173 protein-coding genes, 1 tRNA gene and 1 other RNA gene (1 of these 175 only partly in view) are annotated in these 230,686 nt (G+C 64.8%); 86 read left to right on the top strand and 89 right to left on the bottom strand.

Features of this window, described 5'->3' with window-relative positions:
* A protein-coding gene (gene tsaE / locus KF838_14910; GenBank protein QYK48067.1) for a tRNA (adenosine(37)-N6)-threonylcarbamoyltransferase complex ATPase subunit type 1 TsaE crosses the window boundary here: on the bottom strand, positions 1–522 show its 5' portion. The gene continues 135 nt to the left of window position 1, outside the view; only the first 522 of its 657 coding nucleotides appear in the window; it begins with the start codon at positions 520–522; the stop codon falls past the left edge of the window.
* 31 nt (positions 523–553) lie between these two features.
* Complete coding sequence (locus KF838_14905) at positions 554–1,471, bottom strand: thiamine-monophosphate kinase (GenBank protein ID QYK48066.1); 918 nt, start codon at positions 1,469–1,471, stop codon at positions 554–556.
* A gap of 106 nt (positions 1,472–1,577) precedes the next feature.
* On the opposite strand from KF838_14905, the gene KF838_14900 reads away from it, so the two are divergent.
* Positions 1,578–2,384, top strand: a complete 807-nt coding sequence (locus KF838_14900) for a hypothetical protein (protein QYK48065.1) — start codon at positions 1,578–1,580, stop codon at positions 2,382–2,384.
* A gap of 1 nt (position 2,385) precedes the next feature.
* On the opposite strand, the gene KF838_14895 is transcribed toward KF838_14900, so the two are convergent.
* From KF838_14895 to KF838_14875, 5 genes are all read right to left on the bottom strand, one after another.
* The gene (locus tag KF838_14895; protein QYK48064.1) at positions 2,386–3,387 is read right to left on the bottom strand and encodes a hypothetical protein; all 1,002 of its coding nucleotides are present in this window, start codon (positions 3,385–3,387) and stop codon (positions 2,386–2,388) included.
* A gap of 59 nt (positions 3,388–3,446) precedes the next feature.
* Positions 3,447–4,433 carry an FAD-dependent oxidoreductase gene (locus KF838_14890; GenBank protein ID QYK48063.1) on the bottom strand — a complete coding sequence of 329 codons (987 nt, stop codon included), beginning with the start codon at positions 4,431–4,433 and terminating at the stop codon, positions 3,447–3,449.
* Positions 4,434–4,452: 19 nt separating this feature from the next.
* Positions 4,453–5,973, bottom strand: a complete 1,521-nt coding sequence (locus tag KF838_14885; GenBank protein QYK48062.1) for a hypothetical protein — start codon at positions 5,971–5,973, stop codon at positions 4,453–4,455.
* A gap of 95 nt (positions 5,974–6,068) precedes the next feature.
* On the bottom strand, positions 6,069–6,899 hold the full coding sequence (locus KF838_14880; GenBank protein ID QYK48061.1) for an FKBP-type peptidyl-prolyl cis-trans isomerase: 831 nt from the start codon (positions 6,897–6,899) through the stop codon (positions 6,069–6,071).
* Between the two features lie 308 nt (positions 6,900–7,207).
* Complete coding sequence (locus KF838_14875) at positions 7,208–8,242, bottom strand: M28 family peptidase (protein ID QYK48060.1); 1,035 nt, start codon at positions 8,240–8,242, stop codon at positions 7,208–7,210.
* 106 nt (positions 8,243–8,348) lie between these two features.
* Here KF838_14875 and KF838_14870 point away from each other — a divergent pair, with 106 nt between their 5' ends.
* The 3 genes from KF838_14870 to KF838_14860 are packed head-to-tail and all read left to right on the top strand — an operon-like array spanning position 8,349 to position 9,968.
* Entirely contained in the window at positions 8,349–9,056 is a 708-nt protein-coding gene (locus KF838_14870; protein QYK48059.1) for a MotA/TolQ/ExbB proton channel family protein, read from the top strand.
* A gap of 34 nt (positions 9,057–9,090) precedes the next feature.
* Positions 9,091–9,504 carry a biopolymer transporter ExbD gene (locus KF838_14865; protein QYK48058.1) on the top strand — a complete coding sequence of 138 codons (414 nt, stop codon included), beginning with the start codon at positions 9,091–9,093 and terminating at the stop codon, positions 9,502–9,504.
* On the top strand, positions 9,501–9,968 hold the full coding sequence (locus KF838_14860) for a biopolymer transporter ExbD (GenBank protein QYK48057.1): 468 nt from the start codon (positions 9,501–9,503) through the stop codon (positions 9,966–9,968). Before KF838_14865 ends, KF838_14860 begins: the two co-directional genes overlap by 4 nt.
* 10 nt (positions 9,969–9,978) lie before the next feature.
* Here the strand turns inward: KF838_14860 and KF838_14855 are convergent, their stop codons facing one another.
* Positions 9,979–10,833: an MBL fold metallo-hydrolase gene (locus KF838_14855; GenBank protein ID QYK48056.1), complete on the bottom strand. Its 855-nt coding sequence runs from the start codon at positions 10,831–10,833 to the stop codon at positions 9,979–9,981.
* 82 nt (positions 10,834–10,915) lie between these two features.
* Here KF838_14855 and KF838_14850 point away from each other — a divergent pair, with 82 nt between their 5' ends.
* Positions 10,916–12,796, top strand: coding sequence for a PLP-dependent transferase (locus tag KF838_14850; protein ID QYK48055.1), 1,881 nt, complete (start codon positions 10,916–10,918; stop codon positions 12,794–12,796).
* A 145-nt stretch (positions 12,797–12,941) separates the two neighbouring features.
* Here the strand turns inward: KF838_14850 and KF838_14845 are convergent, their stop codons facing one another.
* Entirely contained in the window at positions 12,942–15,017 is a 2,076-nt protein-coding gene (locus tag KF838_14845) for an elongation factor G (protein QYK48054.1), read from the bottom strand.
* Positions 15,018–15,299: 282 nt separating this feature from the next.
* Positions 15,300–15,842 carry a hypothetical protein gene (locus KF838_14840; protein QYK48053.1) on the bottom strand — a complete coding sequence of 181 codons (543 nt, stop codon included), beginning with the start codon at positions 15,840–15,842 and terminating at the stop codon, positions 15,300–15,302.
* 70 nt (positions 15,843–15,912) lie between these two features.
* Here KF838_14840 and KF838_14835 point away from each other — a divergent pair, with 70 nt between their 5' ends.
* Together KF838_14835 and KF838_14830 are read left to right on the top strand one after the other, a co-directional pair.
* Positions 15,913–16,494, top strand: a complete 582-nt coding sequence (locus KF838_14835) for a SocA family protein (GenBank protein QYK48052.1) — start codon at positions 15,913–15,915, stop codon at positions 16,492–16,494.
* Entirely contained in the window at positions 16,478–16,777 is a 300-nt protein-coding gene (locus KF838_14830; protein QYK48051.1) for a hypothetical protein, read from the top strand. Before KF838_14835 ends, KF838_14830 begins: the two co-directional genes overlap by 17 nt.
* A 4-nt stretch (positions 16,778–16,781) precedes the next feature.
* Here KF838_14830 and KF838_14825 read toward each other — a convergent pair whose 3' ends face one another.
* The 3 genes from KF838_14825 to KF838_14815 all read right to left on the bottom strand — a co-directional run bounded on the left by KF838_14825 (position 16,782) and on the right by KF838_14815 (position 19,266).
* Complete coding sequence (locus tag KF838_14825; GenBank protein QYK48050.1) at positions 16,782–17,249, bottom strand: hypothetical protein; 468 nt, start codon at positions 17,247–17,249, stop codon at positions 16,782–16,784.
* A gap of 128 nt (positions 17,250–17,377) precedes the next feature.
* Positions 17,378–18,274 (bottom strand): hypothetical protein, encoded by an 897-nt coding sequence (locus KF838_14820; GenBank protein ID QYK48049.1) that lies wholly within the window; start codon positions 18,272–18,274, stop codon positions 17,378–17,380.
* Between the two features lie 71 nt (positions 18,275–18,345).
* On the bottom strand, positions 18,346–19,266 hold the full coding sequence (locus KF838_14815) for a serine/threonine protein kinase (GenBank protein ID QYK48048.1): 921 nt from the start codon (positions 19,264–19,266) through the stop codon (positions 18,346–18,348).
* A 287-nt stretch (positions 19,267–19,553) separates the two neighbouring features.
* Here KF838_14815 and KF838_14810 point away from each other — a divergent pair, with 287 nt between their 5' ends.
* The 4 genes from KF838_14810 to KF838_14795 all read left to right on the top strand — a co-directional run bounded on the left by KF838_14810 (position 19,554) and on the right by KF838_14795 (position 26,088).
* On the top strand, positions 19,554–19,706 hold the full coding sequence (locus tag KF838_14810) for a hypothetical protein (protein ID QYK48047.1): 153 nt from the start codon (positions 19,554–19,556) through the stop codon (positions 19,704–19,706).
* 168 nt (positions 19,707–19,874) lie between these two features.
* Positions 19,875–22,562 carry a DNA gyrase subunit B gene (locus KF838_14805; GenBank protein QYK48046.1) on the top strand — a complete coding sequence of 896 codons (2,688 nt, stop codon included), beginning with the start codon at positions 19,875–19,877 and terminating at the stop codon, positions 22,560–22,562.
* Positions 22,563–22,710: 148 nt separating this feature from the next.
* A complete protein-coding gene (locus KF838_14800) occupies positions 22,711–23,886 on the top strand; it encodes a response regulator (protein ID QYK48045.1) in 1,176 nt (391 codons plus the stop codon).
* 156 nt (positions 23,887–24,042) lie between these two features.
* Positions 24,043–26,088, top strand: a complete 2,046-nt coding sequence (locus tag KF838_14795; protein ID QYK48044.1) for a response regulator — start codon at positions 24,043–24,045, stop codon at positions 26,086–26,088.
* A 50-nt stretch (positions 26,089–26,138) separates the two neighbouring features.
* Here KF838_14795 and KF838_14790 read toward each other — a convergent pair.
* Positions 26,139–26,211 (bottom strand) — tRNA-His (locus KF838_14790).
* 257 nt (positions 26,212–26,468) lie between these two features.
* Between KF838_14790 and pckA the strand changes: the two genes are divergently transcribed.
* A complete protein-coding gene (pckA, locus tag KF838_14785; protein ID QYK48043.1) occupies positions 26,469–28,064 on the top strand; it encodes a phosphoenolpyruvate carboxykinase (ATP) in 1,596 nt (531 codons plus the stop codon).
* Positions 28,065–28,151: 87 nt separating this feature from the next.
* Here pckA and KF838_14780 read toward each other — a convergent pair whose 3' ends face one another.
* The gene (locus KF838_14780; GenBank protein QYK48042.1) at positions 28,152–29,912 is read right to left on the bottom strand and encodes a tryptophan 7-halogenase; all 1,761 of its coding nucleotides are present in this window, start codon (positions 29,910–29,912) and stop codon (positions 28,152–28,154) included.
* A gap of 233 nt (positions 29,913–30,145) precedes the next feature.
* On the opposite strand from KF838_14780, the gene KF838_14775 reads away from it, so the two are divergent.
* From KF838_14775 to KF838_14765, 3 genes are all read left to right on the top strand, one after another.
* On the top strand, positions 30,146–30,541 hold the full coding sequence (locus KF838_14775) for a DUF393 domain-containing protein (protein ID QYK48041.1): 396 nt from the start codon (positions 30,146–30,148) through the stop codon (positions 30,539–30,541).
* A gap of 165 nt (positions 30,542–30,706) precedes the next feature.
* Entirely contained in the window at positions 30,707–32,263 is a 1,557-nt protein-coding gene (gndA, locus tag KF838_14770) for an NADP-dependent phosphogluconate dehydrogenase (protein QYK48040.1), read from the top strand.
* Entirely contained in the window at positions 32,260–32,949 is a 690-nt protein-coding gene (locus KF838_14765) for a GNAT family N-acetyltransferase (protein ID QYK48039.1), read from the top strand. Before gndA ends, KF838_14765 begins: the two co-directional genes overlap by 4 nt.
* Positions 32,950–32,967: 18 nt before the next feature.
* On the opposite strand, the gene KF838_14760 is transcribed toward KF838_14765, so the two are convergent.
* A complete protein-coding gene (locus KF838_14760) occupies positions 32,968–34,707 on the bottom strand; it encodes a TolC family protein (protein ID QYK48038.1) in 1,740 nt (579 codons plus the stop codon).
* Between the two features lie 374 nt (positions 34,708–35,081).
* Here KF838_14760 and KF838_14755 point away from each other — a divergent pair, with 374 nt between their 5' ends.
* Together KF838_14755 and KF838_14750 are read left to right on the top strand one after the other, a co-directional pair.
* The gene (locus KF838_14755) at positions 35,082–37,874 is read left to right on the top strand and encodes a beta-galactosidase (protein ID QYK48037.1); all 2,793 of its coding nucleotides are present in this window, start codon (positions 35,082–35,084) and stop codon (positions 37,872–37,874) included.
* A 38-nt stretch (positions 37,875–37,912) separates the two neighbouring features.
* On the top strand, positions 37,913–38,434 hold the full coding sequence (locus KF838_14750) for a bifunctional (p)ppGpp synthetase/guanosine-3',5'-bis(diphosphate) 3'-pyrophosphohydrolase (GenBank protein ID QYK48036.1): 522 nt from the start codon (positions 37,913–37,915) through the stop codon (positions 38,432–38,434).
* On the opposite strand, the gene KF838_14745 is transcribed toward KF838_14750, so the two are convergent.
* From KF838_14745 to glmS, 12 genes are all read right to left on the bottom strand, one after another.
* Positions 38,418–39,554 carry a PDZ domain-containing protein gene (locus KF838_14745; protein ID QYK48035.1) on the bottom strand — a complete coding sequence of 379 codons (1,137 nt, stop codon included), beginning with the start codon at positions 39,552–39,554 and terminating at the stop codon, positions 38,418–38,420. The two genes, KF838_14750 and KF838_14745, sit on opposite strands and share 17 nt — an antisense overlap.
* Positions 39,555–39,717: 163 nt before the next feature.
* The gene (locus KF838_14740) at positions 39,718–40,608 is read right to left on the bottom strand and encodes a YicC family protein (protein QYK48034.1); all 891 of its coding nucleotides are present in this window, start codon (positions 40,606–40,608) and stop codon (positions 39,718–39,720) included.
* A gap of 99 nt (positions 40,609–40,707) precedes the next feature.
* On the bottom strand, positions 40,708–41,208 hold the full coding sequence (secG, locus tag KF838_14735; protein ID QYK48033.1) for a preprotein translocase subunit SecG: 501 nt from the start codon (positions 41,206–41,208) through the stop codon (positions 40,708–40,710).
* Between the two features lie 114 nt (positions 41,209–41,322).
* Positions 41,323–42,078: a triose-phosphate isomerase gene (tpiA, locus tag KF838_14730; GenBank protein ID QYK48032.1), complete on the bottom strand. Its 756-nt coding sequence runs from the start codon at positions 42,076–42,078 to the stop codon at positions 41,323–41,325.
* Between the two features lie 152 nt (positions 42,079–42,230).
* On the bottom strand, positions 42,231–43,532 hold the full coding sequence (locus KF838_14725) for a hypothetical protein (protein ID QYK48031.1): 1,302 nt from the start codon (positions 43,530–43,532) through the stop codon (positions 42,231–42,233).
* Positions 43,533–43,660: 128 nt separating this feature from the next.
* Positions 43,661–45,913, bottom strand: a complete 2,253-nt coding sequence (locus KF838_14720) for a hypothetical protein (GenBank protein ID QYK48030.1) — start codon at positions 45,911–45,913, stop codon at positions 43,661–43,663.
* Positions 45,914–46,109: 196 nt separating this feature from the next.
* Positions 46,110–46,772 carry a type II secretion system protein gene (locus KF838_14715; protein ID QYK48029.1) on the bottom strand — a complete coding sequence of 221 codons (663 nt, stop codon included), beginning with the start codon at positions 46,770–46,772 and terminating at the stop codon, positions 46,110–46,112.
* Positions 46,769–47,380: a hypothetical protein gene (locus tag KF838_14710; GenBank protein ID QYK48028.1), complete on the bottom strand. Its 612-nt coding sequence runs from the start codon at positions 47,378–47,380 to the stop codon at positions 46,769–46,771. The genes KF838_14715 and KF838_14710 overlap by 4 nt, the downstream gene beginning before the upstream one ends.
* A gap of 71 nt (positions 47,381–47,451) precedes the next feature.
* Entirely contained in the window at positions 47,452–47,688 is a 237-nt protein-coding gene (locus KF838_14705; protein ID QYK48027.1) for a hypothetical protein, read from the bottom strand.
* Positions 47,689–47,995: 307 nt separating this feature from the next.
* The gene (locus KF838_14700) at positions 47,996–48,613 is read right to left on the bottom strand and encodes a hypothetical protein (protein QYK48026.1); all 618 of its coding nucleotides are present in this window, start codon (positions 48,611–48,613) and stop codon (positions 47,996–47,998) included.
* 34 nt (positions 48,614–48,647) lie between these two features.
* Positions 48,648–50,864, bottom strand: a complete 2,217-nt coding sequence (locus KF838_14695) for a hypothetical protein (protein ID QYK48025.1) — start codon at positions 50,862–50,864, stop codon at positions 48,648–48,650.
* Between the two features lie 289 nt (positions 50,865–51,153).
* The gene (gene glmS / locus KF838_14690; GenBank protein QYK48024.1) at positions 51,154–52,980 is read right to left on the bottom strand and encodes a glutamine--fructose-6-phosphate transaminase (isomerizing); all 1,827 of its coding nucleotides are present in this window, start codon (positions 52,978–52,980) and stop codon (positions 51,154–51,156) included.
* A 237-nt stretch (positions 52,981–53,217) separates the two neighbouring features.
* On the opposite strand from glmS, the gene KF838_14685 reads away from it, so the two are divergent.
* Both KF838_14685 and KF838_14680 read left to right on the top strand, forming a co-directional pair.
* Positions 53,218–54,405 (top strand): DUF1275 family protein, encoded by a 1,188-nt coding sequence (locus KF838_14685; protein ID QYK48023.1) that lies wholly within the window; start codon positions 53,218–53,220, stop codon positions 54,403–54,405.
* 147 nt (positions 54,406–54,552) lie between these two features.
* The gene (locus tag KF838_14680; protein ID QYK48022.1) at positions 54,553–55,389 is read left to right on the top strand and encodes a hypothetical protein; all 837 of its coding nucleotides are present in this window, start codon (positions 54,553–54,555) and stop codon (positions 55,387–55,389) included.
* A 24-nt stretch (positions 55,390–55,413) separates the two neighbouring features.
* Here the strand turns inward: KF838_14680 and KF838_14675 are convergent, their stop codons facing one another.
* The 3 genes from KF838_14675 to KF838_14665 are packed head-to-tail and all read right to left on the bottom strand — an operon-like array spanning position 55,414 to position 57,861.
* Complete coding sequence (locus KF838_14675; protein QYK48021.1) at positions 55,414–56,328, bottom strand: hypothetical protein; 915 nt, start codon at positions 56,326–56,328, stop codon at positions 55,414–55,416.
* 34 nt (positions 56,329–56,362) lie between these two features.
* Entirely contained in the window at positions 56,363–57,262 is a 900-nt protein-coding gene (locus tag KF838_14670) for a hypothetical protein (protein QYK48020.1), read from the bottom strand.
* Positions 57,259–57,861, bottom strand: coding sequence for an RNA polymerase sigma factor (locus KF838_14665; protein QYK48019.1), 603 nt, complete (start codon positions 57,859–57,861; stop codon positions 57,259–57,261). Before KF838_14665 ends, KF838_14670 begins: the two co-directional genes overlap by 4 nt.
* A 350-nt stretch (positions 57,862–58,211) precedes the next feature.
* Between KF838_14665 and carB the strand changes: the two genes are divergently transcribed.
* Together carB and KF838_14655 are read left to right on the top strand one after the other, a co-directional pair.
* Positions 58,212–62,213, top strand: a complete 4,002-nt coding sequence (gene carB, locus KF838_14660; GenBank protein QYK48018.1) for a carbamoyl-phosphate synthase large subunit — start codon at positions 58,212–58,214, stop codon at positions 62,211–62,213.
* Between the two features lie 225 nt (positions 62,214–62,438).
* Positions 62,439–63,803 (top strand): Fic family protein, encoded by a 1,365-nt coding sequence (locus tag KF838_14655; protein ID QYK48017.1) that lies wholly within the window; start codon positions 62,439–62,441, stop codon positions 63,801–63,803.
* A gap of 385 nt (positions 63,804–64,188) precedes the next feature.
* Here KF838_14655 and KF838_14650 read toward each other — a convergent pair whose 3' ends face one another.
* Complete coding sequence (locus KF838_14650) at positions 64,189–64,974, bottom strand: hypothetical protein (GenBank protein QYK48016.1); 786 nt, start codon at positions 64,972–64,974, stop codon at positions 64,189–64,191.
* Positions 64,971–65,774 carry a hypothetical protein gene (locus KF838_14645; GenBank protein ID QYK48015.1) on the bottom strand — a complete coding sequence of 268 codons (804 nt, stop codon included), beginning with the start codon at positions 65,772–65,774 and terminating at the stop codon, positions 64,971–64,973. Before KF838_14645 ends, KF838_14650 begins: the two co-directional genes overlap by 4 nt.
* An 83-nt stretch (positions 65,775–65,857) precedes the next feature.
* On the opposite strand from KF838_14645, the gene thrC reads away from it, so the two are divergent.
* Complete coding sequence (gene thrC, locus KF838_14640) at positions 65,858–67,336, top strand: threonine synthase (protein QYK48014.1); 1,479 nt, start codon at positions 65,858–65,860, stop codon at positions 67,334–67,336.
* Positions 67,337–67,990: 654 nt separating this feature from the next.
* Here the strand turns inward: thrC and tnpA (KF838_14635) are convergent.
* Together tnpA (KF838_14635) and ppdK are read right to left on the bottom strand one after the other, a co-directional pair.
* A complete protein-coding gene (gene tnpA / locus KF838_14635; GenBank protein ID QYK48013.1) occupies positions 67,991–68,443 on the bottom strand; it encodes an IS200/IS605 family transposase in 453 nt (150 codons plus the stop codon).
* A 259-nt stretch (positions 68,444–68,702) separates the two neighbouring features.
* Positions 68,703–71,333: a pyruvate, phosphate dikinase gene (gene ppdK, locus KF838_14630; GenBank protein ID QYK49844.1), complete on the bottom strand. Its 2,631-nt coding sequence runs from the start codon at positions 71,331–71,333 to the stop codon at positions 68,703–68,705.
* A gap of 347 nt (positions 71,334–71,680) precedes the next feature.
* On the opposite strand from ppdK, the gene KF838_14625 reads away from it, so the two are divergent.
* Together KF838_14625 and KF838_14620 are read left to right on the top strand one after the other, a co-directional pair.
* The gene (locus KF838_14625) at positions 71,681–73,024 is read left to right on the top strand and encodes an anthranilate synthase component I family protein (protein ID QYK48012.1); all 1,344 of its coding nucleotides are present in this window, start codon (positions 71,681–71,683) and stop codon (positions 73,022–73,024) included.
* Positions 73,025–73,103: 79 nt separating this feature from the next.
* Positions 73,104–73,682, top strand: a complete 579-nt coding sequence (locus tag KF838_14620; protein QYK48011.1) for an NUDIX domain-containing protein — start codon at positions 73,104–73,106, stop codon at positions 73,680–73,682.
* Between the two features lie 108 nt (positions 73,683–73,790).
* Here KF838_14620 and KF838_14615 read toward each other — a convergent pair whose 3' ends face one another.
* The 3 genes from KF838_14615 to KF838_14605 all read right to left on the bottom strand — a co-directional run bounded on the left by KF838_14615 (position 73,791) and on the right by KF838_14605 (position 76,860).
* Positions 73,791–73,943: a hypothetical protein gene (locus KF838_14615; protein ID QYK48010.1), complete on the bottom strand. Its 153-nt coding sequence runs from the start codon at positions 73,941–73,943 to the stop codon at positions 73,791–73,793.
* 75 nt (positions 73,944–74,018) lie between these two features.
* Positions 74,019–75,146: a glycosyltransferase gene (locus tag KF838_14610; GenBank protein ID QYK48009.1), complete on the bottom strand. Its 1,128-nt coding sequence runs from the start codon at positions 75,144–75,146 to the stop codon at positions 74,019–74,021.
* 58 nt (positions 75,147–75,204) lie between these two features.
* Complete coding sequence (locus KF838_14605; GenBank protein ID QYK48008.1) at positions 75,205–76,860, bottom strand: adenylyltransferase/cytidyltransferase family protein; 1,656 nt, start codon at positions 76,858–76,860, stop codon at positions 75,205–75,207.
* Positions 76,861–76,957: 97 nt separating this feature from the next.
* On the opposite strand from KF838_14605, the gene KF838_14600 reads away from it, so the two are divergent.
* The 3 genes from KF838_14600 to KF838_14590 are packed head-to-tail and all read left to right on the top strand — an operon-like array spanning position 76,958 to position 83,044.
* The gene (locus tag KF838_14600) at positions 76,958–80,230 is read left to right on the top strand and encodes a leucine--tRNA ligase (GenBank protein ID QYK48007.1); all 3,273 of its coding nucleotides are present in this window, start codon (positions 76,958–76,960) and stop codon (positions 80,228–80,230) included.
* Between the two features lie 45 nt (positions 80,231–80,275).
* Positions 80,276–81,799, top strand: a complete 1,524-nt coding sequence (gene asnS, locus KF838_14595; protein QYK48006.1) for an asparagine--tRNA ligase — start codon at positions 80,276–80,278, stop codon at positions 81,797–81,799.
* Between the two features lie 9 nt (positions 81,800–81,808).
* Positions 81,809–83,044, top strand: coding sequence for a hypothetical protein (locus KF838_14590; protein QYK48005.1), 1,236 nt, complete (start codon positions 81,809–81,811; stop codon positions 83,042–83,044).
* A gap of 452 nt (positions 83,045–83,496) precedes the next feature.
* Here the strand turns inward: KF838_14590 and tnpA (KF838_14585) are convergent, their stop codons facing one another.
* The gene (gene tnpA / locus KF838_14585; GenBank protein ID QYK48004.1) at positions 83,497–83,946 is read right to left on the bottom strand and encodes an IS200/IS605 family transposase; all 450 of its coding nucleotides are present in this window, start codon (positions 83,944–83,946) and stop codon (positions 83,497–83,499) included.
* Between the two features lie 232 nt (positions 83,947–84,178).
* Positions 84,179–85,522 carry a serine hydroxymethyltransferase gene (locus KF838_14580; protein QYK48003.1) on the bottom strand — a complete coding sequence of 448 codons (1,344 nt, stop codon included), beginning with the start codon at positions 85,520–85,522 and terminating at the stop codon, positions 84,179–84,181.
* 183 nt (positions 85,523–85,705) lie between these two features.
* Here KF838_14580 and KF838_14575 point away from each other — a divergent pair, with 183 nt between their 5' ends.
* Together KF838_14575 and KF838_14570 are read left to right on the top strand one after the other, a co-directional pair.
* A complete protein-coding gene (locus tag KF838_14575; GenBank protein QYK48002.1) occupies positions 85,706–87,223 on the top strand; it encodes an alpha/beta fold hydrolase in 1,518 nt (505 codons plus the stop codon).
* A gap of 171 nt (positions 87,224–87,394) precedes the next feature.
* Positions 87,395–88,639, top strand: a complete 1,245-nt coding sequence (locus KF838_14570; GenBank protein ID QYK48001.1) for an aminotransferase class I/II-fold pyridoxal phosphate-dependent enzyme — start codon at positions 87,395–87,397, stop codon at positions 88,637–88,639.
* 61 nt (positions 88,640–88,700) lie between these two features.
* Here the strand turns inward: KF838_14570 and KF838_14565 are convergent, their stop codons facing one another.
* The 3 genes from KF838_14565 to KF838_14555 all read right to left on the bottom strand — a co-directional run bounded on the left by KF838_14565 (position 88,701) and on the right by KF838_14555 (position 93,331).
* Positions 88,701–91,043, bottom strand: a complete 2,343-nt coding sequence (locus KF838_14565; GenBank protein QYK48000.1) for a protein kinase — start codon at positions 91,041–91,043, stop codon at positions 88,701–88,703.
* Between the two features lie 120 nt (positions 91,044–91,163).
* Entirely contained in the window at positions 91,164–91,988 is an 825-nt protein-coding gene (locus KF838_14560) for a hypothetical protein (protein QYK47999.1), read from the bottom strand.
* 155 nt (positions 91,989–92,143) lie between these two features.
* Entirely contained in the window at positions 92,144–93,331 is a 1,188-nt protein-coding gene (locus KF838_14555) for a hypothetical protein (protein QYK47998.1), read from the bottom strand.
* Between the two features lie 98 nt (positions 93,332–93,429).
* On the opposite strand from KF838_14555, the gene KF838_14550 reads away from it, so the two are divergent.
* From KF838_14550 to KF838_14530, 5 genes are all read left to right on the top strand, one after another.
* A complete protein-coding gene (locus KF838_14550; protein QYK47997.1) occupies positions 93,430–94,059 on the top strand; it encodes an HAD-IIIA family hydrolase in 630 nt (209 codons plus the stop codon).
* Positions 94,056–94,415: a hypothetical protein gene (locus KF838_14545; GenBank protein ID QYK47996.1), complete on the top strand. Its 360-nt coding sequence runs from the start codon at positions 94,056–94,058 to the stop codon at positions 94,413–94,415. Before KF838_14550 ends, KF838_14545 begins: the two co-directional genes overlap by 4 nt.
* 56 nt (positions 94,416–94,471) lie before the next feature.
* On the top strand, positions 94,472–95,581 hold the full coding sequence (locus KF838_14540; protein QYK47995.1) for a glycosyltransferase family 9 protein: 1,110 nt from the start codon (positions 94,472–94,474) through the stop codon (positions 95,579–95,581).
* A complete protein-coding gene (locus KF838_14535) occupies positions 95,578–95,964 on the top strand; it encodes a YbaB/EbfC family nucleoid-associated protein (protein ID QYK47994.1) in 387 nt (128 codons plus the stop codon). The genes KF838_14540 and KF838_14535 overlap by 4 nt, the downstream gene beginning before the upstream one ends.
* Before the next feature lie 115 nt (positions 95,965–96,079).
* Positions 96,080–96,850, top strand: a complete 771-nt coding sequence (locus KF838_14530; GenBank protein QYK47993.1) for an NUDIX domain-containing protein — start codon at positions 96,080–96,082, stop codon at positions 96,848–96,850.
* 118 nt (positions 96,851–96,968) lie between these two features.
* Here the strand turns inward: KF838_14530 and KF838_14525 are convergent, their stop codons facing one another.
* Both KF838_14525 and KF838_14520 read right to left on the bottom strand, forming a co-directional pair.
* The gene (locus KF838_14525) at positions 96,969–97,295 is read right to left on the bottom strand and encodes a helix-turn-helix domain-containing protein (GenBank protein ID QYK47992.1); all 327 of its coding nucleotides are present in this window, start codon (positions 97,293–97,295) and stop codon (positions 96,969–96,971) included.
* A 521-nt stretch (positions 97,296–97,816) separates the two neighbouring features.
* Positions 97,817–99,640: an ABC transporter ATP-binding protein gene (locus KF838_14520; GenBank protein QYK47991.1), complete on the bottom strand. Its 1,824-nt coding sequence runs from the start codon at positions 99,638–99,640 to the stop codon at positions 97,817–97,819.
* 155 nt (positions 99,641–99,795) lie between these two features.
* Here KF838_14520 and KF838_14515 point away from each other — a divergent pair, with 155 nt between their 5' ends.
* The 9 genes from KF838_14515 to KF838_14475 all read left to right on the top strand — a co-directional run bounded on the left by KF838_14515 (position 99,796) and on the right by KF838_14475 (position 111,433).
* A complete protein-coding gene (locus tag KF838_14515; GenBank protein ID QYK47990.1) occupies positions 99,796–101,142 on the top strand; it encodes a glycosyltransferase family 2 protein in 1,347 nt (448 codons plus the stop codon).
* Positions 101,139–103,595, top strand: a complete 2,457-nt coding sequence (locus tag KF838_14510) for a glycosyltransferase (GenBank protein QYK47989.1) — start codon at positions 101,139–101,141, stop codon at positions 103,593–103,595. Before KF838_14515 ends, KF838_14510 begins: the two co-directional genes overlap by 4 nt.
* A gap of 114 nt (positions 103,596–103,709) precedes the next feature.
* Complete coding sequence (locus KF838_14505) at positions 103,710–104,780, top strand: Gfo/Idh/MocA family oxidoreductase (GenBank protein ID QYK47988.1); 1,071 nt, start codon at positions 103,710–103,712, stop codon at positions 104,778–104,780.
* Between the two features lie 60 nt (positions 104,781–104,840).
* Entirely contained in the window at positions 104,841–106,307 is a 1,467-nt protein-coding gene (locus tag KF838_14500) for an MBL fold metallo-hydrolase (protein QYK47987.1), read from the top strand.
* 63 nt (positions 106,308–106,370) lie between these two features.
* Positions 106,371–107,138 carry a sulfite exporter TauE/SafE family protein gene (locus KF838_14495; protein ID QYK47986.1) on the top strand — a complete coding sequence of 256 codons (768 nt, stop codon included), beginning with the start codon at positions 106,371–106,373 and terminating at the stop codon, positions 107,136–107,138.
* Between the two features lie 27 nt (positions 107,139–107,165).
* Positions 107,166–107,963, top strand: coding sequence for a pyridoxine 5'-phosphate synthase (locus KF838_14490; GenBank protein QYK47985.1), 798 nt, complete (start codon positions 107,166–107,168; stop codon positions 107,961–107,963).
* A gap of 35 nt (positions 107,964–107,998) precedes the next feature.
* Positions 107,999–108,940: an FRG domain-containing protein gene (locus tag KF838_14485; GenBank protein ID QYK47984.1), complete on the top strand. Its 942-nt coding sequence runs from the start codon at positions 107,999–108,001 to the stop codon at positions 108,938–108,940.
* 539 nt (positions 108,941–109,479) lie between these two features.
* On the top strand, positions 109,480–110,766 hold the full coding sequence (locus tag KF838_14480; protein QYK47983.1) for a hypothetical protein: 1,287 nt from the start codon (positions 109,480–109,482) through the stop codon (positions 110,764–110,766).
* A gap of 109 nt (positions 110,767–110,875) precedes the next feature.
* Positions 110,876–111,433 carry a VOC family protein gene (locus tag KF838_14475; protein QYK47982.1) on the top strand — a complete coding sequence of 186 codons (558 nt, stop codon included), beginning with the start codon at positions 110,876–110,878 and terminating at the stop codon, positions 111,431–111,433.
* A 637-nt stretch (positions 111,434–112,070) separates the two neighbouring features.
* On the opposite strand, the gene KF838_14470 is transcribed toward KF838_14475, so the two are convergent.
* Entirely contained in the window at positions 112,071–112,472 is a 402-nt protein-coding gene (locus tag KF838_14470) for a hypothetical protein (protein ID QYK47981.1), read from the bottom strand.
* 160 nt (positions 112,473–112,632) lie between these two features.
* Here KF838_14470 and KF838_14465 point away from each other — a divergent pair, with 160 nt between their 5' ends.
* Both KF838_14465 and KF838_14460 read left to right on the top strand, forming a co-directional pair.
* Positions 112,633–112,926 carry a hypothetical protein gene (locus tag KF838_14465; protein QYK47980.1) on the top strand — a complete coding sequence of 98 codons (294 nt, stop codon included), beginning with the start codon at positions 112,633–112,635 and terminating at the stop codon, positions 112,924–112,926.
* Positions 112,927–112,932: 6 nt separating this feature from the next.
* Entirely contained in the window at positions 112,933–113,250 is a 318-nt protein-coding gene (locus KF838_14460) for a type II toxin-antitoxin system RelE/ParE family toxin (protein ID QYK47979.1), read from the top strand.
* A gap of 81 nt (positions 113,251–113,331) precedes the next feature.
* Here the strand turns inward: KF838_14460 and guaB are convergent, their stop codons facing one another.
* The 5 genes from guaB to KF838_14435 all read right to left on the bottom strand — a co-directional run bounded on the left by guaB (position 113,332) and on the right by KF838_14435 (position 116,383).
* Positions 113,332–115,011, bottom strand: a complete 1,680-nt coding sequence (gene guaB, locus KF838_14455; protein ID QYK47978.1) for an IMP dehydrogenase — start codon at positions 115,009–115,011, stop codon at positions 113,332–113,334.
* A 121-nt stretch (positions 115,012–115,132) separates the two neighbouring features.
* A complete protein-coding gene (locus tag KF838_14450; GenBank protein ID QYK47977.1) occupies positions 115,133–115,369 on the bottom strand; it encodes a hypothetical protein in 237 nt (78 codons plus the stop codon).
* A 34-nt stretch (positions 115,370–115,403) separates the two neighbouring features.
* A complete protein-coding gene (locus tag KF838_14445) occupies positions 115,404–115,643 on the bottom strand; it encodes a hypothetical protein (protein ID QYK47976.1) in 240 nt (79 codons plus the stop codon).
* Positions 115,644–115,696: 53 nt separating this feature from the next.
* Complete coding sequence (locus KF838_14440) at positions 115,697–116,104, bottom strand: hypothetical protein (GenBank protein ID QYK47975.1); 408 nt, start codon at positions 116,102–116,104, stop codon at positions 115,697–115,699.
* Between the two features lie 39 nt (positions 116,105–116,143).
* Positions 116,144–116,383, bottom strand: coding sequence for a hypothetical protein (locus tag KF838_14435; GenBank protein ID QYK47974.1), 240 nt, complete (start codon positions 116,381–116,383; stop codon positions 116,144–116,146).
* 107 nt (positions 116,384–116,490) lie between these two features.
* Between KF838_14435 and KF838_14430 the strand changes: the two genes are divergently transcribed.
* The gene (locus KF838_14430; protein QYK47973.1) at positions 116,491–118,131 is read left to right on the top strand and encodes a hypothetical protein; all 1,641 of its coding nucleotides are present in this window, start codon (positions 116,491–116,493) and stop codon (positions 118,129–118,131) included.
* 115 nt (positions 118,132–118,246) lie between these two features.
* Positions 118,247–119,692: a trypsin-like peptidase domain-containing protein gene (locus tag KF838_14425; protein QYK47972.1), complete on the top strand. Its 1,446-nt coding sequence runs from the start codon at positions 118,247–118,249 to the stop codon at positions 119,690–119,692.
* Positions 119,693–119,995: 303 nt separating this feature from the next.
* Here KF838_14425 and KF838_14420 read toward each other — a convergent pair whose 3' ends face one another.
* Both KF838_14420 and KF838_14415 read right to left on the bottom strand, forming a co-directional pair.
* Positions 119,996–120,154, bottom strand: a complete 159-nt coding sequence (locus KF838_14420) for a hypothetical protein (GenBank protein ID QYK47971.1) — start codon at positions 120,152–120,154, stop codon at positions 119,996–119,998.
* 216 nt (positions 120,155–120,370) lie between these two features.
* A complete protein-coding gene (locus KF838_14415) occupies positions 120,371–122,707 on the bottom strand; it encodes a right-handed parallel beta-helix repeat-containing protein (GenBank protein ID QYK47970.1) in 2,337 nt (778 codons plus the stop codon).
* A 145-nt stretch (positions 122,708–122,852) separates the two neighbouring features.
* On the opposite strand from KF838_14415, the gene KF838_14410 reads away from it, so the two are divergent.
* Positions 122,853–124,046, top strand: coding sequence for a hypothetical protein (locus tag KF838_14410; GenBank protein QYK47969.1), 1,194 nt, complete (start codon positions 122,853–122,855; stop codon positions 124,044–124,046).
* A gap of 84 nt (positions 124,047–124,130) precedes the next feature.
* Here KF838_14410 and KF838_14405 read toward each other — a convergent pair whose 3' ends face one another.
* The gene (locus KF838_14405; GenBank protein QYK47968.1) at positions 124,131–124,577 is read right to left on the bottom strand and encodes a hypothetical protein; all 447 of its coding nucleotides are present in this window, start codon (positions 124,575–124,577) and stop codon (positions 124,131–124,133) included.
* 36 nt (positions 124,578–124,613) lie between these two features.
* A complete protein-coding gene (locus tag KF838_14400) occupies positions 124,614–126,467 on the bottom strand; it encodes a hypothetical protein (protein QYK47967.1) in 1,854 nt (617 codons plus the stop codon).
* A 215-nt stretch (positions 126,468–126,682) separates the two neighbouring features.
* Here KF838_14400 and KF838_14395 point away from each other — a divergent pair, with 215 nt between their 5' ends.
* Genes KF838_14395 through dtd form a run of 3 tightly spaced genes read left to right on the top strand, consistent with a single transcriptional unit; the run spans position 126,683 to position 129,729 of the window.
* Positions 126,683–127,573 (top strand): menaquinone biosynthesis protein, encoded by an 891-nt coding sequence (locus tag KF838_14395; GenBank protein ID QYK47966.1) that lies wholly within the window; start codon positions 126,683–126,685, stop codon positions 127,571–127,573.
* Between the two features lie 3 nt (positions 127,574–127,576).
* Positions 127,577–129,295: a hypothetical protein gene (locus KF838_14390; GenBank protein ID QYK47965.1), complete on the top strand. Its 1,719-nt coding sequence runs from the start codon at positions 127,577–127,579 to the stop codon at positions 129,293–129,295.
* Positions 129,292–129,729, top strand: a complete 438-nt coding sequence (gene dtd, locus KF838_14385) for a D-tyrosyl-tRNA(Tyr) deacylase (protein QYK47964.1) — start codon at positions 129,292–129,294, stop codon at positions 129,727–129,729. Before KF838_14390 ends, dtd begins: the two co-directional genes overlap by 4 nt.
* Before the next feature lie 30 nt (positions 129,730–129,759).
* Here dtd and KF838_14380 read toward each other — a convergent pair whose 3' ends face one another.
* The gene (locus tag KF838_14380) at positions 129,760–131,526 is read right to left on the bottom strand and encodes a DUF885 family protein (GenBank protein ID QYK47963.1); all 1,767 of its coding nucleotides are present in this window, start codon (positions 131,524–131,526) and stop codon (positions 129,760–129,762) included.
* A 470-nt stretch (positions 131,527–131,996) separates the two neighbouring features.
* On the opposite strand from KF838_14380, the gene KF838_14375 reads away from it, so the two are divergent.
* Together KF838_14375 and KF838_14370 are read left to right on the top strand one after the other, a co-directional pair.
* On the top strand, positions 131,997–133,280 hold the full coding sequence (locus KF838_14375; protein QYK49843.1) for a UvrB/UvrC motif-containing protein: 1,284 nt from the start codon (positions 131,997–131,999) through the stop codon (positions 133,278–133,280).
* Positions 133,281–133,593: 313 nt separating this feature from the next.
* Positions 133,594–137,541 (top strand): LEPR-XLL domain-containing protein, encoded by a 3,948-nt coding sequence (locus KF838_14370; protein QYK47962.1) that lies wholly within the window; start codon positions 133,594–133,596, stop codon positions 137,539–137,541.
* Positions 137,542–137,556: 15 nt separating this feature from the next.
* Here the strand turns inward: KF838_14370 and KF838_14365 are convergent, their stop codons facing one another.
* The 7 genes from KF838_14365 to KF838_14335 form a co-directional block, all read right to left on the bottom strand.
* Positions 137,557–139,470, bottom strand: a complete 1,914-nt coding sequence (locus KF838_14365; GenBank protein QYK47961.1) for a response regulator — start codon at positions 139,468–139,470, stop codon at positions 137,557–137,559.
* Positions 139,467–140,111 carry a hypothetical protein gene (locus tag KF838_14360; protein ID QYK47960.1) on the bottom strand — a complete coding sequence of 215 codons (645 nt, stop codon included), beginning with the start codon at positions 140,109–140,111 and terminating at the stop codon, positions 139,467–139,469. Before KF838_14360 ends, KF838_14365 begins: the two co-directional genes overlap by 4 nt.
* Before the next feature lie 218 nt (positions 140,112–140,329).
* Positions 140,330–140,626, bottom strand: coding sequence for a hypothetical protein (locus KF838_14355; GenBank protein QYK47959.1), 297 nt, complete (start codon positions 140,624–140,626; stop codon positions 140,330–140,332).
* Between the two features lie 16 nt (positions 140,627–140,642).
* Entirely contained in the window at positions 140,643–141,443 is an 801-nt protein-coding gene (locus tag KF838_14350; protein QYK47958.1) for a 7-carboxy-7-deazaguanine synthase QueE, read from the bottom strand.
* The gene (gene queC / locus KF838_14345) at positions 141,440–142,150 is read right to left on the bottom strand and encodes a 7-cyano-7-deazaguanine synthase QueC (GenBank protein ID QYK47957.1); all 711 of its coding nucleotides are present in this window, start codon (positions 142,148–142,150) and stop codon (positions 141,440–141,442) included. The genes KF838_14350 and queC overlap by 4 nt, the downstream gene beginning before the upstream one ends.
* The gene (trmB, locus tag KF838_14340; GenBank protein QYK47956.1) at positions 142,147–142,935 is read right to left on the bottom strand and encodes a tRNA (guanosine(46)-N7)-methyltransferase TrmB; all 789 of its coding nucleotides are present in this window, start codon (positions 142,933–142,935) and stop codon (positions 142,147–142,149) included. Before trmB ends, queC begins: the two co-directional genes overlap by 4 nt.
* A 27-nt stretch (positions 142,936–142,962) precedes the next feature.
* Positions 142,963–143,100, bottom strand: coding sequence for a hypothetical protein (locus KF838_14335; GenBank protein ID QYK47955.1), 138 nt, complete (start codon positions 143,098–143,100; stop codon positions 142,963–142,965).
* 439 nt (positions 143,101–143,539) lie between these two features.
* On the opposite strand from KF838_14335, the gene KF838_14330 reads away from it, so the two are divergent.
* From KF838_14330 to KF838_14295, 8 genes are all read left to right on the top strand, one after another.
* A complete protein-coding gene (locus KF838_14330; protein ID QYK47954.1) occupies positions 143,540–145,633 on the top strand; it encodes a hypothetical protein in 2,094 nt (697 codons plus the stop codon).
* Positions 145,634–146,201: 568 nt separating this feature from the next.
* Positions 146,202–147,503 (top strand): efflux RND transporter periplasmic adaptor subunit, encoded by a 1,302-nt coding sequence (locus tag KF838_14325; GenBank protein QYK47953.1) that lies wholly within the window; start codon positions 146,202–146,204, stop codon positions 147,501–147,503.
* Positions 147,504–147,548: 45 nt separating this feature from the next.
* Positions 147,549–150,710, top strand: coding sequence for an efflux RND transporter permease subunit (locus KF838_14320; GenBank protein QYK47952.1), 3,162 nt, complete (start codon positions 147,549–147,551; stop codon positions 150,708–150,710).
* 189 nt (positions 150,711–150,899) lie between these two features.
* A complete protein-coding gene (locus KF838_14315; GenBank protein QYK47951.1) occupies positions 150,900–153,371 on the top strand; it encodes a hypothetical protein in 2,472 nt (823 codons plus the stop codon).
* Positions 153,372–153,522: 151 nt separating this feature from the next.
* Positions 153,523–155,055, top strand: coding sequence for an alkaline phosphatase family protein (locus tag KF838_14310; protein ID QYK47950.1), 1,533 nt, complete (start codon positions 153,523–153,525; stop codon positions 155,053–155,055).
* A 145-nt stretch (positions 155,056–155,200) separates the two neighbouring features.
* The gene (locus KF838_14305) at positions 155,201–156,631 is read left to right on the top strand and encodes a PQQ-like beta-propeller repeat protein (GenBank protein QYK47949.1); all 1,431 of its coding nucleotides are present in this window, start codon (positions 155,201–155,203) and stop codon (positions 156,629–156,631) included.
* Positions 156,632–156,778: 147 nt separating this feature from the next.
* The gene (locus KF838_14300) at positions 156,779–157,501 is read left to right on the top strand and encodes a hypothetical protein (GenBank protein ID QYK47948.1); all 723 of its coding nucleotides are present in this window, start codon (positions 156,779–156,781) and stop codon (positions 157,499–157,501) included.
* Positions 157,502–157,527: 26 nt separating this feature from the next.
* Positions 157,528–157,980 (top strand): SRPBCC family protein, encoded by a 453-nt coding sequence (locus KF838_14295; GenBank protein QYK47947.1) that lies wholly within the window; start codon positions 157,528–157,530, stop codon positions 157,978–157,980.
* 19 nt (positions 157,981–157,999) lie between these two features.
* Here KF838_14295 and KF838_14290 read toward each other — a convergent pair whose 3' ends face one another.
* Positions 158,000–159,385: an alpha/beta hydrolase gene (locus KF838_14290; protein QYK47946.1), complete on the bottom strand. Its 1,386-nt coding sequence runs from the start codon at positions 159,383–159,385 to the stop codon at positions 158,000–158,002.
* Between the two features lie 83 nt (positions 159,386–159,468).
* Between KF838_14290 and ssrA the strand changes: the two genes are divergently transcribed.
* Positions 159,469–159,817: a transfer-messenger RNA gene (gene ssrA, locus KF838_14285) on the top strand.
* A gap of 6 nt (positions 159,818–159,823) precedes the next feature.
* On the opposite strand, the gene KF838_14280 is transcribed toward ssrA, so the two are convergent.
* The 11 genes from KF838_14280 to KF838_14230 form a co-directional block, all read right to left on the bottom strand.
* On the bottom strand, positions 159,824–161,083 hold the full coding sequence (locus KF838_14280) for a tyrosine-type recombinase/integrase (protein ID QYK47945.1): 1,260 nt from the start codon (positions 161,081–161,083) through the stop codon (positions 159,824–159,826).
* 45 nt (positions 161,084–161,128) lie between these two features.
* Positions 161,129–163,462 carry a DUF3987 domain-containing protein gene (locus tag KF838_14275; protein ID QYK47944.1) on the bottom strand — a complete coding sequence of 778 codons (2,334 nt, stop codon included), beginning with the start codon at positions 163,460–163,462 and terminating at the stop codon, positions 161,129–161,131.
* 194 nt (positions 163,463–163,656) lie between these two features.
* Positions 163,657–163,890, bottom strand: coding sequence for a helix-turn-helix domain-containing protein (locus KF838_14270; protein QYK47943.1), 234 nt, complete (start codon positions 163,888–163,890; stop codon positions 163,657–163,659).
* Positions 163,887–164,150, bottom strand: coding sequence for a helix-turn-helix domain-containing protein (locus tag KF838_14265; GenBank protein QYK47942.1), 264 nt, complete (start codon positions 164,148–164,150; stop codon positions 163,887–163,889). The genes KF838_14270 and KF838_14265 overlap by 4 nt, the downstream gene beginning before the upstream one ends.
* Positions 164,151–164,508: 358 nt before the next feature.
* Complete coding sequence (locus KF838_14260) at positions 164,509–166,236, bottom strand: hypothetical protein (protein ID QYK47941.1); 1,728 nt, start codon at positions 166,234–166,236, stop codon at positions 164,509–164,511.
* 76 nt (positions 166,237–166,312) lie between these two features.
* The gene (locus KF838_14255; protein QYK47940.1) at positions 166,313–167,008 is read right to left on the bottom strand and encodes a M48 family metallopeptidase; all 696 of its coding nucleotides are present in this window, start codon (positions 167,006–167,008) and stop codon (positions 166,313–166,315) included.
* Complete coding sequence (locus KF838_14250) at positions 167,008–170,277, bottom strand: type I restriction endonuclease subunit R (GenBank protein ID QYK47939.1); 3,270 nt, start codon at positions 170,275–170,277, stop codon at positions 167,008–167,010. Before KF838_14250 ends, KF838_14255 begins: the two co-directional genes overlap by 1 nt.
* A 162-nt stretch (positions 170,278–170,439) precedes the next feature.
* Complete coding sequence (locus tag KF838_14245; protein QYK47938.1) at positions 170,440–171,678, bottom strand: hypothetical protein; 1,239 nt, start codon at positions 171,676–171,678, stop codon at positions 170,440–170,442.
* Between the two features lie 24 nt (positions 171,679–171,702).
* The gene (locus KF838_14240; GenBank protein ID QYK47937.1) at positions 171,703–173,019 is read right to left on the bottom strand and encodes a restriction endonuclease subunit S; all 1,317 of its coding nucleotides are present in this window, start codon (positions 173,017–173,019) and stop codon (positions 171,703–171,705) included.
* The gene (locus KF838_14235) at positions 172,958–175,561 is read right to left on the bottom strand and encodes an N-6 DNA methylase (GenBank protein QYK47936.1); all 2,604 of its coding nucleotides are present in this window, start codon (positions 175,559–175,561) and stop codon (positions 172,958–172,960) included. Before KF838_14235 ends, KF838_14240 begins: the two co-directional genes overlap by 62 nt.
* A gap of 722 nt (positions 175,562–176,283) precedes the next feature.
* Entirely contained in the window at positions 176,284–177,123 is an 840-nt protein-coding gene (locus KF838_14230) for a site-specific integrase (protein ID QYK47935.1), read from the bottom strand.
* Positions 177,124–177,489: 366 nt separating this feature from the next.
* Between KF838_14230 and KF838_14225 the strand changes: the two genes are divergently transcribed.
* The 6 genes from KF838_14225 (at position 177,490) to KF838_14200 (ending at position 186,937) form a co-directional block, all read left to right on the top strand.
* Entirely contained in the window at positions 177,490–178,077 is a 588-nt protein-coding gene (locus KF838_14225) for a hypothetical protein (GenBank protein QYK47934.1), read from the top strand.
* A 130-nt stretch (positions 178,078–178,207) separates the two neighbouring features.
* Positions 178,208–179,701, top strand: a complete 1,494-nt coding sequence (locus tag KF838_14220) for a TolC family protein (protein ID QYK47933.1) — start codon at positions 178,208–178,210, stop codon at positions 179,699–179,701.
* A 12-nt stretch (positions 179,702–179,713) separates the two neighbouring features.
* Positions 179,714–181,168 carry an efflux RND transporter periplasmic adaptor subunit gene (locus KF838_14215; protein ID QYK47932.1) on the top strand — a complete coding sequence of 485 codons (1,455 nt, stop codon included), beginning with the start codon at positions 179,714–179,716 and terminating at the stop codon, positions 181,166–181,168.
* A 22-nt stretch (positions 181,169–181,190) separates the two neighbouring features.
* Positions 181,191–184,508, top strand: a complete 3,318-nt coding sequence (locus KF838_14210; protein QYK47931.1) for an efflux RND transporter permease subunit — start codon at positions 181,191–181,193, stop codon at positions 184,506–184,508.
* A gap of 69 nt (positions 184,509–184,577) precedes the next feature.
* A complete protein-coding gene (locus tag KF838_14205; protein ID QYK47930.1) occupies positions 184,578–185,132 on the top strand; it encodes a hypothetical protein in 555 nt (184 codons plus the stop codon).
* Positions 185,133–185,959: 827 nt separating this feature from the next.
* Positions 185,960–186,937: an SUMF1/EgtB/PvdO family nonheme iron enzyme gene (locus KF838_14200; protein ID QYK47929.1), complete on the top strand. Its 978-nt coding sequence runs from the start codon at positions 185,960–185,962 to the stop codon at positions 186,935–186,937.
* Positions 186,938–187,053: 116 nt separating this feature from the next.
* On the opposite strand, the gene KF838_14195 is transcribed toward KF838_14200, so the two are convergent.
* Genes KF838_14195 through KF838_14185 form a run of 3 tightly spaced genes read right to left on the bottom strand, consistent with a single transcriptional unit; the run spans position 187,054 to position 188,157 of the window.
* Positions 187,054–187,449, bottom strand: a complete 396-nt coding sequence (locus tag KF838_14195) for a hypothetical protein (protein ID QYK47928.1) — start codon at positions 187,447–187,449, stop codon at positions 187,054–187,056.
* 16 nt (positions 187,450–187,465) lie between these two features.
* Entirely contained in the window at positions 187,466–187,726 is a 261-nt protein-coding gene (locus KF838_14190; GenBank protein QYK47927.1) for a hypothetical protein, read from the bottom strand.
* On the bottom strand, positions 187,717–188,157 hold the full coding sequence (locus tag KF838_14185; protein QYK47926.1) for a hypothetical protein: 441 nt from the start codon (positions 188,155–188,157) through the stop codon (positions 187,717–187,719). The genes KF838_14190 and KF838_14185 overlap by 10 nt, the downstream gene beginning before the upstream one ends.
* A gap of 268 nt (positions 188,158–188,425) precedes the next feature.
* Between KF838_14185 and KF838_14180 the strand changes: the two genes are divergently transcribed.
* The 5 genes from KF838_14180 to KF838_14160 all read left to right on the top strand — a co-directional run bounded on the left by KF838_14180 (position 188,426) and on the right by KF838_14160 (position 190,825).
* Positions 188,426–188,677: a hypothetical protein gene (locus KF838_14180; GenBank protein QYK47925.1), complete on the top strand. Its 252-nt coding sequence runs from the start codon at positions 188,426–188,428 to the stop codon at positions 188,675–188,677.
* A gap of 39 nt (positions 188,678–188,716) precedes the next feature.
* On the top strand, positions 188,717–189,067 hold the full coding sequence (locus tag KF838_14175) for a hypothetical protein (protein QYK47924.1): 351 nt from the start codon (positions 188,717–188,719) through the stop codon (positions 189,065–189,067).
* 87 nt (positions 189,068–189,154) lie between these two features.
* Positions 189,155–189,406, top strand: coding sequence for a hypothetical protein (locus KF838_14170; protein QYK47923.1), 252 nt, complete (start codon positions 189,155–189,157; stop codon positions 189,404–189,406).
* A gap of 102 nt (positions 189,407–189,508) precedes the next feature.
* A complete protein-coding gene (locus KF838_14165) occupies positions 189,509–190,069 on the top strand; it encodes a winged helix-turn-helix domain-containing protein (protein QYK47922.1) in 561 nt (186 codons plus the stop codon).
* 90 nt (positions 190,070–190,159) lie between these two features.
* On the top strand, positions 190,160–190,825 hold the full coding sequence (locus tag KF838_14160; GenBank protein ID QYK47921.1) for a hypothetical protein: 666 nt from the start codon (positions 190,160–190,162) through the stop codon (positions 190,823–190,825).
* Here KF838_14160 and KF838_14155 read toward each other — a convergent pair.
* Positions 190,794–192,176, bottom strand: coding sequence for a ParB N-terminal domain-containing protein (locus KF838_14155; GenBank protein QYK47920.1), 1,383 nt, complete (start codon positions 192,174–192,176; stop codon positions 190,794–190,796). The genes KF838_14160 and KF838_14155 overlap by 32 nt on opposite strands.
* Before the next feature lie 719 nt (positions 192,177–192,895).
* Here KF838_14155 and KF838_14150 point away from each other — a divergent pair.
* The 3 genes from KF838_14150 to KF838_14140 all read left to right on the top strand — a co-directional run bounded on the left by KF838_14150 (position 192,896) and on the right by KF838_14140 (position 195,851).
* Positions 192,896–194,350: a hypothetical protein gene (locus KF838_14150; protein ID QYK47919.1), complete on the top strand. Its 1,455-nt coding sequence runs from the start codon at positions 192,896–192,898 to the stop codon at positions 194,348–194,350.
* Between the two features lie 26 nt (positions 194,351–194,376).
* Positions 194,377–195,081: an NUDIX hydrolase gene (locus KF838_14145; GenBank protein QYK47918.1), complete on the top strand. Its 705-nt coding sequence runs from the start codon at positions 194,377–194,379 to the stop codon at positions 195,079–195,081.
* 191 nt (positions 195,082–195,272) lie between these two features.
* The gene (locus KF838_14140; protein QYK47917.1) at positions 195,273–195,851 is read left to right on the top strand and encodes a hypothetical protein; all 579 of its coding nucleotides are present in this window, start codon (positions 195,273–195,275) and stop codon (positions 195,849–195,851) included.
* A gap of 184 nt (positions 195,852–196,035) precedes the next feature.
* On the opposite strand, the gene KF838_14135 is transcribed toward KF838_14140, so the two are convergent.
* From KF838_14135 to KF838_14105, 7 genes are all read right to left on the bottom strand, one after another.
* Positions 196,036–198,777: a serine/threonine protein kinase gene (locus KF838_14135; protein QYK47916.1), complete on the bottom strand. Its 2,742-nt coding sequence runs from the start codon at positions 198,775–198,777 to the stop codon at positions 196,036–196,038.
* Between the two features lie 51 nt (positions 198,778–198,828).
* On the bottom strand, positions 198,829–199,485 hold the full coding sequence (locus KF838_14130) for a sigma-70 family RNA polymerase sigma factor (protein QYK47915.1): 657 nt from the start codon (positions 199,483–199,485) through the stop codon (positions 198,829–198,831).
* A 45-nt stretch (positions 199,486–199,530) separates the two neighbouring features.
* The gene (locus tag KF838_14125; GenBank protein QYK47914.1) at positions 199,531–201,024 is read right to left on the bottom strand and encodes an efflux transporter outer membrane subunit; all 1,494 of its coding nucleotides are present in this window, start codon (positions 201,022–201,024) and stop codon (positions 199,531–199,533) included.
* Between the two features lie 34 nt (positions 201,025–201,058).
* Positions 201,059–204,241, bottom strand: coding sequence for an efflux RND transporter permease subunit (locus tag KF838_14120; GenBank protein QYK47913.1), 3,183 nt, complete (start codon positions 204,239–204,241; stop codon positions 201,059–201,061).
* A gap of 92 nt (positions 204,242–204,333) precedes the next feature.
* Positions 204,334–205,605: an efflux RND transporter periplasmic adaptor subunit gene (locus tag KF838_14115; GenBank protein ID QYK47912.1), complete on the bottom strand. Its 1,272-nt coding sequence runs from the start codon at positions 205,603–205,605 to the stop codon at positions 204,334–204,336.
* Positions 205,602–206,207, bottom strand: a complete 606-nt coding sequence (locus tag KF838_14110) for a TetR/AcrR family transcriptional regulator (GenBank protein ID QYK47911.1) — start codon at positions 206,205–206,207, stop codon at positions 205,602–205,604. The genes KF838_14115 and KF838_14110 overlap by 4 nt, the downstream gene beginning before the upstream one ends.
* 210 nt (positions 206,208–206,417) lie before the next feature.
* A complete protein-coding gene (locus KF838_14105) occupies positions 206,418–207,164 on the bottom strand; it encodes a 1-acyl-sn-glycerol-3-phosphate acyltransferase (protein ID QYK47910.1) in 747 nt (248 codons plus the stop codon).
* Between the two features lie 134 nt (positions 207,165–207,298).
* On the opposite strand from KF838_14105, the gene KF838_14100 reads away from it, so the two are divergent.
* Positions 207,299–208,690, top strand: coding sequence for a replication-associated recombination protein A (locus KF838_14100; GenBank protein QYK47909.1), 1,392 nt, complete (start codon positions 207,299–207,301; stop codon positions 208,688–208,690).
* 36 nt (positions 208,691–208,726) lie between these two features.
* A complete protein-coding gene (locus KF838_14095) occupies positions 208,727–209,398 on the top strand; it encodes a hypothetical protein (GenBank protein QYK47908.1) in 672 nt (223 codons plus the stop codon).
* Between the two features lie 162 nt (positions 209,399–209,560).
* Here the strand turns inward: KF838_14095 and KF838_14090 are convergent, their stop codons facing one another.
* From KF838_14090 to KF838_14080, 3 genes are all read right to left on the bottom strand, one after another.
* Positions 209,561–211,399: a hypothetical protein gene (locus KF838_14090; protein ID QYK47907.1), complete on the bottom strand. Its 1,839-nt coding sequence runs from the start codon at positions 211,397–211,399 to the stop codon at positions 209,561–209,563.
* Positions 211,400–211,498: 99 nt separating this feature from the next.
* Complete coding sequence (locus KF838_14085) at positions 211,499–213,193, bottom strand: agmatine deiminase family protein (GenBank protein ID QYK47906.1); 1,695 nt, start codon at positions 213,191–213,193, stop codon at positions 211,499–211,501.
* A gap of 147 nt (positions 213,194–213,340) precedes the next feature.
* Entirely contained in the window at positions 213,341–215,266 is a 1,926-nt protein-coding gene (locus tag KF838_14080) for an NF038122 family metalloprotease (protein ID QYK47905.1), read from the bottom strand.
* A gap of 423 nt (positions 215,267–215,689) precedes the next feature.
* On the opposite strand from KF838_14080, the gene lpdA reads away from it, so the two are divergent.
* From lpdA to KF838_14040, 8 genes are all read left to right on the top strand, one after another.
* Positions 215,690–217,252: a dihydrolipoyl dehydrogenase gene (gene lpdA / locus KF838_14075; GenBank protein QYK47904.1), complete on the top strand. Its 1,563-nt coding sequence runs from the start codon at positions 215,690–215,692 to the stop codon at positions 217,250–217,252.
* Positions 217,253–217,626: 374 nt separating this feature from the next.
* Positions 217,627–218,874: a hypothetical protein gene (locus KF838_14070; protein QYK47903.1), complete on the top strand. Its 1,248-nt coding sequence runs from the start codon at positions 217,627–217,629 to the stop codon at positions 218,872–218,874.
* Between the two features lie 171 nt (positions 218,875–219,045).
* Positions 219,046–220,434, top strand: a complete 1,389-nt coding sequence (locus KF838_14065) for a hypothetical protein (GenBank protein ID QYK47902.1) — start codon at positions 219,046–219,048, stop codon at positions 220,432–220,434.
* A gap of 99 nt (positions 220,435–220,533) precedes the next feature.
* Positions 220,534–221,835, top strand: a complete 1,302-nt coding sequence (locus KF838_14060) for a hypothetical protein (protein QYK47901.1) — start codon at positions 220,534–220,536, stop codon at positions 221,833–221,835.
* A gap of 225 nt (positions 221,836–222,060) precedes the next feature.
* On the top strand, positions 222,061–223,464 hold the full coding sequence (locus KF838_14055; GenBank protein QYK47900.1) for a beta-lactamase family protein: 1,404 nt from the start codon (positions 222,061–222,063) through the stop codon (positions 223,462–223,464).
* 106 nt (positions 223,465–223,570) lie between these two features.
* Entirely contained in the window at positions 223,571–226,546 is a 2,976-nt protein-coding gene (locus KF838_14050; GenBank protein QYK47899.1) for a hypothetical protein, read from the top strand.
* 234 nt (positions 226,547–226,780) lie between these two features.
* Complete coding sequence (locus KF838_14045) at positions 226,781–229,114, top strand: hypothetical protein (protein ID QYK47898.1); 2,334 nt, start codon at positions 226,781–226,783, stop codon at positions 229,112–229,114.
* Between the two features lie 194 nt (positions 229,115–229,308).
* Positions 229,309–230,502 (top strand): prepilin-type N-terminal cleavage/methylation domain-containing protein, encoded by a 1,194-nt coding sequence (locus tag KF838_14040; GenBank protein QYK47897.1) that lies wholly within the window; start codon positions 229,309–229,311, stop codon positions 230,500–230,502.
* Positions 230,503–230,686 lie beyond the last annotated feature (184 nt).

The raw sequence follows: 230,686 nt of genomic DNA, 5'->3' as shown, positions 1-230,686 counted from the left end.
CACGGGACATCGCGTTCCCGCTCTCATCGCGCCAACGAGCGCGGGCAACTCCGGCCTCGTGACCCACGCGTCAGGTAGAGTCATCGCTATGTGCCGCGACTCCGCGCCATCTCGGATCGGGCCGTACTCAAGCCGGATCTCCATCGCGTCGCGCTCGATCGCGCCGCCACCGATCCCCCCGACACGATCCGGCCACTCGACAGCGACGATCCACGAACCGTCCGTCAGCAGATCCCAACCGATGGCATCAAGATCGTCCGCGCCAGACAACCGGTACGCATCGATATGGGCCATCTGCGGCCCGCGGGAATTCGGATACTGATTCGCAATCACATACGTCGGGCTGGAAACGAGCCCGGCATCGATCCCCAGCGCGCCCGCGAGGGCACGAACGAACGTCGTCTTCCCCGAACCAAGATCGCCCGAAAGAGCCAGCACATCACCAGCACGCAACACCGGCGCGAGCGCACCAGCGACCCGCTCCGTCTCCGCGTGCGACACCAGTGTGCGTTCGAGTCTCATGCCGGATTATTGGATCAAAGAGTCCCGTGCATCATGTGTGGTCCCATCCCATCTCGGAGGCGTCGATCACCGTGCCATCCGGCAAGTGCACGATGCACGCGCTGGTCGAACGGTCCGAACCCAGTGCAACCACACGTCCGATCCGTGTGAGGGGAGTTCCGTAGGGCGAGCGGGCGACGGATCCAAGCGATCGCCGAACCGTGAACAGCAGTTCATAGTCCTCGCCGTCGCCGATCGCGTGTTGCCATCCGCCAGTTCCGGCGTGAAGGGGGAGCGACGCGGCATCGACTTCGACGATCACTCCGGAGGCGACGGCTATGCGCGCTCCATCACGCCCCAAGCCGTCCGACAGATCTATCATCGATGTCAGGTCCGTGCCCAGCGTCGCACGAAGCCAGAGCGCGTCCTCCACCCGCGGCTCAAACACAAGGTGACGCCCCGACGCAAGCGACCCGCCCAGTGCGCCCGTCACATAGACATCGTCCCCCGGTCGCGCTCCCGCACGCGTGATCGGGGGCTCATCCTCGCGCAGTTCACCGAGCGCCGTGACCGTGAGCGAGAGCGGCGTTCCGGCGGGCGACGTGGCAATGTCGCCCCCGACAATCGGGCACGACCATCGATTCGCCCAGTGGTGCAATCGCTCGGTCAACTCCCGCGCGTGCCCATACCCCGAGGGGAGGAGGCCCGTCGCCAGCGCACAGACCGGGCGGCACGCCATCGCCGCCAGATCAGAGATCGAACGCGCAACCGCCTTCCGTGCTATCAGATCGATTGCCGTGCCGGGCGCGAAGTGCCGACCCTCGACAACCTGATCGACAGTCAGAACACTGCGCGAACCCGTTCGGACAACCGCGCAATCATCACCGGGACCCAGGAGCACGCGCGGGTATGAACCCGTCATCCCCGCTGCCAGGTCCCTGATGTGCGCATGTAACTCGGACTCACGCATGGATGAAGCGTAGGAACTCGTGCCTCCAGATCCGACGATACCCTCTCCCTTCCATTGCCCATTGCCCATTGCCCATTGCTCATTGCCCATTGCCCATTCCATTGCCATGCCAAAGCCCACCACCCCATCTTCCACTCCTCTCTCGCCCCGTAAGGGCGCACGCCGCATGGCGGATGTGGACGCCAAGACGCTGAAGGAACTGAACGCTGGCGAGATTGAGTCAGCAACCCTGGCGGAGATTCTGTCGGTTGACTTCGCGAAGTTGTGCCGCGTGGTCTCGCCGGAAGCCGCCAGGAACCTCCCCCGCACGCTCGCCGGAGGCGAAGGAGGGCTCGGCATCACCAAGCGCATGGAGATGGTCGCCAACGCGCTGCTCGACGCGCACGGGCAAGACGCGATCGACATGTGCATCGCCCACCCCTCCGATTCCGTCCGCGGCTGGGCGTGCTACGCGATCGGTGCCGCCGACGGCTTCGCCCTCAAGAAACGCCTCGCCCTCATCAAGCCCCTTGCCGATGATCCAAACTCTGGCGTCCGCGAGTGGGCATGGATCGGCCTTCGCCCCCGCATCGCCGAAGCACTCGACGAATCCTTCGACCTCCTCCTCCCCTGGACCACGTCAAAGTCCCCCAACATCCGGCGCTACGCCAGTGAGATCACCCGTCCCCGCGGCGTCTGGTGCGCCCACCTCGACACGCTCAAACGCAACCCCGCGCCCGGCCTCCCCATCCTGCAACCCCTGAACGCCGATCCCACCAAGTACGTGCAGGACTCCGTCGCCAACTGGCTCAATGACGCGTCCAAGTCCAACCCCGCATGGGTCAGGAAGGTCTGTGCCGCGTGGCTCAAGCAAAGCCCGACGCGCCAGACCGAGCGTATCTGCCGGCGAGCAATGAGAACGATGGGGACCTGAATCACTCGGGCTTCGTCGCGATCTTCACGATCTCCGCAACCAAGGCGGTGCTGTCGATCTCGCCCGCAACGTAGCGTTGAAACGCGGGGAGGACCGCCTCGCGGGCATCGGCAACCTTCGCGTAATACCCGCCGGTCTCGCCGTACGCGACGTGCGACGCATCAACACTGGTGCGCGTGACGTGCGCCGCGACAGCGAAGATCAGCGTGTGCGGCACATCCCGCATCAAGGGGTCGGTCTGGGCGACGCCCGCGTCCGCGAGCGCCTTGCGAAGCGACTGGAGCACGGAAGCGGGCTGCTGCTGGCGGGTGTGCGTGTCGAGAGCATGGATCGCCTCGTGGAGCGTCGCTTCCACCAGCGCCGAACCCTGATGCGCATCGATCGACACGATGCACACCGCGCCGAACTGAGGCGAAAGGGCCGTGAACCCGCCGGGCGGGGGCGCGGCAGCGACGAGATACACAGGGATCGCCTTGCCGGGATCCCTCATCCCCAGCAACTCGCAGATCCGGGCGATGCACGAAGGCCCATGCGCATCGAGCGCGACTTCCAGCCCAGCCCTCGCCTCCGCGATTCTCGCCTCGTGCGCCGGCCATACCTCGCCCCGAAACACAGGTTCCACCTGCGCCAGCGCGTCCACATACGCCAGCACCTTCGGACCGACATCCTCACGGAAGCGCCCGGCCATCGCGCCAAGGACCTCCCGCGCCGCCGCGGGACTCCCCGCCGTCGCAAACAACGCATCCGTCACCGCCCACTGCACCTCGTCTCCTGTCGCCTTCATCGCCTCAACGGCCGGCGCCACGCACGCGGGCACGTCCGCGCCCGCAGCGCCCGCCCTTACCAGCATGTGCAGTGACAGAAGCGGACTGGCGTGGATCTCGATGCGCGAAGCTGCCGAGAGTGGCGACGACTCGTTCGCCGAGGCTGGCGGAGCGTTCTGTGCGATCGCGGGCGCTGCGAGGGGAATGAGTGAGGCGGCGATGACCGCGGCTCGGATCATGGGGTTTGTTCCGGTGGTGTGACCGCAAGAAAGGTTGATGCAGACCACGCCGCTTCCCGTCAGGATTGATCCACGAGCAATGCCACTTCCTCCGCACACCCGCGCGCGATCGTGTACCCCGAGCCCCCGTGCCCATAGTTGTGGATGATCCGCGCATCCCCCGCATCACGCTCCACACGCACCGCGTCCCGATACGGCCGCAGACCCGCCACCACGCGCAGCACCTCTCGCGGCACCACCCCATACCGCGCCGCCCGCGCCAGCATCGCCTCCGTCAACGCAGGATCCGGCCCGGGCAACGTCCCGTCCGCGAACGCCTCCGACCACTCCGCCGTGCATCCGCCGATGATCACCTCATCCCGCCGCGGAATCACGTAGAACACCGACTTCGGATCGCGCTCGTCCGCCATCGCCCGACCCAGATCAAACCCCTCGGACGACGCGACCACGACCTGCCCGAAGAGCGGCCGGATCGTCCGATCCGCGCACAACGCCCGCGCCCCAAGCCCCGTGCAGTTCACCACAACATCCGGCCCGCGCCCCCTCGGCCCACCCTCAAAGCACGCCCCCAGCGACTCAACCCTCCCCACCTCAACCGGTCTCTCCATCCTCGATGTCAGCCACTTCATATGAAACCGCGGATCGACGCGCGGCGCCGTGAACCGCCACGCAAACGGCGCACCATTCCAGTGCCGCGCTGCCTCCCCCGCGCGCGCTGCCTCCACCAACTCCAGATCCTCGATCTCAGTCCCCCACCACGGCGTCTGGTCATTGTCATCAAGCTCGAGCATCCGCAGCACGTCAACGCCCGCGCTCGCATCGTTCCGCGAGAGATCGGTCAGCCAGCGTCGCGTGACCGAAGCCCATCGACTCACCCGTTCCCGCGGCTCGGCCCAGAACGGGAACCAGATCGCGCCCGCTACCGACGATGTCACCGACGCGCCGGTCGAGGCCGCGATCACTCGCACCCGATGCCCCCGCTCCTCGAGCGTGAGGGCCGTTGTCAGCCCGATCACGCCCGCGCCAAGTACGACCACGTCCGCCATGAACGCCCTTCCTCCGCGATCACTCCGCCCCCGGCGATGCCTCGCCAGCGGGGACCTGCTCGCGTTCCTGTTCGACGAGATGCACGAACATCCGGCGCACACCGTCCGGATAGACCGTGTGCCCCATCCCTTCGACGATCTTCACCTCGGCATCGCTCCCCAGCGCGCTCAGCGACTCGGCAAGCAACGCCACCGCGCCCTCAAGATAGAACGTGTCGACCGACCCCGCGTACACCCGCAATCTGCCCGCGAGCCCCGCGCCGACGCGCTCCCAGTTCCGCTCGAGAGAGAGCCGGATGTCATACGGCTCCCATGTGCGCGCAACCTCGTGATCAACCTCCCCCGTCTCCCTGTCGAACAGACGCCGAGGGCCACCATCCGCTCCCCGTGGCGAGAAGACCGCCTCAAACGACGCGATCTGCCCGCCCGGACCGAGCGCATCCTCCATCCTCACAAACGGCTCGTACTCCAGAATCACCTCGCCATTCCTTCTCGCCAGCGGCCTCGAGTTCCCCTCATGATCCCTGTACATGTTCGCGCCCGGCTCGTACAGGTTGATCCGCTGAAAGTCCCTGAAATCAACCGGGTCCGGACAGTGCGACCAGCACGACCCGAACGACTCCGGATACATCACCTGAAGCCACAACGCCGCCCACCCGCCGGAAGAGCCGCCCGTCACCGCGCGCCGATCCCTCTCGCCCGCACCACGAAACCGCGCCTCAACCTCAGGGATCAGTTCCTCCACCAATGCCCGTCCGCGAGGCCCGTTGGTCGCCGAATCCGCGAACACGCTGTGACCCCAGTAGCAACTCGCATCCGGCACCACGATCAGACACTCATCCGCTCCGGGCACGCGCGAGAGCATCCGATCCAAACCAATGATGCTCGTGTGATCGCCGCCGAACCCGGTGATCCAGTACACCGTCGGATATGTGCGGCTCCCATCGGGCACCCACTCCCGAGGCAATCGCACCCCCGCGCGCGTCACCACCTCACGCCCATGGAACGCGCTCAGCGACGGCGAGACCATCTCGATCAACCGAATCCGATCCGTCTCCTCAAACGGCTCTGGCTCAACCACACGATCCAGCACCAGCTCGATCGCTTCAACCGGATCCGAGTCCTCCTCCACCTTGAATCGCACCGCAGCGGAGTACGGATCTCCAACGCCGCGCCCCGGATCCGGCGAATCCTGATTCAGCCGCCCGAATGCTTGTGCGGCATACGCGCCCGCGCCGATCTCCCCACCCGGAAAGTTGATCTGGCTCCCATCGATCGACACCCACGCTCCCGGCGCGAGCCCTTCAACATCAACCGCGAGAATCCGAGGCGGCTCAAACCAGTTTCCCGCTTCAAGCCGCGGCTCTACAACCGCCGCCGGCGCGATCGCCACGTACAGACGCCCCGTGTACGGCGCGCCGTTGATCCCGGGATCGATCCTTACCCTGAACGGCACCTGCGCCGACGCACACACCGTGAAGAGCCCCGCGAGCATCGCCGCGAGAACCACTCCCACAAAGCCCGTCCCGACTCGACGCATGGCTGCTCCTCTCGACCGACGCGAAACGGGCGTCGCCGTCATTCAACGCCGACGCCCGCAGGATTGACTCAACACCGGCTCCCGACCACCGCGCATCACTGCTCGGGCATGCCCAGGTTCCGCACGGCCACAAGCTTCAGCTCGATCGTCAGCGGCACATTCTGGGGGATAGTCGATCCGAACTGCGCCGGAATGAACGCCATCTGCGACGGCACCTTCAGGATCCGCGTCCCGCCCACGCGCATCCCATCGACGCCGAACTGCAACGCGTTGAACTCGCCCGGAATCCAGATGTACGGGTTCTCCATCGTCGCCTGAGAGACCACCGCGCCCGAAGCGTCCTTCACGACGTGCGTCGTCACCGGCACGCAATCGAACGTCGCGGCCCCTCCCTCACCGATCTCCACATCCTCAACCTGCAGCGCGTCGACCATCTGGATCACGAAGACCAGGTCCGCGTTCGGCGGGATATCAGAGCCCGCGCCCTGCGCCCCGTACGCCAACGCGGACGGAATCGTCAGCCGACGCACGCCGCCGACCTTCATCCCCGGAACACCCTTCCCCCACCCCTGGATCACGCCGTTCAACGGGAACGCGACCGGCTCCCCCCGCTCGAACGACGAATCGAAAACGCTCCCGCCGTCCTTCAGCGTGCCGTGGTAGTGCGCCACCACAACCCCGCCCGGCTTGATCTCAAAGCCCTCGCCGATCTTGATGTCCTCGACGATCAACCCGCCCTCAAGCTCCTGACGATTCACAACCTCGCCCTCCGGCACCGGGATCGGCTGCGGACGCTGCTGGGCCATCGCGGCCTCGATCAACTGGCGAAGCTGCTCCTCCGACATCTCCGGCTGGGCCTCCTGAGCGAATGCCGGAGCCCCGAGAAAGAGAGCAAGGGCGGGAATAATTGCGAACGTGATGCGCATGAGAGTCCTCGTGGTTGCGGGCCCATACGCGGACCCGCCAGTGCTGGAATGTGTGCCGCCGTGAAATCGAACGGAAAGCGTAGGTAACCCGCCCGTGACGAGCCCGGCCCGCCTCCTACGAGCCGCCAGGGGCGACTTCGATACGCTCAGTGTCGAGGTGCCACCGACGAGATCGCGTCAACACCGCCGGGACTGTCTCATCGCTCGCACAGTGCTGCCCGCGGCACTTCAGACTGGCACACTCCCTATACCTAACGCACCCTCACCGCCTCCGCCTTCTCCCCGCCAGCACCGCGAATGACAATCTATCACGGCCTCAGTGCCCCATCCCGCATCATCCCGATCAGCCCCTCCACCACCCGCGCCATCGACTCATAATCCAACTTGTCCGGCGTGTCGGTCGCCTTGTGATAGTGCTGATACCGCAGCGGCGCGGTGTCCGTCACCATGAACGCCGCATACCCATGCTCGTCGTACCCGCGATGGTCCGACCACATCGCCATCTGGATCGCCGGCGGCACCGACGCCGCCAAGAGCGGAAACGCACCCGTCCGCTCAAACGCCTCCGCGCACGCCCTCACCGCCGGCTTGCTCTTCTCCATCCCCACAAACGCGATGAAATCACCCGTCGAGGGCAGCACCGCCGCCAGCACATCGTTCGGCCACGTCTGCGACTTCTTCTCCGCGCTGTAACACCCGATCGTCTCCAGGCAGAACATGGCCCGGATGTTCATCCCCGCCTTCATGCACGACGCGGCGTCGATCTGGCTCCCCATCCCGTTGAAGTTGAAGTGTGGCGGCTCCTCATTGGCATACAGCATGAACCGGATCGTGTACGCGTGAGGCGTCGCGCGCAGCGCGCGGGCCATCGCCAAGACGCCCGCCACGCCGCTCGCGTTGTCGTTCGCCGCCGGGCACCCCTCCACGCTGTCGTAGTGCGCCCCGATCACGATCACCCGCTCCGGATGCTCCGTACCCGGCAAAATCGCCTCGATGTTGAAGGACGGCCCTAGGTGGCACTCGACCTCGATCTTTTTCGGCTCATACCCCGCCTTCGTCAGCGATGCCATGAGAAAGTCCGCCGCGAGCGCGTACCGCTCCGGCGCGAACGTCCCGCGAGGGCCGATGTGCGTCGCCAGGATCTCAACATCGCGGCGTAGCTCCGCCGCGAGCGCGCGCGTGTCGTCCGACAGGGCACCCAGCTCAGGCCGTGCGAGCTTCAGATAGGGAATACCCGGAAGTCCCGCCTCGTCCTCCATCGCCACAAGCCCCGCACCCTCCTGCGCGCACGCGCCCGCAGAGCCAAAGAGGCAGATTATCGCCACCACCGCGATACGCACCATACACCACATCGAAAGCCAGTGTTCGGACACGGCCCGCCCCTCTTTCACCCGTGCCGCCACCCTTGCCCGTGCGGCTCGCCCCCATTCCCCGTACCATGACCCGCGCATGGACGCATCATCAATCGCACCCGGTCTCTCGCCCGCGCTCACACTCGCCCAGTCCCCCGCCGCGGATTCCGGCTCCATCGTCATGGGCCTCTGGCCCCTTTTCGTCCAGTCCTTTGATCTCTTCAGCATCGTACTCATCCTCGGCTCGGTCGCGGCGGTCGCCATCATCGTCCGCAATCTCTTCGATGTCCGCGCCGCGGTCATCGCACCGAAGAAATCACTGGACCGCATCGCCGATCTTTGCCGCACAGGTCGCCTCGCCGAACTCGAGCACGCCATCGCCGACGACAAGTCCTTCATCGGCGACACCCTGCGCCCCGCGCTCGGCGCGAAACAGGCGGGTCGCGACGCCATGCACGAAGCCGCCAACCTCGGCGCGTCCGAGGCCCACGCCCACTGGTCGCGCCGCGTCGAGCCGCTCGCGATCATCGGCAACCTCGCGCCGCTGGTCGGGCTGGCCGGAACCGTCTGGGGCATGATCCTTGCGTTCGCGTCACTCTCTGCCGCCGGTGGACGCGCCTCGCCCACCGAACTCTCGCTCGGCATCTCCAAGGCCCTGATGCACACGCTGCTGGGCCTGATGCTCGCTATTCCCGCGCTCGCGTTCGCGGCGTTCTTCCGCGCCCGCATCGAGCGCGCCGTCGGGCGCGCCGTCGTCGTCTGCGCCGAAGCCGTCGATCGCCTCGCATCCGGCCCGAAACCCTGACGAGTCCCCGTCCAACGCCGCCACCGAGACTCTCTTGAAACCCCTCGCAACCAGCACGATTCGCGCGGAGGAGCGTCACATCAACGTGACGCCGCTCATCGATGTCGTGATGGTGATGATCATCTTCTTCCTCATCGTCGGGAAGCTCGCCTCCGACCAGATCAGCCACCTCGACCTCCCTCCCGCCGTCGCGTCTCCTCCCGCCCCCGAACCCGGCATCCTCATCGTCAATATCCCTGCGGATGGCTCGGTCGTCGTCTTCGGCGAGTCGCTCACCACCGAAGGCCTTCGGACCCGCCTTCGCGAAGCCCTCGCGACCACGCCCGACCTCATTGTGCAGATCCGCGCGGATCGCTCCCTCACCTACGCGAGCATTGCACCCATCATCGAATCCTGCCGCGCCGAGAGTGTCTCGCGCGTTCGCCTTTCGACGGAGGGCGCGCAGTGAGACCAATCCGTGCGACATCATCCGGCTCCCGCTACGGCGGCCGCCCCTCGCGATCTGCGAGCACCGCGCCCGACTCACTCCCCGACATGACGCCGATGGTCGATGTCGTGATGGTCATACTGATTTTCTTCATGGCTTCGACCGCTCTTGTCGGCCCCGAACTCGTGCTCCGAGCCCGTATCGCTACGGATGATGCGCCCGCCGCCGCCGCGCCACTCATTGCGCCGGCCTCGCTCGCGATCCGGTTGCGCACGGACGCTCGGGCTACACTCGCCACCGGGCTCGGACTCACGGACGCGCCGATCGAATCCCTGATTGCTCACATCCAGGCCCGCACGCCCATGCTCCGGGCCGCATCCATCCCCATCATCATCGACGCGGCACCCACCGTCCCCTACCAGTCCGTGGTTGACACCATCGATGCGCTCGAACGAGCCGGCGTCCGCGACATCGCCCTCCGCTGACCTCTCAGCTTTACGCCCTCAATGTCAGCCCATCGTGCGCGAGCGCGGCTCGCGCTGCGTGCCCCGACTCCTCCAGGCGCGCCATCGTCTCGGCGTGACCAAGATCATGCGACATGTGGACGAAGTACGTCCGGCGTGCATCCACCCGCTCGGCGATCGAGAGCGCCTGATCCAGCGTCAGATGCGTCGGATGCCGCCGGTCGCGCAGCGCATCCAGCACCAGTGTCTCCAAACCCTTCAACATCCCCCAGGACTCGGGCGGGATCGCGGAGACATCCGTGCAATACGCGAGCGGCAACGGCCCACTCCCGACCCCAATCACATCTCCGCCCTCCGCCTCCAGCCGATACCCCAGCACCTGCAACTTCCCGTGCATCAGAGGCACCGGCGTCACCCGCATCCCGTGCACCGTGAACGCCCGCCCGGGCTCCACCCGATGCCCGATCAGCGTCGCCACGAACGAGTCGTTGACGTTCCGATCCCGATCGAAGATGTGCGTGTACACACGCCTCAGGTGGGCATCCGTGTGGGAGTCGGCGTAGACCTCGATCGGCCCGTCCTGGATCGCATTGAACCGGCGAACCTCATCCAGCCCCCACGTGTGATCGACGTGATTGTGGGTGAAGAGGATCGCATCCAGCCGCTTCATCCCATGGCGGAGGGCCTGCTCGCGGAGGTCCGGCCCCGCATCGATCAACACAGCGCGGGGCATCCCTTTCCCATCCGTGAACTCGATCAGCGAACTCGTCCGCAGCCGCCGATCCCGGGGGTCCGCGCTCGTGCACACCGCGCAGTCGCACCCGATCGCTGGAACCCCCGCGCTCGTGCCCGTGCCCAGAAACGTGAATCGAACGTCGGAGATCACGGAGGAGGGTATGGGAGACAAGATGGGACAAAGGGATGAAGACCATAGAAGTCGAGCAGGTCATTTCCGCTATCATCCGACCATGAGCACTCAGAGCAGCCACTCCCCCCACGCCCCCCATACCGCTTCCCTCAAGTCCGTCTCCAAGGAGTTCGACTCCGCCCGCGAGATCAGCCCACGCCGGAAGTCAACCGAGGCCTCTACGATCGACGGTCTGGTCGCGGAGCAGCTCGCCCACTTCGGCATCGACCCGGGCTCTGACTACGGCCAGCACCTCGCCCGCTTCGCCGGCCATCTCTACGCCGGACACGCCGACCTTCACGCCATGTGGAAGGACACCGTCCGCGAGCTCTCCACGCTCAGCCGCCAGGATCGCATCGAGCGTTTCGCGGCACAGAAGTTCCTCTGCTTCCAGATCGCCAAGATCCTCGACACCCTGCAGCACCCGATGCGCCGGACTTACCAGAGCATCGTGGATCAGGCCGGCCAACGCAGCCGCAAGGGCCCCTACCCGATCTTCGACAACGTCACCGCGCTCTTCTCCGCCAAGCCGGTGATCACGCGTACCGCCACCTACGTGTACGCCTGCGCTGAATGGGTGGACGACGCCTTTCAGGGCAAGGAGCTGATGCTCGAGGTCTACTCTCGCCTGCTCAACCCCACCAGCGTCTCGCTCGCGAACCACATCGTCGATGTCGAGGCCGGCCCGCTGGCGCACGAGTACTTCGCATGGAACTTCAACTCAGGCATGGCCGCCGTCGATGCCGTCCTCTCCCACCTCGTCGGATACCAGGACATCCTGCTCACCAGCCGCAACGTCTACGGCGGCACCTACCAGCTCATGCACGACTGGTACGGCAAGGTCAGCAACCTGGATGTCTCGGTCAACTTCTTCGATGGCTACTCCGCCGAGGCCTTCGTCAAGGCGCTCGACGCGGTGATGGTGAAGGAGAAGGCACGGCTCGCCGCGGGCAAGCAGATCTATGTCTACATCGAGTCTCCCTGCAACCCGCACGGGTATGTGCTCGATGTTCCCGCGATCTGCGCCGAGGCCCACAGGCGCGGCCTGACCGTCATCTGCGACTCCACCGTCGGCACGCCCTTCCTGCACAGGCCGCTGCGCAGGCAAGACCCGATGGAGCGCCCCGACTTCATCATCCACTCATACACGAAAGACCTCGCGGGCCACGGTGGAACGACCGCGGGCTGCGTGATCGGGCGCAACGAGCGCATGTTCATGGGCAAGCACGAGTCCGCGCAGGGCACCGGCCCTGACGGCAAGCCCCGCACCTACTCGTGGGACGAGACCCTCTTCTGGAACGTCTACTACGTCAAGGGGGCGTTCCTGGACGCCGACAAGGCGTTCGAGGTTCTCAACGGGATCCACACGCTCGAAATCCGTCTGCTCCAGAAGGTCGCGAACACGCTTACGCTGGCGGAGGTGCTCGGCTCACACCCCGACATCAACGTCAAGTGTTGTGCCGCGCCTGGAGACGAGAATTCGGCGATCCGAGAGAAGTGCATGCACATGGGGTTCCCGCCGCCACTCTTCACCTTCGACTTCGAAGGAAAGGGAGATGTACCTGCCCTCGACCGCGAGGCCTTCAAACGATTCTTCGACATGCTCGACCCCGTCTTCGGCCACCAGGTCTCACTCGGCCAGCCCAACACCGTTGTCCTCTGTCCTGCGATCACGAGCCACTCGGAGATGTCGGCCCAGGCCCTGAAGGACGCGGGCATCTCGCTCACCACGACGCGCGTCGCGGTCGGCACCGAAGACCCACGCACGCTCATCACCCACCTGATCAAAGCCGCGGCGTCCTGCATCGAGCCCGCCCGCCCCGGCTTCGTCGCAAAGTTCCTCTCAACCGAGAAGATCGACGCGATCTACAAGAAGCACTACATCGACGTGCACACCCGCTACGTCAACGCGCAGCCGCCCATGAGCGAATTGATGAAGTAACGCGCGCCGAGCCGCACCGGCATCCAAATGAAAGCCCCGATCGCGACATCGCGCGGCACTACCACCACGCGCATCGCTCCCGGCGTGTCAGCAGCCATTGATGCGGACAGAACAGAGTTGTCGCGGTTCCGGCTTGGTGACGATGTCAGTCCTCTTCATGCTGGGGCTTGAACGCCGCGACCAGTTGCTGCTGGATGTTCCCCGGCGTCGCCTCGTCGTGGCTGTATTCCATCGCGTAAGTGCCGCTCCCCGCGGTCATGGACTTGAGTTCGTTCGAGTAGTTCTGGAGTTCGCCGAGCGGCGCAACAGCCGTCACGATGCAGATGTCGCCAGACGTCATCTGCGTGTCCTGCACGCGTCCACGCTTCGTCGAGAGGTGGCCCGCGATGTCGCCCATGTACTTCGAGGGGACTGTGATCTCGACCTTGGCATACGGCTCCAGCAGCTTGGGCTTGGCCTTGCCGACCGCCTCGATAAACGCCTTCTTTCCCGCGGTGATGAACGCGATCTCCTTCGAGTCCACATCGTGGTACTTGCCGTCGTACAGCACGCAGCGGATGCCCGTCATCGGATATCCGGCCACCGCGCCGCCCGCCAGCACCTGGCGCACGCCCTTCTCGACCGCCGGCCAATACTGCCGGGGCACCGTGCCGCCCACGACCTCCGACGCAAACTCGAACCCCTCCGGGTGGTCCGCCGGCAGCGGCTCAACGCGCAGGTAGACCTCCCCGAACTGCCCGCTGCCGCCCGTCTGCTTCTTGTGGCGACAGTGGCCGTCGGCCCTCGCGCCGATGGTCTCCTTGTACGCGACCTTCGGCGTCGACGTCGTCACCACCACGCCGTACCCCTGGTGCAGTTTCTCGAGCACCACGCGCAGGTGCAACTCTCCAAGCCCGCGCAGCACTGTCTGGTGCGTCGCCGCGATCCGGTCGCAGACGAGCGAAGGATCCTCGGCCGTGAGTTTCGCGATCGCAGCAGAGAACTTCGCCTCATCCGCGTGGTTCTTGAGCTCGACCGCCAGCCCGTACATCGGGCGCGGCAGTGGAAGCGGCTTCAGGCGGATGTGGTCCAGCTCGTGCGTGTCGTGCAGCACAGCGTTGAAGCGGACCTCCTCGATCTTTGCGACCATGCCCAGATCCCCGGGTCCAACCGCCTCGACCTCCGACGCGTCCTTGCCCTGGCGCTGCATCACGTGGCCAATGCGGATCGGCTTCTTGTCCGCATCGATGAACAACTCGCTCTTTGCCTTCAGGGTGCCCTGGTGGACCCTGAAGATCCCGAGCTTGCCGACATGCTTATCCGACGACACCTTGAAGATATGGGCCAGCAGCGGCGCGTTGGCATCGGGACGCGGGTGGTACGCACGCTCGGCGGAGTCCTCGGCCTCGCGCAGCAGGAACGTCCGCGGGTTGCCCTCGAGTGGGCTCGGCAGCAGCGAAGCGATGACGTGCATGAGGTCCGCGGCGCCCGCGCCCGTCCGGGCCGAGCAGAAGCAGATCGGGATGAGGTGGGCCTCGCGCAGGGCCTTCTCGAACGCGTCGTGCAGCTTGTCGGGATCGAAGCCCTCGCCCTTCTCCAGATACTGCAGCGTCAGCTCTTCATCGACCTCGATCACCTGCTCCACGATCTGCTTGTGCGCCTCGTGGACAGAGGAGAAGTCGGTCGTGTCTCCCGCGGCGTCGTTCCCGTCGTGCTCGAAGACGTTGATCACGTCCGCGCCGTTCCCGGTCGGCAGATTCACCGGCAGGCACACAGAGCCGAACGTCTCGCGGATGTTCTGCGTCAGCGTCTCGAGATCGATGTCCGCGTGGTCGATCTTCGTGACCACGATCATGCGGGGCAGGTTGCGCTCTTCGGCAATCTGCATCAGCCGGCGCGTCGTGGGCTCGATGCCCCGTGCTGCATCGACGCAGACCACCACCGTCTCGACGGCGGGGAAGCAGGCGACGGCGTGCCCGAGAAAGTCGGCGAGCCCCGGCGTGTCGATCACGTTGACGTAGTGCCCGTCGTGCTCGAAGTGGACGAGCGTGGGCTGGAGGGAGTGCTTGTGGTGCTTCTCTTCATCGGTCCAGTCAGAGACCGTGTTCCCCTCTTCGACCGTGCCCATGCGCTTCACGACACCCGCCGCGAAGAGCAGCCGCTCGACCAGTGTCGTCTTGCCGCACCCGCCATGCCCCGTGAGGACGATGTTGCGGATGTCGGCCGGGTTTCGGATTGCCATGGGGGGCCTCTGCGGGCTTCTGGCCCGCGAGGGCGGGGTATGTCAGCGGCGGCGTCCCGCGTCGGCCCGAACAGACGTGCCGGCGTGAGGCGGCGTCGGCCCGCGCGCCCCACCAAGACGCGCGGACGCCCCATTGTAAAGCATTCGTCAAGCCCGGCAAACCTATTCACCAACTCTCCACGCCACAAGTACTTGCGCCCCGTGCCATCGAGATCGGCGGACTTGCTCGTGGGGAGCGACTTCGATTCGTCCGGTCAGCCGCCCATTCAGTACCGAAGGGCTCTATCGCGAAGTCTGAGTTTCGATCGGTGTGTGTAGCACGCTCTCGTTCCCGCACTCAGGACAGACCGCCGTCGGCAACCCCGACATGTCGTAGCCGCAGAAAAAACAGACGCCGGATGCCAAGCGGCGCAGCTCCGCTTCCCCCGCACCCAGGAAACCCACCCGCGCGCCGGCTCGCCTCAGAGTTCTCGTTACGCTCCCGTTCACAGCGGCACAGTCCGCGAGCAGCACGGGCAGCACGCCGATCAGGATGGGCCAGAGATGTCCGAGGACAGCGCTCCACGCGCCAAGCCCTGCGAGTATCACGCCTGGCCACGCGATCATCATCCAAGGTGCCCGCACCTTGACCTGCAGAGCGACGTTGACCACCCCCATCGCGACCAGCGAGAGCAACGCCGCGGGGATCGCGATGTACATGACCCAGTCCCAACTCTGACGGAGCGTCCACACGAGCACGGTCAACGAGAGAACGAACACGCCCGCGATTCGCAGCATGGTCCGCTGCAACCGCGCCGCCTCGATGATCCGCTCGCGATCGTTCAACTCGCACCTTCCATCGCCTCATTCCAGTTGATCGGCACTCAGGATCTGTTAGGATACTCCCGGTGTTCTCATGATGACGTCTGAATCCGCCGCACGCCACCTGCTCCACCTCGCCAGCGCGGGCGACGAGCCGGTGCCCGTGACCCACATGCAACTCCAGAAACTCGCGTACTACGCCCAAGGGTGGTCGCTCGCGCTCCGCGCCGCGCCGCTTTTCGCATCACGCATCGAGGCGTGGCCCCACGGCCCGGTTGTCACAGACCTGTACCGCGTGTTCGCACCATTCCGCGCGAGTGCCATTGATCCCGCCGAAGGACGCGGGGCACACAACGCCGCCGAAGGCGAGATCCGACTCCTCGAATCCATCTGGCGTGGCTACGGCCGCTTCTCCGGCTCGTACCTCCGCGAACTCACGCACGCGGAAGCACCTTGGCTCGATGCGCGACGTGGACTCTCCGAAGATGCGCCATCCAACGCCGAGATCACGCACGAATCCCTGCGTACATTCTTCCAAGGACTGGACAGCCGCGCGTGCGACCGCTTCGGCATCACGCGAAAGGAACTCGACGTCGCGATCGCCGACGCACGTTCCGGCCCTTGCATTCCGTGGTCCGACTTCAAGCGGGGCCTCTCCGGTGCAATGGCGGATTGACGTCGCGCCGCGCGCCGCCGAGGCCATCCGCGCGTTGGATCCGGCCCTGCGCGACGAGTTCATCGCCAGAATCGACGCGATCGCCACGGACCCGCTCTCGCAAGTCCGCCGCTCGCTGCCGCCATTCGAGCCGGTCGGCGCGTGGGTACTTGAATACATGTCCGAAATCGATCGCGAGCTGCGTGTCGTAGTCATCGTCACCGAGCCGGATGCGGACCAGGCGGCGATCACCCTTGCGCTGGTCAAGCTGGTATCTGATGAGATCGACGAGCCCCCCGTCTAGCACCCTACAGGATGATGGCCGGAACAAGCAGAAGCAGGGCGAAGATGAGCGAGATCAACGTCCCGAGAAACCACCACCATATCGCGCACGCGATCTTGCCAACTCGCGTCAATCCGATCGGACGATTGATCTTGGGCGCGAGAAGGAGTGCGAAGATGAGCGACGGCGCGACCACGCATGCGATCAAGGCAATCAGCGCCCCCTCGGGGCTACGCACCATCCAAAAGATAGTCGCAAAGGCGACTGCGCCGCCGATGATCCATACGAGCATAGTACTCGCGATGATGTCGAACCGGGAGTAAACAGAGAACGCATCAGGATTGAGCCGCTGCCCCAAACCGCACTCCGGGCATCGCGCCTCGCCACCCTCGGCACCAAGCCCTTCGAGTGCGTATGAGCAATGCGCGCACGTGAACCTTGGGCCACCTGCTCTCAGCTCTACCTCTGCTGCGGGCGGCATCTCGTCGTTCACGTCCGCGCTCCGAACTTTCACCCCGACTCGCTCCCCCGATCCGTCACGCCCGCCCCGCTCGCTTCACCCCCAACCCCGCATCGCATTCTGCCATCTGGCCATTTGCCATTTGCTCTTTGCCATCTGGCCTAAGCCAACCCCACCACCATCCCCACCGCCTCCGCGGCTCGCGGCGGGTTCTCAAGATCCAAGGGCAAATACACCCCCCGCTCGTGATCGCTGTTCAGCACAATCACATTCGGCGGCACGAACTTCACGCCGTTCTCCGCCTTCTCGTGCCCCAGGATGAACAGATTCACGCCCCAGCGTTCGACCAGATCCTCCAACTGCTCCGCGTCGTAGCCGCGCCCCCAGACCATAAGATGCGCGCTCCCACGCCTGGGCTCATAGTCCTCCGGCGTGAGTGGACGTGTGAGAATGGTCGGGTCGAACCTGCCCATCATGCCGATGCCCGGGAGGGAGTGTGCGCAGAGGATGTCGCCCTTGGGCGTGACGCAGCGGAGCGCGAGGGGCATCGCCTTCACGAACTCATCGATCGCGGTCTCGATCGCCTCGGCACGGTCGCCGAAGGCGAACTCGACGCCCGCATCGAACGCCTCGACCACGCGCACGCCGTCTTTGACGATCCCGGCTCCGGCGACCTGCGAGAGCTCGTGGTTGGCGAGCAACAGGTGCACGCGCTCCGGGTACGCCGCCTTGAGAGCCGCCGCCCGGGCTAGTGCGCGATACGACATGTCCATGCCGTTCATCAGGCGATCCGAATGAATCAGCTCGTGCAGCGTTAGATGCGGCCCGTTCGCGCCCGAATCCCCCGACGACCCCGCGCCCATCCCCGCGGCCTCCACCACGCGCCCCATGTGCACGGGGTTGTCGTGAAGGTCGCCCGTCGCGATGAGCTTCCCCGGCGGCTCGATGATGTCGATTGATCCCTTTCGGCACCGCGCATCCAAGCTCGCCGCGGCACCCTCGCGGAAGAGGCGCATCACAAGATCGGGGTCACGCAGATCGAGTTGGGAGAGGTCCATCGCGCCCCCTTCCGAGCCCCGTTTCAGAGTCCCACAGGGCTCGCACTCGAACCAGCGGGACGGGGCGCGATCTATTGGTCGGTGTCGGTCCGCTCCGACTGATCCATCGAACGGACGACATCCTCGGCTTTGGCCCGGAGAATCCCGAGGATCAACGACAGCCGGTCGGCGACGAGAGCCATTGTCTCGGGGCGATTGTCTGCATCAACCTCGACGCACGACATGATCAGCTCGCTGAGTTTCGGGTGGACCCTGGGATTGAGTTCCACAACCGGCTTGGGCTTCTGGATGAGACTGTCGTCGAGCGAGTTGACGAGTGAGTCGCCCTTGGCGAGTGCGGTCGGAATGTGCTGCCGGGTGAAGACCCAGTACATAGTCGCGCCGAGGTTGTAGATGTCGGTCTTCGGCGTGATCGGGCGGCGATGGACCTGCTCCGGGGCGATGTAGTCGGGCGTCCCCTGGATGCGGGGCTTGACCGTGCCGATCTTGCACCCCTGGCCGAGGTCGATGATCTTCACAACGCCGCCGTCAGCGACGACGATGTTGTTCGGCTTCATGTCGGCGTGGACATAGCCGCGCTTGTGCATGTGGTGCATCGCGTCGGCGACCTGTTGGAAGATGTCCACGGCCTGCTCGAAGTTCTTGGGGGGGGCCTTGTCGAGCGAGACACCGTCGACGAGTTCCATGACCAGGTAGAGCTCCTTGGTGGTCAGGAGCGTGCCCTTCTTGAACATTCGGGTGATCTTCCGGATGGCGGGGTGGTTGAGTTCCTGAGCGATGCGGTACTCGCTCTCGGCCTGGTCAAGGAATCGGGCATCCTTGGCGTCGCCGCGATCGACGTGCTTGAGGGCCCAGACCTGCTTGGACTTGACGTCCTGGACGACGTAAATGATGGAGGCCGCTCCCCGCCCGATCTCGGACAGGATCTTGTACCCCTCAACGGAGTCGCCTCGTTTCTTTGGTTCAATCGCCGTCACAGTCCAAACATCCATGAAACGCCCGGGGTCTGATCCGGAGCGCACGATACCCTTGATCCTTGACGCAACCCAACCGGGCGTTGCGCGAGTCGATGGTAGCCCATCAGTATGCCCGTTCGCGAGGGTTCCTGCAATCCCCGTGATGAGCCATCACTGGGCAGCGGGGTGCCCCCCCGGGGGGTGCCTCGACTATTCGATCGTGTCTCGATGACCATGCCAGAGATGAGAGCGGCATCCGCGTCGACGGGTCCAACATGTGCTATGCATCACAGACGCAACGTGGCATACATGGAGACCTGATCATGCCGACGGAATGCGTGTTTCGCGGTGCGAGAATCGATCGGAAAGAAGCCCCTGCGGGGCTGTATTGTGCCTGCGACGGACCTGAAAAATCGACGGTGAAAGACGCTCGAATCGGCGTCGAAACCGAGGCGTTCTCGGGGGCGTTCGCCTAGAATCTCATGTCCTTGGGAACCCCTGCGTGCAAGCGGCTTGTTCGCCTCTTGGACGGATCGCATAACCGCGGCCTCGTTTCCAGTTTTGAGACGTGTGTGTGCGGTGTCGCGGGGGTCTTCAAGTCCTGACGTCAGCGATTCCTCAGTGCTCGTGTGAGCGAGGCGTGCATGCCAGACAACGTTGCAACGACGGGAGCCGACGCGGGATCGGCATCAAAGAGTCAATCGCCGACCTCGGCTGCTGAGCCCAAGGGCTCCGCGGCGTCCGAGCCGGTCGCGACGAACCCCGCCGCGACGAATGGGGCGTATGGCGCGGAACAGATCCAGGTGCTTGAGGGCTTGGAAGCGGTTCGCAAGCGTCCGGGCATGTACATCGGCGGCACGGGGATCAACGCCCTGCACCACCTCGTGTACGAGGTCGTGGACAACTCGGTTGATGAGGCAATGGCCGGGCACGCGACGACGATTCGTGTGTCGGTTCTGGCCGACGGCTCCTGCTGCGTGACCGACGACGGGCGAGGGATCCCGACGGGTCCGATGAAGCACGAGGACCCGAACCTGAACGGGAAGTCGGCGATCGAGATCGTGCTGACGAAGCTGCACGCGGGCGGCAAGTTCGGCCAGGAGGGCTCTGCTTACAAGGTCTCCGGCGGCTTGCACGGCGTCGGCGTCTCGTGCGTGAACGCGCTCTCGGAGTGGCTCGAGGCGGAGGTGGTGCGCGACGGGCAGATCCACGCGATCGTCTTCGAGCGGGGCAGGGTTCGAACGCCGCTCCACACCGTCGGGCCCATCCCTGCGGGAAGCACCCGGAAGAGCGGCACGCGAGTGACGTTCCTGCCGGACGCGACGATCTTTCCCGTAACGGACTTCAGCTACGAGACGCTGGCGAATCGCCTGCGGGAACTCTCGTTCCTCAATCCCGGCGTGACGATCCATCTCGACGACGAGCGGGTCGGCCCTGATGGGAAACCACGGGCCGACGTCTTCCGCGCCGAGAACGGGTTGCTTGAGTATGTCGAGCACCTGATGATCGGCAAAACGGCGATCTCGTCTCCGGTGCATCTGCGCCGGGACGATGAGGCACAGTCGCTGGTGTGCGAGGTCGCGCTCCAGTACCACGACGGCTACACCGAGTCGGTGCTCTCGTTCGCGAACAACATCAACAACGTGGACGGCGGCACGCACGCACAGGGCTTCAGGGTCGCGCTGACGCGAACGCTCAACGCGTACGCGCGAAAGTCGGGGATCATCAAGGAGAAGGATCCCGTACCGACGGGCGAGGACCTGCGAGAGGGGCTTGTCTGCATCGTGAGCGTGAAGCTCCCGAACCCGACCTTCAACAACCAGCCGAAGGAGAAGCTCCTTAACCCGGAGATCGAAGGGTTTGTCGCCGGCGCGGTCTCGGAGGCGCTCGAAACCTGGATGGAGGAGCACCCGGCTGAGGCGAAGAAACTCTGCCTGAAGGGGATCGTCGCTGCTCAGGCGAGAGAAGCGGCCCGCAAGGCCCGTGAGCTGACGAGGCGGAAGAGCGCGCTCGACTCCGGCTCGATGCCCCACAAGCTGCGCGACTGCAAGACGCGCAACGTCGATGAGAGCGAGCTCTTCATCGTCGAGGGCGATTCCGCGGGCGGATCGGCGACACAGGGAAGGAACGTCGAGACGCAGGCGATCCTGCCGCTGAAGGGCAAGATTCTGAATGTCGAGAAGGCGCGCATCGACAAGATGCTGGCGTTCGAGGAGATCCGGACGCTGATCGCCGCGTTGCGCGTCGGCATTGCGAACGAGATCGATCTCTCGAAGCTTCGGTACGGCAAGATCGTGATCATGACGGACGCCGACGTTGACGGCAGCCACATCCGGACGCTGCTGCTGACGTTCTTCTTCCGCCAGATGAGGCCTCTGATCGAGCGGGGCCACATCTACATCGCGCAGCCCCCGCTGTATCTCCTCTCGCGCGGACGCCAGAAGCGATACGTGCTGAACGAGCGTGTGCTTCAGGACTCGCTGACCGAGATGGGGCTGGAGACGTCTTCGCTCATCGTGCGCGACATCGCGGGCGTGCCCGCCGGGGCCGAGCCCCGTGAGGTCACACGCCTTGAGGGGACGGAGCTTCGGCGCGCGGTGAAGCTGCTCAGGCGGCTTGAGGAACTCGTTGAGATCAGCGAGCGCCGGGGCACGAAGTTCATCGACACGCTGTCGCACCGGCGCGACGGGCGACTGCCCACGCACAAGGTGGATAGCGGCTCGGATGCCGCGCTCGCGTGGGACGAGCACGAGGCCCTTGAAATCGCCACCCGGAAGGGTTGGGCGAACGCGACGATCCGCGAGCTTCACGAGAACCGCGAGTTGGAGCGGATCATCGCCGACCTGCACACGCTCGGGCTCTTCATCGACGAGTACGGTCTCGTGCGGGAGGAGTCGGTGACGGGCGAGAAGCTCCACGCGAGGTTTGCGTGGGTCACTTCTTCCGCCGAGGCGCACACCGACTCCGGGAGTGCGCAGCGTGACGACGATTCCGACGACACACAGGACGAGCCGGGAGTTCGCGCCCGGTCGGGCTCGAGCCGTTCCGGAAAGGTCGTCGAGGCGGGGAGTCTCCGCGAGGTGCTCGGCTCGCTCCACGAGATCGGGCGGCGCGGGCTTGAGATCAAGCGCTTCAAGGGACTGGGCGAGATGGACGCCGAGCAGCTCTGGGAAACCACGATGGACCCGACGAAGCGTTCGCTGCTGAGGGTCACGATGGACATGGCGACGGAAGCGGACTCGCTCTTCTCGATCCTGATGGGCGAAGAGGTCGAACCGCGTCGCAAGTTCATCGAGGATCACGCCCTGGAAGTGAAGAACCTGGACGTCTGATCGGAGTGAGATTGTGACGTTTGTGCGGGCTGGAGCGTCCCCCCGTTGCGCCAGTCGTGCGCGTTCGCCACTGGGTGCCGCATCGGCACCGGATCATCGCCGATCTTGAGCGACAGCCGGGCATTCCGCCCGCGAGGGCGATGGGCACATGAGCATCCGACGTTACAACGCCAACGCGATTCCGAGCAAGGCCGGCAGGCCGAACACCGTGAACCTTGAGCAGCGCGCGCTGGAGGAACTGCTCGACGAGCTCGATGAACGGTCGGGCGCGGCGGATGCATCGAAGAAGCGCGATTTCGTCCGCTGGCCGTTCCGCCAGACAAGCATCCGCATGCACATCACGCAGGCGCGGGGCATGTCCTCGGATCTTGAGGTGGCATGCCGCAATCTTTCGTGCGGCGGCGCGAGCGTGCTGCACAGCTCCTACGTCCATCTCGGCTCGAAGGTCCGACTCGTGCTGCCGAATCCTGCTGGCGGCACGAACTCGATCGAGGGAACGGTCTGCCGGTGCCAGCACGTTCGAGGTGTGATCCACGAGATCGGTATCAAGTTCGCGAAGCGGATCGAGGCGCGTGACTATCTCCGCGCCGACGGCCAGAGCAACAGGTTCTCGCTGGAGCGCGTCGATCCGGATCGTCTCCAGGGGACGGTCGTTCACATCGACGACTCTCCTATGGATCGTCGTCTGGTTCAACACTACCTGCGCGGGACGCAGCTGCGTCTTCGTCAGACCGACGATGCGGACGAGGCCCTGCGCTGGCTCAACGAGGGATGCGACCTTGCGCTCGTCGACGCGGACCTCGGTCCTGGTCGCCCGGATGGCATCGCCTTTCTCAAGCGAGCGAGAGCGACAGGTTTCACGTCTCCGATGGTGCTGCTGGCGGCGGATATCGACGCCTCGCTCCTCTGCTCCGGCGATCCGCAGGCAGAGGCAACCCTCGGCAAGCCCTTGGAGCAGGACGTGCTGCTTCGCGCCATCGCCGAGTACCTTCTGCTGGGCGGGGGCGCCGGTCCGATGTATCCGTCTCTGCCGAACGATCACCCGAACCTCGCGCTGATCGACGGGTTTCTCGGTGACCTGAGGACGACAGCAGCCGCGCTGCAAGCGACGATCGATCAGAACGACTTCAGCCGCGCAAAATCGCTCTGTTCGAGCATCATGGGAACGGCCCCAGCGATGGGGTACGCTGGGCTTGCGGCGTCGGCCGAACAGGCCGCTCTCGCCCTCACGAAGACGGGGAGCGTTCGGGAGGCACAGCCGATGATCCGGTCTCTGATCGCGGCGTGCGATCGGGTGCGTCCTCCCCAGCAGCACGCGGCGTGATTGAACGTCCGAGAACACGCGAAATGCTGGTGGTTCGATGAGCGAAACCCCAGTTGGGGAATCGGCGTCAACCGGGGCTTCTCCGAGGCCGATCTCAGTACTCCGGGTGGTCACTCGGCTGCGGGGACGACCAGACTCGGCCGGAGAGCATCTGCATTGATCGACGCCGGTCGTCAATCGCGAGGATCGACCGAGGCGGAATCGGCTCCGCCGATCCGTCCCGCGCTCGAAGGCCTTTGCACCGGAGCAGCGGTGCTCGGGGCTTCGGTCATCGCGATCATCGGGCTCTGGACTGCGTCAACGGTCGCGTACAAGAACGAATTGAAGCAGAGTCTGATGCGGATCGCAGAGAGCGCGGCGTCGCTGGTTGACCCTGCGCTGCACTCAACCATTCGGAGCCCCGACCAGATCGACACGGCCGAGTACGACCTGGCGATCACACCGCTTCGCGCGATGCAGTCTCGGGCGAGGGGTGTGCAGTACATCTACACCTTTGTCCAGGACGGCGTAGATATCCGATTCATTCTCGACGCCGCGAAACCGGGCGACCACGACGGCGATGGTGTGGAGGATCGTGCGGGTGTGTGGGAGTTGTACGAGGACGCGGACCCGGCGACGTTCGTTGTGCTTGCGTCTCAGCCGGGCACGCCGCTGTGCTCGGCCTCTGATGAGCCCTACACCGACAAATGGGGAACGTTCATGACGGGCTTCGCCCCGATCCTCGACTCGAGAGGAAAGGCGGTCGGCGGTGTCGGCGTGGACATGAACGCGGCCGAGTATCTGGACCAAGTTGCTGCTATGCGACGCGCCGCGCTGTATGGTCTGCTTCCTGCACTGGGGGCCAGTGCGTGCGTCGGACTGATCGTGTGGGATCAGCGTCGGCGGGTGATGGCAGCACAGGCCGCGATGCGCCAGCAGACGATCGAGCTTGAGCAGAAATCGGCGACGCTCGAGCAGCAGGCCGTTGAGTTGCAGGCCGAGCGTGAGAAGGCGGAGATGGCCAATCGTGCCAAGGGCGCGTTTGTCGCGAACATGACACACGAGCTGCGAACACCCATGACCGCGATCCTGGGGTACGCGGAGTTGCTGGAACGTGAGCGTCAGTTTGATGAGGAGGCGGCGGTCTGGCTGCGCACGGTCAAGCGGAGCGGCGAGCATCTGTTGACGCTGATCAACGATGTGCTCGACTATTCCAAGGTTGAAGCAGGGAAGATGCGCGTCGAGCTGATGGAGTGTGATCCCGGCGCGTTGCTCGAGGACGTGCGGATGCTGATGCTCGAGAACGCGTCAGCGAAAGGTCTGAAGCTCGTCGTCGAGTGGGCGGGTGCGGCACCGACTCGTGTGCGCACCGATCCGACACGCCTGAGGCAGATTCTGTTCAATCTAGTGGGCAACGCGATCAAGTTCACTGCGTCTGGATCCGTGCGTATCGAAGCCGGCGTGAAGGCCGATCCTCTCCGGGACTGGCGTCTCCGCGTTCGCGTGATCGACTCGGGTATCGGGATGACCGACGAGGTGCTCGCCAGACTCTTCAAGCCGTTCACGCAGGCGGACGCCTCGATGTCGCGCCGATTTGGCGGCACCGGGCTTGGCCTGAGCATCTCACGCGAGCTCGCCCGCATGCTCGGCGGAGACATCGTGGTGGACAGTTGCCCTGGTGTCGGCAGCACGTTCACGCTGGATATCGAGGTGGGGATTGTCAGCCAGACGCTCGCCGACGATGAAGTGAAATCGCTCGCGGGCTCTGCGCAGGGGGCAACGGGCACTGCCCATGCCGAGAGTCCGCTGAGGAATCGGCGCGTCCTCCTCGTTGAGGATGGACCCGATAACCAACGGCTCGCGAAGCACCACCTCAGCAAGGGCGGCGCGGAGGTTGTGGTCGCGGGTGATGGAAAGACGGCCATCGAGATCATCGAATCCGGCACATTCGACATCGTGCTGATGGACATGCAGATGCCGGTGATGGACGGGTACGAGGCGACCAAGGCGTTGCGTCGGCGCGGATTCAAGACGCCGATCATCGCGATCACCGCGAACGCTCGCGTGGAGGACAGCAATCTCTGTCTGGCGGCGGGGTGCGACGACTTCATCGCCAAGCCGTTCACACGCCAGTCCTTGCTGGATGCGTGCTCCAAGTGGCTCGGACGATCGTCTGACAAATGTGTCGCGGCGGGCTCGGGGCACTCGTCTCGCGCGGCGTGATGGTTCCGCACGCCTGCGCCAAAGTTGCCTCGCGCGGACTCGTCTGCAAGGGTGACCAACGGGACTCGAACCCGCGACACCCGGGATCACAACCCGGTGCTCTGCCAACTGAGCTATGGCCACCATCTGCGTCGGGAGGAACCCAACGGGAGAGAAGGATAGGACGCGGCACCGCTCCCGGAAACTATCGGGTTCGAGCGGGTCGGGCCGATGCCTGTTCGTGAGGGATACGGGGGAGACTCTCCACCCCCCTCCCCCTCGACGCCTCCACGCCCACCCGTTGCCGCCGGTTCAGTGAGCGACAATCCAGTAGCCGGAGGCGGGCACTCGGGGCTAACCTTCCCTTCCACCCGGAAATGTCCAGAAATGGAGTATGCACAATGACGACCGCTTCGTTGCCGTCGCTGGATCTCGCGCCACATCGGACGCTGAGCAACCTGTCCGCCGCGGAGCTGGTGGAACGGGCTCTGGTCGCGGGAGAGGGGAAGCTCGCATCCAACGGCGCGTTGATGTGCCTGACCGGTGATCGCACCGGCCGCAGCCCGAAGGACAAGTATCTCGAGGACACCCCGGACATCCACGGGAAGATCTGGTGGGGGAACGTCAACCAGCCGATCCGCCCGGACCTCTTCGACGCGGCGTACGCCATCGCCGTCCAGCACCTGAACTCTCGTCCCAAGGTCTACACCTTCGACGGCTTCGCAGGCGCGGATCCGAAGTATCGGCTGGGCGTGCGGGTCGCGACCGAGCAGGCGTGGCACTCGCTCTTTGCGAGCACCCTCTTCATCAAGCCGGGAAGCCCCGCAGCGGGCGGGAGCACGAACTGGAAGCAGGACTGGCTGATCATCAACGCCGGACGTCGACGTCTGACCGCGGAGGAGCAGCAGAAGTTCGGCGTGAAGGGCCCCGTGCTGATCGCGCAGTCCCTCTCGAAGAAGATCGTTGTGATCCTCGGCACCGAGTACGCGGGCGAGATGAAGAAGAGCATCTTCTACGCGATGAACTACGACATGCCGGAGGTCGGGGTCTTCCCGATGCATTGCTCGTCGAACGTGGCGAAGAAGGACCCGTCGAACGTCGCGCTGTTCTTCGGGCTCTCGGGCACTGGCAAGACCACGCTCTCTGCGGACCCGGAGCGTGCGCTGATCGGCGATGACGAGCACGGCTGGTCGCCGTCGGGTGTTTTCAACTTCGAGGGCGGGTGCTACGCCAAGTGCATCAAGCTCTCGAAGGAGGGCGAGCCGCAGATCTGGGACGCGGTCCGCTTCGGATCGGTCCTTGAGAACACGCCGATCGACGAGAAGTCCCGCGTGCCGGACTACGACACGCCGAAGTACACCGAGAACACCCGCGTGACATACCCCGTCGATTTCATCGACGGCGCGGTCATCCCCTCAGTCGGCTTGCACCCGAAGAACGTGATCTTCCTGACTGCGGACGCCTTCGGCGTTATCCCGCCGGTCGCGAGGTTGTCTCCCGAGCAGGCGGCGTACTACTTCATCAACGGCTACACCTCGAAGCTCGCTGGCACCGAGGCGGGGGTGACGGAGCCCCAGCCCAACTTCAGCCCCTGCTTCGGCGGGCCGTTCCTTCCTCGCCAACCGGCCGAGTACGCGAAGATGCTCTCTGAACGGATCGCGAAGCACGGCGCGAACGTGTGGCTGCTCAATACGGGCTGGACGGGCGGTGCCTACGGCACCGGCAGCCGCTTCAAGCTCTCGTACACCCGCGCCATGGTCACGGCGATCATGAACGGCTCGCTCGCGAACGCTTCGTTCACGCCGGACCCGATCTTCGGGCTCCCGCTGCCGAGCACAGTCCCCGGGGTGCCCGCCGAGGTCCTGAACCCGCGCAACACGTGGAAGGACGGCGCGGCCTATGACGCGCAGGCGAAGAAGCTGGCCAAGCTCTTCCGTGAGAACGATGCGAAGTTCGAGATGTCAGATTCGGTGCGAAACGCGGGGCCGCGGGGCTGATCAAGCGTTGAACAAGCTGGCGTAAGAACGACCGAGGGCCGAACAATCGTTCGGCCCTCGTTGCTTGAATGAACTCCCGCTTTCGCGTCAAGCCCCCCGCTTCTGCCTTGCCTTCTCGAGCGCCTTCGTTCCTTCGTCGTTGGAACGAATCAGTCGCCCACCGCCCGACTGGGACAAGTTGAGTGTGGGCTTTTTCGGGTTGAGTTTCCCGGTGACCCAGCCGTCGAGGAGCATCGCCTCCAGTGCCTGGAAGTGAGCGAAGATCTCGCTCGCGCGTCCGCCCTGTGGGACCAGAGCGCACCTCGCTTCGACCGCATGCAGGACGTCCTTCACGTCCGCGTGCTTCTTCAGAATGTCAACCATCGCCTGGTAGTACCCGACGGAAGGCAGGATGTTGACGCCCCTCTGTAGACACTTCACGCGATGGATTCGCCCGTCCTTGAGGTCACCGAGGTAGGTCTCTTTCGCGCCGATCAGATTGAGCTTGTACTGGTTGTATTTGCCGAACTCGAACTCTGCGGCGACGCCGCTGAAGCGCTCCATGACCTGCTTGCTCGAGCCGATGTCGAACGAGCCGAAGCTGGCACGATCGATGAATTCCGTCGCGAACCCGCCCTGCGCGAGCCATCGCCACGCCTCCGTTGGCTTGAGCTTGAATCCCGCGTCCTTGGCGATCTGCGTGCAGTGGGCCTGGAGATCGGTGAAGCACGAGTTCGCGGCGTACCAGTACTGCGCGAACCGGATGTGCTGCTGGATGTTCAGCCGGTTCTTCTCGTCGTAGCGGGTCCGAAGCCACTTCTGATCGAGCTCGCCCCGCTCCATCTCGAGGATCGAGTACGCCACGTCGCGCGCGGAGGTGTGAGCCAGGGTCATGCCCGCGGCGAGGATCGGATCTGCGAAGCCCGCGCTCTCGCCGCACAGCCACCAGTTCTCGCCAGCGAGGCGCTCGGAGAGGTTCGACCAGTTCTTGGTTGTCCGGACGTCCTCGCCCGTGGTGCTCACCGCGTTCTTCAACAGTGCTGCGATCTCTGACTGCTCCGCGAGTGCCTTGTGCAGGAGCTCTTTGGGCGTGAGCCCGCTCTGCTTGTAGTAGGTCGAGGGGCAGACCAGCCCGACGGAGGACTTGGTCGGCCCCATCGGGATGAACCAGATCCAGCCGTACGGCAGCGAGCGGACCTGCACTCGTGTGCCGCCCACGCCGATCTTCACCTTCCACTCGGCGTTGTCGTAGTAGTCCCAGACGGCGATGTTCATGAGATCGGGCGGCACCTGGTTCTCGACGCCCATGGCACGCCGAATGAGGCCGACGTGGCCGCTCGCATCCACGTACCACCGAGCCGTGACGATCTCGCCGGAATCCAGTTGCAACCCGGTCACGCGATCCCCATCACGGAGGACCTCGCGAACCTGCGTCTCTTCGCGGACCATCGCGCCATGAGACTCCGCGTGTCGCAGAAGGATCTCGTCGTAGATCGCTCGCTCGACCTGAAACGCCGTGAAGAGTCGCTGGCCCTCGAACTTCGCGGGCCGGGCTTCGTCCACGAACTCCTCGGCCGGGTAGAAATCAAAGTCCCAGATATCACCGATCTTGCCCCATGTGTACGAAGCGCCGATCTTGATCGGGAAGTTGGCGGCCTCGACCTTGTCCCACACGCCCATCTCATGGAGGATGCCGCTGATCCCGGGCAACTGGCTCTCACCGATGTGCTCGCGCGGGAACTTCTCCTTCTCGAGGATCAGTACCGAAAGGTTCGGGTTGTACTTGCGGAGGAGAGACGCGACGGTCGTGCCGGCAGGACCGCCCCCGATCACGACGACGTCATACGCATCGACTCTGGCCGAAATCATGCTGGAACCCCGGACGAGTGGAACCCACGAACGAGCGCTTGCGAGCACCCTGCGACCAATATACATCGGTTCCGGCTGAAGTATGCTCGATCAATCGCAAGAACTTGCTCTCCGACTACGCCCCTCCGGGGGGGCCAGGGGTGGGGTCAGAGCTGCGGCCCGGCTCGACGGTGTCCGAGAACCGCGGCGGTTCCGTCTGTCCGACCCTCATCGGGAACTACGATCCGGTATCGATGCACGATTCGGGTCCGATCCTGTTCTACGACGGCGACTGCGGGCTCTGTAACCGCTCGGTTCGCTGGGTCATCCGCCGCGACCGGAGCGGGAGCATCCGCTACGCGCCGCTGCAGGGTGAGACATATCGAGACCTCGAACTTCCCGGGAAGCCCCAAGACCTCTCATCGATGGTGTACCTCGATCGCGGGGTGCTTTCCACGCGAAGCGATGCCACAGTGCGTGTGTTGGGCACGCTCGGGGGTGGGTGGGCTGTGGTTGGCGGGACTCTCCGGTTGATCCCGCGCCCGATCAGGGATTGGGCCTACCTCTGGTTTGCCAAGCGTCGCCACAGGTTTACGCCCGGGGCTTGCCCGATGCCGGATCCGACACTCCTCAGCCGCACACTGCCCTGAGCAGTTTCGACGCTGGCTCAGGCGGGGGCATAGCTTGGGGCCAATGATCGAGCGAGGTCCGTATAACCTATGCGGCCCGATCTGAAGTCTCAGAACTCGTCGCACGTCCCAGAATCCGGTGCTGGGCGGCGGGTTCGGCCGATACACACCCTTGGAGATCTCTCTATGGCGTCCTTTCCTACGCCCGCTCCCAACTCGGCCGATGTCGGACTTGTCGGCCTGGCAGTCATGGGCACGAATCTCGCCTTGAACATGGCCGACCACGGCTTCAAGGTCGCCGTCTACAACCGAACCCCCACCGTCACCGAGCAGGTTCTCGCCGAGAACCCGCCCGCCGTCTTCGGGACGACGGGTGGCGGCCTGGTCCCCGCGGCGGAACTCAAGGACTTTGTCGGCTCCATCAAGAGACCGCGGCGGATCGTCATTCTGGTCAAGGCGGGGGGCCCGACCGACGCCGTGATCGATTCGCTCTCGCCCCTTCTTGAGAGGGGTGACCTGATCATCGACGGGGGCAACGCGGAATGGCAGGACACCATCAGGCGCGAGAAGGCACTGAATGACAAGGGACTTCTCTTCGTTGGTTCCGGCGTTTCCGGCGGAGAGCTTGGAGCTCGCTTCGGTCCCTCGCTGATGCCCGGCGGCAAGGCAGAGGCGTGGGCATTGCTCAGGCCGGTGTGGGAGGCGATCGCCGCGAAGGTTGACGCGAAGACCGGCAAGCCGATCGACGGCGCATCTCCCGGCAAGCCGGTGAGCGCGCCGGGCGCTGTGCCGTGCACGACGTACATCGGTCCGGGCGGATCCGGCCACTTCGTCAAGATGGTGCACAACGGCATCGAGTACGGCGACATGCAGCTCATCTGCGAGGCGTATCACTTCATGCGTGACGTGCTCGCCTTGCCCACATCCGAGATGTCGCGGATCTTCGCCGAGTGGAACGCGGGCAACCTCGACTCCTTCCTGATCGAGATCACCGCGGACATCCTCCGCGAAACGGACAAGGCCACAGGCAAGCCCTTCGTCGATATCGTCCTGGATGCGGCCGGCCAGAAGGGCACCGGGAAGTGGACGATCAACGCCGCACTCGACATGGGTGTGCCGGCACCGACCATGGCCGAGGCAGTCTTTGCGAGGAACATCAGTTCGCTGAAGGAAGAGCGTGTGGCGGCGGCGGCCATCCTGAAAGGACCCGAGATCGGCGCGCACGCCCATTCTGTCGGCTCGGGCGATTACAACTGGGTCGAGGCCGTGCGCGATGCGCTCTACTGCTCGAAGATCTGCTCGTACGCGCAGGGGTTTGCGCTGATGAACGCAGCGGGAAGGGCGAACAACTGGGGCTTGAACCTCGGCGAGATCGCGTCGATTTTCAGGGGTGGGTGCATCATTCGTGCACGCTTCCTGCAGAAGATCACCGAGGCGTACGCGCGTCGCCCCGACCTGCCCAATCTGCTCCTTGATCAGTATTTCGCTTCGGTCATCGACCGCGCCCAGCGGCACTGGCGGGCCGTCGTTGCCCGTGCCGCGGTGCAGGGCGTGCCAGTTCCGGCGTTTGCATCCGCGCTTTCTTACTTTGATGCGTATCGCACGGAGCGTCTCCCCGCGAACCTGCTGCAGGCCCAACGAGACTACTTCGGCGCACACACCTATGAGCGCGTCGATCAACCACGAGGCACCTTCTTCCATCTCGACTGGCCCCATCCGGAGCGCCCGCAGGTTCAAGCATGACGATGCACAACCCGAGCAAGTCCGTTTCGACCACTTCCGGCACGCATCCCGCGCCGGTGACGCCCAGGCGATTGCTCGCCCGCATCGCGCCCGAGCGCGCGGTCGAGGTCGTCGCCCCGCGCGGCGTCGCGGCCGGCAGGATGACGCTCCGGCCGCTCATTGAATCGGATCGTGAACCGTTTCTTGCGACGATCAACGGCAGCCGCGCACACCTCGAACGGTGGATCCCGCTCAACAACCCGGGCGAATCCGACGACGCGTTCTTCGAGCGTCAGTTGCAGCTGGCGTCCACCGGGGACTCGCAGGGCACGGCCTGGCGTCGCATCGGTGTGCTTCCGAGCGGCGAGATCGTGGGCGGATTCAACCTGAACGCGATCGCACGCGGGCTCCAGTCGTCCGCTGATATGAACTGGTGGATCGCGTCGGGCCATACCAGGCAAGGGCTCGCACGCGAGGGGATCTTGTCCACCTTACGACACGCCTTTGCGGACCTTCCTGCGGGGCTGGGGTTACACACGATCCACGCGGGCATAGCGCCGGAGAACGATGCGAGCATCCGCCTTGCCCTTTCGCTCGGATTCAGCCACGAACGCGGCGTGCAGTCGTATCTGCGTGTCGGCGAGCGATGGGAGCTGCACGATATCTATGCCATGACTGTGCTCGATGCGCACGCGTTGGCTGGTTGACACAATTCGCGAACACGCTCATTCGTCCCGTGGCTCGTCGCCGTCAGGTTCAATCTCGCCGCCACCCGGCAGCTCTGCGGGCTTCGGCCCCTCTGCTCCCGGTGTTGGTCTGATCTCGTCCGGCTGGGGGATCGGCACTACACCGGCCGGTGTTTCGAGCATCATGCCCGGAACGGGCTGGAACTCGCCTCCCGGGGCAACGCGCATCTGGCCGGTCACGACGAGGTAGTTCAGGATCGCGTTGCGAAGGTCCGTCTTGGCGCGATCTCGGTCGTTCTCTGAACGGAGGAGGTCGTTCTCTGAGTCGACGATCGACTGGGGATCGACAATGTCCTCCTTGAGTTTCTGTTCGCGGAGACGCTCGCGGTTGATCGAGACCTGTCGCTCGGCGAGTGTCAGCGAGAACCTCGCCCGATCGATCTGTCGCACCGCGCTCCGTGACGTGACGACGACATCGTCTCTGGCTCGCTCGTAGTTACGGATCTGGCGTTCGAGCTGCACCATTGTCCGCTTGAGACCGAGTTGCTCGATCTTTCTATCGAGGGGAAGAGAAAGATCCACGCCCGCGCTGTAGCGCGTGTAATCAAAGTCGAAATCGACCCCGCCCTCTCGTGTGCCCGGATCGGTGGGCACGCCGACCTGCCCCCTGATGTCAAGGTCAGGTAGCACGTTGTTCTTTGCATTGGCGACGGCACGTCTCGCGTCCGTCACGCGGTCGCGCTGGTTCTGAAGGTCGAGCCGGTACTCGAGCGCGTACTGGGCGGCGACATACTCGTCGATCTCCGGCTCTGCGAGCTCGAACTCCAGCGCGGCGATCTCGATCGGCTCCTTCGGGTCGAGCCCGAGCCGAACCTTGAAACGGTCCAACTGCAGGATGTACTGCTCACGGAGCGAAGCGAGCGACGCCACGCCCGAGAGCAACTGGTTCTCGACGATCGCGACACGGAACCGGCTCTCACGCCCCGCATCGACGCGGGCCTGGGTCGCCTCATTCAGACGCCGGAGCGACTCGATCTGACGCTCCTGGTTTGCGATCTGCGAGCGGGTCTGGAGGAGGGCGAAGTAATCATCCGCGATGTCCGCGAGGAACGAGCGTCGGAACTCCTCGAACGAACGGGCGGCGTAGATGATGTCACGCTCGGCCTGGATGATGCTCTCGCGAGCCGTGACGCCTCCCCCACGCAGGAGCGGGATGCTGCCGCCGAGGATGAGTTCCGATGACTGGCGATACTGCCCGCTCACGGAACTGCGGAGCTGCTCCGTCGCCCGCCACACCCAGCGTGCTTCCACCTCGCCGCCGTAGGGCAGACGCTGTGTCGCGCGAAGCGAGTTGACGACGTTGATCGCGTGGTCGAACGAGCCGCTGTCACCAGAGGCGCCGACGGTGACCGCCGTGTCGTTGAAGAGGCGCGGACCCCAGCGATGCTGCTCGATCAGCAGCGAGATCGCGGCTATGAGATAGTCTTCCTCGGCGTTGAGATACTCACGTCCCGTGCGCTGGACGATGCGGAAGACATCCGTGATCGTGAGGGTCCGAACCTCCTGCCCTGCGCCGCTGGCCCGCCTTGCGTAGGACTCGAGACGAGCCGCCACGTCTCTGGCTTCGTCCGCAGGAACGAACGTCAGTTCGTTGACATCTGGGTTTGTTGTGTCGGGATTGATCGAGTTCTGGTACGGCCGCCTGACAGAGTTTGGGTCTAGTGACTCTCGGATCGGCGCGGTGGGACCCGCACCGATGGTGTCGGTTCGTGCCGCCATGAGCCGGTTGGTGACGCGATCAATGTCCGATAACCCTCGAGAACATCCGCCAAGAGCGAGCACGCCGGCCGTCAGCAAGACGCCGAAGATCATTGAAGAGGTGCACAATCTGGGCACTCGAAAGTCCTTTGTTCGTAAACGTATAGGAAAATGGGAAGCGTCTGTCATGCTCATCTTGCGACGAGTGGCCCAACTGTACCACTTTCCGGCCCCTCTCGTTGCGAGCGGGTCCATTCGGTCCTATCCTTCGGGTTCCCCCCAGCCGCCGGGCGGGCCGTCCACGTGGGCGGTAGACGGTCGGTATTCCCAACCTCGTCGGGCGGCCCCAGACGACCTCCTCCATTCACTCTTGGAGGCACGGAGCGATCCAACGCATGGCCTCTGTGACCTACGACGGCCGCAGCTTCATGCTCGACGGTCGAAGAATCTGGCTCGTTTCCGGCTCGATCCCCTATTTCCGGGTTCCTCGCGCGAGCTGGGCGGATCGCATCCACGGCGCGAAGTGCGCCGGGCTGAATGCCATTGATGTGCCGATCGCCTGGCAGCGCCATGAGGCGCGGGCCGGACAGTTCGACTTCAAGGGCGAGAATGACATCCGCCACTTCGTCGAGCTGATCGGCAAGGCCGGCATGATGGCGATCCTGCGCGTCGGTCCGTACATCGGGCAAGATCTGGACATGGGCGGGCTCCCCGCCTGGCTCTCGGCGATGCCCAACATCTCGATGCGCACCAACTCGGGTGCGTTCCTTGAGGCGTGCTCGCGCTATCTCTCCGCGGTTGCCGACGAGGTCCGTGATCTTCAGGTCACCGCGCCCGGCGTGGGCGGACCGATCGTGCTCGTGCAGAACGAGTTCTCATGGACGTGCGGCGACGACACGCTCGCCAACGCGTATCTCGGCGAATTGATCCGCTATCTGCGCGAAGGGGGCATCAATGTCCCCATCGTCAACGCCAACAACCTCTGGCAGGGTGTTGAGGGTGAGATCGACGGGTGGTGCGGCTCAGAGCAGATGATCTCGACGCTCCGGCAGCTCGCCACCGTTCGCCCCGATCAGCCCCGCTTCGTCATCGACTTCAACCTCGGCGCGTCCTCCACGTGGGGCTCCGAGCCAAAGCCGCAGGTTGAGCCGCTCGTCGTGCAGCGGCGTCTGGCGGAAGTTCTCGCAGCGGGTGGCCAGTTCAATCTGCAGCCCTTCTTCGGCGGCACCACGTTCGGCTTCGCCGGTGGGCGTGAGCACGAGGGTTCGGAAGGATTCTTCTGCGCATCCAACGACCGCGGTGCGCCGCTGGACGAGGCCGGACGCCCCACCGAGTCGTACAAGGCGATCCGTCGTGTCTGCCACTTCGCGTCGCAGTTCGGGCGCGTGCTTTCCAATCTTGACACCTCGTACCAGCCGGTGATGCTCGACGTTGCGCAGCATGTCGGATCACGCTCCGTTGCGCGCCCCGCGAAGGGTGAGACCCAAGCGGGCGGGTTTGTCGTCGCCCATGCGAACGGCGGGCAGGGCGGGGTCGCGTTCATCTTCCGCGATCAGCAGACCAAGACGCCCGCCGCGGCAACACTGCTCCTCGCGGACGGATCGAACGTCTCCGTGCCGATCGGCCAGCAGCACGTTGCGTGGTGCCTCATCGACGTGCATCTCGGCGGGCGCTCGCGGATCGACTACAGCGCGTTCAACGCGTTCGCGATGGTCGGCAAGGTCTTCGTCTGTTACGGGCCGTCCGGCTCGCGGGGCGTTGTCTCGATCAATGGTGCCCCGATCGAGCTCGAGGCCCCGTCCGGGAAGAAGCCGACCGTCGTCGCGCACGAGGGGATTCACATCGTCCTCTGCAGCGAGAGCCAGATCGACTCGGCATTCGTCACCGAACGCACCGTGATCGTCGGCGCCTCGGCGATCAGCGCGTCCGGCGAGCCCATTGTGGACGACGCGTCAGAGCAACGCCAGGTCACGGTCATCGACTCGGAGGGCGTGGTGAAGTCGGGCGGCGCGAAGGTTCGCCCCGCGCCCAAGTCCGCCCCGAAAGCAATGCTCAGCGCGATGACGCCCGTCGAGTCTGCCGACTACATCTCCGGCCAGAGCGCACGCTTCGCGACCATCGCGGGGCCTGCGGATCTTGTCGCGCTCGGTTGTCCGTGGGGCTACGGGTGGTATCGACTGGGCATCAAGTCGGGTTCCGCCAAGCGGGTGAAGGTTGCCGCGCCGCACGGGGCAGATCGCCTGCACACGTTCCTGGACGGTGAGTTCCTGGGTGTGCTGGGCGTCGGTCCGGGCGCGAATGACCACATCACGCTCTCGCTCAAGAAGGGCTCGCACAATCTGGTGATGCTCGCGGAGAATCTCGGGCGTCGCAGCGGCGGCGTCTCGCTCGCCGAAAAGAAGGGGCTGCACGGCCACCTTCAGGTCGTGCAGGCGATCAAGGGCGTGAAGAGCAAGGTTGTGATCGCGGAGCCACTCGACCTGCTCAAGTTCCAGTCTCCTTTGTGGGAGGTCCGAACGGGTGACACCACGGTCCCTGAGCGCCTCACGCTGACGTTCTCTCACCGGAAGTCGACGCCGGTCCTTATCAAGGTCCAGAACTCGCGCGCCCGAGCGGTGCTCGTTGCGAACGGGACACCGATCAAGTTCCTCGAGCGCGGCGCGACCGTTTCCGTTCTGCTCGACGCGCCTGTGCTGCACAAGGGAAACAACGCGATCCAAGTCGCGCTGGTCGGCGAGGGGCTGACGCTCACACCCGAGCAGGCCTTCAAGGACGTGAAGATCCAGATCGAGGAATGCGTCGACAACCTCACCGCCAAGGCCGACTGGGCCTTCGCCAAGTGGGAGCAGCCCAACGGCGCGGCGTTCAGGGCGTCCAAGTCGGGTTCACACAACGGTCCCACGTGGTGGCGGGGCTCCTTCACGGCCAACAGCAACGAGTCGCCGCTGTTCATCGATCTCTCCGGCATGACCAAGGGCCAGATCTACATCGACGACAAGCACCTTGGGCGCTACTTCGTCTCTATGCCGGGGGCGGGCGCGGTCGGGCCGCAGACCTCGCACCTCATCCCGAGCGCGTGGATCACGCCCGGCCAGACGCATGAGATCGTAATCTTCGACGAGCACGGCGGAAACCCTTCGAAGTGTCGCCTTGTGTACGCAGCGGGAGCGCACGCCATCCGAGTCTGACTCTGGGCGCGACGGCCCTGTGCCGCAGGAGTCTCCCGATGTCCTCACCGATGTGGATCGAAGCGGTCTCGTACGCTGCCCGGGCCCATCGTCACGGCATGCGCAAGGACGGGCGCACGCCGTACGTCGCGCACGTCTTTCGCGTGGCGATGACCGTCCGCGACACCTTCGGCTGCGACGATCCGATCGCTATCACAGCGGCCCTGCTCCACGACACCATCGAGGACACCTCCACCGACTACGACGATATCGAGGAGACCTTCGGCCATGATGTGGCCGAGTGTGTGTCAGCACTGACGAAGAACGCCGCGTTGCCTGAGCACGAGCGCGAGTCAGACTATGACCGTCGTCTCTCGCTGGGTCCGTGGCAGGCGCGGCTGATCAAACTCGCCGACACGCACGACAACTACCTCGACATGTCGACCAACGCGCGTCCATCAATCGAGAAGGCGCGGGCACGCTGCGAGCGTGCGATCCTGCTCGCTCGCCCCGATGTCAACGACCATCCGGAGGTCGCGTGGGCGATAGAGATCGTCGGGCAGCTTATTGCCGACGGTTGAGAGCCCCGCGGAGATCTGTCATCTGCCGCTCGAGGGGGAGCAGCTCTTGAGCGAGCCGCTCGTTCTCGTTCAGCAGTTTCGCTCGCTCATTCGGGGAGAGGGACGGGTTCTGGAGTGCCGCGAGATTGGCCCGCTGTGCGCTCCGCATCGCCTCCATCTGGAGCTGCAGCACCTGGAGGCGTTCGAGCAGGACGAGGCGCTGGGCATCGACCTCCATGCGGTTCGGATCTCGGCCGTTGACCTGCATCGAGAACGACTCGCTGCCGGAATCGTGCCACTCGGAACGGGACTCGCCGGCCACACCTGCTCTGGGCGAGCGTGCCGTGCCCGGCCCCGTGTCGGAATCGGCCCATCTGGCGAGTGCCTGCGCGCACGCGAGCCACGCGTCCCGATCGACCGCGACGCCGATCACACCTTCGGCCCCCGCGCTGATGATGCCCGCCCTGGACATGCGGATGCGCCACGCTTCCTCGAGCGTCTGGCTGTCGAGGAACCCGCCACCGCGCAGCCGGTTGAAGGAGCCGAGCGCAACGCGCACGTCGATCGACTCTGCTCGTCCTTCCGAGTCCAGACGCCTCACACGCAACGACATGGATTCGCCGGGATCGTGCGAGACGATCACGGCCCGGAGCCGATTCTGCGAGAGGGGCTCGCCGTTGGCCGCCTCGATGACATCGCCCGGACGCAGGTGCCGGGCCGCGTCGAATCCTTCGATCAACGTAGCGACGGCCACGCCGTTCTCGACTGTGCCCCCGAACTGGATCCCCATGGCGGCACGCGGAGAGTTCTTGAACATCGCCCTGCCGAGATCGATAAGACGGGCACGCTGCTCGGGCGTGAGCCCTTGAACATCCCTGAGGATCGCGAGCACCTCTCGCGCCGTGATCGCGGGGTTTGCGCCGAGTTGCTCGACGGCGCGATCCCGCTCGTCGAGCGATGACGAATCAAGCGCACGGATCAGCGGCGTGAGGTCGAGCGTTCTGTGCGGCGCGTCCGAGCTGCCGGGCTGCGCCAACGCCCTGCCCGCAACGGCGAGTCCAAGCCCGCAGATCGCGGCATGGATGGCCAACGCGCGAGCCGCAGATCGGAAGACTCTGGATTGTGCAGCGGCGCTCCGCACCGGAACCTCCAATGAGGGATTCTACGCGCCAGGCCTTATGCACGTTGCACCCCCCCCACCAACCCCCCACCAACCCCCCACCATCGCCCCCTTCACGACCCCCATATACAAAGTCCAAGAAGCCAGGTCAGCACCGAAAGACAACCCTCGGCCTAGGCCGGGATCACTCGACGTTCTGGACCTGTTCTTTAATGCGGTCGATCGCGCCCTTGACCTCGACGATCAGACGCGAGATCTCCGAATCGGGCGACTTGCTTGCGATCGTGTTCGCCTCGCGGAGCATTTCCTGTGAGAGAAACTCGAGCGTGCGGCCGAGGGGATTGCCATCGCCGTTTGTAAGCAGTTGCTGGAACTGCTCGATGTGGCCGGTGAGACGGTGGATCTCTTCGGCGATGTCCGACTTCTCGGCGTAGATCGCGATCTCGCGGATCAGGTCGGCAGGGTTCACCACGACCTCGGTCCCCTTGACCATCATCTCGATGCGGGACCTGAGTCGAGTCTCGTACTCACTCACGACCGTGGGCGCACGCTCGGAGATACGGGAGAGCCGTCCCGCGATCTGCGTCCGGTGGGAGAGGAGTTCGTCGGCGAGCAGGCGGCCCTCACGCTCGCGCATGCCGAGCAGTCCCTCGCACGCGCGATGGAGGAGGGGGAGCATCGCGCGGCGGGCCCTGTCGAGCCGATCCTCGCTGTCTACAGGGGCTGTGAGCACCCCCGGGAGCGTCAACAGTCCGGAGACATCGACGCGCACGGTGCCGTCAGCGATCATGGGGGCGCGCCGGATCTGCTCGATGTAGTGCTCGAGCGCCTCGTGATTCACGGTGTGTGCGCCGCCGACTCCTGAGTCGGTGCACGAGGCGGTCATCGTGATGCTGCCCCTCGAAATCCTGCGGCGCAGCTCGGACTCGAACTCGGCCTCAAGTGACTGCAACTGATCCGGCAGGCGTATCACGGCCTTGAAGTACTTGTTGTTGAGAGACCGGACCTCGACGTGATAGTGAACGCCGTCGATCTGCGCTGAGGCCTCGCCAAATCCGGTCATGCTGCGAATCACGAATATCTCCACGACACGAGCACGCCCGATCGCGTGCCGTGGCAGTCTAGCGAATCCTCGATTGCGGGTCACACCGCCCGGGCGGGAGTTGCAGACAGATCAGCGGCCGCCGTCCGGATCGGCCTCGCCCGCTTGGCCACCTTCCCCATCACCCGAGGTATCCGGCACAGCATCTGCGGGGGGAACAGACACTGGCGCGTCGGTTGCGGGCATCTCGGGGAGACGGGCGGGATCCATCGACCCTGCGGCGGGCGGCACCGCGCCATCACCCTCGGGCATTGTCGCTCCGGCGGGGGTCTGGTTCTGCGGAGCACCTGGCGTGGGCCTCGGGCTCTTTGTCGCGTAGACGAGCCCCATCGAGACGAGCAGCCAGAAAATAAAGACCACGATCGTCATGATCGTGAGCGCATCGCCCGTCTTGGCACCGAAGGCCGTCTGCCCAGAGCCGGCACCCGCGCCGCCGAAAGCCGCGGCAAGCCCGCCGCCCTGCGGACGTTGGATCAGAATGGTGAGGATCATCAGCACCGAAGCGACGATGCCCAGAACCACCAGACCGCCGACAAGCCACTGATTCGCGGCCAGTGTGACAAGTGGAGACATTCGAGCGAACTCCAGAAGATGCGTTTGACAGGTCGTATTGACAACCCTGACAAACACCGAAGTGCAAGCGACACCAGAGACAGGGCAGAATGGTAGGCCGCAGGCGGGTGGTGCTCAGGGTGAAGCGGCGGCGACGATCTGCGCGAAGTCGGCGGGTTTGAGGGACGCGCCGCCGATCAAGCCCCCGTCGATGTCGGGCTGAGAGAAGAGTTCTTTCGCGTTGGCCGCGGTCACGGAGCCGCCGTATTGGATGCGCATCGCCTCGGCGTGATCGGCCCCGTACATGGAGCGAAGCACCTTGCGGATGTGGGCGTGGGCCGCCTGGGCATCGGCGGGGCTTGCGGTCTTGCCGGTACCGATCGCCCAGACCGGCTCATAGGCAATGACCACGTGAGCGAGCGAGGCGGGCTCCACCCCGGCCAGCCCGGCACGCAACTGGGTCTCGTTGACAATGTCTGTCTCGCCCCGCTCGCGTTGATCGAGCTTCTCACCGATGCAGAGGATGACGCCCAGGCCCGCTGCGAGTGCGGCTCTGGCTTTGGCGTTGACGATCACGTCGCTCTCACCGATGACGTGGCGACGCTCCGAGTGGCCCGCAAGCACCCAGGTCGCACCGCAGTCTCTGAGCATGGCGCATGAGACCTCGCCTGTGAACGCGCCGTCCGCGCGGTCGGAGACGTCTTGCGCGCCCAGCATGACGCGCGAGCCCTTGAGGGTGTCGGCGATGGTAAGGAGATAGGGGAAGGGCGGGAAGACGACGACCTGTGCTTGCGTCCCGGCTGACGAAGCAGCCACCGCACGGGCAAGCTCGACGCCCGAGGCACGATTCGTGTTCATCTTCCAGTTGCCGCCGACGATGGGTTGACGCATGGGCGTGTGTCTCCGGCGCTCAGAAGGCGCACGAAGAGACTAGGTCGCCGCGAACCACGAGGGAAAGGCACAACAGAGCCAGACCTTTACGATCAGCACCATCGCCTGGGGATATGCCGTCGGCCACCGACCAGGAGCGGGACGCGAGGGTGTCAGCACCCGCTCCCGAACGCGTCCATGAAGTCCAGGAAGTCGATGATGTCGATGATCGTGTCACCGTTGAGATCGGCGTCGAAGCCGCCCGAACCGGCACAAGGCGAGGGCTGACCATCGCACGAGCCGAAGGCGTCCATGAAGTCGAGGAAGTCGAGAATGTCGACTTCGCCATCGCAGTTGACGTTCGCGATGCAGGCGCGGACGTAGCTCAATGCCGATTCCACGCCCGCGGGTGCGGCCGTGTCGAAGAGGATGCACGAGTACTCACCCTCGTCCGCATCGCCGAAGTTCGAGATCGAAACGCTCGGCATGTTTGCGCCTGAAATGATGGAGCCGGTGCCGGTCGGGCCATCGGCGAGGGGCATCCACACGCCACCCACTCGCTTCCGCCAGAGATGCGACGGCGAGCCGCCCGTCGACTCAAGCGTCAGCGTCGCTGTTCCGCCCTTGCATGTGATGGTGTCGGCGAGTGGCTGCACCTGGATCCGAGGCGGCAGCGTCACGATCGCGAGTGCGGTCGTGCTGAACCCGCCCGCGAAGATCGGACCGAGGACGTAGGTGTTACCCACCAGTTCGGCGATTCGGTTCAGACTCGCTCCGTGGATCATATAGATACGCCCGTTGTCGGGGTGGATCGCAGCATCACCGAACTGGGCGAGACTTGGCGGGGATGCGAAGTTCGAGAACGTCGGTGCCGGGAACGGTGTCGCAAGCTGCACCACGCGGTTCGTCGATGTCCGATTCGGATCGAAGAAGATGTCACGGGTCGCATCGCATGCCACAAAGTCAAGATCGGCCTGACTCGGCGAGGAAGCAGCGGTCGCGAGCACCGTGCCCGTTTCATCCATGAGCGCGATGGACGTCGTGCCGAAATTGCCGAGGTTCGCGTACGAAACGATGATGGCGTTGTGGCGCGGCGACCACTCGAACGCCTCGCAGTATCGGGCGTTCAATGGAGCGCCTGCCACGATGTCTGTCACCGAACCCGTCAATGGATCAACAATCATGGCGCGAAGCGGCGTGCTGGAATCCTTGAAAATCGAGAACGCCAGCCGATTGCCCGGGAGCGTTGTCGCGGACCTCACATACGAGAACCCGGCAGGAAATGGAACGCTCATGTACGGTTTGTGCGTTCCTGTCGCCATGTCGATGATGCGGATCTGGAACATGCCGCCTGACGGATCGGACGCCCCGATCGTATCGAAGAGCTGCACACCGCGATCGCCCTCTGCCCACGCGCATCCCGCGATCGCAACGAGCATGGACGCCGCACCCAGAATGTGATTGGCCTTCCGCATCTCAAACCTCCGATTCTCAATACGCCTTGCAGCACGACCGAGAGAGCGGGCCGGAGGGATTCCGGCGCGCTCTGAGAACAAAATTCGGTGGCAATCGCGGAGAGGGACTCTCGCTCCGTTCGTGCCGCTCAGCACCCGATCCCGAACGAATCCATGAAATCGAGGAAATCGAGAATATCGACGAGCGTGTCACCGTTGAGGTCCGCATCGAAGCCGCCCGAACCGGCGCAGGGCGCTGGCTGACCACCGCACGAGCCGAAGGCGTCCATGTAATCGAGGAAGTCGAGCACGTCCGCGATGCCGTCCATGTTGAAGTCCGCGGCACAGCCCGCGAGCGTAAACGAGCCGGAGACGTTGAAGAAGATCCTGCCGACGCCACGGACACGGATCCGCGCCCCTGGTGTGGAGACAGCGGGAAGATCAACGGTCGCGCTGCCGTTGTTCGGGAAGGTGCCGAGCGAGATCGGGAACGAGAGCCCGTCGTCGGTCGAGAGGTCGATCGCGACCTGCGAGCAGGAGATCGGCGAGAGATTGGTGTTGCCGACGGTCCATGCCACGGCCGCGGCTCCTGCGCCCAACGCGTTGCCTGTTGCGGGCGCGACCACCATGAACGGTGATGCACTAGAGGGAATGAAGAGGTCTGCTGTCCCGGAGATCGCGACGCCGCCCGCGCCGGGGCTGTTGTCTCGAACGATCACCCGGAACCTGCGCGTCGCGTTGGTCGCCGTCGGGAGCTTCTCTCCCGGTGTGGAGACACCGGACAGAATGTCTGACCACTGAGGGAAAGTTCGGGTGCCATCCAGCACCGGCGGGAAGATGCGGAAGAGTGCGCCTTGCCCGTTATCTTCCGAGCCCTCGCCCGTGAGCGGCCTGCGGACCCCGTCGTCGCGTTGTTCCCATGAATACGTCAACGTGTCGTTGTCGGCGTCGATGGCGGTCGCGCTCAGCACAAACGGTGTGCCGGGCGGGATCGCTGTGTCGGCCGTGCGGAACGTGATCTCGGGGATGTTGTTCGTTGTGGCGACAGGTGACATGCAAGACGCCGTGCCGCTGTCCAGAAATGCCCGCATCTCGAGCACGCTGCCGTGGTGGAACCAGGGATCGGCGAACTGCACGATGTTGTCGCTGGGCGGCTCGTCACCGACAGGACAGCCGCCGGCATAGCCCATCGGCGAAGATCCTGTTCCCGCTTCCCACGCGGTCGCGAGGTTGGCGTTGTTGCCGCACCGCCCGCGTGTGCCGCTGAAGGTGTGGTTGGCTCCGAACTGGTGCCCGAACTCGTGGATGACGACGAGCGCGGAGAACGGGTCGGCATCGCCGCCCCGGGGAATGCCCGAGATGCCGCCGGCCTTGTTGCTCGTGCAGACGCTGCGGAGATACGCGACCCCCCCGGCGATGCGCGTCACGCAGTGGCCGAGGTCAAAGTTCGCGCTCCCGATCACTTCTGGCACGTGTGTGCGATTCACCGAGAGCACGGGGCTCGAACAGTCGCTGCCGCCCAGGCCGTCGCAGGTGTCCGGATATGGATCCGTCGCGGGATCGAAGTAGACAATCAGGTCGTTGTTCGCGACAAGATCGAAGTGGACACCCAGGTCCATCTCGAAGACGACGTTCGATCTGGAGACGATCGTCACGATCGCGGCCATCGGATCCGCGGCGTTTGGCTCGTTCCCCTGGATCGTGCTGTGGTGGAGCCCGTACTCGCCCGTACAGGCGATCGCGGTCCGCACGTTCCGGCGCGCCTGGAGTGCTCGTGACGCGCCGTCGCCACCCGCGCCACCCCGAATCGGAGCGGGTTCAACGATGTCGCCTCCGAGCCCCGCGTGGGTGTGGCAGGTCCAGTCGGTCGCGCCGTGCAAGTCGCGGAGCCAGTAGGCCACAACGTTCGAGTCATCGCCGGAACGCCAGAGGTCGATCATCCACGTGCCGCCGCCCTGGCCGAGGTCCGCCGGCTCGCGCAGCATGCCTGTCAGACCGCGCTGCGTGAGCTCGATGCGCCCGCTGGCAAAGCCATCAGCGGATTGAACGAGATACGTGCGCATCATGGGGAACTTCGCTGCCAGCGCGGGCTCCATCACCGATGAGAGCGCGACATAGCACGGCATCAGCACACCCGACGGATGCGGCAGGTGGACGAGCATGCCGTACGTCGCGAGGGGCGTGCCCACGCTCTCCAGCGGCGCATCGGAGAGCAGCACTCGCAATGCCGCAGTGTCAACCGTCGCGTGAACCGCGGAGACCGGGCGCGGACCGGGGACGCTCCACGCCGGGCCGAGGTCCGAGGGTGGCCCAGGGAGGAGGGTGATCTCAGGCGCGGCCGCGGCAGACGCGAACCCGAGCGATGCGCCCAGAACGATCATGGCGAAGGAGAGGCGTCCCACGGCTCAAGCCCTTTCTCATGTCCCGCGAGGCATGCAAAGTAGCCGATCATGGCACCCTGACGCAAGACGAATTGAGAGAGATTGACAGCAGCATCGCTTCTGATGGAAGCGTTGCCACCACCTCATCACCCATATCGAAGCCCAACAAAGGGAGATCAGGGTGGCGGCTTGGTGCTCGCGATGCGTTCCCTTCGCTTCAGTACTCGATATGTACAGGAACCCGGGACCAGTCCGCGCTGGTGTCGAAGTAGACCGCGTTGATGCCCTGGGTTCCGGACGGTGCCGAGCGGTGGTATGGACCGATATCGTCGAAGAGGCGCGGCAATCTCGGCGAAGCCGTTCGCGAGGCGATGCGCTCACCATCCATATAGAAGGTTGTGACACGGCGCGCCATCGCGGGTGTCACACGCATGGTCAGCGGCTCTTCCATGTGGAGCCCCGCGTGATAATCGTAACTGAAACCGATCTTGGTCGCGTATGTCTGATCCGACGGGCAGGCGTGGGGAAGCTTCCGAACGAAACCGCCCGCGCCATCCGGCAACGATGGGCCGCCGATGTAGTCGGCGAGTTGGTCGAGCAACAGTTCCCCGCGATACGCCCTCATGCGCTCGTCAGGGCGTGCCGCGTAAACGCTCGGGCTCGCGGGGAGCACACCCCGATTCTCGATATCCATGTAGAGATGCGTCGCGCCAGCGAGTTGGCGGAGATTGGACAGGCAGACCGTTCGCTGGGCCGTCGCCCGCGCATCTGCGATGACCGGGGCCGCGATCGTGATCAGCATAAAGACCAGTGACACGACAACCATCGCCTCGACGAGCGTGAACCCGCGGCCGCGATGGAGTGTGGCACGATGCATCATTTCTGCTCTGAGGAGAGCGGGGGATCGCCGGGCAACCGCACATACGAGGCGCGCGCCGCCACTTCCGGACGCTCGTCGTCACGCATCTCACGGATACGGGCCGCGACATCCTCGCGAGCGGTGAGCCCGCTCTCCTCCGATGTTGCGAGCCCGGTGCGGCGCACGCGCCAGTTGTCGTGATAGAGCGCGTCGATGATCACTCGCTCCATCGTGGCACGTGCGTTCTCGTCGCAGCGATTCGTCGCGAGCCGGTCTGACGCGAGCGCGATCGCCCAACGCTGAACGAAGACATCATCAGTTCCGTGGGCGCACTCGTGGAGAAACTCCGCATCCTCCAGCGTCGCCCTGGCTCGACCGGCGATCTCGTTCTCCATCTGCGCCATGCGTACCGCGGCATCTCCGCTCAACCCCGCGGCAGCCGCGATCGACGACTCTCCCTCGCCGGATCCGCACCCGTTGCAGCCGCCGCTCGCTTTCGTCGTCGTCTGGGCCGCGGGCGAGATCGCCGGAGGCGAGACCGCGCGCGAAATACTGAAGGCGGCGGCTACACCTGAGATCGCCACAGCAAGCATGGCGATTCCAACACCCTTCATCGATTGTGCCGTCATGTCTGGACCTCCCCAGAAGAAAGACGCGGCTCGATTCTCATCGAGCCGCGTGCGGCCACACTCCAGTCAAGTCACGGATTGGAGGGATCTCCCGCGGGGAAGAGTTTGTTGTCGCACCAATCCTGGCACCCCGTCGCGTCCGTGCAGTTCGTCACGCAGCACGCGTAGCAACTCCGAATCGTCAATGTCGAGCCGCAGTTCGTCTTGCCGCACTGAGCGCCATCGCCCGTTGATGCAAGAACGACCGAGAACGTTGAGAGACAGCAGACCAACCCGAACGCAGCGGTCACGAATCGATTCTGTCGCATAGCAGTACCTCCTTGCAGGTTGCGCGCAGAATACTTGAACTGGGGGATCACATCAACCTTGCATGGCCAATCATGGCCAAGATTCGCGGGAATCCACCGCAGTTGGACTCGGAATCATCAACGGAAGGGCCGATAACAAATTCATTGTAAGTTGATGCAAGCGAATGGTTTATCGCCGAGATGCTTGTCATGTGGCTCGAAGCACGACTCGCATGCTGAGTGGATACCGTGCGTTATCCACAACGCACTCCACGGCGTCGGAAACCTCGCGTCGTCCCGAATGTGGAACGCAAAACAAGGCGCGAACTCACTCGATCGCGATCAGCCAGGGTTCAGCGCGTTCAAGGCTTTTGAGCGGCTCGGGGAGCGAGTCGAGGTAGGCGTGGATCTCATTCGCGTCGTGCGAGCCCTTGAGGAGCATGGCATTGTCGCCCGCGACGATGGCGACGCCGGAAATGTCGGCGAGGCCGAGGTCGATCGGCTGCCGCCACTTGTCGCGGCGGGTGCCCTGATCCCACTGGACGCGGCAGGAGACAACGGCGACGTCGTTCATCGGGTATTCGGCGTATCGCGCATGGATGCCGCGGCGGCGGACCCACTTCACGGTGCCGGAGAGGGCATCGAGAGTCACCATGTCGCTCGCTCTCCACTGGATCAGCGCATAGACGAGCATGACGACGAGAGCACCGGCGATGTACAGATCCATGTGGGCGGGTAACTTCGACGGCGGCGAGACAATGAAGAGGACGAGCGCGATGAGTGCGCTGAGGATGGGCATCGAGGCACGGCGAGCGTAGCGCCAGCCGCGGTCGGAGAGGACGATCGAGTCGTCGGCCTGGATGCGCGGCCGGATGGTGACAATGACGCCGCGTGGCGCGCGGGCGGCGTTGGACTTGGTGGGGGAAATGGTGGAGAGAGACATCATCTGAGTCCCGTAGAGTGGGACGCCGTTGGCCGAGTCAGAAGCGGGGCTTGTCGCCGCCGGGCTGGGGCGGGCATTCAGTGAGTTTGCGGATTCGTCCGTTGGAGAACTGGACCTGTCCTGCGCCGACGGGGAGGATGCCGCCGATGGCGAGGCCGTTTCCTGCGGACCATGCGTCGTCAACGGGCAGTGGTCCGTCGAGGATCTCCTGGCCGTTGACGGTAAAGATGATGCGATCGTCGTAGCGGACGACGCGGACGTGTGCGCGGGTGTCGATGGGCACGGCGTGGCGGGGCTTGCGTGCCCAGCCCAAGGCGACATCGGCGCGCTGTGCTCCCGGGAGAACGCACGCGCCGACCCAGCGGGCGTTCTTTGAGCTCATCCATTCATAGCCGATTGCGAAGCCGACGCTCACGCCTTGCGCGACGTGTAGCGCGCTGAAATCGATGTCGATCTGGGCTTCGTACCTGGCGCCGACATCGTCCAGGAGGCGGAAGAGGCAGAACTCGCTCTTTGAGGTGCTCACGCGCACCGCGCCATGATCAACGGTGATCCACGCGCCGCCGTTGGAATCCCATGATGCGAAGGCGCCGAGCTCGAGGTCTGCCCAGTCACCCGCGTGGTAGTCACGAAGCAGGCGGGTGCGCTTCACGGCGAGGTCCGCGATGGGGATGTCTTGCTTGCGGGCCTCATCGGTGGATGCGCGGGCCTCCACGGCGATCGCGTGTGCGCCGTCGAAGTCGTTGTTCTGGATTGAATCCCACATGCGGTCGTAGGCGGCTGCGTTTGCCGTCATGGCGAGGAAGGCCTCGGCGCGGAGGTTGCCGTCCGGGACGCGGAAGCGCGTGAGGGTCGCGGTGTCGAGGTTCCGGCGCGTGTCGTTGTAGATCCGTGCCAGGGTTTCGCGCCGACCGGTGTGCCATGCGGCGATCGCCTGAACGGTGCGGAGCTGGCGGAGGCGCGCCTCACCGGCGGGGGGATCGGCGACCGAATAGGCCTGCGCGAGTTCTTCGATGGTCTCGTAGACGCCGGGGACGCGCATGATGGTGCGGGTGTCGTCCACTTCATCGACGAGGTCGTCGAGGATCTCGAGGTACTGGAGGGGGACTTCGGTGTCGAAGCGCCCGCTCTTGACGCACCATGTGGCGAACGAGATCATCATGGCGTACGACCCGCCCCAGCGCGGGCGCAGGTGCCAGCGGAGGGTCCGGTAAGCCCAGATGTGATCGAACTCGGCATCGGTGGCGGCGCGGAACCAGTAGACGGGGTCATCGGGGCGCGAGCCGAAGCCCATGTTGGAGAGGGAGATCATGCTCGAGGCGGCTTCGGGACGATCGGGCGCGAGCGCGTGGGCGGCCTCGTAGCGCTTGGCGGCGAGCGGCATCAGCTTGTCGTAGCCCTTCCAACCCTCCTGGGTGACGGTGTTGGTGAAGCCGCCGCCGCGACGACGCCAACCAATGCTCTCATGCAGACTTGCCCAGAGCATGTTGCTGAGCCATTGATCGTCGGTGGCTTGCTCGAAGCGATTGCAGAAATCGGCGGCGGCGGTCTCGTCCAGTGTGTGTGTGACGAATCCGCGGAGTCGTGAGTAGAAGTAGCGGGAGGGGATGCGCGGCGCGTTTCGATCGGCGGCGAGAGCGAGAAAGGCGTCCGCTGCGATGGAGGCCTGGAGCGCTGCCTCGTCCGGTCGCTTGGCGTTGGCGAGGGCTTCGGCGAGTTTCCATTCCACCCACGCCTTGCGGCTGAGCGAGTGGTTTGACGCGCGGAGGGCTTCGGCGGCTTGCGAGACTTCCGCAACAGGGTTCTTCGCGTCGTTGAAGGCGACCCGCACCTGCGCGACGAGTGCGTTCACGAGGGGATCAGAACATCCGGTTTCTCGCAGGCGCGCGGCGTAGCCCCGAAGGCGCGGACGATCGGTGAGCGTCAGCCGCTGATCGGCAGATGCCTGGGCATATTCCTCAAGGAAATCGCGGGCGACGGCGTCCCATTTGGAGTTGCGATCACCCAGACGTTCATACTCGGCACCGAGGGTGGCGCGTTCGAACGCGAGATTCTCTTCTACCGTGGCCTGATAGACGGGTGTGGCGCGGACGCTCTCGGCCGTGGCGAGCGTGGGGTTGGTCGCGGGAGCTGTTTCGGGGACAGCGGTCGCGTCAGGGGAGACCTCGCGATCGGGGGGCGGGGGAGGCGCATCCTGCGCGGCAGAGGCACACGCCAGTGTGGCGGCAAGACACATCGCCCGGATCGACGGCATACGACACTCCTTCAGATCGCGGCAGCGAGAGGCGAGCCGCGGATAGAGCGGAGTGTACCAAATGGGGTCGGCGAGGAAAGGAACCGGGAGGAGAGTTGGAGCATGGCAAGAAACGAAGTCCAATTGGCTCCGCTGGCGCAGGAGAAACGCTCGCGCTGTGCGCGGCGAAGAGCACCAGTTCCGTCACCAAGCGACAGGAACTGGCGGCACCCGACTGGCGCACACCAGCGTCTCGGATTGCAATGTTCATCGCACTGGCTGGCAGGCAACCAGTGGCACTCACTCAAGCTCACTCGACCGTGACGGACTTGGCGAGGTTGCGGGGCTTGTCGACGTCGTGGCCTCGGATCACCGCGGCGTGGTAGGCCATGAGTTGCAACGGGATCACGGTAAGCATCGGGCTGAGGGGCTCGATGATCTCCGGCACGTAGAGGACCTCCTCGACATGGCGCTTGATCTCTTCATCGCCTTCGGTGGCGACGGCGATGACGTGGCCCCCTCGGGCGCGGACCTCGGCGATGTTGGACATGACCTTGTCGTACTGGCGTCCCTTGTTGGCGATGAAGACGGCGGGCATGCCCTCGTTGATGAGCGCGATGGGTCCATGCTTCATCTCGGCCGCGGGCATGCCCTCAGCGTGGATGTAGGAGATTTCTTTGAGCTTGAGCGCGCCTTCGAGGGCCGTGGGATAGTTGTAGCCGCGGCCCAGGAAGAGCCAGTTCTCGCGGTCGCAGTAACGCTCGGTGACCTTCCTGATGCGCTCGGATTGCTCCAGCACGCGCTCAACCTTGTCGGGGATCGACTGGAGCTGTTCGAGCCAGCGGGCGCACTGGTCGGCGGACATGACGCGCCTGCGGGCCATGAAGAGCGTGATGAGAGAGAGCACGGCGACCTGTCCGACGAATGCCTTGGTGGAGGCGACGCCGATCTCAGGGCCGACGCGGAGGTAGACGCCCGCATCGGTCTGGCGCGAGATGGTGGAGCCGACGACGTTCACGACGCCGAGCGAGAGCGCGCCGCGATCCTTGGCCTCTTCGAGCGCGGCCAGCGTGTCGGCGGTCTCGCCTGATTGGCTCACCGCGATGACGACGGTGCCGTCTTCGATGATCGGGTTGCGGTAGCGGAACTCGCTGGCGTACTCGGCGCAGGCGGGGATCTTGGCGAGATCCTCCAGCATGTACTCGCCGATCATCGCGGCGTGGAGGGCCGTGCCCTGCCCGGTCAGAATCACACGCCCCGCACGGACCAGTTCCTTCGCGTAGGTGCTCAGACCGCCGAGCACGACTTTTCCATCTTCTATCGCGATACGACCACGGAAGCAGTTGCGGAGAGCCGCGGGCTGCTCGTAGATCTCCTTCTGCATGTAGTGCTCGAAGCGACCGAGTTCGATCTGCTCAAGGTCGAGTTCGAGTTGCATCACCTTCGGCGAGACCTCCACGTCGTGAATGTCCGACGAGCGGAAGCCATCTCGCGTGATCCGCACGACGTTGTAGTCGTCGAGCGGCATGGCCTGTGTCGTGTGGGCGACGATGGCGGAGGCGTCGGAGGCGATGATGTACTCGCCGTTGCCGATCCCCACCAAGAGGGGCGAACCCTTGCGCGCGCACACCAGCACGCCCGGCTCTCTTTCGCAAATGACGGCGATCGCGTACGCGCCCGTCACCTCGCGGAGCGCGGCCTGCACGGCCTTCTCAAGATCGCCCTCATAGAGCTCGCCTATAAGCATCGCGAGGACCTCGGTATCGGTCTCGCTCGTGAAGACGTGCCCCTTCTCCTGCAGGTAGGCCTTCAGAACCGAGTAGTTCTCGATGATGCCGTTGTGAACGAGGCAGATCCCGCTCTTGTCATCGCGGTGTGGATGTGCGTTCGGCTCGGTCACGCCGCCGTGCGTGGCCCAGCGGGTGTGCGCGAGGCCCACGGTGCCGTGATAGCCCCCGATCTGCTCGAGCTTGTCCTCAAGATTCGCAACCCTGCCAACAGCGCGGCAGACGTGCAGCCCGCCATTCAGGATCGCCACTCCCGCAGAGTCGTACCCGCGATACTCGAGCCGCTTCAGGCCCTCGATCAGGATCTGTTGCGCCGGCTTCGAACCGATATAACCAACAATACCGCACATAGACCGACCTCTCTCCTGTATGCCGCCGCGGGAAGGATCCTGACGCGGGGCGTGAGACGGCGAAACTCCAAAGATCGGCCAGCGGCACCGACTCGGTCAATGGTACTTGCCCGCGCGCGCGAAAGTTCGCCCCGGGACTCCGAGTGGGTCCAGATAAACACCGGCCCCGAACAGGCCGATCCCCGTATCATCGCAGATTGGCAACGGAGCGTGCCCTGACGCTCCCCGGAACGCTTCGTGTTCGTCGCCCAGGCACATTCATTCGTCCAGCAGGCGCGGCTGGCGATCACCCTCGCATGGGTCGCCGGGTACACCAACATCATCACCTTTCTGGTCTGCGGCACCGTCACCTCGCATGTCAGCGGCACCACCTCAAACCTCGGACGCGACATCGTCGAGGGCATCCGCGGCACGGCGGGCGCGTGGACCCTCGCTGGCTATGCGATGTTCCTGCTGGTGACGTTTCTTGGGGGCGCGTTCCTCTCGGGGATCACCACCGAGATCGGCCGACGTCGGGGATGGGACTCGATCTATGTGCTGCCGATGGCGCTCCAAGCGCTCTTTCTGACGCTCTTCATGCTCGCGCTGCGGGTGACGCACACCAATGAGCCACCTGATGATCAACTCGTCTGGATCAGCGGCATCGCCTCTTTCGCGATGGGCCTTCAGAACGCGACCATCACGCGGATCTCCAACGGGGTCGTGCGAACGACGCACGTGACAGGCGTGCTGACGGACCTCGGGATCGAATTGGCGCACCTCTGGCTCTGGGTCCGCGACCGCGACCTCTCGAAGCTGGACCCCGGCGTGCGGGCTCGGGTGGCGCACACGCTCTCACAGCCGGTGATCCGGCGTGTCGCTCTGCTCGCGTCGATCCTCGGGTCTTTCGCGCTCGGCGCGGGGCTTGGGACGGTGGCGTTCGACTATTCGAGGCCATACGCGATGGTGCCCCCTGTCGCGTTCCTGCTCTGGATCGTCCTGATCGATGCGATGCGTCCTATCGCTGCGATCGAGCCGTCGGACCTTGTCGCCAACGGCGCGGGCGAGGGACTGCCCCAGGCAATCCGCGTCTATCACATCCGCCAGGACCAATCGCGTCGCAAAGGCCGGCGCGCGAAGTTGCACAGTCTGCCAAATATGACCGCGTGGGCCGAGCGTCTCGGGGATGAGGTCCGCGTAGTCATCCTCGATCTTGCCGACGTGACCCAGCTCGACGGAGACGCGGCGTTCGAGTTGCGATCGTTGCTCGCGCTGTTCAAGGCCCAGGACCGGCACCTCGTGCTCGCGGGCGTCTCGCATGAGCAATACGATCAACTGCGTCGGGCCGGAGCCGGCGAGATGCTCGAGCCGATGAGCGCGTGCCCGGACTTTGAGCTCGCCGTCGCGCGGGGACTGGCCATCCTTCAAGAACACGGCCTGGCCTGACCCATCGCCGCACTCCTGCTCACGCACCATACACACGCACGAAGACCCATCCGAGAAAGTCCGACGAGACAATCACGAATCAGAACCGGACAGCCCGACAGCCAACGCGAGTTCTCCCGAGATGTCGAACAGCCAGGAGCGACACCGATGCAACGCACGGCCATGACCTCGCTTGTGATGGCGCTGCTTCTCGCGCCCAGTCCAGCATCTCCAGCCCTTGCCCAGAACCCACCGACGGATGACAGTCCAACGCTCGCCGGGCCGGTTCCCACGCGTCCCGCGGCTCCCACGCTCGTGGATCTTCGCTACGACGGATCGCTGCGCGAACTCGACGCCTCGCCGGAAGAAGCCGCGATCTCGCACATGAACCTCTCGTCCGACACGCGACAACGCGTCGACGCCGTGATCGCGGCCCGTCAGGCCTTCTTCGATCGCGTGCTGTCGCGGAACCTGATGCTGCTGCTGGAGATCGACGCCGCACAGAAGGCCGAGGACAAGCTCACCGTCGGGCGGCTGAGTTTCGATCTGATCGCCCACTTCGAGCCCCTTCGTCACGAACCCACCTTACGCAAGCAGATCCGCGATGTGCTCTCGCCGAGTGAGCAGGAGAGCTTCGACGCGATGCTCGACGCATACACCCGCGCGTTCGACGCCGATCTCCGGGCCAAGGCCGAACGCGAGGGCGGACGCATCGGCACGCTTCAGGTCGCGGCCACTTATGCGGGCGCTCTCTTTACACGCGACATCGAACGCTCGATCAATCGCCTTGAGAACTCGGGTCACATCGCGTTCGAGTACGTGCTCGCACAACTGCAACTGAGCCAGGAAGACGCGGAGCGTGTCCGCAAAGCCGCGGCACCGTTCCTCGGCGTCAACCCCGGAGGCATGACGGAGAAGGACTACGGGCTTGCGTTCCTCGCCGCGGCAGCGCACCTTCCGGAGCGTCAACGCCTGAAACTCGCCGAGATCCTGGCGGGGTTCTGAGGCGGGCCGAATTCGGTTTTGGGATTACTTCCGATCCACCGGCACCGCGATCCCGGTCACGACGATGATGGTGTTCGGCTCGAATCCGTTGACGGCTGCGAGCACAACTCTCTCTCCGATCGGCGCGTTAACGGAGGTCTGGATGCCTCGTTCCTGTCGCCTCACGACGCCGAATGAGAACGTGTCGCCGGCGATCGTCATCGCATTGTTCTGCACCTCGGAATCAAGAAGCCAACCAGCGAGTTGGATCGAGACATGCCCTTCTGACGCGTCGACCGAACCGACGAGAAGCGTGCCGACGAATCCGTCTTCGGCGGTCGCGAACTGGGCCTGATACCCCACGGCTTGTGTTCCGACGACTGGGATCCAACCACTGACATATTGCTCTGATGTCGTCGACTGGACGACCGACTCCGTCTGCGCGGTGACAGTCTGGGATGAACGCATCAGACGAACGTCCGTCGTGACCGGTGCCGGCACGCCCGGGGTCGGCAGTGAGTCCGAGACCATCTGCACCGCCTCAACGTTCACAATGTAGCGCGCGCCGCCGACGCCACGGTACGCGCCCAACGCGTTCTCAAGTTGCTGGTGCGCCTCTGGAGAGCCGCTCGCGACGTAGATCCCATCGCGTATGCGTGAGACATACAGGCCTGTCGCCGTCCCGATCTCGAGGAGGAGATCCTTGTCCTGAGCACGCTCGATGTGTGGAACGATCTCGATGAACGGCGACACACCGCTGCCTTCTCCCATACCACCGCCACCGCTCACACGAGCCGCGAGGTGGAGCATCTGGCCAGTGTTCTCTCCGCGTATGATGTCTCGGGCGTCATAGATCCTCAGCACGCGGATCGGATCCTCCTGAGCCAGAGCCGTCGGAGCCAGGGCCGCGGCTCCGACGAGTGCGAGCGCGATACGAGCCAGCGTCAGTCTTCGATCCATGTTCTTACTCCTTTTTGCTCAACCAACATGTGAGTCACTGTTCAGTCGGGTATGAGGTGCGAAGGCCGTGGCTTCGCGCCCATGCCAGCAGGGCCTTGTCTTCGCTCATCTCCGAAGCGATGCGGGCGCACTCGCCCGCGAGTGCCGGATCGTTCTGAAGCCGCGCCAGACGCTCGAACGCCACGGGACGCAGCGAGGGCTCGCGCGCCCACACGCGGCAGGCCTCCAGCTGCTCGGAAGCGGACATCGCGTCCAGCGTCTGCCTCGCCAGCTCAGCCGATCGCAGCGTCCGGCCCAGCGCGATGTACCTGCGTGCACGCTCAGCGTCTCTCACGCTCTCGCTCGCCACGTCACTCGCGACGGACTCGTGCCGAACCCGCGTTGCCTCCGCCTTCATCGTGGTCGCGGCTGATGCACGTTCGATCTCAACCATCGAGGCCGCGGCAACGGGCGCCTCGAAGAGCGTGCGCACCCTCGGGCGGGCTTCCGACACCACGCGAGGCCCTTCATCCGCCGGTATCGGCTCGGTCTGTATCAGAGTTCCCACGTCGGCGACTCGTCCCTCGATCACCGGCGATCCGGGTGAGCCGCCCGCAAGAGACCGCCCGAGCAGAAACGACCCGCCGACAAGCAGAGCCACGCACGCCGCGCCCGCGAGAATGCGCCGTGCCGCTCGACGCTGGTAGATCGCGAAGACCTCGGCAACGTGATCCATACGGCCCTCAAGAATCCCGTCGAGCACGTGCGCCGCGAGCGCGTCGGTCCGACGGATCTCCGCTATCTCCTGGCGTGCCGCAGGGCTTCGGCGGAGTTCCTCTCGCAGCGCCGCGGCCATCTCTTCGGTCAGTTCGCCGTCGATCAGCCGCTCCAGCATCTCGTCGTTCCAGACGCTTCCCTGATCACCCTCGTTGCCGCCTCGCTCGTGGTGGTTCATGGTTCGATCCCCCGTTGCGTCAGTTCCTTACGCAGGCGCGCCCGTGCCTCGTGCAGCGATGCCCGTGCCGCTTCCTCTGTGCATCCGATCGCCTCCGCAATCGAGGCATACCCGAGCCCCTCAACCAGACGGAGCACAAGCGCAGCGCGCTGCTTGGGAGGAAGTAATCGGATCGCATTGAACACAATGGCGCTGCGTGCATCGTCCGAGATGTAGATCGAAGCGGGGCTGCTCACCGCGCTGGCCGCGAAGCGCCGGAGCCGTCTCGCCCGCGCCCGGAGCGTTCGCTGCCGATCAAGCCAGAGCCGCGTCAGGGTCTGGGTCGCGTAGCCGATGTGCCCCTGTTTCTCCGGAGCTCTTGCGAGTATTCTGGCGATCGTCTCTTGTGCCAGATCCTCTGCCTCGTGGCTGTCCGCGCCGAGCGCGACCGCGCGAGACCGCAAGATGTCCCCGAATGCCGCTGCATCGACCCGCCGCGCCCCCACTGCGTGCCGTTCTCCCTCGGTATGGGTGTCGTCCGGGTCGATCGCGAGAGGCGCGACCACTCTCTCTCCCAGATCCGGGTTCGTGCCCTGCGCGCCTTGGTCGGACTCGCTCACCTGTCTGAGCCCCAAGGGTGTGCGTTGATCGATCGAAGTCGGGATGGCAAGTACTTGGACCACACAAGAAAGGACGGTCTCCTCTCGTTTGTGTGAGATCGCTGGCGCATCATCGCAAAGTTCATCGCGGCCCGCCAGAGGAACCAACCCCGTCGCGCCACGCGAGGATCGTGCCGCCCGAGCCCGGAAATCGCGTGAATCGCCCTCAGGAACCGCTGCCGAAAGTGGTCGATCAGCGGGTGAGCGTCTATTCTGTCCCAGTTTGCGCCGAGCGGGAACGGGCGTCCCGCGGAGCGGGTCCCTTTCGCCACTTTGGACGCCGACGCCGGGCGTTCGGGCCGCAACACACGATGCCAAAGCGCACGGATATCAGGACGATTCTCGTCATCGGCTCCGGCCCGATCGTCATCGGCCAGGGGTGCGAGTTCGACTACTCCGGGGCGCAGGCGTGCAAGACGCTGCGGGCCGAGGGGTATCGGATCGTGCTCGTGAACTCCAACCCGGCGACGATCATGACCGATCCGTCGCTGTCGGACCGGACGTACATCGAACCGATCACACCCGAGGCGGTCCGCAAGGTCATCCAGCGCGAGTTCGAGCAGTCCGAAGGGAAGAGCGCGGCCTCTCAGGACTCGCCGGTCGGCAAGATCGACGTGATCCTTCCGACGCTGGGCGGGCAGACGGCGCTCAACTGCGCGTGCAAGCTCTTCGACGACGGGACGCTCGCCGAGTTCGGGGTCGAGATGATCGGCGCGGATCGGAAGATCATCCATCGCGCGGAGGACCGCCAGCAGTTCAAGGACATCTGCGAGGGGATCGGGCTGTCGCTGCCCAAGGCCAAGACCGTCACGACGATGGAGGATGCGCTGGCGTTCCTGGATGAGATCGGGCTGCCGGCGATCATCCGGCCCGCGTTCACGCTCGGCGGCTCCGGCGGCGGCATCGCCTACAACCGCGATGAGTTCCGCGACATCGTCGCACGCGGACTCGCGGCGTCGATGATCACCCAGGTCCAGATCGACCAGTCGATCATCGGGTGGAAGGAGTACGAGCTCGAGGTCGTCCGTGACAAGAAAGACAACTGCATCATCGTCTGCGGCATCGAGAACATCGATGCCATGGGCGTCCATACCGGCGACTCCGTCACCGTCGCCCCGATCCTGACGCTGACCGACAAGGAATACCAGGCGATGCGGGACGCCGCGATCGCGATCATGCGGGCGGTGGGCGTCGAGACGGGCGGCAGCAACGTGCAGTTTGCGGTGAATCCGAACCCGCCGCTGAACGAGAACGGGAAGCCCAAGTTCCAGATGATGGTGGTCGAGATGAACCCGCGCGTCTCGCGGAGTTCCGCGCTTGCATCGAAGGCGACGGGCTTCCCGATCGCGAAGATCGCCGCGAAGCTCGCCGTCGGGTACACGCTCGATGAGCTGCGCAACGACATCACGGGTACCACGAGCGCGTGCTTCGAACCGGCGATCGATTATGTCGTAACGAAGATGCCGCGCTGGACGTTCGAGAAGTTCCCGGAGGCGGACGAGACGCTGACGACGCAGATGAAGTCCGTCGGCGAGGCGATGGCCATCGGTCGCACCTTCAAGGAGTCGTTCCAGAAGGTCGTGCGCTCGATGGACGTGAAGCGATTCGGGCTGGGGCTGGACAAGAACGACAAGTGGCTGACGGCGATGCGGGCGGTCGAGCATGACCAGCTCGTCCTCGACCTCACGCCTCGCATGGGCGGGAGCACGGGCCTCCGCACCGCCGACGGCGCGCCGATCGAGTGGCCGATCCCGCTGGACAAGCTGCATCGCAAGCTGGCGGTGCCGAGCCAAGGTCGGCTGTACTACGTGCGGTACGCGTTCAAGATGGGGTGGACGATCCCGCAGGTGCACGAGCTCACGAAGATCGACCCCTTCTTCCTCGATCAGTTCAAGCAGATGGTCGAGTTCGAGGATGTGCTGTGCGGGTATCGCACGCTGGAGGAGCTACCCCGCGAGGTGCTGCTCCTGGCCAAGCAGTGGGGTTACTCAGACGCGCAGCTCGCGAACCTGTATTTCGGGAACATCTCGAGCGAGAACATCCTGAAGGTGCGGGCGCATCGGAAGTCGCTGGGGATCGAGCCGACGTACCGGCTGGTGGACACGTGCGCTGCCGAGTTCGAGGCGATCACGCCGTACTACTACAGCACGTACGAGAACGAGTACGAGGTGATCGGCGCGGACGGCAAGGGGGTCGTCCAGCGCGACGATGAGATCCGCGTCACCGACAAGAAGAAGGTCGTCATCCTCGGCGGCGGGCCCAACCGCATCGGGCAGGGGATCGAGTTTGACTACTGCTGCGTTCACGCGGCGTACGCGGCCCGCGACCTGGGCTTTGAGTCGGTGATGATCAACTCGAACCCGGAAACGGTGTCGACGGACTACGACACGTCGGATCTCTTGTTCTTTGAGCCGCTGACGCTTGAGGATGTGCTGAACATTGTGGAGAGGTTGGATGGAAGCACCGCGGCTTCTGCGACGCGCGTGGTCGACCTGCTCACAGATGCTGAAATGGCGGCCGTCGGCGCGATGCCACATCAGCCATTTGGCAAGGGCGGAGCGAGCGAGATCCCGGGCCTCACCGATCTGTCGCTTCCATCCGATCTAAGCGACCAACTTGATCGGGTTCGCTCGGCACAGAACGTCTCGCATCTCGCAATCATCAGCGCGGGCCGCACGTGGCTGCCAGACCTGGAAGCGAACGTGATCTCGGTCGGAGTTCTCACTTCTGATGGCACCGTTGGCCACGCATACTTCTCGCCTGATGGCCAACTGTTGAAAACGGATTGGCTATCGCACTGGACGGAGTGGTATGACGAGGAAACGGAAACTGAGGACCGTGCTCGTGCACAGCAGTGGCTTGCATCACTTCCAAGTTCCGTCACTCCGTCACTGGTTCATGGCCTGATCGTCCAGTTCGGAGGCCAGACGCCCCTGAACCTCGCCAAGGGGCTTGCGCTCGCGGGCGCGCCGCTGATCGGCACGACGCTGGACTCCATCGATCTGGCGGAGGATCGCAAGCGGTTCGATGCGTTGCTGGAGAAGTTGAAGCTGGAGAGGCCTGCAGCGGGGATCGCAAGGTCCCTGGATGAGGCGGTCACGGTCGCGAGCTCGCTCGGGTATCCGGTTTTGGTGCGTCCGTCGTACGTGCTGGGCGGGCGGGGCATGGAGATCTGCCCGGACGAGAAGGCGCTGCGGCACTTCATCACGAACGCGCTGCGTTCGAGCGATCTTGAGGATGCACCGGTCTTGATCGACCGTTTCCTGGATGCGGCGACCGAGGTCGATGTTGACGTTGTCGCCGATTTCGGGTCTGGCGGGTCAGGCGGCACCGCTCTCGTCTGCGGCGTGATGGAGCACATCGAGCAGGCGGGGATTCACTCGGGCGATTCGGCGTGCACGCTGCCACCGTGGTCGCTGCCGCGGCACATCGTGGAGCGGATCCGCCAGATCTCGCGGGATCTGGCGCGTGAACTGAAGGTCTGCGGATTGATGAACGTGCAGCTCGCGGTGAAGGACGAGCATATTTACATCATCGAGGTGAACCCCCGCGCCAGCCGCACGGTGCCGTTCGTCGCCAAGGCCAAGCACGTCCCCTGGCCGCGCATCGCCGCGATGGCGATGATGGGCAGGTCGCTGGCGGAGATGGGCGTGAAGGAGGTTCCGGACACGGGCGCGTACGCCGTGAAGATGCCGGTCTTCCCGTTCAACCGATTCCCCGGCGTGGATGTTGTGCTGGGTCCGGAGATGCGTTCAACGGGCGAAGTCATGGGGATGGATGTGTCGCTGCCGCTGGCGTTCCTGAAGGCGCTGCTCGGCGCGGGGACCACCCTGCCCAAGTCCGGCGGCGTCTTCATCTCCGTCCGCGAGCAGGACCGCAAGGAGATCGTCGGCCCCGCGCGCACGCTCATGGCCATGGGCTACACCGTGTACGCCACCAAGGGCACGGGCGACTTCCTGCGGCGTCACGGGCTGCGCCCCGTCGTGCTCGAGAAGATCGGCGCGGCAATCCGCCCCAACGTCCTGGACCTCATGTCCGACGGCAAGATCCAACTCGTCCTCAACACGCCCACACGCACCGGCTGGCAGACCGACGAGGGGCGTATCCGCTCCACCGCCGTCCGCCTCGGTATCCCCATGATCACCACCAACACGGGCGCCAACGCCGCCGTCAGGGCGATCGAGGCGCTGCGGGCCGGCGACTGGGACACCGTGGCGATGCAGGAGTACAAGGCGCTGGCGGCGTCGGCGGGGGCGTCGATTGAGCCGGTTGTGGTGAGCAAGCCCGGAACCATGGCGAGTGCTGCGAGGTAGGGCTCCTGAGGTCGCGCGTGACGCGCTTCTTGCCCGCAACTTCACCATCGGGGTTCGTGAACCCTTCTCCAGATCATGAACTCAACGCGAAGGCGGACAGGACACCACGCCGGGCGAAAGAGCGCAAGTGTCAACAACTATCAATATTCTGATTATTGACATGTGTTGCACGTCACGATACGCTATCCATCTGTCGATGTTATCGTTCTTGACACATGGTGCCACATGCGAGACGAACAGCCGCCTGCCACTTTTATGGATTTGTTCGCCGAACATGCTCTGCCAGAATTGATCCTCATCAACAACCCCCAGGTCAGGGAGATCGCGGAGCGATATGACGCTTGGCGCAAACTCCGCTACGTTGCCCGAGAGAACGGACTCAATCCGGAAGCCACATGGAGTGCTCTGAAGTTCATACGCCTCATGAAGTGGCGCCCGTTTGACGGACTTCTTCGTCATGAGGGTGGTCAGGCGTTTGGCCTGTCCGAGGGCTCCCACCTGCTCGAGCCATTGCACCGGATCGATCGCGCAACCGGCGGGGGCGGACCCGCCGCGCTCTCTCCGGACGGGGGCGTGCTCGGCGATGAGACGCTCAGAACTCGCTTCCGCATACGCACGCTGATCGATGAGGCCGCGGAGAGTTCGATCATAGAAGGCGCGGCCAAAACACACAAGGATGCTGTCGACCTGCTTCGATCGGGACGGTCGCCCAAGGACAAGGGCGAGCGGATGATCATCAACAACTACCTGGCCATGCAGCAACTCAAAGGATGTCTCGAGAAGGAGCTTTCCGTCTCGTTGCTCAAGGACATGCAACGGACCCTTACGGAAGGCACGCTGGATGATCCATCCGATGCCGGCCGGTTCCGTCGGGCGGACGAGAACGTGCGGGTGGTTGACGAACGCGACGGATCAACCATCTTCGTGCCGCCACCCGCCGAACAGATCGACGCGCGGCTCAAACGGCTGTGCATGTTTGCGAACCATCGGCATGAGGGCAAGGATTTCCTTCATCCGGTCGTCAAGGCGTGCATCCTGCACTTCATGCTCGGATATGAGCACCCCTTCGTCGATGGCAACGGTCGCACAGCGCGAGCGCTCTTTTATTGGTTCGCTCTCAAGCACGGGTACGGCATCTTTGAGTACCTCACCATCTCCGAGATCATCCGCAAGGGCTACGCACGCTACCCACAGGCATACATAGACACCGAGACCGACGATGGCGATCTCACCTACTTCGTCCTCTACCACCTCGACGTGATCGAGCAGGCCCTCGATCGCCTCGCCGTGCACCTCAAGACCGAGGAGCATCGCATCGAAAGCAGCCGACAGTTCCTGATTCTCGCCCGGGATCTCAACCTGCGTCAGCGCCTGCTGCTCGAGCACTCACTCCGTCATCCTCACACGCAGTACACGGTCAAGTCCCACATGAACTCGAACGGGATCTCGGTCAACACGGCCCGATCTGATCTCGAAGATCTTGTCCGTCGCCGACTGATGGTCACCAGCAAGCGCGTTCGCGAGGTCATCTATCTCGTCGTGCCCGATCTGAGCCAGCGGCTCGCCAGAAAACGCCGCTCCAACGGCTGAGGTTTCTTATCAACAGGTCGATGAACAACGATCGCTTCGCGCTGGTCTGTGCGAGAGGATTCTATCAGCGGGGAGAAAAGTGAGTGCGGACGCCCGAGAAAGCGCCCGCACCCTCAGCGCTCATCTGGCAGTCTTGGACTGTTGCACCGCCAGATGCGTCCTCAGTTCGATCCGTTGACACGACCCCGTCACGGGTCGCGTCTCCAACTCTGCCGACCACGATCGAGCGACAGCCCGGGCTGCACAGCAGCCCGATTCGCGGCTCAGCCGATGTCCTTCCTCACGCTCCCGGTCGTCGGTCCCGGGCCATCGCTCGTCGTGCTTCCCTGACCGCTCGGGATAGACACAACGCCGCGTTCCCGGCGCGCCTCAGTAAAGTTTTTTCTTATGCCCGGCCGTCCGATGCCGGCCCGCCCTTCCACGCGCTGCCACACTCCGAGCACTGCGTGACGGTCAGGTTTCCCGAGAGGTCATAGCCGCATTCGGCACAGTGTGACTGGTACCACGGCTCGCGAGCGATGGCGAGTTCTTTCAGATAGAGATAGCAGCCGAGAGCGACAAGACCAACTGACACGATCGGCGGCGAGGTGAGAAGCATCACGAACTGAAAGGTGCCTGGGTCGGGGGCCGCCGCCGCCGCGAAGAATGCGAACAAGACGCACACGCCGAAACAGGCAATGCTCCATATCCCTAGCCGGCGTGCGGCGTCAAGATATCTGCTCTCACGTGGAGCTGCGCGTGCCTGCATCTCGATCCACACCGTTCCGAGCACCAGCATCACGATCATGCCGCCACATCCTAGACCGAACACGGCAAGCGCCACGTTCCCCACTAGGCGTGAAAGCAGCGGGATGAGGAAGAGCCACATCGGGACCGCGCCTGCGATCATCACGCACACGCCGAACGCGAGAGACGAAGTCCACCTACGGAATACACCGATCGTGCGCGTGCCGCCGAGCTTGTTCGCATCGCACACAAAGAGCGCTTGCATCGCCATGGTGATCATGGAGAGGATCGTGGCCGGTACGACGCAGAAGAGCGAGCCCCCACCCCCGAAGAACACTTCGCCTGCCACGATCACAAAGAGCAGCAAGCCGATCGTCTGGATGAGCCAGAATCCGGCTATCTCGCGTCCTGCGTTGGCGACTTGGTATGGACTGTGGCCACTCATGCTCCACCATCGCTCAATGCGTTACCGGTTCTCCACCCCGTCCCGCACTCCGGGCATCGCTCCGCGTTCGGCGTGCCGCTCATGTCATAACCACACACCTCGCAGTGCCCGCCGTACCACCGCTTGCGCCGCTTCATCAGGATCGGCAGATAGATCGCCGGCCCGAGCGCGAACAACCCCACTCCGCCGCAGATCGCAAGCGCCCAGAACGTCCCCGCGGCACAGTAACAATCGTGCTTCCGCCGGATCATCACATCGAGCGGCACGATCGCAACGACCTCAACGATCGTGCCCGTCAACAGGCGCGCCGACCAGCGCGCCAGCGTCCCCTCCTGCCTCTCACGCCTCGAGAACGCCACGAGCAGGGGCGTCGCCGTCGCCCAGCCGACGGCCTGCAGCGCGACCAGCCCCCAGAACACCGTCTTCCACTCCAGTATCTCGGGCATATTGAAGAGCGTGAGCGCGATCTCGATCCCCGTAGCGATCAGCGCGATCACCAGCGCAACCCCCGCGAACGACGCCAACCCAAGCGTGGTCCACGCCGACCGGCCCGTCCGCTTCAATCCCGGCTTCCGCACAGGCCAGAGGAAGATCGACTGCAACGCCGCCAGCGACGCCCCCACGATCAGCGCGAACGACACCGACTCGCGGCTGAAGAGATAGTCCCAGGCGTCGCCCCACTGCTGCATCACCACCAGCGGCAACACCCACGCCAGAAACGTCTGTGCCAGCCACATCAGCAGCATCACCCGCCAACTGACGTTCATCTCTCGCCCGTCTTTGTGGCGTCGCTGGTCCATAGAGATCAGCGTACCACCACCCCGTCCACGCTGCCGTTGAATCTCGCTTCTACGGCCGTGGGCCCCCCTTCTACCATCCATCCATGACCACCGCCTACCAGCGTTGCATCAACCCCGACTGCGGAGCCGAGTACCCCGTCGATCGCATCCTTGTCGCCTGCGAGCGCTGCGCCGAGCTTCTCGATGTCGATTACGACTGGTCGAAGTTCCCGCATCGCGATTGGTCTTGGTTCGAGCTGCGCTCGAGCACGCGCGGCCCGCGCGGTGCCGCCGGCACCGGCCTCTCCGGCAAGGGCCTCGCCACGGCCTCCGCACTCGACTTCTCCGGGGTCTGGCGCTTCAGAGACCTGCTCCCCTTCTGGCGCGATGAATCACAGATCGTCACCATCGGCGAGGGACGCACCAACCTCCAGCGCGCCGACCAGATCGCACGCGAGATCGGCATGGACCTCGGGCCCGACGGCTCCAACCTCTACCTCCAGTATGAGGGCTTCAACCCCTCCGGCTCATTCAAGGACAACGGCATGACCGCCGCCTTCACCCACGCGCGCATGGTCAACGCCAAGCGCGTCGCCTGCGCCTCGACGGGCAACACGTCGGCATCGCTCGCGGTCTACGGCGCACTCAGCGGCATGAAGTGCTTCGTCTTCATCGGCGATGGAAAGATCGCCTACGGCAAGTTGTCGCAGGCGCTGGAGTACGGCGCGACGACGCTGCAGGTCGCGGGCGACTTTGACGCCTGCCTCGCTCGCATCCGCCACATCGCGGAGAAGATGCCGGAGACGGGCGTCTATCTCATGAACTCCGTCAACCCCTTCCGGCTCGAAGGACAGAAGGCCATCATGTACCGGGTGCTGGAGGGGCTGGACTGGCAGGTCCCCGACTGGATCGTCGTCCCCGGCGGCAACCTCGGCAACTGCTCCTCCTTCGGCAAGGCCTTCATCGAGCTCCAACGGCTCGGACTCATCAACAGGATGCCCCGCCTCGCAATCATCAACGCCAAGGGCGCCAGCACCCTCGATCGCATCTACAACGGGCTCGGCGTCCGCTGGAATGGCGGCCGCTACGACCGCGCCAAGGTCAAGGCCGAGTACGACCGCATGGACAGCGCGGGCGAACGCGCCAGCACGGTGGCGACGGCGATCGAGATCAACCGCCCCGTGAACCTCCCCAAAGCCCTCCGCGCGCTGGAAGCGATGAACGGCGTGGTTCGCGTCGCGGACGACCGCTGCATCGTCGAGCACAAGGCCCTCGTCGGACGCTACGGCTTCGGCTGCGAGCCCGCGAGCGCCGCGAGCGTTGCCGGCGCTCGCATGCTCGTAAAGGAGGGCGTCATCAAGCCCCACGAAACGGTCGTCTGCATCCTGACGGGGCACGTCTTGAAGGACCCCGACGTGACGGTTGAGTATCACACGGGGATCAGTGCGAAGAAGTCCGCGGACGGCGCGGGATCCTCGAAGACCGAGCCGCGCGAAGTCCACATCCCGATCGGACGAAACGCCAACCCGCCCATCAAAGTCGCCGACGATCTCGACGCCATCCTCAAGGCAATGGGGGCGTGAGCCTCTGTGAAATGGCAAACCTCATGCCAAAGCGCAAACCCAATCCGCAGCCGAAGTCAAAGCGTGCATCGGCTCGTCCCACCCTCAAGAGTTTGGACGCTGTCGCACGATGGGTAAAGGATGAGATCACACAGGTGCTGAGCTCCCCATCCGGAATGGAGGGTGCTAGCCGATATCGGCTGTTCCAACTGCCCGATGCGTGTGCTCGTCTGTCATATCGAATCGATTCGCGTCTCGGCGTGCCCAATCGCGTAAACCCAGAACCACGCGTACGCCCTCCGAGAACTTCTAAGAACGACGAGACCGAGCGCGTCTCTGCCGTCCGTGCAAGAGCCCCACTCCACGCTCGCATTAACGATGCTGAGGGTCAAACAAAGAAAGCGGGAAGCCGTTCGTCAAGCAAGCATGGCCGATGAGTTCCGACTTTGGATTGTAATTTGTAACGTGTTGGAATCATGATGCCCCCGCAGGGGGCATAGTTGACAGCCGTGGGTCAAGGGAGCGAAGCGACCGCGACCCACGGAAGGCGACGCGCGCGAATGCGACTGTCTTCTTCACTCGACCCCACAGGGGTCGGAGTCTCCTGATTGGACCGACGGCACGCGGAAGTCGCCATCAGCTGGCGTCCACTCTGCAAGATACACAACCCTCGCTTCACGTCCAGATATGCTCCGGGTCGTACTCCACGCCGTAGCGCTCAAGAAGCGCGACAAGCTCTTCCTTGAATGTACGAGTCTTGTGGTGTTCCTTCTGCGTCGCGATGTACCGCAGAATATCATTCCGCTGCGACTCACCTATCGAAAAAGCCCCGTAGCCGTCCTGCCAATGGAACCCGCTGAACTCGCGTCCCCGTGTCTTGATCCACTTTGAAGAGTCCTTCTTTACCTCCATCATCAGATCGCTCATCGAGATCTTCCGACCCAGCACGACAAGCATGTGGACGTGGTCCGGCATTCCTCCCATCGAGAGCAATGGAGAGTCGTGCGCCCGGCAGATGCCGCCCATGTACGCGTACAGGTCAGATTCAATATCGGGAGTGATGAGCGATTCACGATTCCGCGTCGAGAAGACGTAATGAATCAGCACGCGAGACAGCGTTTGCGACATGGCATCCTCCGACCCCTGCGGGGTCGACACCAATATACCGCATGTACCGTGGGTGGCGGTCGGTCGCCAGAGGCGACCTCCCTTACCCACGGCTGTCTACTCGCGTCCCTGCGGGCCGCTCAGAGCAGTGCGCCGTGGTTCGCACTCGCTGTAGCGACGCGGTTCATTCGCACGGAAATCGGTGGCATGAATTGAAAGAGCCCGGCACAGGGCCGGGCTCTTTGGGGTCAACGGATGACATGAAGGCGATCGGAGGGGTTTACTTCCCGCCCATGATCGCCGCCTGCGCCGCCGCGAGACGCGCGATCGGCACACGGAACGGCGAACACGACACATAGTCCATGCCGACCTTGTGGCAGAAGTGGACGGAGGACGGATCGCCGCCGTGCTCGCCGCAGATGCCGATCTTCAGGCCCTTGGATGCCTTGCGGCCCTTCTCGATGCCCATCTGCACCAACTGCCCCACGCCCGTCTGATCCAGCGACTGGAACGGATCCTTCTCGAGGATGTCGCGATTCAGGTAGTCGGGCAGGAACGAGTTGATGTCGTCGCGGCTGAACCCATAGGTCAACTGCGTCAGGTCGTTGGTGCCGAACGAGAAGAAGTCCGCGTGCTGCGCGATCTCGTCCGCTGTCAGTGCCGCACGGGGAATCTCGATCATCGTTCCGATCTTGATGTCCAGGCGGGCCGTGAAGTCCTCGTCCGCCTTCACCTTCGCGATCGTCTTCTCGACCTGCTCACGCAGCAGAGACAACTCGCGCTTCGTGCCGACGAGCGGGATCATGATCTCCGGAAGTGCCTTCACGTTCTCCCGCACGCACTCGATCGCCGCCTCCACGATCGCCCGCACCTGCATCACCAGGATCTCGGGATAGGTCACGCACAGGCGGCACCCGCGATGCCCTAGCATCGGGTTCATCTCGTGCAACTGGGCCACGCGCTGCTTCACCTTCTCAAGCGGCACGCCGATCGACTGGGCCATCTCCTTCTGGGCCTCGGGCTCGTGGGGCAGGAACTCGTGCAGGGGAGGATCGATCAGGCGGATCGTCACGGGCAGCCCGTCCATCGCGCGGAAGATCCCGATGAAGTCGTCCCGCTGATAGGGAAGCAGCTTCGCCAGGGCCCGCTCGCGCGTCTCGACGACCTCGGCGAGGATCATCTCGCGCATCGCCTTGATGCGATCGCCCTCGAAGAACATGTGCTCCGTGCGCGTCAGGCCGATTCCCTCGGCTCCGAAGTCGCGCCCGCGCTTCGCGTCCGCCGGCGTGTCCGCGTTGGTGCGGACGCCGATGGTCCGGTACTTGTCCGCCCACTTCATGATCTTGGCAAAGTCGCCGGAGAGCGTCGGCTCCACCCGGGGCACCGCGCCCGAGATCACCTCGCCCGTCGAGCCGTCGATCGAGATCACGTCCTCGCGCCCGTACGACTTCCCGCCGACCGTGAACTCACCCTTGGTGGCGTCGATGTGGATGTCGCCCGCGCCCGCCACGCAGCACTTGCCCCAGCCGCGCGCGACCACCGCCGCGTGGCTCGTCATGCCGCCCGTGCTCGTGAGGATCCCGGCCGCGGAGTGCATGCCCTCGACATCCTCCGGGCTTGTCTCCTTCCGCACCAGAATGACGCTCTCGCCCGCCTGCTTGCGACGCACGGCTTCCTCAGCGGTGAACGCCGGCTTGCCGACCGCCGCGCCCGGCGACGCCGGAAGCCCCTTGGCCAGCACCTTCGCGATCGACTTCTTGGTCGGGTCGAACGACGGGAGCAGCAGCTGCGTCAGGTCTCCCGCAGGAATGCGGAGCAGCGCGGTCTTCTCATCGATGAGTTTCTCCTTGACCATGTCGCAGGCGATCTTCACCGCCGCCGCTCCGGTCCTCTTGCCGGTTCTGGTCTGCAGCATGAAGAGCGTGCCGCGCTCGATGGTGAACTCGATGTCCTGCATCTCCTTGTAGTGCTTCTCGAGTGTCTGCTTGATCTTCAGGAGCTGCTGGTGAACTCGCTTGTTCCACGCGGGCATCTCGTCAACCGGCTTGGGCGTGCGGATTCCCGCGACCACATCCTCGCCCTGCGCGTTGATCAGGAACTCGCCGTAGAAGGTGTTGTCCCCGGTGGAGGGGTTGCGCGTGAACGCGACGCCCGTCCCTGAGTCCTCGCCCATGTTGCCGTAGACCATCGACTGCACGTTGACGGCCGTGCCGTTCAGGCCGCTGATCCCCGCCAGGCGCCGGTACGAGATCGCCCGATCTGCGTTCCACGACTTGAACACGGCCTCGATCGCCAGCTCGAGCTGCTTGAACGGATTCTGCGGGAACTCATCCCCGACATACTTCCGGTACACGTCCTTGTACGCCTGGCACAACTCACGCAGGCCCGCCGCGGGCACGTCCGTGTCCGCCTCGGCGCGATGCTTCCGCTTGATCTCGTCGAACGCGTGCTCGAAGTGCTCGTGATCAACGCCCATCACGACGTCGCCGAACATGTTGATCAGACGCCGGTACGCATCGAATGCGAACCGCTCGTTCTTCGTCGCCTTCGCAAGGCCCTCGACCGCAGCGTCCGTCAGGCCGAGATTCAGGATCGTGTCCATCATCCCCGGCATCGAGACCGCCGCGCCCGAACGCACCGACACGAGCAGCGGATTGTCAACCGATCCGAAGACCTTGCCGAGCTCCTTCTCAAGCAGCGCGATGTTCTTGTGAACCTCGTTCATCAGCCCCGTCGGCAGGCGCTTCCCCGCGTCGTAGTACTTCGCGCAGGTATCCGTCGTGATCGTGAACCCGGGAGGAACCGGCAGACCGATCGACGTCATATCCGCGAGGTTCGCCCCCTTGCCGCCCAGCAGCATCTTCAATGACGGGCCGCCCTCGGTCCGTGTCTTGCCGAAGTAGTACACCATCTTCCCGCCCTTGGGCGTCGGACCGCTCGGCGCACTTCCCGCCTTGCGAGCAACCTTCTTGCTCACTGGCTTCGTCCGCCGAGCATTCGCTGCATGGGTCTTCTTCGATCCGGACTTCGTGACTCGCTTGGCCATAGACACCTGCCTGGGGGGTGATCTCACGCCCGTTGACGGACGCGAAGGGTGGCGACAGAACCCGCGCGGCACGCGGCCGCCCGTGGGACGCAGAGTTTAGAAACCCCCTCCCCCGCTTTCGACTTTCCCCCGGAATCTCGCCTCAAACACCCGTCAGGCCCCGGCGAAACCCGCCGCTCAAGCACCCCGCCCGAGGACTAAACTCGCCACGCGTGCCCACCTCCGACCCGACTTCACCTCCGAACCCCCACGCGCCGCACACCCTCCCCACGCTCTCACCTCTCGAAGCCATCGACGCCTGGCCCCAATCCGACCCACTTGTCGCCCTCTATTCCGGCATCGGATCCCACGACCGCTCACGCTGGTCGCTTCTCGCAAATCCGTCGCAAGTGTCTGTCATTGATGGTGATGTGAAAGCGTCACTCGCCACGATCCTCGTTTCGTCCTGCCCTCGATCCCGCCCGGCAGAACCGGAACACACCTCAACCGCCCCATTCGGCCCGGGCTGGTTGATCGCGATCTCCTACGAAGCCGCGGCCTCTCTTGAGCCCGCCGTCCAGCCACGTCCCGAATCGGCCAACACCCCCGCCGCCATCGTGGCCCGCATCTCCCGGGGCTGGATCCATGATGGACACTCCAACTCCTGGTCCCCCTTTGGGGAGAACCCGCCACAACTCCCGGCCCCTGCGCGGCACGCACGCCCCGGCTTCGAAATCGGCCCCATCACCAGCGCAACCGGGCACGCGCGATTCGTCCGCACGGTCGAGCATGCCAAAACCTACATCCGAGATGGTGACGTGTATCAGGTCAATCTCAGCCATCCCTTGCGATCTCACTTCCGGGGCTCTTCGCGCGGCCTCTTCACCGCGCTCGCGTCCGCCGCCCGACCCTGGCACGGCGCATACCTCGAATGGACCGAGGGCGACCGAGCCCGCACGCACGCGCTCGCCTCCGTCAGCCCGGAACTCTTCCTCGACTTCGATCCGCACACCCGCATCGTCCGGGCCCGACCGATGAAGGGCACACGCAACTCCGGCGATGCCCACCCGAACGAACTCGATCGCTCCGAGAAAGACCGCGCCGAACTCAACATGATCATCGACCTCATGCGCAACGACATCGGGAAGTCCTGCGTGCTCGGTTCGGTTCGGGTCGAGCAGCCCCGCACCATCGAGATTCACACCGACAGCACCGGGCGAGGTCTTCTCCAGGCGACCGGCACGGTCTCCGGCATCCTCCGGCACGACCGCTCGCCCCTCGACCTCCTCTGGAACGCCCTGCCCCCGGGGAGCGTCACAGGCGCGCCCAAGATCCGCGCCATGCAGATCATCCGCGAACTCGAGGCCCACCCCCGACGCTTCTACTGCGGCTGCATCGGGTACCTCGGCGACGATGGACGCCTGGCCCTCAACGTCGCTATCCGCACCGCCGCGATCTCCGAAGATGCCATCGAGTACGCCGTGGGTGCTGGAATCGTCGCCGACTCCGATCCCGAATCCGAGTGGAGCGAGACGCTCGCGAAGGCGTGGCCCATCATGGGGCTCGCCCCCGGATGAAACACCGCTGATCCGCTCTCGGTGACTCTCCATCCCGTCGGGCGGCATCTCCGCGCTCTCTCGCCCTACGCTCGCACCTATGACATCCGACCCATCGAACGCAGGCCCGCGCATCATCTCCGACGTCGTTGACGTCTTCATCTTCCGCCGCCGCCCATCCCGCGCCCGGATCGATCCCTCCGGAGAGTCCATCGGGGGTGAGGATGTCGTCGAGGTCATGCAACTGCGTCGCGCCGCCAGCCCCGAGCACGGCGGCTCTCTCGCCGGAACCTGGCAGCCACTCATGGGACACATCGAAGCCGGCGAGACGGCGACCGACTGCGCCTGGCGCGAGTTGAAAGAAGAGGTCGGGCTCGAACAGCACTCGCCCGAACTGCTCGGCCTCTGGTCGCTGGAGCAGGTGCACCCCTACTTCCTCGCGTCGAAGAACGCCATCATGCTCTCGCCACGCTTCGCGGCCGAGGTCGTCACAGACTGGCACGCCGAACTCAACGATGAGCACGACGCCGTGCGCTGGGTCCGCGCATCGGATGCAGAGAAGTCCTTCATGTGGCCCGGTCAGCGCGGCGCGATCCGCGAGATCAGGCAAGAGATCCTCAAACCCGGCTCCCTCTCAGAGCCGTGGCTGCGTGTGTGGCCCGAGCGTGCTGAGTGCTGAGTGCTGGGTGCTGGGTGCTGGGTGCTGGGTGCTGGGTGCCACCAGTTCCCGGCGCGCTTCGCGACGGAACTGGTGCATCGCCATACGACGCCGCAGTTGCGCTCTTGCCTACGTCGGCTTCGCCGCGCGCAGCCCCGCGAAGAAAAGCCACTGCGTGCCAAAGACGCAGAACAGAACGACCGCGGCATAGATCACCAGCACACGGTGCTCGTACAGGAACGAGCCGACCCACGAGAGGATCGCAAGCAGAAGCCGTGACATCACGCTATGCTAGCATACACTAACGGTGATCGCAAGGCCGCGTCGCGCTCATTTAAGAGATTTCCCAGAAAGCACTTACGCCGCGAGGCCGGGCACCCGCCGCACACCCGCGCCGAGCCACGGCGTCAGCACACGCCTCTCCGGGAACTCACGAAACGCCCGCACCGCCGCGTCGATCATCGGACCCGGCGACATCGTGCCGATCACCAGAGCGTCCGCCTCCGAGGGATCGCACGCGATACTGACGCCACTCTCGAAGAGCGCACGCTCAACCGCCCAGTCGTTCTTGCCGCGACAGATGATCGCCGCGGTTCGGAACGCTCGCTCCCACATCGCGTGGCGCACCGCCTCCAGCGCCTGCGCTGCGCCCGTGAACCTGTCGTGCAGCGACACCGGCATCGCTCGCCGAGTCTGCCCACGGATCGTCCGACGCAGCTCAACCAGCCCCGCGCCGTATCCCTCGGTCGCCCGCTCCTTGATCGCGATGGCGCGATACCGCTGGCGCAGGTTCCTGAGCTCCGCGCGCCTCCGCTCTTCGGGCGCGTACCGCTGCGTCACCCAGCCGTTGTTGCGGATCAGCCGACCGAGGATCACGCCCTTGTCGCGCCCCGCCGTCACCTTGTGGTGATGCACCACGAACCGATGCTCAAACACCACGCGCCCGCCCATCAGCATCAGCCGCGCCGCAAGGTCATATTCCTCCGCGTAGTAGTTGAACGAGTGGTCGTACCCGCCCGAGGCGAGGAAGGCGTCACGGCGCACCGCCACGCCGCACCCGATGAACACCTCGGGCAACCCTCCATCCTCGCGTCGTCGCTCCGCGGGCAGATGGATGTCCGCGCTCACCGCCAGCACATCGCCGGCCATCCCCCCGAGCACGCCCACAAAGTCGGTCGAGATCGGGTGCGAATCATCGTCCAGCATCACGATCCATGCTGCGCTCGGGTCCGAGGCGTGCACGCCCACGTTCCGCGCCGCGGCTCCCGCGTTCTCATCCATCCGGATCAGACGCACAGGGATCCCGTTCGCCAGCTCGCGCGCCACCTGCGGCACACGGTCGCTGTCATTATCAACAATGATCACTTCCGCATCGTGGCGCGGCAGAGCCCCGAGCGCAGCGAGCGTGCGGGCCAGAACCTCGGGCCGGTTACGCGTGGGCAGGACGTAGGCGAGTGACGGAGTGACAGAGTGACGCAGTGACACAGCAATTACCCTCGTTGATCGGTTCTTACTCCGTCACTGTGTCACTCCGTCACAGCTCTTACGATGCGCGCAGCGCCGCCCGCGCCGGTGAGTGGATCACCTCGGGCGTCGCATAGGTCAGGTGCGCGTTGTGCACACGCACCACGGTCTGACGCACATCGGTCGCGCCGATCGGCACGTTCCCGATCCGCTGCGCCTGGCAGCTCGCGGCACACGCCCCGAGGAACGCCGAAGCAAGCAGCGAGCCCCCCGACGCCAGCGAAAGCGTCGCCATCGTCAGCAGCGCGTCCCCGCACCCCAGAGGATCAATGGCGTATGGGGTCATCGACGGCACGTGCTCCGCCTTCAATCGGTTCGCCCATCCCTCGCCCGTATCCCCCGGACGCGCCAGCCGATCGAACGCGATCAGGCCTTCCGGACCCATCGTCACGATCGCGGCCCGCGACGCAGTCTCCTCAAGCAGACGCCACGTCACCATCGGCAGCCCCTCCGAGTGCAGACGGAACGCCTCACGCGCCTCCGACTCGCTCGGACACAACAGATCCATCGAACGCATCGAAGACAGCGAACTCCGACGCCCGCTCACATCACCGGAGAGCGTGCCGACGTGCGGGCGCAGCCCGCGGCACATCCGCCCCAGCGTCGCCGGTGTCATCAAACCAAGACCGAAGTCCGCGACAATCGCCGCGTCGCACCCGCCGCCCGACCGCGCCGCGTCCGATGCAAGACGCAGCAGCAGGTCGTGCTCCGACTCGTCGAGCACGTACGGCTCCACAAGGTCGAGCTTCATCACCTTCTGTGCGCCGACCAGGAACCTCTGCTTCTCCGGCATCGACGTGCGGCTCAGGATCGATCGCACCTCGACGCCATCCGCGACCATCCGCGCCCTGAACGCCCTCGACTGCTCCGAATCGTCCAGCGCGGTGATCAGGATCGGGCGAGCCCCGAGCGAGGCAGCATGCCTCGCGATGATCGCCGCGCCACCGTCATAATGCCTGTTCTCCAGCGGCCTCAGCGTCATGACCGGGCTCTCGCCGGCAACGTCGGGACGATCGCAGAGCACATACGTGTCCAGGATCGTTTCCCCCACCACCACGACACGCTTGCCCCGTATCCGACCCAGCAACGTGAACAACTCCGCGCCCTGCAGCTCGGTCGTCCCCATCAGTTGCGTCAGCCGCTGATGGAACGGATCGACAGACTGCTCCATCGCGTTGATCAGAGCAGTCGAAGAGAAAACGACATCGCCGGAAGAGAACACCACACGCCCGCCGTGGCGCTCCACCGCCTCGCGCTCCCGACGGAAGCGAGGATCGCTGTTGTGCTCATACTCGCGCCCCTTCACATAGACATCGGGTCGCACCTCGTCGAGCAACTCGTAAGCCGTCGGTCGGTGCTCGATGTGAACCCAGTCCACGAAGTCAAGAGCCGCGAGGTTCTCCGCCCGGAGCTCCTCCGGAATCAGCGGCCTCCCCGTTCCCTTGTTGATCCCCTGATCCCCCGTGATCGACACCAGAAGGATCTCACCCATCGCCTTGGCCTGGCGAAGATGCCTGACATGCCCGGGATGCACAATATCGAAGCACCCGTGGCAGTGGACCACCCGCCGCCCCGCTCCCCGGGCCAGGTCGCGGCGCTCCAGGAGCGCGGCCTTGCTCAGGATCTTCGCGCCGGGGTCGTTGGGGATGGAAGAGGCCGGTGGGGTCGAAGACATGCCAGTGTTATCGGCCGAGCCCGGCCAGATTGTGAACCGAGTTGGCCGCCCGGCGACCGATATCCCATGTTCGGGTATCGCTAGACTCTGGGCCTCTATGAGCGACGCCGCGACTCCATCTCCCTCCCGCACACCGGACTCCGGCCCGGCCCACCGATACACCGCCGCGCTCGCCGAGGCGATCGAGACCCGCTGGCAGACCTGGTGGGACGAGAACCGCACGTTCGTGCAGCCCAACCCCGGCGACCCCGGCTTCGACGGCTCACGCCCCAAGTTCTACTGCCTCGACATGTTCCCCTACCCCTCCGGCGCGGGGCTCCACGTCGGACACCCCGAGGGGTACACCGCAACCGACATCATCTGTCGCTACCGAAGGATGAAGGGCTTCAACGTCCTCCATCCCATGGGATGGGACGCCTACGGCCTTCCCGCCGAGCAGTACGCGATCCAGACCGGCGTCCACCCCGCCATCACCACGCGCCGCGCCATCGACACCTTCCGCCGCCAGTTGAAACGCTTCGGCTTCTCCTACGACTGGACCCGCGAGTTCGCCACCATCGACGAGGACTACTACCGCTGGACGCAGTGGATCTTCCTGCGTCTCTACAACGCCTGGTACGACGAAGAGCTGCGCACCGCGCGCTCCATCGACGACCTCATCGCCGAGTTCCGCGCCGGCACCCGCCCTCTTCGATACAACCCCAAGGCCGCCGAGTACGCCCACGCCCCAGGCGTCACCGCCAACACCATCGCCGGACCGTGGGACAGCGTCGACTACGAGACACGCCGCTCCATCGTTGACAGCTACCGGCTGGCCTATGTCTCCGAGCAGCTCGTCAACTGGTGCCCCAAACTCGGCACCGCCCTCGCCAACGAGGAAGTCATCGATGGCCGCTCCGAACGAGGCGGCTACCCCGTCGTCCGTAAGCCCCTCCGCCAGTGGATGATGCGGATCACCGCCTACGCCGACCGCCTCATCGACGATCTCACGGGGCTCGACTGGCCCGATTCCACCCGCACGCAGCAGGCCGAATGGATCGGTCGCTCAGAGGGCGCGGAGATCGACTTCCCACTCCTCGACCCCGACAAGTCCATCACACGCACGCTCCGCGTCTACACCACCCGCCCCGACACCATCTTCGGCGCGACCTACATGGTCATCGCCCCCGAACACCCGCTCGTCGCCTCCGCGCTCGAAGAGTGTCGCCCGGAGACCGACATCCCAGCGGTCGAGGCCTACATCGCCCGCGCCAAGGCACGCACCGACGTCGATCGCCAGGCGGACACAAAGACCAAAACCGGCGTGTTCAGCGGCATCATGGCCGTCAACCCCGCCACCGGCAAAGAGATCCCCGTCTGGATCGCCGACTACGTCCTCATGGGATACGGGCACGGCGCGATCATGGCCGTCCCCGCGCACGACGAGCGCGACTTCGAGTTCGCACGTCAGTTCAACCTCCCCATCCGCGATGTTGTCCTCTCCCGCATCCACTGGGCCATGGCCTACTTCGCGAACAACGCCACCGACGACGAACGCAATGGCGACACCTGGTCCACACACCTGGCCGACTTCCTCGGACTCGTCACCAGCACCAACGCCGAGCCCGATCACATGCCCGCGCTCCTCGCTCGCGTCCGTGCGGCTCGCCCGGCTGTGGGCGCAGCTGGGGGGGCAGGTGGCGAGGCGGCGAGCGGCGACGCCGGCGTCGGCAAACGCGGCTCCACCCAGGGCGAATGGCTCGAGACCATCGCCTCCATGGGCTTCGCCTCGTTCGACGATCTCCGCACCGCATTCGCCGAGGGCACCATCGTCGAACGCTTCGGCATCGCATACTCAGGCGCGGGCCACGCCATCAACTCCGCCAACGCCGAGGTCTCGCTCGACGGGCTCTCCACACCCGACGCCAAACAGCGCATCATCGCATGGCTCGATTCCAAAGGAATCGGACGCAAGAAGATCAACTACAAACTCCGCGACTGGCTCTTCAGCCGGCAGCGGTACTGGGGCGAGCCCTTCCCCATCGTCTACGACGAGCGCGGCTTCCACTTCCCCGTCGACGAGTCCAAGCTCCCCGTCACGCTCCCACCCCTCGAAGACTTCAAGCCCGAAGAATCCGAAGATCCACAACCCCTCCTGGCCAAAGCGAAGGAGTGGATGCGCGCCACGGCGAAGGATGTCGGCGTCAAGGACCTCCCCGCCGATGCGATCGTCAGGCGTGAGACCAACACCATGCCCGGCTGGGCCGGCTCATGCTGGTACTACCTCCGCTACTGCGACGCAAAGAACGACAAACGCCTCATCGGCAAGCCCGCAGAGTCCTATTGGATGACCGGACGCGTCGCAACCTCCGATGACACGCCCATCCCCAGGCCCATCGGCGGCGTCGATCTCTACATCGGAGGCAACGAGCACGCCGTCCTCCACCTGCTCTACGCGCGATTCTGGCACAAGGTCTTGTTCGACCTCGGCGAAGTCTCCACACCCGAACCGTTCCAGAAGCTGTTCCATCAAGGGCTGATCACGAGCTACGCATATCAGCGGGCTGACAAGGGCCTTGTTGCCGTCGATATGGTCGACAACAAAGGCACCGAAGAGAAGCCGCGCTACATCGCACGCGACACCGGCGAAGAAGTCACCCAGATCACCGCCAAGATGTCCAAGTCGCTGAAGAACGTTGTCAATCCCGACGACGTGATCGCCGACTACGGCGCAGACACTTTCCGGCTGTACGAGATGTACATGGGCCCGCTGGAGGCCTCAAAGCCCTGGAACACACGCGACATCACGGGGCTCTTCCGCTTCCTCCAGCGGCTCTGGCGCCTCACGGTCAATGAAGAGACCGGCGACCTGCGCCTCGCGCCGGACACATCGGCTGGCTCCGACGCCCACAAGTCCATCGAGAAGCTTCTCCATCGCACCACCGTCAAGGTTGAGCAGGCGATCGAGAAACTCTCCTTCAACACCGGGATTGCCGCGTTGATCGAATTCGTGAACGCCGCGACATCCTCCGTCGGCGCGGAGAACGGGCCGGGTCTGACCCGCCCGCAGCTTGAGCGACTCGCGCTCATCCTCTGCCCCTTCGCGCCGCACATCGCCGAAGAACTCTGGTCGAAACTCGGGCACACCAGCGCCTGCTCGCTCGCCCCGTGGCCCGCCGTTGACGAGTCCATGCTGCGCGACTCCGAGGTCGAACTCCCCGTGCAGGTCCAGGGCAAGGTCCGCGCCCGCATCACCGTGCCCGCAGACGCGGACGATGCCTCCGTCACCGCCGTCGCCCTCGCCGAGCCCAAGGTCGCGGAGCTGCTTTCGGGCAAGCCGCCGAAGAAGGTCATCGTCGTCAAGGGACGCATGGTCAACGTCGTCGTCTGATCCCTTCCCCCTACCATCACCTCCCCTTCCCCACAGGAGTCCCCCATGCCCTGGCTCAAGGTTGTTGATGCGCTCAAAGCACCCGTCGGAACCACCCTCACCGTCAAGGGCTGGGTCCGCACCCGCCGCGACTCCAAGGCCGACGGCGGCCTCTCCTTCGTCGCCATCCACGACGGCACCTGCTTCGACGCCATCCAGGCCGTTTGCAAGGGCTCGCTCCCCAACTACGCCGACCAGATCGCCAAGCTCACCACCCACTGCGCCGTCGAAGTGACCGGCGTCGCCTCCCAGACGCCCAAGGGAGGCATCGAGCTCCAGGTCGATCCCGCCTCCGGCGGCAGCGTCACCGTCCACGGCCTCGTTGACAACCCCGATGGCTACCCCATCCAGCCCAAGCAGCACACCATGGAGTTCCTGCGCGAGAACGCGCACCTCCGCGTCCGCACCAACACCTTCGGCGCTGTCGCCCGCGTCCGCTCCACGCTCAGCATGGCCATCCACCGCTTCTTCCACGAGCGGACCTTCTTCTACGTCCACACGCCGATCATCACGGCGTCGGACTGCGAGGGCGCGGGCCAGATGTTCCGCGTCAGCACCCTCGACCTCGCCAATCCGCCGCGGGTCGGATCGAATGAGGCCCGAAGCGCAAGCGAGGGCGTTTCTGCCGCTTCCTCTGCGCCTTCCTCTTCGTGCCTTGGTGCCTCCGTGCCTTCGTCCCTTCCTGTCGACTTCTCCCACGACTTCTTCGGCAAGGAATCCCACCTCACCGTCAGCGGCCAGCTCAACGTCGAGACCTACTGCTGCGCCCTCTCACGCGTCTACACCTTCGGCCCCACCTTCCGCGCCGAGAACTCCAACACCTCGCGCCACCTCGCCGAGTTCTGGATGATCGAGCCAGAGATCGCCTTCGCGACCTTGAAGGAAGACGCCGACCTCGCCGAGGAGTTCATCAAGTATCTCATCAAAGCCGTCCTCACCGAGCGCGCCGACGACATGAAGTTCTTCGATGAACGCATCGAGAAGGGCCTCATCGCGCGCCTCACCCACGTCCTCGAAACCCCCTTCCGCCGGCTGCCGTACACCGAAGCCATCAAGATCCTCGAAGCCGCGATCGCCGGAGGAAAGAAGTTCGAGTTCCCCATCAAGTGGGGCGCGGACCTCCAGTCCGAGCACGAGCGCTTCCTCACCGAAGAACACTTCAAGCAGCCCGTGATCCTCATGAACTACCCCAAAGAGATCAAGGCCTTCTACATGCGCCTCAACGACCCCGGCACCGACGGCGCGCCCGGTGATACGGTCGCCGCGATGGACGTGCTCGTCCCCGGCATCGGCGAGATCATCGGAGGCAGCCAACGCGAGGAACGCCTCGACATCCTCGACCGACGCATCACCGAGATGGGCCTGCCGATCAAGGAATACTGGTGGTACCGCGACCTCCGGCGTTACGGCACCGTCCCCCACGCCGGCTTCGGCCTCGGCTTCGAACGCCTCATCCTCTTCGTCACCGGCATGCAGAACATCCGCGACGTGATCCCGTTCCCCCGCGCGCCGAAGCAGGCGGAGTTTTAGGCGACCGACATGGCGTCGTATCGTGAAATCACCCCGGAGATCATGGCCCCGCTGCTTGGCAAGCCGGAGTTGCGGTTTCTGGCGCACGCGATCAACTCCCTCGGCTCGTGCCTGATGCAAGAGGAGCCGTATGTTGTTCACGTGCATGCATCTGACGCACCAAGCGTCCGTCTTCGATACAAGAAGAGCAGCCACGAAATTGCATCAGTCGAGGTGAAGTCATCAAGTGATATGGAGGCTAATGAGTATGTCCGCCGTATACATGAAGAGCTAGTCACGGACCGCTCGGAGGGAATCTACGCATTCACCGCATTTGCTTCGAAGCAGATTGGCGGGCAGTTTATTGACAGCAAGCTTCGAATGCAGGTGCGGCCCGCACCGCCCAAGGATCCGAGGCCGCCCTTTCTGATGGGCGAGCATCCATGTGTCGTAAGCTTGAAGTACTTGCGATTCCCGAATAGTTCGCAGCTTGATCGAATCTCTCGGGAACAGGAGGGCAGGCGATGGTTGCTTCTGCTGAATGCCTTTACAATTGGCGTGCGAGCACGACATCCTTATGGCATGCACGACTATGCAATAATCAAGCGTAACGGTACTCCTCAATGTGAGTATGTGCAACTAGATTACTGGCCCACGCACATCACTCCTGATTCAGTTTGTCTGTTGGATAAATGTGGTCTGATCCCGGCCATTCCTGAATCGCAGTACTTCTCTGTTTCCCTTCCTGCGATCTCTCCATGGCTTCGAGATGACTTCAGTATTCCAGATACGCTAACGTCGCTCTTGACGTTGCACGACCAAGCTGAACGAGATGTCCAGGAGCGGTTCCTGAGAGCGTGTCATTGGCTTCATACATCATCTCTCGTGAATACTGGACACGAAGAAGTGCGGCTGATGTGTCTCGCAGCGGCTGTCGAATCATTACTGCCGGTGGTGCCGTCATCGCCTTGCCAATCGTGCAAGAGGCCCACGGGTCCCGGGCCGACACGGCTGTTTCGTGACTTCGTGGATTCGTACATGCTCGAAATCGCATCCAGTCGCCAGTTCGCCGGATTGATATACGATCTTCGTTCCAAGATCGTACATGGTACACACATGTTGGGCGACGGCCTGCCTTGGCTTGCTCCATTCGGTGGGCGTCTGTATGCTGACGAGGGCCTGATTCGGGATTTTTCTCGCGGTCTGCGCATGGCGTTCATTCGATGGCTTAGAGGGCACACAGTTGGCGACAAGGATTCCCAATGAATGCTCGGGAACCCGTGAAGAGCGGACTCCCCTCTTCTCCGTCCCTTCTTCCCGACCCGTGGCGTGTAGCCCCGACCTTCCTTGCGCCGTGCCACCGCAGATCGGCCGGCCCACAAGGAGAGCCAACCGCCGATCTCGGTGTACCCCCCTCTTCGCCGCTTCGGCGCACGGCTGGTTGCCCGTGGGGAGGCGACACCGGCTTCAACCGGTGCATCGCGGCCCACCCACCCTCTCTTCCGCTCTCCTACCCCGCCCTGTGCCCACAACGCATTCCTCTTCGCGGCCCACCGGGCCGCCGGGATGTAGCCACGTGGCGCAGCGAACGCCGAAGGCGTGAGCCAGCCCGTGGAAAGCGACACATCACACGCTCGTTCCACCTTCGCACGCTGCCCCGGCGGGGCAGAGGAACGCCATCGACCATCCCTCTCAACGCGCTCACCGCGCCGACCTCCTCACTCAAACACATATCTCTCATCAAACTCCACCTCGTGCGCCCGCAGCAACCGCAGCAACTCCGACTTGAAGTCCTCCTTCGCGTGGTGCTCTCGCTGCCCGAGGATGTACCGCTTCACATGCTCTTCCTGCGACTTGCTCACCGAGAGCACCGAGTATCCCTCCTGCCAGGCGAACTCGCGCAGGCCAATCTCTTCGTGCACCCACTTTGATGATCGCGACTTCACGGTTCGCATGAGGCCCGCGATGCTCTCGTCCGTGCGCCACCGGAGATACAAGTGAACGTGATCCGCGATGCCACCGATCTCGTACATCACGCCCTTCTCTGCACGGATGATCCCTCCTATGTATGCATACAGGCGTGGCGCGAGACCGGTATCGATCAACGGCCGGCGCTCCTTCGTGCTGAACACGACGTGCAGAAGAATCTGTGAATAGGTTCCGGGCATGGTTCCTCCCACGCCCCTGCCGGGGCGATGTACCTGTGCCAGCTTACCACGGGCTGGCTTGTCCCTTCGGGACTGCGCTGCGCCCGCGGCTACACACACCGGCTCCTTCGGAGCCAAAGGCGATAGACCGGCGCGCGACGGCTTCCCGTGCACGAAGGGCGTTCCCTCGTGGATACTGGTCGCACCAAGATCCTCCCTTGCCGTGCCACCATGATCGACGTCTTCGCTCCGATCATCCCAGCGGAAAGCGCTTGCAGAGCGTGCGCACATCCTCGCGCACCGACGCCGTCGTCGATGCGAGCGCATCACCCCCCTGCACGCCCGCGCTGAGCACACGATCGAAGAGTGCGGCAACAACTCGCATCTCGGCCTCGCCGAAGCCGCGCGTCGTCAACGCCGGCGTTCCCAGCCGCAGCCCGCTCGTCACACGAGGCGGCCGCGGATCATCGGGGATGCCGTTCTTGTTCGTGATGATGCCCGCGGCTTCCAGCCACTTCTCCGCGTCCGCACCGGTCAACTGGTCGCTCTTGCCGCGCAGGTCAACCAGCATCAGGTGGTTGTCCGTGCCCCCGGTCGTGATGCGATACCCCTTCGCGACCAACTCCGAAGCAAGTGTCGCGGCGTTGCGCACGACTCGCTCGCAATAGGTCCGGAACTCAGGGCGCAGGGCCTCGCCGAACGCCACGGCCTTCGCCGCGATGATGTGCATCAGCGGCCCCCCCTGCACGCCCGGGAAGAGCGCCTTGTCGATCTTCTTGGCCAGTTCCTCGTCGTTGGTCAGGATCAGCCCGCCCCGCGGCCCGCGCAGCGTCTTGTGCGTCGTCGTCGTCACCACGTGCGCGTGCGGGAACGGCGACGGATGCACGCCGGACGCCACCAGCCCCGCGATGTGCGCGATGTCCGCCATGAGCAGCGCACCGCAGGCATCGGCGATCTCTCGGAACTTCGCGAAGTCGATCACGCGGGGATAGGCCGAATAGCCGCACATCAGCAGTTTCGGCTTGTGCTCCATGCAGACCGCGCGAACGGCGTCGTAGTCGATCCGCTCATGCTCGGGGTGGGCCTTGTCATAGTGCAGGGGGTAGTGGACGGGCCGGTAGAACGTGCCCGAGAAGTTGATCTTCATCCCGTGCGACAGGTGCCCGCCATCCTTCAGCACCAGCGAGCAGAACGTGTCGCCGGGCTGCAACAGCGCCATAAACGCCGCGGTGTTGGCCTGAGCCCCCGAGTGCGGCTGCACATTCGCGTACTTGGCCCCAAACAACTTCTTCGCCCGCTCGCGCGCGAGATCCTCGATCTGATCGTGGAACTCGCACCCGCCGTAGTACCGCGCACCCGGATACCCCTCGGCGTACTTGTTGGTGAGACACGTCCCCATGGCGTGCATCACCTCCGGAGAGACGTGGTTCTCGCTGGCGATGAGCTCCAGCGTCGTCTCCTGGCGCTCACGCTCCTTGGCGATCAACGCCGCCGCTTCAGGGTCGGCACGCCCGATGAGCGACAAGACCTGATCGGTGATGGGGTCGGCGTGGTGTGCGTTCGACGGAGCGCGCGACGTGTGGGGTTGGGTGGCCATGGGTTTTGAAGGATATCGGGCGGCCGGCCCGGTGTGCTGGGCCGAGGCCGGAAGTGATTTTTCTGGGAATGGTCGAGAATCCCGCGCCGGTCGGGGGCGTGACTCACGCTGGAGCGTGTGGAGTCAGTCGTTTCCCCCTCACCACCACCACAGAACCAGAACCGTTCCAAAGGAGTCCAAGCCATGAAAGCCACACGCTCCATCGTTCAGAGCCGCGCCACGCTGATCGCGATCCTCGCGGGGTTGGCCGCCGTCGGCCTGCCCGCGCACGCCGCGCCAGCCAAGCCCGCCGACCCGCCCAAGGGCAAGATCGGCAAGTACGACAACAACGCGGCCCTGACCCAACGGGCCAACGGTGAGAAGACACTGGTCGTCATGATCCACGGATTCGACGACACGCCCGCGATGTGGGGCAACCTTCACGCGTCCATGAACAGGAGACTTCCCAACGGAATCAACATTCTCCCCGCGGGGACTGCGGTCTGGGAGTATGACTGGCGGACGGATGCCGCGGGCACGTTCGGCCCCGGTCTCCTGAACAAGCCGGCGAACTTCGTTGACGCCATCGGGACAACCGGTGGTCAGGCCGACAATCTCCTGCACCAGATCATCACGAAGGGGCGTATCGGCGGCGAGGGGCAATGGGACCACGTCCACCTGATCTCGCACAGTCTGGGCGCGCCGATCAACGAGTTAGCGGCTCGCGGGCTGAAGAAGTACGGCGTGAAGACGGTCCAGCAGACCTTCCTTGATCCCGCGATCGACCCTGATGGTGCGATGGGCAAGTGGTTCGGTGGCACGGCGGATGTTGCGGAGAACTACTTCGCGCCAGGCGGCGCCCTCGGCTATGTGGGCTTCACGGGGCACACGTTCAAGTCCGCCGTCAACGTCAATGTCGCGGCGACCACGCGGTACATCCCCGCGGTCCAGCCCAACGAGCACCACAAGTGGCCGGTCGAGTGGTACGACGAGGGCATCCGCGGCTCCGGCGTCGTGGACCTCGGGCCGGTGCCCAAGTCGGGGTACGGCAGGTTCGGATGGGGGTACTCCTACGAGCGAGCGATGGAGCGCGACAACGCATGGCCCGTGGTGGACGCCTCGAAGCACAATCGCGGCCGGCTGATCACGATCGGCAATCAGGGATGGCTCGACTCAAACGACAAACTCAGCGTTCTGCCCGAGCAGGAAAGGACGCCGGGCGTCACGGTCGACTCGAGCGCGGGAATGGCGACAGTGCGCACGACGGGAGATCGCATCACGGGGCTCGACCTCGAAGCGATGGGGGCGGCGCCGTCCTGGATGGTCCTGAACGTCGACACTCGGAACAACGGTCCCGTGGATGCCATGACGTTCTCGTATTCGTTCGCGGACAGCGGTCCGAGCCAGCGCGACGGGATGTTCTCAGTGCTTGTCGCCTACGAGTTTGAGGGCGCGTTCCAGTGGCTGGAGATCTTCTCCGCACGCCAGTCCTTCAATCTTGCCGGCTCTGAGGATCAGTCCAGCGGGCCGGTGTCGCTCTGGCAGACGTTCGAGAGCGGCGAGTACGCCGTCGCGTTCGTCTTCGAGTCGCTGGATGGCCAGCTGTCGGGCGTCTCGGTCAATGACATCACGTTCTGGAACTACAACGCGGTCCCCGCTCCCGGCGCGACCGCGCTCGTCGGCATGGGGTGCCTCGTCGCGAGCCGCCGTCGCAGGGTGTGAACATCGCGAAGGTGCGGAGTCTCGGTCCTGGAGTGGGATGGCGGGCGGCCCCCCGAGTGGCATGGGGGCCGCTTCGCTGCGCGCTGGAAGAACCCGCGTTCCCTACACTCTTGCCCCTTCCCGTAGATGTTCCCGCCGGTCAGAGTTCCCCGCTCCACAGAGGTTCCGGGCATGCCCACACCATTCGACGTTCGTGCCGCCGCCACCCTCCATGCTCTCCGCGACGGAGGGCAGTACAAGCACCTCCAGACCATCGACGGACCCATGGACGCGGTGGTTCGTCTGAAACAGCCGGACGGCTCCTTCCGCGACACCCTCTGCTTCTGCTCGAACAACTACCTTGGCCTCGCGAACCACCCGGAGGTTGTCGAGGCCGGCGTCAAGGCCCTGAAAGACTACGGCGCTGGCACCGCATCCGTCCGCTTCATCTGCGGCACATTCGGCCCGCACCACGATCTCGAGCAGCTCATCGCTCGCATGATGGGAACCGAAGCGTCATACACCTTCGTCTCCGCGTGGACCGCGAACGAGGCGATCTTCCCGACGCTCTGCGAGCCGGGCGACATCATCATCTCGGACGAACTCAACCACGCCTGCATCATCGATTCCATCCGCCTCGCGACGACCATCAAGAAGGGCGTTCACAAGGCCGTCTACAAGAACAACGTGCTGACGGGCGAGAACTCACTCGAGCAGCGCCTCGCCGAGGCCGCGGCAAACCCCGCCGTCACCGGCCAGATCTGGGTCGTGACAGACGGCGTCTTCTCGATGGAGGGCTCCATCGCCGACCTGCCGACCATGCGCGTCCTCTGCGATAAGCACAACGCCATCCTCGTCGTCGACGACTCGCACGGGCACGGCGTCATGGGACGCACCGGACGCGGCACACACGAACACTGGGGAATGATCGACGCCGCACACGCCGCGCCGACCCGCACCAACCGCGTCGATATGTTCAGCGGCACGCTCGGCAAGGCCCTGGGAGGCGGCGCAGGAGGTTTCGTCGCCGGAACACGCGACGCGATCGACATGCTGATCCAGCGCGGCAGGCCGACACTCTTCTCGAACGCGCTCCCGGTGACGGTCGCGGCGTCGGCGCGGAAGGCGATCGAAATCATGCTCACGGAGCCGCAGCGCGTCGAGCGCCTTCGTTCCAACGTCGCCTACGCACGCCAGAAGATCAAGCAGGCAGGGTTCGACGTGCTCGAATCACCGACCGCGATCTGTCCGATCATCGTCCACGACACGGCCAAGGCGATCGCCATGTCCAAGCGCCTGCTTGAAATGGGCGTCTTCGTCATCGGCTTCGGCTACCCGGTCGTGCCCGAGGGCCACGCCCGGCTGCGCTGCCAGATCTCCGCAGCGCACACGACCGAGCATATCGACACCCTGGTGGATGCACTCCGCCGCCTGTGACTTCATTCCTTCATGCCTTCATGCCTTCATGCCTTCATGCCTTCGTGCCTTTCCCTTCCCCTCAGTCCACTCGCCCGAGCCCCTTGGCCTCCATCTGGCGCTCGACTTCCTGCTCGTACGGCGTGCCTCGGAGAGCGTCTGCCCATGTGCGCATCGCCCCGTGATCGTCACGCTGCTCGGCAACATCCCACATGAGCCCGATCGCCTTCGTCGTCTCGATGTGGTCCTGCCCGAACATGGCAAGCACGCGCGGGTAAAGATCCCTCGCGATCGCCTCTCCCTCGTCGATGCTCCCCGCCAGCAACAGGATGTTCGCGAGGAACCCCTGGGCCTCGAACGTCTGGCGATGGTCCCTCCCGAAGCGCAGAAGCCGACGCTCGTACAACTGACGTGCCTCCGGGATCAGCTCGGCCGGCGGCGCGACAGTCGCCTTGAGCATGAGCTTGTTGCGAAGATAGAGCAGCGTGCTCGGATGGCTCTCGCCGTGGACTCGGGAGGCACGCCGCTCGAGTTCGGTGATCATGCCGAGCGCGACATCGGTATTCCCCATGTTCGCCTCGACCGTGATCACGTTGTTCTCGGCGATCATCGTGTCCGGATGATCGAGGCCGAGGGTCTGGATACGCGTGGCATGCACTTCCCGCAGGATCGGCGCGGCCTCCGCCACACGCCCCATCTGCTCAAGCGTGACAGCCATATTCATCGCCATCTGCTGCGTGAGCGGGTGCGTCTTCCCGCGGCTGCGCTCTGATCGCTCGAATGCCCTTTGCTCCCATTCGAGCATCTCATCCCACGCCTCGGGACGGGCGTACCCGATCGCATACCCGATCGAATGGCAGAGATCGATCGCGGCCGCTGAATCAACCCCGAGCGACCGCTCGGCCCGCTCGAGCCCGTCGCGCGCGATGCGCTCGGCCTCCTCGCCCCGGTCCTGCTCGGCGACGGCGATCGACAAGGCAGCGATCTCGCGAATCGCCTCGAACGAATCGCGCCCCCGCTCCTTCTCGTAGATCTCGATGGCGCGCCGCCTCTGCCGCTCCGAGATCGCGTACTCGCCCAGGTTGCCGTAGACCTCGGAGAGGATCCGACGCGTGTCCGCTTCAACCAGCGGCTCGATGCCGCCGATCCGCTCCTCCAGCTCGCGCGCCGCAGTGTCAACCATCTCCCGCAGCGTCAGCGTCAGCCCGCCCGTTCCGTGGGGCGTCGCCAGGCGAAGCATCCGCTCCAGCAACTCGCGGGTCTGCGTCGCCCGCATGGCCTCCTGGCGGGCGCGATCACGCTCCCTCGTCGCCTCGAAGGCCTGCCACGCAGTCGCGGAAACGCCGATCGCGATCACGCCCACGATGATCGAAGCCGCAGCGACCATGCCGCGGTGCCGACGCGCGAACCGCCCCAACTGGTAGAACGTCGTCAGCGGCCGGGCCGTCACCGGCTCACTCGACATCGAGCGACGGATATCTGCCGCGAGTTCCGCCGCAGACGAGTACCGCCGATCGGGATCACGCTCCATCGCCTTGGCAACAATCGCCTCGATGTCGCCACGCAGCGCGGGATCGACACGCCCCAGTGTCGGCGGCTCGACAGACCGCATGACCTCGAGCGCCTGCACGACGGACTTCCCCCGGATATCAAACGCCGCACGCCCCGCGAGGATCTCATACAGCACGACCCCGAGCGCAAAGACATCGACGCGTGTGTCGATCGCACGCGGATCGCCCGACAGTTGCTCCGGGCTCATGTAGCCGACGGTGCCGACCAGCTCCCCCTGCCCGGTCGCCGCGGTCATCGCGGTGTCCGGCGCGACAAGCCGAGCCAGGCCGAAATCGAGCACCTTCGGGCCGCTCCCGGGGACAACGACGATGTTGCCCGGCTTCAGATCTCGATGAATCACGCCTCGACGATGCGCGTGCTCGACCGCCTCGCAGACGCTGACGATCAGCGAGAGGCGTGACGCAACGTTGAGTCCCTCTTCCCGGCAGTGGGTCGTGATCGGCTTGCCGATCGCCAGCTCCATCGCGAGGAACGGCACCTTGCCGCGCGGGGTCTCCGCGAAACCCGCCTCGTACAACTGCGCGATGCCGGGGTGCTGGAGCATCGCGAGCGCCTCGGCCTCGTGCGCGAATCGCCGCATCATCGTCGGCGAGGGCGATGCCCCGCGAACAACCTTGAGCGCGACACGCCGCGAGGGAAACTCCTGCGACGCCTCATAGACCACGCCCATCCCGCCGGAGCCGAGTTCCTTGATGATCGTGTACTTCCCGATCGACGCGGGCAGGGGCTCCCGCGCCGCGCTCTCCCACATATCACCGGAGTTGATCGCGGAGAAATCGTTCGCGGACGCTCCGCCCGGGCCGGATCGTGCAGCGTCGTCGTCTCGATCTTGTCCTGGGGTTTGCTGGCTCATGTCCGCACGGGCACCATGGGTTGACGCAGTGCACAGAGTATCGCATAGATACACGAAAATGAAAGTGCCCCGGAACAGAGTGCCGGGGCAGCATCGCACGAAAATCAGACTCTCGACCGCTTATCGGCTCTCAAGCCATGCGCGTGCCTGTGCTGCGGATCCGTCGCGATCCCCCCAGGCCCGTCCAGCGTCCAGCGCAGCCGTGCCTCCCACGCGGTCTCCGAGCAGTCCACGCAGCACCGCGAGCACGAAATATGTGTCGGCGTTCGGCTCCTCCAGTTCACACCGCCTGGCGTACGCGCCCTCCAGACGCTCCAGCATCGGCCGAGAGAGCACAAGCCCGGCAGGAGGCGTCGCATAGATCCGGAAATAGGCACGCATCAACTCGACCGCGCGCCGATCCTCACCCTGATTCGCCGCGGCAAGAGCCCGCGTCAGATCTTCTGCCGCCGAAGAGACCGGCGCAGCGGGCACCACACCTGTCGCGAGCGTCGCGGGCGCGGGCGCAAGCACGGGCGCTTGGTACGTCGGCTGGTAAGAGACCTGCTGGACCGCCGGCTGGTACACGGCCTGCTGCACAACCGGCTGCACGACCCGCACGGGCTCAACCACAACCGGAGCCGCGTACACGACCGGCTGTGTGTACACCACGGGCCGACTCACGACGACCGGAGGAGGACACACATAAACAGGTCGGTGGTACACCGGCCTGGAGTACACCGGCCTGGAGTAGACCGGCCGAGGCCCGCAATCGTTCCAACCCGAACTGATCGAGACACTGAACCCCGAGCCGCGCGAGCCGCCCCACGATGAGACGGAGAACCCGTCGCTGCACGAGCGGCTCCAGCCGCGCCCACCGCCGGCCATCGCCGGGGTCGCCGCGAGACCGCAGACCGCCAGAGCGACCAGTCCCATTCGCATGTTGCTCTTCCTCAAACGGACCATCGTGTGGCTCCCATGTGAAACGGCATTCGGGCCACGCCCGAGGCCGCGACTCTACTTGTTCATCCACTCCCGCACCCGGGATGCACTCGCCCGGTGCGTCGTTACACAATGCCCGTCACGCCGCCCCTTTCGGGCCATTCATCACACACCATGGATCACGGTCCCCTGAACCACGCAAGCATCCGCTGGGTCGAAGGATCGGGATCTCCCCACGCCAACGCGGCCTCGAACGCCGCAACCGCCATCTCGGTATCCCCCCTCAGGGCGCGGCACGCCCCGAGCATGAAGTACGTGTCGGCGTTCGCCCCGGGAGTCAGAGCCGCACGCTCATATGTCCTCCAGACGCTCTCAAGGGCGGCACGCGCCGCAGGGCCGAGTTCGGCGTACTCGGGCAGGCGACCATGCTGTCCCGCATACGCACGCATCAGCGCGATCGCTCTGGGGTGCGCACCGGCGTCCGCCGCCAGGATCGCGTTGGAAACATCGGTCGTCGCGTAGACCACCACCGGTTGCTGAACGATGTACACGGGCTGAGCCGAGGAGGGTGGCACGACAACGACTGGCTCAACCACCACCGGCTCCACAACCAATGGCGCGACATAAGCCGTGCTCCACGGGTCGATCCAACCGCCGGAAGAGGACGCCCTCGAATACACGACCGAGACGCCCGACCATCCCGAGCAGGACGAACAGCCGCTGCAGCGGTAGGCGTTCACGCCGCACGTGTTGGCCGAGGAGCTTCGATACCCGCGATACCCATGCGAGACGTGAGAGCACGAAGATCCGCATCCCGAGGAGCAGCTCGACGATGAAGAGCCGCGCCGATCGCGATCTTTGCTGTTCCAGTTATTGGCGGAGTTCCAATCGCCTCTGTTGTCGCGATCGCGCGACGAGCCGGGGTTGCGCATCCCGATGCCATCGCCATCCGGATCGATCGCCGAACGCCCGGTGCCGGTCCACGTGATGCGATCGTTGCCGGAACGCGCACTGCTGCGCGACGAGTTGGATGCGCGATCCCGGTACGAAGCGTCCGGAGAAGTACGGTTGAAACTCGGGGCTCGATCAACAGTGGTCGGGCGGCTGATTGTCCGCGAGTTCGCGAACGCATCGATACTGCTCGTATTGCGCCCCGACGCACGGTCGGAGCCGCGCCCCGCACCCGCATCGCGCGGCGCGGCACCCCGCGACTCGTTCACACGCCCGACGGAAGGGTCGCCGAACCTGAACTGGTCCTGAGCGGAAGCCGAGCATGCTCCCGCCAGGAGCGCGATCGAAAGAGCCGCACGCTTCAAGAGATCGCCAGAAGTTGTGGCCGAGCCGGTGTTCGCAAGGCGGATCGTCATGACCCACCCCCTTTCTCCGTCTGTGTTATACGTCCTGACACCGGGTTCGTTCCGATTCCATGGCCCGCAAGCCCGAATCCGTGACGCAGGGGTGACCAATGGCCGCTCGGATGTTGGTTGGGGTGTGGGGCGCAGAGGCGTCGGATCATGCCCATAATCCGGGTGTGCGACCAGCCGTCTTCCTTGATCGCGATGACACACTGATCGAGAACCGGGAACTCCCTTGGTCCGAGATCGGCACCCCACGCGGCGACCTCTGCGATCCGGCGTATGTGCGCCTCCTGCCGGGCGTGCGGGAGGCATGCGAACGCATGGTGAACGCGGACTTCGTGCTCGTCGTGGTCAGCAATCAGGGGCTTGTCGCGCGCGGTGTCGGCACCCTCGCGGATGTCGCCCGCACCAACGAGCGACTGCTCGAATTGCTCACCTCTGAACCAACAGGCCGCCCCCTGATCGAACGCGTCTACGTCTGCCCATATCACCCCAACGGCACGGTCCCCCCCTACAACGTGGAACATCCGCTGAGAAAGCCCGCGCCGGGGATGATCCTGCAGGCAACACAGGAACTAGATCTGCATCTCGCCCGCTCGTGGCTGGTTGGCGATGCACCACGGGATATCGAGGCCGGGCAGGCGGCGGGAATCGACCCCGCGAGGTGCCTGCTGGTCGGACCGGGCAGAGAACTGCCCGATCTTCATGCCGCCACACGGGTTATCCTCGGAGCGTGACAGTGCCACCCCATCGCGATCGACCGGAGTGGAACCGCGTGCGCCTGAACGCGGCTTCAGAGGGCGCGCTCGCAGAGAGCGCGGTGCACGACATGGTGGTCGCGAGCGCGGAAGGAATCGCCGAACGCACCGGCGTCCGCCTCGTCTCGATCGAAGCGGATGAGTCCGGCATCACCGCCATCGTCGAGGGCGATCGGCTTGCAGCGCTCGGGCTCGCAGCAGAACTCAGGCGCCTCACCGGCGCGTGGTACGCGCGTCGCCATCCGGGCGAGCGACTCTGGCATGAGCCCCCGCAAACCGAAGACGAGACCGACACACCCCCCGATACACCCCACGACGGGCCAGATACGGTGTGAGGCGGCTGCGAACAATCAGACCCTCCTCCCCCGCCCAAACGATCCGACACCCCACCATGCCACCCGTAAAGCCCAACCCGAGCAAGACGCTGCGACTCCTGGTTGTGTGCCCATCATGGGTTGGCGATGCGGTCATGGCCACGCCCTCGCTCCGGATGATCCGCAGGAGCATGCCCGGCATCTTCATCGGCCTTCTCTGCAAGCCGGGTATCGACGAGGTCCTCGCGGGGCTCGACACCCACGATGAGATCCACGTCGCCCGGAGCTCCGGCGTCATGGGGCCGAAGTTCATCGCCGCAAAGGTACGCCCCCGCCGCTACGACACCGCCCTGCTGCTCACCAACTCCTTCTCAACCGCGCTCATCGCACGAATCGCTGGCATCCCGCGCCGCATCGGGTACGACCGCGATGCACGAGGCATGCTGCTGACCGATCGCCTCCACGCGCCAAAGCGTCCCGATGGTTCGTGGGCGCCGATCCCCGCCTGCCTCTACTACCACCGGGCGGCGTGCGCGCTGCTCGGCATCGATGGGCACGACGCCGAGTATCTACCCGCCGATGCGCAGCTCGAACTCGCCGTCACGCCGGAACAGCATCAAGCAGCCGAGGAGATACTCGCAAGCGCGGGGGTCGAGCCCGGCGGACGTGTCGCGCTCCTGAACCCGGGCGGGAACAACCCCGCCAAGCGCTGGCCCCCCGATCGGTTCGCTCGTGTCGCCGAGCGATTGATCGAACAGCACGGCATGCGCGTGCTCGTCAACGGCGCACCCGGCGAGCGCGACGTCATCAGCACCGTGATCAACGACGTGCGCGAGCCCCTTCGGGATCGCTGCGCCGCGTTGTGCGACATGGGCGTGAATCTCGGCTCGCTCAAGGGGATCGTCCGCCGGTCCTCGATCATGGTGACGAACGACACCGGGCCTCGCCACATCGCCGGCGCGTTCGGCGTGAAACTCGTCACGCTCTTCGGCCCGACGGACCACCGCTGGACCACGATCCCGACGCGCCCCGGGGGCGAAGAACTTGTGCTCGTCGCCGATCCGTCGCTCCCCGCGGCGGAACTGGCCAACGACCATCCGGAACGCTGCCGCATCGAGCGGATCACGACCGACTCAGTCATCGCGGGTCTGGACGCGCTCCTCGCGGCACGAGACGGAGGAACATGATGTTCGACAACCTCAAAGCGTTGGGCGCGCTCTCGGCCCTGATGAAGAACAAGGACAAACTCGCCGAGTCCGCGCAGCGTGTGCGCCTCGAGCTGGAGCACACGCGCGTCGCCGGTGAGGCCGGAGGCGGGCTCGTCCGAGCCGTCGCCAGCGGCGATCTCCGCCTCATCTCCATCGACATCGCTCCCACGCTCGGCGCGGGAATCGCCGCGAGCGAGAACGACCGCGCCATGGCCCACTCCCTCATCGCCGAGGCCGTCAACGATGCACTGACAAAGGCCCGTGCCAAAGCACAGGAGGTCGTCAAGCGAGAGGCCGACGCCCTCGGACTGCCCGATCTGTCGGGCGAGTTAGGCGCGTCGCTGGGCGGCCTGCTCCGATAATCATCTCGTGCGCGGGTCTGTGCGGGATCGCACCCCCGCCCCTTCTCGCACCGGCCCACGAGATCCACCCCGATCACCGATACTGACTCGCGTGATCGAACCAGCCGGAGAATTCATGCACGATCGGGCTTCGACATGCCGCGCATGGACGCTCGGGCCCGGCACAGGGCTGAGATTCCGTCTCCTGCGCTCCTCCTCGCCGGGATCAGAGGCGATCGATCAAGCATGGAAAGAGATGTGCGCTGACAACGACCGCCTCTTCGACGGCTGGTTTCTCAGCGTCGAAGACTGGTCACCACCGGAAGCGGCGAACGGGCGCCCCGGAACCGCACAAGCCGCAGCGTCTGGCCTCTTCTCGTGCCGCGTCGAACGCTACCGACGCCTGGCCGTCGCGGGCATCGTCCCCGAGTGCGCAAGCGTGCGATTGCTCGCACTCACCGGCGTCGTCACCGCCCGCGACCGGGGCGGCGTCGACCACGTCCTCTTGGGCCTCCGCGCCGCAAAAACACGCATGTACGGCGGGCTCTGGGAGTTCGCGCCCGCAGGAGGCGTCGATCCCCCCGGCGAGGGTCAGACGTTCGACTCGCTCCTCCTCCGCCGCGTGCTCGTCCGCGAACTCGAAGAAGAAGTCGGCCTCCCCGCCGAGGCCCTCGGCGCATGCGACCCGGTGATGGTCGTCCTCAACGAAGAGGCCCGCTCCTACGACGTGGTCATGCGCACAAAGCTCGTCATAGGCCTCGAAGAGGCCCGCCGCCGCATCTCGGGCGGCTCCTGGGAATATGAACGCGTCGAGTGGGTCCCCGTCGCCGATGTGCACGCCTTCGTCCGCGACCACCAGCTCGTCCCGCAGGGCAGAGAGATGGTGCGCATGCTGGAGAGTGAGTGATGGAGGCCTCTGGGTAGATCGGCGCTTCCCGCCGATTCGGAGCGGGGTGCCACCAGTTCCCGTCGAGCCCGCCCGGCGGGCGAGACAGAACTGGTGCCGCCAGGAGACTGGTCCAGGCCTATCTCGCCCACAATCGGCGTGGCGATCCCGCGAGCATCTCCCCGTACGTCAACTCAATCATCTCTTGGTACGTGGCTTGATCGACCGCGGCATCCTCGAGCGCACAGGTTCCCTGCACGAGTCTCGCGACCTGCTCGGCCTTAATTCGGGCCTGACGCTCGCACGTCGTCTGCACTGGAACGGAACCGCCATCGGGCAGAATGCCCAGCGCGTCGGCAACAGCGATCACTCGCGGATCGGACGGGTCGGCCAGGCGACCGCCCAGGATGCGCCGAACGGTTGACAGAGCAACGCCGCTGCGCCTGCCAAGTACAGTGAATGACATCCGCAGCTCTTCTCGGCGCTGACTGAGAGCATTCCGAGATGTCTTGTTGCTCAGCATGTCATTCACCGGCTTCGACTTCTTCCGAGTCCTCGACAGGCATGGCTTGCACACGCACGAGGTACTTCGTGGGGCCGGGCTGAAAGGGGGCTCCATGCTCGTTTGGGAGAGTACTTCGAAGCGTGTGCCAATCGGAGTTCGTGTTCGACCGGAAGATGTGCTTATGTGTCACTTCGTCGGCATCCACGATCGTGATGTAGCCACTCCCGCCATCTCGAACTCGGACGATACCCGTGCCATCTTCGGAAAGTGTGACCTTGCCGGGCCATCTTGTGGCTGGAAACTTCGCCCTAGTGCCGTATCTCACAACTGTGCCACCCAATGGCTCTCTCGTCTTTGCATCCTGCACGGTGATCAAGTAAGACGTCCGCGCACAACTCGCGAGCGAGAGCAAGGCGAGCAACACAACGCCGCACAGAGCACGTGGCATAAGCAGTGCCTCCCAACCCAATGATTGCATCGCCCTACGCCGGCACCAGCTGCTTCCGCGCGATCAACTGGTACACCTCGCACCGGTCCAGCAGCTCATCGTGGCGCCCCACATCCACGACCTTCCCTCCATCCATCACCACGATGCGGTCCGCGTTCACCACCGTTGACAGCCGGTGGGCCACGATCAGGCACGTCCGCCCGTTCGAGAACTCCGCCACGGCCTCGGCGATCTTCGCCTCCGAGTCCGCATCGATCATGCTCGTCGCCTCATCAAGGATCAGGATCGCCGGATCGCGCAGAATCGCCCGCGCGATCGCGATCCGCTGCCGCTGCCCGCCCGAGAGCGTCAGCCCCTGCTCGCCCACCGGCGTGTCATACCCGCGAGGCAACCTCGAAATGAAATCATCCGCACGCGCCCGCCTCGACGCGTCCAGAATCCGCTCCTCCGTCGCATTCTCCGCCCCATACGCGATGTTGGACCGGATCGTCCCGCGAAAAAGCACCGTCTCCTGCGTCACCACGCCGATCTGACGGCGCAGCGAGCGGATCGACACCGACGCGATGTCGTGCCCGTCGATCTCGATGCGCCCTTCCTGCGGCTCAAACAACCGAGGCACAAGCGCAAGCAGCGACGTCTTCCCGCATCCGTTCGGACCGACCACCGCGATGGTCTCACCATGCTCGATGCGCAGCGTGACACCGTCGATCGCCGGCCGAAGCGCGTTCGGATACGAGAACCGAACATCCTTGAACTCGATCGACCGCGCGTGACGAGAAAGCCGCGTGAGCGATGGGTCGTGCCCCTGCTCGGGCGCTGCCTGAAGAAGCGCCATGACCCGATCCGCCGCGGCATAAGACTGCTGGATGTCATTCGACAGCCCCGTCAACGGCTTGATCGACGCCCCCGCCGCCCCGAGCGCGATGAAAACGCCCAGAAAGTCCGAAGCGTTGAGCTTCCCGTCGAGAATCGCCTTGAACGCGACCAGCGCAAGACCACCGAGAACCACGATCGTCAGCACCTCCACCAGCGGACTCGCCAGAGCCCGCGCCGTGCGCACACGCATCGCCTGCTTCATCGCCTCCTTGTTGATGCGATGGAATCGCCCCGACTCGTAACGCTCCGTCGTGTGAACCTTCACCACACGCAGCCCCTGAAGGGCCTCGGCCGTCGCGGCATAGAGCCCCGACTGCTGCTCCAACGCCGCCCGAGACGCCCGCCGAATGCGCTTCCCGAGCTTCCGAATAACGGTGTACAGCAGCGGCGCAACGACGAGCGAGACCAGCGTCAGCCGCCAATCGAGAATAAGCGCCGCGAGAAACGCCGCGATTCCCTTGGTCACCTGCGACAGGGCCTTGGAGACCAGAGCCGTCAGCCCACCCCCCACCGCCGCCGTGTCGTTGACGATGCGGCTGATCGTGTCGCTCGGACCGTCGGTCACGATGTCCTTGAGCGGAAGCCGGATGACCTTATGAAAGAGATCGCGACGCATGCGCGTGATGGTGCGTTGGACAACCGTCAGAGAAAGGAACTGGTGAAGAAAGTTGGCCGTGCCGCCGACGACCGTGAGAACGCCAAGCCCGGCGATGATCAGCACCAACCCCTGGAACGGGTCGGTCGGAATGGCATCGAGGATCGATTCCGGGATGCGGCCCTTCAGCGGCCCTTTGGCCGCCTGCTCCCGCGCGAGGTCCTGAAGCGACCGGCCCCCCGGCTCGAGCAACGTCTTCAGCACCGGGGCGATCGCAACAAGCCCGCCACCCATGCTCCCGGCCGAAATGAAGGCGAACGCGACCGAGCCGATGAGTGCGGCACGGTCGCGGAACATGCCCTTTGCGAAGATCCAGAAGGGAGACATGGGAGGGGGATCATAAAGCGGCTGGAGCACCGCGTGTGTAGCGGGACTTGTTCGGGCGTTCTGGCGGGGGGTGTGGGCGGGAACTAGGATGGTTCACACGATCCTGAACTGTCCGTGGCCCGTGCCGAAGTGCCGCACGCCCACCCGGAGAAAAGATGCCCGAACCCCGGGTCACGTTCGTCATCCCCTGTTTCAACCACGGGCGATTTGTCGCCGCCGCGGTCGAGTCGTGCCTGCGCCAACGCGATGCCGACGTCCGCGTCGTCATCGTCGATGACGGCTCGACCGACGGCTCAACCCCCGACGCATGCGATGCCCTCGCATCAGATCGCGTCCACGTGATGCACCAGGTGAACAGGGGCCTTCCCGCGGCTCGCAACGCGGGAATCGCGCGAGCACGCGAACTCGGACGCGACTGGCACGCCGAGTATCTGGCCTTTCTCGACGCCGACGACTTCATCGAAGAGACATTCGCAAAGGAACTCGCCGACGCGCTCGGCGACGCCCCGTCCGACGTCTCGCACGCCTATTGCCAGGAACGCCTCGTCGAACTCGGCCACGGCACCTGGAAAGTCCCCGAGTGGGACCCCGACCTCCTGCTCATCACCAACCTCCACCCCGTCACGTGCCTCGTCCGCTGGGGCGCGATCGACACGCTCTCCGCAGGCGATGCCGCCCGGCCGCGCGCCCCCTTCGACGAGACAATGCGCCTGGGATACGAGGACTGGGAGCTGTGGATCGCACTCGCGTCGCGCGGATTCCGCGGCGTGCGCGTCCCCAAGGTGCTCTTCAACTGGCGACGCCACAGCAACGACACGATGATCTTCGACGCCGTGCGGCGCCACGACGAGCTCTACGCCCACATCATCCGAGCCCATCCTGAGATGTACGGGCCTCGCCTCGAAACGCTCCTGCGCCGAACCAACAACATGCTCCGCGCGTGGAACATGAACTGGCTCGACGAGTCGGGCGAGCCGATCCCGCTCATCAACCTCAAGCGCGCCAGAGACGAGCTCGTTCGCCTCCGCGAGCACCACCATCGGCTCGGCGCAGATGTCGGCACGCTCAAGGCCCGTGCCGAGCAGGCCGAGCGTGAGGCGCTGACACTCGCAGCAGAACGCGATGTCGCTCGCGACGAGGCCGCACGCCTCCGCGCATCGAACGCAAGGATCGCGAACGAGTACGAGCGCATGGGCGCGGTGCGCCTGCACCACGCGTCCCATCGCCTCCTCGCCTCGCTCCCCTCCTTCCTCTCGCGCCCGCTCAAGCGAGCCGCCGGACTCACAACGCGCCTCATCGCCTCCGCGATCGGTGCCGGACGAGATCAGAGCCGCGATCGGGCCCAAGCCCCGCCGGAGATGCAGCAGGAAGCACAGAGAAACACCCTCCCGGCCGGTGTCGTTCCCCCCGACCCTCTCGCCCCGTGCGCGCCAGGAGGGTCAACCATCGAGCACGCGCCGGATCCCACACGCCGGCACACGCCCGGAGCGCGCACACCATGACGACCGCGCCCGGCTCGCTCCTTTCCGCTCCCGTCGAGGTTCGCGTGCAAGACGTGACGCATGCGCCCCGCGCCGACACCCAAACCCAGCCGACCCCCGCGCCAGGCCTCCGCCGGATTCGCTGCGTGGTGCCCTGTTTCAACAGGCGCGCGGACCTTGAGCTTCTCTTCCAGGATCTTGCCGCCATCCGGCTCGACGGACCGCTGACGCCCGGTCGGCACGGAGCATGGCACGCTGCCATCAAGGTGCTGGTCATCGACAACGCGAGCACAAAGCCCCTCTCAGAGGCAGCAGTCCCGACCGGCCTGCGCGTCGAGTTCCTGCGATCCGAACTGAACACAGGCGGATCAGGCGGATTCAATCTCGGGCTGTCGCGTGCGCTCGCCGATCGCCGCGACGGATCGGTCCCGTGCGAACTCATCTGGATGCTCGACTCGGACGCACGCGTCGAGCGCGAAGCCCTCGTCGCGCTCGTCGACTGCTTCGATGAAGACCCGGAACGCGTCGGCGTCGGATCCGCACTGAAGGATCCAGCCACCGGCAAAATCTACGAGATCGGCGGCAAGGTCTTCAAGGGAAGCGGCGGCTTCGGCCCCATGCACGCAGGCGAGAACGACAAACGCCCCGGCGTCGTCTCGCCCCTGAAATCAGACTACGTCGCCGCTTGCTCCTTCATGGTTCGACCCGGCGCGATCGAGGCCTCGGGGCTCCTCCCCGATGTCTTCATCAAGGCCGATGATGTCGAGTGGGGCGTGCGCCTCGCCCTCGCAACCGGCGGACAGATCGTCGCGGCCCCCAAGTCAATCGCAATCCACCCCTGTTTCGACAGGTTCGAAACCTGGGTGCGCTACTACTACGCCCGCAACGTCTTCGTTCCCATGGCGACAGTCGGCCAGGGACGCCTCACACGCTTCAGAAAGGCGATGCGCGAGACACTCCGCGGGGCCTGCCAGTCGATGATGCAGCGACCAGATCTCGCCGGAATGCACATCTCGGGGCTGCGCGACGCCGCGCGAGGCGTCACGAACGGAAAGGCGCCCGACGAGATCACCCGCTTCGAGCCCTTCACCCCGATCGACGCGCTCCGCGAAACGCTCCAGAAGCACCTCGCGGGCGCGGGCAAGCCCCTCAGAGGACGCAGCGTCTACATCCATCCGTACCTGAACGTGCCGCCGGCTGTCAGAGATCGAATCCGCACGCAACTCAGCGCGGCGGGCGCCATCGTCGTTGAGCCGCGCCCTCCGAGCCCGGACACGCGAAAGGGACGCGCAGGCCTGAACTCGCGCATGCCGATCTATCGCTCACTCCCCGGCGCGGCGTGGCGACTGCTCACAGGCGTGCCCCGCTCGATCTCGATCGTGCCCACACGAGGCCGCCCCGAGTCGTGGATGGTCGGACGCACACAGGTCCAGCTCGCGCCCGAGGGGTTTGTGATCCGAGAACCCCACCGCCGCGCGCAACTCCGGGACACGCTCGCGACCCTCGCCGCAGGAACGCGAGAATCGGTGCGGCTGGCGCTCAACCCTCTCAGGGTCGAGCCGTGGCCGGACGCGATCCCGACGACGCCCCCCGCTCGATCCACGCTCTCGATCGTTGTCCTGAGCCACAATCGCCGCGAGACACTGCTGCAGACGCTCGAAGCCCTGGGGAGCGACGAGGCGACGGCCGGAGCAGAGCTGATCGTCGTTGACAACGCATCGAACGATGCGAGCGCCGAGGCCGTGCGCGAACGATTCCCGCATGTCCGGGTCGTCGCGCTCAGGCGGAACATCGGCGTGGGCGCTTTCAACAGAGGCGTCGCCGAGGCGACCGGGGATGTCGTCCTCGTGCTAGACGACGACGCGATCCCGGAACCGGGCGCGGTCGCCGCGGCACTGCGCATGCTCGACGAGCGACCCAACGCATGGGCCGTCACACTCCACCCACGCCACCCGAGCAACGACCGCAGCGAGTGGCCATTCGCGGGCGAAGCGATCAGCGACGACTGGCCCGTCATGGGGTGCGCAAACCTTGTCAGAAGGTGGGCGTGGGCCCGCGCGGGCGGCTACGACCCCGCGTTCTTCCTCTATCGCAACGACACCGACCTCGCACTCAAGATCCGACGCCTGGGCGGGCGAGTCCTCTTCGACCCGACACTCGTCGTCAAGCACCACAGCCCCATCGCGACTCGCAAGAGCAACCGCTGGCTCCGCTGCGCAACCCGCAACTGGATCTGGCTCGCCAAACGCCACGGCGTCGGAACGGATCGCCTGCGCGCAGCAGTGCTCGGCTGGCTGTGGGCCCACAAACTCGCGGGGATCAGCCCCCTGCGACACGCTCGCGTGCTGCTCGGCGCGATGCAGGGGATCTTCCTCCCCGCTCCCGCGCTCCCGCTCACCGTTCAGGCAGCCCCGAAGCAGCCGGGACAGGGCATCGCTCGCCTCCTCGCCGCACGCCTGAAGAAGCACGCGTGACATCCGACCCGTCGCTACGCTGATTCTTCTGAGCAGCCGGATCATCCGGGCCGGGCAGTCGAACCCGACACCGGCCCCGTTGAGTGTCCCGAATCTGGATTGCGGAGCGTGAGCATGCCTGAACGTGCCGTTCGCGTTGGAATCATCGGTCTCGGGTTCATGGGGCGCACGCACCTGCGCGCGTACACGGCCGCCGCCGCGGACGGAATGCCGTGCGAGGTCGTCGCCTGCTGCGCCACGCGCCCCGAAGACTGGAAGGAACTCATCTCCGGCACCAGCAGCATCGCCGGCAACATCGAGCAGGCGGGCTCCACCGCCGCTTCCATCGATCCCGCCCGCGTCCGCTTCATGACCGACTGGCGCGCCATGGCCGCCGATCCCGACATCGACCTTGTCAGCGTCTGCACACCCACCGACACGCACGCCGAGATCGCCATCCACATGCTCCGCGCCGGTAAGCACACCCTCATCGAGAAACCCGTCGCCCTCTCGAGCGCCAAGGCCCGCGAGGTCGCGGCAGCCGCGGTAGAAGCCGAACGCCAGCATGTCCTCTGCATGCCCGCCCATTGCATGCGATTCTGGAGCGGCTGGGACTGGCTGAAGGCCCGAGTTTACGATTGGTCGCTCGGACCTCTCCGCGCCCTCACGCTCCAGCGGATGGGCAGCCGCCCCGGCTGGTCGCGAGACTATTACAACGATCCCTCTCGCTGCGGTGGAGCCCTCTTCGACCTCCATATCCACGATGCCGACATCGTCCTCTGGCTCTTCGGCCCGCCCGCATCCGTCTCCAGCGCGGGCCACGTCGATCACATCGTCACGCGTTATCACTACACGCATCGCGACGCACCAGATATCGTCATCGCCGAGGGCGCGTGGGTTGCCGACGGCTTCCCCTTCCGCATGCGCTACACCGCGGAGTTTGAGCGAGGCGTCGCCGATTGGGACCTCGCGAGGCCCGAGCCCCTGCAACTCAGCGTCGGGGGCGAATGCCGCACTGTTGCGATGCCCCCCGTCAGCGGCTACGACGGCGAGGTCCGTCACTTCGTCGAGTACGTCGCTCGGAGGTATTCGACCCGTAATCCGACACGGAACCTTCGCGTCACAGCCCATGACGCCGTGCTGGTCTGCCGGTTGCTGGAACTCGAACTGGAGAGCGCTCGGAGCGGACGTCCAATGGAATGGTGACAACTCTTCTAAGATGGTGTCATGAGCGCGGCTGCCACGCCGCGAGAATCTGGAGGTCGTGTGTTCTTTCGACAAATCTACGACGAGACGCTCGCACAAGGCGCATACCTCATCGGCTGCCAGAAAACCGGCGAGGCCATCATCATCGACCCCGAGCGCGATGTCGACCGCTACCAGGCAATCGCCCGCAAGGAAGGGCTGCGCATCGTCGCCGTCGCCGAGACTCACATCCACGCCGACTACCTCTCCGGCGCGCGCGAACTCGCCGAGCAGGGCGCGAAGCTCTATATCTCCGGCATGGGTGCGCCTGAGTGGAACTACCGCTGGCTCGACAAGAAGTCGGGCTCGACCCCGGAACAACCGGTCTGGTACGACCACGTCGAACTCAAGGACGGCACAACGTTCAGCGTCGGCAACATCCAGTTCAAAGCCATCCACACGCCCGGCCACACACCCGAGCACATCTGCTTCCTCGTGACCGACCTCGGTGCCGGCGCGTCCGAGCCCATGGGCATCGCCACCGGTGACTTCGTCTTCGTCGGCGATGTGGGCCGCCCCGACCTCCTCGAATCCGCCGCGGGAATCGAGGGCATGGCCGCCTCGTCGGCTGCCCTCCTCCATCGCAGCACGGCGAAGTTCATGGACCTCCCCGACTACCTCCAGGTCTGGCCCGCGCACGGATCCGGCTCCGCGTGCGGCAAGGCCCTCGGCGCTGTCCCCCAGACCACCGTCGGCTACGAGAAACGCTTCAACCCCGCCCTCAAGGCCGCAACAACCGAACACGCCTTCACCGACTACGTCCTCAGCGACCAGCCCGATCCGCCCTCGTACTTCGCACGCATGAAGTTCGAGAACCGCGACGGCCCGGCGATTCTCGGCTCGCTTCCGAAGCCACTGAAGATCGACGCCAAGGCCGTCGCCGCACTCGACACACAGAAAGTCGCCCTCGTCGACACCCGCCCGTGGGATCAGTTCGCCAGCGGCCACATCAAGGGCTCGCTCTCCCTCCTCGTCAACAACCAGTTCCCCACCGAGGCGGGCTCGCTGATCGACCCGTCTGAGGATGTCTATCTGATCATCGAGCCCGCCAAGCTCGACGAAGCCATCCGCGACCTCGTCCGCGTCGGCATCGACCGCATCGTCGGCTGGGCAACGCCCGACACGGTTGTCGAAGCCGCGGCCTCCGGCGTGAACCTCGCCACCATCGCCGAGATCTCCGCTGCCGATGCCAAGGCCCGCATCGCTTCGGGCAAGACCTTTGTCCTCGACGTCCGCAAGCTCGGCGAGCACACCGAAGCACGCGTCGCCGACCACCCCGCGGGCCTTATGAACGTCTCGCACACGCGCCTGGCCACCGCCCTCGACCAGATTCCCAAAGATGCCGACATCCTCGTCCACTGCCGCGGAGGCGTGCGCTCCGCACGGGCCTGCGCGTATCTCCAACGACGCGGCCACACCGTGACGAACATGGCCGGCGGCTTCATGGCGTGGGAAAAGGCGGGCGGCTCGGTCGAACGCGGCTCATAGTCCTCTCTCACACGCTTTCGCTCTCCCGCTCCCGGCTCTACCGTGTATCCTCACGGTTCTCCCATGATCACCGCCTGGATCGGCGCCATCCTCATCGGCCTCTCCCTCGGCCTGCTCGGCTCGGGCGGCTCCATCCTCACCGTCCCCATCCTCGTCTACCTCGTCAAACACCCTGAAAAACAGGCCATCGCCGAGTCCCTCGCCATCGTCGGCGCCATCGCCTGCTTCGGCGCGATCCGCGAAGCCATCAAGCGCCACGTCGTCTGGCGCGCCGTCGCGTGGTTCGGCATCCCCGGCATCGGCGGCTCGCTGCTCGGCGCATACCTGGCCCGCTTCATCCCCGGCGAGGTCCAGCTCGTGATGCTCGGGGCGATCATGCTGGTCGCCGCGGCACGGATGGCGGGGACTTCGCGTGCCAAGCAGACCATCGGCGACCGCACCTCAACCGCCCCCTCCTGGCTCCTCGTTCTCATCGGCTTCGGGCTCGGACTCATCACCGGCCTGGTCGGCATCGGCGGCGGCTTCCTCATCGTCCCCGCCCTCGTCCTGCTCGCGGGCGTCCCCATGAAGCACGCCGTCGGAACCTCGCTCACGCTCATCGTCGTCAACTGCGTCGTCGGCTTCGCCAAGTACCAGGTCACGCTCGCAACGTTCGGCATGGGAATCGACTGGAACACCATCCTCGTCTTCTCGCTGCTCGGCATGCTCGGCTCGTTCGCAGGCGCGGCCATCGGCTCGAAGCTCAACCAGCGCGTGCTGCGACAGGTCTTCGCCGCCTTACTCCTCGCCATGGCCGTCTTCATCATCTGGCGGCAGATGGGCAAACTCTGATAGGCGGGCGGCGTCGTACCATTCGACATGCCAGCACTCGGCGTCAACATCGATCACGTCGCCACCATCCGCCAGGCCCGCTATCGCCACGGCGCGGTCGGCGTCGTCGAGGGCACCGAAGAGCCCGACCCCATCCTCGCGGCTCACGAAGCCACGCTCGGCGGGGCGGATGTCCTCACGATCCATCTCCGCGAAGACCGCCGACACGTCAACGACAGAGATCTTGACCTGCTCTGCCGCGTCGCGCGGGTAAAGGTGAACCTTGAGATGGCCGCCACCGACGAGATGGTCGCGATCGCGCTGAAGCATCGCGCCGCGAGCATGAACGGCGGCCGCCCGCAGATGGTCACGCTCGTCCCCGAGGGGCGCCAGGAAGTCACGACCGAGGGCGGGCTCGATGTTGCGGGCCAGCACGTGCGGATGAAGAGCGTTGTCGCAAAGCTGAAGGACGCGGGCATTGTCGTCTCTGCGTTCATCGATGCGGATGCGGCCCAGGTCGAAGCCGCGGCAAAGGCCGGGTTCGACTGCTGCGAGATCCACACCGGCCCCTACGCCTCGGCGTTCGCAACAGCGGGTGGCGACTTCCGCATCGGTGTGCTCGCGGGTGCGCTGGAGCGCGTGAGCGATGCGGGCGAGCGGATCGCCGGGCTGGGGATGCGCTTCAACGCCGGTCACGCGCTCAACTATGCGAACGTGAAGCCGATCGCGGAGTTGATGGAGATAGAGGAGCTGCACATCGGGCACGCGATTGTCAGCCGCGCGGTCTTTACGGGCATGCGACAGGCCGTGGCTGAGATGAAGGGTTTGTTGGTGAGTGCGGTGTGAGGTGGGCAGCGTTCAAATGCATGTAAGAGGGCAGGATGGCCATTCATGTAGAGAAGTTCGATGATGCGGAGAAGTTCCTGCACGAGCTGCGGATGTCGTCGCCGCGTTGGGGGAACTGCAACGGGTACGTTTCGGACTGGGTGTTTCGCGGCCAAGGTGACGCAGCATGGCCATTGCTTCCGAGCCTGTGGCGGTGCCGGGATGACCGAGACAAGAACCCCTTCTGGCGGCAATCAGAGCTTGAGGCCACTTCGTTGGTGGACAAGAGCAGAATCGTTGATGCGATTAAGCGACCACGTTGGATAGAGATCTTTCGTGCGAGGCTCGCCGAGGCATGGGCAGTGTGGTCTTTTTGGCGACTGGCAGACGCACTGGGGTTGGAAGCGGACAAGCCGCCGGACCTCATTGGAGCCGACAAGGATGTCCCGAAGTCATGGTTAGTTGGAGAGTTCACGACTTTCCAGCTGGAGCCTAGCTCGACGACCGCGCTTGCACAGCACCACGGAATCCAAACTCGATTGCTCGATTGCGCACGGCATTCGTACGTAGCGGCCTACTTCGCAGCGTCAACAATGCCGCTCGGCGCGACTCGCTTGGCAGTGTGGGCGATCCGTGAGTCGCGTCTTGCGGCCATGGACAAGCGACTCCAAGTCCTGTCTTATCCGAGATCTCGCAACAGGTACTTGCATGCCCAGTCGGGCGTGTTTCTGTTTCATCGGGATTCAGAAAGTACATTCGCAGCCCGAGGCACATGGCCTTGCATCGGAGACTCCATCGAGTCTAGCTGCGGTGAACGATCGATCATTCGACTCGAGCTCGAGGCCGGGCAAGCGCCACGACTGCTCCAGTTGCTCATGGCGGAACAGTTCAGCCACGCTCACTTGATGCCCTCTCTCGACAATGTGGCGACGACCGTCAAGGCGATCGCGAACACGCAGGAAGTCGATGTGATCAGCAAGAGTACTGGCGGCGGATAGGGATTCGTACTCTGATGAAACGGAGCAGCGCGGAGGGAACACCCCTCCGCACCTCCCCGCAAACGACAAACAGTCCGAGCGCGAGCATCGGCGTTGCTGACCGCGAATATCCAACAAGAGTCTCCAACTTCGAAGCTGGCGATGGGGCTTCCTTGAAACACCTTTGAGTCGCCGAAGGCGACCGGCTTGAGCGTCCCGCAAGGGACGCAGGTATGTAGCCGCCAGTGGAGCGATAGTCGCCGAAGGCGACCGAGCGGAACTGGCGGAAAGCACGCCGCGCAGCGGCTTCCTTGGTGGAGCGGGGCGGACGCCCCCGACTCCCTCCCCTCAGTCCTCGCCCGACCCACCGGCACCATTCACCAGTCTGCCATCTGGTCCTTTGCGATCTGCTATTTTCCCCCCTTGACTCCACCTCACTGACATGCTGTTGTCAGTGACACCGCGCGCACTCATGCCATTTGCGCGCCCAAACACCCACACTCCGAGATTTCTTCGCAACACGCTCTTGCATCACGATCGCCGCGCTGTATCGTCGTCGCATGGTCGCACACGCCGCGGCAACCTGCCTTGGTGGCACCGCTCTCCAGAGCGGTGATTCCGCCCGCATCACTGACCCGCTTCGGGTCAGTGCTCCCCCTCCCTCTGCCCCTCAGTCCCTATGCCCCTCTGCCCCTTCCCCATCCCCCTCCTCCCTCATCCCCGCCCACCTCCACAGCCCGATCCTCTCCGCGCTCTGCCACCCCGGCTCATCGCTCTGTTCCGTCGCGCGCGACTTCCGCATCGCCGTCGACATCCTCGCCATGTGGCTCACCGAGCCCGACACGCGCGAACGGATGCTCGCCATCGAGAAAGGCGGCTGCGCCCACACCCGCATGGCCGCCTCCGTCTCTCTCGCCTCCACCGTCGGCGTCCTGCAAACCATCATCGACGACTACACCGAGGCCCGTGCCCACGCCCGCGAGCTCCGCGCCCAGCACGAACACCTCGCGCCCGCTGCCTCACGCCACGACCCGCTCCCACCCTCGCACCTCAACGCCGCGCCCCACCGCGCCTTCCTCCCCGGTGAAGCGATCCTCGCCGACACATCGCTGCAAGCCCAGCGCCTCGAACTCCGCAGAGCCGAGGGCGCACGCCGCGCCTGCCATCACCTCTACCGCCTCTCCCGCATCCTCCCCATCGACGACTCCACACTCACGCTCGCCCGCTCGGTTCGGGTGCCACACGTTGCTCGTGTGCCACAGGATGTCGGGGTGCCACAGATTGCTGGGGTGCCACTGGTTCCCGCCGAGCCCAGCGAGGCGGAACCAGTGCTCCAGCCACAGGTTGTTCCGGTGCCACAGGATCTTCGGGTGCCACAGGATGTTCGGGTGCCACTGGTTCCCGCCGAGCCCAGCGAGGCGGAACCAGTGCTCCAGCCACAGGTTGTTCCGGTGCCACAGGATGTTCGGGTGCCACTGGTTCCCGCCAAGCGCAGCGAGACGGAACCAGTGCTCCAGCCACAGGTTGTTCCGGTGCCACAGGATGTTCGGGTGCCACTGGTTCCCGCCGAGCCCAGCGAGGCGGAACCAGTGCTCCAGCCACAGGTTGTTCCGGTGCCACAGGATGTTCGGGTGCCACTGGTTCCCGCCAAGCGCAGCGAGGCGGAACCAGTGCTCCAGTCCGAGGCATCCGACTCGAACCGAACCGCAAACGTCAGCGAGCAGACCCCAGCCCCTCAGTCCCTATGCCCCTCCGCCCCTTCCGCATCATCGCTTCCTCCGAGTTCCTCCAAAGCCCTGCGCGTTGAACCAGCATGTTCCGCGTATTCGAACCGCGCACCCCCGTAGCCCAAGCTGGCCCATCTGGACCGCTCCAACGAACGACTCGCTGCTTGGGCGAACGGCTCACCTCGTTTGGTACACTTTGTCATCCAAAGCGCACCACCGGAGTAGCCCCATGTCCCGCACAATTCCCGCAGCGTTCCTCTCCTTCTTTGTTGGCATCGGCGGCATGCACGGCGCGTCGCTGGTGGCGACGCGCAACGGCCCGCCGCCGGATACGAAAAGCACCGAAAACACAAAGAATAAGGAGCAGAAGATGAAGGAAGAGGCGAAGAACGGCGACGGGCTGCGGCTCGGCAACTTCTCCGTAAGTCTGACCGTGAAGGACATCGCGGCATCGCGTGCGTTCTATGAGAAGCTCGGCTTCAAGGCGATGGGCGGGGATCAGGCCCAGGGCTGGCTCGTGATGCAGAACGATTCGGCCACAATCGGCATCTTCCAGGGGATGTTCCCGCGAAACATGCTGACGTTCAATCCGGGGTGGGACAGGAGTGCGCAGCCGCTCACCGAGTTTGACGATGTACGCGAGATCCAGAGGATGCTGCGGGCACAGGGAATCGAACCCGAGCCTGCGGCGGATGAGTCAAGCACGGGCACAGCGTACATCATGATCACCGATCCGGATGGGAACCCGATCCTGATCGATCAGCATGTGCCGAAGCCGGGTGCGTGATGTCGGCATGGTGCGCGGAGATGCGCTCGCACGCTATGGCGGGGCGCGGGAGGGGCGTGGAGAGGGCAATGGGCAATGGGCAATAGGCAATGGGGAAGAAGGGGAAGGGGAAGAGGACTCACCACTGAGGGCCACGGAGGAGAAGATGAGGGGGATGCAGAAGGGGCAGAGGAGCAAAGGGACTGAGGGGCAGAGGGAGGGGGCGGGCGGGTGTGAGGGATCTTGATTGGAAGCCCCAAGCGGGCGGGCCAGGCGGAGCCCGGGGCAAGCGCAGCCGCGGAGCGGCAAGCGTCGCCCCGGGTGTGCGGTGATGTGGTGATGAGCCCTGTAGGGGCGGCAGAGTGTGTTGGTGCTGTGCGTGAGTGTTGAGCGGTGCGGGGAGAGATTCGGGTCTCCGTTGGGGACCCTCCACTGAGGAAGCCGCGGCGCGGGGACTTGACCGGTGGCTGGCTTGTCGCCCCCCCACATTGCGCGACAGCGCTGCGCCCCCCCACGAGTGGCTATAAGCCCGGCGTCCCTTACGGGACGCTCGGAGCAAGACGGATTCAAGGGAGGACCGATCTCCGCCGCGGCGGCGAAGATGCGGTGGCACGGGGCAAAGAAGGTTGGGGCCACCCGCCCCATGCAAGAGAGCACCTCATGAGTTGTTCCACTTGTCCTCCCACCTGCGCCGGCGTTCTGCATAGGCCGATGACATCGCGTCGATCAAGCGATGATCTTGGCCAATCAAGTAGAAGATTGTCGGAAGATGTTCGATCGCATAATCGACCTGAACTTCGAGCGGCAATGCGAGCATGTCATCACCGTGTCCGCGCGCTTGTCGGAGCAAACAGAGGTCGTGCCATTCGTCCGCTCCAAATGAGCATTCGACGCGCCACTCGCCCCGGTCACGAACAATCCGCACCCGATAGATGCCGACCTGATAATCAAACAACATATTGTCGAACGACTCACCGGATCGGACTTCCAATGGAACGCCTGTCAGCGAGCGTTCGATGAAGTCTTGGAGACGGACAATGGCAGGAGGAACTTCGATCATGCTCGCCACTCTAAGGCCTCACACGCGAGGTGGTGTACCAAGCGATCCAAGAGAGCACGGCTCCGCAAATATCGGACGTGACCCGCTCGCAGCCCTCTTGAATCCAGCTCACCGACTATGTATCATGGAATAGTCTGATTATTCTTTGATGGAGCGACCCGTGGTCAAACTGACGGACATCCACCCGCTGACAGGGTTTCTCCGCGACCACAAGGAGCACATGGAGCGGCTGGCCGCGACCGGTCGCCCGGAGGTGCTCACGGTCAATGGCAAGGCCAGAATAGTGGTTCAGGACGCCGAGGCGTATCAGAAGATGGTTGAGGCGCTCGACGCGGTTGAGACCGAGCGTATCGTTCGCGACCGCCTGGCATCCGTCGACCGTAAGGAGCCGGGCATCCCGGCGGACCAGGTCCTCACCGATGTACGCAAACGCCTCGGCACGAAGCGGAAGTGATCACGCATGCGCTACACGGTTCTCTTTCGCGCCAAAGCGCGCGACGAGGCGCTCGACGCGGCCGACTACATCGCCAGGACTGGGTCTCCCGAGGCGGCGCAGCGATGGTATGAAGGACTCGAGACCGCGGTCCGCTCGCTGGAGTCAATGCCCGCACGATGCGGGCTTGCGAGAGAGAATGAGTCCATTCCGGGCATCGAACTCCGCCAGCTCATGTATGCGTCCCATCGTCTCATTTTCATCATCCGTGATCGCACGGTGCATGTGCTTCACCTTCGGCACGCCGCGCAGGCGAATGCGGATTCCATGCCGGAGACTCATTGAGTTTGCGATCTCAGACTCTGGTCCGTTCTTCTCGCTGCCGCCGGGCACACTGCACTTTCATTGCCAGAGGCGGGCCATCACTCACACCTTCGCCGCGTGCTCGACCGTGTAGTTGGGCGATTCCTTGGTGATGCGGATGTCGTGCGGGTGGTTCTCGACGACCGTCGCGCCGGAGACGCGGCAGAAGCGGGACTCGGCGCGGAACTGTTCGATGGTGCGGCAGCCGCAGTAGCCCATGGCGGAGCGGAGCCCGCCGACAAGCTGGTAGACGAACTCGGCGAGTGTGCCGCGGTAGGCGACGAGGCCCTCGACGCCCTCGGGGACGAACTTCATCTGCGGCTTGCCATCGGCGCCGACCTTGTCGGCCTGGCGGTAGCGATCGGCGGAGCCCGCGGCCATGGCTCCCTCGGAGCCCATGCCTCGGTAGGTCTTGTAGCGGCGGCCACCGGAGATGACGAGTTCGCCCGGGGATTCGTCGAGACCGGCGAAGAGGGAGCCCATCATGACGGAGGATGCGCCGGCGGCGATTGCTTTGGCGATGTCGCCGGAGAGGCGGATGCCGCCGTCGGCGATGACGGGAACGTCGGTGCCGCGTGCGCCCTCGACGGCGGACATGATGGCGGTGATCTGGGGGACGCCGACGCCGGTGACGACGCGGGTGGTGCAGATGGAGCCGGGGCCGATGCCGACCTTGATGGCGTCCGCGCCGGCCTTGATGAGGTCTCGCGCGGCGTCGGCGGTGGCGATGTTGCCGGCGATGACCTGGAGGTTGTGCTTGGCCTTGATGGCCTTGACGGTGCGGATGACGTTGGCGGAGTGGCCGTGCGCGGTGTCGACGGTGATGACGTCGACGTCGGCGGCGAGGAGGGCCTCGACGCGGTCGTACTGGTCGACGCCGACGGCGGCTCCGCACATGAGGCGGCCTCGGGCGTCGCGGCTGGCGCGGGGGAACTGGCTCTGGCGCTCGACATCGCGCATGGTGATGAGACCGGCGAGGTTGAACGACTTGTCAACGAGGAGGAGCTTCTCGACCTTGGCGTGGTTGAGGATGGTCTCGGCCTCGGCGAGCGTGGTGCCCGCGTGCGAGGTGATGAGATTGTCCTTGGTCATGAGGTCGCGGACGAGGGTGGTGTCGTGGTCGGCGAACTTGAGGTCGCGGCGGGTGAGGATGCCGACGAGCTTGCCCTTGGAGCGGAGGTCCTTGGAGCCGTCTTCGGTGACGGGGAAGCCGCTGACGTTGTGCTGGCGCATCAACTGCTTGGCGTGGCCGACGGTGTCGCCGGGGCCGAGCGTGATGGGGTCGGCGATGATGCCGTTGGCGGAGCGTTTGACCTTGGCGACCTCGCGGGCCTGGGCCTCGACGGAGAGGTTCTTGTGGATGATGCCGATGCCGCCTTCTTGCGCGAGGGCGATGGCGAGGGCGGACTCCGTCACGGTGTCCATCGGCGCGGAGAGGAGCGGGATGTTGAGGGTGATGGCGCGGGTGAGTTTCGTCGAGGTGTCGGCATCACCGGGCATGACGTCGCTGAAGCGCGGGATGAGCAGGACGTCGTCAAAGGTCACACCCTCGGCAACGATCTTGGGGTGTGATGGCCAAGAGATGAGGGGCGCGCCGGAGGAGATGGGCGTGTGCGCGGCGTCGGGATGCGCGGGGGCTGGTTGCGCAGGGGTTGCGTGTGCCGCGTGAGGATCGTGGGGGGCGGCAGCGGACGCGGGTGTTTGATGTGAGGTGGAGCCGGACCGAGTTGAGAGGGTCGCCATAGATGAGAGTAGAGGCGAGCGAGTGGAGGTCAAGGAGGAGAGGCAAATGGCCAAAGGAGAAGAGGGCAACCCAGACGGAGATCGAACGGGGTGCGCGCGGCGTGTGATGGCGGCTTCGGGTTTATTCGTCGGGTGGAGGGTTGCCGGCCTTGATGAGTCGTTCGCCTTCTTCGGCGGTCATGGTGCCTTCGGCGACGTATGCGGCGATCTCGCGGCGTGAGCGTTCGCGGGCGGTACCGAGGACCATAGAGCGGACGAAGCTGAAGACGATGGCGACGAGCGCGATGACGACGCCGCCGATGAGGACAATTTCTGAACCGTCGGATGCGGCGAGTGTGAGGAGGGCGTGGTGGTTCATGGGTTGCGGGCTCGGCGAGTGTGTGGTCGAGAGGTCAGCAGCCGCCTTGGCGTGCGGCGGCGGGTCCGGCCTTCAAGAGGCGTTCGGCTTCGTCGGGGGAGATGGAGCCCTCGGCGACGTAGGCGGCGAGTTCGCGGCGGGACTGTTCGATGGCTCGGGTGGTGATGACGCGTCGGATGTTGGAGAGGATGATGGAGATGACGGCGATGAAGATGCCGCCGCTGATGGCGACGATGGTGATGACTTCACCCTGGATTTCTGCGAGCGTGAGCATGTGCTGGTCTCTCGGTGGCGTCGGGTGTTGGGCGGAGCGTTGGGGCGATGTATCTATGCGTTGTGTACGGCGGCGTCGGGGGAAGAGGTTCGTGAGGAGCGCGGCAAGTTGGTGTGGACGGAGAGGGTGACGCCGTCGCCCATGATTTTTTCGGCGGTCTCGGTGTCGATCCACTGCTCGGCGACGAGTTCGGCGAGCCGTTCGCGGAGTTTGGCGCGGTTCTGTGATTCGAGCATGTGCCCGGCGTCTGCTGCGGAGATGGAGCCCTCTGCGACGTACGCGGCGATCTCGCGGGCGGTGCGCTCGCGCTGGTTGGTCTTGTGGATGGAGTCGATGGTGGCGAGGAGGATCCAGAAGGCGAAGAAGGAGCCGATGATCAGGAGGATCGTGACGGCGTTTGTCTCGACTGTGACGGTCTTTGTCTGAGCTGTAGCGGCGGCGAGCGTGAGCGTTGCGAGCATGTATCACCTCCATCTATCGACTGCGTCCGCGGCGCGATATCAGCAGCAGCGGTCGGGGTTTTTGGCCTTGAGGATTCGTTCGGCCTGCTCGGCGGTGAGAGAGCCCTCGGCGAGGTAGGCGGCGATTTCGCGGCGGGTGCGTTCGCGCGCGACGGACTTGATGGCGGAGGAGAGCGTGCCGCAGACGATGGCGGTGATCCCGACCAGGCACATCATGCATGGGACAAGGATTTCTTCGTCCAAGAGACGGTCGAGGATGTCGGAGAGGGTGGGATCCATAGGGGGCTCCGGGCGTGACTGGTGCGATCGGACGGATGCGCCGTTGGGCACCAGTCTACTTCTGTTGGGAGTCTTGGCGAAGCGGTTTCGTCGCTACGCTGAGGATCATGGCGAACACCGAACAAGCAACGGATCGAGGGGGCGGGGTGCCACATATGTCTCCGGAGCAGTTCCGGGCCCTGGGGGCGCGGATGCTGGAGGCGATCACAGGGTATTGGCGGGACCTGGATGGTGCGGATTCGCCGCCCGTGATGTGCGACAAGGGGCCGGGGTGGGTGCTCGGGCAGTTGCCGGAGCGTGCGCCGGAGGTGCCGGGGGGCGCGGGGGAGTGGGATGCGATCTTCGCGGATGTTGAGAGGGTCATTGTGCCCGCGCTCACGCACTGGCAGAGCCCGAACTTTTATTCGTTCTTCCCGTGCAACGGGAGTTATCCGGCGATTCTCGGGGAACTGCTGAGTGCGGGTCTTGGTGTGAACGGGATGCTGTGGGCGACAAGTCCGGCTGTGACGGAGCTCGAGACGCGGCTGCTCGATTGGATCGCGGGGGCGATGGGGTTGTCGAAGGAGTTTCTGTCGACGAGCGCGAACGGTGGCGGGTGTATCCAGGCGACGGCCAGTGAGTCCACGCTCGCGGCATTGCTGGCGGCGAGGCAGAGAGCGCGGGCAAAGGCGGAAGAGAAGAACTCACCACGGAGGGCCACGGAGGGCCACGGAGAGAGGAAGGGATTGGGAGGAGAGGACAGACATGGAAGAGGGATATTGGAGTACGTTGTGTATGCATCGACGCAGGCACATTCGTCGGTGGCGAAGGCCGCGATGATCGCGGGTATCGCGGAGGGGCCGGAGGATCCGCACATCAGGTTGGTGCCGGTGGATGCATCGGGCGCGATGCGCGAGGATGAACTCGCGCGGATGGTGCGGGAGGATGCGACGGCGGGGCGCGTGCCGCTGATGGTGTGCGCAACGGTGGGGACGACGGGGATCACGGCGATTGATCGCGTGGATGGGATCGCGGCTGCGCTGGAGGGTGTGCCGGGGTGGCGCGGGGCGGAGGGCTCGGCGCGCGGGTGGCTGCACGTGGATGCGGCGCACGCGGGGGCGTTGTGGTTGTGCGAGGAGTTCGCGCACCTGCGCGCGGGGCTGGAGCGCGTGGATTCAATCTGTTTCAACCCGCATAAGTGGATGCTGACGACGTTTGATTGCGACCTCTTCTGGACACGGGATCGGCGGTCGCTGATCACGTCCATGTCGATCAACCCGGCGTACCTGAAGAATGAGGCGTCGGAGTCGGGGGCGGTGTTTGATTATCGCGATTGGCACGTGCCGCTGGGGAGACGGTTCCGCGCGCTGAAACTCTGGTTCGTGCTCCGGCACTACGGGCTCAAGGGGATTCGGGCGTACCTGCGCAAGCATGTTCGCCTGGCGATGCTGCTTGAGCGGTGGGTGGCGGAGGATGGGGCGTTTGAGGTGTGTGCCGAGCGGACGATGAACCTGGTGGTGTTCAGGCCGCGGGGGAGGAAGGATGAGGATGGCGCGGCACAGGATGCGCGGACGAAGCACCTGATGGATGCGGTGAATCGGGGTGGGCGGTTGTTTGTGTCGCCGGTGGTGCTTCCTCGTGAGTGGAAGGGGACGGAGCGGGACCATCTGGCGGGTCGGCTGGCGATCCGGATGTGCGTGGGGGCGACGCTGGTGGAGGAGCGGCACGTGCGGGGGGCGTGGGAGGAGATCCAGGGGTGGCGCGCGTAGGTGCCTATGGCGACAGGAGTTACCTATCTGTGTATGTAGCCCCTGCCGGGAGATCGCTCAACACTGGACCAGAATTCTGGTTGCATCTGTGCTGGAACATCAGTACGATTAGTTCATGCTGCACATTGTACTACTTATCGTTGCCATCGTGCTATCCGGTGCGTCTGGGGCGCATGCTCAGCCGCAGCCTGAGACTCATGCTGATCTCGTTAATCTCTTGAAAGAGAATGTCTTTGAAGTAAGGGTACGTAATGATCGCAATGAGCTGATAAGTAAGGGTTCCGGGTTTTACGTATCGCCCGAAGGTCTTGCCATAACAAATGTTCATGTGCTTTACGGTGCACGATCAGCTACAGCCGTCCGACTTAGTGACGGACGCGAGTTCCGACTTTCTTTGCTTGCGGCACTGCCGGGATTCGATCAAGCGTTGATGCGAGCGGATCTTTCTGATTCCGGCTTTACACCCCGCGGCTTGGCGGTATCAAATGAGCCGCCGTTGGAAGGCACAACCATCTGGGCAGTAGGTTACCCATCGCCATCGAACGGCTTCACGATGACACGTGGCGTAGTCAGTGGAATCCGCCGTGGCGACGAGGCCTTTCGAGCAGGCGAGAGGTCCGCTTATGATCCGAGATGCTTGTGGCTACAGACCGACGCAGCCATCAACGCTGGGAACTCGGGTGGACCATTGATAAACAGTTCTGGCGAGGTCGTAGGAATCAACACATGGAAGTACGCACAAAGTATCGGGCACAGCTTGTTTTTTGCATCTTCATCGTCACATATTGCTGAGTTACGTGCACTAGCCGGCACTTCCGATCTACCCTTTCCTGACGCGCCAAGTCAACGCTCCCGTAATACTGAAACGGACGATTCGTTCCGATTGGCCAAGTTGACGCGAGATAGGTCAACAGGAGACATACTCTCCATCGCAAAGGAACTCCGACTCAAACTTCGATGCTCACGATGCGCTGGTGCCGGGTACACGACATCGCACCAACGGACCGGGTCTCGTAACATCAACGGACTCTCAGTTCCTGTATTCAACGATGTAAAGTCTACGTGCAGCCCGTGTAGGGGGCTTCGATTTGACGATGGCGCCCGAACCGCTAGGGCGATGGAGCACTTCTGCAAACTTCTCTCTCGCATGAAGAGCGATGTGGATGACGGAAGAGATTTTAAGCGGATCCAGCTGATTCGCGATGAAGTTCGAAAGGCAGTGTTCGAGGAGCATCTTGTCCATCCTGCATTCAACGAGCACGCCGACACAACATTGTCGCGGGCGACGCTCGCTGCTCCGCTACCCGTGTGGTTCCACGGCGTCATCGTGGGTCGATCAGAACTGACGGTCGCTGGATACTCAACTCAAGCTGTGCCAATCATAGAGGTCGTTTTAGTCGCGGACAGCGTTGTTCGGAGAGTGTTCGTTATAGACCCAATCATGCAAGAGGGACATGTTCGCGACGACGTCGTAGTCCTCGGGCTTTGCGTTGGCCGATATCGAATGGACAGTTCACTTGAAATACCAGTGATTCAGGCCGCTATGGTGCTGGTCAGATGAGGCCATCGGTGCATCACAAGGTGTATTACGGATTCCCGCCCCACATCGGACTATTTTCACATTGTAAGCGTAGTTAACATTGTGGTTCAGAATCTGAGCCTCTCCCGCGCCTGATCGCAGATCCGTATGAGTTGACGTACGGGGAGATGCTCGCGGGATCTCCGCGCCGATTGTGGGCGAGATCGGCCTGGACCTGTCTCCTAGCGGCACCAGTTCTGTCTCGCCCGCCGCGCGGGCTCGACGGGAACTGGTGGCACCCCGCTCCGAATCGGGGCGGAGCGCCGATCTACCCAGAGGCCTGCATCACTCACTCGCCAGCACGCGCACCATCTCTCTGCCCTGCGGGACGAGTTGGTGATCGCGGACGAAGGCGTGCACATCGGCGACGAGGACCCACTCGACGCGTTCATATTCCCAGGAGCCGCCCGAGATGCGGCGGAGGGAAAGTCCGCTGGTTTCCAAGCAAATGCACCGCCGTGGTCGTTGGGGATGGCCTTCTCAACAATCGCACCCGGTACGTCCGGTCCCGAGGCATTCCAATTGTCCTGTTCCATACATACTTCCCGAGGCGCTGTGTTCCCCCTGCAGCCCCTCCCTCGTGTGGCATGGATCACGAAGGCGCCCCGAATCGTGTTCCTTGCCGGTGCTGCGACTGCTGAATGCCTACGGCATGATCGCTCAGCAGCCGGTGCCGAAGGCGTCGAAGAAATCGAGGAAGTCGAGGATGTCGATGGTAGTGTCGCCGTTGAAGTCGGGGTTGCCGTTTGAGCCGCAGGGCGCGGGCTGTCCGTCGCAGTTGCCGAAGTCGTCGAAGAAGTCGAGGAAGTCGAGGATGTCTGCTTCGGTGTCGCCGTTGTAGTCGGCGAGGCACGCGCCGGAGCCCTGGAACTCGTACGCACCGCGATCGGCGATGATGGCTCCACCCGCGCCGCCTGCGACGCCGGTGTTGGAAGTGGCGGTGTCGTCGACAAAGCGGGGGTTGCCGTCGAGGTCGAACTGGGCATCGGAGGGGAGAGCGGTGTTGTTGGCGCTGTCGATGGCGGGTGAGCCGGGGAGGAGTCGGTAGTCGCCGTTGGGGGCGTCGACGAAGAGGGGATCGGCGGAGGCGTTTCCGGCGCCGGGCCAGCCACCCTGGACGATGGAGTAGGTCACGGGGATGGTGCCGGAGACGCCCGCGGCGAGTTGGGGCCTCAGGAGATTTCCCCAGATGATGGAGTTGACGATGGGGCTTGTGGTGCTGCCTTCGTGGTAGACGCCGCCGTTGACGTTCTCGACGATGGTGGAGTTGGTGATGGTGATGGGGCGTGCGTCGGCGACGTAGATGCCGCCTCCGTTGGGGTTCGTGGCGGTGTTGCGTGCGATGAGTGAGTTTCGGACGATGACGGAACCGGTGGCTCTGCTGTAGATCGCGCCGCCGGACTTTGCGGTGCCGTTGGTGAATGTGCAGCGATCGATGGTGAGTACGCCGAAGCTTCGATTCCAGATGTGTCCGCCCTCACCCCATGCCGAGTTGTTGTCGAACGCACACTCGATGAAGGTCGGGCTCGCGCCGTCGATGTTGCTGACGGCCCCGCCGTTGACGAAGGGGGATGAGTTGACCTGTTGGACGTAGTTGTTGGTGAAGATGCAGCGGAGGAAGGTGGGGTTGGTCGGGTTTGTGGAGCTGCTGCTCTCGTTGAAGACCGCGCCGCCCTGCTGGCTGACGGCGAAGTTTGAGTCGAAGAGGCAGTCTTCGAAGAGGGCGCGTGTGCGGTAGTTGCTGACGGCGCCGGCTTCTCCTGCGTCGAGCAGGACGGCGTTATCGATGAAGCGACATCGTGTGTATCGGGTGCCGTTGGCTGTCTGCTGGTTTCTGACGGCGCCTGCGCCGCCGCCGACGCTGCCGGCGCCGGTGGCTCGGTTCCCTTGGAAGAGGCAGTCTTCCATGATGATGAGTCCGCGGGCAAGGACTGCGCCGGCTGCGGAGGCGGTGTTGTTGATGAACTGGCATCGCTCGAAGGAGTTGGGGACGGAGCCGGACGCGGCGGAGAAAGCGACTGCGCCGCCTGAGCCCCCGGTGCCGAGTCCCGCGTCGTTGTTCTCGAAGATGGTGTCGCGCACGGTGATGCCGGGCGCGCCGATGGAGAGGGAGAGGCCGCCGCCGCCGCTGGTGCGGTTGGCGATGAAGCGTGAGTTCTCGATGAGGACGGGGCCCGTGAGCGAGATGGTGCGGACGGTGCCGCTGCCTCTTGTGGCGAGGTTGTCTTCAAAGAGTGTGTTGTTGATGGTGAGGGATGTGGCATCGCGGACGAGGATTGCGCCGCCACCGCCGAAGGTGAGACTTGTTCCGAAGACCAGCACGGATGACGCGGCGTTGCTGAGGAAGGTACACGAGTCGATGGTGACCGCGCTGTTGCCGTAGGCGCCGAGCGCGGCGCCGCCGATCTCGAACGAGAGGTTGGACGTGAAGTGGGTCTGGGAGACGCTGAGGGTTGAGTTCGAGACGGAGATTGCTCCGCCGGCAACGGTGGTCTGCTCGAAGAGCGAGGCCTGGTTCTCCAGCACCTCGCAGGATTCGAGGGAGATGGTTGATCCGGAGGCGTAGAGGGCGGCTCCCGTTGCATCGCCGCTCTCGTTTGAGAGAAGGATGCAGGAGATCAGGCGCAGGTTGGCGTTGGTGGCGAGGATTCCCGCTCCGGAGCCGGTGCTGATGCCATCGCGGATCGTGAGCCCGTCGAGGGTTGCCTGTCCGACGGTGTCGGAGAGTGAGATCACGGAGCCGCCCACGAAGGGGTAGAGGAGGGTGTCTGAGGGGTCGGAGGTAGATCTGAGGGTGACGCCCTTGGAGCCGAGGTTGATGTTCTCGTAGTAGGAGCCGGGTGCGATGAGGATGGTGTCGCTGTGGAGTGCGGCATCGACTGCGGCCTGGATCGTGGGGTATTGGGCGGGTACGTGGAGGTCTGCGGCGGAGGCAGTCAGGTGAGCCGCGAGGAGCAATACAAGAGGGATCCTGCGTGACGTGTGGGCTTTCAGCATGGAAGAGGGCTCCTGATTGAGGGGTGTGCATGCCCAATCTACAAGGGTATCATTCTGTGTCAAGACTTGTGTTTGAACATTTTTCTGGAAGAACTGTCGGTCGTTTGGCATAATGTGGAAGTGACCAGCGGCGGAGTCGATCACGATGGCTGTTTCAGTCCAAGAGCATGGGTTTGAGGCCGAGGCAACGATCGTTCTGCGTGATCTGCGGCGATGTGTTGCGCGGGTGTTAGGGGATCTGCGTCCGTGCGTGAGGGCGTCGGCGTTGGCGACTGAGCTGGGGCTGGACCGATCGCTGGGGTGGAAGATCTGGACCTTGGCGCAGGGTGCTTCGACGAACCCATCGCCGAAGCATGTGCCGGGTCGGGCGGGGTTTCAGACATTTCTGGACGCGGCGAGTCGTGCGGGGGCATCGGAGCCGCACGTGGATGAGGCGCGTCAGGCGTTTGCGCGGTTCGAGGAGCTCTCGAAATCGCACGCTCGCGATCGCGCCTCGGCGGAGATCATGCTTGGGGCGTTGACATCCGAGGGGCGCGGGCGGCTTGAGTTGTCGCTGAGGCGGAACGCGTTCCGGGCGAATGCGCACTTTCTGGGTGTGCAGTGCGACACGCTGTTTCAGGCGGACGTGGTTGCGCCTGGTGTTCGCGGCGGCATGCCTCGTGTGGCTCGAGTGAGGGGACACTACGGGCTGACGCGCATGCGAGCGGGCGTGTCATGGGTTCTGTCGCGTTCGACGATGGTGACGCCGGATGGGAAGACGAGCGCGTACACGCGGCGACCCTTGGGTGATGCCGAGTGCGCAGCGGGGTGTGCGCCGGTTGCTGCTGCGTTCAGCACATCGCCGTTGCCGGTTGTCGCGAGGCGTCTGATGGACGGTGTTGTGTACCAGGACGAGTTAGAGGCGGGGCCTGTCGGGCTTTCTCGGGCGGTTGACGTTGTGATCGGCGAGGTTGTCGAGAACATTCCTTCTCACGGCGATGAGGAGGACGCGGTGACGGCGAGGATCTCGACGCCGTGCGAGCGGTTCTGCTACGACGTGATGCTGCACGAATCGATTGCGAGCCGGGGACAGCCGCGGATCGAGGTGTTCACGACGATTCACTCGGATCTGCCGTATGTGAGCGGTACTCGGGACCGGATCCCTGTCACGGAGGAATTGGAGTTGATAGGTACGGTGGATGAGGCGACACCGGCGGCGGAGGTGCCGCGGCACGCGGACCTGGTGTCGTGGATGCTTGGTTCGATCGGCGAGCGTGCGGATTCGTATCGTCTGTACCGGCTGCGGATGCGGTTTCCTCCGCTGCCGACGGTGGCGGCGGCGACGTACCGGCTTCGATAGCGTGATGTGGAAAGCGTGATGTGGAAAGAAAGTGTGCCGGAGCGATGACGCCCCGGCACACGGTATTGGTGGGCGTTGTGGAATTCAGCAGCCGCTGCCGAAGGCGTCCATGAAGTCGAGGAAGTCGAGGATGTCCACGATGGTGTCGCCTGTGAGATCGGCGTCGAAGGTTTCGCCGCACGGTGCGGGCTGTCCGTTGCAGGTTCCGAAGTCGTTCATGAAGTCGAGGAAGTCGAGGATGTCGACCTCTCCGTCGAGGTTGTAGTCGGCGAGGCACTGGATGGGACCTGGGCCGGGCCAGAATCCGGATTGGACGGAGTATGGGCCGCCGGTCATGGGGCCTGAGACCGGACCTGCGAGGGCCTGTCCGATGGTGCCCGTGACGACGTAGGCGCCGCCGACGGAGCGGCGGCCGCCTCCGGCGATGACGTGGCGGAGGATGTTGGGCGATGCGGCTGAGGCGACAGCGGCGAGTGCTGCCAGCGCGATTGCGGCGATGGCGAAGCGTCTGTGTGAGATTCGTGGGATCATGTTCATCTCCTGATGCGCGGGTGATGTGATTCGCGCTCAGCGTTGTTCGTTCGCGGCTTCCTGTGCGGGGGCTTGCGCGACGGGGGTGATGTTTGGAGTGTTGATGATCGCTGGCGCCTTGACGGCGTCCTGCTTCTTGGCCTTGACGTTCGGGTTCTGGAGCATCATGGCCCGGAGCTCGGCCATTTCGCGGCGCATCTGGGCGAGTTCGCCCTGGACACGGGCGAGGTCGTCGGCACGGGACTGGTTGCGTTCGGCGGCGATCTCAGCGGCGGTCTGGGGCATGCGGGTGGGGCCGTTGTTGCCGAGGAAGGGCGAGCCGCGGAAGTCGTCGCCGGTGATGGAGGGGTTGACGGTGCCGTAGGCGGTGGGGAAGTAGATGACGGTGAACTGGACGTCGAAGAGGGTGGCGGTGCCTCCGAAGCGAACCATGTTGAGGTGGTAGGTGTACGTTCCAGCAGACGGAACGGAGTAGACGGCGTGCGCTCCTGCGCCCGAGTCATAGGTGCCGGAGGGGGCGCCTGAGGGGATCTGGAAGAGCATGTCATCGAAAGCAGATCCGAGCCCGCCCGCTGTGTCGTCGATGTTCCACTCGACATATGACAAGCTGCCTGTCACGTGATTGATCGCTAAGTCGCCGTTGACGAGGACGAGGACGTATCCTGGGGCTGGAACGGTGATGGACCGCGAGATGACGGAGGTTCTCGTCGTGGTGATCGTGATGTTTCCGGCCTGGTTGTGGGCGAGTCCGGGTTCGTTGAGGATCTCGGTGGAGTTGATGGCGTTGACGGGGAGTGCGACGCTGTCATCGCCGGTGTTTCCGGTCGTGAGGGCCATCGCTGAGCTTGCTCCCGCCATCAGCAACTGCGCGGAGTTCTGTGCCCCGTCGTTGCTTTCCATGATGATGTACGAATTGAAGGTCGGGTTGACAAGACTGAAGTAGCCGCCACCACCGGCGGAAAAGTCCGGCTCCAGGGAGATATGAGCATGCCCTGACTGGTTCAGGGATCGTATAGCACCGCCATCGACATTAAGTTCGTTTTCGCCGAGTATCTGGATCGACGTTGCACCGGTGCCGGAGTCGAAGAGTCGGAGGTCGGCGCCCGCATCGTTGACACCGCCGCGCAGTTGGTAGGTCAGACGGCCAGTGTTGTTTGTGGACTGGTAGATGCCTCCCTGGTTTCCCGGCGAGGAGCTGGAGAGTCTGATGAGTCCGGACTGGGCGAAATCGAATGATTCGGATTCGATGAGAACGTTCAGGTGTCCGCTGCTTGCACGGAGTTCGATGAAGCCGGAGGTGTCAGTTGAGTGTCCGGCGTACATCACCGGGACGCCGGTGGCGTTGTTGGCGAAGAAGACCGATCCGTTGGAGTTGTTGAAGACACCGCCGGTCGGGTTGCCGGCGGCGGACGAGAGTTCGATCTGGTAGAAACTCTCTGGATAGAACCGGATCTTCGCATCGTTCGTGGATGAATGGACGACGAAGGGGGATGCGCCGCCGAGTGCGGTGGTGGCGAACGGCGTTGCGGAGAGGGGCTGGCGTGCTGGGAGGGTGACGAAAGCGCCGCTGCCTGCGGGGCTGCGGAGCTCTATCTGGAGATAGCGTTCCTGGCCGGTCTTGAGGGCGTCGATGCCGAAGTCGAGGGAGACGGTGAAGACGCCCCCGGAAACGGCGACGTTGTTGCGGTTGATCTGAGAGCCGATCTGGTTGCCGCCCGAGACGGCGTCCCAGAGGGTGAAACGGAGGTCTGCGTTCCCGGTGACGGGCGAGCCGGACTTCTGGATCTCGCCCTGGTAGGTGAATGCCGAGGTGACGGGCGCCGCGGGCGCGGCAGGGGCAACGGCCAGACCGGCAACGACAACGATCGCGGCGAGCAGGCGACGGGGCATCGTGGGTATCTCCATGGTTGTGGACAGGACTCTCTCTCGAACAGCCGGGCTCTTGGTCTCGGCGCTGAATGTACAACGAGGCCGCCCGAGACGGAACTGCTTTCAAGGTAGCAGATACCGGCGTTCTCTGGCGCGTGGGAAACGTAACTTTTCCGAACTCGGCGCGAAGCTGGGAAACCCTCGGCGGGCGGGCGTGGAGTCGCGAACAATGGACCATGTTGCCCATTCGCATTGCCTGCGTTCGGTATCTGAATACTTCGGTGCTTGTCGAGGGGCTTTCTGCGCTGGACGAGGTGCGGTTGATCCCGACGGTTCCTTCGCGGATTGCGGAGATGGTGCTGGGGGGCGAGGCGGATATCGGACTTGTCTCGCTCGCGGATGCGCTGCGGGGCGGGGGGGGCGGGGGCGAGGGCGGATCGGATTCGTCCGGTTTGACGCTTTTGCCTGTGGGGATGATCGGGTGTGATGGACCGACGCTGACGGTGCGGGTCTTTTCGCGTGTGCCGCTGGATGAGATCACGGAGATCCACGCGGACACGGACAGCCACACGTCGGTGGCGTTGGCGCAGGTGGTGTTGCATGCGCGGCACGGGCGGATGGTGGGTGTGAAGCCGTTTGATGCGCGTGAGCACATGCCGGTGTGGCTGAGCGGGGGTTCGGAGGAGGGTGCGTGGCCGGAGGCGATGCTGCTGATCGGGGACAAGGTTGTGACGGATTCGCCGCCGGCGGTGCGGTATCCGTATCAGGTGGATCTGGGCGAGGCGTGGCATGGGCTGACGGGTCTTCCGTTTGTGTACGCGGTGTGGGCGTGCCGCACGGGTGAGGAGGGGAGCGAGGGTGTGCGTCGCGGGTGCGAGATTCTGGATCGGACGCTTCGTCACAACATGACGCGGATCGACTGGATCATCACGCGGCGAGCGGGTGAGCATCGCTGGCCGCTCGATCTGGCGCGGATGTATCTGGGGTCTCTGCTGCGGTTCGGGATCGGTGAGCGTGAGCGTCGTGGGGCATCAGAGTTCGCGAAGCGTGCGCACGGGTTGGGGATCGTTGACCAGGGAACGTTGAGGTGGTTCGATGGGGCGGGCGCACCTTCGGCGTGTGTGTGAGCGATGCCCCCACTTCCACGCATTTCGGTCGGGGCACTCGCGCGGCTGGCGGAGGAGTTGCGGTTCGCGCCGCGTGATGCGCTGGAGCGCGATGTGGAGCGGATCGAGCGGCTGGCGCACGAGATCGACCCGGAGGCCCGGTATCCGGCGGAGTGGGTGGTGTTCCGCGTGACGGGCTTTCGGAGCGGGGGCGAGGACTCGCTGATGGTGACCGGATCGGAGCTGCTGAGGGATCTGTCTGCGCTGGCGGAGCGGCTGAGCGCGGTCGGCGGGCTTCGGGCGTCTGAGGGTGCGTACACGCTGGATGAGCTGGCGTCGAGATGGGGCGTGAGCACGAAGACGATCGAGCGGCTGCGGCGGCGCGGGCTGATCGCGCGGCGCGTGATGGGCGCGACGGGGCGTTCGCGGCTGTCGTTCTCGCGCGAGCCGACGGAGCGGTTCTTCGAGTTGAATCGCGGGATCGTCGAGCGTGCGGCGGGATATTCGAGAACGGACGATCGGATCCGGCAGCGTGTGATCCGCTGCGCGGGGCTGTATCGAGAGGCGGGATTGACGCTGAACCAGGCGGCGGGGCGGATCGCGCTTCGGTACAACCGGAGCAAGGAGGCGATCCGGAAGCAACTGATCAGGCACGACGAGATGTGCGAGGCGTCGGGGCGTGCGCCGTTGTTCGGGTGGCGTGCGCCGGTGCGGAGTTCGAGGTCGAGGCGGGCGCTTGAGGAGGTTTCGCGTGGGCGTGAGCCGCGGGCGATTGCTCGGGAGGCGGGGCGTTCGCCTGCGGCGGTGAGGCGCGCGGTGAATGTGCTGCGGGCGGAGCGACTGCGGGCGGAGTTTGAGGGGGTTCTGGAGCGGAGTGCGCGGGGCGAGCCCGCGCCGGAGACGTTGTCGGGTGGTGCGCTGGATGCGCCGGGTGTGGCCGAGGGGATCGGGTTGCCGGGGGAGACGGATCTCTTGGGGTTCGTGCGGGGAGCGCGGGAGCGGCGCGTGCCGATCGGCGCGCTCGAGCGTGCGCAGGCCGCGGCGGCGAGGGAGCTCGTGGTGCGGGCGGCGGCGTGGTCGCGCGCGATCGATCCGTTGTGGCCGTCGCCGGTGGTTCTGGATCGGACGGAGACCGCGCTGCGATGGGCGGCGCGATTGAGGAGCGAGTTGCTGCGCGCGAATCTCGCGCTGGTCATCGAGACGATCGAGGCGCGTGCGGGGCTGCGTCTTGAGGAGCAGCGCGCGGGGCGGGCGCGGGAGCTGGTGGAGATTGCGATGGAAGCCGCGGGGAGCGCGATGGAATCGTTCGATCCATCGAAGGGGGGTCGGCTTGCGGCACCGATCACGATGATGGTGACACGTGCGACGGCGCGATGGATGCGGGGTGAATCGGCGGCGATGCAGGAGCCGGCGGGGCGGGCGAGCCCTCGGCTGTCGGCGGGGGTTGTGATTCCGGACTGGACGCGTCGCGTTGCATCATGGCAGGCGTGGCTGGAGCCGGACGCGCGGGTGCGGGGCTCGATCGATGCGGTTTCGGGCGTGCATCCCTTGGCGTGCGCGGTGATGGGGATGCGTCACGGGTGGAGGGAGTGGTGCGAGCGTGCGGGGCTTGGGGCGTGCCGCCCTTCGACGTGCGCAGAGGTCGGGGCGCGGCTCGGCGTGTCGGCGACGAAGTGTGCGCGGCTCGAGCGGCTGTCACTACGAGCCGCGCTGGGCGGTCACGAGGGAGGGCAGGAGCGATGAGGTCGGTGGTGCAACGTGTGGCCGGCGCGTCTGTCTCGTGCAACGGGGAGACCCGATCGATCGGACGCGGGCTTGTCGTGCTTGTCGGGATCTATGAGAGCGATACGGAGCATGATCGGGCGTGGATGGCGGAGAAGGTGGTGAACCTTCGGATCTTCGAGGACGGTGCCGGGAAGATGAACCTCTCGACGATTGATGTGGGCGGCGCGGTGCTGCTTGTGCCGAACTTCACGATTGCGGGTGATGCGAGGAAGGGGAGGCGGCCGTCGTTCGATGCGGCGATGAGGCCGGAGCGGGCGGGGCCGGAGTTCGAGCGGCTGTGCGAGGATGTGCGCGCGCGGGGTGTGGATGTCGAGCGTGGCTTTTTCGGGGGGGAGATGATGGTCGAGATCCGGAACGACGGGCCGATCACGATCGTGCTGGACTCGCGCTGATCGTGGGCGGGGGAGCCGGCGAGCGAGGGACTACCTGTCCCACTTCCAACCGGGGCGGGCCTCGGGCCCGACCTTGTGGTTGAGGAGTTCCATGCGGATGAGTTCAACGGGGATCGCGCCGCACTTCAGGATCGCGTCGTGGAACTCTTTCTCGGTCATGAGCCCGGAATCGACGCATTCCTTTCGGAGGGTGCGGAACTGGAGGCCGCCGATCATGTAGGCGATCTGGTAGAGGGGGCCGTAGTCGCCGGCGATGAAGCGTCGGACCTCGCTGGTTGCGGTGAGGCGTTCGTGTCCGACGCGATCGACGAGGAAGTCGATCATCTCGGGGGGCTGCATCTGTCCGAGCTGAAACTTCATGGAGACGATGATGCGGGCGGCGCGGTGCATGCGCCAGAAGAGCATGCCGATGCGCTGCTCGGGGGTTGAGCCGTAGCCGACATCCCAGAGGAGCATCTCCCAGTAGAGGGCCCAGCCCTCGACGAGGAAGGGGGTTGAGAAGGCGCGGCGGTAGGGGCGTTCGCGCTGGGCGAAGAAGGCCTGGAGGTGGTGGCCGGGGATGAGCTCGTGGGGAGCGACGATGCGCATGAAGTAGCGGTTGTTGCCGCGCATCGACATCAGTTTGTCGTCGTGGGCCATGGCGCTTGTGGGGTATGCGATGAGGAATGCCTGGGGTCCGTAGGCGGCGAAGGGGAGGGTGCGCTGTCCCTCGGCGGAGAGCATGGTCTGGCGCCAGATCTCGTTGGCGAGTTCGGGGACGGTGAGCATGTCGCGGGAGGTGACGAAGTCGATGGCCTCGCGGGTGAGTTCGGTGGTGAGGGCGGCCTGCTCGCCGGGTCCGACGTGCTGCTTCTTGACGTGCTCGAGTCCATCGCGCCAGTTCTCGAAGCCGAGCTGGGTGGCGGCCTTTTTCATCTCCTGCTCGCACCAGGCGAACTCGCGCTCGCCGATCGCGAGGATCTCTTCGGGCGTGTAGTCGATCCACTCGGTGGCGAGATCCTGGACGAGTTTCTCGCGGCCGATGGGGTCGCCGACGAGGGGGTCGTCGGGCTCGCCCTTGATGCCGGCGATGTTCTCGCGGAGGAACCTGGCGTATTGGTCGAGCTCGCGCTGGGCCTCGTTGTACGGCGCGCTGACCCACCAGTCGAACTCGGGTGTGTACTGGGCGAAGTAGTCGTTCCACTGGCGGAGGGTCCAGCGGAGCTCGTCGATGGCGCGGGCGGCGCGGCGGGCGACGACGGGGGAGACTTCGAGGGGGGCCTGACCCTCGGCGTGGGTGGCGTTGCGCTGGTCGGCGGGTTTCTTGCCCTCTTCGATGCGCTGCCGGGCGGCCTTGATGCGCTGCTTGAAGGTGGCGAGGGTGGCGGCGGCCTGTTCGGCGTTGACGCCTTCGAGCCGGGAGCGTTGCTCTTCGAGGGCGACGATGTCGTCCTTGAAGGGGAGGATCTGGCGCATCTCCTCCCACTGGCGGCGTTTCTGCTGGATCTCGTTGTGGTCGGCTTCGAGTTTCGTGCGCATGAGGAGGTAGTCGACGCGGGCGCTGCGTCCGAGCTCGCAGTGGTTGACGGCCTTCAGGCGTTTGAGTCCGTCGGCGATGAGGGCCTCGCGCCGGGCGAGGGCGGCTTCGGACCACGCGGCGTCGTAGAAGATGGCGATGGAGCGTTCGTCGGCGTTGTACTGCTCGATGAGGGTGTGGAGGGAGTCGGTGTCGTCGAAGACAGGGGGTGCGGCGAGGGCGGGAAGCGCAGAGAGGAAGAGTGCGGCGAGAGGGGCGAGGGTGTGTAACCGGCGGGGCATCGATCGACTCCTGGGTGCTCGGCTGGACTTGCCACGCACAAGATACCGGCGAGTGGTGCCGGGCGTCGCGGAGCTGCTGGTTGCAGTTGCTCGCTCACTTCGCGGGAGCGGGAGACGATGGCGAGGGGCGTGCGTGTGACCTGCACCCCTGCGGGGTGCGATCGCCTCGTGGTGCGCTTTCCGTGGGTTGCGGCCGCCTTCGGCGACCTGACCCACGGCTGTCCACTCTCAGGCCTTCGGCCTGGAAGATTGTGTTCGCCCGCGTTGCGGCGAGGGGGCGTCGTCGCGCCGGGCGGGTTTCACGCGAACAATGGGGTGTGCCCGACGATCCCATCCCAGCCCCAACCGATGCCGACGGCTTCCTCCCGTCGGATACGCCGCCCCCGTGGGGGAGCGAGACGCGTGAGGATCGGCTGTCGCGCTTGTTGAAGAAGGCGCGGGCGTTGCCGGAGGTTCCGGGCGTGTATCTGATGAAGGACCACGCGGGTGTGGTTCTGTATGTGGGGAAGGCGTCGCGGCTGCCGGACCGGGTGTCGTCGTACTTCGTGCCGTCGGCGGACCTGGGGTTCAAGAAGCACCCGATGCTCGACCTGGTACACGACTTTGAGGTCCTGCCGTGCGAGGGGGAGTGGGAGGCGTTGCTGGCGGAGAACCGGCTGATCAAGGACATCCAGCCCCGGTTCAACGAGCGGCTGACGGACGACAAGACGTTTCCGTACCTGGTGGTGACGCAGCGGGAGGACTTTCCGCGGGTGTTCGTGACGCGGAATCCGGGAGGGATCGAGGAGGACGGGTCGGTCGCGCCGGAGATGAAGGGCGCGAGGATCTATGGGCCGTTCACGAATGTGGGGGCGCTGCGTGAGGCGGTGCAGATCCTGCAGCGGGTCTTCAAGTTCAGGACGTGCAAGCTGGACATCGTTGATGGAGACGAGAAGAACAGGTATTTCAGGCCGTGTCTTCTGTACGCGATCAACCAGTGTACTGCGCCGTGTGCCGCGAAGATCGGGAGGGAGCTGTATCGCATCGACGTGGAGCACTTCGTGCGGTTTCTGGGGTCGAAGCGGAGCGTGATGCTGCGGGAGATGCGTCAGGAGATGGAGCGGGAGGCGGCGGGGTTGAACTTTGAGCGAGCGGCGGTGCTGCGGGACCAGGTGCGGGCGATCGAGAAACTGGATGAGCGTGCGGATCGCTCGGAGGGGTGGCAGCCGGAGGCGGAGTTGGAGCGGCTGGACCCGAAGAAGGCGCTGGCGTCGCTGCAGCGGACGCTGGGGATGGAAGAGCCGATCCGGTGTGTCGAGGGGATCGACATCGCGCACCTTCAGGGCGGGGAGACTGTCGGCTCGAAGGTGTGCTTCGTGGACGGGCGGCCGTTGAAGAGCCAGTACCGGAGGTTCCGGATCAAGTCGGTGACGAACGATGACTATGCGTCGATCCGCGAGGTGGTGAGCCGCCGGTATCGGGAGGCGGGGGCGGGGCAGGAGTTGTATCCGGAGGTGATCCTGATCGACGGGGGATTGGGGCAGTTGCACGCGGCGATGGGCGCGTTCGAGCAGCTGGATGTGAAGCCGCCGATGGTGATCTCGCTGGCGAAGAAGGAGGAGTTGATCTATATCCAGGCGCGTTCGGAGCCGGTGCGCCTGGGTCGGGAGAACCTCGGGCTTCGGTTGTGCCAGCAGGTGCGTGACGAGGCGCATCGGTTTGCGCAGCACTATCACCACGTGCTGAGGCGGAAGAAGACGCTGGACGAGGAGTGAGGGGCAGAGCCGGGCGCAGGATGTTCTTGCATCCGGATCGTGGCCCGAGAACCGGAGTGCACTCTATTTAGCGGTTATTCGGGCGTTGTCCGGTCCATTTTGGCGCGCCGATCCGGTAAAGTCCGTTCTCCTTACGAGGGACGCGGGCGAGTGCTGCGTTCTCGGGTTGAGACGGTGCTTCGATCGATAGACGTGGGTGGTTTCTGCGGCGTGCGGCGGTGCAAACGCACATCGCGATCAGATTTTCGGCCGGCCCGCCTTGCGGATCGCGCCGACGTTGGAGATCGGGGCCAGACCCCGAGGGGAGCCGACGATGCGAGGACGTACTGCGAGAGGCGCCGAGGGCGGCGATCTGAATGGTGCGGCGGGTTGGTCCGGCGGGGCGGGCGCGGTGATTGACACGCTTGAGCCGCGGGTGCTGCTGGCGGCGGACCCGATCACGACCGACCATCCGCTGTGGGTGATGCAGCGTGCATCGGGCGCGATCGTCGTGGATGGGAACCTGAACGACCCGGCGTGGCAGAACGCGGTGCCGATCACGCGTGCACAGGCGTATCGGGAGAACAGCAGCGCGACGATCCGGATGCTGTACGACAGCGCGGGGGTGTATCTCTCGGCCGAGGTCGCGGACGAGTGGATCTGGATCGACGGACGGGGCTCGGGCGAGGGGCGTTACTGGGAGATCGAGCAGGACGATTCGGTGTCGTTCTATTTCGACATGAACAACTCGCGCGATCCGTTCTTCATGGAGAGCGACCGGATGATCGGCGTGGGGCTCGGCCCGCAGGGGGGCCCTGAGAACGGGTCGATCGTCACGAGGTACAAGTGGATCAAGGGAGACGGGCTCGGCTCGGGCGTGGGCGTGAACTTCGGCGCGTTGCTGGATGACGGCATCGTGTACGCGTCGGCGTATGTCGGCACGCCGAACAACAACGCGGACAAGGACAAGGGGTGGTCGACGGAGATCTTTGTGCCGTGGTCGTCGCTGGGCCGGACGAGCGCGCCGACGCACGGCTTCACGTTCGGGATGAACTTTGATGTGATCTTCGACAATGATGGCGGGCTGCGCGACCTGAACGTGAATCGGCGGGGCGTGAACAAGTGGACGTTGCCGGGGATCATCGACGACCATCTGCAGGGGGTTCACTCGTCGTCGTCATCGACGCTGGCGGGGCTGCGCGGCCCGATCAACTACGCGGAGGTGATGATCGTTGATCCGGCGGTTGATACGAGGCCGCGGGGGGTGTCGGATCTCGCTGTCGCGCTGACGACGGGATATGGCGCGAACCTGTCTTTCACCGCGCCGACCGGAACGTCGGGTGGCGCGGGGCATGTGGTGGGCTATCAGATTCGGTACGCCACGACGCCGATCACGAGCGAGGCGGCGTGGGACCGGGCGACGGTGTTTGAGAACGTGTATGTGCCGCGGCTTGCGGGAGGGGCGGAGGATCTTCGCCTCATCGGTCTCTCGCCGAGCACGGGGTATCACGTGGCGGTTCGGGGTGTGGACGCGATGGGGAATCCCGGGCCGCTCACGCCGAGCGTCGCGTTCACGACGCGGAGCGTGGTGCAGGACCCGAGCGGCGGGAACCGGATCGTTCCCTCGCCGACCGGTCCGACGCTGGTGCACGAGAACGGCACGCCGTTCGTGATGGTCGGCGACCACTTGGGTTCGTCGTGGAAGTACTGGCGGTCGTTGTTCCCCGGGGATGTGTGGGACCGGACGAATCTGATTTTCCAGAACTTCTACGAGAACACACCGGTGGAGGGGACGGCGGACGCTTACTTCCAGGAATTGAAGGACAAGGGGGTCAACACCTTGCGTCTGTACCTGGACTTTGTGTCGGACATCCATAACGAGAACAACCCGGACGGCCCGAACGGGTGGTACTGGCTGGAGTATCCGCGCGGGGTGTTCAACCCGGATATGCGTGACCACATGCTGCTCGCGCTGCAGAAGGCCGAGCAGTATGACATGCAGATCATTCTGTCGCCGTTCGGCTCGTACTTCTGGCCGGGCGTGTTCGAGACGATGACGCCGTGGCACACGAGCGCGGGCGGGCCGCTGACGGACCTGAACAACTTCTATCAGACGCCTCAGACGCTGGCGATGGCCAAGACGCGGATGAACACGGTGATCGACTGGCTGAAGTCGAGCCCGCACGCGCACCGTGCGATCGGTTGGGAGGTGATGAGCGAGTGGGACGCGATGTGGACGAAGAACACCGAGGGCGACTCGGTGCCGTCGCGGGACCCCGAGATGCAGCGTCGGGCGGTGTGGATCGGGGAGCTGGCGACGCACATCCGCGAGCGTGATCCGCTGCGTCTGGTGATCCAGTCGACGATCGCGCCCGATCCGCGCGGGCCGGTGGCGCGTCTGGCGTTCACGCACCGGGCGTTCGATCTCGCCACGCCCCACCTCTACACCATGGGGAACGAGGAGGGCGTGAACAACCCGCACACGGACATCCTGGTGAAGCCGGCGTTCGACAACGCGAATCTGTCTGCGTACTGGATGTCGAGCGACCACTTGAAGCGTCCGATGGTCAACGGCGAGTGGGGCCCGACGCGCGAGGTGTGGCCGGGGGGCGTGCCGACATACTCGCCGGGTTTCACGGCGGATGACGACAACGGTGTCTTCCGCGTGATGATGTGGTCGGGGCTTGCGTCGGGACAGATCGGCACGGGCCTGCGGATGCCGTCGGCGACGCTCGCGGGCAACGGCTTCCTGCTGTCGGACGTGATGCGCGGGGTGCAGACGACGGTCAGGGCCTTTGTCGATCCGTCGTACACGGGGGGCGCGAGCGGCGTCTGGATCGACTGGAGCCGCTTCAACTTCGGGACGCTCGCCGGGCGTTTGTCGGCTTCGAGCGCGTCGGGGAAGGGGCTGCACGCGTGGGGGATCTCCGACGGGTCGCAGGGCATCGTGTATGTGATGCACGATCGCAACGTCTCTTCGGGTTCCGTGTCGGACGGAACGCTGGTCGTCTCGGGGCTCGGGCGCGACATGGTGGTGGATGTTGAGATCTGGTCGCCGGGCCCTGACCAGTTGGGGCCGATCGCGACGGTCGAGGCGGCGTATGTGGGGATCGGGAATCTGTCGGTCACGCTTCCGACGTTCACGGATGACGTGGTGCTGAAGTTCAGGGCGCGTGCGAAGTCGCCGGAGCAGCCGCAGGTCGTGGTGGGCTTGCGCGCGGGGCCCCGGCAGTTGACGTTCGCGCTGGACGCTGCGGGTCGTCCGTTTGCGACGCAGGTCCACAACACGACGGGCGTGACGACGGAGATTCCGATCGCGCGTCTGACGCGGTTCGTGGGGCGGATCACGGACATGACGGCGTATGTGCGGGGCACGAACACGAACGTGGCGTATCTCGCGGCGACGGATGAGAACCGGAACCTGTGGCTCTTCACGGGCAACCTGCTGAACGGCGTCTGGACCGCGCGGAACCTGACGGTTGAGCGGAACTTCCCCGGCGTGACGGGGGATCTGACGACGTACCAGCCGAAGTGGGGCTCGATCCACATCGGCGGGGTTGACGCGAAGGGGAACGCCGTGAACTACTGGTTCACGGGTGGGCTTCCCGATTGGCAGTTCGCGAACCTGACGCGCCGGATCAACGGCCCGGTGCTTGTCGGGGGTCTGACCTCGTATGTGACGAGCTGGAACGGGCTCAACCTCGCGGGCGTGAACAGCAACGGGGACGTGATCGTGTACTGGTGGTCCCCCGCGCTCGGGGACGGGAACTGGACGTTCCTGAACATGACGCGGCGGTTCGACCTGCCCGCGCTGGTCGGACAGATCGATGCGTTCGTTTCGGCGGGAGGCGGGCTGAACATCGTCGGCGTCGATCCGAGCGGTCACCTTCAGCAGTACTGGTGGAAGCCGGGGCTCTCGCCCGAGCCGAACCGCTGGCGCGTGCGCGATCTGACGGCCGAGTCCTCTGGTCCGACGCTCAGGCCGGGGGCGCAGGGGTTTGTTTCGGCGGACGGGAACATCTACGTGTTCGCGACGACGGTGGATGATGAGCTGATCTCGACGCGGTATCGCCCCTCGAGCAACTCGTGGCTCTCGACCAACGTGACGCAGACGACCGCTTCGAGCGATGTGGGATTCCCGATCGGCGGCTCGATCTGGGGCTCGATTCTGCGCGTGGGCGCGAGGGCGAGATCCGATGATCCGACGCTGATCCTGTTCCGGTTCGATCCGACGGGGAGCGTGTGGACGGCGTTGGACACGGGGCGTGTGATCGCGGTGTGAGGGCGGTCGGCGGGGTCACGCGGCGTTGGCTTCGGGGGAGCCCCGGCGTTCGGTCGTCGGCGACTGATCGCGCTCGATGTGCCGGGCGATGCATGCGAGCAGCGCGGGAGCGTTGATGGGCTTGGTCTGGTAGTCGGTACACCCGGCATCGAGGCAGCGTTCGCGATCGCCCTGCATGGCGTGTGCGGTCAGCGCGATGATGGGGAGCGTGCGGCCGCTCGCTCGCAGCGCGCGGGTGGCGTCGTACCCGTCCAACTTCGGCATCTGCATGTCCATGAGGATCGCGCTGAACGGCTTTCCGTCTTGTTCTGCTCGCTCGACGGCCCTGATCGCTTCCTCGCCGTTGGGCACGATCTCGATGTCCGCTCCGGCTTTGCGAAGGTGGAATGCGATGAGGCGTTGATTGTCGGGTCCGTCCTCGGCGAGCAGGATGCGGCCCTCGATGCGCGCGGGCCGGTTGGCGATCCGTGCGGCGTCGGGCGCGGCGATGTGCGCGACGGGCTCGTGGTGGATCGCGACGCCCGAGAGGTCTCCGGTGGGGATGGCGAGGGTGAAGGTGCTGCCCGCGCCGGGGCTGCTGCGGACGGAGAGAGAGCCGCCCATGAGCTCGGCGATGCGTCTTGATATCGCGAGGCCGAGTCCGCTTCCGCCGAACCGGCGGGTTGGTGAGGTGTCGACCTGTGTGAATGGCGTGAAGAGACGCGCGACCGCCTCCTTTGACATGCCGATGCCGGTGTCGGTGACATCGACGCGGAGCATCGGCTCGGCGTCGGAGCCGCGCACGGCGTGCACCACGACGGTGATGGAGCCGGACTCGGTGAACTTCACGGCGTTTCCAACGAGGTTCATGAGGATCTGGCGGAGACGGAGCGGGTCTGTGGTGATGGAAACGGGCTGGGGATACTCGAATCTTGATTCGAGCGTGACGCCCTTCTCGGCGGCGCGGATGCGCATCAGCGATTCGATCTCGGTGACGATGGTTCGGACGCAGCAGCGTTCGGGCGAGAGGTCCATGCGCCTTGCCTCGATCTTCGAGAGATCGAGGACGTCGTTGATGATCCCGAGCAGGTGCTCGCCGTTGCGCCGGATGGTCAGGATGTGGGCGTTGCGCTGCTCGGGCGAGAGCGAGGGATCCTGGATGAGGTCCGCGAAGCCGAGGACGGCCGTCATCGGGGTTCGGATCTCGTGGCTCATGTTCGCGAGGAAGGTGCTCTTGGCGCGGCTGGCGGCCTCCGCTTCTGCCTTTGCGTCTTCGAGCTGCAGGGTTCGTGCCTCGACGAGCGCGCCGACAATCTCGGCGCGCTGCTCCGCCTCGGCGCGGCCGAGCGCGACGCCCCGCGCATCGCGCAGGCCGCGGGAGATCGCGAGGAGGAGAACCGAAACCTCGAAGAGCACCCATGCCGCGTGCTCGATCCACCGCCAACCCGAGCTTGCGGTGGTGCCGAAGACGGACATCGGCCACCAGAGACCCCTGGCCCAGTGATCGGCGGCGACGATGACGGTGGCGGTCACGAGCACCTTCCAGTCGCGATAGACGGCGAGGAAGGCGAGCGAGCCGAAGATATGGAAGTGCGTCTCGATTCTGCCGCCGCTGAGGTGGATGAGGAGCATGGAGAAGGCCATCTGCGCCGTGGCGACGCAGTAGCGTGTGACTGCGCGTCCGGGGAGGAGTATGGCGAGCGCGATGGGGAGGGACGCGATGACGCCGCCCAGAATGGCCGCGACCCAGACGTGGATGTGAAGTGTGCTGGTCTCTCCGATCCATGTTCTGGGTGAGATGAGCAGCGAGGCGAGGACGGCCCCGATCCACTGCAGGAGCATGAGACCCGCGAACATGCGGTCGGTAGAGGCGCGGCTGCGTTGCAGCCCGTCGCGATAGATCTGATCGGCCCTGGCGTGGAGAGCGGTGTCCGCCTGCGACGCGTTCATCGCTTCGCCCCCGGGGCGCAGTCTCGCTCATGCGTGATCTGGCAGCCGAAGACGGGGCTTGCCTCTGGTGTGACGCGTGCGAGGGTGAGCGTGTCGTCGGAATCGCGTTGGGCACGGAGAAGGGGAAGCACGCGTTCGTGCGCGGGGCTGTGTCCTTGCTGGCCCCGGGAGCGTGTGATGCCGCCCGAGAAGGCGACCGAGCCGGCGGCTGTCCGGACCACGAGGTGGCCTGATGTCAGGGCTCCATCGGCGTGGGCGCGGGCTGCTTCGGGATCGATGAGAACGCGGGCGCGCGGGATCTGTTCTGCGATACGCCAGGCGCGGCCCTTCGCCCAGTCGTCGGGGGCATCGGCGGGGCGGTAGACATGGATCTCGACGTCGGCTTCGACACCGGGTGAGGACATGAGAGCGGCGAGTTCGAGCAACGAGGCCCGAGAGCATGGGCATCGGGGGTGGACGTACATGCGGGCGAGGGGGCGGGGGGCTTGTTCTCGGGCAGCAGACTCATGGCCAGCGGGCTCAGGACCGATCGGGCCGGGCCGATTCGCGTAGTGCTCGATGAAGCCGATGCCGATGCCGAGCGTGCCGAGCCAGAGGCACACGATCGCTGCGAGAGAGCGGGTTGCGAGGAAGGCCTTCATGGAGGACTCAGAGCTGGGAGACACCGAGAGGGAGAGATGAGCGATTCGCCGTCAATGCATCGACAACGCCTGAGCGGGCGTTCAGCGATGGGCACCGGATCGACGCGCAAAGCGACCCTGGTACCCGGCAATAGGTGGGCGAACCGGGCGAGTATCAGTAGTTTTACCCATGCCCTTGCCGAGGCCGGGCGAGTGATGCGGCGCGAGAGCGAGCAGGGTCACTGAGTCGCTATACGGCGGAAGCGCCAGATTCCGTATCCTGCGTCAATCAAGAAGAGTGCCGCGACCGCGATTACAGCCGAGACATCGAATCCCGTAGGAATGCTGTGTTTTATTATTAGCAGTGCGTATATGAGAGAACCAACTCCGGCGAGGAGCATGGCCAGGAGACAGGCGCCGATGACAAGGTTTGAGTAGTCGTGTGTGCCGTGCGCTCGTCGGTCGATGACGATCTCCACAACAGTGCATCCCACAAGTGCCGCAATGTACAGGGTGATGATCGCGATCTGGTGCATCTGCATCCCGTTTCGTTCACGTGCCGCGGACGTTGCCGAAGAGTTCGATGTGCAGGCGGCTGCAGTAGCGCCAGCCGCGTGAGAGGCAGGCGTTGAGAACCCAGGCCTTGTGCTCGGGCGTCGGGGGCTTGACGCCCTCGGGCATGAGCATGATGTCGCTGGGCGCGAGGTTGGTGAGCTGCGCGAGGAGGGCGTCGATCTCGGCGAGGTCGGCGGGTTCTGAGTTCTGGGCGACGACGAACTTGAGTTGGCGATCGGGATAGGCGTCGATCAGTTGCTGGATGATGGGGATGTTGAGGCGGCGTTCCTCGTGGCGGGTTGCCCATGCGCCCGTGGGATCGCGCGGGTCGAGCGAGCCGCCGGGGCCGCGCGGCGTGGAGTTGGAGAGCTTGGGGCTCATGCTCATGAGCGCGCAGCCGGTTTCGGAGGGTGGACGGAAGATGGTGGCGGCGGTCTCGTAGGTGACGTGCATGCCGCGTGAGGCGAGCTCGCGACCGAGGGCGGCCATGGCATCGAAGAGCATGGGCTCGCCACCTGTGAGCACGGCGTGGCGGACTCCCCCGCCCCCCCCGCCCCCCCCACTTTCTGATCGCATGTGCGCAGCGGCCTCGGTGATGAGGTCATCGACGGTGCGTGTCGGGCCTTCGGGGTTCCAACTGGCATAGGGGGTGTCGCACCAGGCGCAGCGGAGGTTGCAGCCGCTCACGCGGCAGAACCAACTGGGGACGCCGGTGAGTTTGCCCTCGCCCTGCACGGAGACGAAGGTCTCCGCGATGCGGACGCGCGAGGCGTCGGGGTGTGCGAGTGGAAGGGTCATGTGTGAGGGGTGGCGTAGCGCGTGGGATCGGGGATGTCGGCGTCGGCGAAGCCCTTGATGCGGATGCGGCAGGAGTCGCACGAGCGACAGGAGAAGCCGCGGGGATCGGGGTCGTAGCAGGATGTGGTGAGTGAGAGGTCGACGCCGAGTTCGTGGCCGCGTCGGATGATGTCGGCTTTGGTGAGATCGATGAGGGGTGCGCGGACGCGGAATGGGCGACCCTCGACGCCGTCCTTGGTGGCGAGGTTGGCGGTGCGTTCGAAGGACTCGATGAACGCGGGGCGGCAGTCGGGGTAGCCGGAGTAATCAACGGCGTTGGCACCGATGAAGATGTCGCGGGCGCCGACGACTTCGGCGAGGCCGAGCGCGATGGAGAGGAAGACGAGGTTGCGGGCGGGGACGTAGGTGATGGGGATGGAGGAGGCGGGCGTGGCGTGCTTCGGCACGTCGATGTCGGCGGTGAGGGCCGAGCCGCCGACGAGCCGGAGATCGAGCGGGATGATGCGGTGATCGGCGGCGTGGAGGTGGGCGGCGATCTTGCGGGCGGCGTCGAGTTCGATGCGGTGGCGCTGGCCGTAGTCGAAGGAGATGGCGTGGCAGGTGAGGCCCTGGGATTGGGCGACGGCGAGCGTGACCGCGCTGTCGAGGCCACCTGAGAGGAGGACGACGGCGCGTCGTTGTGAGGAGGTTGATGAGAGGTCGGTCACGTCGCTTGGTGCGACCCCGAGCTTGCGCTCGGGGCTCCCTCAGAGCACTTTCTCAATGTACACGAGTGGAAGGGCCTTCCCTCGCGCCGGTACTTGCGTTCGAAGTTGGTGCCGACGAGCTCGCCCTCTCCCGCTGCGGAGGTCTTTGTGTACTCAAGCCGCTCAAAGGGAGGGAGGGGAATGTCAGCGGGGATCTGCGCGGGGCGCTCGGTGTGGGGTGCGGTCCAGCGGGTGAAGCGTTCTTCCATCCATGTCCAGTAGTCGGCGTGGTCGGTGACGATGCGGAGTTCGCCGCCGGGGATGAGGGCTCGCCACGCATCGGCGAGGAATCGGTCCTGCACCACGCGGTTCTTGTGGTGCTTGCTCTTGGGCCACGGGTCGCTGAAGTAGAGGTGGATGACGCGGACGATCCCGGGGGGCATGCGCCAGCGGAGGAACTCGGTGGCATCGGCGCGGAGCATGCGGGCGTTGGTGGCGTTGACGCGGCGGAGGCGGTCGGCGGAGTAGGCGTAGTACTCACCCTCCCACTCGATGCCGAGGAAGTTGGTATCGGGGCGGGCGCGGGACTCTTCGAGGATGAAGGTGCCCTTGCCGCACCCGATCTCGAGCTCGAAGGGGAGAGCGGGGTTCTTGAACCAGTTGCGCGGGTCGAGGCGGCCGCTGTCGGGGTCGGTGAGGATGGAGTCGGGGAGGGGTGGGAGTTCGGTTGGCGCGATACCGATGACGCCGGGGGCGTCGTCGAATTTCGTGCCGTGAAGGGGTGGGGCGGCCCCGGGGTCGTGCATCGGGGATGTTATGTGCCCGGCGGTCGCTCAGAGGAGGTGCAGGAACCAGCGGATGGCCCACGCGGCCTCGAAAGTGGCGAGCCACGCCAGGAACGCCCAATGGAGATTGGTGAAGAGCGGCCCGCGGATCGAGCGGAGAGTGATGGGCTTCGCCTCGGCGCGCATCGGGTGTGGATCGGTTGCGTGTGCGGCTCTGGCAAGCGATGCGTGCTTGATGGCGGTCCGGTGGAGGGGTGTGTGCGGGCTGTGCGACTGCGTGCGGAGTCCGTGGGGTGTCGCGCGTCGAGGGGGTGGGATTCCACACGCGGCCCACATCGGTTGTGGTGGGCGGTTGCGCCGATTGTGCGCCGATGCGGATTCGTGGCGCGGAACTGCGATCCAAGGGCGAGGTCGGACGTATAACAGTTCGGATGACAATTCGAGCCCGGGATTGACGCGGGGGGCGCGTCGGGCCGATAGCAAGTGCGAAGCGGCGCAGGATCGCGCTCCTCCCCCGGTTGACGGCGATGTGCTCGCCGCATGAAGCGGCGGGGCTTCTCCCGACAGCCAGAGCGAGCGTCCTTCCGGGTGCCAGTGCACGCCGCGTCCCTGGAGGGAACTCGCTATGGCCGACCTTGTGAAACTGATTGAGTCCCGCCTTGATCGTCAGCGCTTCCAGGAGCACCACTGGACGGGGACGTTCTCGGAGTATCTGGATATCGTCGCGAAGAATCCGTCGGTGGCGCGGAACGCGTACCAACGGCTCTATGACGCGATCATGGCGCATGGGTTTGAGCATTATCGCGTCTTCAAGAAGGATTGTGTGCGCTACCACTTCTTCTCTGACCCGATCGACAACGGAGCGGACGGGATCTTCGGGCTGGACTTTGCGCTGATGCAGCTGGTGGACTTCATGCGGTCCGCGGCCGAGGGGTACGGCACGGACAAGCGCGTGCTGCTGCTGCACGGGCCGGTGGGGTCGAGCAAGAGCACGATCGCGCGCCTGCTGAAGAAGGGGCTGGAGCACTATTCACGGACGCCGGAGGGCGCGCTCTACTCGTTCAGTTGGATGCTGGATGAGAAGTGCGAGGTCTCTCCATCGGCGCACGACGCGCGGATCGCGGCGGCGACACACGAGTTCGCCTGCCCCATGCACGAGGACCCGCTGATCCTGATTCCGAAGGAAGCGCGGGGCGATCTCCTGATGCAGGTGAACGAGGCGTACAAGCCGGAGCACCACGGGGGGAAGATCCGGTTGTACGGGGAGCCCGATCCCTTCTGCCGCAAGGTGTTTGAGGACCTGATGCGGTTCTACCAGGGCGACTGGCGGAAGGTGATGGACCACGTGAAGGTGCGCCGGATCGTGCTGAGTGAGAAGGATCGCGTGGGTGTCGGCACGTTCCAGCCCAAGGACGAGAAGAACCAGGACTCGACGGAACTCACGGGCGACATCAACTACCGGAAGATCGCGCAGTACGGCAGCGACTCGGATCCCCGGGCGTTCAACTTCGATGGTGAGCTGAACATCGCCAACCGGGGCATCTGCGAGTTCATTGAGCTCTTGAAGCTGGATGTGGCGTTCCTGTACGACCTTCTGGGCGCGACGCAGGAGCACACGATCAAGCCCAAGAAGTTCGCGCAGACGTACATCGACGAGGTGATCCTCGGGCACACGAACGAGCCGGAGTACAAGCGGCTGCAATCCAACGAGATGATGGAGGCGTTCCGCGATCGCACGATCAAGATCGACGTCCCTTACAACATCCGCCTGGATGATGAGATCCGGATCTACCAGAAGGATTTTTCCGCGCAGCGGATCAAGGGGATCCACATCGCGCCGCACACGCTGGAGGTCGCTGCGATGTGGGCGGTGCTGACGCGCCTGGCCGAGCCGAAGAAGGCGGGCCTGACGCTGATGCAGAAGCTGAAGCTCTACAACGGGAAGAGCATCCCCGGCTTCACCGAGGACTCGGTGAAGGAACTGAAGGAAGAGGCGCCGCGCGAGGGGATGGATGGGATCAGCCCGCGTTACATCCAGGACAAGATCTCGAACACGCTGGTCAGCCGCCAGGCGATCGAGGAGAAGACGATCAACCCATTCATGGTGATCAACGAGCTGGAGAGCGGCTTGTCGCACCACTCGCTGATCAACGACGAGGAGACGAAGAAGCAGTACCGAGAGCTGCTCGCCGTCGTGAAGGAGGAGTACGAGGACATCATCAAGGGCGAGGTGCAGCGGGCGATCAGCGCGGACGAGGATGCGATCCGGCGGCTGTGCGCCAACTACATCGAGAATGTGCGGGCGTACACGCAGAAGGAACGCGTCAAGAACCGCTACACGGGGCGCGACGATGAGCCGGATGATCGCCTGATGCGCTCGATTGAAGAGAAGATCGATATCCCCGAGAGTCGCAAGGACGACTTCCGGCAGGAGATCATGAACTACATCGGTGCGCTCGCGCTGGATGGGAAGAAGTTCGAGTACAACACCAACGCACGGCTGTACAAGGCCCTGGAACTCAAGCTGTTCGAGGATCAGCGCGACACGATCAAGCTGAAGAACCTGGTCTCCAGCGTTGTGGACGACGAGACCCAGCAGAAGATCGACATCGTGAAGCAGCGGCTGATCAAGCAGTTCGGGTACAACGACGTCTCGGCGACGGATGTCCTGAACTATGTGGCGTCGATCTTCGCAAGGGGGGATGTGAAGTCGAAGTGAGAGAAGAGAACGCGGAGTGACGCAGAGGGAAGGGGGAAAGGGACGAGGAAGAGGTTGAACGCGAAGATCTCGCCCCCCACAAGGACGCGAAGAAGAGGACTCAACGCGGAGGGCCGCCGAGGGCCGCGGAGAGGAATCGGAAGAAGTGCTGAACGTGGAGTACGCGGAGGAACGCGGAGAAGAGGGGAACGGGGGAAGGCCGGAAGAGTCTCGTCACGGAGCGTGACCGTCGCTATGAAGTCCGAAGCGGACTGCGTAGGCACGGGGAGCGTGTCGCCGTTGGCGACCAGCAGAGCTTGCATCTCGTTCATGCCTGCACTTTGAGAAGGCATGGCACCCCCCACCCATTGGCACACCCGCTGGACACATGGCGGCCGCTGGCCCCGTAGGATCACGCATTCTCGTCTGGTCCTGCATCCGGTCGGACACCTTTGATCGATTCGCCTGTTGAAACGGACACGGCGCACCCGGATCGAGATCCCCGGATGTGGGAGCCGGTGGCTTGGTCAGCATGCATGGTTCCTGGGGCCTTGGAGGTTGTGGTCTGAAGACTCTCAGAGGACATCGCGTGAGTCGTCTTTCTTCGCTTCACGTGGGCGTTGTTCTGGGGGCGTGCGTGCTTGCGTGCGTGGGGGCGTGCGTGGGTGCGGCGGGGTGCAAGCGAGCCCCAAGCAACGAGGCGGCCCGGGCAGAGCCGCAGTCGTTTGAGTTGGAGGTGACGACCCCGACACGGGCGATGCTTCCTCGGACGGTGCGTGTCACGGGGACGCTGTTTGGGGAGGAAGAGGCGACGATCGCCTCGAAGGTGAGCGGGCGTGTGGTGGAGATCCTGGCGGATCTTGGTGACTCTGTCGAACCGGGAGCTCCGCTCGTCCGCATCGACCCGACGGACTATGTGCTGGTGCGTGACGAGCGGGCGCGGGCGATGGTCGAGACGCTTGCTTCGATCGGCCTCAACGGGCTACCGGATGTGGATGAGGAGTTCTCGATCGACGAGGTGCCGACGGTGGCGCGGGCGATTGTTGAAGCCGAGAACGCGAGCGTGCGATTCGAGCGGGCCCGCCAGTTGGCCGAGCGCGAGCAGCCGCTGATGGGCCCCCAGGAGTTCAGCGATATCCGCACGGCGTACGACGTGGCGCGGGCGAATGTGACGGTGCAGCGGCTCGAGGCGAGGACGATCCTGGCGCGGGCACGGACGCTCGAGGCCCAGGTGCGGATCGCGGCCCAGCGGATCGACGATTCGACGGCTCGCGCGCCGGAGTCGGGCGAGGGTGGGGACCGGCTGTACAGGATCGCATCGCGGGGCGTCTCTGTCGGCGACTTCGTGCAGGTCGGCCAGGCGTTGATGCGTGTGGTCGATTCTGATCCGATCAAGCTGCGGCTCAACGTGCCGGAGCGGCGTTTCTCCGAGATCGCGCCGGGCCAGCGCGCCTCGGTGGTTGCCGACGCGGTCGATCCGCGGAACACAGATCCGGTTGTCGGCGTGGTCTCGCGGCTTGCGCCCTCGCTCGATGTCTCGACGCGGACGCTGCCGATCGAGGTGCTGATCCCGAACAGCAGCGGCGGGCTGAAGCCGGGCGGGTTCGCGACGGCGGAGATCGCCGTGGGCGAGGAGGACGCGCTGGTGGTTCCGGCGAGTGCGATCCTGACCTTCGCGGGCGTTCACAAGGTGATCATCGTGGCCGATGGATCGGCCCAGGAGCGGCGTGTGCAGATCGGCGCGCGTGCGGGCGATCTCGTTCAGATCCTGAGCGGACTGAAGGGTGATGAGACGATCGCGCGTTCGCCGCCGAATTCGGTGACGACAGGATCTCGTGTCCGCATCGTCGCGGAGACCGGCGTGGCGGGCGGGGGGGTCGGGGAGCGGTGAGCGTTCGGGGCGTGCTGATTCACTTCGCGGATTCGAGGAGCAGACGTGCAGAAGTTGGCTGAGATCTGCATCAAGCGTCCGGTGTTTGCCGCGATGCTGAACCTCACGCTGATCATCATCGGCGTGGTGAGTTACCAGCGGCTCGGCGTCGATCGGCTGCCCTCGGTGGACATCCCGACGGTGAGGATCAGCACGACGCTCGCGGGCGCGGCCCCCGAGGAGATCGAGACCGAGATCGTCGACGAGCTGGAGGAGGCGATCAACACGGTCGAGGGGATCGACGAGTTGCGATCGGTCTCCAACCCGGATCGCGCGTTCATCCTGGTCAACTTCAATCTCGAGAGGAACGTGGACGTCGCGGCCCAAGATGTCCGCGACAGGGTGTCGGGCGTGCTGCGCCGGCTTCCGAGGGATGTCGATCCGCCGAACATCAGCAAGGTGAACGGCGATTCGGACCCGGCCCTCACGGTCGCGATCTCAGGGCCGAGGTCGCAGCGCGAGCTGACGGAGCTGGCGGACAAGCTTGTCCGTCAGCGGATCGAGCGTTCGCGGGGCGTCGGCGAGATCCGTCTGGCCGGGGCGTTGATCCGGACGATGAACATATGGCTCGACGCGGACCGGCTCGACGCGCTCAGCATCCCCGTGACGGCGGTGCGCGACGCGATCGAGGCGCAGAACGCGAGCATCCCCGGCGGCAACGTCTCGTCGTTCGAGCGTGAGTACTCGCTGCGCACGGCGGCCCGGCTGCGCGACGAGGCGGACTTCGGCGATGTCGTGATCGCGACGCGCGACGGGATCCCGATCCGCGTGCGGGACGTTGGTCACGCGGAGGATGGAACGGCGGAGCTGCGGACGCTGGCGCGTCTGAACGGCGAGCCGACGGTCACGCTGGAGATCTATCGCCAGTCGGGGGCGAACACGGTCGAGGTGATCGAGGATGTCAAGAAGAACCTTGCCGCGCTGCGCTCGGAGCTGCCGGCGGATATCCGTGCGGAGGTGATCCTCGACCAGTCGAACTACATCTATGCCGCGTTGAAGGAGATCAATCTCCATCTGGTGCTGGGGAGCATCTTCGCGAGCGTGGTGGTGCTGGCGTTCATGCGGAACTGGCGATCGACGCTGATCGCGGCTGTGGCGATCCCAACGTCGATCATCGCGACGTTCGCCGTGATGGACGCGCTGGACTTCACGCTGAACGCGATCACGATGCTGGCGCTGGTGCTGATGGTCGGCGTAGTGATCGACGACGCGATCGTTGTGCTGGAGAACATCTACCGGTTCATCGAGGAGAAGGGGATGAGCCCGGTCGCGGCGGCGATCGAGGGGACGCGGGAGATCGGGCTCGCGGTGCTCGCGACGACGCTCTCGCTGGTGGTGATTTTCGTGCCGGTCTCGTTCATGTCGTCGGTGGCCGGGCGATTCCTGTACCAGTTCGGGATCACCGCTGCGGTGGCGGTGCTGGTCTCGCTCTTTGTCTCCTTCACGCTGACGCCGATGATGGCGTCGAAGATGCTTCGTGCGCCGAAGTCGGGCTCGCACGGGGCCGCGCCCGCGTCGAGGGGCGGGTTCTACCGGCTGATCGATCGTGCGTACACGGCGATGATCCGCTGGTCGATGGGCCATCGCCTGATCGTGATGGCGGGTGCGATCCTGATCTCTCTGACGTCGATCCCGATGCTGGGGATCGTCGGGCGGGAGTTCGTCCCGTCGGACGTTGATGAGGCCGAGTTCACCGTCTCGGTTACCGCGCCGGAGGGGACGAGCGTGGGGGCGATGCAGGCGGCGATGCTGGAGGTTCAGAACGTGATCCGGGCCGTGCCGGGGGTGACAGACACGCTCGTGACCTCGGGCGGCTTTACGGGCTCTCAGATCAACTCGGCCAGCGTCTACGTGCGCATCGAGCCGCACAACCAGCGTCTGTTCTCGTTCTCGCGCCTTATCGAATCGACACTCAGGGGCGCGCCGCTGGAGGCCTTCCGGGGCAACTACAGGCAGGCCGACGTCATGAACCGGATCGACTCGGAGCTCAAGCAGTTCCGAGAGCTGCGCTGCCAGGTCAGGAACTTCCAGGCGTTCAATCTCGGGGGCGGCCCGTTCGACGTCAACTTCATCATCAGGGGCGCGGAACTCTCGAAGCTCTTTGAGTATGGAGAGCGTCTGCGTGACCAGTCCATCGAGGCGGGCGGGTTCCGCGGCCTCGACACGTCGCTCCGGCTGAACAAGCCGGAGCTGCGGGTCTCGATCGATCGCGACCGTGCGGCGGACCTGGGCGTCGCGGCCCGCGACATCGGCACCGCGCTGCGGCTCATGGTCGGCGGCGCGGAGGAGGTCACGCGATTCCTTGATCCAGCGACGAATGAGCAGTACGACGTGCGTCTGCGGCTCGTGGAGGATGACCGGAGCCGCCCCGAGCTGATCGACACGCTGAAGCTGCCGCGCGAGGGAGGGGGGCTGGTCGAAGTGTCGAGCGTTGCGTCGATCACGCCGACGCTCGCGCCCTCGCGGATTGACAGACTCGATCGCCAGCGGATCATCGCTGTGCGGGGCGGCGTGGCGCCGGGTTACGCGCTGGGCGATCGCCTGGAGGTGATGCAGCAGCTGGCCAAGGACATGAACATGCCGCCGGGGTACTCGGTGTCGCTGACGGGTCGCAGCCGCGAGCTGGAGCGCACGTTCCGGGAGTTCGGCTTCGCGTTCCTTTTGTCGATCGTCTTCATGTATCTGATCCTGGCGTCGCAGTTCGAGTCTCTGACGCACCCGCTGACGATCCTGCTGTCGCTGCCGCTCTCGGTGCCGTTCGCGCTCGGGTCGTTGTATCTGACGGGCGGGACGCTGAACATGTTCAGCGCGCTGGGGATCCTGGTGCTGTTCGGCGTGGTGAAGAAGAACGCGATCCTGCAGATCGATCACATGAACGGGCTGCGCCGGGCGGGGATGCCCCGTGCCGAGGCGATCCTGTTGGCCAATCGAGATCGTCTTCGCCCCATCCTGATGACGACGCTCTCGCTCGTTGCCGGGATGCTGCCGCTGGCGGTTGGTACGGGTCCTGGCGCGGAAGAACGACGCGCCGTGGCGGTGGTGGTGATCGGCGGCCAGTCGCTGTGCCTGCTTCTGACACTGGTCGTGACCCCTGTCGCGTATTCACTGTTCGATGATCTGGGCCGGATCTTCAATCGATCACGCTCTGAGTCTGCGGCGGTGTCCTGAAGCGGACTGAGCGCACACGCCTCGGCCGAGCCGCGCGAGTCTTCCCCTTTCAGAATCCGAATCGATATGCGAGATCGGGCATGAACCGGTGAGGATACCTATTCCGGAGACCGATTCAGTGATCGGGCGGAACCTCCGCCGAACACCCGCCGAAACATATCTCGGCCGATCGGCTTTGCGGAGAGTTCCATGCAGACGAAGTCTTCCCGTTCTCGCGCCCGTGCTGTCGCTGCCATCTCCCATGCCGCGGCTGCGGCCGGGCGTGTTGTGGCGGGTTTCGCGGCTGTCGTCGGATCCATGTCGGCGCTCACCCTCGCGACGGGGTGCTCGGCGACGCGTTCATCCGACCCGGTGGCCCTGACCTCGCTGTATCCGGACCACGCGGTGAAGCCGGAGGGCGTGATCGTCGAGCACAAGAAGAAGCTCGGCCCGCCGCCTCCCGGGCATCCGAAGATCGTCGGCGAGCCGGTGCCGAACTGGACGTGGGAGTCGCAGTTCGAGCGGTCCTCGTACCCATTGAACTGGACGTTTGTCGGCCCTTCCGCGATCCCGTCAGAGTACTGGTCGGGGAACACGAAGGCCTCCGGGCGTGTGATCTCGATCGCGCCGCACCCGACGGACCCGAACACGTGCTACGCGGCCTCGGCCTCGGGCGGCCTGTGGAAGACGACCAACGGCGGGACGTCGTGGTTCCCGCTGACGGACCAGCTCTCGATCCTGAACAGCGGTTATGTCGTCGTTGATCCGGTCAACCACGAGCGTGTGTATTACGGAACGGGTGAGTACTGGACGAGCTCGAACGGCGACGGCCTCTTCCGTTCCGACGATGGCGGCGCCACGTGGACGCAGCTCGCGAACGCCTCGCAGGTCGGTTCACGCATCACCGGGATCGCCATCAACCCGAACAACACGGCCATCATCCATCTGACGAGCAACAGCGGAACGTACATCTCGTTCAACTCCGGGAGCACATGGTCGCAGCGAATGAGCGGCGCGTGCCCATCGCTCGCGCTCGATCCGATCAACCCGAACAACGTGCTTGTCGGGCGTCATAGCCAGGGCGTGTACAAGTCAATCGACGGCGGCCTGACATACACGAAGCTGGCGGGCGGGCTTCCGACGACGAGCATCGGGATGGTGCTGGTGGATCTGTGCCGCACGAGCCCTGATGACATGTACACGGCGATCGTTGGTTCGGGCGGCTCTGTGAACGGCGTCTTCCGCTCGACGGATGGTGGTGCGACATGGGTCAAGAAGACCGCGACGCCGAACTTCTGCTCTCCTCAGTGCTGGTACGACATCTACCTTGCGGTCGATCCGAACGATCCTGAGGTTGTGTATCTTGGCGGGGTCGATCCGCGGTACGCGGTTGCCGGCGTGCTCAAGTCCGTGAACGGCGGCAACTCGTGGACGGAGATCTCACAGTTCTCGGGCGGGACGCTCCATCCGGATCACCACACGCTGGTGTTCGGCCCGGGCAACACGATCTGGGAGGGCAACGACGGTGGCGTGTGGAAATCCACCAACGGCGGCGCATCGTGGATCAACTGCAACAACGGGCTGGGCACGGCGCAGTTGTACACGATCGCGTTGCATCCGGCCTTCCCCGATCGCATGCTGGGGGGGACGCAGGACAACGGCACGCCCGAGCGTGTGAGCGCATCGACCGAGTGGCCACAGTTGCAGGCGGGCGACGGCGGATTCTCGGCGTTCGACTACTCGAGTTCGTCGCGCAGGTACACGACATACGTGTACCTCTCGATCTATCGCTGGACGAACTCGAGCAGCCGCAACATCACCGGCCCGTGGGGGAGCGATTCGACGAACTGGATCAGCCCGCTGGTGATCGACCCGGTGACGCCGTCAACGCTGTACGCGGGCACGAACAGGGTCTGGCGCACCACCAACGCGACGGTCACGACGCCGAGCTGGACGGCGATCAGCACGAATTCGATCGCGAACGGCGGAACGCTCAACGCGATCTCGGTCGCGACCTCCAACAACAATGTGATCTACACCGGCTCCTCGAACGGACGTGTCTCGTACACCTCGAACCTCTCGACGTGGAGCACGCGATCCACGGGCCTGCCATCCTCGGGCGTGAGCGACATCATCATCAACCCGAGCGATGCCGCGGAGGCGTTCGCGTCGTTCTACACATCCACGGGCGGCAGGATCTTCCGCACGGTTGACTCGGGCCTGACGTGGACGGCCGTCGGCTCGAACCTTCCCTCGGGCGTCGTGCCGCGGGCTCTCGAGGTGGATTTCGAGTTCAACCCGCGCGCGATCTACGCGGGCTCGGGTGCGGGGATCTATCACTCGCTGGACGGCGGCGCGACGTGGATGAAGAACAACGCCACGTTCCCGAACGCCAACGTGGGCGACATCGCGATCGATCGCGCGCGGCGGCGGATCGTCGTTGCCACCTACGGGCGCGGCGCGTGGATGTCGAACCTGCCGAGCCCGTGCCCCGCCGATTACAACGGCGACACCGTGCAGGACGTGGTCGACTTCCTCGACTTCCTGGATGACTTCGGCGCGTGCGAGCAGCAGCCGGCACCGTGCGGCACGAGCTCCAACGCCGACTACAACGGTGACACGATCATCGACATCCTCGATTTCCTCGACTTCATCGACGCCTTCGGCCAGGGATGCCCCTGATCGAGGCATCTGACTCAGATAGAGCCGGAACCGCGCGAACGCGGACCCCCCACGGGTCCGCGTTTGCTTTCGATGAAGGGCGTGGCGATTGCCGCGCTCGGGGAGGCGCGGCGGCGCGGACGCCCTGGACCAGACGGCAGTACGATGGAGCATGCGCAGACAGATCCATGCCGCGATTCCGGTGCTGAGTGTCACGCTTCTCGCGGGCGCGGCTGCGGCATCCGAGCCGGAACGCGGCGAGGCCCCGAGTGCGAAGAAGCTGCTGTTCATCGGTATCGATGGAGTCCGCCCGGATGCCCTGGAGGTCGCAGAGACCCACTCGCTCGCGCGCCTCAGAACGCAGGGGGCGTATGCCGCGGACGCGCAATGCGAGGATCTGACGTTCAGCGGCCCCAACTGGTCAACGATTCTGCACGGCGTGCATCGGGACAGGCACAACGTGACGACGAACGACTATCGCCGCGCTCGCATCGAGCAGTACCCGGATCTGTTTGCGCGGCTCGAGGCCTTCAATCCGAACCTCAACACGGCGCGGCTTGTGACGTGGGACGCGATCCAGAAGTTCCAGCCAACAGGCGCGGATCTTGCGATCTATTACGATTATCAGGAGAACGGGGACGAGCGTGTCTCGGATGACGCGGCCCTGCTGATGCGCGGGGAGCACGCCGACCAGCCCGTCAACGCGGATGGTTCGCGCGACATCGACGCGATCTTTCTCTATCTCGGCGATGTCGATGTGGCGGGGCACGCGCACGGCTTTGATCCGTCACGGCGTCTGTATCTCGACGCGATCACGCGCGCCGATCGGCAGGTCGGGCGCGTGCTCGACGCGATGATGTCCAGGCCCGGCTACGCGTCCGAGTCGTGGCTTGTCATCGTCACAACGGACCACGGGGGCTCGATCGACGGTGAGCACGCGGGGGGCACGTTCGAGAAGCGGACCATCCCGTTCATCGTCTGGTCGAACGACGCCACGGTGATTCCGCATCGCATCTTTCCGAACCCGAAGAACGTGGACGGTGTCAAGACCGCGCTCGCCCACATGGGCCTTGCCCCTGAGTCCCTCACCGACCTCGACGGGAACATCGTCGGGCTCGCGCCGAGCTCGCCCCCGCTCGCCGCGTTCGGCGTGAACCTGATCTACAACGGCGATGCCGAGGATGACAGGGGGTTCGATTCGTCCGAACTCGACCAGGCGATCAGCGGATGGATCGACCCGGGGCCGCTGGGCTTCACGGTCATCCGATACGGCGCGCCGGGCTTTCCCGATGCGGAGACGGTCGGCCCTGTCGAACGCGGGCGGAACTTTTTCTGCGCCGGTGCAAGCGAGGAGTCCTCGCTCTCTCAGATGATCGATCTCGCGCCTCTCCGTGAGCAGATTTCAACCGGGAGGGTGCGCTACATGCTGGACGGGTGGCTCGGCGGGTTCGAGCAGCAGGAGGATTCTGTCGAGGTCATTGTGCTCTCGTATGGGCGGGACGGGCGAGAGGTTGCGCGCACCTCGATCGGGCCGGTCACCGCATCGGAGCGAGGCGGCACCGCGTTCGTCCAGCGAAGCGCCAGAGGGCTTCTCCACCCTGATGCGGAGCGGCTTGAGGTCCGGCTCATCGGCCGACGCACCGAGGGCGTGAGCAACGACGGATACGCCGACAATCTCTCCCTTATCCTGGCGCCACCGCGCTGATTCCGCTCCCGCGTTCGGCGCGACGTGTGAACATGGGCAACGGCGGACGGGCACGGGCAGTGACGATTCTTCCCATCTGAACGAAGATCGTGTTGAGTACGACGGCCGATTCGTGGTACGTTGGTGGCTTCTGGAGGTCCTTTGCATGTCTCACTCTCGCGCGTTTGCTCTTGCCATCGCTGCCTCTGTGTCCGGAGCCGTCGCGGCACAGGACTGGACGAATGCCGGCGGCAACTCAGGACGGAACGGCTTCACGAACCAGCGCGGTCCCGACAGCGCAACGACGATCTGGACCACAGCGCCGAGCTCGATCATCGCGTGGCAGCCCGTTTCAGATGGTTCGACCGTGTACGCGGTCCGTCAGACCGGATTCCCCCCTGAGCCCTCCTCGAATCTCTCGCCGATCTTCGCCCTTGACGTCGGGACCGGCGCGCAACGCTGGCGGAAGGACATCCCCTTCCTGACGGGACAGTGGACGACATGGGTCGCGGGTGTGAAGAACGGGCGTCTGTACGCCTCGCGCGCCGGGAACGGGGCGAGCGTGAACGCGAAGGTCTTCTGCCTCGACGCCGCGACGGGCGCGGAACTCTGGCAGTCTCAGGACACGGTGAACTCGGGGCCGTATGACGGCGTTGTCTTCGCGGACAACGGCGACCCGGTCATCGCCGATTTCAACCGCGCCACCCGCATCGACCACATGACGGGCGCGACCGTCTGGCGTGTGAATCGAGTCTGCTCGGTCTCTTCGTCGTGCGGCGGCGCGATCCACAACGGCGCGTTGTACGTCGCGGATGCCGTGGTCGGGGGGCACGCGATCAAGAAGTTCGACCTGGCGACGGGCACGCTGCTGTACCAGTCGAGCGTGATGCCCGGCTTCACGCTCCAGAACACGCCCTTCATCGGGTCCGACGGCACCATCTATCTCTCACGGACGCAGAACAATGCCGCCGTGGATTTCTTCTATGCCTTTGAGGACACGGGCGCGTCGCTCGTGCAGAAGTGGTCTGTTCCCGCGCAGTGGACGACCTTCTCGGAGTATGCCGCGAACCCGAGCGACGGTTCCGTGTACATGATCGATCCCGGCCTGCTCGTGACGCGTCGCGACTCGGAGTCCGGTGCGCTCATCGCACAGGCGGAATCGCCGATCGTCAACGACGGGAGCAACACCACCGTGCGGATGGCGGTTGACCAGCGCGGCAATCTCTACGTCTCGAACGGCGCGTTCACGAACGGGCGCGTCTACTGCTACGACGAGAACCTCGACCTGCTCTGGTCCGTGCCCTTCGCGTCGATCAACATCGGCGGACCCTCCTTCGGCGAGCGCGGCACGCTGATCGTCGCCGGAACCGGCACGAACATGCGCGCCTACCGAACCTCCTGCCCCTCGGACGTCAACGAGGACGGCGAGACCGACATCCTCGACTTCCTTGATTTCCTCGATTCCTTCGGCACCTGCGATGGCTCACCCGCGCCGTGCGCGGGCTCGAGCGGCGTCAGCGCGGATTACAACGGCGACACGCAGGTGGACATCCTCGACTTCCTCGATTTCTTCGATGACTTCGGCAGCGGCTGCTGAGATCGAATCCCCCCCACCCCCCACCACTCCCCCACCACCCCCCCCACTCTCCCCACCAACACAGCCAACCGCCGCACGCTCGGCACGCGTTGTTGGTGCGTGCGTGCCGGGCAAACCCGAGGGCTTCGGCTGAGATAGAGTGTGGGCATGGCTGAAGGCACTTTGTGCATCCTCTCGCGTATCGGCGCGGTTGCGGCGATATGTGCCGGCGCGATCTCACTCCTGGGGGGATGCGCGTCGAACAAGGTTGATCCCGAGTCGCGATCGGTCTCGGTCGCCCCGGGTCAGTACGAGGCGGCGTTCGATGCCGCACGAGAGACACTCCGCCGATATGACTTCACGCTGGATCGCGTGGACGCCCGTTCCGGCGTCATCACGGCGGGCCCGCGTTTCAGTCTCGGGCTGATGAACCCGTTTGATCCGGTGCAGTCGACGGCCGAGCAGGAAGTGCGCGAACTCGGGAATCAGGAGGGACGGAGGGTGCGGATCGTGTTCGCACGCCCGGACGACGGCCAGACGCAGGCGATGCAGGACTCTGTCCCCTCGTCCGACGATGCGTCGGAGGTGTACGCGGAGCCACCGCCGCCCGATGGGCTGCTGGCGGATGGCTCGCTGCTCGCATCGCTCGACGACGATCTTCGCAATGAGCCGGGCGCGATGCTCTTGCGTGTCGATGTTGTTGTCGATCGCATCTACAGGCCGGGTCGACGCATCGAGACCACGTCGATCCGGCACTCATCGACATTTCAGGATCCCGACCTGACAAAGCGCGGCATGCAGCCGTCGTACTCGGTGTCGCGGGAGCGCGACGACCTGCTCGCGGCACGGTTGGCCGAGGATATCCGCAAACGCCTTGCATCAGGCAAGTGACTCGCGGCTTTTATTGGAGCGACGACATGATGGTCTCGGACTCGATCACGATCAACGCCCCGCGTGAGCGGGTCTTTGAGGTCTGCTCGGACATCCGCAACGCTCCGTCGCGGATCCCGGAGATCACACGCGTCGATGTGCTCGGTGATGGGCCGATCGGCAAGGGCACGCGCTGGCGCGAGACACGCATCATGTTCGGCAAGGAGCACACCGAGCTGCTCGAGATCGCGGACTTCCGCGCGCCCGAGTTCTACGCGGTCACGGCCCACAACTGCGGCACAGACTACTACACGACGTTTGACTTCAAGCCAGAGGGACCAGACCAGACGATCGTGACCTTCGCGTTCGAGGGTGTGCCGACGACGTTCATCGCAAAGCTCGCTGGGATGCTGATGGCGCCGATGATGAAGAAGACGCTGATGAAGTGCATCGCATCGGACCTTGCGAACCTGAAACGCGCATGCGAGGCACAGGCCTGATCGGCGCGCCGGGCGGGGATCAGGGCGACCGGGGCTTGAGGTAGTCGTTGTCGAGTTGCCAGATTCCGGCCGTCTTCCGGTAGAGAGGGCGCACGGTGCCGGGTCCGGGATCCTGATTGTCTCGCAAGAGAAGGATGAGGTCGGAGAAGGCGGCGGGGTGCTGGAAGATATAGCCGTGGGAGGTTGTCCCTTTGACGTCGCAGTTGATGAGCTGGAGGGTGGTGATCTGATCGATGAGTGCAAGCCCCTTGGGGTCGAGTTTTTCGACTTTCAGGTCGCCGAGGCGGCTGCGGCCCCTGAAGAGCCAGTTGGACACGCTGAGTGCGACGTCCTCGCGCGAGGTGTAGATCGCGATGCGGTCGGCGACGTGGATCAGGCCCTCGTTGAAGAAACGCTGGATGAAGACGTCCAGGTCCATGTCGGGGGCGGCGAGAACGAGGGTGCGGAGTCTGAGCGCGCGGTAAATCTCTGTGTTCTGGTGGATCTCGTTGATAAACTCGCGTCCGGCCACGGGTGCGAAGAGGGATCGTCCGTAGAGGCCTCGCATCTCGTACTGGATCTCGCGGAGTGCGGTGGAGGCGACGTCGGTGCCGCGTGAGTGCGAGATGATGTGGATCTCGGTAACGCGGGGCGAGGCGACGAGCATCCAGATCAGCGACTTGAGCGGGACGACGGAGTATTCACCGGACTCGCGGTCGTAGGCGTATCCCTTCAAGCCGCCGGAGCCGGCCGGCCACGAGAAGCAGATGGGCAGACCGGGTCGGGCGGCAAAGTGCCAGGACTCGGCGACGCGGAAGACCGAGTCGTCGAACGTGTTGTTGTAACCGTGGACGTAGATGTATGCGGGGCCGCTGCCGCCGGGACCGAGCCAGGTGTCGAAGAGCCGATCGAACTCGTCCTTGGCGGCGGTGATGGGCACGATGGCATCTCTGGCGAGTTGGATTCGCCCATCCTCAACGACCATGTAGTCCATCACCGGCTTGACGACGCCGACCGGCTCGACGGACGCGACGCGGATGTGGTAGTGGTGGTCGCGCGGGACGGTGACGCTGTCGTTGACGAGCTTGTCCCAGGTCGGCTCGGGGGAGAGTGCGACGCGGGCGATGCCGTATGCAAGCTCCTTGGATCTGCCGTAGCCGAAGCGGGGGCCTTCGGGCGTATGTCGATCGACGGCCCTGTTCGTGACATAGAGCACGGGGATGTCCGAGGTGCGGAGGTGCTCGGGCACGTCCTGGAAGTGCTGACGCCCGGCGTCACTGCGCATGACGTAGGGGGCGTCGATGAGGCGGTGCTTCTGGCACGCGCCGAGCGCGCAGACGCCAAGCGAACTGACGCAGAGAAGGAGGAGAGTGAGGAGCTGGCTGGGGGTGCGGCGCGGGTGTGTTGAGTCGGTGGCGATGGGCATGGTCTGTGCCTCGGTGGTGATCTTTGCGGCACGCGGCCGCGGGGTGTTGGACGCGCGTAGGATAGTGTGATCTCTGACATCACGGGGCCGAAGTGGTATCGACCGGACATGCGAGGGTCGATGTGGCGCGTCGTGGAGCATGCCGGCCACGTAAAAAGCATGCACAATTTCAGCTGCCAACAACAGCTACGCTCTGGCCGCCTAATCGCGGCTACGTTCCGTATCTGACGCCCGATGGGGTGCGGAACGAAGACATCGGGCTGGGCCAATCCTGCCGCACGCGGGGGTGAGGCCGAGATGTATGCCGGGTGCTGTGTTCCGCGGGAGGTTTTCACTCGCCGCCCGCGGTTCGAGATAACAGAGTGACTACACGCGTAGAGGCATCGATCTGACTGTCCCGGCACGGGGGTTCGATTCCCCCCGGCTCCATTCTCTCATTCAGCGGCAACTTGCGGAAAGTCGCGGAATCTCGCGGAGATCCGCGTCGTTCTGCGCAGCGCGCCGAGTTGGCGCGTTTCCCGATTTCCGCTGCTTTCCTGCCGTTTCCGACGCCTTCCGCTGCGCCTGGCGCTGCGCGCATGGTGCGGCGGTCGTCGGGGTCGCACTCGCGGCCCTATCAAACAGTTCGTCGGGAACGGAGTTAGCGTAGTGCTTGCCGCTAATGGTGATGCTGTGGCCGATCCACTTGCTCACGGCGAACTGCGGGTAAGTCATCGCCCATTCCTTTTCGCACGATGACCGAAGCGTCTGCCAGAGCCGTGCCCATGGCTCGACACCGGCCGCCGCCCAGATGCGGCGAACGCGCCGGATGACCGCCCCCTTGCCACCGATGGTGACCAGCCGCGGCTCGCCCTCGGGCATCGAGTCGAACCGCTCCTGCAGCAGCGCCATCAACTTCGGGGTGATCGGGACCACCCGCTGGCCGTGCCCCTCCCACCGCTCGGTCTTCGGGCTGTGAACCGTCAGGCGACCGCGCTCGAAGTCCACGTCGGCCCACGTGAGGCCCTGCGTTTCGCTCGGAACGCGCAACCCGGCGTATCGGGCCAGTCCGAAGGCCAGCCGCCACTCCGAGTCCGGACAGGCGTCGATGACCCGATCGATCTCGTCGGGCGTGACGTACCGGGTGTACTTGCTCGGCGTTGAGCCGCTCCGAAGCGTCTCGAACGGGTTGGCGTCGATCGCCTTGCGGCGTTTGGCCTCGGCGAGCATGGTCTTCACGTTGCCAGAGTGGGTTCTGATGGCCGCCTCGGAGAGCCCGAGGTCCTTGAGCGACCTGCGCCACGCGACGGCTTCCTCAACGGCGATCTGCCGCGCGGGCCGGTCTTTGTCGAAGAACTCCAGCAACTTCACCTCCGTCTGCCGGAGTTTGCGGATGCTCTCGGGCTTGAGTTCACCCTCTCGTTCGGAGATGTAGGCGCTCACCAACCCGCCGATGGTTGCGTTCTGGCGGTCCGGCACGAGGCCGACCGCGACGAGTTTGGAGTAGAGACGCTCTTCGAGGGTCGAGAGCCAGCGGCAGGTTTCGTCCGTGGGAGAGTGACCGTGCAGCGCCGCGGCCGCGAGATCCTCGACGCGGACCTTGACGGCGTCGGCGTACCGCTTCGGGACCTGCCCGAGCGTGATGTGGCGGGCGGCCCCATTGCCATCTCGGAACGTGATGAACCGGCTGCCGTTCGGTCGTGATGTGACGCTTGCCATCGGGCGGACCTCCGTGTCGCAGTGAGGGCTCGGCATGCCGAAGGGTCAAGGAGACTCCGGGAGTGGGTCGGCGGGATTGGCCGCGGGTGGCGGGCGGTCCGCGTCTGACACTGACGAAACTGACGAAACCTCGTTTCGCAGGCCGCGAGGGGCGATTGGTGCCGCCGTGGGCGGGGCTGTGTCAGGGGTCGGCGCATGGGCCCGCAGAACAAACTGCCGCGACGGACGCCCCCCACGCGGGCCAGGTGCGGGAGTGGACCAGTCCCCGTGACCGGCCTTCACGAGGGCTTCCAGTTCCGATTCGGCATCCGACACCCGATCAAGAGACCGCGTCCTCTGCCAGTCGCGGATGCTGACCGAACCGCCCTGTTGTTGGATGAGCGCGAGGCGACGACGCAGGACTCGCTGCTCGGCTGGCTCGGTGATGCTCAGTCGCGCGTGACGCTCCGACGCAGCGAGATAGTCGGCCCACGCGATCGCGGCGGCCATCGTCTCGGCGTCGATGCTCGGCGCGTCGACCGGTGTACCGGATCTGCCCCACGTCGCCAGCGCGTGGAGCGTGAGGGCGATGCGGAGGACGAGTCCGCACACCTTGCCGCCCCACGCCCTTCGCTCGGCAAGGTCGCCAAAGCCGAGCGCGGCTTCGGTGCGCAGTTGGAAGGCGTGATAGAGGGCGTCGGCCTCTGGGCTCAGGCCGATGATGACTGGGCCGTTGTCGGGGTGATCGCTGGGCATGAACGACAGCAGACGCAAGAGCGCGGCTTGCCACGTCTCACGGACCGCCGGTCGAATCGGGGCGGGTCGGACATCTCGGGAGCCAACGAGATCGGGCGGCGAGATGATCGCGAAGCGCGCGAGCAGACCGCGCCCCTCGGCTTGGGGATCGCACCACACCGCTTCCACCGCTGCCCGCTGCACACACAGGGCCACCGCGAGCGCCGGGCGGTCGATCACGTCAGACGGGCGACCGACGCGCTGCGCCCGGATCGGGTCGCCCGCGTGACCTTTCAGCATCGCGCCGTAGTTCCGCACGCCCGAGTACCGGCCCTGCACAATGTCCAGAGCGTCGCCCTCGGCGCTTGCGAGCAGGGCACGGCCGTCATTCTCCTTCATCTGGCGGACCAGCGCTTCTGGCGTTGGCTCGCTTGCCAGCAGCACAGGCACGGTCGGCACGGGCGACGCACCCATCTCCTGCGCGAGTCGAATCGTCTCGCCCTCCAGCCGAGCTCGCTCTTGGGGATCGTCAGACTTCGCTGCCTGATCTTCGAGGGCTCGGAGGCGTCGTTCAGCGATCCGGTGCTTCTGGGCCGCTGCGGCAATGACGGGGCTCATTTCGTGGCATTTGTCGGCTTCCCACTTCAAGATCGGCTGCAACAGTTCCGAGAGCACGGCCGACTTCCGAGTTCCTGGTTCGGAGAGCGCGAGAGCCCAAAGCGGTGCGGGTTCAATGTGATCTCCATGGCCGCGCACGCACGCGACGTTGCAGATGCACGCCGAAGCGATCGCCATTCCAAGAAGGGCCGCCATCTCCGGCGGCGTTTGTGTGGAACGGGAAACGTCAGCGAAGAAGTCGCGAATGGCGGCGAGGTCTGGGGTGAAGAGTGTGGTGATGTCGAACACAGGACCGTCGCCGTATCCACCCACGACGGACGGCTCCAGCACAAACGGCTTGGCGGTCTGGGCCAGAGAGTCGATCTTCGCAAGCACGACCTCGGCGTCGCTGCCCTCCATCGCGAGCACGTCCACGATGTCACCACGCGGCGGCAGCCCGGGCCAGTGCTCGACGAGACGTACGACGCGGACTTCAGCGGCACCCGCCGCGAGACACAGCCGGACGACATCGGCGGCGTACTCCTCGCCCGCTTCGTCGTTGTCCGGGAGCAAGACGACGACCTTGCCCCGCATGACCGACCAGTCCGACTTTGATGCCGCCTGGCTGCCGCCCGCGCTGGTCGTGGCGACGAATCCGATCGACCTTGCCGCGTCCACGCACGTTTCACCCTCAACCACGAGTACCCACGCACCGTCCGGCAGGCGTGCGAGTTCCGGGAGATGTAGCAGTGGCCTCGGCTCTGGATGGGCTTTGATGACCCACCGCTTGCCACGACGAGAAACCGGTCTGATCTCCTTCTCGCCTTTGGGAAGGTCCCAACGGGCGACCTCAAAGACCGGATCACCCGCGATGGCACGATATGTCCATCGCCGAGGTTCGGAGCCGAGGGTTCTCTCCAACGCGGCGACGGCTTCGTCGGCTGTTGCGAAGGAGCGTTGGTCGGACTCGCCTCGCGATTGAGCGGCCCTCGGGGAAGCCCGTCGTTGGCTCACCTCCCCATCACGGGGCGGCATGAGGTCCTTCATCGAGAGCCCAACAGCGGCCACGACTTCCTCAGGGCGACACCCAGCGTGACAACGCACGAGGCAGCGACCGTCGTCCCCTTTGGCGATGCTCAGGCTGGGACGGTTATCGTCGTGGGCGGGACACTGGCCGACCCACCCGTCGCCGCTGCGGCGGACGTGAACGCCCTTGGCACGGAGCGTCGCAAGAAAGGAATTGGTGGGGTCGTCGGAGGTGCTCAAACGTCACCTCCCCCACGATTGCCCTTCGCGGCATCGATGAATGTGCGCAGGTCAGCGGGATCGATTCGCACGCTGCGCCCGAATCGCGCACTCAGGAGCGATCTGGTGCGAACGTACGTTCGGACGGTCCGCTCCGTCACGCCAAGTACCTCGGCGGCCTGGCGGTAGGTAAGCAGGCGCTCCAACTCAATGGTGGGCTCCCGCGTTGAGAGCGCGATGTCGTGGCTCATGCGGCACCGCCACTCTGCGACGCACCCACCGGCATCGATGAGCCATTGGACTTCGCGGCTTGCTCAGACAGCCAACGCGTGAGGTCCGCGACCGGGAACACGACTGCTCGGTTGATCCGCGCATGAGGGATCCGGTTCTGGGCGACCAGCGTTGCCAGCAGGCGAGGCGAGATGCCGAGCGCCTTCGCGGCCTCGGACGACCGCAGTGCAAGGACGACGCCTGACACAGCGCGGATCGACCTGGTTCGGTCACCCTCCATGCGACACCTCCCGCCCACGGGACGCATCGATGGCTTCGAGCTCCTTACGCACCAGTTCTACGGCCGCCCGGTCGTACAGACGCAGCCCCCCAGCGCTCGCAGTGGGTCGGATGTGGCTTCGCGTGCGAAGCACATGAAGTACCCGGTGAATCGGCACACCGAGATCGGCGGCAAGCACACCGGCTGTTCTCAACTTTGGTACGGGACCTGGGGCTTTCACGTAGCGGGCTCCTTCCGGGATACATCCCTTTGAAGGAACACGCGCGCGCACGTGCGCAACCTGGAAGTGCTGGAATTCTCGATACGGACAGCACCCCGGGCGCGCACGTGCGCGCCCCCCTGCGCGACCCATCAACCCCTAGCTGTTCGCTTGCTTCCGCTTTCCTCGCCGCTGACGCGCGCGAGATGCGGAACTGCCTGCCCGCTCGTCTTTCTGTTGCTCTTGATACAACTGCGCGATGCGGCGTTGCTGATCAGGAGAGAGCGCTCGGAGGCGTTCTTGCTCAGCAGGCTTCGACTGTGCGACTAGCTCAGCCATAGTCGCATCCACGTCTTCTGGGGGGATGTATTGATCGGGTGCCGCCTCTTTCCTCTGAGTCGCACGGTCACGAACTACCTCGTTCATCTGCTGGGTCTTTCGGGAGCCCGCTCCTTGGCCACTCCGTTTCGCCCACCCTCGGAGTAGGGTGCTTGCCTTGATCGCCTTGAGCACTGTCCCCGTGGAGCACCCACACTCCTTTGCCAATGTGCGGCTGTCGGTGTAGCTCTCGCCGCGCTCCCGCTTGGCAAGAAGCAGCGCCTGCACCTGCTTCCAGTCCGTAGCCTTCCGGTCCTGAGAGAGTTGCGTAGTGGCCTGTACGGTCTGCGCCAGCAGTTTCTTCAGGAGATTCTCGACCGTCTCCGAACTGAGGTCGGGTGTCGCTCGATCTGCTCCCGTTGCAAGCGCCGCCTCCGCCTCTCGCCCTGCGCGTACGAGAAGATCGTCGAACTCGATGGAGGGGCACTTGAGCAAGAGCAATGCCCGCTCGCGAATCTCCGGCCTCGACTTGTTCCAATCGGACTCAAGAACGGCCCAAGCATCCATCGGTGCTTGGGTTCCCAGTCGCGCCTTTGCTTCCTTCCATGACTCGCTCGCGCGCGATTCCAGCGGGTGCAGTCGGTCTTGGTACACCGCGTTTCGGACAGCGACTCCAAGTCCGTCCGCGACTGCCTCGATCACGCTTGGAGATGGCCGGAGCTTTCCAACGCGAATGGGCGGTGATCCGGCCGAGTAGCACGATCTTGCCGCGCCTCGCACATCTGGCGTCAACAAGGCTGTGAGGTCAAGCCATGACACCAGCGCTCTGCCATACGCGAGGCCCAGCCCTCTAGCGTTTGGCCCCGACGCATGACGGGCCATGTGCGCGAGTGTCGCAGCTACGTCGAGGAACTCCATGAGTGCCCCATAGGCAGCATTCACGGCACTCACCATGTCCGCACCCGCCGGGGCACTCTCGGGCTCTGGATGATGCGGGATGCTCTTCAGATCGCTCAGTTTGGCGTAGACCTCAGCCATGCACGCCTCGAATCCTGCGGCGTCCAGTCGCGCTGGGACTTCGGCCTCCGTGTAACGGTTGATGTGCCCTCCGAATTTCCCCAGCAATCGCTGCGCTTCGGCTGTCCAGCGCTTCAGTGGCGGTCCCCGCTCGTCGTCAACCCAACGGGCGACCTCGGGCAGCGAGGCTTTCGCAGCATCGAGAGCTTCCCGCCATCGATCGACCGCGAACACCATGTCGTCGTACGCGTCGTAGTGGCGGCACCAACTCTGGAACATCCGAGGCGCTCGCGCGCGGCGCTCCGCCTTCCGCGCAGTGAGTTCCTTGAGCGTGGTTATCCCTTCGGCAAGCCCCCAAGCGACGTCCTCGGTGTCCGGCCGTTCGCCGACCGGGCTGTTCGCGATGGACGCCTGCCACGCCGCCCACGCCTGAAGAACTCGCCTGGACAACACATGCAGCATTGAGAAGCGGTCGATCGCACGGTCCAGCGCGCCGGGCCCATCACCTGAATCGGCGTTGGACTCGATCGCGCTGTGGGTTCGTTTGGCCATGCCCGATCACTCTCATCGCCCGGCTACGGTCCCTTTCACAAAGCGGCACTCCGCGATGACGTTCTCCACAGCGGCATCACAAGCCAAGCCCAGCTCCGTTGCGTCGAAGCCACTCTCGCCGATCGCGGTAGTCGGGCATCACCTTGTCCACCTCGTTCCAGAAGGCAGCGGAGTGGTTCGGATGCAGCAAGTGGGCCAGTTCGTGAACAACGATGTAGTCGATGATCGTTGGAGGAGCCATCATGGTCCGCCAGTTGAAGTTGACCGCACCGCTTTGTGTGCATGAAGCCCATCGATGCCGAAGCTCCATCACACGGACGGTCCTGACCGTCACCCCCATCCGCTTGCTGAAGTGCGCGACGCGTCGCCGAATCCAGATAAGCCCCCTCTTCCTGTAGAACGCCTTGAACGACGCGGTAGCCTTGGTCCGGCTGGCGGGTGTCACCTTTGACTTCAGACAGAAGAAACCATCCCTCAGGGCGAGCGGATATTTCTGCCGCTCCACAATTCTCAGGCGGTAGGAGCGACCGAGATACGGGAACCCCTCACCATTGACGAACTCGCGTGTGTACCGCTTGGCATTGAGTTCGTCCCACTCAGCGATGGCCTTGTAGATCTGCGGTCGCTTGATCTCGATGATCCGGTCAACCTGGGGATCGGTGAGTTTCTCGGGCACAAGGACAGAAACGCTACCGTCCCGCTCGACATAGATACTCGCCGTCTTGCGACGGCTCCGAGTGAGCGTGTACAGGATGTCCTTGTACTGGCGCATCAACCAACCACATCCTTGTGCCTTGCACGAGCCAACGCCGTCAACTCAGTCACCAGCTTGTCCGATCTCTCCATGATGGCCTCGATGTCGCTGACGAGCAGCATCTCCGCGAGGTCGCCCTTGAGCCGGGCAACCTCGTACCCCTTACTCCAGAACGCAACCAGACCGATCCGCTCCTTGAACAGTCCGAACACTGCCGCCGCGAGTATCTTGACCGGCTCTTCCTGCCCCTTTGGCGTTCCGTCATTGCCATAGGCAATCTCAACCATCAGATCGTGGAACGGTGCGACCATCGGCGGCACGCCAGTCTCTGTCGTCTCGCGTCCCTTCTCGACCTCCTGGCGCAGGTCATCAAGCTCCTTGCAGAGCAGCGTCCAGTCTTCCTTGTGCTTCTGAATAAGGGCTTCGAGCTTCTCGCTCAGCTTGGTGTAGAGCGCCGGATCTTCCTCGATGTGAACCTTGATGTGCTTGCGGATGGCGTGCTCCATCTCGCTCGCCTTCGCCCGGGGATTGGCGTGCTTGGACAACCCCTTGACAAAGTTGGGGTCGATCAACTCGATGGGCGCGATCTTTGGGTTGATGCCCAGACTGATCAGGTGCTCGTCGATGAGCCGCTTGACCTTTTCCCCAGCACCCGCGAGGTTCAGACTGTTGTCCTTGTACCGCTCACGCGTCTGAGCGAGGATGTACCCGAACCGCTTCACGGGCACCTTGAACGGATTTCCCAGCGTGTGCGGCAGCACGATGTCAAGACTCTGCATGAACTGCTTGAGATAGACCTCGAAGGTCGCCCTCATGCGGATGTCCTTGAGGGCCTCCACGGCCTGCTCCAGCACCGCATAGGTCTGCTTTGGGTCCCTCATCCTTTGCTGGACGAACGCCTCGATCTCGCCGACGCCCTTGTCCTTGAAGAGATTCACCAGACGTTGATACCGGCTCTCCAGTATCGGAACCTCGGTCTCGATGTTCTTCAGCGAGTCCTCGATGTCCTGCTTCTCATCCGGATCCGCGTCTTCCCTGCTGTACTGCCCAAGGGCCTCCTTGAGATGTCCAGCCAGACCGATGTAGTCCACGACGTACCCGCGGCTCTTCCCCTTGCTGACACGATTGACGCGAGCGATGGCCTGCAAGAGACTGTGTTCCGTCAGTCTCTTGTCCAAGTACATGACCTGCTCGATGGGCGCGTCGAACCCGGTCAGCAGCATGTCGCAGACGCAGAGCAACGCGATACCCGTGTTGGCCTTCTCAGGATCGTCGTACTCGAACTTCCTTTTGAAGTTCTCGACGGCGTCCATCAGCTTGCCCTCTTTGCGAGCGGCGGTGATCTCCGCCTTCTCGTTGGTCTCGTCCGCCGACACCACTACCGCCGTCTTCAGGAACTCCAGTTTCTTGATCCACGCGGGGTCCGCATTGGGCTTCATCCTCTCCGCCGCGACGTACTCCTTCAGCGCCTGGTCGATGTACTTCCGGTACAGCACCGCGGCCATCTTCGACGACGACACGACCTGCGCCTTGAACCCGTTGGGCAGGATGTTCTCGGCATAGTGCCGAACCAGGTCCTTCGCGATCGCCTCGATGCGCTTCGGCGCTTCGAAGATATCCCCCGAGGTTCCGTACTTGAGCTTGATCGCGATGAGTTCCGCCTCGGTACGGTCCTTGAAGAGATCCTCGAACTTGGTCTCGAATCCAGCCGGGTCATTGATGGCCGTCTCGGCGGTTCGTCCCTCGTACAGAATCTGGACCGTCGCCCCGTCCTCGACTGCGTCATGGAGCCGATACTTGTCGATGTAGCCGCCGAAGCGCTGCCATGTCTTCTTGACATGGCGGTCCATGATCAGCGGCGTACCCGTGAATGCGACCTTGGTCGAGCGAGGGAATGCCTCGAAGAGGTTGTCTCCAAGGTCGCTCCCTTGCGTCCGATGGGCCTCGTCGATCATCAGCAGGATGCGGTCGGAGGTGTTGATCTCGCCGAAGCTGGCGAACTCGGGCACCGGCTTGCCTCCCTTGAGCGCCTTGGCGAGGTAGTCGGGCGTGTTCCGTTCCGACGCCTCCCTGAACTTGTGCATCATCACCATGTTCAAGTTCGAGGACGTTGTCGCGAGCTTCTCCTTCAACTCCTGTGACGACTGGATGACGGTGACCGTCTCGCCGGAGAGCGTCGCCGTCTCACTGAGCTGGTCCTCAAGGTCCACGCGATCGTTGACCAGAACGATCTTGTAGTCCTTGAGCGCCTCGGTGCGGCGCAGCTTCCGGATGGCGAAGACCATCGTCAGACTCTTGCCGCTGCCCTGCGTGTGCCAGACGACGCCCGACCTCTCCTCCGGTCTCGCACCGGTCTCCATGCGAGCCAGCATTTTGCCGACCGCGCGGTACTGCTGATACCGAGGCACAACCTTGACCCGCTGCTTCCCCGTGTCCATGAAGATGACGAAGCTGCGGATGATGTCCAGCAGCGTCGCCTTCGGCAGCATGCCCTGGATCAGCTTCTCCTGCGCCCGTTCCTTGCCGAGCGGCGGCGTGTACGTCCGGTTCGCATCGGGGTAGATGTCGCGCCAGACGAAGAAGTACTCCTCATCGGTCGAGGTTATGGACCCATAGTCGGCCTTCTCGCCGCAGGTGCGGATCAGCAGTTGATTGGTGAAGAAGAGGCGCTCGTCGCCCTCACGCAGCCCCGCGGCCTTCGTCTCCGGCCGCTGGTTGCTGTACCGCATCAACTGCAGGAAGCACTCGTACATCGGGTTCGAGGTGAACTCGTTGGCGTCCTTGCACTCCACGACCACCAGAGGCATGCCATTGACGAAGAGGACGATGTCGGGCCGCACATGATCCCGCGTCCGCCCCGGCGTATCGATCCTGTACTGGTTGATCGCGACGAAGCGGTTGCGATCGGGGTTCTCGAAGTCGATGAGCGTGACGGTCGGATACTCCTCGCCCGTCACCTCGTTGCGGTCCACCTGGATCTTGAACAGGAGCTTGAGGATCGCCTCGTTGACTTCGAGCAGCGACTTCCCCGTCGCGAGCCGGACGCCGCTGATCTCCTCGTACAGGTCTTCCTTCTGGGCATCCGTCAGCCAGGCGCGGCCGTCGGGCAGCCGATTCAGTGCGTCCAAAGCCGCAAAGAACTCGCCCTTGATCACCACCTCACGGAAGTCCGTCCGCAGACTCGCCGCGGGGTCGATGGGGACGCCCTCACCCTGATCGATGACCACCCAGCCGAGCGCGGCGAGTTGGTCAAGGAAGGGCCTTTCGACGTACCTGTACTCAGACATGGCGTTTGGATCTCGTTTGGAAACTCTCCTGTTGCCCTGCTAGCCAATCCTAAACCACTGCTATCAAGACTCTTGCATCATCGGATTGGCTAACCGAATGGCTAGAGCTTGGCTACGCATCATCTTCTCGCAGGGGTTTAGCCAATCCCCGGTGTGGGCTCCTCATGGCGTGCGTCCTGACATGCCACCCTTGTCCTTCCCCTTCGCCGCGTCGTACTCGTCATGGAACCGCTTCAGCCCCGGCAGCGCCTTCTGCGCGACCTTGATGAACTCCGGATCCGTCAACGACTCAAACGTCACGCCCATGAACAAGAGCTTCACCCGCATCTTGCCGACGATCTCCGCGGCAGACCCGAGGACACTACCCAATTCCTGCGCCAGCATGTCGCGGATGTCGGCCTCGCTTGGACTGTGGCCAATGAAGCGCAACCAGCGCGTGGGCGGCGTCTTGACGATCCTGGGCAGAATCTGTGCGGTCAAACGGTCTCGCGTCGCATCGATGGCCTTCTGCAGTTCCTGCTCCTGCTTCTGGCCGAACGCCTCGACCCTGACTCGAAGTCGTCTCACTCGGGCCTCAAACGCGGCCTTGTTCTTCCGCAGCACCACGGGCTTGTACCCACGCAGGACAACGAGATATCGCTTGCGGATGGCGTCGCAGTACCGCTTCATCCGCTCGCCCGAAAGTTCCGGATGGTCCCCTATCAGCCCCACCGAGGTCTTGATCGCCCTGTTCAACTCCTCATCCGTCGTGAACTTCGCCAGGTCCGGCGGCAGCTTCACCGACCGCTTCTGAATCAGGACCGACTCAAGGCTCAGATCAACAAACTCGAAATACGCGTTGAAGACCCGAACCTTCTGGGCGATGTCGAACGACAGCGGCGGGTTCTCTTTCAGTTCCGTCTTCACCTCGGCGATCTTGTCCAACTCCGCCTTGTCCAATCCGATTGTCTGGGCCTTGACGCCCTCGGGGCCTTGGCCCAGCTCCGCTGCGATCTTTGCCGAAGGCGTGCCCAGCAGCACAGCATTGGGCTGGCTCGCCTGCTTCGGCCCCGCCTCAATCAGCCGCGGCGTGGGCGAGAAGACCATCGTCTGATCATCGGCAATCAGCAGGCCGATGCGAATGCCCGCCTGCCGGTGCAACATGGTCCGCAGTTCCTGCCCGGCGTCCTCCAGCAACGTGAGCGCTTCCGGGTCGCCGTACCCAAGGCGGTAGACCTCGGGATCAACATCGAGGATGACCGAGACCTTGTCCCTCCCCAATCTCCGCCACGCGGCAACCAGTGCCTCAGCAACCACCTTCGTTGCAGCGGGGGCGAGGAAGACGATCTTCTGCTGCGCAGAAGAGATCAGCGCCCCAAGCGTCTGGTCGTTCGCGATCGTGATGGCGTTCGAGGCCGTCATGCTCCCAGCCCCTCGTTCCTCGGGTCAGGCATGAACGCCCTCCGTTCGCGCCTTCACGCCTGCTTTGGGCGAGCCATTGGACGTAACGCCGTTGCCCGGATCATTGTGCTCCGGTTTCACAGGTACTTTCCCGGTCAGCAGATCCTGCATCAGTCCCAGCTTGATGCGGCGTAGTTTCGCAAGATGCGATTTCTCGCTGCTAACGCGATCTCTGGCGGCCCTGAGGTGGTTGGCGATAGCGGTCTGCTCGTCGCGCAGCGGTAAAGTGACTTGCACAAACTTCAGATCGGCGAGATTGATAACCTGCTGCGCCGACCCATTCTGCTTCTCGAACAAGCGAGTCTTGCCGATGGACGAGAGCAAGTACTCCATGACGAATGGCGTAACTACTTCTTCATCGAGACGAATGAGCGCGACTTGGCGAGCAATGTTGGCATCTCGCAGTTCAACTGGAACGACCGCCACTTCACCGGGATAACCAACCAATGACATCACCAACTCGCCGCCTCGCAGCAGGGTCCGCCTATAGGTCGCCGAAATGGCCTTCGAGATCGTCCGCAACTCGCTGATCGCGATCTCTCCATCGTAAACATCGCCGCCTCGAAGAAACCTCACGCCTTGATCGTCCTCCGCGCCAGGCTGAACAACGCCGTATGTGATGGAAGAGCCTGCCGCGACGAGCGACTCCAACGCAGCAACACTCCACGAAGCGGGGATGAACCCGACCTCCGATTCCTTGTACAGCTGCGGAGCCTCGTCGTGGGTGGGGCGGAGGCGGCCATGCTCATCGACGCCGCGGGTAAACAGGTCGTGCATCAGCCCCTGCTTGATGGACTGATACTTCGCGATCAACGCCTCGGTCTTCTCGATCTGGTTGTCAACCGTCGTCAGAATGTCGGCGATGCGACGCTGAACTCGGTAATGGGGCGACCAGAACTCAACGCGATACAAATAGTTTCGGTTGATGCTCGGAACGCCCGTCGCCTCGTTCAGGGATGCGAGATCAAACCTTGCCAAGTTGAAGAACAGCCACTTCGCATCGACCTCCGCCTTGGCGACGACGCCATATGCCGTATCGATCACCCAGCATGGTTTCGCAGAGAAGAGCGGATTGCCTAGCGTTCCCTTGCGACCGACGACTGTGATCGGACCGTCGAACAAGCTTCGCAGGGCAAATCCCTGAACCCCGCCAGTGCCATAGATGGGGTAGCGCCCATCTTCGTCGCGAACCAGCGATGGAGAGGCTCCGTATTCAACATGGGCCAACTCACGCAACGACTTACGCATAGCCCAACTCCACGAGGAACTCGTCGAGCTTCTTTGCCTCTCGATCGCGCTCATCGAGAATCGTCTGGGCCGTCACCGCGTACTTGCCATGCAGGTTCTCGACCGCCTCGATGAGGGCGCGTTGATGCTGGCGGAGGTAGCCGTCGAACTGCTCACCAAGCACTCTGCGCAGCCGGGCAAGGATGAGCGTCTTGGCCTGCTCGGGCATGATCTTCGCCCGCGCCGCGGCGATCAGTTCATCCTTCTTCCTCTCCCCGGCGCGAATGTTGGCCCGCAGAGTCTTCAGTTCCTCTTCCAGCTTTGCGTGGGCTTCGAGGCGCTGGTCAATGGCGGCGATCTTCGCTTCAAGCTCAGCCATCTCCTTGTCCAGGGTGGCCTTCTCGGTTCTCAGGCGCGTGGAATCGGCGTTTCCGCCGCCGGAACCACGCCCGCCGCCGAGGCCCTTCAAGTCCCGCTCGATGATCTTGAGAGACTTCTTCTTGTCGCCGAGGTCGCCGTTCAGGTTCTTCCGCTGCTCCTTGAGCGCCTTGGCCACGGCCTTGGGCAGCACGCCCCCCCCATCACCCCCATCGTCGGCAGCATCGACCTCGTCGTCCGCACCATCCTCGTCATCGTCGCCGCCGGCGGCAGCGTCGAACAGGGCTTGAAGCTCGGCGATGCGCGCCTCGTCCTTCTCCAAGGCCGCCCGAACCTCAGGGAACTGTGATTCAAGGATCTCTTCCTCGGGGATCAACTCCGGCGTCCAGCCGCTCGCGGCGATGGACTTGAAGTCGGCGGACAGGATCTTCATGTAGCTGGCAAAGCAGCCGCGAACCTTGAAGCCGTCGAGGATGCCCTCGGGCACAAGGGCGTCGGTGATGGACGCGAGAAACTTCCGGCGCAGTTCGTAGACGTTGCCGGGCTGGCCTTTGGTGGGGGCGAGCTTCTCGATCAGGCCGACGTTCTTCTCCCACCAGACTTGCAGGACGGCATGGAACGCCTTGGTCTTGGCGGTCAGCCCGGGCGCGGCTTCGATCAGGGGCTTGATCTGGTCCTTCTCCTCGATGTCTGCGGCGAAGTCGCAGTAGGCGGGATCGTGCTTCCGCCTGGCAAAGAGCCGCTCCCGAATACCGGGGTACAAGTCGAAGGAGGGCTTGAGGGCTTCGATCTCGGGGGTGGGGATGCCGCCGAAGAGGTGGGCCTTGACATCGTGCGGCTCGGGCGGCGGCGAGTTGTCCACGTAGCGCCGGATGTTGAGGTTGAACTCCTCACGCCTGAGTTCATCGGCCGAGACCTCGCGGCTGTACTTGGGGACGGTCTGGCGGTTGTGGTAGACGTGGGCGATCTTCTCGATGTCCTCGGGTCGCAGCGAGTTCTGGTTCTTGCCCTCTTTGTACTCGCGGTCGGCGTTGATGAACAGCACGCTCTTGCGGTTGCTCGCACCGTTCTTGTTGACGACGAGGATGCAGGCGGGGATGCCTGTTCCATAGAAGAGGGCAGGCGGCAGCCCGATGACGGCGTCGAGCACGCCGCTCTCGATGAACCTCTGCCGGGCTTCCTTCTCCGCGCCGCCTCGGAAGAGGACGCCGTGCGGCATGATGACGGCCATGCGACCCTTGGGCTTCAGGACCGCGACCATGTGCTGGACGAACATCAGGTCCGCCTTCTTGCCCGTCTCGGGCATGAAGGTGTGGAACCGGCCGTCGAACTTCAGGTCTTTGCGGCTGTAGTTCTGGCTGAACGGCGGGTTCGCGATCACGCGGTCGTAGGTGCGAAGCTCAGCGCCTTCGAGATGCTGGGGGTCCTTGATGGTGTCGCCCTGGCGGATGTCCGCCGCGATGACGCCGTGCAGGATCATGTTCATGCGGCAGATGGCCCAGGTCGTGCCGTTGTTCTCCTGGCCGAGCAGTTCGAGGTTGCGGGGGTCACCGCCGACCTCTTCGACGAACTGCTTGGACTGGATCAGCATGCCGCCGGAGCCGACGCAGGGGTCGTAGATGCTCATGCCCTCGGCGGGTTCGATGAGCTGGACGAGCGTGCGGACGACCTCGGGAGGCGTGAAGAACTCGCCGCCCTTCTTGCCCGCTGAGTCGGCGAAGAACTTGATGAGGTACTCGTACGCCGCACCGAGGAGGTCGGGGAACTCGAAGTCCTCGTTGCGGAGAGGGATGCTGTCGAAGTTCTGGATCAGCTCGACGAGCGTCTCGTCTTCAAGAGGCCGCTGGCCGATCTTCTTGTTGAAGTTGATGCCCTTGAGGACATCCTGAAGGGTGTTGGGGTTGGCATCTTCGATGGCCGCGAGGGCTTTGTTGAGCTTGTTGCCGACGTTGGTCTTGAGGTGGCGGATCTTCTCCCAGAGAGCGTCTTCAGGGACGAAGAAGGCGTACTTGTCGGGGTTGGCGAGCAGCTTCTCGATGACAGCGGGTCTGGTCCCCTTGGACTCCAGGTCGGCCTGCATAGCGGCCCGGTCGGCCAAGAACTGATCGCTCATCCGCTTCAGGAAGAGCATGCCGAAGATGAACTCTTTGAAGTCGGAGGCGTCCATCTTGCCGCGCTGGATGTCGCAGGCGGCGAGGAGCAGACTTTCGAGCTTGGCGAGGGTCAGTTTCTGTGTCATGGCGAGCGCAGCGTTCAGCAGTTGCGGGGAGGAAGACCAAGTCCCAGCATATCAGCGGCGTGTGCTCGGAGTGGTCGGCACCGGCCCAGAGAGCGGCTCGCGGTCTGGGTCCGCCGCTCGGCGATGCGCGGCGTTTGTCCGGTGGTGCGGTCGGATGGAGACCGACCGGCGGGAGGTGGTGTGGAGGTGTGGATCGACGACGCTTCATCGGAGCGTGGCCGCGACTGCTGCCCTTAGCCGCTCCGTCTTGCCGCTCCCCTACTCGAACGTCCGGTCCAGCGCCTCCCGCGCCAGCCGCATCTGCTCGTCCCACGGCGTCCCCAGCGGCGGGAGGTGAGAGCCGCGCCCCACAGGCGGCGGTCCTCCCATCACCGGGGATCGCAACTACGGCGGGTACGGAGCGGTAAGTTCATGCCACAGATCGATCACGGCAATGATCTAGAGATCAACGATTCTGCGGCGATGTACTGCGAGTAAATCATGCTGCGAGTCCGGCAGTCCACTGAAAAGCAGTTCATGTGAAATGCTTGGATTACCGACCGCTGTCAATATTCTTGAACTCTTGAACAATCCTGCAGCAGCCGACAATAACGAGAAGCACTATCACCATGACCATCACGTCCCACCTATTCTGCTGTGTCGCACGCTGGCAACACAGTTGCTCCCACGACACACTGATTCACGATGTCATTATACAAATGTACACTCCTTTCGGGTAGACGCTAAATTCCTAGCGTCCACTCTCTTCTCTTAATCGCCTCCACCACCTCCGTGGGCTGGATGTGGTCGAGGTAGCGGATGGTCGTGAGCAGCGATCGGTGCCCGAGTTGGCGGGAGATGATCCCGACATCGACGCCCTCGGACCGGAGTTGTGCCGCGTGCGTGTGCCGCAGCCCGTGCGCGTGGACGCGTTTGGCGATCCCGGCTTGCCGCCCGAGTCGCTTCATCAGCCGCCGCACGTATCCGGTGGTGACGGGCGTGCCGTAGGCGGTGCAGAGCAGCGGAGCGGCTGCGAGTGGGTCGCGCTGGCCGTCACCCGCCCGTCCCCGTCGGGGGTTCGCCCGTGCCGCGGCACGCCCCCCCACGCGCTGGCCCCTGCCGCGTTCGGCGAGCCAGGCCGCAACGACGGCGGCCGCCCCGGGGTCGAGGCCCACGGCCCGGTACCGATCGCCCTTCCCGTGAAGCACGCGGACGATCCCGTTCCCAAGATCCACGTCCTTGGGCTGGAGGGCCAGCGCCTCGGAGACTCGGAGCCCGGCCCGGTACATCAACGTGATCAAGGCGCGGTTTCGGAGTGCGACAGCGGTGTACCTGCCGCAGGCGTCGAGCAGGGCCCGGACCTCCGCGTCGGTCAGCACCTCGGGCGGCAGGCGGCGCTTGGGCTTAGGGCGTCTCTGGGATCGTGCGGCCGTTGCGGCCGATGCGGCCGTGGTTCCCCGTACCCGTTCTACTCGCTCGCCCGCGGCCCATGCGGCCCGTGCGACCCGTCTCTGAACGACACCCGATTCCCGCTTCCGCTTCGCCCCGTCCGTTCTGCTCCTGCCCGTCTGGCTACCTCGCATGCCCTTGCTCCCGCTGGAGTTACCGCTCGGGGAGCCGTTCGCGGGAGCATCCCGCGGCTTCGTTCCGGCGACCAAAGCGGTACCGGGTGATGGAGGGGCGAGCAGGGAGCAAGTTCAAGCCTCGGCACCGCGACACTTGGCCTTGAATCAAGCCGTTCGTTCTGCCGCCGAAACACATGTTCTGCCAACAGATGCCACGTGCGAAACCTGGTGGCGGTTCAACCGGATGCTGCCCAACGCATCCTCTTTCGAAGTATTCACGCGACTGTTCGCCAGACTTGAGGCAGCGTCGGGTTCACACCGCGCTCCACGCACCAATGCGGGGTCATGGCTCCCCCGTTTCCTCGCCGATACACTTGTCAACCTGTGCATCAGTCTCACCGCGCCAAGTCATCGGCAATGATCGCCCGCATCAAGCGGTCCAGGGTCGTGCTCTGGCTGGTGGTGACGCTCATCGCTCCGGTGCTGGGACTTCAGGTGTTCGGCGGCACGACGTTCCTGTCTCACGCGCACGACGGGCATGGTTCGCACCTCCACGCTTCATTTTCTCCCGAAGCGGCTCGGCACTCCGCGGATGAGCATCGGCTCGGCCATGCATCGGGCTCCGCGACATGCAGCGATGTCGAGGCCGATCACGGCGTCCCATCAGAGTCAGATCAGTCACAGTTCAGACCGACAGGGCACCATGACCATCCATCCGACCCGGAACGACCGGGCGGTCTGATCATTTCCATCCCCGACCTCGAGCAACTCCTGTCTCGCGGGCCGGATTTGGCACAAACGCTCCACGCGGCACAGGCCGTCCCGTGCGTTCTCGCTCTGGGATGGGCTCAGCCGGCCGTGGCCGAGGAAGTCGGATCGCCGGGCGGGCTATTTGTGCAAGGGCCGGCCCATCTCTCATCGCTCACGGCCGCCCAGCGGCTCGTAAGAACGAGCTGCGCTCTGCTGATCTAGGCCACTGTCATCGTTCATGGTCGCGCCACATCGCTTCGCCATTCTGGCGAGGCCCGGGCGTCTGTGTATCGGTGCGTCAGTCCGCGTCTTGACCCGACTGTCTCGACGCGACCTCCATCAGGATCTCATCTTGAAAACTGCGTCCACAAACGTCGCACGCGCGCGGCACGCCAGCCGGTGCGCCGCCGCTTCAAAGGCACTGTTCGCGGGCTTGCTGTCGAGCCTGGCCGGCTGCCAGTCCTACGAGCCGAAGCCGCTGGATCTGGACGCAACCAGATCCGCGTGGCTCAGCCGATCACCGGAGGACTCGTCGGTCCGCGAGTTTGCTGCCGCGCTCGATCGCGTCGAGGGTGGCTCCCAGGCCGAAGGCTTCGATCCGTCGGATGGGATCTCACTCGCCGAAGCCGAAGCGGTCGCGCTGGTGTTCAACCCGGACCTGCGCCAGGCACGCCTTGAGGCCAATGTGACCCGTGCGACCGCTGCCCATGCCGGCCTTTGGCAGGATCCCGTGCTCGGTGTCGATCTGGAACGCATCGTGTCCGGTGCGGGTGGAGGGGCGAACCCGTGGGTGGCCGGTTCGACCATCGGCATCACGATCCCAATATCGGGCAGACTGGAAGCCGAGAAAGCCAGAGCAGACGCTGAACTTGCCGCCGAACTCGACCGCGTGGCTGCCAAGGAGTGGGCAACGAGAGCCGCACTGCGAGAGCTGTGGGTCGAGTGGTCGGCCGCTCGAGTTCTCGCCGAAGTCACCCAAGAACTCATCACAAGACTCGGTGAGATCGCATCGCTCGCGGACCAGCAGGAGAAAGCGGGCTCCATGACCCGCGTCGATGCTCGCCTGTTCCGCGTGGAGCTTGCCGGTCGTGAGGCCGACCTAATCGCGGCAACCGCTAGGGTAGAGGAGCTCGAACTGCAACTGAAGGCAATGCTCGGCCTTGCACCGGACGCCGCGACCACGCTTGTGCCGACGCTGACATTCGCGGCACGCACGACAAGCGCCGACGAGCTCGTGCCGTTGCTGGATTCATGCAACCCTGAACTCGCTGCCGTGCGCGCCGAGTACGAGCTCTCTGAGCAATGGTTGCGAGCTGAAGTGCGCAAGCAATACCCAGACCTTACCATCGGGCCGGGCTACGGAAGCGACCAGGGCGACGACAGAGTCCTGCTTGGGCTTTCCCTTCCGATCCCACTCTGGAACCGCAACCAGCAGGGCATTGCCTTGGCGTCCGCCGAACGCGAAGTTGCAAGAGGTCGATTCGAGACGACCTACGAGCGTCTCTCCTCCAGGCTCGCCATCGCCCTGACACGCCACGAGGCGGGCAAGGCCCAGCGTTCCCTTGTCGAGTCCAGCGTCGTGCCGCTCGCCGACGAGCAGGAAGCGGATGTGCGCCGTGTCGCGGCGCTCGGGAGGATCGATCCCTTGCTACTCCTCGAATCCCTCAAGACCCAGCACGCCGCGAAGGTCCGGCTCGTTGAAGCGAGGGCGAGCGAGTCGATCGCGGCCGTGCGACTCGATGAGCTCATCGGGCCGCCGACTCCCAGCATCCCACCACCCGCTCCCCAGGTGCCCGCACCGGCGGCACCAACGACCACGCCGAACCACTCCGCGGCGCAGCGCTGAAGGACACCGACCATGAGAACCCACCGCCCGCGATACCGCATGACCCGGTCGACCCTGCCGCTCCTGCTGGGGCTTGCGCTGCTTGGGTGCGAGAAAGTGCCCAATGATGCGCCGGAATCAAAGGCAAGCGATGCCGCTCCGGCTCCCACCAACCGCGTCGATATCAACGCGTCGGTGCGCCAGAACATGGGGATCACCTTCGCCAGGGTGGAGAGCCGCAACGTCGCCCGAACCCTTCGCGTCCCCGGACGATTCGAGTTGCTCCCGACGGCCAGACGGGAGTACAGAGCCGCTGCGTCGGGAACCGTCGAAGTACTCGTGCAGCAGTATCAGCCGGTCACGACAGGCACGCCCCTCTACCGCCTTGACTCGCCGCGTTGGCGCGAGATGCAGAAGGAACTCGCCGACGCCGAGGCGTCGGTGAAGCTGGCCCAGGCGGGCGTTGACAGCATCGATCCGATGCTGGTTGCCCACGAGAATCACCACACCGAGATCCAGAAGGCCGTCGATCTCTGGACAGTTCGGGTGGCCACGCTAGAACAGCTTCAAGCCGCCGGTGGCGCACGCGGCGATGAGGTTGCCCAGGCCAAAGCCGCGCTGGCGTCCTCACGGTCGGAGCTCGCCGAGACTCTGGAGAAAGAAGCCGAACTGCTCGCCCGCAAGGCCGAGACGGCGGCGCAGCTCGACGCCGCAACATCGCGTCTGGCGTTCCTCTACGAAGCGGCTTCGTCACTCGTGGGTGTCACAGCCGCAGATCTCCGCTCGCCTTCGGCCAGCGATGCGAGCACGCCACGCTGGCGCACGATCAACGGGATCGAGGTTCGCGCCCTGACCCCGGGAGTTGTCGAGAATCTCAGCGTCGTTTCCGGGGGCGTGATTGACCAGCACGCCCACATCCTCTCGACCGTGCAACCGGACCAGGTTCGGTTCCGGGCCGTCGGTCTCCAGAGCGATCTCCCGCGACTCGCGGACGGCCAGCAGGCAAGCGTGGAGGCGGCACAGACCATGAAGGGGACCGACTCGGGCGAATCCGCCCTCCGATTCACCGGCACGCTCATGCTCGCGCCCACCGCCGACGCCGAGCGCCGCACGCTCGAACTCGTCCTGACTCCCGCCGTCGGAACCAGCGCACCTCCCTGGGCCAAGGCCGGGGTCTCGGCGTTCCTCGAGGTCGTCACCAGCGGAGGCGGGCGCGAAGAACTCGCCATCCCGCTCAAGTGCGTCGCGCGCGACGGCACCGCCGCAATCATCTTCCGACGCGACCCCGCAGACCCGAACAAGGCCATCCGCATGGAGGCCGACCTGGGACTTGACGACGGGCGCTGGGTCGTCATCAAGAGCGGCGTCGGCGAGGGCAACGAGATCGTCCTCGACGGCGTGTACCAGCTCATGGTTGCCACCAGCGGCAGCATCACCAAGGGCGGTCACTTCCACCCGGACGGCACGTTCCACGAAGGCAACGACTGAGCCCGCGGCCGAAGGACCCATCATGCTCAAGCACCTGATCGCATTCTCGCTCAAGCAGTCCACGCTGGTGATCCTTATCGCCGCGGCGCTGCTCGTGTACACCGTGGCGCGGCTCCCGAAGATGTCGGTGGACGTCTTCCCCGAACTCAACGCGCCCACCGTGGTCGTACTGACCGAAGCGGGCGGGCTTGCGGCCGACGAAGTCGAGCAGTACGTGACGTTTCCCCTTGAATCGGCCGTGAATGGGCTCCCGGGCGTGCGCCGAGTGCGCTCGGCCTCTGCGATCTCGCTCTCGCTGGTGTGGGTCGAGTTCGAATGGGGGACAGACATCTACCGCGCCCGGCAGCTGGTGGGCGAGAGAATGGCCGGGGCAAAAGCAAGTCTGCCACCCGGCGTCGAGCCGGTGATGACACCGATTTCGTCCATCACAGGGGAGATCATGCTGCTGGCGGTCTCCAGCCCCGACAAGACCGTGACCGACCTGGACCTGCGGGCCTACGCGGAGTTTGACCTGCGGAACAAGCTGCTCGCGATACCCGGCGTCTCGCAGGTCTCCGCCATCGGCGGCGAGTTGCCCGAGTACCAGATCAACGTAAAGCAGGAACGCCTGTCGCTCTATGGCTTGACGGTGCAGGACGTGGTGGAGGCCGCTCGCAAAGCGCACAGCACAGCGAGCGCGGGGTACCTGCGGGATGTTGACCGCGCCGAACTCCCCATGCGCCAGGCGGCCCGCGTCACGGGCGTGCGCGACATCGCTGCGACGAAGATCACGATGAAGGACGGATTGCCCATCACCATCGGTGAGGTCGCCGACGTGACGCTCGGTGGGGCGCCCAAGCGTGGCACCGCGGCCAATCAGGGCGTGCCGGCCGTGGTGCTGACGATCCAGAAGTCTCCCGGCATGAACACGCTTCAACTGACCGAAGCCATCGACACGGCCCTTGCCCAGATCGAGAAGTCTGCGCCCGCAGGCGTGTTCATCAACAAGGACGTCTTCCGCCAGAGCCACTTCATCCAGCGATCCGTGGACAACGTCTTCAAGGTCCTCATCGAGGCGACCGTGATCGTGGGCGTCATCCTCATCCTCTTCCTCCTCAACGTGCGCACGACGATCATCACGCTGACCGCGCTGCCGCTCTCGCTCGCGACGGCGCTGCTCGCCCTCGACACGCTCGGCATGACCCTCAACGTCATGACGCTCGGCGGTCTGGCCGTCGCCATCGGCGAGCTTGTTGATGACGCAATCATCGACGTTGAGAACGTGCATCGACGGCTCGAAGAGAACGCGCTCTTGCCCGAGGCGGACCGCAGAGGTTCAGTCGAGATCATCTACTCGGCAAGCAACGAGATCCGCTCGTCGGTCGTGTATGCGACGGTCCTCATCTGCATCGTCTTCCTCCCGCTGATGTTCCTGGATGGCTTGGAAGGCCGCTTCTTCAAACCCCTCGCCGCGACGTACATCGTCTCTATCGCGGCCTCGCTCGTGGTCGCGCTCACGGTGACGCCCGCCATGTGCAAGCTGCTGCTCAAGCCCAAGGCCCCTGCGGCCAGTCGCGATGCGGCCGCGACGCACAAGCACGGACACTCCAAACGCGATGGGTTCCTGGTGCGGTGGCTCAAACACCGCTATGAACCTTCCCTGCGCTGGTCCCTCAGCCATCGCAAACTGGTAGTCGGTGCCGCGATGGCGACGACCTGCCTCTCGCTCCTCCTCGCCCGTACCTTCGGCACATCGTTCCTCCCCGAGTTCAACGAGGGGTCGTTCACCGTCTTTGTGTCGTCGCCTCCGGGCACATCGCTGGACGAGAGCAACCGGGCCGCCGAGGCCATCGAGGCCCGGCTTATCAGGATCGAGGGCGTCAAGAGCGTTACACGCAGGACCGGCCGGGCCGAGCGCGACGAGCACGCCGAACCGGTGAGCAACAGCGAACTCGACATACTCGTCGCGCCGCGAGGCGATAAGACTGCTATTCGCAGCGAGATCGCGGCCATCGCCACCGCGGTCCCCGGCGTCACCGTCCAGATCGGCCAGCCCATCGAACACCGACTCTCGCACATCCTCTCGGGCACCCCCGCGGCGATCGCCATCAATGTCTACGGCGAGGACCTCCCGACCCTCCGTCAACTCGCCAGACAGATCGAGAGCGAGCTCAAGGAACTGCCCGGCACTCGCGACGTGACGGCCAACCGCGAAGTGCTCGTCACCAGCGTTCCGATCCGGTATCGCCATCAGGAGTTGGCGGCCGCAGGACTGACGCCCGCCGATGCCGCCGAACAGGTGCAGATGGCCCTGTTCGGCGAAGAAGTCGCAGAGGTGAATCAAGGGGTGCGTCGTTACGCGATGGTCGTCCGACTCGACGAATCGCAACGCGAGAGCATCGATCAGGTGCAGGACCTCATCCTCCGGGGCACCGCGGAGGACGGCAAGCCCGGTCCGACGGTGCGCCTGCGGGACGTGGCCGACATCGGCCCCGAGAAGACGCCCAACATCATCGCCCGCGAGAACGCCCAGCGCAAGGCTGTGATTTCGTGCAACGTCGCCGACGGCTATAACCTTGGGGACCTGGTCGCCCAGGTCAGGGCACGGGTCGAGCCCATCGTGCAGCGCGAGGGCTACCTGGTTGAGTTCGGCGGACAGTTCGAGGCCCAGCAGTCGGCCAGCCGAACGCTCGTGTACGCAGGAGCGGGCATCACAATCATCATGCTCATGCTGCTGCAACTCTCGACCGGGTCGCTGAAGGTGGCCGCGCTCGTCATGATCAACCTTCCCCTCGCCACGATCGGCGGGATCACCGCGGTATTCATCACCGACTCACTTCTCCATGCGGGCGGGGGCACGGGGCTGCTGAAGAACACGCTCGCCCTCTTCGGCCTCGGATCTAGGCCATACATCGCTCCGGTCGTCTCGATCGCGAGTCTCGTCGGGTTCATCACGCTCTTCGGCATCGCCGTCCGGAACGGCATTCTGCTTGTGAATCACTACCGACACCTCATCGAGATCGACAGGAAGCCGGTCGGCGAGGCGATCGTTCAGGGCTCGGTGGAGCGGCTCGTACCGATCCTCATGACCGCACTGTCCGCAGCGCTCGGTCTGCTGCCGCTGGCGCTCGCCTCGGGCAAGCCCGGCAGCGAACTTCTCGCGCCCCTCGCGGTCGTCGTGCTGGGCGGGCTGCTCACTTCCACGTTCCTGAATGTCATTGTCGTGCCGGCGGGGTACGCGCTTGTCCACCGCGTGCCCCCGCTCGACCCCTGCGCGTCGTCCACTCCGGCTGACGCCAACTCAGCTGAGTCATCGTTGCTCGGACGCGTGTCCCGGGCGTTCAAGCGTCGCTCGTCCTGAACGGTTGCGTGTGACCACAGGAACCACCGTGTCCGTCGCCAATCGCTTACCCTTTGGAAAGGAGTCCCCATGCGTCCACACCTGATCTTGATTGCCACACTGTCGCTCGCCCCGCTCGCTGCTATAAGCACCCTCACCGGATGCGAAGAGAAGCAGCCCGCGCCGACTCCGTCCACTCCCGCAAAGGCGGACGATCATGCCCACGACCACGACCACGGCCACGACCACGGCACAGCTGGAACAGGGGGCGACCACGACGCTCCGATCGCAGGCCACGGCGGCCCTGTCATCGCACTCGGTGAGCAGACCATTGGCTCATTCTCCGCGAGGGCGACCCGCGACGAGGGACAGATCGTCGCAGGCAAGGACGCGCCCATCGACGTGACGATCACGGCCGCTGCCGATGCGACCGCGAAAGCCGTCGCGGTGCGATTCTGGATCGGAACAGAGGACGCCAAGGGGTCGGTCAAGGCCAAGGCCGAGATCGAGAACCCCGCCGAACCGAACCGCTGGCACGTCCACGCCGAGGTTCCAAATCCCATACCCGCTGGCAGCAAGCTCTGGGTGGAGATCGAGGACGACAAGAACGGCACGAGCGTCGGCAGCTTCGATCTCAAGATGTAGCGCGTGCCGCGCCTATGAACTACCTCCTTGAAAGTCCAGGCTGCGCTTCCGGCGGATCCTGCCGACACTTTCGTCGGTAGGCCGAGATGTACCTCGCGCTGCCTCATGGTCTACCCGCTGATGCTCCCGGAGGTCGGCGCACTCCAGTGTTGAGAGCACTTCCTAGAGGGGTGCAGAACCAATGGAGATCATCGCCCTGTTGCACCTCGCTGTCTCGGGCGGTTGACCCGATGCCAACTTGCATGCACCCGGCGGCCGGCATCGCACCGCTCCGTTCCCTCCCAAGTAACGATCCACGGCGATGTTGGGGGTTCCCCATGCGTGAGGGTGGCCGATCAGCAGATCATGGGGTATATTGGTCGTAGATCCTCCCAGGACGCTGTTGCGACCGGTTGATCAGCAGCACCCGCGTCGCGGCCCTTGCGGGCCAAGCGTCCTCAGCAGCCAGCCTCTTCCTCAACGGGAAGGGGCTGGTTTCGTTCTGGGGCTGTCCGGCAGGAGCGACGTTTACCGCGTTTCGCCGCGATCGCTGGAAGAATGTCATGGCCGCTCAACACTCGACCGCGCGTACATGCCACGTGTAAACCGGACCCGAAGTGAAGCGGGTGATGAAGAAGCGTCAGGAGTGGATTGCAAGCGACAAAAGACGGCGAATCGGGCCGCGCGGCATTGAGACAATGCACGCGACTCGGTAGCATGCAAGATGCCCGACGGGCAAACACGCAGGAGTGATCATGATGCGGATTTTGTGTGCGCGAGTCGTGGCCTTGTCTGCTGCAATCGGAATGTGCTTTGCTGGCGCATCCGCCCAGATCACCATTCCGACCGTGCCGATCGGCAATCCCGGCAATGCGCCGGACCCGTTCACGGGCAATCTCTACGGCTCGGTGGCGTACACGTACAACATCGGGCAGACCGAGGTAACCAACGCGCAGTACGCGGCGTTCCTGAACGCCAAGGCCGCGTCGGACCCGTTCGACCTGTACGACCCGAACATGGCTGGGTCGGTGGGCGGCATAACCCGCTCGGGCTCGCCGGGCTCATACACGTACTCGACCATCAGCGGCCGGGCGAATAACCCGGTGAACTTCGTATCCTTCTGGGATGCGTGCAGGTTCGCCAACTGGCTGCACAACGGTCAGGGGAGCGGCGACACAGAGACCGGCGCGTACACGCTGACGCCCGACGGCATCGCCCTCAACACTGTCACCCGCAATGCGGGCTGGCAGTGGGCGGTGACCAGCGAGAACGAGTGGTACAAGGCCGCGTACCACCAGCCCGCCAGCGCGGGCGGCGATAGCGACAACTACTGGCTGTACCCGACATCGAGCAACACGATCAACACCTCGCAGGCGAACTACAACAGCGTCATCGGCAACACCACGCCCGTCGGCTCGTACGCCGCGAACTTCTACGGCACGTTCGACATGGGCGGGAACGTGTGGGAGTGGAACGAGGCCGTCATTTTCGGCACCCTCCGCAGCCACCGGGGCGGGTCGTACAACGAAAGCGATTTCTTCCAGCGGGCCGACAACCGCATGGACATCAATGGGGGGGGCGGCAACTTCAACATCGGGTTTCGTGTCTCCCAAGCCATTGGCCTGCCACACTGTCCCGCCGACTACAACGGCTCTGGCGATGCGGGCGACATCCTCGACTTCCTCGACTTCATGGACGACTTCGGGTCGTGTACGAATCTTCCATCACCCTGCGGCCAGTTCGGCAACCCGGACATCAACGGCGACACGATCGTGGATATCGTGGACTTCCTCGACTTCATCGATGCGTTCGGGCAGGGGTGCTGAGCCGCCATCGCTCGGTACCGCCTTGAGTGGGCGAACGTAGCCGAGGGATGCCGGGCTCCCGCTCGCCGTGTGAGCGTCTTCCCCGTCAACGGGCCGCATGGGCCGCACGGGTCCACCTAGGCGGTCGCGCCGATCGCCGCGCGCACGGCCGCTGCTACGCGCTTGGTCCGGTCGTGCGCTTCGTCGGCGGTCGCATCGAGCGCCTCCCGCGCCAGACGCATCTGCTCCTCCCACGGCGTACCGGGCGGAGGCGGGACGTGCTTGCTCGGGTCCAGACTCGCCAGGCGCTCCGCCTCCCGGAAGTCCCCGCGGGCCCACGCCAGCGTCTCCTGGATGTGCCGGTACGTCTCGCCGTCGGTGTGCTCGGGCTTCACCAGCGCCAAGCCCGGCTCGCGCGCTGCCTTCAGGGCGCAGATCCGGTGCGTGAGCATGTTGTCGCGGGCGCGGCTCTCGGCGTCGTCGCGCTGCGACTGCCGCTCGATTCTGTTCAGACGCGATCGCAGCGATCGCATGGGCGGCTCCTCCTCGCTACGAGGTCACGAACGTCCCGCCCGCCGCGAGCCACTGCTCCAGCGGGTTGGGCGCGGCCTTGTCGAGGATCACCAGCCGAGGGTGCGACACGCGCCCGCAACGGTCGCACCCGATCCGGTCGCCGGGCCGGGTCGTCAGATCGCACTCGGGCGGCCCCTGCACGAAGTGCTGCGGCCAGCCGAGCCCGTTGCACCTCGGGCACGCCCCGACGATGCCGCGCCGCTCCTCCAGCCGCTTCAGCCGTCCGGTCAGGCGCATGCTCGATCCCCCCAACTGACTTGCTGTGGTGATGGCGGCGTACTCGACGCCTCCTTCATCGACCGCTCCAGGTCGTCCACGCGCGTCGCAAGGTCGTCGAGTTCGATCGACTCGCGGCTGAACTTCAGGAGCGCCGTCGCGGCCGAGACGCGGCTGCTCATCGGCGCGGACGTGTCGGCCATGATCTTCGCGAGCACCTGCACCGCCACCGGCGCGAACTTCTGACTGGCCGCCATCGCCTGCGAGAACGACTCCCTCCGCGCCTTGCGGAACGCCTTCGAGAAGTTCGGGTCGTCCATCCACCGGTACATCGTGCGGCGACCAACGCCCGCGGCCTTGGCGGCGTGCGCAACCGTGGGCTCGTCGAGCAGCGCGAGGATCGCCTTCTCCTGCGCCGTCGTCAGACCCGAACTGGACCTTCGTGTTGCCAACGTGTGCCCCCATGCGCCGCGCTCACGCGGCCCCCGCGACCCCTGACCCCATCACATGCCTTCGCACCCGCCCGCACCCCGTCGCACCTGCTTGTAGGCAACTGCCTACTTGCGCCCCCACATGTCCGCCCTGCTTGCCCACTTGCCCACAAACCCCTCGGAATCCGCTGGAATACAGCATATTCCGGTCGCTGACGCCTTGCATGTGTACGAGTGTCATGGCTTGATGTGTTCCACTTGGGCGAAGCCGCCCGCGTAGGAGAACGCCATGACGCACGCGAACCAGATCTCGCCGTTCCACCAACTCAAGGCCGCCGCGAGGGCGGCGCACGAGCGCCTCGGGCTTCGCCACCAACCGGTGGTGGTCCGCAGCGATGAGAGCGCATTCAGCATCGCCGACCACACCAGCGCGAGGACGGTGGTCCTGGGCGAGGGCGCGTACTGGGTGGTCTGCCTCGCCGACGCCGAGCGGCTGGTGAACGCCGGGTACGAGTACGCCCCGAGGCCGACGAGCCGCTGAACCAACGACCAACGCACTACACACCGAAGGAGACGATTCATGACGAACCCCCACGAGACCATACCCGATCCCACCAACCCCAAACCATCGCTCGACGCGCTCGCCAAGCGTCACGACCTCGATGAGGAACTTGACTGGGCCAAGGCGGAACTCCTGCTGGAGACCTTGGAGACTCGCGGCCGCGATGCGCTCGACTTCCACGAGATCCCGGTCTGGTCGATCCGGGACATCGTGCGGCACGCCTTCGAGAGCGGGTACAGATCCGGACTGCACACCGGCTACCGCCAGGGGCGAAGCGATGCCTGCGACGAGGCACGCGGCAAGGAGGCCCGAACCCAGCCCCGCAACCCCGACCTCGTAGACCGATCCACAACCGACCCGACGACCTGAAGCCCGCGATCTGCGGGCTTCGCTGCTTTTGGACCCAGTACCACCGGGCGCGACCACGCGCTCCCCACCACAGACAGGAGCACCACCATGCACGACACCGACCTTCAGGACATCCTGCTCAACGCCATCCAGAACATCCTCGACGCCAGGGACGAGGTCGAGGGCGAGGACGACGACATCGCCCTTGCGGAGATCGCCCGCGACATGGTCAGCGACCTCGACGACCTCGCGAACGTCACCACCTTCGAGCGGGCCGGATTGATGACCACGAACGCCGGGATCGTCCTGCGCTTCGGCGACGGCTCGGTCTTCCAGATCAGCATCGTGCAGAGCAGGTGACCCCCACGCCTCGCTCATCCACGCGCCGCTCCGGGAGACCGGTGCGAGCGCGATTCCCCGGAGCGATGTGCGACGGGTTCCACACCCACGACGGAGAACGTCATGTCCAAGAAGACCACGAAGTCCAAGCCCGCCAGCAAGCCCGCGCCGGATGCAGCCGCAAACGACGAGGCACGCGCCGACGCGCTCGCCAAGTTGAACGCCAAGCCCGACAGCGCGAGCGACGCCGTACACGAGGGAACGGTCACGCGCGGCGACGGCAAGAAGGTCCGCGTCACGGTGCTCCGCGACCAGAAGGCGGCCACGGAGGCCAAGGCCGCCAAGGGATCGCCCACGGCGGAACGTGGGGCCAAGGGTGGCAAGGACGCGAAGGCCCCCAAGGCCAAGCCCGCGAAGGCAGCCAAGCCCAAGCGCATCTCCGCGCTCGACGCTGCCGCCAAGGTCCTCGCCGAGTCCGATCGCCCCCTCCGCGCCATCGACATGATCGAGGTCATGCACGCCAAGGGCCTGTGGACCAGCCCCGGCGGCAAGACGCCCGAGGCGACCCTCTACGCCGCCATCATCAGGGAGATCACCGCCAAGGGGACCGAAGCCCGGTTCAGGAAGGTCGATCGCGGGATGTTCGCCAGCGTCACGTCTCGCAATGCCACGATGAACGCCTGACCTCCGGCCGCCACCACGCCAGATCCACCCCGGCAGCACGCTGGGGTGTTTCTTCGGCGAGAGCGTCAATAGCATGCAGTGGGAGGATCCATGCCGCACCTGTACCTCAACTCCTACGCACCGCTCGTCATCACCCCCGAGGGACTGCGGGCCAGCGAAGCCCACGATCTGCCACCGTTCATCGATGGCTCCATTCGCCGAGAGCCCGACCTCGAGCACCAGCACCCATCGATCACATGCTTGTGTCGCGCGGGCCTCTTTGCGCCTCGACTGGCGATTGGCGATGTGGTCGTTTACATGACCCACAAGCACAGATATGGTCCCGAGACGCACCACCGGCGTCTGACAGCCGTGCTTCGGGTCGCGCACCTTCTCGATTCCCACGCGGCTGCTGCAGACTGGTACCGCGCTCGCGGCATGCCCCTGCCCAGCAACTGCATGGTCGAGGGGAACTCCGCGTTCCCGGTTGAGAAGAGCCACCAGCGGACCAAGCAGCGGTGCGGAGGTTGCGTGGACGTGTGCGGCTGGGACGCCGGATATAAGCGTCGCGCGGCGCTTCACCCGCGCTTCGTCGTCTGCGACCGAGTCTGGACAGACCTTGATTGGAGCGCCCCGAGAGTTCACGACGCGGATCTCCATGCGGTGTTCGGATATCGCCCCGGCACTCGCAACCCCGGCAAGCAGCCGCTCGAGCGACTCGACGCGCTACTGACGCGGCTTGCCATCACGCCTTGCCTCCCGCCTGAGCCCGCTTGAGCGCGGAGAACGTCTCGCCGGTGCGTTCCAGCACCGGGTCCTTCGATGTGAACGCGGACCAACGGGCCAGAATGACATCGCAGTACGGCGCGTCGAGTTCCATCAGGAACGCCTTGCGGCCCGTCTGCTCAGCCGCGATCAGAGTGCTCCCCGATCCTCCGAACAAATCCAACACGTTCTCACCCGGCTGCGACGAGTACTCCATCGCACGCTTCGCGAGTTCAGTCGGTTTCTCCGTCAAGTGCACCATGCTCTGCGGATTCACCTTCTTCACCTGCCACACATCAGGCACGTTGTTCGGCCCGAAGAAGCGGTGCGCAGCGCCTTCACGCCACCCGTAGAAGCACCACTCGTGGTCTCCCATGAAATCCTTTCTCGTCAAAACCGGATGCATCTTGTGCCAGATGATGGCTTGGCTGAAGTACAGCCCGTGCCGCTTCAGCACCGGCGGGTAGTTCGCGCAGTTCGCATAGCCGCCCCAGCAAAAGAACGCACCACCAGGCATCAGCACACGCGCGATATTGCCAAACCACGCATCCAGCAGACGATCGAACTCCTCGTCGGTGACGAAGTCGTTGGCCAGCGGCCGGTCCTTGGCCCGCATCTGCTTGCCCGTCCCCTTCTTGCTGCCGGGATTGCGAGCCGCGTCGAAGCGCTGGTGGTGGTTGCGCGGCTGCGTGTTCGTCGCGCTGAACGATGACAGACCTGCCGCAATCGCGTTGTTGCTCCGCGGCTCGACCTTGACGTTGTACGGAGGGTCCGTGTTACAGAGGTGGATCACAGCCCCGTCGAGCAGGCGATCGAGATCCGCGACGCTCCCGCTGTCGCCGCAGAGCAGTCGATGGTTGCCGAGGATCCACAGGTCTCCCGGCTGCGTGATCGCTTCGTCGGGCGGCGCGGGCACATCATCGGGATCGGTCGCGCCGACCTCCAGCCCCGGCTCCAGCAACTTCGAGATCTCGACATCACTGAAGCCCAGTCCCGCGAGGTCGATGTCGAGCGCCTTCAACTCGCCGAGTTCAACCGCGAGCAGTTCGTCCGACCACTCGGCGATGAGGGCTGTGCGGTTGTCGGCCAACCGATACGCCTTCGCCTGCTCCGGCGTGAGGTCGGCGACGTGGACCGGCACCTTCTCCAGCCCGAGGTGCTTCGCCGCCTTCCATCTCGTGTGTCCGACGATGACCACCCCGTCCTTGTCCACGACGATCGGCTGCCTGAACCCGTACTCCTTGATGCTCTTCGCCACCGCCTCGACCGCGCCGTCGTTCACGCGCGGGTTGTTCGGGTAGGGGGTGATCTCGTCCACGCCCCGCATCTCAATCGCCATTCCCGTCGTCGTCGCGCTCGTCATGTCGTTCCCCTTGTTCCCACAGCGACCCTTCATTCAGTCAGCGCGCACTCGCGCGAAACAGTCTGTCGTCGCCGTCGTCGCTCTAAGGCTCGATCCATACGGACCAGAAGGACTGTCATGTCCTCGGGCATCTCGATGGTGAGCGGGAGCGCACCTTGACCCAGTGTTTCCGGGTCAGGAAGAAGGGAGATGATCCCGACGGAGCCGCGGTTGGCTTCCCATGGCTGGTCTTTGCACCATTTCGCTCGCGTGCGACGAGCCGCTCTCAGGCCAGCAGAAGCGCGGAGAGCAAGTCTCCGGCGGCGGCTAGGTCAGATCCGCCGACTTCAAGCACGTCGAGCCATTGATGGCGGCTCGTCGCCAGTGTGATGCGCCCGCAGGGCTCCAGCCGGTCACACGCAGGGAGTTTGTGTTGGTGACATGATGGGCTCTTCCCGACGGTGCATCCACACCGACGGCCCACGTCATAGTCTTGCTCAGTACACAGGGTCTCCGCGTAGCGGCGCAGGGCGCTGCACGCTTCGCCGTGGCGAAGCACACCGCAACATTGTTAAGATTGCTATTGAGGACCCGATTCTTCCTGATCGTACCCCGCCCCGCCAGATTCTCATCACTCCGCGAGGTCTGCATACCCCCGTGAGATTCGCCCCCAACCCTGAAACCCTGACTCCCTCCTCCACGAATAATGCCTGACTGCTTGCCGCGAAGGGAGGACTTCGGTGTATATCTGGTCGCTGGATAGCGTCAACGTTGCGCGAGAACTGAACGGAGCGGTTGTTGAGCCGTTCGTGGACCTTGCACGCCGAACCATCAAACTCGCGATCCTGCTGGGCGAGCCCATCGACTTGGGAGAACCACATCTCGTAGACAACACCTTCGTGCTGCGGGAACTGGCGACCTCGCCAGCATTCGCAAAGGTAATCCGCGACCACAACGGGATCCGATTCTTCCTCGCAATCGGAGGAAAGCCCGCGACACCCCGTCAGATCCTGGCCACTCGATCGGCCAATCCAGCGTGGGCATCCTCGGCCTGGCGTCCACACGAGTCACAGGCGGACAGGTTTCGCGCATGGCTCGCGGGTGGTGTAGACCGGACTCCGGCGGACGCATTCAGCGATCCGAACGGATCAGTGGCTGCGTGCGAAGCGAACTCACTGCTCATCGAGGGTCTCCATCGACTCGACGAGATCGTCGCCCACAAGCAGGCTGACTTCAGCCCACGCATCCTGACGCCTCAGTTCGGCGGCAGCAACCCAAACCTCTGCACGCGCATTGGCGAGGGCATAGCGACGTTGCAACAGCGTATCGAGATCGGGGATCGTCTTGACGATTGGGCTACCGACGACGAACGCAGTCATTGCATGGAGTCAGCTAGCCGCTTGACAGCTCTGCTGGCTCGCCTGAGCGCCGAGCCATCTGGCAACTCCAGGACCACATGGCTCAACGAACTCAGCGAGATCGCAGCCAGCAGACTAGACGCGTGGACATGGACGGATGAGATCGCGCGGTGCGTCGTGAATAACGCCTACAACAAAGTCGTCGCCGGGTCGTTCCGATCGGATCGCGTCTTCGCGGCCGAGTCTCCGCTCTTCACGCTGGTGGATGAACTGGGTTCGGTCGATCGGGTAAGCCCTCGCACCGTTGACGCGCTCCACTCATTGTGGGACGACACCTTGAGACCAAGTGGAGGCACGACCGAGGCTGGGGAGCACCCGTTCCTCGCGGTTCGGGACATAGATGTACTCGACGAGATCAGTTGGGAGCATATCGAGGATGCGATCGAGTCGGGCGCTTACCGCGACGCTCACGCCGCGCTTCGGGCAGCGGCCCCGGAAGAACGAGCCGATCGGAGGCTCGCATTCGCCCGCACGGTCGCTCAACGCGTGAGCCTGAACTGGAGCGTGGTGCGCGACATGGCACCCGGCAGCGCGTTCCTTCGGGATTTCGAACGGAAGGGTCTGGAGTTCTTCATTGATGTGGCATCAGTTGTCGTCCAGAAAACGATCGATGATGAATCCGGCTTTGTGTCGGCCAACGCCGACGTGATCAAGTCCGTAGCACCGAGCGGGCTTGCGTATTCATACAATCGACTCGCACGCACCGCGAACCGCCGGCGCTCTATCGGACTTCAGGGCCGCATCGAACGGATACTGCGCGACACAGCGCCAGAGTAGATGCCTCGTTTGTGGAGACTTTTACTGTGAACGATCACGCGTGGTCCAGATACCAAGCACTTGTTGCAGCAGATCCTGCTCTGTTCGCCAAAGAGGGAAAGCGACCCATCGAGATCCTCACAGCAGCCGAGGAGATAAACCGTGCCCGCGAGGCGACCGCCGCAAGACTCCGCGAGGCGGGTCATCCGGAAGAATGGGCGCGTCCGGGTCTGCACTATGAGGACGAATACTTCCGAGTACTACGCGACCCTGTCCGGTTCGCCTCGGGCAAGTTGGGCATGTACGTCAGGATCATCCCGCCAGCAGTTGCCCGAGGGTCTGCCGGAGCCGCGATACTTCCGATCCTCGGCGACGACAAAGTCGTCCTTCTGAACCACTACCGCCACGCCACTCGTCAATGGCACCTTGAAATCCCGCGAGGGTTTGCAGAGGCCGGAGAGACCTGCGAGGCGGCAGCCCGCCGTGAACTCAAGGAGGAGATTGGGAGCGAGGACGCGATGTGGACTCCTCTTGGTCAGATGCACACCAACACGGGACTTACATCGGACTTCGCCCATCTGTTCGTGGCTCACGTGATGACGTGGGACCCCGCCAAGGCCAAGAACGAGGAATCAGAGGGCATGGAGGTGCCGCTCGCCCAGTTCCGGTCGAAAATCGCCTCCGGCGAGATCACCGACTCATTCACGATCGCTGCATGGACAAGGGCGGCCGTGTCCGGGCTGCTGGAATAGAGACCGCCGAGCGGGCTACGCGGAACCGCGGCCTGCCGTCACAACCACTAGGGCACAGCCGATAGCCGGTAATGGCCCATTGGCATCCCCACTACATCCGCGATGGTTTTGTCAGTTCTGTCAGGTGTCAGAGGACGGGCGGGATCGCGGCTCGCTCCGCGATGGGCAAGAACCGTCCCGGGCTGTGACCCGTGTCGCAGTATGTCAGCAGTGCACTCGCAATCCTCTATTATCTCATGATGTCAAGCGAGATGCTCTCACCGAAGATGGGTCAATGGCACGTAGCAGTCGCGGCCGAGGCCATCGCGGCCGCACTGTTCGCTCGCTGTGGGTACGACGTTTCTGTGCAATACGGCGCGAATCAGCCCGAATACGACCTTGCGGTGATTCGCGGCCAGCAGATGTTAAAGGTGTCTGTTAAGGGCAGTCAGGACCGCGGCTGGGGTCTCACGCAATCCTACCTCAAGAAGGGCATGGCCAACTACCACGAGGCGATTGACGCGTGGCTTGCCCGGCACAAACCTCGCACCGTGTTCTGCTTCGTTCAGTTCATCGACGTGCCAATCGACGCCATGCCTCGCGTGTACTTGGCGACCCCGGCGGAGGTCGCGCTGCAACTGAAGGCGAGCGCGGGCGGTCGGGGAGAGACGATGCTCATGGAGAAGAGGATTTGGACCGACCGCGCCAAGCATGGCGGGAAGGTTGACCAGATCCCCGAGTCGTGGAAGTTCTCTTCCGCGAGGATCGAGGAGTTGATGGCTTCCGCGTAACGCTCGATGGGGGGCTTCTAGATTTGTGATCTCCACCCCTTCCATGACCCAACCATGCTCCAAGCGTCGCGCGCTGCGCCTGGTGCTGCGCGCACTCGAAAGATCGCGAATCTTGGGCGAAATCCAGCGAAAGCTCGGGGGTTCGATTCCCCCCGGCTCCATTCTTTCCGCTGGTGCGCTGGTCTCACGGCGAACCCGTACCGCGCGTACCCGTATCGGGTACGCGGCCTCGCCACGCGCCGGCTTCTGAGGCGCGTCCCCGCTTCTCGAAGAACGCCGCGAGGGCTTGGGCTGCTTTCGAGGCGTGCTCCTGCTCGCCTCGCTCGACACTAAGGGTGTACGCGCGTTCGAGTACGGCGAGGGCCTCGTCGTCGCGATCGAGCAGGTCGAGCGCGCGCCCGAGGTTGCGGCGCACGACCGGCTCCATCGGGGCGAAGCCGCTGGCCAACGCCCGATCCAGTGTGTCGCGGAGCACGGCCTCTGCCCTCTCACCGTCTCCCCGCTCGACGAGCATGAGGCCGTAGTTGTTCGATGCGCCGAGCGTGAGCTGGTGATCGGGGCCGAACGACATGCGATAGAAGTCGATGGCCTGCGTGTAGAGCGCTTCGGACTCCTCGAAGCGGCCGGAGGCGGAGAGTGCCGCGGCCTGGTTCTGTCGCTGCCGGTGGTACCACTGGCTCTCGGTACCGAGGGCTTGTGCGGCCTCGGAGCCGGCGCGGTGCGCGAGTTCGAGCGCGGCGTCGTGCTGCCCGAGTCTGAGGCGGAGTGATCCGAGCGCGGCGGCCTCGCTCTGGGTGCGGGCGTGGCCCCAGCCGAGTTCCTGGACGCAGCGTGCGAGGCGTGCCTCAGAGGACGCGGCGGCCTCTTCGCCCCGCCCGAGGCGCATGAGCATCTCTGTGAGGTTCGACCCGATCGTGAGCGAGAGCTCATGGACCGGGCCGATGGCGTTGACGGCGTCGGCGTGGAGGACGCGGAGGGCGTCGGCGGCGGCAGCGGTCTGCCCCTGCTCGCCCATAAGTGCCGCGATGTTGGCCCGGATCGTGAGCGTCTCGATCTTGTTCGCACCGTGCACTCGCTCGCGCTCGGCGAGCACACGCCGCTGCAGAGACTCGGCCTCCGAGTAAGCGCCCCGCGCCATCAGCACCGATGCGAGCTGGCCCTGCACGGCGAGCGCCTGCTCGGATGCCGCGCCGAGCGTGCGCTCACAGAGTGAAGCCAGATCGCGGAGTTCGGTCTCCGCGCCTGCGAGATCCTCGCGATCCTGCATGCATCCGGCCCGCACCTCCCGGGCAAAGATGGTCACGCGGTCCCTCGGACCGAAGCGGGCGGTCGCCTGGCGCACGAGCGTCTCTGCGAGCGACTCGGCATCGGCAGCGCGGTAGAGCCAGCGGAGCGCGTTCACGAGCCGTGCGCGATCCTCAAACGCGGCGCGGCTGCGCTCTGCGCCCGCTCGCTCACGGAGCGCGATCGCCCGTTCGAGTTGCTCGCGGGCGCGGTCGTAGTCGCCGAGGCCGAAGCGCATCGAGCCTAGGGAGGATCGCACGTCCGCCTCCACGAGCGGGTGGAGGCCCGACTCGCCGTCGATGCGGGCCTCCGCGTTGTCCAGCACGCTCAGCATCGTCGCGTCGCGGTCGCCGAAGGCCGGATCGGCGGAGGTGATGAGCGTGCGGAGGAGAGCGTTCGCGGCATCGGCCCTCGCTCGCTCGCGCTCGGATCGCACGAACGCGACGGAGAGCGCGATCGTGCCCAGGGTAATGGCCCCGATCGTGATCGCGGCGATCGCGACGCCCGCGCGATGCCTCCTGGCGAAGGACGCGGCGCGATAGGAGAGCGTCGGCGTGCGTGCCGCGACGGGCTCGTGGCGCAGCCATCGTTCGAGATCGAGCGCGAGTGCCTCGGCGGAGGCGTAGCGACGGTGCTTCTCGCGCGCGATGGCGGTCATGACGATCGCGTCGAGGTCGCCCCTGAGGGAGGGGTCCAGCTTTGATGGCGGCAGGGGCTCAGCTGAGCCGATGCGCGCGATGGATTCGAGGAGCCCGAGTCCGGCGACGTCGATCGGCAGGCGACCTGTGAGCAGTTCGTAGAGGATCGCGCCGAGCGCCCAGACATCGGTGCGGACGTCCGCGCCGTCCGGGCGTCCTGAGACCTGCTCGGGCGGCATGTACCCCGGCGTGCCGAGGAGCGAGCCGGCGTGGGTCAGGGCTGTCGGGGCCTCGCGATCGGGGCTGGTGATCCGCGCGATGCCGAAGTCGAGCACGCGGGGCTCGCCCGACTGGTCGACGAGCACGTTGGCAGGCTTGAGGTCTCGGTGGATCACGGCGCGCTGGTGTGCCGCGTGGACGGCGTGCGCAACCTTGATCATGAGCCGGACGATCGCCTCTCGCGAAAGGGCACTCTCCCGGGCGTGCTGCGTGATCGGCACGCCCTCGACATACTCCATGGCGATGTATGCGATCGGCGCACCAAGACCAGAGCGATGGACGCCGGCCTCGTAGATACGCGCAACATTGGGGTGCTCGATCCTTCCTAGCGCGGAGGCCTCGATCCTGAATCGCTCGGTGACCTCGGGCACGGGCAGGGGGGAGCGCAGGAGTTTCACGACGACCTGTCGCTCGGGGTTCTCCTGGGCGGCGAGGTAGATCAGTGCGCCCGGGCTTTCGGCGATCTTCCTACGCAGCAGGTATCGCCCGATGCGTTGGTTGCTTAGGTCGATCTCTTCCGGTCCCGCGTATCCGAGCCACGCATCGGTCCGGAGGGAGAGCACGGCGGTTGAGGAGTCGGACGCGGCGACGAGAGAGCGTACCTCAGAGAGAATCCCGTCATCACCCGCGCAGCGTGCTTCGATGAAGCGTGCGCGTTCTGCGCCAGAGAGCTCAAGGGCCTCGGCGACGATCTGCTTCACCCGTGCCCATGACTCACTCGACACGCCCACGCTCCCATGCTTCATGCTCGGGCGAATGCTCGCCGGCGAGCCGGACTAGTCCCCGTCTCCATCCATGCGACGGAGTAGCCAGGCACGGGCAGCCGCCCAGTCATATTTTATGGATCGCTCGGACCGTCCCATCATCTCAGCCGTCCGCTCGACGGAAAGCCCCGCGAAGTAGCGGAGCATGGCGACCTCTGCCAGTTGGGGGTCGAATGCACGCAGTTCCTCCATGGCCTCGTCGAGCGAGATCATGGCCTCCGGGTCGGCCTCGTCGATCGCCTCGGCTCCCTCGGAGAGTTCCACACGCTTGCGCCCACCGCCGTGCTTGCGGCTCGCGACGCGCCGGGCGCGCTCGACGAGGATGCGGCGCATGGCCTCTGCGGCGGCGGCAAAGAAGTGGCGCGAGTTCTCCCACACGACGCCCTCGTCGCGGCTCAGTCGCAGGTACACCTCGTGCACCAGCGCGGTCGGCTGGAGCGTGAGTCCTGCTCGCTCGTGGCGCATCTGGCTGTGCGCTAGTTCGCGCAGCTCGGCGTACACACGATCGAACGCGGCTCGTGTTGTTGCACGATCGTCCGAGGGGACTCGATCGGACTCGGCCCCCCCGCTGCCGCCGACTTTCCCCGCGTTGCCCGCCGAGTCCGATGGCGATCCGGCGGCCGAATGGGGCCGATCTGGTCCATCATGGGAGTTCTCACGCGGGAGCATACCAGAGTTTATCGGCACACAGGGGGGCCGCGTGAAGGGGTTGACTCACCGAGACGATGCCGCGGCAACGGCTTGGTCGTCCCACCCGCCCCCCAGGGCCTTGTAGATCGCGACAAGACTGGTGGCCTCTTCGGCGGCGCTCTCGGCGAGCTGGTCCTGGAGAAGGAACAAGGCCCTCTGCGAGTCGAGCACGTTGAGGAAGTCCGTGAGGCCGCGGGTCCACAGATCCTGTGAGAGTTCGACGGCTGTCGCGCTCGCGAGCATCGCGCGCGTGAGCGACTCCCGGCGCTCGCGGACACGGGCGTACGAGACCAGCGCGTTGGCGACCTCCTCGTAGGCGAGGAGAACGGTTCTCTCGTAAGCGATCAGCGCCTGTTCCTGGCGCGCCTCATTCACGCGGATGGCGGAACGAACGCGGCCGGCCGTGAAGATCGGCCAACGCACCGCGAGCGGACCCACACTCCACGTCCGACTGCTCGCATCGAACAGATTGCCAGTGTCCTCGCTCTGAACACCGAAACTCCCGTTCAGTGTGAGACGCGGATAGAGATCGGCGGTAGCGACCCCGACGCGGGCCGTCGCCGCGGCGAGCTCCCGCTCCGCACGCCGGATATCCGGACGCCTGCGGAGCAGCTCGGCGGGGAGGCCGATCTGCACCAGCTCTGGCGAGGGCGGGACCTGCGCCGACCCGAGTTCATCGCGAAGCGTCCCGGGCTGCTGTCCGAGCAGGACATCCAGCCGATGCGCTGCGCGCCTGACCTGCGCCATAAGAACGGGAATCTGCGAGCGCGTCGATTCGAGCTGTGTGGTCGCCTGAGAGACCTGGAGCTCCGTGCCGAGCCCCGCGCCGAGACGATCCTGCGAGAGTTCGAGCGTTTCTTTCTGTGTGCTCACATTCTGGTTGGCGATCTCCAGACGCGACTGTGACGCACGAAGCTCCATGTACGTCCGCGCAACCTCCGCAACTAGGATGACCCGCACGTCGCGCTCGGATTCGAGCGAAGCCGCGAGATCCGCGTCGGCCGCCTCGACCGAGCGACGGACACGCCCGAAGACATCGATCTCCCACGCGGCATCGAAGCCCGCGTCGTAGAGATCATTCTCCTGGCCCGCGCTGTTGGAGCCGCCCCCCCCACTCCCACCTCCACCGTTCCCGAACGCGTTCTCGCTGTCCCGGGAATAGGAGGCCGAAGCGCCGACGTTGATGGTCGGGAACTGGTCCGATGCCGCGACGCCTCGCAGAGCCCTTGCCTCACGGACTCGGGCCGCCGCCTCGCGAAGATCGAGGTTCCCTTCAAGAGCGCGCCCGACGAGATCGTTCAGCGTGGGGTCCTCAAAGCGAGCCCACCATGTGCGCAGGTCCGGTTCGGCTTCCGCGAGCGTTCCGGCAGGCGACTCCGGCCAGGCACCGGGCGCGAGCGTCACCGGCTCGGCGTGATTCGGACCGACCGTGCAGCCGCTGAGCAGGCACAAGCCGAGAAGGGCGGATGTCCAGGCGAGTTTCATCGATTGGCCTCGGATCGTGATCTGATCGTGCATCTCATGCTCGTTGATGAATCGACTTCGCTGCGGATCATGCGGGCGCCAGTGATCCCGGCCCAGGCGAACCAGGCCCAGGCGAACCAGGCCCGGCAGACACCGGCCCGGTTCCGCTGCCACCCGAAGCGTGGACCGGCGATGGGGCATCACCTGCTCCGGTTGTCGCCGGGGTATCCGGCGCGTGGCTCGGCTTGCGCCGTGCCGCGAGGAGGATGTAAATGGATGGAACAACAAACAGCGTGAAGACCGTCGAGATGGCCATGCCGCTGACGAGCACGATACCGATGCTGTTGCGTGCCTCCGCACCCGCGCCGGAGACCAGGACAAGCGGGAAGTGCCCGAAGATCGTCGCGGCGGATGTCATCAGGATCGGACGAAGGCGCGTCCCCGCGGCCTGGCGTACCGCGTCACGCTTCGAGAGCCCCTGCTCCTGCAATTGGTTCGCAAACTCGACGATCAGGATCCCGTTCTTCGCGACCAGACCGACCAGCGTGATCAGACCGACCTGCGAATAGATGTTCACCGTGGTGATGCCCGTCGCGGTGAACACGAGCGCGCCGGTCAGCGCCAGCGGCACCGAGCCGAAGAGCACGATGAACGGATCACGGAAACTCCCGAACTGTGCCGCGAGCACCAGATAGATGATGCCGACCGCGAACCCGAGCGTCGAGACGAGCGTCGCGCCCTCCGTGCGCATCTGGCGGCTCTCGCCGGCGTAGTCGATCGCGTAGCCGGGGGGCACGATCTCCCGGGCGGCCTGCTCCAGCGCGCTCAGCGCCTCTTCCTTCGTCACCCCCGGCGCGACCACGCCGTAGACCTTTGCGCTGTTCCGCTGCTGGAATCGGGTCAGCACGCGGGGCACCGCCTCTGTCCGCAGCGTCACGAGCGAGCGAAGCGTGACGCTTCCGCCGTCGCGGGTGCGGACCTTCCACTGCAATACCTGCTCCGGTATCTGCCGGAGTTCGTCGCCCACCTGCGGAATCACCTTGTAGGAACGACCCTCGTAGTTGAATCGATTGACATACCCGCCCGCGAGAAGGACGGAAAGATCGCGACCGACGTCGGCAAGATCAAGACCGAGGTCGGCGACTTTCTTCCGATCGATCTCGATGCGAGTCTGCGGCAGATCGATCTTCAGATCGGAATCGACGTACACGAACTTCTCAGATGCGTATCCAGCGCCGATGATCTGGTTGATGATGGGCTCCATCTCGGGCGCTTCGGCCCCGCTGGTGACCATCAACTCGACATCGAACTGGCCCGCGCCGGGAAGTGGAGCGGGGCGAACGGCGATCGATCGGAGCTCCTCGATCATCATCAACTTGCCGATGACCTCGCCCTGGATCGGCTCGGTCGTGCGATCACGCTCGTGCCAATCGATCGTCTGGATCCCGCCGAATCCGCCTCCCATCGCGAGCTCCGCGACCTGGAAGAAGAACTTCGCCTCGGGGACTGACATGAATGCGTCGGCAACCTTGGAGAATCCTCGCACGGTGTAGTCGAGCGTTGCATCGGGCGCGGTCTGCACAACCGCGAAGACGATCCCCTCATCCTCCGTGGGCGCGAGTTCCTTCTTTGACCTTGTGTAGAGAGACGGCGCGAGCGCACAGATCGCGACCGAGGCAATCACCACCGCCCACCATGCCCGCAGCACGACGCCGAGCACGCGCTCGTACACGCTCCGGATCCTCGCGAAGACCCTGTTCACCGCTCGTGTCAGGCGCCCCTCTTTGCCGCCCGGCGGGATCATCCACGACGAGAGCACGGGCGAGAGCGTTACCGCCACGATCCCGGAGATCACGACAGCGGTCGCGAGCGTGAAGGCGAACTCGCGGAAGAGCATCCCGGTCAGCCCGCTCTGGAACCCGATCGGCGCGTACACCGCAGCGAGCGTGATGGTCATAGAGACCACAGGCGCTGCCAGCTCCCTCGCGCCGATCAACGCCGCCTCGAACCTGGCCTTCCCCGCGCGGATGTGACGCTCGACGTTCTCGACCATCACGATCGCGTCGTCAACGACCAGCCCGACCGACAGCACGATCGCGAGGATCGTGAGGAGATTCAGCGAGAACCCGAACAGCAGGATGGCGATGCACGATCCGATCAGCGACACGGGCATCGCGAACAGGGGAACGATCACTGTCCGAACGCTCCCCATGAAGATAAAGACGACCAGAGCCACGATCGCCACCGTCTCGACCAGCGTCTTCGTGATCTCCTTGATCGCGTTCTCCATGTAGTATGTGCCGTCATACGCCAGCGTCATCTCGATGCCGGCCGGCAGCGTCGGACGGACCTCCTCGATCCGCTTCTTCAGCAACTTGGCCACCTCGAGCTCGTTCGCCCTGGGCAGCGGCCATACCGAGAGCCAGATCGCGGGCGTGCCATTGAAGCCCGCCTGCCCCGTGGGCTCTTCGCTCCCGAGTTCCACTTTCGCGATATCGCCCAGTCGCACCAGCGTCCCCTCACGCTCGCGCACGATCAGGTCGCGGAACTCCGAGACGGCCTTCAGGTCCGTGTCGGTCAGCAGATCGATCTGCACGTCGCGGCTCTTGGTGCGCCCCACCGCCGCGAGGAAGTTGTTGCGGCCGAGCGCGTCCCACACCTCGCTGGGCGAGATGTCGAAGCTCTCCATCTTGTCGGTGTCGAGCCAGACACGCATCGCCAGCTCGCGCGAGCCCTCGACGGCGACACGCTGCACCCCCGCGATCGTCTGGAACTCCGGCTGGACCTCCCGGATCAGAAAGTCGTTCAGCTGCACCAGACTCAGCTGCTCACTCGTGAACGAGATATAGAACGTCGCGTAGGGCTTGTCCGTCCGCTGGATATCGACCGCGGGCGCCTCGGCATCCGCCGGCAGGCGGCTGCGCACCTGATTCAGACGAGCGCTGATCTCCGCCAGCGCGTCGTTGCTGTCATGGTTCAGGCGCAGACGCACCGTCACCGTGCTCACGCCTGCGCGGCTTGAACTCTCGATGTAATCGATGCCGTCGATCGCGGACACTGCCTGCTCGATCGGCGTTGTGATGAAGCCGCGCACCGTCTCCGCGCTCGCACCGACGTACACCGTCGTGATCACGATCGCGCTCGACTCCAGGCGCGGATACTGCCTGACAGCCAGCGCGTCGATCGATCTCCATCCCACCGCAAGGATGATCAGGTTGATTACGATCGCCAGCACCGGCTTCTTGATGAAGATGTCCGTGAATGATCGCACGCGATACTCCCGCGCCGACACGCGGCGCTGCTCCCCGCATCCAGACCCGACCAACTCCGCTGCTCACACCTCGATCGACGCGCTCCGCGTCTTCAGGATTTCTCTGGGCCGCTCTGCCCGTCGGCTTTCGTCGCGCCGCCCGATGCCGGCGATGGCCCGCCCGCGCGATCGCCACCTTCCGCGCCGCCTCCGGGCCCGCCCCCCGGCTCTCCGGTGACGACCTTCACACCATCTCGCAGCTTGAACGAGCCCGCCGCCGCGATGCGCTCTCCCTGCTTCAGACCGTCGAGGACGATGACCTGTTCTCCGACGGTCTCGCCGAGCGTGACGAAACGCTGGAACGCCCGCGTTTCGCCCGACTCATCGGCGCTGATCACGAAGACCGAGTTGCCGTAGGGCGCACGCCTGATCGCGACGCTCGGGACCACAACGTGCTCCGACGGCGCATCGATGGGCACCCTCACCTGCACGAACATACCCGGCACCAGCGCGCCCCTTGAGTTGTCAACGATCGCGCGGATCCGCAGGTTGCGCGTGCTGTTGTTCACCGTCGCGTCCACGGCAACGACCTCGATCCTCGCGGGCTCGGAGCCGAGCATCGCGCCGGAGGCCATCACGACCGTGCCGACCCGTGCCCGCTCCGCGTACTCCTGGGGCACGGCGAAATCGAGATAGATCGTGTCGGTCAGTTCCTGCAGACCGACGATGTCCGTGCCCTCTGCCAGATACTGGCCCTCGTGGACCGTGCGCATCCCCGCCCGTGCGCGGAACGGCGCGCGAATGGTCAGCTTCTCGATCCTGGACTCGACCTGCGCAACTCGGGCCCGGGCCTGATCCGCCTCGGCAACCCAGCGGACACGCGCCGCCCGGGCCGCGTCGAGGCGTGAACGCGCTCGATCAAGTTCCACCTCCGCGATCGCACGCGTCTGCACCGCCGAGAGCCGCTGAAGCTCAACTTCCGCCAGAGCGATCTCGGTGTCGCCCTGCTCGATGCTCGCTTCCGCAACGCGCACCGAGGCCAGGGCCGCCTCAAGGTCAGCGCGATCGGTCGTGTCGTCCTGTCTCACCAGCACCTGGCCCGCCTCGACCACCACGCCTGAGTCGAACCCCACTTCGAGCACGCGGGCCGCCAGCTCGTTGCGCACCATCACCGATCGCTTCGCGAAGACGGTTCCCACCATGTCCGCCGTCGGCTGGAAGGTCATCACGCCCGCCTCAACGATCTGGGCCGCCTCGAACGGCTCGAACTTCGGAGCACCGGCCTCGTTGCCCTTCTCACGCCCCTTGACCGCAGCGATCGCGCCAGCCGCTGCGATCGCGCCGACAACCACAATCGTCGTCCCGACTATCCACTTGCGATTCATGCGTCGTTCCTCCCGTCAGCGTTGCCGGACGCGCCGTCCGTGCCGATCGAGCCGCACACCAGGCGCTCGACCACCTTCCGCACCAGATCCATCAGCGACTTGTCCACCGTCGTCAGGCCGAGCACCCTGTAGAGCCAGAGCCCATCCATCGCGGCGATCACCGTCTCCCCCACCCCTTCGGGCAGGCCGTCCTTCGACAGCCGCTCGCGAATCTCGCTGTACACCGCCCGCATCGGTTGGATGAGCGCGGGGTTCTGCGCGAGTGCCGCGAACACCGCGCACGACCCACGCTGGCACTGCTCCGTCCAAGAGTCCGGATCCTTCAGGTGGCTCAGCATGGAGCGGGCCATCCGCCCCGGACCCTCAGGAGTTGCCGCGTACGCCTCGTTCATGTGCTCGCGCCACTGATCCGCGCAGCGAACCACCATCGCCTCGATCAGCTTGTCCTTGTTCGGAAAGTGGTGAAGCAAGCCGCCCTTGCTCATGCCGGCATCCGCGGCAACGGCCTCGAGCGTGAGATTCGCGATCCCCTGGCGAACGACAACGCCCTCGGCCGCGTCGAGCACCCGGTCCCGCAATGCGACGAATGAACTCTGCTGCATCCCAAACACTACCGTCCAGACGGTCGGTTTCTACCGTCCAGACGGTATTTGGGGTATCTTCACTACTCGTTTGTGTAACAATCGGGTATCGAGAGCCCGCTCACGCTATCCCGCGGCGTGATCCGTGTGAGACAGCCGCGGCAGACGAGCACTCATTCGTCACAAGTCTCTATTAGATCAACACTTGAGGATCACGGCCCGCGCCGGGCCTCAATACCCCTTGCCGGGGATCAGGCCCGCGTGGATCTCGTTCGCCGGCCAGCCGGTCCATTCAACAAACCGGCGGCGGAGATCCGCGCTGATCTCCTCCGCAGACAGCCCGCTCCCCCGGTAGTCCAACGGTTGCTTGAACGTCAGTTTCGAACTGCTGGGTCGCCAGAGCGAGGCCCACGCCGGGTCCACCTGGGGCGTTCCTTCGATGATGACCGGCAGAACGATCGCTTCGGACTTCTTGATGATCAACCCGACGCCGCGCAGGAACGGCAGAATCTGACGTTCCGGGCGTTCGATCGCCCCCTCGGGAAAGATGCCGAGCACGCCCCCGCGCCCATCGTCGCCTTCACGAACATGGCGGATCGCCTCTCGGGTCGCGGGCAGCTCGTTCCCGCGCGGGATCGAGATGATCCGCGCCCATGTCCAGAACCACTCGAACGATGGCAGGCGCATATCCATCGCCATGATCCAGCGGATCTCGAACGGACAGACAACCTGAATCAACACCGGATCCACCCCCGCCGTGTGGTTCGCGATGATGATCAGAGATCCCGGGTGCTTCTCGCGCGGGACGTGCGGCATCCCCTCCACCCGAAGACCATGCACGACACGCGCATACAGCGATGCCAGCTTGACGAACAACCCCGTCTCGATATCCCCGCGCGGATTGTCCTTCAACCAACGGGCCAGAAGGCCAAGCCCGAGGAGAACCCCAAGAACAAGGATGGAACCAACAACTGGCATCACGGTGGGCGGATGTTAGCGGCCACAAATCAAGCGTCTACAAATGCTTGTGCCAACACAGGACCTTTGCGCCATATTCGGCGGGCAAGCCCACCTGGAAGGGTCTTGGCAGGGTCTTCGGTGTAGCATCAGGCATGAGCGGCCTCTGGGAAGAAACCCGCGCCCGAGCCAGGAAACAGGTCGAGCCGCTGGCCGTACGCATGCGTCCGCAGACTCTGGACGAGGTCGCCGGACAGTCGCACATCCTCGGCCCCGGCAAGCTCCTGCGGCGGATGCTCGAGGCCGACGTCATCACCTCCCTCATCCTCCACGGCCCCCCCGGCACCGGCAAGACCACCCTCGCCGAACTGATCGCCCGCCACACCAAGCGCCACTTCGAGCGCGAGAACGCCGCGAGCGTCGGCGTGAAACGCATCCGCGAGATCGTCGATCAGGCCTACGCACGCCTCGAAGACAAGAACCAGCGCACCATCCTCTTCCTGGATGAGATCCACAGATTCACGAAGGCGCAGCAGGATGTGCTGCTCGCGGACGTCGAACGCGGCACCGTCACCCTCATCGGCGCCACCACCGAGAACCCTCTCTTCGCCTGCAACTCCGCCCTCGTCAGCCGCTCCACGCTGCTACGTCTCGAGGTGTTGACTGAAGAAGAGATCACTTCAGTCCTCAGGCGCGCCATCGCCGACCCCGAACGCGGGTACGGCAAACTGGATCTTGAAGTAACGGACGAGGCGTTGCATGTGTGGGCGGTCAAGAGCGACGGGGATGCGCGGCGGGCGCTGACCGCGCTGGAAGTCGCGGTGCTGTCCCAAGCGAAAGAGCCAAAGGTCCAAAGAGCCAAAGAGCCAGACGGAGACGATGCCGAAGCCGTGCTCGGACCGCTCGTGATCGACCGCGCCGTCGCCGAAGAGTCCATCCAGCAGAAGGCCGCCGTCTACGACCAGACGGGGGACGGGCACTACGACGCCGCGAGCGCGATGATCAAATCGCTCCGGGGCAGCGACCCCGACGCCGCGCTCTACTGGATCGCCCGCATGCTCGAAGGCGGAGAGGACCCGCGCTTCATCGCCCGGCGCATGGCGATCCTGGCCAGTGAGGACATCGGCAACGCCGACCCCCGGGCCATCATGGTCGCCGCGGCCTGCTGGGAGCTGGTCGAACGGATCGGCATGCCCGAGGCACGGATCACGCTCGGCCAGTGCGCCACGTACCTCGCCCTCGCGCCCAAGAGCAACGCCTCCTATCTCGCCATCAACGCCGCCATCGCCGATGTGCAGGAGGGCCGCACGATCCCCGTCCCCCTCTATCTCCGCGACCCGAACTCCTCACCCGTCGGCGAGGGCGTCCGCACCAAGAACGCCTCGCACGAGAAGTACCAGTACTCACACGATGCGAAGGACACCCTGACGGGACAGGATTATCTCGGCGTCGAGAAGCGGTACTACGAGCCGACCGAGAACGGCGCGGAGAAGATCCTCAAAGAGCGGCTCGAAGAGGTCCGCAAGCGTCGCGCGGAGCGACGCTGAGATATGACCACACCACATGCTGACAAGGAGTGCCCGATGAACGAAGAATCGACCGACCAACCCGTAGAGATGCACTGGGCTTTCTTCCTCGAAGCGGACAACATCGAACCCCTCCGGAAGCTCAATGACATGCTCGGGGACGAGTTTGAGCTTCGGCTGGATGAGTTCACCGAAGTGATTGAAGATGGGGTCTCCAAAAAAGGCCCGCCATCGCTCTCCGTGCAGATGAATGCCGCGCTCACCCCCGCTGACGTCGCCTCGCTCGAAGAACGTCTGAAAGCACTCGCGGCACAAGTGGGCGCGCGATACGTTGATACTGCATCGTTCGATGCCTCAGGGCTCGATTCGTGGCAAGATCTCGATTCTGCCTGCTGGCTCCTCAGCCACTACACCGACACCGGACTGGAAGAGGGCGCGTACGTTCCATGGCTCTTCGGTTTCGAGGCCCAGGAGTCTCACCTCATGCAACTCCAGGATGCGATCGTCCAAGCCGAGCTTGCAACGACCGAGGACATGCTGCTGCGTGAGGGAGACGGCCTCCCGCAACTCGAAGTCTTTGTCAAAGGCGAGAATGTGGAGGAAGCACTCCCTGAGCGCTACAAGGCATTGGAGGCGCTTGCCGCGACTCTCCAGGTCACCATGCTCGGCGTGCTCTTCACCGAGCTGGACGACGAGCAGGACGACGAGCAGGACGACGAGTCCGAATGATCCAGCCGCAGGGCAAGGCGAGCGCCCTGATCCGCTTTGCAACGGCCGAACAGCCCTACGAGGGGGGCATACAACACACAGGCGACGTATGCCCATACGACAACGCCCCCGACACTGGGTCGGGGGCGTTGCGGATGATGCGATGAATCGTGCGTCTATTGCTCAGCACCCACGCCCGTAGGCGTCGAGGAAGTCGAGCAGGTCGAGAATATCGACGATCGTGTCGCCGTTGAAATCGGCGCTGATCCCACCCGCGGAGCACGGCGCGGGCTGACCCTCGCACGAACCGAAGGCGTTGATGAAATCGAGGAAGTCGAGAACATCGAGATCGAGATCGCCGTTGACGTTCGCGGCACACGTCACGATGAACGAGCCGATCACACTCTGCCACCCGGCGGGCGTCTGATACTGCCCGATGTACCAGAAAGTCGCGTCGTCATTGGGGTCGGTCGTGATGTCGAAATAATCGCCCCAGCGGCCGTTCGCGCCGGCGGTGCCGGTCGCGACAAGCGTCGCAGCGCCGAGCGTGCCCGGCGCGTCGGTCTGCCGGCGGGCAGCGACGTACACAGAAGGCACGGTCGTGCTGTTGCACCCGGCGACAACGAGACCGACATCGCCGTGTTTGTTCGCTCCGATCGCCGGGAAGAAGCTCGCCATCGTTCCACCGAGATTGAGCGTGCCCGCCTGAGAAATCGTCGGCCATCCGGAATTCGGCCAGTTGTTCGTGTTGATCTGGTACCAGCGGGCGACCGCCTTCCCGGAGGACCACACGCCATGTCCGAAGTAGAGCTTGCCGTCGCGCCAGTGCGCGTTCATGATGCGCCCGTCGAGCACATCAACCAGCCCACCGGGATTCGGCGCATCTCCCGTCGGATATGAGAAAGGCGGAACCGAGACCGCAGCCGTCGAGATCGTCGGCGTCGTCAACGGGTTCCTGATCGCCTGGATCCGCATGTTGGCGTTGTCGACGATCGAGGTGAAGAAGGGCGCGATGTTGCTGCCGAAGCACTGCGCCACCTGCACCGAGGCCACGCCGGCATCCCTGATATCCGCGAACGTCACCGGAGACCCGCTCAACAGCGGCGTCTTGGGATAGATCCGGAAAAGCGTACCGCCGAACCCACCCACGTTGAGCCCGAAGAGATTGCCCGTGACGTAGTACGCGTTGTTGTCGTATCCGAAGCCGGGGTAATCGACCCAGTAGGTCTGGGTGCCGCCGCCCGCGATGACTGCGTTCGTGCGATACTTATACCAGACGCCGTGCGGATCGCTGTCGTCGGAGACTGCGATACAGATCCACGCCTGCGTCGATCCGTACACCTCCAGCGCAACGATCACGTACCGCTGCGCGAGATGGTCATAGAAACACTTCGGATCGAACGTGAACGTCGACGCGCCAACCACCTCGAAGAAACCCGGATCGCCCGTCGAGTCCAGGTTCGCCTGAAACTGCAGATTCCCCTGCTTGTCGTGGAACGCGACGGCCATGTTCACCGTCGAGACGATGTGGTTGGGACCGACGGCCAGCGTGACGTCCGGCGGCGTCCACGGCGTCTGCGCCATGCCCGGGAAGAGCGCGTCAAGCGACGCACGCGAATCCCCGAGCATCGAGCCGATCTCGACATCGTCCACCACCTCGACAGCCGTCACCATCTTCGGCCGCTGGTGAGGCGGCAGGTTGTTCTTCATCCGCATGTCCACGACATCGCTGCGAATGTCCTGGATCTGCACCGGAAAGGCCCGCGTGTCGATGATCGTCGCCTCGCCGGTCGACCACGCCGCACGCCCCGGCTCCGAAAGATCGATCGGCGTAAGTGCCGGACGAGGATCCTCAGCGTTCCAGCGGAAGCCCTCCGGACCCGCCGCGACGGGAGCCATTGCGACCGCAGTCGACGAGGTCTGCGGCCCCTGCACGCTCAGGTTCTCCTGCGCACACCCCGCCAGCAGCACCAGCGACACCCCGGTCGCTCCCACGATGCCCAGACACGCTCTGCTCTTCATGCTCTGCTCCGCTTGTTGACCGACACTTCTGAGTTGCGGCAAACCTCTACAACAAGACCTTGACCCATGCGCGAGGACCCGCGCCGGATCGCGCCTCACTCAGCATCCTGTGCCGAACGCGTCGAGGAACTCGAGGAAATCCATCACATCAACGATCGTGTCGCCGTTCAGATCGGCGTTGGAGATCGCGCCGCATGGACCCGGTTGCGCCTCGCACTGCCCGAAATCATCAAGGAAGTCGAGGAAGTCCAGGACATCGAACTCGCCATCGCCGTTGTAGTCGGCAGGACACGAGGGATCACCGATCGTGAACGCGGGCGTCACGTAAGAGCCCGTGTTGCCCGAGGCATCGCGGATGGTCACGCGGATCTTGGCGTTCGCCGTGTCGATCGCGGGCGTCACCCACGTGTGCTGGCCGTCGTCGATCGTGCCGGTGATGATGTTGGTGGGGAAGGTCGCGCCGCCGTCCGTCGAAAGGGCGATGTCCGCGAGCAACGGCGACACGTCGTCGTCGGAGATCCACTCGATCGAGACACTCTGCCCCTGCGCGAACGTCTCGCCGCCCTGCGGATACTGGATGTACGCCGTCGGATTCGTCCCGCCCTTGTGAGCTGGGATGTGCATCACGATGCAGTGCATCACGCCCGCAGCAGTCACGAGATTCTGGCAGTTCACCTGCACGATCGTCTTGCCCGGCAGAGCCGCCTGCCACGTCGCCAGCGCCAGGTTGTTGTAGTTCGTGGGCGAGGTGATCGTCGAGTTCGTGTACGTCGGGATCAGAACCAGATCGTTGCACATCACCACGTTCGTGTAGGTGTAGTGAACGCCGCTCACCGTGCGCGCCGGTGTCCGATAGACCGTCCACCCCGCAGACGTGAACGCAGCTGCAACGCTGTCGCAGATCACGTCCTGCGTCGTGCCCGGCTGCGCGGGCCAGTCGCTGATGACGATCTTGTTGTCAGCGATGATCTGCATCCACATGTCGATGTGCTGCGTCGAGTCAACACTCGTCGGGAAGGGTGTGTAGAGCGTCGTGTCCAGGTTCTGGTACTGCTGCCAGTACGCCAGAATCTGCGACTCTGTCAGCGACGGGTTCTCGTTGTTGATCAGGCGCGTCGCGTGACCGTTGTTGTTCGCATCAAGGTGGTAATTGCCGCCGCCGTGCACCAGCGGCAACTGGTACACCTTCTGGCGACGGGTCGTCCCGCCGTAGTAAGCGTTCAGCAGATTGTCGTTCGGCCTCGGACGGTTGTAGGTGTGATCAACGATCGCACGCACATCGCCCTCGTAGATGTACCGAGGCCCATAGTCGCGGATCCAGATCGAATCCGTCGGCCGAACGACGTACTTGATCCGCGCAACGTTCGCACTCGAAGAGGCGAACGTCGACTGCACGGCCGTCCGCTCGGTCGTGTTGTCCACCACGATCCACACATCCGCGTTCCCTGTCGTCGTGATGTGCTCAACCATCGTCTTCTGGATCGCGTTCCACGACGCATCGCCCTCCCACGCGATGATGATCGATTCCATCGGCTCGTACTCGGCCACGCAGTGGACCGGGCCAACCGGCGAGCTCGCGGCACGCAGCACCGGAGCCGTGATCGGGTTCCGCTCCACCCACGCACGCTCCGCATCCGTCATGTTCCGCGGAATCGCCGCGCCCTCCGGATACGTCGGACGGGCCGGCTCCGCATCAGGCGGCACGGCGATGCCGGGCACCTGGGCGTTTGCAAGCCCGCAGAGAGTGAACAGAGCAAGAGCGGCCGAGCCACGCGCGATCGTGTTGCGATTCATCAGAGTTGGTCCCACCGAAAGAGCAGACGCCGCCGATGCGACGTCCTCGTGCGAGCGAGCGCCACGGCGGCACTCTCCTCCATCCAAAGACGTCCCAGGGCCGCGAAGCCCTGGGACGTGAGCATATCTCAAGCCGAGCCGAGAGATTCAGCCGCAACCGGTGCCGAACGCGTCAAGGAAATCCAGGAAGTCCAGGACGTCAACGAAGGTGTCCCCGTTGAAATCAGCGTCGTGCAGCCCGCACGGACCGGGCTGGTTCTCGCACTGACCGAAGTCATCCAGGAAGTCAAGGAAGTCCAGGATGTCAAACTCGCCATCACCGTTGTAATCCGCGGCACACCCGGGGCCCGGCTGGTTCACCGTCAGAATTGCTTCCGCCGATGTCACCACGCCGCAGTCGCCCGTGACCGTCACGCGATACGAGCCCGCGTCGGAAGCAGTGGTCACGGGAATCGTGTACGTGCTCGACTCCGCGCCGGGGATCACGACGAAGTTCTTCCGCCACTGGTACGTCAGGTTCGTGCCCGCAGCGACCACGTTGAACGAAGCGAGATCGCCCTCGTCCACCTCAAGCGAAGAAGGAGGCGTCGTGACCGAGGTCGCGGTCTTGATCGTCAGTGTCGCGATCGACGAGAGGACCGTCGAAGAGCAGTCGTTGTTGATCGACACGGTGTAGTTGCCGGCGTTCGCGCTCGTCACGCCCGTCAGCGTCAGCGAGCTCGAAGTCTCGCCGGGGATCACCACAAAGTCCTTGCGCCACTGATAGATGGGGTCCGTTCCCGAAGCAGTCACCGTGAACGTCACGTTCGATCCGGGGCAAACCGACTGAGAGAGCGGCTGCTGCGTGATCGTGATGCCGGTGCAACCGCCGCCGCCCGGGGGATAGTCGTACCCCATCGCATCAAAGACGTCGAGGTCCGACGTCTTGAAGAAGTTCGGATAGAAGGTCTGGCCGTTCGCGAAGGCCGGATCCATGATACCGATGTTCGCTGACTGCTCGCGGAAGTGCGACGCCTGATAGGGCGTTCCGTCCGACATGCGGTACTCGGCCCAGATGAAGTCGGTGTTGTGGTCGTCATTGGGCGTGTTGTAGTGAACAAGACGCGCCGTGGTCGTGAACTGGGCGTTCGTGTCGGGGTTGAAGTTGCCCGTGCCGTCCGTCCGCTGGAAGCGGTACAGATCCATCATCGCGAACTGGCCGCCCGCCTGATTGTCTGCAGCGGAGACGAACCCGAGCGCGTGCCCGACCTCGTGGATGATCACATCGACCAGCGAGATCTGCGAGCCGCCCACGCCGTTGGAAGGGTCGTAGTCGAAGTTGAACGACGAGTTGTACGTCATGTCGCCGTCAGAGCCCGACAGCGTGCCGACCGTTGCCTTGAAGTTCGCCCATGTCAGATCGATCAGCGTCTCGTTCGTCACCGTCGCTGTCGTGCCGTTGTACCGCACCGGCACGGAGGGAACCGGCGGCAGAATCGCCTGGATCGTGTCGTTCGCATCCATCCCGTTCACCAGCCCGTTCCGCACGTTCGTGTACGTCCGGTTGTTGATGAAGTTGGAGCCCGTCGCGCCGATCACGCCCGAACCCAGGTTCGCGAACGTCACGTTCACGGTCACCGTGATCGGGTCAGAGAACTGCGACTCAAGATACGCCTCAGCAGCCGCGAAGCTCGGGATCGCCGCTCCGGGCACGCTCCCGCCGAGCACGAACACGATGTTGATCCCCGCCGAGCGGCTCGGCGTATCAACAATCGTCACATCGCCGGCACCAATCTCGTTGCGATGGGTCAGGCGAATCCCTCGCAGCTCGTCCGCGCTGATCGGCGCACGGTTGAAACACATCGGACGCCAACGCTCCTCCAACTGGTCCGCGATCTCCTGCTGACCCGACCAATAGATCGATGTCATCTGAGGAGGCAACGGGAACGTCAACTGAGGATGCCCCTGGCGGAAGCCCGGGAACGCGGCAAAGTCCTCCAGCGTCTGAGCGCTCGCGCTCAACCCGCACAGACCCGCCGCCACAACCGCAACCAGACGTCCCACACGCTTATGACCCGCTGAGCTCATCTTCATGCTCCACTTCGAATGCCATCCACACACCCGGCACCGACCTCACTCACTCGGTCACCCGGGCCGAAAGCGACAAAGACACCACACCCGCCATTACGGCGACCACTATCCGATTCGGACAGCCCCTAGGGCTGGTTCCTCATCATCCAAACTCAATGCCCCAACACAAGCACTATCGGAGACCTACCTCCAACGATTCGATCACAAACTCATTCCTCCCTCTCCACACTCCCAAACAACGTCCAATAACCATCCATACCCTGCCCCACCTTGGCGTGGATCCGCCACCTCGGGGTCGCCGGGGCACTTTCCTATACTCCCGCCCCTGCCCGCACCCCATCCCGCGGTCGGGCGGCATCAAAGACCCAAAGCGATCCCCACCCGTGTCGGCGTCGGGGCACGCTCGTTCGAAGAAAGGCCCTCCACGTGTCAGCCCCTTCAGCATCAGCCAAGCACTACGACCTCATCGTCATCGGTGGAGGCCCCGGCGGCTACGTCGGCGCCATCCGTGCCGCACAACTCGGCATGAAGGTCGCCATCATCGACCGCGCCAAGCTCGGCGGCGTCTGCCTCAACTGGGGCTGCATCCCCTCCAAGGCCCTCCTCTCCAACGCCGAGCTCATGGAAAAGCTCGCCCACGGCGACTTCTGGGCGCTCAAACTCCCCGGCAAGGTCGAGTTCGACTGGTCCAAGGTCATCACCCGCTCGCGCGACGTCGCCAACAAACTCAACAAGGGCGTTGAGTTCCTGATGAAGAAGAACAAGATCGACCACTACGTCGCCCACGCCAAGGTGACGCAGGCATTCAAGGGCGCATCCAGCCCCTGCAAGGTCGAGATCTACGACTGCCAGGTCCAGGAAGAGCGCACCGACTCACCCGCGACCCCCGCCGCCAAGCCCCGCGAGACCATCACCGCCACCAACGTGATGATCGCCACCGGCTCCGTCGCCCGCGACCTGCCTTTCGCGAAGTTTGATAACGACAAGATCTGGGGCGCGCGCGAAGCGATGTTCAATAAAGAGAAGCCCCGCCGCCTCGTCATCGTCGGCGCCGGCGCGATCGGCATGGAGTTCGGTTACTTCTACCACTCCTTCGGCTCACAGGTCACCATCGTCGAGATGATGGACCGCATCCTCCCCGTCGAGGACGAGGAAGTCTCGAAGAAGATGGGCCAGCTCTACGCCAAGAAGGGCTTCACCCTCAAGACCTCCTTCGTCACCACCGCCATCGAGAAGACCGGCGACGGCGTGAAGGTCACCATCGCCCCCTTCGTCAACGGCAAGGCCGACGAGTCCAAGAAAGAAACCATCGAGGCAGACAAGGTCCTCCTCGCCATCGGCGTGAAGGGTCGCTACGACGGCCTCTTCGACGCCTCCCTCGGACTCGAGACCGTCAAAGACCACATCAAGACCGACTACCAGCCCGGCGTCACCATCAACCAGCCCGTTGACTACAAGACCAATCTCCCCGGCATCTACGCCATCGGCGATGTCATCGGCCCCCCGTGGCTCGCGCACGTCGCCGGCGAGGAAGCCGTCACCTGCGTCGAGCGCATGGCGTGGCGCATCGACCCCAAGAAGCACCACGAGCCGCTCCCCATCGACTACTCCGTCATCCCCGGCTGCACCTACTGCCAGCCGCAGGTCGCCAGCGTCGGCTTCACCGAGCAGGCCCTCAAGGCCAAGGGCCTCGTCAAGGGCAAGGACTACGAGGTCGGCACCTTCCCCTTCACCGCGCTCGGCAAAGCAATCGCCGCGGCACACACCGACGGCTTCGTCAAGATCATCCGAGGCCTCCCCCGTGGCGAGATCCTCGGCGCCCACATCATGGGCGATCAGGCTACCGAACTCATCGCCGAACTCTCACTCGCGCGTCGCCTCGAAGCCACCACCGAAGAACTCATCTACACCGTCCACGCCCACCCGACCATGCACGAGTCCGTCCGCGAAGCCGCCCTCGCCGCCGAAGGACGTGTCATCAACGCCTGACCGCCCCCGCCCCCTCCTTCCATCTCCATCCTTCCATCCACCCGATAACCCATGGACTGCAGTCCATGGGTTCTTTCCTTTCCATGTGACTGCACCGGGTCCATGTGACTGTGACGGGTGCCATCAGTTCCCGCCGAGTCCCCGAGGCGGAACTGATGCTCTCTCCCCCCTCGCTCCGGATCGCCACCAGTCTTCACTCAAAATGCCTTGCGTCGCACGATGACTCCAATAAACTAGCCCGACAACCCCAACGTAGGGCAGTTGCTAAGAGCGAGCGAGGGGCCGCCGTGGCCGAGTATGCGTTCATCTGTTCACCGCATCGTGCCCGGCGGCGGCATCGGTCCTGCGAGCGGCTGTCGAATGTGGAGTCTCCCATGAATTTCCGCGCCTTCTCCGCCATGTCGCGCCAGTGCTGGATCGTCGCCGCGACCTTGATCGCACTCGTCGGTGTCACTGCCGGAACAGCGCGCGCCCAATCCTGCGGCATGCAGGACCTCGGCACGCTGGGGGGGACCTGGGCTCGGGCCTTCAGCGTTTCCGCGGACGGCAGCGTGGTGGTGGGCGAGGCAACCAACGCCGCGGGCCAATACCGGGCCTTCCGCTGGACGGCCTCGGGCGGCATGCAGGACCTCGGCACGCTGGGGGGGATTCAGTCTAATGCCTGGGGCGTATCCGCGGACGGCAGCGTGGTGGTGGGTCAGGCACGCAACGCTGCGGGGCAACAGCGGGCCTTCCGCTGGACGGCCTCGGGCGGCATGCAGGACCTCGGCACGCTGGGGGGGACGTGGTCCCGGGCCTGGGAAGTTTCCGCGGACGGCAGCGTGGTGGTGGGCGACGCAACCAACGCCGCGGGGGACCAATATCGGGCGTTCCGCTGGACGGCCTCGGGCGGCATGCAGGACCTCGGCACGCTGGGGGGGAGTTCGGCTTGGGCCATCGGCGTTTCCGCGGACGGTAGCGTGGTGGTGGGCTATGCAGCCAACGCCGCGAACCAAGCTCGGGCGTTCCGCTGGACGACCTCGGCCGGCATGCAGGACCTCGGCACGCTGGGGGGGGCTCAGGCTTATGCCTACGGCGTTTCCGCGGGCGGCAGCGTGGTGGTGGGCGAGGCAACCAACGCCGCGAACCAAGCTCGGGCGTTCCGCTGGACGGCCTCGGGCGGCATGCAGGACCTCGGCACGCTGGGGGGGAGTTCGGCTTGGGCCAACCGCGTTTCCGCGGACGGCAGCGTGGTGGTGGGCACTGCAGGCAACACCGCGGGCCAACTGCGGGCGTTTCGCTGGACGGACTCGGGCGGCATGAAGGACCTCGGCACGCTGGGGGGGAGTTCGGCTTGGGCCGGCGGCGTTTCCGCGGACGGCAGCGTGGTGGTGGGCTATGCAGGAAACGCCGCGGGCCAACTGCGGGCGTTTCGCTGGACGGCTAGCGCGAGCCCCGCCGACTACACCGGCGACACCATCGTCGACATCCTCGACTTCCTCGACTTCATGGACGACTTCGCCAGTTGCAACGGCCAGCCCGCCCCCTGCGGCAACATCAGCAACCCCGACCTCAACGGTGACACCATCATCGACATCATCGATTTCCTCGACTTCATGGACGCCTTCGGCAACGGCTGCTGACACGCTCGACCCCCGGCCGCCCCCCTCGCTCATCTTCGGGAACGAGCGGCTCTGCGTCGATCCAGCGATGCCACAGGTCGTGGACAAAGCGTCAACCGGGATATCCCGGATACTGACGACAGACCGCATCCATCACCGCGCCGGCTCCGATTGCCTGCCGGGAGAAAGTGCATGAAGCCCATCCTCGCACTGTTGACCATTCTGACGCTCACGGCGGCCGCCACGGCGCGGGCCGAAGATCTGTCGACGCCCGGCCCGTACCCCGCCGGATGGCGCACCGTCACGGTCACCCGCCCCGACCTGACGACCTTCTCGGCCCGGGTCCACTACCCCGCCCTCGCCGCAGGACTGAACGCACCCCGCGACACCGCTCTCCCCCCGCTCCCGGCCGTCACCTTCGGCCATGGGTTCCTCACGCCCGTTTCGGCGTACCAATCCACGCTCCAGCACCTGGCCACCCGCGGCTACATCGTGATCGCCTCCGAATCGGAGGGGTCGCTCTTCCCCAGCCACTCCCGCTTCGCCAGCGACCTCAGCCACTGCCTCACGTTCCTCATCGAGCAGAGCCATGCCCCGGGCTCTTGGCTCGAGGGCGCTGTCGATCCGCTGCGCCTGGGCGCTTCGGGGCACTCGATGGGGGGCGGGGCAAGCATCCTCGCCGCCGCGGCAGACTCGCGCATCCGTGCCCTCGCGCCCCTCGCCCCCGCCGAGACGAGCCCCTCAGCCGCCGCCGCCGCCGCAAACCTCTCCATCCCCTTCACCGCCATCGTGGGAACGCGGGACACCATCACCCCCACCGCCAGCCACGGCCAGCTCATGTACAACGCGGCCCCGGGCCCGCGCCGCATGATCAGCCAGATCGGCGGCTTTCACTGCGGGTACATCGATTCGAGCACCTTCGGCTGCGACAGCGGGTCCATGTCGCGCGCGGACCAACTCGCCCTCACACGCGCCCTCCTCGCCGCCGTCTTTGACCTGCACCTCAAGGACGATCACTCCCGCGCCCCGCTCGTCTGGGACCCACAAGCCCAGACCGACCCACGCCTCGCGCTCGTCATCGACTCCCGGCTCGCCCTCTCCGCTCCGCCCGCACCGCTCTCCACCCGAGGCAACGCGCCCCTCGACATCCCCTTCATCGCCACCCTCTCCGGGCCGCTCCCCCGCACCCTCACGCCCGGATCAGAGTCGCCCTGGCTTCTCGCTGCGCCCGGCCCGGTCGGACCCATTGCCCCCGGCGACTCCACGCCGCTCGCCATCACCGCGCGCGTCCCGGCCAGCACACCCCTCCCCGCCACCACGTCCTTCAAGGCGTCGGTCCGGACAGAGGCCAACGTGTACGCCTACGCCGTCTCCACCCTCGCCGCAACGTGCCCCGCCGACTACACCGCCGACACCACCGTTGACATCCTCGACTTCCTCGACTTCTTCCAGGACTTCGGAACCTGCGACCAACTCCCCGCCCCCTGCGGCACGCTCGGCAACCCCGACCTCAACGGCGACACCATCATCGACATCATCGATTTCCTCGACTTCCTCGACGCCTTCGGCAATGGTTGCTGATACGCCTTGCGCGCTGCGTCCCGCAAACCCTGAGCTTTCGCGCAAACTTCTCTTGAATCCGACCCGGCCTCTCGGTAGTCTCCCGCCGGGAGGTGCTCCATGGCACTGTGTCTCGCTCAATCGTTGCGCGGCGTCGCCGCCGGACTCGGTCTGGGAATGGCCGCATCGTTCGCCGGGTTCGCCGAAGCCCGACCGATCCGGTACGAGTTCCGCATCGTCGCCACCGGCTCGCCCTCGGGTGAGTTCCTGAGCGTCTCACTGTCGAAGCCCTCGATCGGCAACAACGGTCGCGTCCTCTTCTCCGCGCAGTATCAGGACGCATCCGGAGCGGTGCTCCTCGAGGATCACGGTCTCACGTGGCGTCTGAGCACGGAAGGGCGCCAGCCCTCGTGGCAGAATCAGATAAGCCGCGATGGCCGCGTCGCGGCGTGGATCGAGGCGACGCCCGTCGGCGACCTCCTCAAGCGCTGGACAGATGGCAGCATCGACCTCTCCGAACCGGTCGCCGGCGCGATCACGCAGAACTTTCGAGTCGTCTGCAATGACGACGGGGCCATCGCGTACGACAACTACAGCATCATCCGGCGTCTCTCCGCCTTCGGCGTCGAGTCCACCATCGGCGGCCCCGGAAGCGACATCATCGCGATCAACGGCATCCCGAGCATGACCGATTCAGGCGACGTCGTCTGGACAGGGAACGGCAACACCACGGATGGACTCGTCGTCTGGCAGAACGACAGCGTCATCGTCGATCGAGACACTCTCGACCACACGAATCAAGTTGCTGCAAGTGGAACTGGGCTGGTTGCCTTCGTCGCAAAGCCCATTTCTTCAAGCTCGGCGCTGTCCACGCTTTACACATACGACAATGGCGTCATCATAACCCGCCACGCGACACTCCAGCAGTATCCGGGTGGCTCAGACTCTCACTTGGGAATCAATGACTTGGGAGATGTCGTTTACCCATCACAACCATCGGAGACGGAGCCCTACGGCTTGTGGGTCTATCGCGCCGATGGCAGCCGCCAACTCATCGTCGCCGAAGGCGATATCGTCACGGCGGGCGACACGTCCGTGCATGTGTGGCGTATCACACAGGATCGCACTGTCGGACCTCGTTCGATCAACAATCACGGGCAAGTCGCGTTCCTTTGCTGGAGCCCCGGCTGGGTCACCGAATACATCCTCGTCGCCACACCCGTCTATGTCTGCCCCGCCGACTACAACGGCGACACCACCGTTGACATCCTCGACTTTCTCGACTTCTTCGACGACTTCGGCCAGTGCGACCAGCAGCCCGCCCCCTGCGGCACACTCGGCAACCCCGACCTCAACGGCGACACCGTCATCGATGTCTTGGACTTCCTCGACTTCCTCGACGCCTTCGGCACCGGCTGTTGATCCGATCCGGCAGGTCGCGCCCTCGCTCGCAGCAAAGCCGGCGCGTCATCAACGCGTGACGTTTTGGGTGCCACCAGTTCCCGTCGCGGCTCGCGACGGAACTGGTGAACGCCCCCTCCTTCCTTCCATCTCCATCCTGATTCCCACCCGAGAACCCATGGACCGCAGTCCACGGGTTCTTCTTTTTCATGCGATGCAAAGCCGATCTCCTGTAAACTCCCACGGATGGCCGCACACACGCAACGCAGATCGCTCGCCGCACCACGCACCATGATCGCGCTCCTTCTCGCGATCGTCGCTGTCGCGCCCGCCGTCGCGCAGCCGGAGTCCGATCCCTGTCGCCCCGTGCGAGGGTGCGCGGTCCCCGCGCTCTCGTCGCTCGACGCGCTGATGCTCGAGTTTGTCTGCACCCGCAACATCGGCGCTGCCACCATCGCCGTCACCCGCAACGGCACCCTGATCTACGAGCGCGGCTTCGGCTGGGCCGACGAGGCCCGATCCCAGCCCATTGCCGCCAACGCGCTCATGCGCATCGCCAGCGTCTCCAAGCCGATCACCGCCGCCGCGGTGCGCGAACTCATCGCCGAGGGCGCGTTCACGCTCGACACCAAAGCCTTCAACCTCGGCCAGCCCGGAGGCGGCCTTCTCGACCTCGCGCCCTTCCCCTCGCTCGGCGATCCTCGCCTTGCCGATGTCACCGTCCGCCACCTCATCGAGCACAAAGGGGGCTGGAACCGCGACATCGCCGGCGATCTCACATATATGGAGATCGCGATCGCCTCCGCGATGGGAATCTCAAGCCCGCCGGGACGCGAGAACACCGTCCGCTATATCCTCGGCAAGCCGCTCCAGCACACGCCCGGCACCACCGAGTCATACTCAAACATCGGCATGCTCGCCCTCGGTCTCATCGTCGAGCAATATCGAGGCAAGCCGCTCCAGGAAGTGCTCGATCCGATCATGGCCGCCTCGGGCGTTGCGATCAACGACCACCAGATCGGGCGCACCTTCAAGGCCGATCAGGATCCGCGCGAGCCCTTCTACGACGCGACAGCACTCGGCCCCAACGTCTACAACCCCGGTGGCCCACTCGTCCGCGCACCCTACGGCACCTGGGACCACGAGGCCCGCGCAGGACAGGGCGCACACATCGCCACCGCCGCCGCACTCGCGAAGTTCGCGGCACACTACTACGTCAACGGTCCCAACATCGGCAGACCCCGCCCCGCCAACGACAGCGGCACCTGGCGATGGAACCACACCGGCTCCCTCGCCGGCACCAACAGTCTCATCCGCCAGCGCGGCGATGGCATCACCTACGCCGTAATCTTCAACAAGCGCGCCCCCAGCGGCGACTGGGCCGGACAAGCCCGCACCGCCATCGACGCGCTCTTCGACTCGGGCTCGATCTCATGGCCAACCACTCCCCCCGCCTGCTGCCCCGCTGATTACAACAATGACGGTGGCGATGACATCCTCGACTTCCTCGACTTCTTCAACGACTTCGGCCAGTGCGACCAACTCCCCGCACCCTGCGGCACACTCGGCAACCCGGACCTCAACGGCGACACCATCATCGACATCCTCGATTTCCTCGACTTCCTTGACGCGTTCGGACGGGGATGCTGACCGCACCGAGATCAACAGACACAGACATTCTGTAGATTCCGGAAGCGATGCCGGTCCACTTTGATAGAATCTTCTGTTCTCGTGCGGAATAGGAGGAGGCAGACACATGCAAGCACCCGACGCAGCGCACCGATGCCGCACGCTCGCGGCACTCGTTCCGTTCGCTCTCGCTCCTGCCGCAGCAATCGCCCAATGTGGCGGATGGGTCCATGACCTGGCGTCATACGGGTCCGCGATGACTCGCGAGGCAAGGATCGTCGAACTCCTCGATCGTGACGGTGCCGGCCCCGAACTCCCCCAACTCGTCGTCTATACTCAGGACAAACAACTCGTCGTTCGCGGCACACATGACTGGCTGTTCCTCAATCGACCGGACGCCCCGGAGGTTCATTCCATGTGGGCGTGGGATCCGGATGGGCCTGGGCCAGGCGATCCACGAATCTACCTTGGCTCGAAGCACGACGGCGTCTCTCCCGCTTGGTACCTCTCCTCCGTGCCGTGGAACAGGCCCGGGGAGACGACCGGTGCCCACACCGTCGGACCCGTGCCGGGGCCAGTGCTGGACATCATCTCGTGGGATCCCGACGGCTCAGGACAAGAACGCGAGACGCTCATCGTGCTGTGCAAGGACGCGCCGTACTCGGCCTCAGGCAGCGTGCTCATGTGGACCGCCACCGGCTGGACAAAGCTCGGAGAAACCATCCAGCTCAGCACCACCGTCAGACTCGCTGTCGAAGTCATCAACGCCACGCCCGCCGGAACAGCGAGTCTGCTCCTGATCGGTGATGCGACCCACAGCGGTATCCCCGGCGTGCGAGGCGTCCTCGTCTATGAAGACGGCTCTTGGCGACAGCTGGGAACGGGTCTCACGAGCGGCACGGTACGTGATGTCACCACCTGGGATCACGATGCCGACGATGCCACGCCGCGCCAACTCGTTGCATGCGGCACATTCACAAACTACATCGGTGAGCAGATACGTGGCCTTGCCAGATTCGACGGTTCAACGTGGCGAGCCATCGGCGGTGCCGTGCCAACGCTCTATTCAGTCTCCGCAACCACGGCTCCCGGCGATACGAGAGAGTCACTCCTGGTCGCCGGCCACTTCACATCGATCGGTGGCGTCTCATCAAACGGGTTCGCCGCGTTCGATGGTATCGCGTGGCGATCCGCGGGCGATATCGACTTCCTGCCCTACATCGATTCCACACGGATGTGGAAGTGGAGCCCGGACGGACCGCTCTCCAGCCCGCAGACACTCCTCGCTGTCCGCTACGCGACAACGATTTCCGATGTTCGGGGTGCCGGCGTGTACGCATGGGATGGCGCGACGTGGACGACTCCCGTCCCATTCATCGACGCGGCGTACTCGAAACAGGCAACTTGGGATCCGGACGGCCCCGGCCCGCAACGCCCCAAGCTCGTCTACTCCAGCGCGCAGTCGTATGACAACGGGTTGCCCGCACGACTCGCTCTCTGGGACGGCGTCGAATGGGAGATCCAGGATCCCGGCATCAACATGTCGATCATGTCGGATATCGCGGTGTGGGATCCCGATGGAGATGGGCCAGAGAAACCCCTGCTCGTCTTCGGCGAGCGGATGGCGGCAACCTGGGGTGCTCCGACTGTCCGCGTGTGGGCATGGGACGGCGAATCCCGATTCCAGCTCGGCGCTGGCTTTGTGAGAAACACCAATGCAGGGAGCATCGACCAACTCAAAGTTGTCGATTTCGACGGCGACGGCCCGTTGCCGCCCAGACTGATCGCACGCGGGAACTTCACCGCTTCCGGCACCAATACCGCGAGCTCGATCGCATGGTTCGACGGAGATCAGTGGTTGCCGCTGGGCAACGGACTGACGCACACAAGTCATAACTCGCTCACGATTCGCGACCTCGACGTCATGGACGCGGATGGGGATGGACCACAAGGTGCAGTGCTTCTCGTCGTGGGGACGTTTACGGTCGTGGACGATCCGGAGATCACGCATCTCGCGCAATGGGATGGTCAAACATGGTCCGCAGTAGGCGGTCCATTACCACCTTTCACGCACCACCCGAGTTATGTCGTGAGCGCGGACCCAGACGGCGACGGACCGCAACTGATGCAGCCGTGGATCGGTTACTCGGAGCGGTACGAGGAAATATGCAACGGGTGGTCTTGCGATGATTACCGCTACTTCACCGGCTATCGATGGGACGGCGGCATCTGGAAAGAAACCGTCACATACACATGGTGGTTCGAGAATAGTTGGTATTACACCTGGATGGGTCCTCCGCCATCTCGGCTCCATACGGTCCACGATCCCGACGGCATTGGTCCGGCCAGCCCGGTGCTCGCGTATGCAGGCGGGGGAACAACGTACCACATTGGTGCACGGGGACTTCCACAACCACTCGAACTCGTTGGAGGACCGTTCTGGCAGGTAATAGAGGATGGGATCCTCTACGACGATACTGTCATCTCCTCAATCCACTCATACGCGATCACCGACGATCGGGCCATCCTGTCATTCTGTGGCGACTTCGAGACACTCGTGATCAGGCCGTATCCCGAGAGTGAGGCCCGCCCCTCACGCGGCCTGGCTCGCTGGATGGTCGGCCCTCCGATTCTTGCAGATGAGCCCGAAGCTCGCCTCAACCCCACCTCACGGGCTGCGGGATTGACGGTGAGGGCCGTAGCCGGTGGCGATCTCAGGTACAGATGGCGACGCAACGGCGTGCCGCTCACGCCCGGTATCTTCCCGTGGGGAGTCGTCCACTCCCCCGCCGACCCCACGCTCGTGCTCTCAGCTCTCTCGCCAAACGAGGATGGTGAGTACGACTGCGTCGTGACGAACGACTGCGGAAGTGTGATCTCGCCCATCGTCCGCGTGCCGCCCGGACCAGTCTGCCCAGCGGACTTCAACGGAGACACACGTGTCGATGACGAAGACTTCTTCGCGTTCTTCAACGACTTCGGCCAGTGCGACCAACTCCCCGCCCCCTGCGGCACACTCGGCAACCCCGATGTCAACGGCGACACCATCATCGACATCCTCGATTTCCTCGACTTCCTTGACGCGTTCGGACGGGGATGTTGACCGCCTCGACCATCTCTCTCCCCGTCACAGAACCACGCCCCACCACGCAGATGGAATCTCGCACAACCATACTGCTCCCAAGCCGCAAGCCAGCCCGCACGCCCAACCCCCGGTCTCTGGGACTTTGGCTACGCATCTGTTCTCTCGATAATAAAATGCATGCGGAGTCCCATCGCGGTTCCGCATGAGTATCGGGAGAGACCGCGCGTTGACCGGTTGGAAGGAGAAAGTGATATGCGTCTTCAAAGAGCCATTCTGTCCTCCATTGCCATCGCGGGCATGGCTTCGCACGCCGCCGCACAGTGCGACCCGGCATGGGTCTCCGAGGGCGGCATCCCCGGTATCAACAACTTTGCCCACGCAATCGTCGCGTGGGATCCCGACGGCCCCGGCCCGCGCCCGATGGGCTACGCCGTCGCCGGAGAGTTCAACGTCGCAGGTGAGGGGCTTGTGAACCGCGTCGCGTTCTGGGATGGAAGCGAGTGGTCACAGATCGGCGAAGGGCTTGGAACCTTTGGAGAACGCGTCCGCGCGCTCGTGGTCACGCCCGACAACGAGCTCGTCGCCGCTGGCCAGTTCACGATCTCGGGCGCAACGCCCCTCAACAACGTCGCGAAGTGGAACGGCACAGCGTGGCTCCCCGTGGGCTCCGGCATCACAGGCAACATTTACGCACTGACCATCACCACCGCAGGCGACATTATCGCAGGGGGCAGCTTCCACACCTCCTTCGGCGCGCCCGCCAACGGTGTTGCCCGATGGAACGGCTCCGCATGGGTCGCCCTCGGAACCGGAATGCCGGACACCGGTGCGATCGTGCGCACGCTCGCCCCCCACCCCGCAGGCGGATTCGTCGCCGGAGGCACATTTACGCAGGCCGGCGCGGCCGCCGCACTGAACGTCGCGCGATGGAACGGCTCCGTATGGAGCGCGATGGATGCCGGACTCGGCGTCGCCGGATCCACCACCGTCTTCGCGCTCGCGACGCACCCCTCGGGCGACATCATCGCGGGCGGATCGTTCACCGCCTCCGGCGCAGCGCCCATCAACCGGATCGCGCGCTGGAACGGCTCCGCATGGAGCGCGATCGGCTCAGGCATGAACGGCCCTGTTGAATCGCTTGCCATCCTCCCCTCCGGAAACATCCTCGCAGGGGGCGGGTTCACCGCCGCCGGAGGCGCGGACTCAAATTACATCGCGCGATGGAACGGCTCAACATGGGTCGCCATCCCCTCCCCCGGCGGAGGCAACGGCCTCGCACAGAAGGTCACTTGCATCGGCACGCTTCCCGACGGACGCTACGCCGTCGGCGGCTGGTTCTACACAACAGGCGGCAGCGGCATCCTCGCGACAGGCCCAGGACAGAAAGCCGCAACGCTCATCGCCCAGCACGACGGAACAGGCTTCACCCGCATGGGTCGAGGCATCAACGTCACCACGAGCGCCGTGCTCGCCATGCCCGACGGCAGCGTCATCGTCGGAGGCGGCCATCTTTCCGCTGGCGACGCGGACGTGCGCTACGTCTCTCGCTGGCAGAACGGCGAGTGGTCCGCCATCGGCAGCTTCCCCGCAGATGCCTGCAACGCGCTCGCGCGCATGCCCAACGGCGATGTCATCGCTGGTGGCTCCGCGCCCTTCATGGTCTCAAACGTCAACCGATGGAACGGTTCCACATGGTCGCCCGTCGGCACCGGCCTCGGCTTCGGCATCGTGCGAGACCTGGTCGTCACGTCAGGCGGCGACATCTACGCCGCGGGCTCTCTCTTCTCGCACGGGCATATCGCACGGTGGGACGGCTCCGCGTGGACAGTGGTCGGAACCGGAGTCAACAACTCCACCGATGCGGTTGCGATCGGCATGACCGATGACATCTACGTCGGCGGCTCATTCACCAGCGCGGGGGCCATCCCCGCGAACCGCATCGCGCGATGGAACGGCTCCGAATGGACCGCGCTCGGCGCAGGCCTCAACGGCGATGTCTGGTCACTCGCTGTCATGCCGAATGGAGATCTGATCGCCGGTGGAAACTTCTCGGCATCAGGCGCGATCACAGGGCTCTCACGCATCGCTCGCTGGGATGGCGCAACCTGGCACCCGATGGGCTCAGGCATGAATCACATCGTCGAAGCCCTGAAAGTCCTTCCCGATGGACGACTGCTCGCAGGGGGTGCATTCACCATAGCAGGCGGCTCGCAGATCCGCGGCATCGCCGTGTGGGATGGCACATCGTGGTCCTCGCTTGGTGACGGACCGAATCCCCCCGTGACCGCGATCGATCTCCTGCCCGACGGAGACATCGTCGTAGCAGGCGGCTTCCAGATCGCAGCGGGCACCGCCGCCGGGTTCTTCGCTCGCCAAACCTGCAACGCCCCTGCCTGCCCCGCCGACTACACCGGCGACACCATCGTCGACATCCTCGATTTTCTCGATTTCTTCGACGACTTCGGCCAGTGCGACCAACTCCCCGCTCCCTGCGGCACACTCGGCAACCCCGACCTCAACGGCGACACCATCATCGACATCATCGATTTCCTCGACTTCATGGACGCCTTCGGCACCAGCTGCTGACCCTCTCGCCCCCCTGCCGCTCCTCCGCTACACTTCCTAAGCCGGTGTGTGTTTGGGTTCTTCTCTCCCCTATCGCCCGCTTTCCGGCAATCGCGGAGCAACACGACGGCCATCACCGTCGAAAGGGAGAGAAGAGGGCGGTGGATACAGCATCCCCCTGCGCGGCGTGTACCGGCGCAGGGGAGGGAGGCCGCATGGCTCAGTGCATCTCGCGTGTGAAGTCCGCCTACGCCCCGCGTCGCGCGTTCACCATCATCGAACTCATCGTCGTCATCCTCATCATCGTCATCATCTCCGCGATCCTGCTCCCCGCCCTCGGCGGAGCACGCAACGTCGCGCGCAAGACCGCCACCCAGAACCTCATCCAGCAACTCCTCAGCGCGGTCTCTCGCTTCGAGCAGGACCAGCGACGCCTCCCGGGATACTTCTCACCCACGGAAATGGGAAACAACGACCAGTTCGCCGGCACCGGAAGCGGCAGGGGCATGTCCTCCATGGAGAACGTCATGCTCGACCTCGCGGGAGGCGTCGTCCCGCGCTCCACAGCGGGATCGAGCGGCGGTGGTGGCGGCAGCGCGCCCCCGCCGTCCGTCCTCCCTGAGAACCTGGCCGAGCGCGTCGGCCCGCTTCGCTCCGTACCCGAGCGCGTCGACGTTGACACCTCCAAGATCGGGGTATCAACCAACGGCTTCGCCCCATACTTCGTCCCTGACAACAAGTTCTACCAGCCCCAGTTCTCACGAGGCAGCGACCGCCAGGCCCAGAACTCCGCCCCGCCGCACTCTGACGTCTCCTCAGCCGCGCGGCGCCAGCTCCCCGATCTCATCGACGCCTTCGGCACCCCGATCCTCGCCTGGGTCATGGACGATACCGCCACCCAACCCATCGCAGCTGAGACCGATTTCGCGCGGATGAGTTCCGGCCCGGCCCCAGGCACAGGCCCGCGCGCCCGCTTCTATTGGAACTCAAACTCCGCCTTCCTCTCCGCAAACGCCGTCGGTCCCAAGTTCGTCAACATGCCCGTCGAGAGCATGCTGGGCGGCGGTGTCGGCACACCGCTCTCCGACGCCGATCGCATCTCAACGCTCAACGGCCTCCTCGGCCATCCCGGCTACCCGGACGACCGATCCAAGACCGTGGCCAACATCCGACCCACCGCCGCCAGAGGCCGGTTCATCGTCCACTCCGCAGGCGTGGATGGCGTCTACCTCGGCGTGAAAGACTCCGGCGCGAAGCACGCCATCACCTCCGGAACCGCCAAGCGCCTCGCCTACGGCCTCAACTTCAAGAACCGCAGCGGCGCGGACCTCCTCGACGGCAAGGGCACACCCACAACCATCGACGTGCTCGACGACTTCGACGACATCGTCGTCTCCGGCGGCAACTAGAGCGGTTGAAGTTCAGGCGTAGCGGCTGGAGCGTCGGCGAGACAAGCGTGGCGCGGAGGCCGAAGCAGGCGTATCCCCAGTGATACGCCGATACAGGCCGACAATGCCACGCGAAGTCGCAGCCAGCTCCGGACGCTACGAATGGACTGAAACTGCTCTAAACCGATCCCCCCGTCCCGATCAC

This window comes from Phycisphaeraceae bacterium, assembly GCA_019454185.1.
Taxonomy (GTDB): Bacteria; Planctomycetota; Phycisphaerae; order Phycisphaerales; family UBA1924; genus JAHBWV01.
This window is presented reverse-complemented; position numbering and strand designations above follow the sequence as displayed.

Bases quoted from the DNA above. Each gene is read 5' to 3' on its own strand.
- KF838_14425 (QYK47972.1), top strand. From the start codon at position 118,247: ATGCTGCACATTGTACTACTTATCGTTGCCATCGTGCTATCCGGTGCG.
- KF838_14180 (QYK47925.1), top strand. From the start codon at position 188,426: ATGACGCACGCGAACCAGATCTCGCCGTTCCACCAACTCAAGGCCGCC.
- KF838_14060 (QYK47901.1), top strand. From the start codon at position 220,534: ATGGCACTGTGTCTCGCTCAATCGTTGCGCGGCGTCGCCGCCGGACTC.
- KF838_14250 (QYK47939.1), bottom strand. From the start codon at position 170,277: ATGTCTGAGTACAGGTACGTCGAAAGGCCCTTCCTTGACCAACTCGCC.
- secG (QYK48033.1), bottom strand. From the start codon at position 41,208: ATGTCTCCACTTGTCACACTGGCCGCGAATCAGTGGCTTGTCGGCGGT.
- KF838_14475 (QYK47982.1), top strand. From the start codon at position 110,876: ATGTCCCGCACAATTCCCGCAGCGTTCCTCTCCTTCTTTGTTGGCATC.
- gndA (QYK48040.1), top strand. From the start codon at position 30,707: ATGGCGTCCTTTCCTACGCCCGCTCCCAACTCGGCCGATGTCGGACTT.
- KF838_14695 (QYK48025.1), bottom strand. From the start codon at position 50,864: ATGCCGTCGATCCGGGCGATGTGTCTTGCCGCCACACTGGCGTGTGCC.
- KF838_14890 (QYK48063.1), bottom strand. From the start codon at position 4,433: ATGGCGGACGTGGTCGTACTTGGCGCGGGCGTGATCGGGCTGACAACG.
- tpiA (QYK48032.1), bottom strand. From the start codon at position 42,078: ATGCGTCAACCCATCGTCGGCGGCAACTGGAAGATGAACACGAATCGT.
- KF838_14650 (QYK48016.1), bottom strand. From the start codon at position 64,974: ATGAGTGGCCACAGTCCATACCAAGTCGCCAACGCAGGACGCGAGATA.
- KF838_14115 (QYK47912.1), bottom strand. From the start codon at position 205,605: ATGAATCGCAAGTGGATAGTCGGGACGACGATTGTGGTTGTCGGCGCG.
- KF838_14085 (QYK47906.1), bottom strand. From the start codon at position 213,193: ATGAATCGCAACACGATCGCGCGTGGCTCGGCCGCTCTTGCTCTGTTC.
- KF838_14800 (QYK48045.1), top strand. From the start codon at position 22,711: ATGAGCATCCGACGTTACAACGCCAACGCGATTCCGAGCAAGGCCGGC.
- KF838_14620 (QYK48011.1), top strand. From the start codon at position 73,104: ATGACATCCGACCCATCGAACGCAGGCCCGCGCATCATCTCCGACGTC.
- KF838_14405 (QYK47968.1), bottom strand. From the start codon at position 124,577: ATGATCCCACGAATCTCACACAGACGCTTCGCCATCGCCGCAATCGCG.
- KF838_14095 (QYK47908.1), top strand. From the start codon at position 208,727: ATGAACGAAGAATCGACCGACCAACCCGTAGAGATGCACTGGGCTTTC.
- KF838_14295 (QYK47947.1), top strand. From the start codon at position 157,528: ATGATGGTCTCGGACTCGATCACGATCAACGCCCCGCGTGAGCGGGTC.
- KF838_14215 (QYK47932.1), top strand. From the start codon at position 179,714: ATGAGAACCCACCGCCCGCGATACCGCATGACCCGGTCGACCCTGCCG.
- KF838_14550 (QYK47997.1), top strand. From the start codon at position 93,430: ATGGCCGCTCGGATGTTGGTTGGGGTGTGGGGCGCAGAGGCGTCGGAT.
- KF838_14160 (QYK47921.1), top strand. From the start codon at position 190,160: ATGCCGCACCTGTACCTCAACTCCTACGCACCGCTCGTCATCACCCCC.
- KF838_14820 (QYK48049.1), bottom strand. From the start codon at position 18,274: ATGGACCTCTCCCAACTCGATCTGCGTGACCCCGATCTTGTGATGCGC.
- KF838_14210 (QYK47931.1), top strand. From the start codon at position 181,191: ATGCTCAAGCACCTGATCGCATTCTCGCTCAAGCAGTCCACGCTGGTG.
- KF838_14880 (QYK48061.1), bottom strand. From the start codon at position 6,899: ATGCGCATCACGTTCGCAATTATTCCCGCCCTTGCTCTCTTTCTCGGG.
- KF838_14480 (QYK47983.1), top strand. From the start codon at position 109,480: ATGGTCGCACACGCCGCGGCAACCTGCCTTGGTGGCACCGCTCTCCAG.
- KF838_14240 (QYK47937.1), bottom strand. From the start codon at position 173,019: ATGAGCGCGATCGAGAGGCAAAGAAGCTCGACGAGTTCCTCGTGGAGT.
- KF838_14190 (QYK47927.1), bottom strand. From the start codon at position 187,726: ATGCGCCTGACCGGACGGCTGAAGCGGCTGGAGGAGCGGCGCGGCATC.
- KF838_14715 (QYK48029.1), bottom strand. From the start codon at position 46,772: ATGATGCATCGTGCCACACTCCATCGCGGCCGCGGGTTCACGCTCGTC.
- KF838_14390 (QYK47965.1), top strand. From the start codon at position 127,577: ATGCCCCCACTTCCACGCATTTCGGTCGGGGCACTCGCGCGGCTGGCG.
- KF838_14470 (QYK47981.1), bottom strand. From the start codon at position 112,472: ATGATCGAAGTTCCTCCTGCCATTGTCCGTCTCCAAGACTTCATCGAA.
- KF838_14070 (QYK47903.1), top strand. From the start codon at position 217,627: ATGAATTTCCGCGCCTTCTCCGCCATGTCGCGCCAGTGCTGGATCGTC.
- guaB (QYK47978.1), bottom strand. From the start codon at position 115,011: ATGGCGACCCTCTCAACTCGGTCCGGCTCCACCTCACATCAAACACCC.
- KF838_14505 (QYK47988.1), top strand. From the start codon at position 103,710: ATGCCTGAACGTGCCGTTCGCGTTGGAATCATCGGTCTCGGGTTCATG.
- KF838_14155 (QYK47920.1), bottom strand. From the start codon at position 192,176: ATGACGAGCGCGACGACGACGGGAATGGCGATTGAGATGCGGGGCGTG.
- KF838_14400 (QYK47967.1), bottom strand. From the start codon at position 126,467: ATGCCCCGTCGCCTGCTCGCCGCGATCGTTGTCGTTGCCGGTCTGGCC.
- KF838_14305 (QYK47949.1), top strand. From the start codon at position 155,201: ATGTCTCACTCTCGCGCGTTTGCTCTTGCCATCGCTGCCTCTGTGTCC.
- KF838_14335 (QYK47955.1), bottom strand. From the start codon at position 143,100: ATGCGCGCCGAGGCGAAGCCCATCACTCTCCGCTCGATCCGCGGGCCG.
- KF838_14125 (QYK47914.1), bottom strand. From the start codon at position 201,024: ATGCACGATCAGATCACGATCCGAGGCCAATCGATGAAACTCGCCTGG.
- KF838_14540 (QYK47995.1), top strand. From the start codon at position 94,472: ATGCCACCCGTAAAGCCCAACCCGAGCAAGACGCTGCGACTCCTGGTT.
- KF838_14290 (QYK47946.1), bottom strand. From the start codon at position 159,385: ATGCCCATCGCCACCGACTCAACACACCCGCGCCGCACCCCCAGCCAG.
- KF838_14530 (QYK47993.1), top strand. From the start codon at position 96,080: ATGCACGATCGGGCTTCGACATGCCGCGCATGGACGCTCGGGCCCGGC.
- KF838_14350 (QYK47958.1), bottom strand. From the start codon at position 141,443: ATGACCCTTCCACTCGCACACCCCGACGCCTCGCGCGTCCGCATCGCG.
- KF838_14895 (QYK48064.1), bottom strand. From the start codon at position 3,387: ATGATCCGAGCCGCGGTCATCGCCGCCTCACTCATTCCCCTCGCAGCG.
- KF838_14535 (QYK47994.1), top strand. From the start codon at position 95,578: ATGATGTTCGACAACCTCAAAGCGTTGGGCGCGCTCTCGGCCCTGATG.
- KF838_14265 (QYK47942.1), bottom strand. From the start codon at position 164,150: ATGGAGGGTGACCGAACCAGGTCGATCCGCGCTGTGTCAGGCGTCGTC.
- KF838_14360 (QYK47960.1), bottom strand. From the start codon at position 140,111: ATGAAGGCCTTCCTCGCAACCCGCTCTCTCGCAGCGATCGTGTGCCTC.
- KF838_14355 (QYK47959.1), bottom strand. From the start codon at position 140,626: ATGCACCAGATCGCGATCATCACCCTGTACATTGCGGCACTTGTGGGA.
- KF838_14870 (QYK48059.1), top strand. From the start codon at position 8,349: ATGGACGCATCATCAATCGCACCCGGTCTCTCGCCCGCGCTCACACTC.
- KF838_14775 (QYK48041.1), top strand. From the start codon at position 30,146: ATGCACGATTCGGGTCCGATCCTGTTCTACGACGGCGACTGCGGGCTC.
- KF838_14675 (QYK48021.1), bottom strand. From the start codon at position 56,328: ATGGATCGAAGACTGACGCTGGCTCGTATCGCGCTCGCACTCGTCGGA.
- KF838_14380 (QYK47963.1), bottom strand. From the start codon at position 131,526: ATGCCCCGCCGGTTACACACCCTCGCCCCTCTCGCCGCACTCTTCCTC.
- KF838_14090 (QYK47907.1), bottom strand. From the start codon at position 211,399: ATGAAGAGCAGAGCGTGTCTGGGCATCGTGGGAGCGACCGGGGTGTCG.
- KF838_14555 (QYK47998.1), bottom strand. From the start codon at position 93,331: ATGACGATCCGCCTTGCGAACACCGGCTCGGCCACAACTTCTGGCGAT.
- KF838_14375 (QYK49843.1), top strand. From the start codon at position 131,997: ATGAAGGACCACGCGGGTGTGGTTCTGTATGTGGGGAAGGCGTCGCGG.
- KF838_14700 (QYK48026.1), bottom strand. From the start codon at position 48,613: ATGATGTCTCTCTCCACCATTTCCCCCACCAAGTCCAACGCCGCCCGC.
- KF838_14755 (QYK48037.1), top strand. From the start codon at position 35,082: ATGGCCTCTGTGACCTACGACGGCCGCAGCTTCATGCTCGACGGTCGA.
- KF838_14260 (QYK47941.1), bottom strand. From the start codon at position 166,236: ATGGCCAAACGAACCCACAGCGCGATCGAGTCCAACGCCGATTCAGGT.
- KF838_14280 (QYK47945.1), bottom strand. From the start codon at position 161,083: ATGGCAAGCGTCACATCACGACCGAACGGCAGCCGGTTCATCACGTTC.
- KF838_14365 (QYK47961.1), bottom strand. From the start codon at position 139,470: ATGAACGCGTCGCAGGCGGACACCGCTCTCCACGCCAGGGCCGATCAG.
- KF838_14170 (QYK47923.1), top strand. From the start codon at position 189,155: ATGCACGACACCGACCTTCAGGACATCCTGCTCAACGCCATCCAGAAC.
- KF838_14560 (QYK47999.1), bottom strand. From the start codon at position 91,988: ATGGTCCGTTTGAGGAAGAGCAACATGCGAATGGGACTGGTCGCTCTG.
- KF838_14105 (QYK47910.1), bottom strand. From the start codon at position 207,164: ATGCCAGTTGTTGGTTCCATCCTTGTTCTTGGGGTTCTCCTCGGGCTT.
- tnpA (QYK48004.1), bottom strand. From the start codon at position 83,946: ATGCCCGGAACCTATTCACAGATTCTTCTGCACGTCGTGTTCAGCACG.
- KF838_14245 (QYK47938.1), bottom strand. From the start codon at position 171,678: ATGACGGCCTCGAACGCCATCACGATCGCGAACGACCAGACGCTTGGG.
- KF838_14110 (QYK47911.1), bottom strand. From the start codon at position 206,207: ATGCAGCAGAGTTCATTCGTCGCATTGCGGGACCGGGTGCTCGACGCG.
- ppdK (QYK49844.1), bottom strand. From the start codon at position 71,333: ATGGTGTACTACTTCGGCAAGACACGGACCGAGGGCGGCCCGTCATTG.
- glmS (QYK48024.1), bottom strand. From the start codon at position 52,980: ATGTGCGGTATTGTTGGTTATATCGGTTCGAAGCCGGCGCAACAGATC.
- KF838_14310 (QYK47950.1), top strand. From the start codon at position 153,523: ATGCGCAGACAGATCCATGCCGCGATTCCGGTGCTGAGTGTCACGCTT.
- KF838_14045 (QYK47898.1), top strand. From the start codon at position 226,781: ATGCGTCTTCAAAGAGCCATTCTGTCCTCCATTGCCATCGCGGGCATG.
- KF838_14235 (QYK47936.1), bottom strand. From the start codon at position 175,561: ATGACACAGAAACTGACCCTCGCCAAGCTCGAAAGTCTGCTCCTCGCC.
- KF838_14655 (QYK48017.1), top strand. From the start codon at position 62,439: ATGCGAGACGAACAGCCGCCTGCCACTTTTATGGATTTGTTCGCCGAA.
- KF838_14330 (QYK47954.1), top strand. From the start codon at position 143,540: ATGGCCGACCTTGTGAAACTGATTGAGTCCCGCCTTGATCGTCAGCGC.
- KF838_14905 (QYK48066.1), bottom strand. From the start codon at position 1,471: ATGCGTGAGTCCGAGTTACATGCGCACATCAGGGACCTGGCAGCGGGG.
- KF838_14845 (QYK48054.1), bottom strand. From the start codon at position 15,017: ATGGCAATCCGAAACCCGGCCGACATCCGCAACATCGTCCTCACGGGG.
- carB (QYK48018.1), top strand. From the start codon at position 58,212: ATGCCAAAGCGCACGGATATCAGGACGATTCTCGTCATCGGCTCCGGC.
- KF838_14645 (QYK48015.1), bottom strand. From the start codon at position 65,774: ATGGACCAGCGACGCCACAAAGACGGGCGAGAGATGAACGTCAGTTGG.
- dtd (QYK47964.1), top strand. From the start codon at position 129,292: ATGAGGTCGGTGGTGCAACGTGTGGCCGGCGCGTCTGTCTCGTGCAAC.
- KF838_14525 (QYK47992.1), bottom strand. From the start codon at position 97,295: ATGTCATTCACTGTACTTGGCAGGCGCAGCGGCGTTGCTCTGTCAACC.
- KF838_14175 (QYK47924.1), top strand. From the start codon at position 188,717: ATGACGAACCCCCACGAGACCATACCCGATCCCACCAACCCCAAACCA.
- KF838_14710 (QYK48028.1), bottom strand. From the start codon at position 47,380: ATGACGGCACAATCGATGAAGGGTGTTGGAATCGCCATGCTTGCTGTG.
- KF838_14255 (QYK47940.1), bottom strand. From the start codon at position 167,008: ATGCGCCAGTACAAGGACATCCTGTACACGCTCACTCGGAGCCGTCGC.
- trmB (QYK47956.1), bottom strand. From the start codon at position 142,935: ATGCACGACCCCGGGGCCGCCCCACCCCTTCACGGCACGAAATTCGAC.
- KF838_14415 (QYK47970.1), bottom strand. From the start codon at position 122,707: ATGCTGAAAGCCCACACGTCACGCAGGATCCCTCTTGTATTGCTCCTC.
- KF838_14570 (QYK48001.1), top strand. From the start codon at position 87,395: ATGCCCACACCATTCGACGTTCGTGCCGCCGCCACCCTCCATGCTCTC.
- KF838_14430 (QYK47973.1), top strand. From the start codon at position 116,491: ATGGCGAACACCGAACAAGCAACGGATCGAGGGGGCGGGGTGCCACAT.
- KF838_14205 (QYK47930.1), top strand. From the start codon at position 184,578: ATGCGTCCACACCTGATCTTGATTGCCACACTGTCGCTCGCCCCGCTC.
- pckA (QYK48043.1), top strand. From the start codon at position 26,469: ATGACGACCGCTTCGTTGCCGTCGCTGGATCTCGCGCCACATCGGACG.
- KF838_14100 (QYK47909.1), top strand. From the start codon at position 207,299: ATGAGCGGCCTCTGGGAAGAAACCCGCGCCCGAGCCAGGAAACAGGTC.
- KF838_14765 (QYK48039.1), top strand. From the start codon at position 32,260: ATGACGATGCACAACCCGAGCAAGTCCGTTTCGACCACTTCCGGCACG.
- KF838_14760 (QYK48038.1), bottom strand. From the start codon at position 34,707: ATGGCGGCACGAACCGACACCATCGGTGCGGGTCCCACCGCGCCGATC.
- KF838_14850 (QYK48055.1), top strand. From the start codon at position 10,916: ATGAGCACTCAGAGCAGCCACTCCCCCCACGCCCCCCATACCGCTTCC.
- KF838_14300 (QYK47948.1), top strand. From the start codon at position 156,779: ATGGCTGAAGGCACTTTGTGCATCCTCTCGCGTATCGGCGCGGTTGCG.
- KF838_14680 (QYK48022.1), top strand. From the start codon at position 54,553: ATGCAACGCACGGCCATGACCTCGCTTGTGATGGCGCTGCTTCTCGCG.
- KF838_14600 (QYK48007.1), top strand. From the start codon at position 76,958: ATGAGCGACGCCGCGACTCCATCTCCCTCCCGCACACCGGACTCCGGC.
- KF838_14460 (QYK47979.1), top strand. From the start codon at position 112,933: ATGCGCTACACGGTTCTCTTTCGCGCCAAAGCGCGCGACGAGGCGCTC.
- KF838_14520 (QYK47991.1), bottom strand. From the start codon at position 99,640: ATGTCTCCCTTCTGGATCTTCGCAAAGGGCATGTTCCGCGACCGTGCC.
- KF838_14750 (QYK48036.1), top strand. From the start codon at position 37,913: ATGTCCTCACCGATGTGGATCGAAGCGGTCTCGTACGCTGCCCGGGCC.
- KF838_14130 (QYK47915.1), bottom strand. From the start codon at position 199,485: ATGCTCCCGCGTGAGAACTCCCATGATGGACCAGATCGGCCCCATTCG.
- KF838_14805 (QYK48046.1), top strand. From the start codon at position 19,875: ATGCCAGACAACGTTGCAACGACGGGAGCCGACGCGGGATCGGCATCA.
- KF838_14885 (QYK48062.1), bottom strand. From the start codon at position 5,973: ATGCGTCGAGTCGGGACGGGCTTTGTGGGAGTGGTTCTCGCGGCGATG.
- KF838_14725 (QYK48031.1), bottom strand. From the start codon at position 43,532: ATGCGGAAGGCCAATCACATTCTGGGTGCGGCGTCCATGCTCGTTGCG.
- KF838_14080 (QYK47905.1), bottom strand. From the start codon at position 215,266: ATGAAGATGAGCTCAGCGGGTCATAAGCGTGTGGGACGTCTGGTTGCG.
- KF838_14450 (QYK47977.1), bottom strand. From the start codon at position 115,369: ATGAACCACCACGCCCTCCTCACACTCGCCGCATCCGACGGTTCAGAA.
- KF838_14485 (QYK47984.1), top strand. From the start codon at position 107,999: ATGGCCATTCATGTAGAGAAGTTCGATGATGCGGAGAAGTTCCTGCAC.
- KF838_14615 (QYK48010.1), bottom strand. From the start codon at position 73,943: ATGTCACGGCTTCTGCTTGCGATCCTCTCGTGGGTCGGCTCGTTCCTG.
- KF838_14515 (QYK47990.1), top strand. From the start codon at position 99,796: ATGCCCGAACCCCGGGTCACGTTCGTCATCCCCTGTTTCAACCACGGG.
- KF838_14810 (QYK48047.1), top strand. From the start codon at position 19,554: ATGCCGACGGAATGCGTGTTTCGCGGTGCGAGAATCGATCGGAAAGAA.
- KF838_14440 (QYK47975.1), bottom strand. From the start codon at position 116,104: ATGCTCGCAACGCTCACGCTCGCCGCCGCTACAGCTCAGACAAAGACC.
- KF838_14065 (QYK47902.1), top strand. From the start codon at position 219,046: ATGAAGCCCATCCTCGCACTGTTGACCATTCTGACGCTCACGGCGGCC.
- KF838_14040 (QYK47897.1), top strand. From the start codon at position 229,309: ATGGCTCAGTGCATCTCGCGTGTGAAGTCCGCCTACGCCCCGCGTCGC.
- KF838_14510 (QYK47989.1), top strand. From the start codon at position 101,139: ATGACGACCGCGCCCGGCTCGCTCCTTTCCGCTCCCGTCGAGGTTCGC.
- KF838_14410 (QYK47969.1), top strand. From the start codon at position 122,853: ATGGCTGTTTCAGTCCAAGAGCATGGGTTTGAGGCCGAGGCAACGATC.
- tnpA (QYK48013.1), bottom strand. From the start codon at position 68,443: ATGTCGCAAACGCTGTCTCGCGTGCTGATTCATTACGTCTTCTCGACG.
- KF838_14490 (QYK47985.1), top strand. From the start codon at position 107,166: ATGCCAGCACTCGGCGTCAACATCGATCACGTCGCCACCATCCGCCAG.
- KF838_14835 (QYK48052.1), top strand. From the start codon at position 15,913: ATGATGACGTCTGAATCCGCCGCACGCCACCTGCTCCACCTCGCCAGC.
- thrC (QYK48014.1), top strand. From the start codon at position 65,858: ATGACCACCGCCTACCAGCGTTGCATCAACCCCGACTGCGGAGCCGAG.
- KF838_14195 (QYK47928.1), bottom strand. From the start codon at position 187,449: ATGCGATCGCTGCGATCGCGTCTGAACAGAATCGAGCGGCAGTCGCAG.
- KF838_14050 (QYK47899.1), top strand. From the start codon at position 223,571: ATGCAAGCACCCGACGCAGCGCACCGATGCCGCACGCTCGCGGCACTC.
- KF838_14315 (QYK47951.1), top strand. From the start codon at position 150,900: ATGCAGACGAAGTCTTCCCGTTCTCGCGCCCGTGCTGTCGCTGCCATC.
- KF838_14495 (QYK47986.1), top strand. From the start codon at position 106,371: ATGATCACCGCCTGGATCGGCGCCATCCTCATCGGCCTCTCCCTCGGC.
- KF838_14435 (QYK47974.1), bottom strand. From the start codon at position 116,383: ATGGATCCCACCCTCTCCGACATCCTCGACCGTCTCTTGGACGAAGAA.
- KF838_14605 (QYK48008.1), bottom strand. From the start codon at position 76,860: ATGTCTTCGACCCCACCGGCCTCTTCCATCCCCAACGACCCCGGCGCG.
- KF838_14780 (QYK48042.1), bottom strand. From the start codon at position 29,912: ATGATTTCGGCCAGAGTCGATGCGTATGACGTCGTCGTGATCGGGGGC.
- KF838_14580 (QYK48003.1), bottom strand. From the start codon at position 85,522: ATGGCCACCCAACCCCACACGTCGCGCGCTCCGTCGAACGCACACCAC.
- KF838_14055 (QYK47900.1), top strand. From the start codon at position 222,061: ATGGCCGCACACACGCAACGCAGATCGCTCGCCGCACCACGCACCATG.
- KF838_14370 (QYK47962.1), top strand. From the start codon at position 133,594: ATGCGAGGACGTACTGCGAGAGGCGCCGAGGGCGGCGATCTGAATGGT.
- asnS (QYK48006.1), top strand. From the start codon at position 80,276: ATGCCCTGGCTCAAGGTTGTTGATGCGCTCAAAGCACCCGTCGGAACC.
- KF838_14445 (QYK47976.1), bottom strand. From the start codon at position 115,643: ATGCTCACGCTCGCAGAAATCCAGGGTGAAGTCATCACCATCGTCGCC.
- KF838_14815 (QYK48048.1), bottom strand. From the start codon at position 19,266: ATGGATGTTTGGACTGTGACGGCGATTGAACCAAAGAAACGAGGCGAC.
- KF838_14590 (QYK48005.1), top strand. From the start codon at position 81,809: ATGGCGTCGTATCGTGAAATCACCCCGGAGATCATGGCCCCGCTGCTT.
- KF838_14165 (QYK47922.1), top strand. From the start codon at position 189,509: ATGTCCAAGAAGACCACGAAGTCCAAGCCCGCCAGCAAGCCCGCGCCG.
- KF838_14900 (QYK48065.1), top strand. From the start codon at position 1,578: ATGCCAAAGCCCACCACCCCATCTTCCACTCCTCTCTCGCCCCGTAAG.
- KF838_14670 (QYK48020.1), bottom strand. From the start codon at position 57,262: ATGAACCACCACGAGCGAGGCGGCAACGAGGGTGATCAGGGAAGCGTC.
- KF838_14705 (QYK48027.1), bottom strand. From the start codon at position 47,688: ATGCGACAGAATCGATTCGTGACCGCTGCGTTCGGGTTGGTCTGCTGT.
- KF838_14230 (QYK47935.1), bottom strand. From the start codon at position 177,123: ATGCGAGGTAGCCAGACGGGCAGGAGCAGAACGGACGGGGCGAAGCGG.
- KF838_14565 (QYK48000.1), bottom strand. From the start codon at position 91,043: ATGAGCCAGCAAACCCCAGGACAAGATCGAGACGACGACGCTGCACGA.
- KF838_14875 (QYK48060.1), bottom strand. From the start codon at position 8,242: ATGGTGCGTATCGCGGTGGTGGCGATAATCTGCCTCTTTGGCTCTGCG.
- KF838_14395 (QYK47966.1), top strand. From the start codon at position 126,683: ATGTTGCCCATTCGCATTGCCTGCGTTCGGTATCTGAATACTTCGGTG.
- KF838_14270 (QYK47943.1), bottom strand. From the start codon at position 163,890: ATGAGCCACGACATCGCGCTCTCAACGCGGGAGCCCACCATTGAGTTG.
- KF838_14575 (QYK48002.1), top strand. From the start codon at position 85,706: ATGAAAGCCACACGCTCCATCGTTCAGAGCCGCGCCACGCTGATCGCG.